Raw genomic sequence first — 229,099 nt, forward strand, 5'->3', positions numbered from 1 at the left:
GGGCGCGGCGGAGATCGAAGCGTTTATGAAAAAGTCTGTCGTTCCGCAATAAACAATTTGAACCGGCATCTGCTTAAGATTCCGGTTTTTTTACGGAAAAGGGTGTGATGTTATGGAAAAAGAAACTGCGATTTATTTAATTACAGGGGTCATGGCAGCAGGTAAATCTACCATTGCGCAGCTTCTATCAGAGCGTTTGGAGAAAAGTGTTCATGTACGGGGAGATGTATTTAGAAAAATGATAGTTAATGGCGAGGTGCAAATGTCAGACACTCCCTCAAAGGAAGCGTTGGAACAATTGCTCCTTCGTCACCGGCTGGCAGCTAAAGCAGCGGATATGTATTTTGAATCGGGATTCAATGTCGTTTTGCAAGATATCATCATTGGTCCGATGTTAGGCGATATGGTGGAGTTTATAAAAAGTCGTCCCTTGTATGTCATCGTCTTGGCGCCTCGCCCGGACATAATAGCGGCCAGAGAGTTTTCCCGTCCGAAGAAAGGGTACGGCAAAATAGAGATTCTCTCTCTTGAGAAAGTGTTGCAAACGGAAACGCCGCGGATCGGTTTATGGATCGACTCCTCACATATAACGCCGGAAGAGACAGTGGAAGAGATTATCAGCGGTTTAGATAAAGAAGCGAAAATAACATAGATCGTGAGTTTTCTATTTTTAAAACGAAAACGTAACACGGCTCATCTTTCATGATATTCCCTAATCCGCCTCCGAATTTCGGCAGCCGTTTCCGTCGGATCGTCAATCGCAAATATAACATAACGATATTTTTTATGGCCGTTTAATTCAATGATGACAAGAGGCTCTCTTCGTTCATACGAAAGAAAATACCATTCATCCGCATATTTATAGCTGCCTTCATATATATGAAGGGGTGAAATTGAGGTTCCGGGCATTCTGAGCATCCATTTGGGTGCGTCAAAATAATCGACATTTACACTTTCAATGTTACCGTAAGGCATGCTGATTTTATGTTTGAAAGCGAGAAAAGGATGTAAGCCGGTTAAGAATAAAGTGACTTCTTGCTCGCCAAAGTGAACTTTTCTGCCCATAAAATCAAACCCCCTATTTAAATATTCTTTTTCAGTCCGCACCTGCGGCATTCTCTTAGGAATTTTCCGCTCTTCACTGAGCTTTTAAACAGCGTATAGTCACAATTGTCACAGCGCCCGCTATGCACGTCGGGATATTCATTAAATTCGTAAATAACGGTTGTGTCATATCCTTTTGTTTCATACTCTTTTGCAGTTTCCATCATAAAACCTCCGGTAATCAATTGTCTCAGTGGTTAATATTACAGCAATCGCCCCGTGTATTCAACGGCATGCAAAGGCTTTATTTTTCTTGCTTTTCAAAATAGTTTACGCAACAATATCTTATATTGATAGGAAATTAGATGAGCGAATGAACGCTGTGTTGGATGGTCTCTTTTGATAAAAAGTAATGATAAGGTCCATTCAAATAGGCTGTCGCTGACACTACATACGGGAAGAGGGAACAGCTATGGGAAAAGGATTACTTGGGAAGCGCATTGCCATCGGCGGGTCGCGGAAAACGGAAGAAATCAGCACGCTGATCAAAAAACAAGGGGGAGTGCCTGTTGTTCGTTCTCTTCAAGGGACGGTTTTCTTAGCTGACAAGCAAGTGGAACCCGATTTACGTAGATTTGTTGAAGAACAAGCAGATTGGGTGATTTTTACGACCGGTATCGGTACTGAGACTTTGGTCGACTTGGCAGAAAAAATCGGAGTGAAGGAGCCATTTTTAACAACGCTTCGAGGAGCGAAAATTGCTTGCAGAGGATACAAAACATTTGCCGCTTTGAAAAAAATGGACATGATTCCGGCAGCAGTTGACGAGGATGGAACAACCGGGGGGCTGATACGCTCTTTAGAAGCGTATGATTTTTCGGGAAAAAGGGTCATGGTGCAGCTTCATGGAGAAAAAGCGCCGTCGTTAATGACTTTTCTTAAAGAAAAAGGAGCATCTGTATTGCCGATTCTGCCTTATCGTCATATTCCGCCTGAACCGGAAACTGTGGACTTATTATGCCGTGAACTGATGGATCGTAAGCTTGACGCGGTCTGTTTTACCACGGCGGTTCAGGTCCGTTCGCTTTTTGATTTTGCCAGAGAAAAAGGCTGCATTAATCAAATCAAGGATGCATTTAAGGAAGACGTCTTAGCGTCAGCTGTCGGCAAAGTGACCGCTGAGGCGCTACGGGAAGAAGGAATCAGCCGATTGCTAGCGCCCGATATTGAGCGGATGGGCGCTATGATTATAGAGCTGTCCCGCTTCTATGAGGCGCAGCCGGAAAATTAATGGCTAGTATGATATGAAGAATTGGCTTATTCACCTCATGATATGTGCCCCGGCGGAAGCACTATTGCGGGTCCTTTGGGCGACTATGTTAAAGAGCCCGTCTATGGCAAGGAAGACAAGCTCATAGCAGGCCTTGACCTCCGAGATCTTTGCGAACAGTCAATTCGATTTTGACTCAGTCGGACATTATTCAAGGCCTAATGTCTTTCAATGGCATGTAATGAGGAGAAGCAAGAGAATGTAAAGTGGAGAAAGAGTTAAGCTGAATGGCCAGCCTGTAAAAAAGCCGCTTTCCCAATGGGAACAGCGGCTTTTTGTCTTATGATTGCTGCTTTAACTGCTGTTGTGCTGTAAATAGAGACGGATATGTAAGCACGCTTAAAATGACGCACGTCAGCGCGGCTGAGGCCATGGTTGTAAACACAATCAATAATTGAAAGCGCACCGCCTGTATCGGGTCCGCTCCGGCCAGAATTTGGCCTGTCATCATACCTGGAAGCTGTACGAGCCCTAATGTTTTTTGGCTTTCGAGCGTCGGTATCATACTCATTTTCATACAAGAAGTGAGGATATGCTGAATGGATTGCTTAGGTGTTCCGCCAAGTGACAAAATGAGTTGAATTTCCTCTTTGCGCACCGTAATTTCAGAGCCGAGCCGATTTAAAAACAGGCTTGCCAGCACCATAGAATTTCCGATCACCATTCCGCTTATGGGAATAACATATCTGGCGGTGAGCGGAATCACTTGGAGCGCCAGAAGAATTCCTTGGGTGACGATTTCTACAATGGCCAGAGTAAGAAACACTCTCCAAAATGATCCGATCGTTATCTTTTTGCGTTTTACAACATTTTGAGCTGCCACGGCGAGCATTAACAGCACCATTAGAATGATAAATGCCGGGTGGTCCGAGTGGAAAATCAGCGACAAAATATAACCGATCAAAAGAAGCTGAACCGCGGCTCTTATCGTCGCGATGATCATATCTTTTTCCACACCGGCTTTAAATGATTTGGATAAAAATAAAGCGATCAGAACAAAGATCATTGTCAATGAGAGAGAAAGGTAATCCATCACCGGGTGCCTCCCTTCAAAAATTCTCTGGCCGCCTCATGCTTTGGGTCAGTAAAAAAGACCCCGCTTTCAGCAGTTTCCAGCACCCGGCCATCGGCCATAAACCAGATTGTATCAGCAACCCTTTTTGCCTGTTCAATGTTATGGGTCACCCACATGACCGTCAGTTTTTTTTCTTGGTGCAATCTGATGATCAGCTCTTCAATCTCTAGGGCCGAAACCGGGTCTAAGGCGGATGTGATCTCATCTAATAATAAAATAGAAGAGGGGTTCGAAAGCGTTCTTGCCAAAGATAGCTTTTGCCGCTGACCGCCTGATAAATCCCGCGCGCTGCGATCTAACAATTCGTCAGAAAGCCCTGTGAGGCGCGCAAGCTCTTCTGGGGTATAGAGCTGTTTTTGATGCAGTTTTTCGGCCAGAGACAGGTTGTCCCTTACGGTTCCGTCTATAACGGGCGCGGATTGGAAAGCAAGGCCGACTGTTCTTCTAAGTTCACTGATGTTCCAGTCTCTGACCTCCTTCCCATGTATGTACACTTCGCCTTCATCAGGCGTTTTCATTAAATTGCATATTGACAGCAGCGTGCTTTTTCCTGAACCGGACGGGCCTAAGACCATGACAAAATCGCCTTGCTTCACTTCTCCCGTTATGCCCTGTAAGACTTCAAAGGATGCCCCGTTTTGTTCATAGCTTTTTGTAACTGAAGTAAAGGAAATGGCAGATGTGCCGCTGTTCATAGATGTTTCTTTCATTAATTCATCACCTTTTTCGTGCCTTTCTATAAAAAAAGAAAAGCGAGACTATACCTAAATATAACGTGAATTCAGCACTTGTAAAGGGGAGGGAAAGCAGAAATCCGGAGAACACTGTGATATGTTCTCCGGATTGAATATCATCCTATCAGATAGATTTTGCTTTCTCTTTGGCAGCAGCTTTGGGAATTCTTTGCCTCGAGGCGAAGGTGTGTAAAATCATTCCCGTAATGATGAATAACAAGCCTGAAAATGAAAGGAGAGATGGGAATACACCTGATAATAAAATCATTTCGCCAAGCAAGGCAAAAATCACTTCGCCAGATTGCGTCGCCTCAACCGCGGCAAGCTTTTGCGGATGATCCCTTACCATGTCAGTCGCCCAAAAAAATAATACTGTCGCAACAATGCCTGAACTGACGGCGACGATAAAAGATTGAACCGTCTGTCCCATGCTTGGCAGACCGTCAGACCACCAACCGTAAGCAGCTAACAGAAGCCAGAACGGAAGGCTTGCCAATGTCATGCCAAGCACCCTTTGAAATGTATCAAGCTTCCCTCCGTATTTGACGAGCATTTTTCGATTTCCAAGCGGATAAGCAAAAGCTGCGATGACAACAGGCAATACACTGAAAAGCAGCATCTTGGCAGATAGAGATTCCGCGTGCTGAAGCTGGATGATCCCCGCTCCGAGAAGAATGATAAAAGACGTCATCAGGGCAGCGAGCGGAATCTTTTGCCGCACAAGCTAACGGACCGCCTGGAAGGTCCTTGGTTTCATAAAAGAAAGGGGATAAAAGGACACCGGCCACAATGGTAATCTGCCATGTCCCGGCTACCAGCCATCCCGGTCCGAATGCAGCGGCAAAAGTTATCGGAGCGTAAAAAAGCACAAAGCCTACAAAACTCCACCTGAGCCAGAACAACGGGTGTTTGCGCATTTCTTTTAAAAGAGGCGTTAATTTACCCCTCATCATGACGATGAATAATAAAAACGGAACCATAAAAATAAAGCGTAAAGAAGCGCTCCAATACCAGCTGCCACCGGAAAGCTCCATCGCTCTGTTCAAAACAAAAGTAACAGCAAAGAAAAGTGAAGCCAATATTCCTACTAATATCGCTTTCATAATATCCCTCATTTTGGCATGATATTTTTTATACTATACTAACCGCAGAGTCTTATCGCAATAAGTTGTCAGAAAGTTATCGTGTTTTGAGAGGTTTTAGAAGTGGAATGAAAAAAACAGGAGGCGATTAAATGAAAACAGAGACATTTTTTCTGCAAGACGGCGGCAGCATCCCGAATCATCCGGCCCTTCCGCTCGTTATTTACAAAGAAGCTTTAAAAGGCCGGCTGGAGCAGGCGGAGCAAATCGTAAACCAAAACCAATGGACAAACAGCTGGGCAGGGGGCGTATTTCAACAGCACCATTATCACAGCAATACCCACGAAGTGCTTGTGGTCATAAATGGAAGCGCCACCATTCAATTCGGCGGGGAAGAAGGAGTCAGCATCAGCGTGCAGGAGGGGGATGCGGCGGTGATTCCCGCAGGAACGGGGCATAAAAATATAGACTCAAGCTCAGATTTTACTGTTATCGGGGCTTACCCGGACGGCCGGCAGTACGATCTGAAGACAGGAAAACCGGGAGAGCGCACAGAAGCGATAGAAAGAATCAAACGAGTGCCGCTTCCCGACCGGGATCCAATAACGGGAAAAAAAGCGCCGCTCCTTGATATTTGGCAGAAGGATTAAATTTATTTTTTGTAAATATATAGTATTTTAGAAACGTTATAACTCAAGCTCCATATAAATTAATTTCATAAACGAAACAATTCACGTTCAAATTTTGTTCAAAAAGTGTTATCATATAGAAGTAAATATAAATTGGGTTTTTTAAGTTTGCTATTTTCAGAGGGGAAAAGGGATTTTGACTTATTCAATTGTTTTTAGGAGATAAAAATAATACTGAATATGGCAAAGTGAAAAACTGGGTAGGAAACATTTATTTTTGCGGATGATTGTGCATAAATTCACAATCCTTCTTCTCATGCCCTGAAAGGCGCGGGATTGAGAGTGTACTGCCCTTTCCAAAAAAAATCAGCACATCGCTTATAGTAAAGGAGAATCGGATATGCCAGAAACAATCGATCAAACAAATGTATCTGTTAGCCAAGGTCAACAAGATTTAATTGATCAGCTGTTAAAACCAGAAGTTCAAGAATCATTGACTGCTTTAGTAGACCAGCTTCCAAAACTGACTGAGTTGGTGAACATTTTGACGAAGTCATATGATTTCGCACAGTCAGTTGCGACTGATGAAGTATTGAAGAGCGACACAGTGGGTGCGCTTACAGAAATTCTTGAGCCTGTAAAAGAAACGGCTAAAGAAGTAGCTGCAACAGCAATTGAAGCAAAAGACCGCGCGGATGAAAGCAATGAAGTCATCGGACTTTTCGGTTTGCTCAGAATGCTGAAAGACCCTCAGGCTCAGAAGCTGTTCCGCTTCGCTCAAAGCTACTTGCAGATCATGTCTGAACGCGAAAACCAAAAATAATATACGTAGATTAATTTGATTAAAGGACGGAGGATATACGATGTCAAAACATATTGTCATTTTAGGCGCTGGCTACGGCGGTGTCCTATCTGCTTTAACAGTTCGCAAACATTACAGTAAAGATGAAGCGCGAGTAACAGTGGTTAACAAATACCCGACTCATCAAATCATTACGGAATTACACCGTCTGGCAGCAGGCAACGTTTCTGAAAAAGCGATTGCTATGCCGTTAGAGAAGCTTTTAAAAGGAAAAGATATCGATCTTAAAATCGCAGCTGTAAACTCTTTCTCTGTTGATAAAAAAGAAGTGGCTCTTTCAGACGGTTCTTCATTAACGTATGATGCGCTTGTTGTAGGACTTGGAAGCGTAACAGCTTACTTCGGCATCCCAGGACTTCAAGAAAACAGCATGGTGCTTAAATCAGCTGAAGATGCGAACAAGATTTACAAGCATGTTGAAGACCGTGTGCGCGAGTATGCGAAAACAAAAAATGAAGCTGACGCAACGATCCTTATCGGCGGCGGCGGGTTAACTGGTGTTGAACTTGTCGGTGAACTTGCTGACATCATGCCGAATCTTGCGAAAAGCTACGGCGTAGACCCGAAAGAAATTAAGCTGAAATTGGTTGAAGCAGGTCCGAAAATCCTTCCTGTGCTTCCTGACGACTTAATCGAACGCGCGACTGCAAGTCTTGAAAAACGAGGCGTTGAGTTCTTAACAGGTCTTCCTGTTACAAATGTGGAAGGAAACGTTGTTGACCTGAAAGACGGCCAAAAAATCGTGACAAACACATTTGTTTGGACTGGCGGCGTACAAGGAAATCCATTAGTGGGCGAATCTGGCCTTGAAGTGAATCGCGGACGCGCGACTGTTAACGATTTCCTTCAATCTACTTCTCACGAAGATGTATTTGTTGCCGGAGACAGCGCGGTTTACTTTGCGCCGGACGGCCGTCCATACCCGCCGACAGCGCAAATCGCTTGGCAAATGGGTGAGCTTATCGGTTACAACCTGTATGCTTACTTAGAAAACAAAACGTTAGAAACGTTCAAGCCGGTAAACTCCGGTACACTTGCAAGCCTTGGCCGCAAAGACGCGGTTGCGATCATCGGAGCAAACGCTACGCCTCTTAAAGGTATGCCTGCTTCCTTGATGAAAGAAGCAAGTAATGTACGTTATTTAACACATATTAAAGGTCTTTTCAGCTTGGCTTACTAAGCCTTACAAGCTGTCTGTAGACATTGCCGAAAAGCGCCCTTTCTGGGACGCTTGGAGGTAATGTCTTTTTTATTCTTTAAAGCAACCCAAAATTAGTAATTATGTCCCGATCCCCAGCCGGCTTTTGATCGGCGATTGTTACATAATCGCGTCAACATTGTATGGTGAAAAGTAAATATGCCAATAGCGTTTCCTTAGGTTCCAAAATGAGAACGTTAACAATTTATTTGTAAATAGAGATTGAAGTTACAGGAATAAACAGGTAAAATGAAACCAACCAAAATGTTAACGTTAACATTTTGGCACAAAATATAATAGAAAGACGGTGAGAAGATGAAATCGTTTATGGACGAACAATTTCTGCTTAGTAATGAAACCGCTGTCAATTTGTATCAAAACTATGCAAAAGAGATGCCGATAATTGATTATCATTGCCATTTAAGCCCGAAAGAAATCTATGAGAGTAAAAGATTTAACAATATAACGGAGGCATGGCTGTACGGAGATCATTACAAATGGCGGATCATGAGAGCGAATGGCATTGAAGAAAGATTTATTACTGGTGATGCATCTGACGAAGAGAAATTTATGGCGTGGTCGAGGACGGTGCCGATGGCAATTGGAAATCCGCTGTATAATTGGACTCATTTGGAACTGCGCCGTTTTTTCGGAATTTATGACATACTTAATGAAAAAACGGCTCCAGCCATTTGGCAGCGCACAAACGAGCTTCTTCAAGGCGAAGGTTTTACAGCTAGAGATTTTATCACAAAATCAAATGTAAGGGTGATATGTACGACGGATGATCCAATAGATTCATTGGAATATCATCTTTCATTAAAGGAAAGCGGCGAATTTCCTGTCAAAGTTGTACCCGGATTCCGGCCGGATAAGGGGCTTGAAATCAACCGCGAAGGCTTTCTTGAGTGGGTGCAGGCGTTAGAACACGCAGCAGCCTCTTCCATTACAGACTATGATGGCTTTTTACAGGCTTTAGAGAAACGGGTTCGTTTTTTTCATTCAGCAGGCGGGCGGGTATCCGATCATGCGATTGACTCAATGGTTTATGCAGAGACAACAAAGGATGAAGCGGGCACTATCTTTTCTGCGAGATTACAAGGAAGCGGAGTCTCTTATGAGGATGAGAAGAAGTTTAAAACGTATACGCTTCAATTTCTCTGCGGGTTATATACTGAATTAGACTGGGCGATGCAATTTCATATCAATGCGCTGCGAAATACCAATACGAAAATGATGAAAAAATTAGGACCGGATTCTGGTTATGATTCTATGAATGATGAAAAGATCGCCAAGCCTCTGTACCGGCTCCTAAACTCCGTTGAGGAGAAAAACCAGCTGCCAAAAACGGTTTTGTATTCCCTGAATCCCAATGATAACTATGTCATCGCCAGCATGATCAACAGCTTTCAAGACGGCGTGACACCGGGGAAAATTCAGTTCGGCACAGCATGGTGGTTCAATGATTCAAAAGACGGTATGACCGAACAAATGAAAGCGTTATCAAACGTAGGCCTTTTCAGCCGGTTTATTGGGATGCTGACAGATTCAAGAAGTTTTCTTTCATACACGCGGCATGAATATTTCCGAAGAATTGTCTGCAATCTGATCGGAGAGTGGGCGGAGAATGGAGAGGCGCCGCTTGATGCGGAGCTATTGGGAGGAATTGTCCAGGGAATTTGCTATAACAATGCAAAAGAGTACTTCCGTTTTTGAAAATATTCATCCATTTGAGGTGACTTATGAGCCAGATAGTTATAAATAGGGATGCATCTATTCATGTCAAAGAAAAAAAGCTGAGTTTGAAAGAGAAGGTATCCTACGGTTTCGGTGATTTTGGGAACGGATTTATGTTTGACCTGGGGCAAATTTATTTATTGAAATTTTTCACGGATGTCGCCGGCATTCCGGCCGTATATGCAGGAAGTATTTTTTTAGTCAGCAAGCTGTTTGCGGCCATTACCGATCCGATTGTCGGCTCAGCTATTGATTACAGAAAAAATATCGGGCCAAGAGGTAAATTCCGGCCGTATCTGTTATTCGGAAGCATCGTGCTTGCGGTTTTGACCGTCTTGATTTTTGTTTCGCCTGATGTCTCCATCACATGGAAGCTTGTATATGCGTACGCGTCGTACATGCTGTGGGGGGTGGCTTATTCGTTTGTCAACATCCCGTACGGTTCGCTCAGCGCGGCGATTACACAGGATGCAGAAGACAGGACCGCTCTTTCAACGTTCCGCCAAATTGGTTCATTGGGCGCCTTGCTCATTACGAGCGTGATTGTTATTCCAATTCTCGTACAGTTCAACAATGTGCATATCGGCTATCCAGTTGTGATGGGAATGATGTCTGTTATTGGCGTTGCCGGCTTTTATATCTGTTATCGAAATTGTAAAGAGAGAATTATCGTACATGAAGCCCCGAAGGAGAAGTTTTCTTTCACATCCGTTGCGAAAACGTTTATCATCAATAAGCCATTGCTGACTCTAGTACTAATGACGATTTTTTCTATCTCCGCTTATAACATCTGCGATGCTTGTGTATTTTGCCCAATATAATCTTCATAACGTTCAATTAATGTCATATATGAGTTTTATCATTATAGGCTCGTCCTTCTTAGGTGTTGTTTTTCTGCCAAAGCTTGTGAAGCGGTTTGGAAAAAAACAAACGGCCATGATCGGCTTTTCTATCAGTATCGCGGCTGATCTCGCTAATTTTTTCCTGCCTGCAAATGTCTATCTGTTTACCATTCTGGCAAGCATTGCATTTATCGGGATCAGTATTCCCAACGGCATAACGTGGGCGCTTGTCTCTGATATTATTGATTACGGCGAATGGAAATCAGGGGTGCGGAAAGAAGCCACCACCTATTCGCTGTTTAATTTTTCGCGAAAGCTTGCACAATCTCTGTCGGGGTTCCTTTCCGGCGTGGGTCTGAGTCTCATTGGGTATGTGCCGAATGCCGCACAAACCGCCGATACGCTGACGGGAATTAAAGGGCTGCTTCTTTTATATCCGGCGATTGCTTTAACATGCGCGATGCTGATTATCGGATGGATGTACAAATTAACCGACAGACAGCATGCGGAGATCATTAAAGAGTTAAACAGCGCCAAAACACATTAAACAAAGTGTTAGAGGCTGGACGTTGATGATACAATATGATTAAAATCGCAGCAGGCTAAATAAGGAAGGGAAACAGATGGTAACCATAAAAGATATCGCAAAACTCGCAAACGTATCCCACACGACCGTTTCCAGAGCGCTGAATGACAGCCCGTACATTAAAGAGCATACAAAGAAAAAAATCCTTGACCTCGCAACACAGCTGAATTACACGCCAAATGTCAATGCCAAAAGTCTTGCTATGCAGAAATCCCACACCATCGGGCTTTTCTTTACAAGCATCACAAACGGCACCTCACACAGTTTCTTCGCCGATACCATTAAAGGCGTAAACCGTGTCATCAGTGAAGAATATAATCTGTTTGTGCGGGGAATTGATGATCTGAAAAGCTACGACACCATTAACCATATCAGATATGACGGCATTATTTTGATGAGCCAGAGTGATATTGACAACTCGTTTATTTACCATATCCGAGAAAAAAACATCCCGCTTGTCGTCCTGAACCGAGATATTGATGACAGAAGCATTACGAACATTTTATCGAATGATAAAGAAGGCTCTCAGCAAGCAGTCGAATACTTTATTAAAAACGGCCATAGAGAGATCGCGATTATTGAGGGAATCGAGGGCTTTAAGTCGTCCCAGCAGCGTAAAGAAGGCTATTTGTCAGCGTTGATTCGCCATCATATTCCGATCAATCATGAATACAGTGTAAAGGGACAATATGATATGGAAAGCGGATTTCAGGCGATGGATAAGCTGCTGGCGCTTCCGCATCCACCCACGGCAGTCTTTTGTTCAAATGATGACATGGCCATTGGAGCGATGAACGCCATTTTCGCGAAAGGGCTGCGTGTCCCTGACGATATATCTGTCATCGGATTTGATGACATTGGTTTTTCTCAATATATCACGCCGAGGCTCTCAACGGTCAAACGGCCGGTTGAAAATATAAGTGTACTCGGTGCGGAAAAAATTTTAGCGCTGATTCACGACCCGAGTCTCAAGAGCGAAAAAATATTCGAAAACACCGAGTTTATGGTAAGAGATTCGGTCAGAAAACTTACACAGCAATGACCCGTTTACAAGCGGGATTCCTTATACGTGAAAATGTTAACGTGTGCATAAAATCGAGAAGGAGGCGGTACTCTTTGCAAAAGCTTAATAAAAGCATCTATGAAGGATACAGGCAATATCCTGAAAAAATTCTTCAATTCGGAGAAGGAAACTTTCTGCGGGCGTTTGTTGACTGGCAGGTTGAGAAGCTGAATCAGGAGGCTGGATTTCAAGGAAGTGTGGTCGCGGTGCAGCCGAGAGGTTCGAAAAAAATCAAGACATTAAATGAGCAGGATGGATTATATACTCTTTTTTTGCAGGGTATGAAAAATGGACACCCGAAAAGCGAGCATATGATTATCAGCTCCATCAGCCGCGGCATTGATCTTTTTTCTGACTATCAATCTTTTAAAAAGCTTGCCGCCGAAGAGGAGCTTCGTTTTATCGTCTCTAATACAACCGAGGCCGGCATTATGTTTAATGAGGAAGACCGTTTGGATGATAAGCCGCAGCAAACATTCCCTGGGAAATTAACAGCATTTCTATACTTTCGGTATCAGGCATTTACGGGAAATTCGACAAAGGGCTGTATGATCATTCCTTGTGAATTAATTGAAGAAAACGGCCGCAAGCTGAAGGAAATCGTTCTCAAATATGCGGCGCTTTGGCAATTGGGAGAAGGTTTTACGAACTGGATTCATCATGCTAATACATTTTGTAATAGCTTAGTAGACCGGATTGTTCCCGGTTTTCCTGTTGACACGATTGATGAGATCACCGCTGCGCTTGGTTATCAAGACAATTTAGTCGTAGTGGGGGAGCAATATCATTTATGGGTGATAGAAGGGCCCGATGATCTTAAGGATGAACTTCCTTTCGCCCAGGCCCGCTTAAATACGTTGATTGTTGATGATCTTGCTCCTTACCGGACGAAGAAAGTCAGAATGTTAAATGGCGCTCATACGGCAATGACGCCAGTATCATATTTGTACGGCTTGGATACGGTTGGCGAAACGATTGAGCATGAGGTGACGGGGCGCTTCGTCCGAGAGCTTATTTTTGAAGAAATCATTCCGACTTTAGACATGGAAGGGCTTACTGAATATGCGGAAGAGGTGCTTGATCGGTTTAAAAATCCGTTTATGAAACATTATTTGCACAGCATCGCGCTAAACTCTGTCTCTAAATTCACCACGCGGAATCTTCCAACCCTAGCCGTTTATGTCAGACAGAAGGGGCATCTGCCGGAACGTTTGGTGTTTGCGTTAAGCGCTCTGCTTTATTATTACCGGGGTATCAGAGATGGAGAAACCATTGAGCTTCAGGATAGTCCGAACATTCTCAGCTTTTTCGAAAAAGTATGGAGCGGGCCGGACAAAGATATGTACACCATAGCTTCAACTGCATTAGGCGAACAGCAGCTGTGGGGCTCGAATTTGAATGAGATCCCCGGGCTGACCAAAAGAACCGCTTTTTTCCTAGGTATGATTCATGAACGGGGGATGAAACAAGCGCTTGAAGAATGCTGTATAAAAGAGGTGAAGTGAATTGAAAGCATATGTGCAAATTCATAAAAATGATAACGTGCTCCTGGCTTTGCGGGATATGAAAAAAGGAGAGCAGCTACAAACGGACGGCCAAACGGTTAAGCTAAAGGGCCATATCAAAAAAGGCCACAAAATAGCATTAATTGATATAAAAGAGAACAGCAGTATTATCAAGTATGGTTTTCCCATCGGACGGGCGACAAAAGACATCTCTGCCGGCGAGCATATTCACGTTCATAATTCCAAAACAAATCTAAGTGATATCCAAACATATAGCTATACACCGGTCTTCGAAGAAAATCCTTTTCCTTATGAAAGCAGGACATTTAAAGGATATCGAAGAGAAAACGGAAGTGCCGGCGTGCGGAACGAACTATGGATTGTGCCGACCGTAGGCTGTGTGAACGGCATCGCAGAGAAAATGATTCAGCGGTTTGAGAAAGAAATAGGAGACATTGCTCCGTTTGACAATGTACACGTATTAAAGCACCAATACGGCTGTTCGCAGCTTGGCGATGATCACGAAAATACGAAACAAATGCTGCTCAACGCCATACGCCATCCTAATGCGGGCGGTGTATTGGTTTTAGGACTCGGCTGCGAGAATAATGAATTGTCAGTCCTTAAAAAAGCGCTTCATGATACGGAGACAGACCGGGTGAAATTTCTTGAGTCTCAGTCTGTGAAAGATGAATTATCAGAAGGCGTGACACTGCTGAAGGAGATACATGAAGCGGCAAAAACAGATAAACGTGAGGATATCCCATTATCAGAGCTGAAAATCGGCTTGAAGTGCGGAGGTTCAGACGGCTTTTCAGGAATCACCGCCAACCCCTTACTGGGCAGGTTTTCCGATTATATTATCGCTCAAGGGGGCAGCACCGTTCTGACTGAAGTGCCGGAAATGTTCGGTGCTGAAACGATATTGATGCAAAGGGCTGCTGATGAAGAGGTGTTTCATAAGATCGTCGATTTGATTAACGATTTTAAACACTATTTTGTCAAGCACGAACAGCCGATCTATGAAAATCCGTCACCCGGAAACAAGGAGGGGGGCATTTCCACGCTTGAGGATAAATCACTCGGCTGTACGCAAAAAGCCGGCATATCTAAGGTGACGGATGTGTTAAAGTACGGGGAAGTTCTCAAGACAAAAGGCTTAACCCTGCTGAGTGCGCCGGGAAATGATTTAATCGCTTCCTCCGCTTTAGCGGCGGCCGGGTGCCAGATTGTGCTGTTTACGACGGGAAGAGGCACGCCGTTCGGCACTTTTGTCCCGACGGTGAAGATATCAACGAATTCTCAGCTCTATCAAACGAAACCCCACTGGATTGATTTTGATGCGGGCCGTATGTTAGAAGACAATATATCTGAAGAAACGGTCTTAAAAGAGTTTATTGATTATATCATTGAGGCTGCAAGCGGGGAATTTGTGAATAATGAAAAGAATGATTTCAGAGAATTGGCCATTTTTAAATCGGGTGTTACGCTATAAAGAAAAAAAGGCTATCCGGCAGCGGATGGCCTTTACGCAGTTAAATCAGTTTTAACCCGCTTATTAATATGATCGCGGCCATGATAAATTGTAAGGGACGGGGCGAAAATTTAGGCGAGAAATGGCTGCCGAGCAGGACGCCGGGAATCGATCCGATCAGCAAATTGGCAGCTAACAGATAATCGACGCTTCCGAAACTCGCATTCAGTAAACCCGCCACCGTGACGAGCAGAAAGGCGTGGGCGATATCGGTTCCAACGATTTCAGAGGTTTTCATTTTGAATAAATACAGCATAGCAATCGCAAATAACGAGCCGGACCCAATTGAGGTTAACCCCACGATAAACCCGAATACCACTCCGATCAGAATTGTAAGCGCGCGTTTATCCTCCAGGGATTTCAGCTGCCAGCGGTTCGGACGCAGTTTTTTATCTAAAAAAACACGAATGATAATGGAGAGCGCAACCAATGTCATCACATAACCGAGCGCGTGTTTGATAATCTCCTCTTGATGCTGGTGAAAGGCAGGGAACATGTGAAGAATTCCAATCGCAGCCGAAGCGCTCGGAATGCTGCCGATGGCTAAGTATTTGACGAGCTTGAGGTTTATGGTTTTTTGTTTCCAATGTGAAGCAACGCCAAACAGCTTTGTGATCGAATTATAAACAAGATCAGTTCCGACCGCAATGGACGGATTAATTCCCAATAAAATCAAAAGCGGGGTCAAAAGCGCGGCGCCTCCAACCCCTGTTAAACCAACCAGAGTGCCTACAAACAAACCCATAATTATAATGCTGATGCTGATCATAATGCCTCCTGCTTAATTCCGATTATTTTTATAAGATTATATATAATTAATCCCGTTTTAGCAATCGAAAATTTAGAATTTTATATATATTAATGAAAACATCCGAAAAGAGTGATACCCAACCATACAAAAAACGCCGGTCTTGATTCTGGTTTCCCAGATCAAGACCGGCGTGCCTATTTTTCACTTCACATCTTTATTCACATGGTCTGTCACAAGTTCAACGACAAGCCTTTGATCTTCTTGCTCCAAGCCGTGATAAATATTGATATGCGTCTTTTTTTCTTCAGATGCGAAAGTGGCAGCCATTTAAACACATGGACGCTGCCAATTATGGGATAACAAAGAAAAGATACCTGGACGGCAGGTATCTTTTTTCGTTTAGCTTATTTTTGTTGATAAAAGGGCAATTCCGTATGTCCCATCTCTCTGACATAAACAAAGAGATTGCCTTTATGGTGGATTTCATGCTCCATAGCAAGCTGCAGCAGCGCCGCACCGGTTACTTTTCTGCCAAAGGCGGCTGTCAGATCAATTTCTTTATTCATCTGCTCCTCTGTCAAATCTTCCAAAATGGCAGCTGTTTTTTCAGTATATGATTTCGCTAACACGTTAAGATCAGTCTCTGTTTCTTCCGGCGGGTTTTGGAAAGGAGCCGGGCTTCCTTCTTTAATGACATTTGCGAATTGATAGAAAGAGAAAAGCATGTGTTTGGCCATTTCTTCTGCTGACATGGATGTTTCCGCAGGTTTGTAGCTATAATGTTCTTTGCTGATTTTTTCGATCAGTTCAACTGTTACGTTCCGATGTGATAAAAAATGGCTGACAATGTGACTCGTTTTACTCATAGGGCACCCCTCCATAGTTAGGAAAATGAAACTGCATTGAAATGCTATATCATAAATCATCAAGACACAAGCAAAAAGCCTTAAGCATTTAAATTATGCAGAAGAATCGATAAGGAAATAGCGGAGAATTCGGCTTTTTCTTTTCGAAATAAGCTTGCGGTTAGCCGAAATTCGACAATTGCGGTCTTTTTGCGTTCTTCTTTTTCTTGTAAATATGATAAAATATGACATATCTCGGTCATTCATAAAGGGGGGATAAATTGAGGATGAAGCAGACTATTCCGTCCTCTTTTGTCGGGCTAAAAATTAATGAATGGTACACACATATCCGACAGTTCCACGTGGCAGACGCAGAACGCGTCAAGCTGGAAGTAGAGAGAGAAATTGAGGATATGGAAGAAGACCAAGATTTACTGCTGTATTATTCTTTAATGGAATTTAGACATCGCGTCATGCTGGATTACATCAAGCCTTTGGAAGGGGACGCATCTCAACTAGAATTTTCAGAATTATTAGAAGACATTGAAGGGAATCAGTACAAGCTGACCGGACTGCTCGATTATTACTTCAATTTTTTTCGCGGGATGTATGAATTTAAACAGAAAATGTTTCTGAACGCGATGATGTTTTACAAACGGGCAGAAAAAAATCTTGCTTTTGTCTCGGATGATATTGAAAAAGCTGAGTTTGCTTTTAAAATGGCTGAGATTTTTTACAATTTAAAACAGACCTATGTTTCGATGAGTTATGCCATTCAGGCGCTAGAGACATACCAATCGTATGAAACTTACACCGTCCGCAGAATCCAATGTGAATTCGTTATTGCAGGGAATTATGATGATATGCAGTATCCAGAAAGAGCATTGCCCCACCTAGAACTGGCTTTAGATCTTGCAAAAAAAGAAGGCAGCCCCCGTCTCATTAGTTCGGCCTTATACAATCTTGGAAACTGTTACGAAAAAATGGGCGACCTCTACAAGGCAGCTGAATACTTTGAGAAATCCGTATCCATTTGCAAGTCAGAAAAGTTCGACAATCTTCCGCATTCTATCTACTCATTAACACAAGTTCTTTATAAACAAAAAAATTACACCGCAGCGCAGGAGCAATATCGGCAAGGCTTGGAAATTGCCTATCAATATTGTGATGAATTATTTGTAAAGCTGTTTCAGTTTCTGCATGCCTTATACGGAAAGAGCGTTGATACAGAATCAGTGGCTCGCACATTCCAATTTCTTGAGGAACATATGCTATATCCCTATGTCGAAGAGCTGGCACATGATGCTGCCCAATTTTATATTGAAAATGGACAGCCCGAAAAAGCACTCGCATTTTACGAAAAGATGGTGCACGCACAAAAACAAATCCAGAGAGGAGATTGTTTATATGAAATCTAAATTAATGACAGGTTTGTTGCTCGTTGCGGTCGGATTCAGCTTTACTCAGGTGATGCCTCATGCAGGTGAAACAGCAGACAAAACAGGGAATACGTTTGATATTGCAGCGCGCAATCAAACGTGACAATAGCCAAAAAGACCCTTCGTTTTGCTGAAGGGTCTTTTTTATCCGCCGGATTCTTCTTTAATAAGCTTAGAGGACCCGCTCTTAACAAGCGGATCCGAATGACCTGTTTTCAGACGCTTCCTCTAACGAATTCACCTCGATTATGTATGCGCAGCCCGTGGCATCGCTGAATAGACCGAACATGTTTAAGCGGTTTTCAGCTTGTAAACGGTCCAAACATCCATAGTGGCCGGGTACGTGCCCCCTACCAAAACAATCTGTTTTTGCAGTCAGCCTCAAATAAGTCTTCATCATTCATTTCTCCTGTTTATCTCGATTTTAACACTTTTAACCAGTAATGAAGGGCTGATGACATACTCTGTCCGTCCTACGAATGCCACCTATTCATGATAAAAAGAAAAAAGGAGAGATGATAGGTGACGATTGAAGTCAAGAAGAATCTGGTTTCTGCGGATAAGTACACGCTGAAATGTCCCAACGCTATGAATGCTGAATACATTACGATTCACAATACGGCGAATGACGCGTCTGCCGCTAATGAAATCAGCTACATGATCGGGAACAACAGCTCTACAAGCTTCCACTTTGCGGTTGATGACAAAGAAGTGATTCAAGGACTGCCTTTGGATCGGAACGCATGGCATACGGGAGACGGCACGAACGGCACTGGAAACCGCAAGTCCATCGGTGTGGAAATTTGCTACAGCAAGTCGGGAGGCGAAAAGTACCGGGCGGCTGAAGCCTTGGCTGTGAAATTTGTGGCGCAGCTTTTAAAGGAGCGAGGCTGGGGCATCGATCGGGTCAGAAAGCATCAGGATTGGAACGGCAAGTATTGTCCGCACCGCATCTTATCAGAGGGACGCTGGGATCAAGTGAAGGCCGCTATTGAGAAAGAAGTAAGCGGCAGCAGTTTCTCTTCAAAAAAGACAGCAGCCGTGACTTCATCTTATCAGGTGAAGAAAGGAGATACGTTATCTGCGATTGCCAAAGCCTCAGGTGTCAGTGTGAAGCAGCTGCAAAGCTGGAACAATATCTCAGATCCTAATAAAATCAAAGCCGGCCAGGTACTGAAAATCAATCAGACGCAAGCAAAGTCCGCACCGGTAAGCGAATCAGCTACTGCATATCCGCTCCCATCAGGTGTGATCAAATTAACGAGTCCGCTGACGAAGGGAACAAAAGTCATTCAAGTGCAAAGAGCGCTGGCAGCTCTTTATTTTTATCCTGACAAAGGGGCGAAAAACAACGGGGTAGACGGCTTTTACGGAGCGAAAACGGCAAATGCGGTGAAACGGTTCCAATTAATGAACGGCTTAACGGCTGATGGAATTTATGGGCCGAAGACGAAAGCGCGGATGATGGCGAAACTCGTATAATTGAAAAAAGGAAGCTTCTCTTCGTTCAGAAGCTTCCTTTTGGTCAATAAAAAGACTCATTACATACAAACCGCAGCAAGCACCTTTTGAATGTCGTAAATGCTGTCATCCTTCTTGAATTGCTTTGATACCGCCGGAAGTTCAGTGCCTGAAATCCAAATCTTAAGCTCTGAATCAAGATCAAAACGGCCGGCCGTTTCAATGCTGAACCTGGAAATGCTTTTATACGGTATAGATTGGTATTCTGTCTTTTTTCCTGTGAGGCCCTGTTTATCGACAAGAATCAGGCGTTTCTCCGTAAAGACGATTAAATCACGCACTAATTTAAATGCAGCATCCACACTCTCTCCCTCTATTAAAATAGAAGCGAGTTCTTCTTCGGCAGATGCTTTTGAAACAGTTGAGGCATTTCCGAACATGCCGTTGATAAATCCCATACGATCCCCTCCATACGAGTTTCTTCCAGCACATCATACTACAAAAGGGTTTTCATTTATAGTTTTATAGGATAAACTGGTGCCACTAAATAAAGGAGCGCACCAGAAATGAAAGATGTCTATCACAGTTTTAAGTCTCTCGCCGCTGCAGAATCAGAATACCGGATTATCTATGAGGAGAATAGCGGAAGCGACCGCATCGTACTGAGCCCGCACGGCGGCGGAATTGAGCCGGGAGTAAGCGAGCTGGTGAGGGCCTTTTCCGATGAATGTTCCGTTTATCTGTTTGAAGGAATGAAACGCCGCAACAACCAAGCCTTGCATGTGACAAGCACTAGGTTTAATGAACCGCTCGCACTTGAGAAGGTAAAGGCACATCAATACGCGCTTTCTATCCACGGCTACCGAGATCCGAACCGGCGGCACACTTTGGTCGGCGGCACTGACCGGCCCAGAGCCGCGGCTGTTGCTGAAAGCTTGAAGGCATCAGGATTCAGTGCTGAACTTGTGTCGGATAAAGAGCAATTGGCTGGTGTGCATCCGATGAATATTGTGAACAGAAGCAAAAAAACGCTTGGCGTCCAATTAGAGTTAAGCATGGCTCAGCGAAGCGCATTATTTGACGACTTTGGATGGCGAGAGCGGGACCGGACAAAAAATGAGCATTTCTCACGATATGTCAGCGCGGTAAAGGCTGCCTTTTGCAGAGAATGATTGGATACTGGACCTGCAATATCTCTCACTGCCTTTGTAAGTTGTGTGAATGTGCAGAGGGAGGAATACTCTTGTATAAAAGAGCTTCAATACCCAATGTCAAAGTTCTGGACTGTCAGCCGGCCTGTCTTGTAAAACAGGCCGGCTTTGCTAATTAATACTTATTGTAATGATATTGCATTTGCTGTTCGGCAACCAGTGATTGCGGCTGCTCAGTTTCCTGATAGCCGAACCATTCACGGGGAGCGTCTTTAGTGTGCCGCTTATCTGACAGGAGATAAGCCAGCCGCTTCTGAAATTGAATACCTGCTTTACGCTGTTCGAAAAGCTCCAGCCTTCTTTCCGCGAATTTCTTTGTAACGCGGAACGCGGAAGCAATCATGGAAACAGCGTGGCTTCTCCACTGCGGAAATTCCATTTGTAACAGCATAAAGGTCGGCACACAGAAGTGATACATAAATTGGTTGGCTTGAAATTCCTGAAGCTCTCTAAAAAGCTTGTTCATATGAAAGTGATTGCCGGCGTGCTTTAACACGTGGCACAGTTCATGCGCAAAGTCCTCCCATTGCTCCTCTGCGGATTGCCTTTGATTTAAGACAATACTGTACATTCCGTCATGCTTCACCATCATACTTCCTGTGTCTTCAAAATGAACCCAAATATCAAGTTCTCTTGCAATTCTCAGCATGTCAATGTGCTGAGGAGAAGTCATTCCCAGACGGCAGTATACATTTTTTACGTATTCCTCCAGATGTGATAAGTAATCGCCCAATTGAATACCCCTTTTCGAACATATGTTCCGTTTTGTGTGAAAAAGAAAAGCCCTGTTACAGGACTGAAAAAGTTTGTAGAAATCTTTCCCTTTTCTTATAAAAATAAACACCATTCTTTATATCGGCCTATTTATCATATTATTTAGAGAACAAAGGACATTTATTTATTTTTCGGTTTTCGGTTTTTCTCTTTTTCTTTTAAATAGTTAATGAATTCGATCGCTTGCTGTTTGCTTTCCGGAGAAAAGTCCCGCATATCCCGATAAGCGATCTGTAAATCCGGGTCTGAAAAGATGTCATCGTCAGACTTTTTTTCTTTTCCTGTCAGCAAATAATCGGTTGTCACTTGAAAGTAATCGGCCAGTTTTTGCAGTGTTTCATAATCGGGTTCGCTGCGGCCGTTTTCATAGTGAGAATATCTGGCGCGTGATACACCGATATGGTTTGCGATTTCTTCTTGTGTTTTTTTTCCTCTGAGACTCTTCAATCTGCCGCCTATCATCGTATGACCTCTCTTTTTGGAAACTCCCTAAGTTACTCTTATTATAGATACAAACGGTATCAAAATAAACGATTGATAAAAAAAGTATCAAAAATAACTTGATGATACGTAACGTATCGTGTATAATCAAAAACATAGAGATACAAAACGTATCAAAAAGAGAAAAATTTTGTATCAGGAGGCGGGTAAATGAATCCGATTAAAATTGTTTTCAGTCAAAATCCCATAGATCAGCAGCACCTTGGAAAGACAGGCGGATCAATCACATTCACGTCGAACGGCCATCCTGTATTTCAATTTGAAAATCGCGCGCAATACGAACTGTATTTGCGATTGAAGAAGGCGGGGGAGCAAGGTGGAGAGGAATAAAAGCTATCCGTTTTTCACATATTCAGGACTATTGAATTCAGAACATTATGACAAAATAGGATCGGCTGTGTGGCTGTTTCTGTGGTTTATCAGCTCAACGACTAAAGAGAGAAGAAAAGATGGCGTGAACTGGGGCATTGTGCTGGGGCATAAGCCGTTAAAAGCAAAGGAGATGGCGGACGTATTCGGAGTCAGTGAAAAAACCGTCAGAAGATGGCTCGACCAGTTGGAAAAGAACGGTTACATCATGGTGAGGCGTGCGCCTTACGGAGTAATGATTTCAGTCCGGCATTCGAAAAAGTTTATTCCCAGAACGGACAAGCAAGACCACTCTGACGCTGTGGAGCGGACAAAGATGCCGCAAAGGACGGACAATAACGTCCTGTCTGATAAAGATAACACAATGATTCATACTGCTGCTGATAAAGCGGTTGATGCCATTGCAAACCATTTTACAGAGCTGAGATCTGCGCAAGAGGGGCGCACTGTATACCCTTCCTCTCGTGATTATCAAGCCATCGCCCGAATTGTCGGCCGGGGTGTTCCCGTGCTGCAGACAATCAAATGGCTTGACCAATGTTTTGATGCTTTTGAAAAACGGCGGACAAGTGCCGCGGAAACGATAAAGGCCTTCAGTTATTGCGCGAAATTCATTGATGACCGATTTTCCGCTCAGCAAGTGAAAAAAGGCTTCATGCCTTTAAAAGAAAGGAATATGCCAAATGACCAAACGAACGCTCGAACAAATCCTTGCCGAACTGAGAAGCGGAAAACGTCCATTACTGGTGAACAAATCGGACGAATCAGACGAAAACCGTTATGATTGTCCGGCTTGCAAGGACCAAGGGGGCTTTCTCAAAAAACAAAACGGACAGGACATATGGGCGGTATGCGGCTGTGTCGGTGAACGAAAAGTAAGGCGGCTGCTTGGCGCAAGTGAAATTACCGCTGAATTCAGCAAGCTGAGCTTTGAAGGTTTCCATACGGCAGGGAAGCCTCAGGCAGTGATTGATGCGTACGAGTGTGCGGCCGAATTTGTTGAGCTCTTTCAAGACATACAGTCCGCACGCAAAAACAGTATAGCTCTTTTAGGGCAGCCCGGCTCGGGTAAAACGCATTTGCTTACAGCTGCTGCCAACCGGCTGATGAAAACGCAGCACGTTCCTGTCGTATATTTTCCGTTTGTGGAGGGTTTTACTGATTTGAAAAATGATTTCGATTTGCTGGAAGCAAAGCTCAGCCGTATCAAACAGTCCGGCGTTCTGTTCATTGATGATTTATTTAAGCCTGTCAACGGAAAGCCGAGAGCTACTGACTGGCAGATTGAACAAATGTATTCAGTCATCAATTATCGCTACTTAAATCATAAACCAATTCTCCTTTCAAGCGAACTCACCGTCGAAGAACTTGTGAGGGTGGATGAAGCGCTCGGGACAAGAATCTATGAAATGTGCAGCGACTACTTAGTGATTATAAAAGGAAACGTATTTGATCTGAACCATAGATTGGAGGGCATCCGGTAATGTGCAGGCTGTGTGAAAACAAAAAAGTGATCGTTGAATCGACAAGCATTGGAGCCGTTTTTAGGCCATGTCCGAATTGCCGTGCCGGTTCAGATTTGACACCTGTTATTGCGTATTTGGAACAGGTGATTGAAGCCGGGAAAGCGAGGCTGAATGCTCTTGATTAAGCTTATCAAGACCTTGTTATATCTGTTTTTTCAGGCGAAACGAAAGGAAAAAGAAATTGAAGAATGGTATGAAGATGACGGAAAGTGAGGATCAAGTGCAAAATAAACAATGGAAAAGCAGTCCCGCTCCGTGGCAGGCAGTCTCGGGCGGCGAATCAAAACCGATCTATATTTATTCTGCTTACAGTGAAGAAGATAAGGGGAGATTCCCTTATTCAAACGGCAGGCTGATCGCAGCTGTGTTTGACCTCAGCTCGTACTCGCAAGACGGCAATGCACGGCTCATGGCTTCAGCGCCTGAGCTATTGGAAGCGGTAAAGGACGCGCTCGATTTTCTGAAAGGCGAGTCGCCGGACTGCAAACATGTTGTCATAGATAAGCTTGAACGGGTGAAGGAAAAAGCAGAGGACACACAAAAACGGGGGAAAATAAATAATGAATCCTAAAAAACTTATAAATATAGATTCTATCACACTCGCAAGCCAGCTTGTGGATGGGAAGGTCCGCGTGATTATTGTCGACGGATTAAAGGGGGAAGCCTGGCTTACAGAAGCGCCGGAGCACGGAAAAACCCTTGTCGAAACAAGAAAAGGAGACCTGGCCCGCGTCGATTTTGAAATTGGCTACAAATTGAATTAAAGCTTTCACAAAAGAATATGTCCAAGACGGAAAGCCTGAGGACACTGATCAATTGCACAAAATCTGTGCGTTGATTGGTGTCCTTTTTTTGTTCCGAAAATGAGGAGGATAACAGAATGGAAGACTTATTATTTGAATACAAACGCACATTGAAACAGACGAGAAAGCTGTATAAACAGCTTGGAGAAGCTGACGAATCAGAGCTGTCCGCTGAAAAGCTGAAAGATAAAAAAATTATCAGAAGCATCATTACGGATTTAGAATATGTGACAGAATGGCTGGAAAAAGGAAGGCAGCCAGGAATCCGAAGAGCCATTGACCGCCGCGACGCCTATCAAAGGCTGCTCATTAAAGATCCGAGAATCATCGAATCTTTTTCCTCGGCTATTGATTTCGTGCCGGACGGACAGGTGTCTGACGAAGACCGCCGAAGGATAAAAGAAGCACTATCATTGTTAACAGAACGGGAAAAAGAAATGTTTCTTTTGCATAAGGTGGAATGCTTTTCATATGAACGGATCGCCGCGCTTTTAGGCGTGAAAAAATCAACCGTACAAACCACCATCAAACGGGCCTTATTAAAGATTCATAAACAAAAAGAGGAAAGAAAACTGTCTTTAGCTTAAAAAGCTGTCATACGTTTGCCACCTATAAGTGAATAGAGCATGAAACAATAAGCGGCTGATCGTTCAGCCGCTCTTTTTAATAGAAATCTATTTCGGAGGTGGCGGTGATGGCGTAGCATGAAAACACAACAGCGAGAGAAAGCATTTAACATTTATCAAAAATATCAGGGCGATATCACAAATCGGGCCATTGCCGAAAAAATAGGCGTTTCCGCCAAAACAATAGGAATATGGAAGAAACAGGACAAGTGGAAGGAATCCTTGTTTTCGAAAGCAGCAAGCAAAGACAAACACCGTCTGCAAATTGACAATGATGAATTAAATGAACGCCAGCGCTTGTTTTGCCTCTATTATGTGAAAAGCTTTAACGCGACACAATCAGCAATCAGAGCGGGATATTCCGCTGACAGCGCCCATGTCACAGGATGCAGGCTGCTTAAATATGAAAAAGTCGCCGCTGAAATCAAGAGGATCAAAAAAGAGATGGTCAATGAAGTTTTCATTGAAGCGATGGATGTGCTGCAAGTGTATGTCAAAATCGCATTTGCTGATATTACAGACTACGTGACCTTCGGAAAAAAAGAAGTACAGGCTTTCGGAAAGTCAGGCCCGTTGTTTGATGAGGATGACAATCCGATCATGAAGGAAATCAGCTTTGTGGATGTAAAGGACTCAGGTCTTGTAGACGGAACAATCGTGACAGAAGCAAAGCTTGGAAAAGAAGGTATTGCGATTAAGCTGGCTGACAAGATGAAAGCGCTGGAAAAGCTGTCATTATACTTTGATTTATTCCCTGATCAATTTAAGCAAAAGATTGAAAATGAAAAGCTGAAGCTTGCAAAACAGAAGCTGGATCAGTCAGATGAGGGCGAAAATCCGGTTGAAATTATGATAACGCGCAAAGAGGAGAAAGCATGATTGTAAAAGAAGTCAATCCTCATTTCGAAGAGTACTTGTTCAATTGGAATGAAACATATCAATTTCTCGTCGGGGGCTATGGATCGTCAAAGAGCTATCACACCGCGCTGAAAATCCTTCTGAAGCTGTTAAAGGAAAAACGGACAGCGCTTGTGATTCGCGAGGTGTTTGACACCCATCGTGATTCCACCTTCGCGCTCTTTGAAGAAATCTTAGAGGAGCTCAGTCTGAATCGGGCGGTGACTCCGCTTTCTTCACCGCTTCAGCTGCGATTTGCAAACGGCAGCCGCATCATGTTTAAAGGAATGGACAACCCTGCGAAATTAAAATCCGTTCATAATATTTCTTTAATATGGATTGAAGAGTGCTCTGAAGTGAAGTACGAAGGTTTTAAGGAGCTGATCGGCCGTTTGCGCCATCCGAAGCTTGACCTTCATATGATCTGCACAACAAATCCGGTCGGCACATCCAATTGGACGTACCGGCATTTTTTTCGTGATGAGCGGAATAAGCGTTATATATTGGATGATCAAGAGCTGTACAAGAAACGCACAATTGTTTCTGGGGACACGTATTACCATCATTCCACCGCGCTTGATAACTTGTTTCTTCCGGAGAGCTATGTGAAACAGCTGGACGGATTGAAACGGTACGATCCTGACTTATACAGGATTGCCCGCCAAGGCCGATTCGGCGTTAACGGCGTTCGCGTCCTGCCGCAATTTGAAGTCCTGCCGCACGAACAGGCGGAGGAATGCATCGCAAACATCAGCCGCCCGATTTTTCGGACGGGAATGGATTTTGGCTTTGAAGAATCCTACAATGCCGTCATTCGGCTTGCCGTTGATCCTGAGAAAAAGCATCTGTACATTTACTGGGAGTACTACAAAAACAAAATGACTGATGACCGAACGGCTGAGGAGCTTCGCGAGCTTGCCGAGAAACAGGAAGTCATTAAAGCTGATTCCGCAGAGCCTAAAAGCATCCAATATTTCCGCCAGCAGGGCTTTCGCATGGTAGCAGCCAGGAAGTTTCAGGGGTCACGTTTGCAATATACAAAAAAGGTGAAGCGTTTCAAGAAGATTATCTGCTCAGACCGCTGTCAAAATGCGATCTATGAGCTGCAAACGTTAACCTATGCAAAAGATAAGGACGGAGCGCTGATTGAGGATGAGTTTACCATTGATCCGCACACATTATCTGCGATCTGGTACGCGCTTGATGACTATGAAGTGGCCGATTTAAAAGAATCGTCCAGTGAAAGGACCCGTCCGAATCGAGAAAGGAGGAAATAAAAGTGCCGCAGAATCAAACAGTCAGGGCCACCGTATTAAAAGCAAATGCCTCAGCTCCAAAGACGAAGCAGCTTTATGAAGACCAGTTCTCTGATATGTATGGAGAAGACATTATCGCTCCGCCCTATAATATCACCGAGCTGAAAACGATCGCCGAATATTCTACGATTCTTCAGCAGTGCATAGATGCGTACCGGGTCAATATTACCGGCTTCGGCTTCGATGTTGAATATACATTTGACATTAACGGCTCAGATGTCAACCGGGCAAAAAAGAAAAGAGCGGAAAAAGATTGGTCACGGCTTGAAGCGTTTTACCGCTGCCTTCATTTTGATGAATCAGCTGAAGTGATTTTAGGCTATGCCATTGAAGACAGGGAGAAAACGGGGAACGGGTTTATGGAAGTGCTCCGGGACGGAACTGGAAAACCGGCCGGCATCGAATATTTAGATGTAAAAAACATGCGGGTATGCGGTGTGTCGGAGCCTGTTGAGGTGATGTTTACATACCAGGAAAACGGCATACCGAAGACGATTAAAAGACAAAAACGTTTTCGCAAATATGTACAAATGATAAACGGGCAAAAAGTATTTTTTAAGGAATACGGAGACCCGCGCAAAATGGACATGCGAACGGGAGAATATGTGAAAACACTGTCTGAGGAACTTCAAGCCAATGAAGCAATCCACCTCAAAATTGGCAGCGGCACATACGGTGTGCCTCGATGGGTGGGAAACATCGTCAATTTATATGGCGCAAGAAAAGCGGAAGAACTCAACTTCATGTATTTTAAGCAGGGACGCCATGTGCCTGCTGCGATTACAGTCGAAAACGGAATGCTGTCCGAAGCTTCGTATAAAGAGCTGCAAGACTATATGAATGATCTTGAAGGAGTCGAAAACGCCCATAAATTTCTCCTCATTGAAGCTGAAGGCATTGCCAAGGAAAAAGACCTGCACGGAGGAGAAGACATTACCCCTGTTTCCGTCGAAATCAAGTCGCTTGCGGAAATTTTGCAAAATGACGCGCTGTTTTTGGAATACGATGACAAAAGCAGAAATAAACTCCGATCCGCCTTCCGTCTGCCGCCGCTCTATACCGGCGAGGCACAAGAATATAACCGGGCGACAGCCGATACGGCCAGAAAAATAACAGAAGAGCAGGTGTTTCAGCCGGAGAGGAAAATTCTCGTAAACAAACTGAACACGCTTCTTTTGCCGGAATTGGATATTCATGACGCAAGGCTAACATTAAAAGGACCCGACTTTCGAGATCCGCTTGAGATCGCAAAAGTGCTGGGTCCTTTTATAACGGCTGGTGCAGTTTCTCCTAATGATTTAAGAGATCTTGCCGGACGGGTGCTCGGCAAAACCCTTGAGGAATGGCCGGAAGACATCTACAACAGACCGGCTGCACAAGACGTCGAGCCGCAGGACCAATCCGCTCTTTTACAGGACGTAAAGGAAAGCATTGAAAGTTTAAAAAAGTCCTGAAAGGGGGTGAAAGCAACAGGTGCCGAGAGAATTGAAAAATGCCAAAATCAGCTTTGTGAGCTATGTGGACAAAGCCGCTAATCAGACGGAGTTTTTCTTTACGAAGTCTGCCGGGCCTCCGGCATTTGAGAAAGAAGTCCGGCTATTTACCAAAAGCGGGAGTGAGGAACAAAAACTCGTGTATGGGATCGTTTACGAACCGGATGTGCCGGATGCGCACGGCGATTATATGACGGCTGAAGAAATTGAAAAGGCCGCCCACGGTTTTCTCGCGGAGGCCCGCAATATCGACATCAACCACAATTTTCAAAGCGGAACCGGCGAAGTGGTCGAATCGTATGTGGCGCCGGATGATTTCCAGATCGGCACACGGCTGATTAAAAAGGGCTCATGGGTACTCGTGACAAGAGCGGCCGATGAGGTATGGGAGCAAATCAAAGCAGGTGTCATCACAGGATACAGTATGGCGGGCACTGCGGATACGCATGAAGAAGAGCCTGATGAAAAAGCATCCGGATTGATGGGTGTATTCAAGCAGCTGCTGTCTGATCGCGACAGTCAAAGAGGACTGAAAACCAGATTTCAGAAAATGGGGGAGGACACCAAGGATATGAAAAAGGAAGAGATGAAAGAATCCATTGAACATGCATTGTACCCGCTGTTAAAGCGGCTTGATGCAATCGAAAAAAATACAGAAGCAGCGGAAGAAAAACCGGAGCAGACAGAAGAGGAAGAGCGTCTGAAAAAGCTTGTGGAAGATATGCTCGCCCCGCTTGTCGAACGCATTGAAGCGCTGGAAAAAACAAGAGGCGCATCAAAACAGACCGCCGATGACGGCAACGGGAATGCAGAACAAATCAAAAAATCAATTTGGAGCGGACTGCTGTAAACCAGTCAGGAGGAGGAAATCAATTTGAGAAATCAAGACATCATTCAAAAAGCGGAAATGTCGCTTTCAGCATTAAAAAGCGGAGGGCTTATGAACCCTGCGCAAGCATCGGCATTTATCCGTATGGTGCAGAACACACCTACGATTTTCAGCGAATCCCGTGTGATTCAAATGGAAAACGATTCACAGAAATTTGAGAAAATCGGCTTCGGCCAGCGCATTTTGCGTGCTGCTGAAGAGGGCAAGGCTTTATCAAATGACGAGCTGACTGTTCCTTCAACGAGCACGGTACAGCTGAACACAAAAGAAGTCATTGCGGAGATTAATATTACGTATGACACGCTGGAAAACAACATAGAAAAAGACGGGCTCCAGCAAACCATTATGCAAATCCTGGCGGAACGGGCGGCTGTTGATATCGAAGAGCTGATTGTAAACGGTGATACTGCTTCCAAGGATCCATACCTCGCACAGCTTGACGGAATCCGTAAACAGGCGGTATCTCACATTGTTGACGCGGCTGGTGAAGAGCTTTCCAGAGGTACATTTAAAAAAGGGCTGAAGGCCGTCCCGCCGAAATATTTGCGTATCCCGCAGGAATTCAGATTCTATACGTCTCATGGAATGGAAATTGAGTGGAAAGACCGGGTGGCGGATCGTCAGACGAATTTAGGGGATCTCGCCGTTCAAGGCGGATTGTCTACGGCATTCGGCGTGCCGGTCAAGGGAGTGTCCAATATTCAGCCTTATACGGTTGGCGAAGGAGACGCGCAATATGATGCGTCTGATATCATTTTGACTCATCCGAAAAATATTATTCTAGGCTTCTCCCGCAATATTAGAATCGAAGTGGACAAGGATATTCGCTCTCGTAAATTTATTATTGTGTTGACGGCTAAGCTTGACAGTAAATTCGAAGAAGAAGACGCTGTCGCAAAATTGATTAACGTGAAAGAATAAACCGGAAATGGGGTTGTCAGCTTATGCTTATTGAACCGACTGACGTTGCCTCTTATTCAGTCTTTGAACAGGTGCAAAACAGACCGGAGCATTTGCTTACGCAGGATATTATCGAAGCTGAGGCGGAGGCGGCAAGAATCACAGGCCACCATTTTACGGATGCCGTTTATGTTCCGCTTCCCGACAAAGCCAGACTTGCTTTGCTTAAGCTCGCCCAATATTTTGCGCTGGTAAACAGCGATGAAACGAGTGTTTCAAGCTATCAGTCTGAAAAAATGGGAGACTATTCTTACACCATCTCAACAAATGGCGGTATTCAAAAGCCTGACGTATATAACCTGCTTCAGGAGTACATTGCTGCCGGATATTCTCCTGCGTCCTCCAAACTCAAGGTGCGGACACTATGAGCTATACACGGATGCTTGTTCATCGTTGTGATATTTATCATGAAACGGCCGCACCGGCACCAAGCGGGAAGTTCGGAATTCCGGCGAACAAGCTTCAGCCTGTTTTTACTTATCCGGACACGCCTGATGAACAGAATGTGCCCTGTTATTTCACAGAAAAACAGCAGCAGCTGATTCAGCAGCTTCCGAACCATACGGTTTATCGCAGCTTTCTCGTCCACTTTCCATTATCAGCGGATGTTCGTGTAAACGACAAGGTGATATGGGATGGTGTCGGTTATATTTTGGAGTTGCCGAAAAAGCTGAGAAACCACCATTGGGAAGTCACTGCTGTCAGGGATGAAAGCCTATGAAAATCAAAGGGCTTTCAAAATTAAACGCTTCACTTAAAGAAGCCGCATCCGGGGGATTTTCCCGTCAGGCTGCCAAATGGCTGGAGCAATCCGGACAAGACTTTCTGGATATGGTGCAAGACGAACTGATCAGTTCTCAAACCATTGATACGGAGAGGCTGTTTTCTTCATTTCAAAAAGGGGACGCCGATCATATTTGGATCGCAGAAAGCGGCGGCTTATCCCTTGAAGTCGGTTCGAACCTTGAATATGCGTCGTTTGTGAACGACGGCCGCTGGACAACTGAAGGCGACGGCGTGAAATGGGTGCCGGGTTATTTTCAAAGCGCGCGGTTCGTCTATGATCCTGCCTCTTCAACCGGAATGGCGCTTAAGAAAAAATGGGTCAGCGGCACAGGCTATTGGGACAATGCGCTTATTTTATTTGAACAGGTATTTGCAAAGTCATTGGAGCAAAAATTGCGTCAATGGCTCAAGACATTGTAAGGAGGAATGGGATGAACAGTGAAACAGGATCAATTATGGCTTTTTTCTACAAGCAATGGCCTGTCCCGATTTATGACAGCGAACTGCCTGATCATTTTCAGATTCCGTCATTATATGTCCCCGTTCCTTCTGTTTTTGAAGAAACCGATACGGTATCAACCTTCAAGAAAACCTACAGTCTCAATATGAAGCTGTTCCACACGGATTCCGCCCTGGCGCTGAAAGAAGCAGACCGGCTCGCCGACACAGTCAGGGAGTGCAGAAATATCGTTCCGCTGCTTGATGAGTCAGGCGCTGAAACAGGTGACTTTATTCGGATTACACGGATGGAAACGAGGATTGGAGACAGGGGCGAGGCGGTGATGACCGTCCGCTGGAGCAGCCGGTACTACTATCAAAAGACGGAACAGCCTGTTTTGCAGGATATTGATATAAACAGCGGGGTGAAGTAAAAGTGAAAAAAAACAATACCATAAAGGCTGGAAAAACTGAGGGAACAGAAGCTCTTTTTGACACAGCCGATTTAACCAAGCACGCAAAGGAGCTTTTCGGCGTAAAACCGGAAATTCTCCGGGGGGCTTTATTCGGCGTGCAAAAAACACATATGACAAAATCAGAAGTGCGTAAGTACATCCAAACATTTTTAACCAAGGAGGTCATGTAATATGAATGGCGGAACATTTACAACAGGCAAAGAAAAAGATCGTGCAGGCATTTATTTTAACTTTAAAACAACGGCACAGGAACGGGTATCACTCGGTGAACGGGGGACTGTAGCGCTTCCTGTCGCATCAAACTGGGGAGAGGCCAAAACCTTTGTGTCCATTTCAAGTGTGGAAGATCTGAATAAAAAGGTAGGTCTCAGTATCGAAGATCCTTCTTTGCTGCTTTTGCGTGAAGCGAAGAAAAATGCGCAAACGGTACTGATGTATCGCCTGACAGAAGGTGTCCGTGCGTCAGCGGATATCGCAGAAGGCGTAAAAGCGACCGCTTTATACGGAGGCTCAAAAGGAAATGACATCATCATCCGTGTCAATGAAAATGTGCTTGATTCCCAAGCGTTTGATGTCACCACCTATATGGACGAATCCGAAGTCGATAAGCAAACAGTCAAGAAAGCAGAAGAGTTAACGGCAAACGGCTATGTTTCCTTCACAGGAGCAGGCGATCTGTCCGCCTCAATTCCTTTGACAGGCTCGGAGGAAGAATCAACAGGGGGCACATTAAGCGCGGCAGCCGGCATCCGTTTGTCGGGCGGGACTGATAAAACGCCTGTGAACTCGGATTATACTGATTTCTTAGCCGCTGCTGAAACAGAAAACTTCGATGTGATCGCGCTGCCGGTTGCTGATAACGACCAGCTGAAAGCGACGTTTGCCGCTTTCATTCAACGTCTGCGCGACGGCCAAGGGCAAAAGGTGCAAGGCGTAACAGCCCATTACCATGGGGATTATGAAGGCATTATTAATGTGACAGAAGGGGTGCTCCTAGAGGACGGCACAGAAGTAACAGCCGAGAAAGCAACTGCTTGGGTTGCGGGCGCAAGCGCCGGTGCCACTTTCAATCAATCCCTGACATTTGTGGAATACGAGGGAGCTGTTGATGTGTTAAACCGCCTTGATCACGACAGCATTGTCGAGCGCCTTGGCAAGGGTGAATTTCTCTTTACGTATGACGCGCGCGATAAGTCCGTCAGCGTAGAAAAAGACATTAACTCATTAACGACTTTTACAGCTGAGAAAAACAAAAAGTTTGCGAAAAATAAAATTGTCCGTGTGCTTGATGCGGTTAATAACGATTTAACACGTGAGCTGAAAGCCTTAATTAAATCAAGGAAAGGCAGCGGAAGCGATATTCCGGCATCTGAGGACGGGCTTCAGTATGTGAAAACAATGATTACTCAATACATGACCACTCTTCAGGATGCGGACGGCATTACTGATTTTGATTCAGATGAAGATATTTCAATTGCTCTGAATGAAGACCGTGACGGCTTCCTCATTGATCTCGCCGTGAAACCTATGGACGCAGCAGAAAAATTCTACTTTAACGTGGAGGTAAACTAAGATGGCATTAAAAGCACAAAATACAATTTCAGGTAAAGAAGGCCGCTTATTTCTCGATGGAGAAGAAATGGCGCACATTAAAACCTTTGAAGCAAACGTAGAGAAAAACAAATCTGAAGTTAACATTATGGGACGCCGAATGACAGGCCATAAAACAACAGGCGCAAACGGAACAGGCACAGCGACGTTTTACAAAGTCACATCAAAATTTGTGATCCTCATGATGGATTACGTGAAAAAAGGCAGCGATCCTTATTTCACCCTGCAGGCTGTGTTAGATGATAAATCTTCCGGAAGAGGCACGGAACGAGTCACGCTTTACGACGTAAACTTCGACTCCGCAAAAATCGCCAGCCTCGATGTAGATTCAGAAGCATTAGAGGAAGAAGTCCCGTTTACATTTGAAGATTTTGACGTGCCGGAGAAGCTTGCAGATACTTTTTAATTGAATGGCTTTCAGATGAAAACAGATCTTCTGCTAAGAGGGTCTGTTTTTTAAAAAACATATAAAACTAACGATCAGAGGAGTTTTTAATATGAGCGAAAAAAACGAACAAGTATATGATCTCTCTTTCTTTATGCCTGGAAAAACAATTGAAGCTGAGGAAATTAAAGTGCCGATTTCAAAGCGTTTTGTTGATAAAAAAGGGAATATGGTGCCTTTCACTTTTAAAGCGATCACAACAGAGCGCATTGACGAATTGGAGAAGGAGAGCACAACCTATAAAAACGTTAAAGGTAAAGGGCGTGTAAAAGATTTAGACAGCCAGCGATTCTATGCGCGCATCGCGGTAGAATCTACGATTTACCCAGATTTCCGTTCCAAAGAGCTTAGAGAAGCGTACAAAACAGCTGATCCGGTAGAGGTAGCAAAACGTGTCCTTTCCGTCGGCGGTGAATATGCGAATTGGTTAAACAAAGCAATTGAGATTAATGGATTTGAAGATGAATTAGAGGATCTGGAAGAAGAAGTAAAAAACTAGTCGAGGATGGGCATAAAGAAGCCGTGTATCTCTATTATGCGATGCACGAGCTTCATTATTCTCCATCAGACTTATTAGAACTGTATGAAGCGCCGAGACATTTCAAGGCTTTTTTATACGGATTGATCAGCTATAAGCTGGATGTCCTTGAAAAACAAGCAAAGAAAGGAGGAGCATCTTAATTGGCAAAGCTGACAGCTCGTTTTGAAATGGAAGACCGTGTGAGTAAGAAAATAAGAAAAATCCAAAATGGATTTAGAGCGCTTGAGAAATATAGAAAAATGATGAAGCGTAAAAACTCAATTGATATACGAAAAGAAAGCAAATTCGTATTGAAAACAATTGACCGCATACAAAAATCAATGAAAACAAAGCTGGGCGCTCAAATGATATCCATTACAGCTGAAGATGGAGCCAGCGCCGTGATTCAACAGGTCCAAGTTCAATTAGCGGGTCTGCCTGCGTCTTTATCAATAAAAATTGGAGCAAGTGATCACGCAACAGAAAAATTTGAAAGATTACGAGAAACGGTTGCGGGATTCAAAGGCTTTACCATCAGGCTGAGCGCGGATGACCAAGTGACACCGGCCATTCAAAAAATCAAACGGTATATGCAAACCGCGTTAAAGAATGGCTACTCAGTCACCATACGTGTTATCGACCATGTGATGAAAACAGTCGGGCGTATCTCAGCCGGTATTGATGCCCTTACCGGAAAAGACAACAGCATTGAGCTAACCATCAATGAGAAAGTATCAGAAAAGCTGGCGTCATTACAGAAAAAAATTGCGGAGATCGGAAACATAGCGCCTGCGGCGAAAGGAGCTTCTCCTGCAGCAGGCACTGGGGGAAATGCAAGTGAGATCGCCATCAAGTTTGATCCAGAAACGATTCTGACAGAGCTGGACAAATTTGCAGAATCATTTATGAAAAAAGTGGATGAGATCGCAACAAAGTTCAGCCCGGAAACGATTTTGACAGAGCTGGATAAATTCACAACATCGTTCATGGGCAAAGTGGATGAGATCGCGACGAAGTTCAGCCCGGAAACAATTTTGAAAGAATTGGACAAGTTCACCTCATCATTCATGGGTAAAGTAGACGAAATCGCAAGCAAGTTCAGCCCGGAAACGATTTTGAAGGAACTGGACAAATTTACGGATTCATTCATGAAAAAAGTGGACGACGTCGCAAGCAAATTCAGCCCGGAAACGATTTTGAAGGAACTGGACAATTTTACGGATTCATTCATGAAAAAAGTGGATGACGTCGTAAGTAAATTCAGTCCGGATGCAATTATTACACGGGCAGAGGAATTTGTAACCAATATCATAGACAAGGTTTCGGAAAAATTTAACTTTCTAAATCCCGATAAAATCATAGAAAAAGCTGAAAAATTCGTCGATAAAATTGTCGATAAGATCGCAAAAAAATTCGAGAAGTTCAGCCCCGATAAAATCATAGAAAAAGTCGGAGAATTCTTTGAAAAGATTATTAAGGGCATCGCCGAAAAACTGGGGAATATTGATATCGGCGGCTTACTAGGCGGTAAAAATAAGTCTAAAGAAAGTAAAGGCAAGAAAAAAGCTACTAAAGAAAGTTCAAATACCAATGTGGCTAATCGTCCTGCAGCAAACAAAAAAACGGTTTCTTCCCGTTCAAAAACTAAGAAGTCTGGTGGCAAATGGAGCGGGGCCGGCGGATGCTGCTGTGCTGGAATAAGCGCAGGTAAGAGTAAAAAAGTCAAAAATAGAAATGGTTCAACAACTAATAGTCCGGCAGCCAAAGGAAATAAAACAAATCCGGCAAATAATCCCAAATCGCCAAAAGGTTCATCAGGTAAAGGATTCTCGGACCTTTTTAAAACATTAGGAGATTCAAAAGGTCTGAAAGGCGGACTTAAAGGGGTAAAAGGAGCAGCGAAAGGTATCCCGGGCCTAGGTACAATTCTATCTCTTACTGATTTAGCTGGTATAAATAAAGATAATGCTGGCGAAAAAATTGGTTCAGCCGGCGGCGGGATGGCCGGAGCAGCTGCCGGAGCAGCTATCGGCAGTGTCGTTCCGGGAGTCGGTACACTCATTGGCGGAGCAGTAGGGGGAATTGCAGGCAGTTTAGGCGGCTCAAGTTTGGGTGAGTCATTTGATTCCGGTGCTTTGAAAGATACTTGGACCAGTATTACCGAAGGAGCCCAAAGCGCTTGGTCAACTGTCCAAGATACTTGGAATAGTGTATCAGCTTGGTTTATGGATACGGTATGGACGCCAATATCATCAGCAGTTGTAGGAGTGGCTACAAGCATATGGTCAAACATCGTGAACGCGTGGACAACCATACAAACGATATTTAGCACTGTAGCGACATGGTTTATGGACAATGTCTGGACCCCGGTTTCATCTGCAGTTATAGGCGTGGCTACAAGCATATGGTCAAGCATTGTAAGCGCATGGACAACAATAAAAACAATATTTAGCACTGTAGCGACGTGGTTTATGGATAATGTCTGGACTCCGGTTTCATCGGCGGTTGCAGGTGTCGCTACTACTATTTGGTCTAAGATCGTAAATGCATGGACGACGATAAAAAATGTTTTCAGTACAGTTGCCTCATGGTTTATGAGCACAGTCTGGGAGCCGGTTAAATCAGCTGTGATCGGGGCAGCCACAACGATTTGGAGCAAAATGACAGGAGCTTGGGATAAGATTAAGAGCGTATTCAGCGCGGTGTCGGGATGGTTTATGGATACCGTCTGGAATCCGATCAAAAATACCGTTTTAGATGTTGGAAAAGGGATATCTAATGCTTTTCAAACAGCATTAGACGCTGTGAAGAACATTTGGAAAGGTCTGAGCGGATGGTTTGTAAAGCATATACAAGAACCCCTTACAAAGGTTGGCGATACAATAGCAGGAGCTTTTTCAAAAGCGTTTGGCTGGGTGAAAAAGATATGGGACAAAGCCGGCGGGGTAGCGACCAGCATTATCAACTTCGTGACTGGCGGAGGAGACGTAGACGATTATAAAGGAGAAGACCCAGATAAAAATGCAACTGGAGGTTACATCACGAAGCCGATTGTTTCATGGGTAGGTGAAGCCGGCAATGAGTTTGTCATCCCCGTTCAGAACAATAGAGGCCGCGGGAAAATGCTTTTAGGCCAAGCCGCATCAAAACTTGGAATGCGTGTTGTAGACGATATGGGAGCTGCTTCAGCGTCATCTGGCAATACGTCATTTGTTCCAGGAGGCACAGCAGCCGGCGGATCGATGTCAGCATCAATTTCTCCGTCTGTCGATGCATCAAACCTTAACGGCCAAGTCTCATCATTAGGCCAGCAATTCTCTAAGAGCTTTGATAGCGGGATAAACAATCAAACGGTTAATATGGAGGATTGGAAGAAAAAGAATATTGGAACGCCGTTTAACAATTTGATATCCTCTTCTCCTAATTACGGAAAACAGGTGGTGACCGGCTATGCGAAAGGGCAAAATACTACCGCAACCGGAACAGACGGGTTTTTACAATCAAAAGTAAAAACTCCATATCAAGCTACAGTAAACAAATCATCCTCATGGGGCACCGGAACAGTAAAAGGCTTTGCATCCGGGCAAAATTCGTCTCAAACTGGTACGGCCCAATATGTCAGCACACATGTCGATAAACCGTTCCTGCGTTCGAAAGAAACATCAAACAGCTGGGGATCAGGTTTGGTCGGCAATTTCGTGTCAGGTATGACATCAAAAGCCAGTGAAGTGAAGCAGGCAGCCAAGGATATGGCTAAAAAGGTTGAAGAAGCCTTCAGGGAAGAGCTGGACATCCATTCTCCTTCCCGCGTCATGATGAGTCTTGGACGTTTTGCTTCTGTCGGAGTCGTAAAAGGCCTTGGCTCAGTTGATGTGAAAAAATTCGCCGAAAACCAAGCCGGCTCACTCGCTGCCGCGTTTTCCGGAATGGGTGCTGTCAGCGGAAACGTCAAAGAATGGCTGTTAGCTGCGATGAGCGCTACAAATACTCCATTCAGTTGGCTTCCGGGCTTGATGACGATTGCTCAAAATGAATCGGGAGGCAACCCGAATGCTATTAACCTATGGGACAGCAACGCAAAAGCAGGTCATCCTTCTCAAGGGTTGATGCAGACCATTCTAACAACTTTTAATGACCATAAAGCGCCTGGCATGAATGATATTTTAAACCCAATTCACAACGCTGCTGCCGCAATCGGCTATATTAAAAGCAGATACGGCTCTATCAACAACGTGCCGGGAATTAAGAGCATGAATAAAGGCGGGCCGTATGTGGGGTATGCCAACGGCGGCCTTATCACGAACGAACAAATCGCACGAGTCGGTGAAGGCAACAAACGTGAGTGGATTATTCCTGAGGAACGGGGCATCCGCGGCCGCTATCTTTTGCAAAAAGCTGCCCAAGCACTTGGCATGGAAGTCTCTGATCCTTCTGAGAACAAACAGGACGAGCTTTCTTCAGGCACCGTGGCAGCCGTCACATCCGGAGGCCGCCAAACGGTACAAACAGTCGGAACAAAAGAAATTAAGATTGAATTCAACGGCGACCAGCATTTCCATAACGGACAGGACGCCGACAGCTTAGCGGCTAAAATTAAGCAAGCATTACTCGATGAATTGCAAAAAGACATTAACACCGGAGCGAAAGGGGTCGTTGCTTTTGACTAAGTCTGTCTATGAATTTTGGATATCACAGGGGAAGGATAAGCTGCGATTTCCTGTTTTACCTGAGACGCTTGATGTATCAAACAGCGTGCAAAATGACTCAGTGACAATAACCGGCCTGGGTGAAATTACATTTATAGAGGAACTGGGAGCGAAAGAAATTTCGTTCTCTTCTTTTTTTCCTAAAACGTACAGCCCGATTTCTGAATATAAAAATATTCCATCACCAGAAAATGCGATTGCGCAAATTGAAAAATGGATGAAAGCTAAAAAGCCCGTCCAATTCCTGATAACAGGAACAAAAATCAATATGACATGCAGCGTCGAAAGCCTCTCTTACAGTGAAGGGGACAATGAGATAGGTGATCGGGATTTTGACATTGTGTTGAAAGAATACAAAACAGCATCACCAAGAAAGATCAAACAAAAGAAAAAAACAAAAACAAAACGACCGTCTAAAGCATCTCCTAAAACCTATACAGTGAAAAAAGGAGACACGCTTTGGGACCTCGCCGGAAAGTTTTACGGCAGCAGCACGAAATGGCGCAAGATTTGGAACGCCAATAAAACGGCTATGATTAAACGCAGCAAACGAAACATACGCCAGCCGGGACATTGGATTTTCCCGGGACAGAAATTGAAGATTCCGCAATGAAACAGGTGATGACAGATGATAGAACTATTCGTCATTAAAGAAACGGAATGGCTTGAGCTGGTGGCAGAAAGCGTCTCTCTTGAAGGGCACAGGTATCAGGCACCGCGCTCCATTGAGGCGACCATTGTTACAAAACAAGGCAGCCAAACGTATTACAGTGTATCAGAGGGCGATACCGTTTTATTTAAATGGAAAGGCAAAGAGCTTTTCAGGGGAATCGTCTTCGCAAGAACACCGGATGAGCATACACTGGCGTTCAGCGCTTATGATATGCTGCAATACTTGGTGAAAAATCAGGATGTTTATGTGTTTTCGAACCAGCGGGCCGACCAAATGATTAAGAGAATCGCCAATGATTTTCAAATCCCCGTCACAACGATCGCCAACACGGGCCATACCATCAAGTCTCTCGTATTTAAGAATGATACGAGTCTTTATGACATCATGCTGAAGGCTTTAAAGCAGACCAAGAGCCAGACCGGCCGCAATTATCAGCTTTATTCGGAAAAAGGAAAGCTTGGACTGCGGGAATGGCCTGACCCGGCTGAAATCTGGGTGCTGGAAACTGGCGTTAATATTACGGGATACCAATACAGCACCTCGATTAACGATACAGCGACACGAGTGGTGATGCGCCGCCAAAAGGATAATAAAACGTATAAAGCCACTGCCAAAGACAGCACAGGCATGAGCAAATACGGCGTTCTTCAATATGTGGAGACGGTTTCTGATGACATCAACCAAGCCCAGCTTCAGCAGCGGGCTAAAGTGCGTCAGGCTGAAAAGAAAGGTGTCAAAAAAGAGCTGAAAAATATTCAGGCGATTGGCATTCCAGATTTGCAGAGCGGCTTGCCGGTGTATATTTCAATCCCGGAGGCAGGGGTTAAGAAAACGTATTGGGTTGATTCTGACAGGCATGAGTTTAAAGGAACAAAACATACGATGACCATTGATGTGGTTGAAAAAAATACGATTCCGGAAGGGGCTTCGTGATGAAATTAAGTGACGCCATTAAACAGTTAGCTGTAGGCGCCATTCATGCTGAGTCACCGGTTGAACTGATGCCGGCTGAAGTGGTTTCCGTTTCCCCTGTCGAGATCAAACTGAAAGAAAACAGCAAGCTGATCATTCCGGCAGATTTACTGATCATTCCCAAACGGATGCAGGATGGAGGAGACGATGTGCTTACTGCCGGTGAATATGTGATGATAGCGGCCTTGAGCGGCGGACAATCGTTTTTTATCATGGATAAAATTTAGAGTCCGGCTTTCGATTGTGTTTTGAAAAGCTCCATCGTATCATTTGATGAAAAGGGGAAGTCTTTTTGGACATCAATCGTTTGGACCATTTGGTGTTAACCGTAAAAAACATTCAAAGAACATGTGATTTTTATAACCAAGTGCTGGGCATGAAGGTGATCACATTTGGAGAAGGCAGAAAAGCGCTGCAGTTCGGGGAGCAAAAGATCAACCTGCATGAAGCCGAAAATGAATTCGATCCAAAAGCAAAGGCGCCGACCCCGGGTTCAGCGGACCTTTGCTTTATCACCGAGACGGCAGTGCATGAAGTCATTCGCATGTAACCAGCTGCCATATCCCATTAGAAGAAGGGCCTGTCAAAAGAACAGGCGCTTTGGGGGAAATCACCTCTATCTATATAAGAGATCCGGATGGGAATTTAATAGAGATTTCCAACTATTGATCAGCCTGAAATCAAAAGGCCCCTTCGACATTCGAAGGGTCTTTTTTTAATTGAACCAATTCATAAAGGAGTGGGCATCATGGCCCTTACACCGGAAGTTGATTTTGAAGACATTGAAGACGGCGTCGAGGCCATTGAAACCTCGCGAACCTATTACATTGATTTTGATAACGGCCATATTACAAACGAACTGATAACGGGACTCGAAGCGATCAGGCAATTTGTCTATATCGCGCTGCACACGGAGCGTTACTCATACTCTGTCTTCAGCCATGATCTTGGAAACGAGCTTCAAGAGGTTCTTTCGGACAGCGAAACGACCGAGGCTTACAAGAAAATGGAGATCCCGAGACTTATTGAAGAAGCGTTGATTTATGATGACCGCATTTCTGCCGTCACAGATTTTGAGATTGAGAAAAAAGATGATGCGTTTTTTGTCTCGTTTATCGTCGAAACCGATGAAGGAAAGCTTGAGATCGAGGAGGTGATTGGCGAAGATGTTTGAAGATCAGACATTTGAAGAGATTATGGAGCGGATGCTTTCTCGCATTTCCGCTGATATTGATACGAGGGAAGGCAGCGTTATTTACAACGCATTAGCACCTGCGGCGGCTGAACTCGCAAAATCATATATTTGGCTTGATACCGTATTAGAATTAGTATTTTCAGATACAGCACAAGGAGAATTTCTGGACCGGCGGGCAACGGAAGCGGGCATTGAAAGATTAGCAGCGACAAAGGCTGTCAGGGCGGGAGAATTCACACCGGGTATTACAATTCCTACAGGCTCCCGCTTTTTCGCGGACAATCTCTATTTTCAATATACAGCAGATGGGACACTTGAATGTGAAACGGCAGGGGAAGCCGGCAACGCGAATATTTCCGGGCAGAATCTTTTGTCTCTTGATACGATCCCGGGTCTTGAGAAAGCGATTGTGAAGGATATTTTAATCCCCGGCCGGGAAGAAGAGCGGGATGACAGTTTACGAGACCGATATTTTACACGCGTTCGCCGTGAGGCTGTCAGTGCCAATAAGCAGCACTATAAGCAATGGGCGGAAGAAGTGGACGGCGTCGGAAAAGCGAAAATATTTCCTCTTTGGAACGGGGAAGGCACGGTGAAGATTGTCATAACCAATGCCACTCTTGAACCCGCATCCGATATTTTAGTCAAAAAAGTAAAAGATGCGATTGATCCCAAAGAGGGCCAGGGGGAAGGAGAAGCGCCCATCGGTGCATTTGTCACAGTGGAAAGCGCGGTGTGGAAAGAAGTTGAAATTTCTGCGGAAGTCCTGCCGGAGCTGAATCGTTCGATCGAAGACGTAAAAGCGGACATCGAAGCGGGCGTTTTACAGCTCTTTAAGAAAATGGCATTTGAAGACAATGTGATCCGTCTTTCACAAATCAATAATATCGTTTATAACGCTTCATCGGTCAGCGATTATGCCGACATCAAAATCAATGGGCTGGCTGAAAATTTAGTGCTGAACGATGTTGAAATACCAAAACTCGGGCAGGTGAATATCATTGAGCAAACTCGATGAAATGAGTGCATATCTTCCTTCATTTTTAACACGGTTAAAGGAAATGAAGGAACTGCTGCAGACGGAGGCGCCTGAGTTTGAAAAACAAAATAATAGTATATTCGAGGTCACAGACCAGCTGTTTGTATCGACGGCGACCTGGGGGCTGGATCGCTGGGAAAGGATTTTGGATGTACCGCGGGAATCAGGCGACACTTATGAAATCAGACGGTTACGGCTGATTTCCAAAATGTCGAACATCCCGCCTGTTACGTATAGAGCCATTGAACAGGCGCTAAACCGATTTTTGAAACATCCGTCCTCCCGTGTCAGGCTCTTGCCAAACCAGTACCATTTTAATGTTGACATTGATATTGATGACCTCCAGCATATAGGCGAATTGATTGAAACGCTCGAAAATATGAAACCCGCCCATTTGGACTACACACTCCGGGCCGGTTTTAACGAACCGCTGCAGATAAAAGATACGGTCATCTTCAATCATCGCAGGTACCGGACGGCCAGTGAACTGAGGGTCGGTTATTCCGTAACCCTTAATAATAACGAGGTGGTCTTAACATGATTACAAAAGCATACAGAGAACGAACCGCTGCCGATTTAAAGAACAGAATTCAAAAAGTTTTGCTCAATGGGCAGGAAACAAAAATAGTCGAACTCTCTATAAAAGGCGCAAAGGTGACGGTTCTCACACAGCGGGAAGAAGATATCAAACATATTAACCAAGTCCAAATTTTTGATGAAGCGGATAACGTGATCACAGAACGAAACACAGATTTAGACGTCAGCGACAATAGAACGCTAGACTTCCGATTTACTTTTGAGGTGGTGTAAACATGGCTTACGAAGAAAAAACAGACTGGCTCCCGGATGATCCGATCAATGAAGATGACGTGAATCGCTGGGAGAAAGGAATCAAGGACGCGCATACAGACCTGGCTGCCCATAAAAATGATATGAATAATCCGCACAACACAACGAAAGCGCAAATCGGGCTTGGTAACGTGGATGATGTGCAGCAGGCATCGAAAATTGAATTTAATAATCATGATAACGATTCTACCCGTCATATTACATCCACAGAGCGGACTAACTGGAACGCCAAGGAAACGACCGCAGGAGCACAAAAAAAGGCTGATGCAGCTGAGAAAAATGCAAAAGCATACACAGATCAACATAGAAATGATACGAATAATCCGCACTCTGTAACAAAAGATCAAATCGGCCTTGGTAAAGTGACCAATGATAAACAAGCAACTAAATCAGAATTTGACGCCCATATTAACGATCAAATAAGACATATTTCTGACTCAGAACGTACCAAATGGAACGGGGCTCAACTAACTAAGTTGACAAGTGATCGAGGAAAAAGAATAAAAATACCTGATGGAACCGATATACTTACATTGCCTACGGGGTTTTATTACGCACTCGGAAAAGCACTATTAAACAATCCGATTGAAGGAGATTCAGCTTGGTATAACTATGATGTTATTGAAGGTGAGGAAGGCAGAAAATCAATAGTGGCTTATCAAAGCTGGGGAGTCACAATGTGGATTGGGATGGTCCATACGAACGGGGAGTTTAGAGGATGGAAACAGGTTGCCACAACTGATTTATTAGATTCAGCGAATAATGATTTAAAATCTCATGTGAACAATAAAACGGTTCACATCACTGCGGATGAACGAAGTGAATGGAACGGCAGTCAGCTTTTTAAAATAACTGCTGATAATGGCACACAAAGAATAAACCTTACTTCCGGCTCTTTTTATGAATCTCTAAAAGACATTGGCTCTGTTTCTTTTTATGGTACAAATGCCGTTACTGATAATCCGTCGGCAACAAGTTTGCGCGGTATGCAATTAGTCGGACAGCCCGGAATAGGTATTGGTTATGCAGTAGATGTAAGCGGTAATGCGTGGTGGTTCTATTATAATGCGAATCAAACTGCGATCAATTGGTTCCCGATTGAGTCTGCAAATGCCGCTCAAATGAGGATAGAAAAAGCTGTCTCTGATGCTAAAGAATATACCGACTCTAATTTTTCAAACGAAAAGTTAATGGTTCTCCCGATTGCCTCGGGAATTGAAGATGCGAGAATAGCAGGTACTGAATATCCATTTGGCATTACCTTAATGAAAATATATGATGATAACCAAACTGGTTATCCATTAGGCTATGGTCTAATTAAAAATGAAAAATGGAATAACGCCCGATTCACTCAATATTTTTATGGGAACGCAGATTCGCGAAACGGAAAAAATTATTTAACAGGTACTTGGATTCGCCATTGGTGGCTTGAATCAGGATGGACACCATGGGAAAAAATTTCCGGTTTTGCGCATGCAAATATAGGAACAACAGGCCGTCAAACATTAAAAAAGGCCGAGCAAAATAAAATTCTATATAACAGAGTGATTATAGACAGTCATGGTGCGTTTGATATTTCCAACAATAGATTTATCGCTCCGAATGATGGAATGTACTTGATAGGCGGCGGCGCATATGTAGAGACAATTGCGACCTACACTAATTTAGAATTACAAGTATTTAGAAATGGGAGCTTTTACAAAAGTGTGCAGCAATTTCGAAATAGTGATGGGCAAAATACTGACTCCAGGGATCTTACGATTTCTTGCGGGGGAGTAACAGTTCCGCTAAAAAAAGGAGATTATGTGGAATTATATATATATTGCGGTTATTCGGGGGATGTAACAAGGTATATCGGTGATAAGAATGGACAATACAATTATTTCGATATTGCTGAAATAGGCGGCAAAGTCTATTAAAAGAATAATAGAGGTGAACATGAATGATGTTATATGACGCCATAATGTATAAATACCCAAGTGCAGAGGTTATGAGGGATTTTAAATTGCGAAACGAAGGCGGCGATTCTTATATAGCTGAATGGAACATCCGCGCGCCTATCCCAACAAAAGAAGACTTGCAAGCCTGGTGGGAAGAATTGCAGCAAAATCCGCCATATGAGCCGCCGGACCAGCTTGAATTGCTCGCACAGCAATTGTCTCAAGAAAAATTGGCCCGTAAGCAGCTTGAGGAGCTGAATGAAACATTGGGAAGCGAATTGTCAGGAATAAAGCTTGAGCTTCTCTCGTTGAAAGGAGATGTTTCTGAATGAATTATTGGGTGCTTGCCTTTTATTATAAATGGGCCACGGCTGATATGGTCAAGCAAGCGATGCGATACAATGATTGTTCTATTGAGGACTTAGCAGAAGGAGTCAACAAAAAATTAATCACGCCTGACCAATATAAAGAAATCACCGGTAAAGCCATTTAAAGGCTTTTTTATTTTGCCTTGAAAGGAGGTGAATGATCGAAAACCGAACGAAACGAATAAAAAAGGAGGGTGAACATGACGCAATATCGTTACGAATTCCCCGCTGATCGAACAGGAAAAGCAGGGGCGGTAAAACCGTACAGGGGAGAAAAAACAGATTTTGTAACACCTGTATCAAATCTGTCAGGTGTGGCGGAGCTTTTGACCAATGCCGCGTTAAAAGCAACTGAAGCGTATAGCCAGTATGGGCAAGATCGTCTGGGTGCGGTCTTGATTTCAAAAATAAAAGGATGGGCGTATTCCGATCGCGGCGGCACGCTGTATGTGGAAGAAAGTGATAATAACCATTCCTGGTCCACTACAGCTTCGGCTGACATCGGGCCCGGCGTACTCACAGCAACTGAATGGGTATATCTAACCAAAAGATATTACCGTTTCCGTTATGTAAACGGAAACTTACAGCAGTCTGAGTTTGTTTTATATCAATCCGTCGGAGCGGGGGAAGTGGATGTTCATATTACTGAAGCAGCCCCTTTGCCGATTACGTTTGAAGCCGCTAATACAACTGAAGAGGGGCGGCTGAAGGTAGAGGGAGCTCAAGTCAGCACCAAAGATTTTGTTTTTCATGAAAACGCTGAGAATGCCGGAGAAGGAGCGGTCCTGACTGTAGGAACGTATAAAAAGCTGCTGGTGGAAATATACGGTACAGCAGAGAAAAGCGAAGTGAGCTTTTGGGGAAGATCCTTTTCAGGAGCCAATCTTCCAATCCGAGGCAAGAAAACAGATGATGGTGAAATGTCCGGCAGCACATCAGGAAAAGCAGAAGCATGGATTTTCGATATGACAGGTTATAAAGAAATCGTTATGGAAATAGCGGAAATAAGCGGCGGCAGCCTGTCTGTCAAAGGAACGGCCGTTTCCTGACATTACAACTGCCCTTAGGTTACGGCCGGCCCTCAGAGAGGAGGTGCAATCGAGTGTAAAGGAGGCATAAAAAATGTTAAATGAAGACGCGTCTTTTGATATAAACGCGTTTCAAAAAGAATGTACGGACATAAAGAGCGATCATAGGGCGCTGGAGCAGAGAGTATCCGCATTGGAACGATCATCTGACCGCCAAGATCAGCAGATTATGACCCTGAATGAAAAACTGAATAAAATTGAAGAAAACACCACTTGGATTAAGCGCACCATCACAGGGGCAATCGTTACCGCGATCTGCACCGGCATCATCGGAGGCGCCATCGGGATTATGTATAATTTGCTGCAAAAATAAGGAGGAGCCACATTGAAAACATATGATAAAGGCACGGTCATCAGGACGGTGCTTCTTTTGCTTGCCTTAGTAAACCAAACGTTGCTGATGTTTGGCAAATCGCCTTTAGACATCAGCGAGGAACAAGTGAATCAGCTGGCAGACACGTTTTATGCAGCGGGGTCTGTCTTGTTTACGGTTGTCACAACACTTGCCGCTTGGTTTAAAAACAATTATGTAACAGAAAAAGGAAAGCGGCAGCAATCTTTATTAAAACAAAACAATTTAACAAAATAAGGAGAGATTCAAATGGTTAACATTATCCAAGATTTTATTCCCGTAGGTGCCAATAATCGTCCGGGTTATGCAATGACGCCGATTTATATTACAGTTCACAATACGGCAAACACGTCCGTCGGAGCCAATGCCGAAATGCACGCCCGTTATGTGAAAAATCCAGATACACCGACAAGCTGGCATTTTACGGTTGATGATAAGGAAATTTATCAGCATTTGCCGCTGAATGAAAACGGCTGGCATGCCGGAGACGGCAACGGAAGCGGAAACCGCCAATCTATTGGAATTGAAATTTGCGAAAATGCTGATGGGAATTTTCAACTGGCGACCGCAAACGCCCAATGGCTGATCAAAACATTAATGGCATCGCACAGCATTACGCTTGCAAATGTCGTGCCGCACAAGCATTGGTCCGGCAAAGAATGCCCGAGAAAGCTATTGGATACATGGGAACAATTTAAAGCGGGAATCGGCGGCGGAGGCGTTCAAACGTATACTGTCCAAAAAGGCGACACACTCTCAGCGATCGCAAGAAAATTTGGTGTAAGTGTGGCAGATTTACAGGAGTGGAACAATATTAAGGACCCAAACCTGATTCAAGTCGGACAAGTGCTGATCGTCAGTGCCCCTGCACAAGCTGTAGAGCCGGTAGCATATCCGCTTCCTGACGGCATTTTGCAGCTGACAACTCCTTATACATCGGGGGAAAAAGTGTACCAGGTTCAAAATGCGCTCGCAGCACTTTATTTTTACCCTGATAAAGGGGCAGTAAACAATGGGATAGATGGCATTTACGGACCAAAAACGGCAAACGCGGTATCTCGTTTTCAATCTGTTAACGGGTTGACGGTTGACGGCATTTACGGACCGGCCACAAAAGCGAAAATCGCTGCCCAGTTATCCTAACCACAAATAGAGTCCGAAACGCATATGGTTTCGGACTTCTTCAGCAAAATAGAAATCCCGGATCACCCCGGGATTTTATTTTTTCTTCTTCAATCTCTTTAGGATTCCGATACTCCGCTCCTTCATTTTAAGCGAATATCCCGACAGTCCGAACTTTCCATAATCTATGAATTTCACACGCCGTACAATTTTTTTCACATCATCACCTTGACTATCCTCTGATTGCTCCTATTATATGTCACAGACGGAGAAAAGGAATGAGGACAAGAGCCGTTTCCCTTGTCCTTTAGTGTGATCATGCTTTTTTTCTTTTATACTCGTCAATCAGCCGCTCATTTTCTTTGAAAATTCTTGCCGTGTGGGGGCTGACCTGATAGCTTGCGACGCTGGTGGTTGATCTCTTTTTTAATATCTTAAACGGTTTAGCCGCGCGGGTCGAATGATCGTTTTGAAAAGCACGTTCCATTATCCGTCACCTTCCTCCTCAATTGGCAGCACCAAATCGTAAATGCTAGTTAATGATGTGAAAAGCAAATAATCAAATTCTGTTACAATGCTGTCTGACGCAAGCTTTATGACGTAGCTGCGTGTCTGGACTGTAAAAGGGATGAGTGCCAGCTTCCCGTGCTGATCATAGTATACATCTTTTCGATCCAGCCGGCTCTGCACCTCAAATGCATCATCCATATGCTCGGTTAAGCGGTCTTTTTCAAGCTGTGTCGAATATTCACACAGCGAAGCCGTTAAGTTCATTTTGTCGGCATAGGTTTTGAGCAGCTTGTCGATGCCCTCGGCGTATGCTTCTATACTTCCATAATAAACATGGATCGGTTCATTTTTCAATAGGTATTGGTACGTTTTTAATTTATCAAGATAAACGTGGAGCATTTCATTGTTTTCTTCAAGGATTTCCCGTGTGTCGGTTTCTAATTCATTGCCGGCAAGTTTCTTTACGTAAGCGCTCAAAAAGATAAAGGCGTCAATCAAAGCAAAGCTGACAGCGACAATCAAATAATTCGTCCATTCCCTGAAAAGGGAAGAGGGGTCATACGTCCAGTATACCATGGCACCGATGACAAAGATCAAATACCACGTTTTCCGGATCGCAAACATTTTTTCTTTCACCTTTGCTTCAAACCGCCACACCGCATATACGTATAGGCCTAATGCGGCCATTATGCACCAAACCATAATCTGAAAGAATAAAAGCATGCGTATCCCTCACATCCGAATAAGTTCTGCCTATATTCATTCTATGGATATGTCTGGTTTTCCTGTCACATGAAAAAAACCGCCCCTCAGAGAGGAAACGGTTTTGCATTAGAATATCATATTTAAAATAAAGTAGGCGATGGCGCCGAGTGTACCGGAAATCGGCAGCGTAATGACCCAAGTAATCAGCATGCGTTTTGCAGTGCCCCAGTTCACGCCTTTCACACGGTGAGACGCGCCGACACCAAGTATGGAAGAAGAAATAACGTGTGTCGTGCTGACAGGCAAGTGAATAAATGTTGCTCCGAAAATAATGGCTGCACCTGTTAAATCAGCAGAAACACCGTTGACCGGACGAATCTTCATAATTTTGCCGCCGACGGTTTTAATGATTTTCCAGCCGCCGATGGAAGTACCGAGACCCATCGCGGTCGCACACGCAAATTGCACCCAATGCGGGATGTCATCTGTAGTATGTAAATTTCCGGCGATAAGGGCCATCGTAATGATACCCATCGCTTTTTGGGCGTCATTCGTTCCATGTGTGTATGACTGGACAGCGGCCGTTAAAATCTGCACTCTGCGAAAGCGTTTGTTTGTTTTCGCCAAATTGCTGTCTTTAAAGATCAGCTTTACAATGCTGTAGACAATAAAACCTAAAACAAAGGCGATGATCGGGGAAAGGATCAAAGCTTCGATAATTTTGACAAACCCTTTATAGTTAAGCGAACTGAATCCTGAAGAAGCAATCGCCGCCCCGGCAATCGCGCCGATAATCGCGTGAGATGAGCTGCTCGGAATGCCGTAATACCAAGTGAGAAGATTCCAAGTAATCGCCGCACTCAAGGCAGCCAAAATGACAACCGAACCGTTTTCAAGTGTGAACGGGTCCACGATGTCTTTCGTAATCGTTTTCGCAACGCCTGTGAAAGTCATCGCGCCCACAAAGTTCATAATCGCGGCCATAATGATGGCGTGACGCGGTTTTAGCGCTTTAGTGGAAACGGAGGTTGCAATTGCGTTCGCTGTATCGTGAAAGCCATTAATGAAATCAAACGCCAAAGCGAAAATGACAATTAATATCGTTAAAATAAATAGAATATCCATTATTACCCCTCGTTACGCGTTTTTCATAATGATGGTTTCAAGATTATTGGCAACGCTTTGGCAGGAGTCTGCAATTTCCTCAAGCGTTTCATAAATTTCACGGTATTGGATTACCTTAATCGGATCTTTTTCCGTACCGAAAAGATTTTTTAATGATTTCCGGTGCAGATTGTCACAGCTGTGTTCGTATTCTTTAATTTTAATGGCGTGCGGCTGGATATCTTTTAACCGGTTGTCTGCTAGCAGTTCAATCGTAATTAAAATTTCTTTTGCGCATTCTCTGATATATCCGCTGAATTTATCAATATGCTCATCAGAAGAGGTGATTGAGAAAATTTCCATCATCGCGGAGAAATGCTCGATTCCGTCCAATACATCATCTAGGCTGTTTGTCAGCTGAAGGATGTCTTCACGTTCAATAGGGGTAATAAAAGCCTTATTCAGCTCTTTAATCATGATATGGACATGATTATCTCCCTTTGTTTCATATTCCTTTAACGTGTCCGCAAACTCTTTAAGCGTCGTTTGGTTTGTGACTTTGAAATTAACAAAATATTCTGCAGTTTCGTCTATATTTTTTGCGATTTCTGTCAAAAGGAGTGAAAACTTATCTTTTTTTCTTCTTATCATGTAAAACCCTCCATTGTTTGAATGAGACAATGCACACATCAAATTATTATATAGCCTTTTGTCGAAAAAAAACAGGAAAAGTCGAAAAAAAACGGGACTTGATTTTTTTGAAAAAACATGTCATACAACGTCCTGCTTATTTTGACCTGATTCAGCAAAAAAACGGCATATTTCAAAATCTTTTATCTTTAACGTAAAAAGTATAACAAAAGAAATGTTTTTCATGTCAAGATTTGTTTCTGATTACAGCAAAAAAAAAACGGCTCCGTATGAAGGAGCCGTTTCTTAGTCAGCTTGTTTTGCGTTTTTTTCTCCAGAAATAAATAGGCAGCCCGGCCAGACCGATGAGTATGGATAAGCCGCAGCTTAGTGTGTCCGTCATAATGGTGCTCCCCAAAACGAAGAGCGAACCTATTATGGCAAGAATCGGTACAATCGGATAAAGCGGCACGCTGTAGGCGCGCTCTTTGCCTTTATTTCGTTTTCGAAGTAAAAACACGGCGAAAAATGCCATGACATAAAAAATATAAATCATGAAAATCGAGATTTCAGAAAGCTTATCAGGATTACTAAGGAACATCAGGATAACCGTCAGGGCAATCTGAAAGGAAACCGCTATCCATGGCGTGCGGAATGTCGGGTGAACACGTGACAGCTGCTCTGAAAAAGGAAGCTGTTTCCGTTCCGCCATGGCAAATGAGATCCGCGGGAAGGATAGAATCTTTCCGTTTAAGCAGCCAAAAATACTTACGATAATTCCTATGCTGATCAACTTTCCGCCAATTGGGCCAAACAGCATGGTTGCCGCGGTACTTGTCGCGTTTTCACCGAGTCTGACGATATCGTTGGCGGAGAGCATATGAAGCAGGGCGAAGTTAATGAAGAGGTAAATCGCCGTCACAATCAAAAGCCCGCCTGTCATCGCCCGGGGCAGCAGTTTTTCAGGGTTTTTCATTTCACCGCCGAGAGCGGCAAGCAAGATCCAGCCGTCATACGCAAATAATGTCGCCAAAATGGCAGCACCGAAATTCATATCGGCAATGCTTTCGTTGACTGTGCTGAAAATATGCTGATCGCCTTTCCAAAGCCCAAATACGATAATGAAAATAATCGGGATCAGCTTTCCGATCGTAGTAAGTGCTTGGACAAAGCCGCCGTATTTGGTTCCCAAAATATTAACGACACATAGGAAGACAACCGCAGCCATTCCCGCGATCTTTGACCAGCCGCCGTCCCATCCGAAGAGGTTTGTCAGTAATGAACCGAAATAAAGTCCCAATGCGCCGATAATCGCAGGCCCGTAAATGATGATTTGCACCCAGCCGCATAAAAAACCCCAAAACTCTCCGTATACTTCCTCAAGATATGTATACAGCCCGCCTGTTTTCGGAATTTGTGTGCCGATTTCCGCTACAGTCAGCCCGCCGGCCAGTGTCAGAATGCCTCCTAAGAGCCAAGCCAGCAGCGCGGTCTGGGAACTGCCGGAATAGGCCATCACAGCGCCGGGTTTCATGAACACGCCAGAACCGATAATTGTGCCGATAACAAGAGAAAGAGCAAATGAAAGACCTATCTCTTTTTTTAATCCGTTTTCTTCAGTATTCATTTTATTTCCTCCTAAGATGTTCAGTCTTCAGATGAAGAATCTATTTTTCATATTGTAAACCCTATTTCAGAAAACTGGAGTTAAATAAATTTTCTGACTTTAGATATTTGGTTGTTATTTTATATTAAATTCATAAAAACGCATAACTTTTAACTTTAAAAAACGAACATTAAATTTAATTTTAGCGATTATAGTACGCCTTTTATTTGCTCATATACGGCGGACGGGCATTTGATATGGCAGGTTATTTGTTTAAAGTGTACATTTGTTTTTTTAAAAGAGAATATCAGGGGACACGCTTTAAGCGGATTAGTTGACATTTACTTTCGAATAAAATACGTTGTAAGTAGAAAACTACTAAATAATTTATACAGTTATATCTCGAATTCGAGATATTATCTGAAATTGGAGGAAAATATATGAAAGTCAACGGTATCCATCACGTGTCCGCCTTAACGGCCGACGCTCAGAAAAATTTAGATTTCTATAGTAAGGTCATAGGGCTGAAGCTGGTCAAAAAATCTGTCAATCAAGATGATCCGACGATGTATCACTTATTTTACGGAGATCAGGCCGCTAATCCGGGAACGGAGCTGACGTTTTTTGAAATCCCGCGCATCGCGCCTTTCCATGCAGGCACAAACAGCATTTCTTCTATAGGCTTGCGTGTCCCGGGAACAGAAGCCTTGCATTATTGGAAGAAGCGCTTTGAAGAGCATCAGGTCGCGCATAGCGATATCACAAAAATAGCAGGGCGGGACACACTTGCTTTCCAAGACCATGAAGGACAGCGGCTTGTGCTGACTGCCGACGAAAAGGGCAAGGACTATGGCACGCCGGTCGAGCAAAGCGGCATTCCGGCTGAGTATTCCTTCCGCGGTCTTGGGCCGATTGAGCTGACAGTGCCATATGCGGAACCAACCTTACATGTGCTGACACAGATTCTCGGTTTTACTGAAATCGGACAAGAAACACGTGACGGCCAAGGATCGGCTGTTATTTTGGAATCCGGGGAAGGCGGCGCAGCGACCGAGGTGCATCTTATTGAAAGAAGTGATCTTCCGCGTGAACGGTCAGGAAAAGGAAGCGTCCATCATGTTGCATTTCGCGTGAAAGATGAAGAGGAGCTTGCTGTCTGGCACCGCATCATCAGCCGTGAAGGCTTTAGCAACTCTGGAATTGTCGAGCGCTATTATTTCAAGGCGCTGTATTTCAGGGAGCCAAACGGAATTCTTTTTGAATTATCAACGGATGGCCCGGGCTTTATGGTCGATGAAGATATTCACGAGCTGGGCCAGACCATTGCGCTTCCGCCTTACCTTGAGCATCGCCGCAGTGACATTGAAGCGCGGCTGAAGCCCATTAAGTAGTGCGAACGCCCATTTAAGGATGATAGAAGAAGGAAACGCCTTTCTGTGAATCGGAAGGCGTTTTTTTGTGCGCAGAAATCCAGGCAGTTGATGTAAACGAATTCATTTCGGAGGACATGCCTTCATAGGTACAAACATTCACCGGAAAAGAGGATAAGCTTCTGGTGAATCTTTTTCACTAATTGCGGATGGCAAAATAATTGTCTTTTTTTATTAATAATTTTTTCACATTTGCTTGTTACACTTATTCACAGTTAGACGAAAAGGAGTGAAGAAACACGTGAAGATGAAAAAGCGCGAGATAGATATTTTCTTAATTCTCATTCTGCTCGCATCTGCATTCTTAAATATGTATAACATTTGGAATGACGATACGGTGAATCCTTATTACACCGCAGCAGTAACAAGTATGATGCAAAGCTTTCATAATTTCTTTTATGCTTCATTCGATGCAGCAGGCTTTATAACGGTGGATAAACCCCCGATTACGTTCCAGCTGCAAACGATCAGCGCACTTATATTTGGAATGCACGGCTGGAGCGTTATTCTGCCTCAAGCATTGGCGGGCGTCGGCTCTGTACTCTTAATGTATCTGCTGATTAAACCGACGTTCGGAAAGGTGGCAGCGCGAATCGCTGCATTCGTTATGGCATGTACACCGATTGCGGTGGCCGTAGCCCGGACAAACAATGTTGATGCATTACTTGTCTTTTTCTTATTACTCGCAACCTGGCTTCTCTTTAAAGCCGTCAGAAAAGGCAAGCTGATTTGGTTATTAGCAGCGTTCTTTATTGTCGGTGTCGGCTTTAACACGAAAATGCTTCAGGCATATATGATTTTACCGGCTTTCTTATTGTTCTATATGATTGCCGCGAATGCCACAATCAAGAAAAAAATCATTTCATTAGCAAGTTCACTGGTAGTTTTATTAGCTGTTTCTGTTTCGTGGGCGCTTGTTGTTGACAATGTGTCTTCGAGTGATCGTCCTTATATCGGAAGCAGCCAAACCAACTCTGTATTAGAGCTTGCCTTTGGATACAACGGAATTCAACGGCTGACAGGCCAAAATTCTGGTTCAGGCGGACAGGGAGGACCAAACGATAACGCTTCGAAAGAAACGTCTTCTTCTGATAACAGTTCATCAAGCGTTCAAGCGCCGCCAAATCAATCATCAAGTGATGACAAATCGAGCAGCAGCACATCCGGTCCGCCGGCTAATGGAGAGATGCCGAGCGGCGGCCAAGGCGGACCAGGCGGAAAAGGCGGTTCTGGCAGCGGTTCAAAAATGCAATCAGGCACCGGAATGTTTGGAACAGGAACTCCTGGTCCGCTTCGACTCTTCCAAACTGAATTATCTGACCAAATCAGCTGGCTATTGCCGTTTGCACTCTTTGGAATTGCAGGTTTGTTTATCGCAGGCGCAAAAGAAAGAAGAAGATTATCTGTTCAGCAAAAGGAAACGGTTTTCTGGGTTGCATGGCTTGTGCCGATTGCCGGATTCTTCAGCGTAGCAGAGTTTTTCCATCATTATTATCTCATTATGATGGCACCGCCGATTGCAGCACTTGTCGGAGCGGGATGGGTTGCTCTTGTCCATCTGTATCGCAATCATAAAGGCTGGAAATCATGGCTTCTGCCGGCAGCAATTATTGCCACAACAGGATTTGAATTGTTTATTCTTCGGAACTACAATGATCAAATCGGTTTAGCATGGAGCATTGGCGTAGGCGTAATCGGAGCGGTATCAGCAATCGCGCTTCTGGTCATGAAACAACGCCAAAAACCAATCACGTACTACATGTCACTTGTCGGTCTTCTTGTTTTACTTGTTGTGCCGATTTACTGGGCGAGCACGCCGCTTCTGTACGGAGGCAACAGCGCACTGCCTGAAACCGGCCCTCAGCTCGCTTCAAGCAGCGGTAAGGGAACGGCAGACGCAAGCGTAGACGAAAAACTGATCAAGTATTTAGAAGAAAACAATTCCGGCTCTACCTACCTATTCGCGACAACCAACGCGAACGCAGCGGCGCCGTATATCATTAAGACGAAAAAAGCGGTGATGGCGATTGGCGGATACAGCGGTTCAGACCCGGCGATCACGCTTACTCAATTTAAAAAGCTGGTGAAAGAAGGTAAGGTGAAATACTTCTTGTCTTCCGGAATGGGTATGGGCGGAGACAATGAAATTGTTGAATGGGTTCAGAAAAAAGGTAAAGAAGTTTCTGCTGATAAATGGCAATCAAGCACGGATAAAAACGCCACGACAGATCAGTCTGAACAAAAATCATCAAATAACAGGTCGTCAGACACATCAAGCGAAAGCAGCAGCTCTGGCCAGCAGGGCAAAATGGGCGGCGGACCTGGCGGAATGAATCAATCATCTACTTTATATGAACTAAGTGCGGATGAATAGGAGGGGAAAAGAATGAGCAGACATATTCAATATTCGATTGTTGTTCCTGTGTATAACGAAGAACTCGTCATTCAAGAAACCTATCAGCGCTTAAAAGAAGTGATGGATAGAACGAAAGAAAACTATGAGCTTCTCTTTGTCAATGACGGGAGCCGCGATCGAAGCGTTGAGATTTTAAGGGAACACAGCCTTATTGATCCGAGAGTGAAAGTTATCGACTTTTCCAGAAATTTTGGCCATCAAATCGCGATTACAGCCGGAATGGATTATGCGCAGGGAAACGCTATCGTCGTCATTGATGCCGATTTGCAGGACCCGCCGGAACTGATATTGGACATGATCGAAAAATGGAAGGAAGGCTATAATGTCGTGTACGCGGTCCGTACAAAACGAAAAGGCGAAACTTTCTTCAAAAAACAAACAGCAGCCATGTTTTACCGTCTGCTGCGGAGCATGACAGATATTGATATACCGATCGACACAGGAGATTTCCGTCTCCTGGACAGAAAGGTTTGCGACGAAATGAAAAAATTGAAGGAGAAAAATCCTTTCGTCAGAGGGCTTGTCAGCTGGGTAGGATTCAAGCAGACAGCGGTTGAATACGAGCGTGATGAAAGGCTTGCAGGCGAAACAAAATATCCGCTGGAAAAAATGCTTAAGCTCTCAATGGACGGTATCACCACATTTTCTCATAAGCCGTTGAAGCTGGCCAGTTTTGCCGGAATCCTCATGTCAGGCGCAGGTTTTCTCTATATGCTGATCGTGCTTTATATGAAATTGTTCACAGACAGCACGATTACAGGATGGTCATCACTCATCGTCATTCAGCTCCTATTCAGCGGCATCGTCTTATTGATGCTTGGAATGATCGGTGAATACATTGGGCGAATTTATGACGAAGCGAAAGACCGCCCTCTCTATATCGTGCAGAAAAGCTATGGCTTAGAAAACAGAAAGCTCTATCGGGATCACAAAATGCAATAAGTGAAATAGCCCCCGTCCGTTTTAAACGGACGGGGGTTTTTGATGTCTGCGGCCGCCTATAGCTCGTAATGAAGAAAGGTGGTATGGGTGACCACGTCAAGATTTATAAGGAGGAATTTAATGAGTCATCTTTTAAAAATATCACAAAATCATTCTCTGGGATCATTTTGTGAATTATAACATCATGTATATGAATTTATTAAACGAAGCTGCAGTGGTGGGGTGTGCGCTCCTCTAGTAAGGAGATTGAAACTAGATAATAACTTTGGGGAAATATAAGGATAAACGATTAAAGAAGTGCATCAGACAAACCCAAATTATTTCACATGACGAAGAAAAATAGAATGACCGAAAAGATAAGTGTCAGAATTTTATTGAGACTATTCCTTAACAGTACTCTGAGAGGTTTGAATGAAAACAAGAGATTGTATTGGAGTTTTCTCCAGTCATTCTTTCTCTTACTCCTCTTAATAACAACAACACTTGGTATAAAACAGAGCCTCAGAAGATAGGGGAAATTTTACTTGAGCAATTTAATATGTTCTAGGTTTAAAAGTACACAAGCCTGACAGTAGCCAGGCTCGTTTAAAACGTATATTAGTTGTTAGGAACATCCCAATAAGCATCCAAACCAAGATTAACGCCTACTGGGCCCAAGTTTTCTGCCTCTATATAATATTGAACTCCCGGATTCCATCCGCTAAGAACTTTATAATAAAGATTTGCTGTATCATATTTTTTAATATCTCCAGTAATTGTTGTGGAGGTTACAGCACGGCCGTTTGTGTTATACAGTGTATATTTAACTTTTGTATCAGTTCCGGAAACAGAGGCTTGCCATCCTTTAATAGATAGTTTAATAGCGTTATTCGGAGTGAAGTTCGATATAACCGTTGCGGTTCTTTGACTAGCAGATGCGGTTCTGCTGGCTAGATATTGATTTGTTACTCCGTTTTTTACATGCGTCGTTACTGATCCTGTGATTGCTTTCAAAGAAATATTTGAGGGAGTGTTATTTGCATAGAATGTTTGATTTTGAACTTCTTTTGCATTTGCAGTAGACGCTCCAATTGCTAAACTTGAAAGGAGTAGTGCGGATGTAACAAATTTTTTCATCATAGGTCACTCCGATTTCTTTAAATTAGGTTAGGTTGTTAGAACCTTCCAGTATATTATAACCATCTATACTAAATTAAGTCTACTATTTCTATGGGGATTTTTTGTTTTTTCTGTGTCTTTTTAATGGATTGCTAACTGCTTCTTATTCCCTGATCAGAAACAAAAATTAACCAGTTTCGCTATTGACACTAATAGTATTCACTCACTTTTTCTTAGCAGATCACCTTCCTCAGATAACGTTACTAATACCAAATGATAAATATTGGAAAATGTTTCGTCGGAATAATGACAGTTGAAATCCCTCTTTGTGATCAATTGTCCTGCTATATAAAAAACTCACAAAAGCAGGGACATATGTCTGCATAAAAAAACAAGGCCGCATAAGCGGCCTTGGGGAGGAATCATTTATTAAGATGTTGTTTCTTCTTTTTGGTCAAGCTTGACTTTTTTCGTCATTTCTTTTCCGTTTCTGAGAATTTTCACTTCGACAGTGTCACCTACTTTTGCATCTTTATACAGAATATTTCGGAGTTCGCTGCCGGTGTCGGTTTCTTTGCCTTTTACACTGATGATGATATCTTCCGCTTTTAGTCCTGCATCAGCAGCCGGAGAACCGGAAGCGACTTCACGGATGTAAACGCCTTTGTTCAGCTGTTTGCCGAACAGGCCAAGGGTGCCTTCTTGATAGGTTTGCGGAACTTGTGCCAAATCAAGCATGCTGACACCGATGTACGGTCGTTCAATTTCTCCCTTCGACAGCAATTCTTCCGCGATCGGTTTGACATCATTACTCGGGATAGCAAAGCCGATGCCTTCTACATCATCCTCACTGATTTTCATGCTGTTGATTCCGACGATTTTGCCATCTGTATTTAATAACGGACCGCCGCTGTTGCCTGGGTTGATTGCCGCGTCTGTCTGAATGACGTTAATGTTTGTTTCTCCGGCTGATGTTGACATGGAAACGGTTCTGTCCACACCGCTCACAATTCCCTGAGTTACCGTGCGGGAGAGGTCTTTTCCAAGCGGATCGCCGATGGCAATGACGGATTCGCCTGTTCTGAGATCAGATGAGTCGCCGAAGTTTGCCACTTTTGTGACGTGCTTATCACTGATTTCAAGGACCGCTAAGTCGGTTAGAGAATCACTTCCGACAAGTTTGGCTGTCAATTCCGTACCGTCGTATAATGAGACTTTTAGAGAAGAAGCGCCTTCTACCACATGGTTATTTGTAATAATATAGGCTTTGCCATTGTCTTTTTTGAAAATGACACCAGAACCAGAGCCGCTTTCAGTATCCTCGCCGTTGCTTGAGCCAGAAGAATCTGAACCGAAAAGGGAGTTCGAGCTGTTTGACTGAGCTTGGAGATTCGTAATGCCGACAATTGCCGGTGAGATATCTTCCACCATATTTGAAATTTTATCAGAGTCCGCAGTCGTGCTTGCCGAAGAACTGTTTTGGCTTTTGCTAGACTTTGCGGCAGTGTTTTTTGCAGATAAAGATTCTGTTTGCTGTTGGGTTGATATCTGCTTTGTTGTTTCTGAGGCATCATGGTCTCCAAGCGGCGTAAATGTATAGATTCCAAGTACAAGACTTCCGCCGATGACCCCGCCGAGCAGCGGGCGGAACCAGCCGAGTCCGCGTTTTCTCTTCGTCTCATCACTCATCACATGCCGGGCCGAATGCGGCTCTTGCTGATGATTCTCCTTCACTGAAATGACCTCATGATCTTTTTCTTCTGTTTTGTTTTCGTCACGATAGTTATCCATCATGCTCACTCCGTTTCTATAGTTCATCTCATTTTTAATAGTTAGCAAGTCAGTTTTATTTCTTGAGTTTATCATAAACGAAAACTGTGGGATAAAAATGAAAAGAATATGTGAAATTGTGAAAAAGTGCAAAAATTCTCCGAAAAGGGTACACTGCTTAAGGTATAAGAAATGGGAAAGGGGTTGATCCGAATGACAAAAATCGGTTTAATCGGATACGGCAGTATGGCGGATATGATTGCTGTTCAGTTATTGAAGCATCAATTCATCCGCGCAAACGAACTTTATATTGATACAAGGTCAAGAGGAGAGCGTCTTCAAAAATTGGAAGCAGCCCACCCGGACGTTACAATTGGTCCTCTTGAGTCTTGGGCTGCGGAGTGCTGGATGGTTTTGATATGTGTGCCGCCTGTTTATGTAAAGGAAACAATGCGCCGTCTGACGCCTCATATCAATCATGACGCCCACATTGTTTCTATTGCGGCAGGTGTGCCGGTAGCCGAGCTGCAAGCCGAAACGAAAAACGCGGTCAGCCGATATATTCCGACATTAACCTCGGAAGCAGAGACAGGTGTATCGCTCGTTGTCCACGGCGAAACGGTGTCTTCCCAAAAGAAAAGAGATCTGAATGAGTTATTATCAGCTTTCAGCACAGTGAGGGAAATCAAGGAAACTGACCTGAACGCGGCAAGCAATTTAACAAGCTCTGCGCCGGGGCTGATTGTGGCAATATTTGAGGAGTTCGCAGAGTCCGCGGTAAGAAACAGCGGGCTGACAAAAGAGGAAGCTTTTGATTTTCTGATTCATTCGCTTTATGGAACAGGGAAGCTGTTGACGGAAAAGAACATGTCTTTTCAGGAAACCCTCGGCCGCGTCGCCACAAAAGGCGGCATTACGGGAGAAGGCGCCGAAGTCATCCAGTCAGCCATGCCAGAGGTGTTCGACGAGGTATTTGAGAAAACGCTGAAAAAATATAAACAGCTGACAGAAGCGGTTAAAGGCCAAATGTGAAAAAGAATCCTTATAGAGGGATTCTTTTTTTACTAGTAATAGAAGGTTGAAATCTATCAGCCGTATTGCAATTTACGTCTTTTTTTAATATAATTTGTTAGAAAATTCATAATTTAGTAAAAAATTTGAGAGAAAAAGGAGGGGTCGTATGAAGTTATATATGTCTGTGGATATGGAAGGAATTTCAGGTCTTCCGGACGATACCTTCGTCAATTCCCGTAAACATAACTATGAGCGGGGGAGGGCGATCATGACCGAGGAAGCAAACTATGTAATTGCGGAAGCGTTCAACAGCGGCTGTTCTGAAGTGCTCGTGAATGACAGCCATTCGAAAATGAACAATCTGCTGATTGAAAAACTGCATCCGGAGGCTGATCTGATTTCAGGCGATGTCAAGCCGTTTTCTATGGTTCAAGGGCTTGATGAGACGTTTTCAGGCGCTGTCTTTGTAGGATATCATGCAAGAGCGTCCGTCCCGGGCGTCATGTCGCATAGTATGATTTTCGCCGTGCGTCATTTTTACATAAACGATCAGCCTGTTGGCGAGCTGGGATTAAACGTGTATACTGCCGGCTTCTTTGATGTCCCGGTTATCATGGTGGCCGGAGACGATCAGGCGGCAAGAGAGGCGGAAGCGCTGATTCCGAATGTTACCACGGCAGCTGTTAAAGAAACGATTTCAAGATCTGCGGTCAAATGTCTGTCACCTGCTAAGGCCGGCCGGCTTTTGACGGAAAAAACGGCTTACGCGCTGCGGAATAAGGACAAGGTCAAGCCGCTGACTCCGCCTGACAGGCCTGTACTCAGCATCGAATTTGCTAACTACGGGCAGGCGGAATGGGCGAATTTGATGCCCGGCACCGAGATTAAACCAGGAACCACCATCGTTCAATTCCAAGCGAAAGATATGCTTGAAGCTTATCAGGCCATGCTGGTCATGACAGAACTTGCTGCTCAAACATCATTCTGTTAAAGGGGTGTTCGGCTTTGGCACAATATATCATAAAGCGTTTTTTGGCAATGGCTGCAACGATTTTGGTCATTACCACCCTGACTTTTGTCATGATGAAGGTCATTCCGGGTTCTCCTTTTAACGAAGAACGAGGCACAAATGAAGCGGTCCAAAAAAATCTTGAAACCTACTACCATTTAAACGATCCTCTTCTCATCCAATACGCCATCTATGTGAAATCCATTATTACATTTGATTTCGGCCCTTCTATTAAAAAACCGTCAGAAAGCGTAAATGATATGCTGGAACGCGGATTTCCCGTCTCTTTTGAGCTTGGCATGACAGCAATCGTGATTGCCGTGATTTCCGGCCTTGTGCTCGGTGTGACGGCTGCGCTCCGCCATAACGGCTTTTTAGATTATGCCGCGATGAGTATCGCGGTACTCGGTATTTCCATCCCGAATTTTATCATGGCGACCGTATTGATCCAGCAGCTCGCAGTCAACCTGAAACTATTTCCCGCCGCTACATGGACGAGCCCGATGCATATGGTTCTTCCAACCGTTGCACTTGCTGTCGGGCCTATGGCGATCATCGCCAGGCTGACAAGATCAAGCATGGTGGAAGTCCTCACTCAGGATTACATCCGCACGGCGAAAGCTAAGGGCTTGTCTCCGCTCAAAATTATTGTAAAACACGCACTCAGAAATGCACTTATGCCAGTGATTACCGTATTGGGCACACTTGTTGCAAGCATTTTGACAGGAAGCTTTGTCATTGAAAAAATCTTTGCCATTCCGGGAATGGGAAAATATTTTGTGGAAAGCATTAACCAGCGGGACTATCCGGTGATAATGGGAACGACGGTTTTTTACAGCTTGATTCTCATCGTCATGCTGTTTTTGGTTGATTTGGCTTACGGTCTTTTAGATCCGCGCATTAAACTGCATAAGAAAGGGTGAAACATATGAATCTCCCTGTACAAACGGATGATCGGTCATCAAAAAAGCACACTCATGTGCCGGACGAGTGGTTTACCCCGAACACAGAAAATAATCAAGAAGCAGAATCAGTAAAACGGCCCAGTCTGTCATACGCACAGGACGCGTGGCGAAGACTGAAGAAAAATAAATTAGCGATGGCCGGGCTCGGCATTCTGATCTTCCTATTACTGATGGCTGCCATCGGGCCGCTTATATCGCCCCATAGCGTAACGCGCCAAGCCCTCTCTGAACAAAATCTTCCTCCGTCAGCCACACATTGGTTTGGGACGGATGAGCTTGGCAGGGATGTTTTTACAAGAACATGGTACGGTGCGAGAATTTCCTTATTTGTCGGCGTGATGGCCGCGCTCATTGATTTTGTGATCGGCGTTATCTACGGGGGAATTGCCGGTTACAAAGGCGGTAAGACGGACAGTGTGATGATGAGAATCATCGAAGTGCTGTACGGTCTGCCATATTTGCTTGTCGTTATTTTGTTAATGGTGCTGATGGGCCCTGGTCTAGGAACCATTATTGTGGCGCTGACCGTCACGGGATGGGTCGGCATGGCGCGCATTGTCAGAGGCCAGGTGCTTCAATTGAAGCACTATGAATATGTACTGGCTTCAAAAACCTTTGGGGCGGGCACCTTACGGATTATACGCAAAAATTTGCTGCCCAATACAATGGGTGCGATTATCGTGCAGATGACATTAACGGTGCCGACTGCCATCTTTGCGGAAGCCTTCTTGAGTTTCCTCGGGCTCGGTATACAAGCGCCGTTTGCGAGCTGGGGTGTGATGGCGAATGACGGCTTGCCGACCATTTTGTCAGGGCATTGGTGGCGCTTATTTTTTCCGGCCTTTTTTATCTCATTAACGATGTACGCGTTTAATGTGCTTGGCGACGGATTGCAGGATGCGTTAGACCCTAAGCTCAGGAGGTAGTGTTATGCAAAAAGTCCTTTCAGTTCACGATCTGCACGTCTCTTTTGCTACATACGGCGGCTCTGTTCAAGCTGTCAGGGGGGTCAGTTTTGATTTGTTCGAAGGGGAGACATTTGCCATTGTCGGCGAATCAGGCTGCGGAAAAAGCGTCACCTCTCAAAGCATTATGGGATTGCTGCCTAAATATTCGGCAAAAATTACTTCCGGTCACATACAGTTTAAACATAAAGACCTTTGCAAAATTCCGGAACGGGAAATGAGAAGCATCAGGGGGGCGGATATCTCCATGATTTTTCAGGACCCGATGACGGCTTTAAATCCCACGTTAACCGTCGGAGACCAGCTGACCGAAGCGCTTTTGCAGCACCAGACGATGTCGAAGAAAGCGGCTAAGGAGGCGGTGCTTTCCATGCTGTCCTTGGTTGGCATTCCTGATCCCAAGGAGCGGCTGAAGCAATATCCCCATCAGTTCAGCGGAGGCATGAGACAGCGGATTGTTATTGCGATGGCGCTGATCTGCGAGCCTGATATTTTAATTGCTGATGAACCGACGACGGCGCTTGACGTAACGATTCAGGCACAGATTCTTGAATTATTTAAAGAGATTCAAAGAAAAACCAAAGTGTCTATTATTCTCATTACACATGATTTGGGTGTCGTGGCTCAAGTCGCTGACAGGGTTGCTGTGATGTATGCAGGTAAAATCGCGGAAATCGGAACGAGAGAAGATATTTTTTATCAGCCTCAGCATCCTTATACGAAAGGGCTGCTGAATTCCGTCCCGCGGCTTGATCTGGAAGATGCGGAACTGATTCCGATTGACGGCACGCCGCCGGACTTATTCGCGCCGCCGGCAGGGTGCCCGTTTGCCGCCCGGTGTCCGCACAGGATGACGGTGTGCGACAGAGTGTATCCTGATCAAACGGTCAGATCAACAAGCCATTCGGTTCATTGCTGGCTGCAGGATAAACGGGCTGAACAAGCGGCTGTCTCTGTCGGTACGAAAGACAAACAATAAGGGGGAAAAAGATGAAAAGGCTATGGAGTATGGGACTTGCGCTGACGCTTTCGTTTGCGCTGATAGGATGCACGGCAAATGAACAGGCCGGAAAAGAAACAGGGGACGACAAAGCAAACAAATCCGGCGGTGAAAAAGTGCTTCATTTAAATAATGAGAAAGAGCCGACATCCTTTGATCCGCCTAAAGGTTTTGACCGAGTGTCGTGGGAGCCGTTAAATAACCTCATGGAAGGCTTAACCCGTCTTGGCAAAGACCATGAGCCTGAACCGGCGATGGCGGAAAAATGGACGGTATCTAAGGATCAAAAAACATATACATTTACCATTCGCAAAGATGCCAAATGGACAAACGGAGATCCGGTGACAGCCGGAGATTTTGAATATGCGTGGAAACGGATGCTTGATCCGAAAACAGGTGCATCTTCCGCTTTTCTCGGCTACTTAATTGAAGGCGGCGAAGCGTTTAACAGCGGGAAAGGCGCAAAGGACGAGGTGAAAGTGACGGCTAAAGATGATAAGAAGCTTGAAGTCACTCTCGCCGCGCCGCAGAAATATTTTCTGAGCGTTATTTCAAACCCCGCATACTTTCCGATTAATGAAAAAGTGGCAAACAAAGACCCAAAATGGTTTGCCCAAGCAAGCACATTTGTCGGCAACGGCCCATTTAAGCTGACGGGTTGGAAGCATGATGACAACATGACAATGGAAAAAAGCGACACGTACTGGGATAAGGATTCGGTTAAGCTCGATAAAGTCAAATGGGCGATGGTTGATGATCGCAACACAGACTATCAAATGTTTCAGTCTGATGAGTTAGATAGCGCTTATGTGCCTGCTGAATTAAGCGAACAGCTGCTTGATCAAGATAACGTTCATATTACAGACCAAGCAGGTTTATACTTTTATCGTTTTAATGTAAACATGGAGCCGTTCCAAAATAAAAACATTAGAAAAGCTTTTGCTATGGCGGTTGACCAAAAGGAAATCGTTGATTATGTTACGAAAAATAAAGAAAAGCCGGCGCACGCCTTTGTTTCTCCGGGATTGGCCCAGCCTGACGGCAAAGATTTTCGTGAAGCAGGCGGAGACCTCATCTCCTTCAATAAAAGTCAGGCAAAGCAGCTTTTAGAAAAAGGCATGAAAGAAGAAAACTATGATAAACTGCCAGCCATTACCTTGACCTACAGCACAAAACCTGAACATAAAAAAATCGCTGAAGCCATCCAGCAAAAACTGAAAAGTGAGTTGGGAATTGATATCAAGCTTGCCAACATGGAATGGAATGTGTTTTTAGAGGACCAAAAAGCTCTTAAATTTCAATTCTCGCAAAGTTCATTTTTAGCGGATTACGCCGATCCTATCAATTTTCTGGAAGCCTTCCAGACGGACAATTCAATGAACCGCACAGGCTGGGGCAATGAGCAATACGATCAGCTGATCAAACAGGCGAAAATGGAAGCAAATGAAGAAAAACGATTTGCACTCATGCACCAGGCGGAAAAACTGTTATTAGGCGAGGCGCCGATTATACCGATTTATTTCTACAATCAGGTTCATCTTTATCAAAAAAATGTAAAAGGAATCGTCCGCCACCCCGTTGGCTATATCGACTTAAAATGGGCGGAAAAAAACTGATATGATCAAGCGGAAAATGCTGCTCTCTTTTATAAGAAGGAGCGGTATTTTTTCACTTTCCAAAACGTATACGTAGGGTGGAAAGCAAAATGAAGGGAGCGTGACGAAGTGAATCACAAGCCACCGGCATTAAAGAAGGGCGACACAGTCGGGGTGATAGCCCCCGCTAGTCCGCCGGACCCGGAAAAGCTGAAAACCGCGCTCTTATTTTTAGAAGAGCTGGGGCTTCAGGTCAAGATTGGCGAAGCTTTGAAAAACCAGCACGGCTATTTGGCGGGACGGGATGAGGAGCGTTTGTCTGACCTGCATGAGATGTTTAAGGACCAAAATGTAAAGGCGGTATTATGCGCCTGCGGCGGTTTCGGAACAGGACGGATCGCTCAGGACATTGATTACGACATCATCCGCAGCAACCCGAAGATTTTTTGGGGATATAGTGATATTACGTATCTTCATACCGCTATAAATCAAAACACAGGGTTAATCACGTTTCACGGCCCGATGCTGAGTTCTGACATCGGACGCGAAGATGTTGATCCATTGACCAAAGCTTCCTACCATCAATTATTTGAAGAAACTGAATGTACCTATACAGAAGACATCTCTCCGCTCAAGGTGCTGACGCTGGGTAAAGCCGAAGGCCGGCTGGCCGGCGGAAATTTATCGTTACTCACTGCCACACTCGGTACACCGTTTGAAATTGATACGAAAGGCAAACTGCTGTTTATAGAAGACGTGGACGAAGAGCCTTATCAAATCGACAGGATGCTTAACCATTTAAAAATGGCCGGCAAGTTTGAAGATGCCGCCGGGATACTCGTTTGTGATTTTCACAATTGTGTGCCCGTCAAACGGGAGAAATCGTTAACACTTGAACAGGTGATAGAGGACTACATCACAAAAGCCGGAAAGCCTGCCTTAATGGGATTTAAAATCGGCCACTGTTCCCCGAGCATCGCCGTTCCGGTCGGAGCCCATGCAGTGATGGACACAGCGGCAAAAACCCTTACGATTGAAGCGGGAATTTCTAAAGGGGCGAGATTGATATGAAGATTGCGGGAATTGAAACAGAACGAATCGCCGTACCGTTAAAAAAGCCTTTCAAAACAGCGCTGAGAACGGTGTATACGGCTGAATCTGTCATTGTAAAAATCGTGTATGACAACGGCTTGAGCGGATGGGGAGAAGCGCCGCCCACAATTGTGATTACCGGAGACAGTATAGACAGTATTGAAAGCGTCATTCATCACGTCTTGAAGCCTTCTTTACTCGGGAGAAGCCTGCACAGCTGTGAAGCGATTTTTCACGACATCGACCGACTGCTTGAACGTAATTATAGCGCAAAAGCGGCGGTTGAGATGGCCGTTTACGACGGCTGGGCCCAAATGTGCGGACTCCCGCTTTACCAGATGCTTGGCGGTTTTCGCCGGACGCTGGAAACGGATTATACCGTCAGCGTCAACTCGCCCCGGGAAATGGGCGAGGATGCCGTAAGCTGTCTCAAACAAGGCTTTCAGACGTTAAAAGTAAAGGTTGGAAAAGACAAAGTGCAGACCGATATCGCCCGTATCCATGAAATCAGAAAACGCGTCGGTTCAAACGTCAAGCTTCGTCTTGATGCTAATCAAGGCTGGACGCCGAAAGAGGCGGTTTCCGCCATTCGAAAAATGGAGGACGCGGGGCTTGATATTGAGCTTGTTGAGCAGCCCGTCCATAAAGATGATCTTGCCGGACTGAAGCAGGTCACTGACGCGACGGAAACACCGATTATGGCGGACGAAAGTGTCTTTACCCCGCGTCAGGCGCTGGCGGTACTGAAAACACGCAGCGCGGATTTAATCAACATCAAGCTGATGAAGGCAGGAGGCATCACCGGGGCCGTGAAAATAAATGCGCTGGCGGAAGCGTGCGGCGTAGAGTGTATGGTCGGCAGCATGATTGAAACAAAGCTCGGCATCACAGCGGCGGCTCATTTCGCCGCCGGCAAAAAAAACGTGACGCGCTTTGATTTTGATGCGCCGCTTATGCTGAAGCAAGATTTGATACAGGGCGGCATCATCTACAGCGGCAGCGCGATTACGATTCCGGATGAACCGGGGCTTGGCATTTCAGGAGTGATGCTGCAAAAGGAAGGGGCAGAACGATGAACTATACGGTCCGATCGGCAGTAGCCAACATATGGACGGCACCTGCATCACCTCGGAAAGCGGATCAGCCGATGCTTGGGAAAACCGTGCGTGTCAGAGAATGGCTGGAAGAAATGACCTATGATCAGCGTCTTTGCCTGTGTACAGAGAACATCATCCAATCACAGGTTCTCTTCGGCGGAGAAGTAACGGTAGTTTCAGAAGAAGAAGAATGGGCATCCGTTGTTGTTCCAGGACAGCCGTCAGGCAAAAACGAGCGCGGTTATCCAGGGTGGATGAGAAAGTGCCAGCTGAGCAAAATGGATGAGACCGACAAGCAGGGCGATGTGTATGTAACTAAGCCTGCTGCTTTTTTATACAAGAATGACAGAGAAAAAGAGATGGAAGTGAGCTTTTTAACAAGCCTGCCGCTGCACAGTGAATCGGACGGGTTTTACAAGGTAGAAACACCATTTGGCGATCGGCTGCTGAAGAAAACAGATGCTCAGCCGGTGCGGGAAAGGCAAGGAACGGCTGCTGATATCATCCAGACGGGTAAGGCTTTTATCGGGCTTCCTTATTTATGGGGCGGAATGAGCGGATTTGGATTCGACTGCTCCGGGTTTATGTACAGTCTCTTTAAAGCGAACGGCTATATCATTCCCCGTGATGCTGGCGATCAGGCTAAAGCGGGCAGCCGTATAGAGATTGATGAAATGGAGCCGGGCGACCTGCTGTTTTTCGCTTATGAGGAAGGAAAAGGAGCCATTCACCACGTCGGTTTGGCAATAGGCGGCGGCCGAATGCTCCATTCCCCAAAGACAGGGAAAAGCATTGAAATCATTACGCTGAAAGGCACGGTATATGAAAAAGAATTATGCACAGCACGCCGCTATTACATCAAATGAGGGGGGAAGGCAAATGGAAACAGCACCGCTTCTGCACGTCAATCAGCTCAAAATGCATTTTGATGCAGGAAGAAAGAAAACGGTAAAAGCTGTAGACGGGGTTACTTTTCACATATACGAAGGGGAAACCTTCGGGCTTGTAGGTGAATCCGGCTGCGGGAAATCCACTTTGGGAAGAGTGTTAATGCGCCTTTATCATCCTACAGCCGGAAAAATCACGTACAGGGGAAAAGACCTGCATGATGTAAGCGAGAAGGACCATTTTACTTTGAACTGCAAACTGCAAATGATCTTTCAAGACCCCTATGCTTCTCTCAACCCGCGTCTGACTGTCAGGGAAATTATTATGGAGCCGATGGAAATTCATCAGCTTTACAATACCCATAAAGCGCGTCTTCAGATTGCGGACGAGCTTCTCGAATCGGTGGGGCTTCATCCTGCTTTTGGAAGCCGCTATCCGCATGAATTCAGCGGCGGGCAAAGGCAGAGAATCGGAATCGCCAGAGCGCTCTCCTTACATCCGGAATTTATCGTTGCAGACGAGCCGATTTCAGCGCTCGATGTGTCGGTACAAGCACAGGTCGTTAATCTTCTGAAACGGATTCAAAAGGAAAAAGGGCTGACGTTTTTGTTCATTGCCCATGATTTATCAATGGTTAAGCATATCAGCGACCGGATCGGGGTTATGTATTTAGGCCATATGATGGAAATTACTGAAAGCGGAGCACTCTATCGGGAGCCCTTGCATCCTTATACAAAGGCGCTGTTGTCCTCCATTCCGATTCCGGACCCTGAATTGGAGGACAAGCGTGAGCGCATTATTCTGAAAGGAGAATTGCCAAGCCCGGTCAATCCGCCGTCTGGCTGTGTGTTCAGGACAAGGTGTCCGGAGGCGATGCCGGAATGCAAGGAAAGCCGGCCGATGCTTGAAGAAGTAGAAACGGGCCGGTTTGTCGCCTGCCATTTATACCGGAAAGAGCGCGGGCCATTCAAAGAAAATAGTAAGATTGATGTTTAAGCGCCGATGATGGCGATGCGCCCTGTACATCAAAAAAGGCAGGCTCCTAAGAAAAGGAGTCTGCCCGCCTATTAAGCTTGATGTAAAAATTTCACGCACACTGGATATGGCACCGAAATATCGGACTGGATCAGTGTGAGTCTGCCCGTTTCTTCATCTCTCTCAAACAACACGAGGTTACCGGTTTCTTCATTTGACGCCACTAAGAACTTTTCAGAAGGGTCAAAAGCAAAATCACGCGGCCAGCTGCCTTCTGTTGACGTTCTTTCCACAAAAGCCAGCTCGCCGGAATATTGATTTACTTTAAAAACGGCAATGCTGTCGTGACCGCGATTGGCCGCATAAACAAAACGGCCGTCTTTCGATACGTGAATTGCGCTTCCTTGGCTGTTATCTGTGAAATCGTCAGGCAGAGCGGATACCACTTGGATTTCTCTGAACTCTCCAGGTGTCGGAGCATATTCAAGTGCAATGACTTCATTGCTGAGTTCAGTCATGATATAAGCGTATTTTTCTTTCGGATGAAAGGCAATGTGCCGAGGCCCTGCGCCCGGTGCAAAGGAATGGGTGCTGACTTCTCTCAGCTCACCGTCTTTCAGCTGGTATGTGTAAAGCTTATCAGTCCCTAAATCAACCGCTACCACATAATTATGTTCGGGTGTAAAGCCGGCGTAATGTGTATGCGGCTTTTCCTGTCTTTCGTGAGGGCCTGTCCCGCTATGGGCGGCTTCAGTTACGGCTTGTTCAAGGCTTCCGTCAGCGAGAACCGGGAAAGCGTGTACCTTTCCGCTGTGATAATTAGCAGTTAAAACAAATTGGTTTTTATCATCCACACTTACATGGCATGGGGATGGGCCGTCTATCAACTGTTGGTTCAGCAAGGTTAAATCTCCTGTTGCGGGATCAATTTGATAGGCAGCCACACCGCCCTGTCCATCGGCTTTTACGATGGAATACAAAACGCTGTTATCTTTATTCGGCGTGACATAAGTCGGGTTGCCAAGCTTTGCGGCAGTCTTAGGCTGGCTGAGTGTTTTCTTTTCAGTATCAAGCTCTAACGAATAAATTCCTTCACTGCCGCCCTTCGTATATGTTCCTATATAACCTATGTACTTTGTCATCCGTTTTTCCCCCTTAAAGTCATGTCTCCTCTATAGTAACGCATCTTGGGTAAATTTTCTGTTCAAACGATGAAAATGGGGGAATATTCTTTATTCTGTCCTCAGAAGCGGCATTGTGCAGCATCTGAATGATCCCCCAGATTTAATAATTTCAGACAGCTCCACTTTGATGACATGGAATCCTCGTGCAGCAAGTTCTTGATTGACATGATGATTTTGCGGCAGACTGAGGATGGTGTTATTTCCTAAAGAAAGCACATTCGTGCCGAGAGTGAATTGCTCGTCATCAGGTACCTCAATCAAGTCAAAACGTGCTGACAATAGATCAAGTTCTTTTTGCCTTAGGGCAGGTGGATAAACAAGCGCTTCTTTTTCAGAAATAATATTAAAAACACAATCTAAATGCAAAAACTCTTTTTTCATCGGCACGGAGGCAATTGTAAGCTCAGGAAGCGCCTGCTGTAATTGATCGACAGCGGCGTCTTCCGTCCGTTCACTAATGCCGACGTAAACGGTGTCTCCTGCCGCAATGACGTCTCCGCCTTCAATATTTGCATTCTTGATAGGAGTAAAGGGAACATTGTGTTTATGTAAGAGCTCTGTCAATACGTTTTCCTCACCCTGGCGGACAGGGGCTGCCATCTGGGAGATAAATACCGTCTCACCTATCGTAAAGCCGATATCGCGTGTAAACACTTGCTCGGGAAACTGAGATGAAACGGGCAAAAGAATGACCTCTATATTTTGGGATTCTAACGCTTCAATCAAATGGTTGTGCTGTTTTTTGGCAATACTTACATTGATATTGTCATGTTCGAAATGTTTTTGTGTTTCATTAATAATATCTTTGATTGTCATGTGTTCCGGACTGCAGAGAACCACCTTTTGTAAGACATCGTACTCGTTTCTGCACGCCGCTTTCGGCTCGAGTTTTGGGATGGATTGCTCCATGTGTAATCTCCTCCTGACCGTTTATGAATACGTATATTATTCCCTCACCTTACGGAAGAATAAACGTTTCAGAGAGAATACCTCACACGCAAAACATCTTAAATTTTAGACAAAATACAGAGAATGTTGTTTAATAGGAGAATATGACTGGTATTCAATCTTAGTGATCAGACATCAAAGGAGAGTATGGGGTATGAAGACGCCTGAATCAAAATATTGTAAAGAGACAAAAGTGGTCAAAACAAGCAGGGTGTTCCCGCTTGATACGAATAATCACAACACACTGTTCGGCGGAAAACTGATGAGTTATATTGATGACATTGCTTCCATTTCGGCCGCGCGCCATTGCAGATGTGAAACGGTAACGGCTTCAATGGACTCGGTAGATTTTTTAAAGCCGATCGGACAGCAGGAATCGGTCTGTCTGGAATCATATGTCACATGGGTAGGCACGTCTTCGATGGAGGTGTTTGTCAAAGTGATTAAGGAGCATTTAATGACAGGTGAGCGGGCTTTGGCCGCAACTTCATTTTTAACATTTGTCGCTCTTGATCCAAACGGCAAGCCTGTGCCCGTGCCGAGAATTGTGCCGGAAACAGAAGAGGAGATTATGCTTCACAATACAGCCGTTCAACGGGCAGCCGAACGGAAAAGCCGTTTAAAACACAGCCAGGCTTTGGCGAATGCCCTCGGTACGGATAAGCCTTGGTAATACAAAGCCGCTTGTGATAGCGGCTTTTTTGCATATTGTTAACCTATCCGGGAAATAATACAGCAACTATAAAAAACGGATGGGGGGCATGCATCAGTGGTAGGGTACGTATGGGTCTTTTTGCTGAAGCCCGTCATTGTATTCTCAATTGCTTACACTCTTTTTCGGATTGCAGGGAAAAAAGCCGTTTCTCAAATGACCAATTTTGATCTCTTGTTAACGTTTGCGGTCGGAACGATTATCAGTGAACCGATACTGACATCCAAGCTTCCGATGTCGGTTTATTACGCGATCTGCTTTTTAATTTTGTATATCCTGATGAACAAGCTGTCTCTCAACAATAAATGGAGATGGATGCTTGTGGTAAGTCCGACCGTTTTGATCAGAAACGGGGATATTGACGAAAGGGGATTGCGAAAAGAAAAGCTGACGATTAATGAATTGCTCGGAAAGCTGAGGGAAAAAGGCTTCGCCGATCCCGCGGATATTGACCTTGCCATTATTGAAGAAACAGGCGTAGTCAGTGTCATCCCGAAAGAGGAAGCAAGGCCGGTTCAGGTGCGTGACTTAAAAATAGACGCGGAACGGAATTTTATCCCGATTCCTCTCATACTGGACGGAGAAATTCTCGATCATAATTTAAAATATCTTAAGAAAAACCGCAGCTGGTTATTTGAAAAGCTTGAAGAAAAGGGATACTCAGCCAAAGAGCTGTCTTTGGTCACTCTCGGGGCAATGAATTCAAACGGCGATCTCTCACTGGATTTGAATATGTCTCAGGATGCGAACACCCACGATCCCTATTTGTACAAACCGGGAAATAAAAATTAAGCCGTCTAAGGCTTTTTTTTGATTTGCTATCTTGTATTACAAAGTAGTGGGTGATAAGATTAGTGTATCTTGTAATACAAGATACCGGAAAAGGAGCATGGCCATGAGTTCAACACAAATGCTGAAAGGAATACTGGAAGGCTGCCTGCTGGCTGTCATATCGGAAGGAGAGATTTACGGATACGAAATGACCAAAGTGCTTGCACATTATGGTTTTGACAACATTAGCGAAGGAAGCATTTACCCTATATTGCTCCGGATGCAAAAGGAGAAATGGGTCCAAACGGAATTGAAAGCATCTGCAAACGGACCGAAACGCAAATACTACACACTGACTGAGAAGGGGCAAGCTGAATTAGTAGAGTTCACAGAACGCTGGAATCAGCTGTCCGCCAGCGTACACGCCCTGATAAGAAAGGATGAGAAGTGATGCTGTCCAAAGAAACGACACAATACTTGAACGATGTACGAGTGTACTTGATGACGACAGGAAAAAGCGAAAAAGAAGTACAAGAAATCCTGGATGAAATGACAGTCCATGCAATAAAAGGAGAAAAGGAAGGCAAAACCGCGGCCAAACTGTTCGGGCATTCTCCGAAACAATACGCTCAAACGCTTTCTAAAGAACTTCCAAATCACCTTAAAGAGAGTCTGAGCTTGGCCTTTTCAATGTTTGTCGGTATTCTTTCCTATTTTGTATTAAACGACGCTCTTTCCGATCAATTAGATTATTCTCTATATAAGCTGGCGGGCTATCCGCTGTGCGTCTTGGTCAATATGATTTTATTAATCTTGGTTTTACGGCTGACTGTCGGTAAAAAGAAAAGCTCTTTTCTTTGGCTGTATGCTTTCGGAATGACTTCGGTCGCATTGCCCGCTCTCATGATGTTACTCGATAAGGTTTACGGCACACCCGCAGTATCAGTTGGACAAACCGGCCGCTGGATCGTCACGGCTGCCGCGGCTCTCGTTATCATCGGGCTTTGCTTTCGGGCCGGGGCAAAACTGCCGGCGGTTCTCCCGATATTTGTCATTATTACGCATGTTCTGTTTGACGGCTTAAAATGGACTTCTAACGAAGCTCAGATTATACAAAGTTTCCTGCCATTCGTGCTGCTTATCATACTATTACTGATAGAGAATAAACGGACAAATGCTGCCTCAAGAAGTTAATACGTTTCATCGTCTCTCTTTTCGTGGAATAAGAAGGGAAAAGGAGGAATATTGCGATGGAACAGAATCTTGTCTTTTATGATGCACAATGTCCGCTCTGCCGCAGTTTGAAAGCTGTTTTGAAAAAGCTGGACTGGGCGCAGCGTTTACGGTGGTTTCCCGTTCAGGAGATCGACCAGTCAACCTATGAAAAAGCGCTGAAATACAAAGATGTGTATGATGAAATACATATGCTGACAGCGAACAACGTCATGCTGAAAGGGTTTTACACCGTGAGAAAAATTTTGTCTGTTTTGCCGCTGACCGCGCCCCTCGGCTGGCTTCTCTATTTGCCTTTCGCTGATAAACTCGGCAAACCGCTGTATCAGTTTATCTCCAGACACAGATATCAATGGTTTGGCAGACTGCCTTACACCCCTTCTGTATAGAACGGGGTGTTTTTTCAGAAACAAAAAGGATTTTCCGGCGCTTTGTATAAATGTTATGGAGAAAAAGGAGTGAAAGCTATGAAAGACTTGGCCATCCGTGACGATATGGCGCCGACAGTAAGCCTGTTGTATTCTGCAGCGGAAGAAAATATGACCCGTCTATTCTCCATTGTTAACCATATGACCCTGGAACAGCTTGATTACAAAGGCCGAAGCAAAACAAAAAACAGCACTGCCCAGCTCCTGCACCATATCGCAAATGTCGACATCAGATGGGTGTGGCGTATAAAGGAAAATCGGATTCCGGAGCACATTATAAAACTGTACGGGCCAATGATCAATGAAAATGGATGTTTGCCTGAAGTAAAAGGCCAGCCCCTTCATTATTATCTGAACCGCCTCCAGCACGTATTAACCGAGCTCAGGAACGTATGCGTCACTTTAAAGGAAACTGATGTAAACCGGGAGCTTTCTTATGATAAAGACACAGCAACCATCCGCTGGGGCATTTGGCATATGGCGGATCACAATCGCTATCATCAAGCCCATATTGAAGCTTTAAAAGCAGAATGGAGAAAGGACATAACGGAAAATGCCCTCTGAAACGAGACTGATGACGGACCGAATCCGTTTACGCAGCATGGAAGACCGTGACAAAGAACATTTGCTGAGGTTATTTACCGATAAAGAGGTGATGAAGTATTACCCGGGCGTCAAAAACGAACGGGAAACTCAGGAGTGGATTGACTGGAACAAACGGAATGAAAAAGGTTATCGTGTCAGCCTGTGGATAGCGGAAGACAAACGGACGGGTGAATTTTTAGGCCAATGCGGCATTGTTCCTCAGAAGATAGGCAATGAAATATATATGGAAATTGGATACATGTTTGCCCGGCGGCACTGGGGGAACGGCTATGCGACAGAAGCAGCACGAGGCTGTATTGACTATGGCTTCAATGCATGTCAATACGGAAAAATGATCGCGCTTATCGATCCTGAAAACACCCCTTCGATCCGTGTGGCAGAAAGAATCGGGATGGCATATAACCGCACTATTGAGAAGCAAGGAAAACCCCTTTGTGTTTATGAAAGAAAATCTTCTGATTGAAGAAGGGGGTTAAGGTGTAGTATGATACTAAACAGACGAAGTTTTCTAGGGTTCCGTATGTCAATCTGACATAGTCTGGTCCGAGAGAAAACACATATGTATCAGATTTGCGGATGCATATGCACACGGAGGGAGAAAAGCCCGGGAGAGTCAATCTCATAAGAGATTACCGCCCGGGTTTTTTCTGTTTTCTCAGGGAACCATATAGGACATAAAGAAAGGATTGATGATAATGAAATGGGGTTTAGTCATTTTGGCCGCATTCTTTGAGGTCATTTGGGTGATCGGCTTAAAGCACGCGGATTCTGCTTTGACTTGGACCGGGACGGCTATCGGTATTATAGTGAGCTTTTACTTATTAATGAAGGCGACAAACAGCCTGCCGGTAGGTACGGTATATGCCGTGTTTACGGGCCTTGGGACAGCTGGGACAGTGCTTTGTGAAATCATTTTGTTTCATGGAGAGGTTAAATTTGCAAAACTGGCCTTAATAGGGGTCTTGCTTATCGGAGTGATCGGTTTGAAACTGGTTACACAGGATCAGCCTGATAAAGAAGGGAGCAAAGCGTAATGGCGGCATGGATCAGTTTATTATTCGCGGGCCTTTTAGAAATGCTCGGCGTTACACTTATGAATCAATTTCAAAAAGATAAAAGCCTGAAATGGCTGCTGTGCATCATTGTCGGCTTTGCCGCATCATTTTCATTGCTGTCTTACGCGATGGAAACTATTCCGATGGGCACTGCCTACGCCGTCTGGACAGGCATTGGCGCGGCGGGCGGCGCATTAGTCGGCATCCTGTTCTACGGAGAGCCGAAAGACGCGAAACGGATTTTCTTTATTGCGCTCATTTTATCCTCGGCCGTCGGATTGAAAATTCTGTCGTAAATTGATTTATATCAGATCTTCAGTATAATGGATAATTAGTTTACGAATTAGAAAGATAAGAGGGATTACACATGAAATCATATATGACCCACCGGTTAAAGGAATACCGGGAAGGAAATGAAAATAAAGGGCGCCTGCTTGTCAGCTGTCCCGATCAGCCTGGAATTGTTGCTGCCGTTTCGGCTTTTCTGTTTGAACACGGAGCGAACATTATAGAGTCGAATCAATATACGACTGATCCTGAAGGCGGACGCTTTTTTCTCAGAATCGAATTCGACTGCGACGGCATTCGCGAGAAAAAAGAACAATTAAAACAGGCATTTGCATCTATCGCTGAGCCGTTTAATATGACGTGGAGTTTAACGATGGCAAGTGAATTAAAACGCGTCGCTATTTTCGTTTCAAAAGAGCTTCACTGTCTGCATGAACTGATTTGGGAATGGCAAAGCGGGAATTTATTGGCCGAAATCGCGGTTGTCATCAGCAACCATGAAGATGCAAGAGAGCTGGTCGAACCGCTGAACATCCCATTCCACTATATGAAAGCGAACAAAGATATCAGGGCCGAAGTTGAAAAGCAGCAGCTTGAATTGCTTGATCAATATGGCATTGATGTCATTGTTCTTGCCCGTTATATGCAAATTTTGACGCCGGACTTTGTTTCTGCTCATCCGAACCGGATCATTAACATCCATCATTCCTTCCTGCCCGCCTTTATCGGAGCCAATCCGTATAAGCGCGCCTATGAACGGGGTGTTAAATTAATCGGTGCCACCTCCCATTATGTGACAAATGATCTTGATGAAGGCCCGATCATTGAACAGGATATTGAGCGCGTCGATCACCGCGACAACACAGACGCCTTGAAAAACATTGGCAGAACGATTGAACGCAGCGTTTTGGCCCGAGCTGTGAAATGGCATTTGGAAGACCGCGTTATCGTTCATGAAAATAAAACGATTGTTTTTAATTAAGATGAACAGTCCGTCCGAGAGGCGGGCTGTTTTATCTTATTGACAAATAATTCTTGACAAGAGTCTTTTTTCTTTGCATAATATAAAAAAATCATTGAGCGTTGAAGAGGACTAGTATGCAGATCTTTCTGTGACAGAGAGCAAAATGACTGGCTGAAACATTTTGCCGCATGAAACCTGCTGAACCTGCCTCGGAGTCTTAGGGGGAAAACCTAGGCGCATAACCTGGCGTTACAGGGAAGCGGAATATGTGTGAAGCATGTTCAAACAAGGTGGTACCACGGAAAGCCCATTTCGTCCTTATATTAGGATGAAATGGGCTTTTTTATTGCAATGATGGTGTTAGAAGCCACGGAGGTAAGAAAATGAAAAAACAAAGAATCGTTGTGAAAATCGGAAGCAGTTCCCTCACCAATAGCAAAGGGAGCATTGACGAGGCGAAAATCGCAGAGCATGTCCAGGCTATTTCTTTTTTGAAACAGGCCGGGCATGAAATGATTTTAATCACATCTGGAGCGGTGGCGGCCGGTTTTTCAAGCCTCGGCTACCCGGCGCGGCCCGTCACGATTAAAGGCAAGCAAGCGGCAGCCGCAGTCGGTCAGACCCTCTTAATGCAGCAATATATGAATCAATTTAAACAGTATTCTCTTACTCCGGGACAAATCCTTTTGACGAGAAATGATTTTTCGAAAAGAGAACGGTACCGAAACGCGTATGCGACCATAATGGAATTAATTGAACGAGGCATTGTGCCGATCATTAATGAAAATGATTCAACGTCTGTTGAAGAGCTGACCTTTGGTGATAATGATATGCTTTCAAGTTTGGTCAGCGGTTTGATTCATGCTGATCAGCTGATGATCCTCACTGATATTAACGGGCTGTACGACGCCAATCCGAATGACAACCCCGAGGCGAAGCGATTTGACTATTTGGCTGACATCACTCCCGAATTATTGGGCTATGCGGGCTCGACAGGCTCTAAAGTCGGCACGGGAGGCATGAAATCTAAGCTTTTGGCCGCAAAAACGGCTCTGTCCCTTGGCGTTAAGGTCTTTATCGGAACAGGTAAAGGTGCTCATAAACTGTCTGATATTTTAAACGGGAACGGAGACGGCACATATATCGGCGATCAAGACTTATCATCTGTGAACAACAGAAGGCAGTGGATTCAATTTCATTCTCCTATTTCAGGGAAAATCATCATCGACGGAGGGGCCGAGCAGGCAATGGCCTATAAAGGGGGCAGCCTTCTGCCGGCAGGCGTGGTTGATGTGAGAGGCAGTTTTTCAAAAGGAGCCGTTGTGGAAGTGATGGGGCCCGGCGGTATGATCGGCAAAGGCCAAACATATTACTCATCCGAGGAAATTATGGCGGTGAAGGGAAAACGCAGCGATCAGCTTGATTACACAAAAACGTATGAGGTCATACACAGGGATGACTGGGTCAATCTAAAAGAGTAGGGGGCGTAAACATGAGTGAAGTAGTTATAAAAGCGAATCTGGCGAAGGAAGCAGCAGCCGACATGATCTTAAAAACAACGCAGGAGAAAAATGAAGCGCTGCGCAACATTGCAGGAAGGCTTCGGGACGAGATTCAATTTTTATTAACAGAAAACACAAAAGACATCGAAGCCGGAAAAGAAAAAGGCTTAACGCCGGACGTGCTTGATCGGCTGACCTTAGATGAAAAACGCATACTTGCCATAGCTGACGCAGTTGAACTGCTCGTCGGCTTAGAAGACCCAACCGGTGAAAAACTGGAAACAATCGAAAAAGACAACGGCCTGTTGATTGAAAAAATCCGTGTTCCGCTCGGAGTTGTCGGTATGATTTATGAAGCCCGGCCGAATGTGACCGTTGATGCAGCGACTCTGTGCCTGAAAACAGGAAACGCTGTCGTTCTCCGCGGAAGCTCTTCCGCCATTCACAGCAATAAAGCGCTTGTCCGTGTGATTCACAGCGCTCTTGAACAATCGGCGCTGCCGGTTCATGCGGTTCAGCTGATAGAAGATACAAGCAAAGAGACAGCCAAACAGCTGTTTACATTAAATGATGGCCTGGATGTGTTAATTCCGCGCGGAGGCAAAAACCTGATTGACTTGGTAGTAAGAGAGTCAACCGTGCCTGTTCTAGAAACCGGCGCCGGCAACTGTCATATTTTCATAGATGAATCAGCAGACCGCAAAATGGCGGAAGAAATTGTCGTAAACGCCAAAACCCAGCGCCCTTCCGTATGTAATGCGATTGAATCCTTACTTATACATCAAAAGTGGGCGGAGCAGCATGGCAAGGAACTGCTGGACCACCTGGAAAAAGCAGGTGTGGAAATTCGCGGCGATGAATTCATCTGCAAGCTCCATCCTTCAAGCGTTAAGGCTGATGAAACGGATTGGGAAACAGAATATTTGGCGAAGGTACTTAGTGTCAAGACAGTTGAGGATGTACAGGGAGCCGTCCGCCATATTCAAACGTACGGCACAAACCATTCTGAAGCGATTTTGACTGAAAACGATAAGAACGCCTCTTATTTTCAAACTGCAGTGGATGCAGCCGCTGTTTATCACAATGCGTCAACCCGTTTTACAGACGGTTTTGAATTCGGGTACGGCGCGGAAATCGGCATCAGCACGCAAAAGCTTCATGCGAGAGGGCCGATGGGGCTTCCTGCTTTGACTTCAACAAAATATTTTATCAAAGGAAACGGACAAATACGAGTGTAAATCAAGTATGGCAAAAACTTATCCCTTCGAGGGATAAGTTTTTTTGTATGAGAAAAAATTGACGTATGTATTTATGTTGTGTACAATTAAATTGTAAGCAATCAAAAGGGGGATAAAACAATGACAAATACATTATTTACGGCATCGGTTTCTGCTGTCGGAGGAAGAGAAGGAAGAATCGTTTCATCTGATCGGGTTCTTGAGCTGGACGTGGCAATGCCGGGTACGCCAAGAGCAAAAAAAGTAGAAAAAGCGACAAACCCTGAACAGCTGTTTGCTGCGGGATATGCGGCATGTTTTGACAGCGCCCTTCAGCTTGTGGCCAGAAAAGAACGTCTTAAAATTGAAACAGAGGTCACAGCGAATGTCAGCCTTTTAAAAGACGAAGAAGATCAAGGGTTCAAGCTAGGCGTGACATTACAGGTGAAAGGCATGGGAATCGCTAAATCGGATCTAGAAACACTTGTTCAAAAAGCGCACGGAGTCTGCCCATATTCAAAAGCAACCTCCGGCAACATTGATGTCACTCTTATTGTGGCTGAATAAATAAATGAGGATGCCCTCCAAAAGAAGGCATCCTCATTTTTCATTATGCAATGTTTCCAATAAATTGTAGAGAGATGTTTTTAACTGTCTTAATTCGTCCTCAGTTTGTCCTGTATGCCCAAGCATGGCGGCGGGAATATCTGCCGCTTCACCTTTCAGCGACTTCCCGGCCTCTGTCATTTTGATGGTCACCGACCGTTCATCTTCAAGAGATCGCTCTCTTACAATCAGTCCATTCTGTTCCATCCGCTTCAGCATAGGAGTCAAAGTACCGGAATCCAAATACAGCAGCTCGCCCATTTTTTTCACATTCAGCTCTTCATGCTCCCATAATAAAAGCAGCGCTAAATATTGCGGGTATGTCACATTCAGCTTATCCAGAAGAGGCTTGTACTGTTTTGTCATTTCCCGTGAGCTTGCGTAAAGCAAAAAACAAAGCTGATTTTCAAGTTTCATATGTTCAAATTCTTTTTTTGCCATCATTCTTCACCAACTCTTTATAACGTTATTTTCTATTGTAGCTGAAATTGCGCTTTTTTCCTATTTTTGCACCGGATATGCGTTGTCGAGGTTTAAAAACGGACAAAAGGGAAATATAACAATAAAGAACAATGAGGAGGTATAACCACATGGGATCACTATTTACAGCAAAAGTAACCGCTAAAGGCGGAAGAGCAGGCCATATTAAATCAGATGACGGCGTACTCGATTTTAATATCGTAATGCCGAACGCAAAAAAAGACGGAGAAACAGGAACAAATCCTGAGCAGCTGTTTGCAGCGGGATATGCAGCATGCTTCGGCGGAGCCCTTGAGCATGTTGCCAAGGAACAAAAGATTGACATCGATTCAGAAGTGGAAGGCCAAGTCAGCCTCATGAAAGATGAAAGTGACGGCGGCTTTAAAATCGGAGTGACACTTGTTGTCAGCACAAAAGGGCTTGACGAGGGAAAAGCCAAAGAACTTGTGGAAGCAGCCCATGATTTTTGTCCGTATTCGAAAGCGACAAGAGGAAATGTTGATGTCCAATTAAAATTAAAATAACAGCTTGATCCTAACATCCTGAGCCACTTTCTCAGGATGTTTTCTTATGCAGAACACAATCAAAAGTAATGATCTCTGCTTCTAAAGAATATTATACGGTATAGACCCTTCCAGTATGGAACACCAAGAGAAATGAGGGAGAAATATGTCTCTTCCAAACATACCTAATATTACCCCAGACATTTCACTCACCAGATGCGAAACCCTGAATCTCCTTCTTTCATCCGTTGCCATGGAAGAAATAGGACTCTCCGCTATTTTACAGGCAGAAGCAGAAAAAATTCAAACCTGCCTGTCGGCTGAAAATCATCCTCCTTTTCATGAATTATTAGAGATGAATAGAAGCGTAGAACGGCTTTTGCGCACCGTTATGAAATCCCAGCTGCTATTGCAAACGAAGCTGGAGGACATCATTTATCTGCAAGAATCTGAAAGTTGCATAGATCCTGAAGATCCCGGCGATCCTGAAGACCCTGATGATCCAGACGATCCAGACGATCCAGACGACCCTGAAGACCCTGAAGACCCAAACGATCCATGTGAGCCGTATCATCCAGAGCCCCCTCACAGACATGATCCATGTGACGATTTATTTTACGGCCGCATTGATTGCTGTGAGTGTGAAGAATGTGAAGAATGCGAAGAATGTGAGGAATGCGATGACAAAAGTGATTCAATACAGGGCGAGAGGTGACCGGAGTGCCGCATCCAGACATGAAAAAAGCCCGCCATCAAACCGTCGAAGCACTTCATTGCCTCACCGTTGCCCTATTAAGGCTGTTAAGTACAACCGTCAATAAAAGAGTAAACACAAGTTTTAAAGAAGAGATTCGGCTGTTTTCTGCGTTATGTCAGTGGCAAAAAGAGACGGGCGGACGGCTGCTTTTGATGATCAGTAATGAAAGAGAAGATGTATGTTTATACAGGCAGCATGTGAAGAAAATGCGGTGCCTCATGAAACATACCAAGCATTTCATCACAGAATGCCCGCCATCCTTTAAACAGCATCCCGCCACAAAACACGCCATTTGGCATATCAAAGAATGGCTGGAGGAAGAAAATAAACAGACGGCAGAACCCGCTATAAAGCAGAGCAGGCGCAACTATACTTTCAGTAAAGGAAAGCCCGCTCCCCCTTGGTTTAATCAACAACTTCTATACAGAAAAAGGTGAGACTGATGAATGAAAAAACGGAACCCAAGCTGACATTGTGCATGATTGTGAAAAATGAAGAGCGGCATATATCCCGTTGTTTATCAAGTGTACAAGATATAGCCGACGAGATTGTGGTTGTCGATACGGGTTCAGAAGATCAAACCGTTCAAATTTGCAAAAGCTTCAATGCACAGGTGTACACCCATGAATGGAAAAATGATTTTGCAAAGGCGAGAAATGCCGGGCTGCAGCACGCTAAAGGAGACTGGATTTTGTTTTTAGACGCAGATGAGGAACTTGATCAAGAGACAGGAAGCATATTGCCTTCGCTATTACATGATGACCTTCCTTCTCTCGGACTTTTAAAAATCATTAGCTATACAGGAAAGCAATGGGACGAAAATGAAGCGTTCGAAAGCATGCAGACAAGGCTGTTTCGCAATCATCAGGGCATTTCTTTTAAAGGGAAAATTCATGAAACATTAGATCTAGAAGAAGGGGGAGATAACACTGCTTATTTTTCTCTTCCATGTACCATTCATCATTACGGCTATTTAGACCAAGAAGAGAAATGGAAACAAAAGCATAAGCGAAATATAAGCATCTTAAATGAAGAGTTTTCTCAAAAAACATCTGACCCATGGCTTGTCTATCATTTGGCAAGTGAATGCTACAGAGTGAAAGAATACGAAAAAGCGCTGCATCTTGTGAATGGATCAATTTTTCAATTTTTAAGCGAGCAGCGGATGCCGCCATCCCTTCTCTACTTTTTAAAATATAGCATATTGCTGGAACTGAAACGGTACGAAGAAGCGGAGCAAGGCATTGATAAAGCCCTTCAGCTCTATCCTGACTATGTCAACCTGCATTTCTGTAAAGGGGTTATTTTATATCATTTAAACAAATACAGGGCGGCGATTAAAGCGTTTGAGATAAGCACACAAACAGAAAGCAAACATATTGAGCACATCATATTAAAAGGAGCTTCTGATTTTAGGGCATTTTATTACATGGGGGCTTGCCATGCTGAATTAAATCATGATATGACGGCAATCGCCTATTTAAAAAAGGCTGTCAAAATCAATCCCCGGTTTAAAGATGCCCAAACGCTCCTCTCCCAATTAAAAAAGGATCAGCGCACAAAAGCCTGATCCTTTTTTTCTTTTTCATTTAGGATAAACGGATAATGGACAGCGCAGCTCCTGCACTTCCGCCGAGAAGGGTGGCGGCTCCTAATAAACCGAAAAGCTGAAGCTGTATTGTGCTTCCTGCGGCAAGAGTGGTGATAAAAGAGTTGTTGAAATTAGATAAAGAAACGGCCGGAGAAATAATAGAACTTGTAAAGGCAGAGCCGTTGATTAATATTCGGGAGCTTACAAGCAGACCTGCCGTCAAATTGATTTGATATGAAATATAATAACGCCCTGCAGGTCCCACAGTAAAGACAGTGTTGGCGCCATTCACTGTAATGTCAGCAGAGAGGTTTTGATCGCTAGGCAGAGGAATGGTGGTGCCGCCTGCAACCACGGCTATTAAGCCGCCAGTGGTATTACTTGCGAAGCCGGAAGTTGCGGTCACCCCGGTGCCGGTAATGCCAGTCGGTCCGGTTACGCCAGTTACGCCTGTCGCTCCTGTTACCCCGGTCACCCCTGTAGCGCCAGTAAGGCCAGTAGGCCCGGTAATTCCCGTCACGCCTGTAGTACCGGTCGGTCCGGTCACCCCTGTCGCACCTGTAAAGCCAGTAGGTCCGGTTACACCAGTGACCCCTGTGGCGCCAGTAATCCCCGTCACGCCTGCAGTACCGGTAGGTCCAGTAATCCCCGTCACGCCTGCAGTACCGGTAGGTCCAGTAATCCCGGTTACGCCTGTGATACCCGTTGGCCCGGTCACTCCTGTTGCACCAGATGCACCCGTCGCGCCCGTCGGTCCGGTTACACCAGTGGCCCCTGTACCGCCAGTATCTCCGGTGGTACCCGCCGGTCCGGTGCTTCCTGTCGCACCGTTAGTCCCGGCTGCTGCTAATAAGGTATACTCTGCTGAAGTTCCTGGGGTTCCGGAGGGGCTGGATGTATTTGCCACATATGAACTACCATTGAATGTCACAGTTTGCCCTGCTTCATAGCCCGGTGCAGCTAACGGATCAAACGGAACAACTCCTTGAAGGCCTGCACCGGTGACGCCAGTCGGTCCGGTCGGTCCTGCGGAGGCTAACAAAGTGTAATCAGGTGATGTCCCCGGTACTCCGGATGGGTTTGATATATTCACTACATAGGAAGAGCCTTCATAAAGAACAACCTGGCCAGCGAGATAAAATGGCGCCGCTGCAGGATCAAATGGCGTAATGCCCTGTAAGCCTGCACCAGTCGCTCCTGTCGGTCCGGTTGATCCTGTCGGTCCGGCTGAAGCCAAGAGGGTATAATCAGCAGAAGCGCCTGGGAAGCCTGCGGGGGAAGCAGTATTCACCACGTATGAACTTCCGTTGTACAGCACAACTTGCCCGACCGTGTAAGTAGGGGCAACAAGCGGATTAAATACAACGATTCCTTGTAAACCGGCTCCGGTGGCGCCCGTCGGCCCGGCTGGTCCTGTTGCCCCCGTCGCGCCCGTCGGTCCGATAGCCCCAGCAGGCCCGGTCGGTCCTCCAGCTGGTCCGGTCGGCCCGGTTACCCCAGTCGGCCCTGCAAGCGTAGGGATATTTGCAATACTGTCCAACTTTGATCCAAGCAGCAACTCTTGTTTCATTAAACTATCCAGCGTGTCGCGGACGCTGGCATTCATGTTAAGAACATCGTCAAGTGTAGAAGGCGGACCTGTCAGGCCGGGAAGGGTCCCGAGCGCATATTGAATTTTTTCCCCTTCGGCGTTGAGAATATGGGCCATCCCCAGTTCTTCCATTGCGATTGAAGAAAGCAAAAGGTTGATGGTATCATCTCTCGAAAGTGTAACGACCGGTGTAATATTAGGTAAATTAGGTTGTGACATCATGTCCCTCCTTTATAAAAGTGGGTGAAGTCTTTTAAGCCGCGGTTCAATGAAATTTTGTCCCTGTTATTTGCGTGAACGCACTGCTATACATGTATATTCATCGAATATGTCCATGTTTCAGGTCTGCATCTTTATTTATAAAACGCCTGCTTGTAACAGCAGGCGTTTAATGGATGGTATCAGTATTCTTTTTTATCGGCAAAAGCCTGCCAAGCCTGAAAAGGAGATAAGTGTTCTGAAAGATGCACTTGACGGAATGGTATGACCCTTTCCGAAAGCGGCTTTTCAATTTCATCATATATAAATGAATCATCAAATCCGGCATTTGCTGCATCAGTATGCTCAGAAGCATAATAAACCGCCTTTGGCCTAGCCCAATAAATAGCGCCCAAACACATCGGACAAGGCTCACAGCTTGTATAGAGAATACAATCATCGAGCTGATAAGACCCAAGCGCTTCACATGCGTTTCTGATCGCCGTTACTTCCGCATGGGCTGTCGGATCGTTGCTTGTTGTCACATTATTTTGCCCCTCTGCAATAATCTTTCCGTCCTTTACTATAACTGCTCCGAAAGGACCGCCGATCCCGGCATTCACCCCTTCAGCAGCCAGCTCGACAGCACGCTGCAAGAACTCATTATGATTCATCCAAAAACCCCTCCAGTCGATCGAATAATATAAGTATAGCCGAAATGAAATTGAAAGAACATTCTCGAAAAAGGCAAAAAGACACAATCATTTTAGAAAATTTATTACAATAAGAAACAGGAGGAGGGAGAAGGTGTTATCTTTGTATATCGTCAGACACGGCCAGACGGAATGGAATACGGAGCACAGAATGCAGGGCTGGCAGGACTCTGATTTAACAGAAGAGGGATTAAGGCGTGCCCGAGCCCTTGGAGAACGGCTGAAACATACAGACTTTCAAAAGGTTTACATAAGCTCAAGCAAACGAACAGAAGACACAGCGAAAGCCATATTAGGCAATCGCCAGGTACCGCTCGAAAAGGAAGATCTATTTAGAGAAATGTCGCTTGGAACATGGGAAGGAAAAAAGCAAGAAGACATTGAAAAAGAAGAACCTGAACGCTTGCACGCTTATTTTCATCAGCCGACAGCATATCAGCCTGCAGACGGGGAAAGCTTTGAGGAGCTTGAACAAAGGGTTAAACGTGCTCTCCTAATGCTGACAGACCGTCACCAGTCAGGCAATGTCCTGCTGGTGACCCACTCTGTCTTTATTTTAATGCTGCTGAATATTGTGAAGAAGCGGGGAATCTCAGAGGTGTGGAATTCCTCTTACATACATGATACGTCATTGACACTATTAACAATTGATGCGGATGGAACGATAACTATTAAAAAAGAGGGGGACGGGGAGCATCGGGAAAGTACTGTCTCTTTATAGAAAACAGTATGTCGACAAACCCCCGCATTTCGAATAGAAAGGAGGATCAACGGCTAAAGCACGGGGCTCTGCCCGAACGCCGTTGTCATCACCTCCTGTGAAAGCCCGGTCGATCAATCACGCTGAAAGGCGGACAAAAGCCAGATCATGATAAATGACCTGGCTTTTGTCAATAGTGTATGGTTTCTGGCAAATATCTTTATACGAGCTGACTTTGCTTCGCTCTCGCTTGTTTGGCCGCTTCGACCATATTTTTTAGTGCTGCGATGGTTTCTTCCTGATGTCTTGTTTTCAATCCGCAGTCAGGGTTAACCCAGAAACGGTCTGTCGGGCAGACAGTGAGCGCTTCGTCGATGATTTTGTAAATTTCTTCAGTCGGCGGTACACGCGGACTGTGAATGTCATATACGCCCAGCCCGAGTCCTTTCAGGTAAGGGTGGTCTTTCAAGTAGTCTAAGAATCCGCCATGGCTTCGGCTGTGCTCAATTGTGATGACGTCCGCATCAAGGTCATTAATCGTGTCCACAATATCTTCAAAGTTGCTGTAACACATATGCGTATGAATTTGTGTATCATTTTTCACGGCAGACGTTGTTAGCCTGAATGCCTCGGCAGCCCACGTCAAGTATTCTTCCCAATCGTTTTCTTTTAATGGAAGGCCTTCGCGCAGAGCAGGCTCATCTACTTGAATAATTTGAATGCCGGCATCCTCCAAAGCTTTTACCTCTTTACGAAGCGCCAGACCGATTTGGAAGGCGATTTCTTTTCTTGAAATATCGTTCCGAGGGAATGACCAGTTTAAAATCGTAACAGGGCCTGTCAGCATTCCTTTGACTTGCTTGGATGTTAACAATTGGGCGTAAACTGTGTCTTTCACCGTCATCGGTTCGATAAATTCAACATCCCCGTAAATAACTGGCGGACGTACGCAGCGTGAGCCATATGATTGTACCCAGGCGTATTTTGTAAAGGCGAAGCCCGCAAGCTTTTCACCGAAGTATTCGACCATATCAGTCCGCTCAAACTCCCCGTGAACAAGGACATCGAGATCCAGTTCTTCCTGAATGTCAATCCATCTTTTTGTCTCAGCGTTGATGAATTCCTGATATTGCTCATCAGACCATTCGCTTTTACGCCATTTTTGGCGTGCGTTCCGGACTTCAGCAGACTGAGGGAAGCTTCCGATCGTTGTTGTCGGGAGAAGCGGCAGACCCAATGATTCGTTTTGTATTTTCAAGCGTTCCTCAAATGGGATCGGACGCTTGAAGTCTTTTTCAGTTAATTGATTAAGCTCTTCCTTTTGCTCAGAATTTGCGCCTGTCGCAAACTGTTTCAATGCCTGCAGATCAGCTTTAGCCTGTTGAATGTCTGCGCTGATGGCTGCTTTTCCTGACAGCAGGCCTTCCTTCAATGCAAAAAGCTCAGCTAACTTTTCTTTCGCGTAAGACAGACCGTTCAGCAAATCTTTTTCCAAGTGTTCGTCGGGGTGTTTCGCAACGGGAACATGAAGCAGGCTGTTAGAAGGCTGAATCCACAGCTCATCAATATCCGTGCTGCTGAGAAGGGCGAGGATCGCGTCCAGCCGTTCGTCAAGGTCAGTTTTCCAGATGTTACGTCCGTCAATCACGCCTGCTGCAAGCACTTTATCTTTCGGGAAGCCGTGCGCTTTCAGCTGTTCAAGGTTTCGGCCTTTATCATGTACAAAATCAAGCCCGATTCCTTGGACTGGATAGGAAATCAATTCTTCATAAGCATCAACCGAATCAAAATAAGTTTGCAGAAGCACGTTAAGGCCGGAAAGCTCGTTTGCGATGGCTTGATATAGCTCTTTCGCTGCTGAAACATCTTCAGAAGAAGCTGTCACAAGCGCAGGCTCATCAATTTGAACCCATTGTACGCCTTCTTGTTCAAGTTCTTTTAAAAGCTGGACATAAAGCGGAACAAGGCGCTTTTGAATCTCTTTTGCTTCTGATTGCTCGTAGCCCTTAGCAAGCGTGACAAAGGTGTAAGGACCGACGATCACCGGTTTTGTTTCTACGCCAAACGCCTGCTTAACCCGGCGGTAGTCTTCAAGCTGTTTATTTCTGGTGAGACGGAATTCAATATCCTTGTTATATTCAGGAACGATGTAATGGTAGTTTGTATTAAACCACTTTGTCATTTCGCTTGATACAGCGTCTTTAATACCGCGGGCAAGGGCAAAATATGTATCTGTAGCATCTGTTATATGTTTGAATCGTTCTGGAATCCAGTTGAAGCTGATCGCTGTGTCCAATACATGGTCATAGTGGGTGAAATCAGAAATTGGCACAATATCAATCTTTTGGTCAATCTGCGTTTTAACAGCAGTTAAAAACAATTCATCCATTTGTTTGAGGAACGTGTCCTTGTCGCTATTCCCTTTCCAGAAAGCTTCAAGCGATTTTTTCCATTCTCTGTTTAAACCAATTCTCGGAAAGCCAAGATTCGATGTTTTGATCGTTGTCATTATTATTTTTCCTCCTTTTATATAAAACACTCTTATCCCCGCTAAAAAGGGGCCAAGAGGTTTTCTAACAATCTAAACAAAAAAGCCTCTTTCTCAAGAGAGAAAGAGGCTTTTATTCAAACGTCAGCCTCTCTTATCTCTCAGATAAATCTGATGGAATTAGCACCGTGCCTTAAAGAGACAAATGTCTCGGCGCGAAAATCAGTGCGCCCCATTTCACAATGGTATTACGGTCGGTTGCTGTTGGGGTCAAAAGGCCAATCCCTCGCCCAACTCTCGATAAGAGAAAATCTTATTAATTTTTAGAAAAGTTAAATCATTTGTTGGTAATCTTAACAGCTTTTCAAATTCATTGTCAATAAAAATTCGAAAATTCATTTCAAATTTTTTGGCAACGTTTGAAACAGGATAGAAGGCTTACCAACGAATATATTATCGTGAAAAAATAAATCTATAGAGACAATAAGTGGGCCTGCTCCGCTTTTTCCGATAAAGCATCAGGCGCGGTCAAATAGAGAAATCCATTGCCGGCCAGTGTTTTTGCATATTGAAGCGGCAGAGTGCGGCGCACAAGCTGCGCATAAATTTCAGACTCTGACAGCGTTCTTTGGAACGCGTCTTCTTCAAATCCTTTAATCAAAGCAAGCGCTCCGCTGACGTGGGGGGCGGCCATTGAAGTGCCTGTCAGTTTTCCATACTTCTTATTCGGAAGAGTGGACAAAATATTTTCCCCGGGAGCAACAAGGTCGATTTCTTTATTTGCGTTTGAAAATTCTGACGATTCACGCGCGACCGATACAGATCCGACGGCAATGACTTCGTTATAAGCGGCTGGATAAGAAAGCTCTTCAGTACGCTCATCTCCGTCACCTTCATTCCCGGCGGCGCAAACGACAAGCACTCCGTTTTTCACGGCGTTTGAGACGGCTTCCTGCAGCTCAGGCACATCACTCGGTCCGCCGAGCGACATAGAGATAATATCAGCCTTTTGCTCCACAGCATAGTTAATACCGTTGATAATCCACTCGTACTGTCCGCTTCCGTTTTCGCCTCCCAGAACCTTAACGATTAATAGGCTTGCTTCCGGTGCGACACCTGCGATACCGCCGTTTGAATCATTAGCGGCGATCGTTCCTGCGACGTGTGTTCCATGGCCGTTGTAATCAGAAATGGCGTCTTCCTTGCCGCCGTCATCGTCAGTAAAGTTTTTGCCTCCGATGATCTGATTTTTTAAATCAGGATGCTCCGTATCGCAGCCGGTATCCAGCACAGCGACCGTCACATTCTTCCCTTTAAACCCTTTCTCCCACAATTCTGGCGCCTTAATCACTTTAATACCCTCTGGAAGCTCGTTCACATCCATAATCTTCTCATTTGTGACATACGGGATCAAGCGGATTTCACCATTCATAAAAAAGCCCTCCTTTTTTATGCTTGCAAGTGGATACAAGGGTGTTGCTTCCATTATATGAAAATAAAGTAGAGACGGATAGAGTCATTTGAATTATTTTGAAAATAGAGAAAAGAAGAAAATGAACTAAATATTTTGAAAATAATGTATTTTAAGAGAAAAACAGCAAATGAAGGAAGGACTATAGATATGGCTGGGATTCAGCTCTTTGTCGAGTTATAATAGTTTTTGGGAAAGGAGCAAAGCAATGAAACTGAATGAGAAATTATTTACGTTTTTTTCTGACCATGTTGAACAAATGGCTAAAGAATGGATCGACACAATGGAAGAAACCGATCCGGATTCTATCTATGCCTTAAAAGATCCAGTTGTGGTTGAGGAACTGACTGAGCAGGATAAAGAGTTTTACAGAAATCTCAACCAAATGTATATTAAGCCTGAGAAAGAATTTCTTCAAGTATTTCAAGAATGGGTTATCGAACTCACAAACGATCAGAAACATTTAGATACGCCTGTCCAATACGTAATCCGTGAATTTATGAGAAACCGGACATTATATAAGAAGTATTTTGACACGTTTGTTGCATCGAACTCATCTGAGTTTGCAGAAGGGGAAAGTAAGAAGTGGGCTGATTTGATTGTAAAGGTATTTGATTTTACGATCTATACATTTGTGGATCATGCTGAGAAAAATGCTAAAAAGCAATTAAATGCGCAGAGAGAAATGATTTTAGATTTAAGCTCCCCTGTCATTACTCTCAGCCAAAGAACTGCTCTCCTTCCGCTTGTAGGGGATATTGATACCGAACGGGCAAAATTCATACTTGAAAATACGCTTGACGCCTGTGCGAAAAGACGTGTTGAGCATTTATTAATCGACCTTTCAGGTGTAGTGGTTGTGGATACGATGGTGGCCCACCAAATTTTCAAATTAATCGAGGCGCTTACTTTGATCGGTGTCAGCTCTACTTTGTCAGGAATCAGGCCGGAAATCGCCCAGACGGCTGTCCAGCTGGGGGTTGATTTTACGAATATCAAGATCAAAGCCAACCTTGCTCAAGCTCTCAACTATGATAAATAAGGTAATCACAATATGTAAAAGCCACTATTTTAAAATAGTGGCTTTTTCACGTCAAGAAAAGCATAAAGAGATAAAAAAGCTAACGCTGAACAGCAAAAGCACCAGAAGGAAAAACAGCCAATCACGGGGTGCGACCGTAAGGGTTCTGTAGTACGTCCGATTCCGGCTGCCGGTAAAGCCTTTAGATTCCATCGCAATTGCCGTCCGTTCAGCCTTTCTGATGGCGCTCGCCAGTAAAGGAATCGTATATCGCTTCATAGCTGCGAGCTTTTCCTTTAGTCCGTTTTCGGACGCGCCGCCTCTGATTTTGTGCGCCTGCTGAATGATCTGAACTTCGTCTTTTAACAGCGGAAGAAAACGAAAGCCTGCGATAATGCCGTACGCAAGCTTCGGCGAAAGCCTGCACTGCTGAACAAGGCTGAGCATAAATAATATCGGATCAGTCGTGAAAATAAACATCATGGAAAGGGCCGAAAAGCATAAAATACGAAAACCGAGTGAAATGCCTACCAAAGCATTTTCACGGTTTATTTCAAAAGGGCCGGCTTCAAACAATAAATTGTCAGCGGTCGTCGGCACTTTACCGAAGACCGCCGCTGTCCACATACACCCGGCTGCCAAAATCAGAAAGGGGATCGTAAACAGGAGCCATTTTTTCAGAGAAATTCGTGCCGCCGACAGAACCCCGACTACGATAATCATATAAAAACATGCTGGAGTGTAGGGGTTATAAATGAACGACAGCATCACAACACAGCAAAACACAGCAGCAGCTTTTATTGTCGGATTAATGGTTTGTAATTGCTGGTTCATGATGTTCCTCCTGCTGTTTATGGTGCAGCCATTCATATTGAAGCGGCCATGCCAGTTTTGCTTGTTGAATAATTTCATTCTGCTCTGAAAATAACGGCGCCGGAGCCCCTTGATAAACCAATTTTGTGTCGTGAAGCACAAGAACGTTGTCGGCAAAAGCTGAGACAAGTTCCATATCATGTGTGATCATCAAAACAGCTGTTCCGGCCGCCTGGATGCTTTCAATCAGCTCCATACATTCCGCAGCGGTTTTCGCGTCTTGCCCGAAGGTTGGCTCATCCAAAAGTAAAATCTTAAGATCGTGCATCATCATAGTGGCGACGCTCAGCCGCCGTTTTTGTCCCTGGCTTAAAGCGAAGGGATGATGGGTGAGAACATGGTCAAGGCCGAAACGCCGCAAAAGATCATGCGCTTTTTCGGCTGCACCCTTATGGTGTTCATGTCCGAAGACCAGCTCGCCAAACACCGTATCAGCGACAAACTGATGCTCGGGGTTTTGAAAAACAAATCCCATCTGCCTTCGCAGCTCGTTTTCAGAAAAAGAATGAAGCGGTTTGCCGAACAGGCGAATTTCGCCGCTTTTCGGTTTATAGAGCCGTGCGAGCACTGATAAAAGCGTTGATTTTCCCGTCCCGTTCTGTCCGATGACAGCCGTCAATGATCCCGCGCGAAGCGAAAAGCTGATGTCTGAGAAGATCACCCGCCGCCCTCTTGAAAACGAAAGCCTGTTTACCTCTAACACATCCTCAGTCAGAGGGAGGTTCTTGCCTTCTTTGAAAGCGGGAACCGGCTGTGTAAACAGCATCTCTTTTGACAAAGTAAATGGTGCGCTCAAGCTTTCCTGCATGGCTGCGACATGAGGAATGGCAACACCGATCTTTTTCAGTTCTTCTGAATGGAATTGAAAGATATCCGGTGTTTCACCATCCATCACTTTCTGTCCCGATGCGTCAAGCACAATTGTCCGTTCCACCCAAGGGGCCCACTCGTCAAGCTGGTGTTCAATGACGAGAAGCCCGAAGCCCTTTTCCTCCTGCAGCTCCTTTATCATGTGAACAAAGGTGCGTGCTGAATGAGGATCAAGAAGAGAAGTCGGTTCGTCCAGAATAATAAGATCAGGCTCCATCGCCAAAATACAAGCCAGCGCGACTTTCTGCTTTGTTCCCCCGGACAGGGCTGAGATAGTTTGATTCTTCAAGCCGGTTAAATCGAGTTTTACTAATACATCGTCGATTCTCTCTTTCATTTCTTCCTTGGGCATTTGCAGGTTTTCCAAACCAAAAGCGATTTCATCTTCAACCGTGAGCATGCAGAACTGCTGGTCTGGATCTTGAAAGACCACCCCGATATGTAAAGAGGGCTTTTCAGAAGCTTGAAAATCTTCAATGTTTTTTTGGAAAAGTGAGATGCGCCCAGTCTGCACCGCATCACAAGCTTCTGGGTAAAGGCCGTTTATACAGAGGGCCAGCGAGCTTTTGCCGCACCCGCTAGGCCCGAGCAATAATGCCCGTTCTCCCTTTTGAAGCTGAAACGTCAAGTCTTTAAAAATCGGCTTTTCATCTTCCTCGTAGGAAAAAGTCAGGCGGTCGATGCTGAGGAGCTCATTAGAACCCTGCATGCTGGGACACCTGTTTCCGTTTCTTCTTGAGTTCCTTTCCGAGCGCCATGCCGTTTAATACGCCGGTATAGGCGAGTGAGTCACTGATCACTTTTCCGAGAAGGCCTGCAAGAAGAGCTCCGGAAAACAGACGAATGATGAGCATGAGCAGCAAGTAGCCTGGCGACAGTGCAGCATATCCGGCCACGAATAAGTCATAAATAAAGCTTGTCACTGACGAGCCCATCCCTGCAAGAAGGACAATAGGAAGAGAATACACTCTCCAGCGCGCGGCAAGAAAGACCGCTTCAGCCCCGAGGCCTTGAACAAGTCCCACCACAATCACCATCGGACCGGACGGATTGCCGAGCAGACATTCAACAAACGCGGCAATGGTTTCTGAAATGAGCGCCGCGCCGGGTTTTCTGATGATATAAGCGGCAATAATAGATACGATAAACCAGATGCCGTAAATCGGTTCATAGCCCATCGGACCGAAGAAACCTGCAAGCACATTTCCGAAATGCGTAAATAATAAATAAATAACGGCAAATACAACACTGATTACAGACATAACAACGATTTCTCTAACCTTCCAGCTTTTCATTTGATCCCTGCTTTCTTGACGGACTGTTTGCCGAGAAGTTCACAGTCATCGTCACATGATTTGTTTTTTCTTCTGCGAGCCGGAATGCGGCCTCCAATGTGCGGAACACATCGTGAGCGTCTCCGTCAAGCTCGCTTGCATAATGCACACCCTGCACAAAAGTGCCTTGCGCTTTAGCGATATCGACCGCTTCTGAAATGATGCCCATATAATCCGGTTCATTCATCGGATAGAGCGCAAACTGACAAGGGGCCTCCGCTCGGATCTCACGGGTATTTTCGTCATTCAATCTTTTGTCATCTTCAAAAAGAAACGAATCACCCTGTGTATCACCCGGGCAGCCGATAGAAAAGGTTCCGTTCATGACGATGTGCTTTCCGCTTTTGGCTGCGTGAAGGTATACAGCTTTAGCGGCGTCAAATACATGATCCATTTTCCCGCGAAAGCATGTGCTGATATGATCTGTCTTCTTCCAAACCTTTGATGTATCGGTTTCCTTCAGCGCCGACATGATCACATTGATAAAATCATCTGTCATCGGGTATAAAGAAAATCGAAAACCGGCGATTCTGCTTGTGCCGCATACGTTGTTCATTTCTCCGACCTCCTGGTTGTTTTTTGGGAAAATAAAAACTGCATATCCATAGGGAATATGCAGTCATAGAACGGAAGACGCAAAAAAAGGCGTCGTATCGGTCATCCTGCACTTCCCCACGCTGGTATTATCCAGATCGGGTCATAAGGGATCAAAACGCGTGTTGCCGCGTTTTATCTCAGCCAAAATAGCACCCCTAGTGCTTTCCATATACAATTTTTTATTTTGAAATCATCATAGATGATAAGATAGGATTTGTAAACAGGGATGATCATTTTTTTCATATAGAGCAAGGAAAGGGTGATAGGATGTGGAAAAAGGGCACATTTTAATTGTGGAAGACGAAGAAAAAATCGCAAGAGTGCTTCAGCTGGAATTAGAATATGAAGGATATAAGGCCACGATTAAAGAAACCGGCACTGAGGGTCTGCACGCTGCATTAGAAGAAAAGTTCGCCTTGGTTCTGCTTGATGTCATGCTGCCCGGTCTCAGCGGTCTTGAAGTGCTCCGCCGTTTGCGGAAAACAGACATGCATACGCCTGTTATTTTATTAACCGCGAGAGACAGTATACCTGATAAGGTAACGGGCTTGGACATCGGAGCAAATGATTACGTAACCAAGCCGTTTGAAATTGAAGAGCTTTTGGCAAGAATCAGGGCGGCGCTCCGGCAAAACGGATCAGATCCCGGCACATTTTTATCACTTGGTGATCTGCAAGTGAATGAAAAAACGCGTGAGGTCAAACGGGCGGATCAAGAGGTTGAATTAACGCCGCGCGAATTCGATCTGCTCGTATTTATGCTGAAGCATCCGCAGCAGGTGCTCACGCGTGAACAAATTCTTACTTCCGTGTGGGGATTTGATTATTTGGGAGATACAAATGTAGTAGATGTGTACATACGCTATATTAGAAAAAAGCTGGACTACCCATACGAAAAACAGCTGATTCACACAGTCCGCGGGGTCGGATATGCAATCAAGGAGTAGACGATGAATCTAAAGACCAAAATCCACCTGTATACGTCTTTATCGCTTTTCATATTGCTGATATTGATTCATACGGCAGTGTATCTTATTTTTTCATCTGCCTTGACGTCAAAAGATGCGTCAAGGTTAGCCGAAGAAACGGCCAATATTGCAGAAGCTCTCAATACCGCTGAATCAGAAGGGGTGGCCCTTGAGGATATGCTCCAGGCATACCTTCCGGTTAACGGGATGGTCAGAGTTGTTGATAAAGACAAAAAGGCCGTTATCATAGTGACAAAAGACAAAGCATACAAGAATTTTCCGAAAGTGTTTCATAGCGGGCAGACCGAAGAAGTGACAAAGCAGAACGGCAGGCTGTACGCCGTCGCGGCTGTACCGGTCATTTGGACAGATGGCGAAGTTGTCTCGCTTCAGCTCATTGAAAGAGAGGAGCACACGGAAGAGAGCCTGCTGCTTTTGCGGATTATTTTAATCACGGCAAGCGCGGCGGTATGCATCGCTTCTTACTTTGCGGGCAGTCTGCTGGCCCGGCGCATTGTCAATCCAATCAGAAAACTGATGAAGACGATGAAAGATATCCAAAGAGAAAAAACCTTCAAAACGATTTCGCTAAAGGGACAGTCACACGATGAATTATACCAAATGGGGCTTACATTTAACCAAATGGCGGAGATGCTGAAAGAGCATTATGAAAAACAGCAGCAGTTCGTTCAGGATGCTTCGCATGAGCTGAAAACCCCTATCACCGTTATCGAAAGCTACAGCAGCCTAATCAAAAGGTGGGGAGCGCAAAAACCGGAGGTGCTAAAAGAATCGGTCGAGGCGATTCACTCTGAAGCCATAAAAATGACAAAACTGACGGATCAGCTTCTCACCCTTGCGAAATACCAGAAAGACATGAATCTGGATGTGAAAACGATAGATATCATCGATTTGGCCCGTTCTGTTATTCAAACCTTACAAAGCGTCTATGGGCGGGATATGATGCTGGAAACCGAATGGGAAAGTTTATATGTGACAGCGGACGAACAACGCATGAAACAGCTTCTGACCATTTTACTCGATAATGCCATCAAATACAGTTCAGAGCCTATTAAAGTTTTGGCCGGGAAAAACCAAGGCCTCCCTTTTCTTATTGTTCGGGATCACGGCATAGGCATACAAAAGCAGCATATCGAACATCTCTTTGAACGGTTCTACAGAGCCGATGAAGCACGAAACCGCAAAACCGGCGGAACAGGGCTGGGCCTGTCGATTGCCAAGCAGATTGCTGACGAACACGGCATCGAGCTTACCATCGACAGCAAAGTAAATGAAGGTACGAGCGTAACCATGCAATTTAAAAGGGGCGCTGATTTGCCATGACGAGGAGGAGTGCCATGAAAAAAAGGACAAAAGCCATTTTCACAGCAGGTATTGCGATTATAGCGATAATTATCTGTGTCATCCTTATGATGAATCAAGCTCAGAAAGATGTGCTGACAAAAGCGGCCATCCAGAAAAAAATCGAAGCCTCCTATGAAGGTGACATTACGAAGCTGGATACATCCTCCGATAAGAAAACATATCTGCTGACGCTTAAAAATGAAAAAGGAATTTATGAACTGAAAGCAGATGCGAAAACAGGCGCCATTCTTGATATGGACAGAATCAAACGCATCAACACGCCTCTGATGACAGAAAAAGAAGCGGAACAGCTTGCCTTAGCCAAAACGCCGGGAACTATCACTGAACGCACCCAAAAAAAAGACATTGCCGTATTTACGATTCAAAACGAAGGGGAGACCTATAAGGTCAAGGTAGATAAGCGTGCGAAAACAGTTGTTTCCTCTGAAAAAGTAAGCAAAAAAGGCGATAAACAAGCGACAAAAATCAGCGAAAAAGAAGCAAAGGCCATTGCTGTGAAAGAGGTTGGCGGAAAAGCGGATGATGCAGATCTCGAAGAAAGCGAAGGCACGCTCGTATTTGAAGTGGACATCGACCTTCCGAATGACAGGGAGGCCACGGTGAAAATCAATGCCTACACCGGCCGCATTGTCGGCATCGTGTATGAGGATTAACTTTTTTCTCATCAAATTCTCATCTTGTTCTTTCTTTCCTTTCATCTTCAGTGTGTAAGCTAGACTCATAACGAATAAAGGAGGAATGTAAGATGTTGAAGAAAAAATGGATGATCGGTGTATTGGCGGGTGCTTTAGCAGCAGGCGGATTCAGTTATAACGCCTTTGCCAAAGAAAATAACAGCCAAGTCACACAATCATCGGGTGCATTATCTGAAAAAGAAGCTGCCGAAATTGCAAAGACCGTCGTTGACGGAACGGTGGATGATATCGACAAAGAAATGTATGACGGAAAAGAAGCATATGAAGTCGAAATCGAAAAAGCCGGAGAAGATTATGACGTTTATGTGGATATCAATACAAAAAAACCCCTTAATGATCCGTTAAAAGAAAAAGAAGAGCAGGTCAGCCTGACAAAAGAAGAAGCTGAAAAGATCGCTTTAAAGCAAACAAACGGAACAGTGACAGAATGCAAACTTGATGAAGACGACGGCGTGTACATCTATGAAATTGAGATCAAGACTGACCAGGGCACAGAAGCCGAATTTGACATCTCAGCAAAAGACGGCCGGATCATCAAGCAGGAACTGGACGACTAAACCTCACACTATGTGAGGTTTTTTTTCTTGATAACGCGCCATCTTTTGGACAATCTAAACGTAAAAGGAGGCATGCCGCATGGACAAAAAAGAAGAACAGTACATTAACCAGGCTGAATACGTTCCCCATCCCACAAAAGAGGGGGAGTACGCGTTATTTCTGCATGAATCGTACCATCTGTTGTCAGAAGAGGACGAAACAGAGCAAACAGAATGAGGGCAAAAGCCCTTATTCTGTTTGCTGCATACATCCGCCCAACGGATAAATTACTTTTTTAAGTTGACACAGCTTCTTTTTTTCTGTAACCTCAGGTGTGTCAATTACATTACGAACTTCGTTAGGTGAGGCTCCTGTATGGAGATACGCTGCTGCCCAAAAATGTCCAAAGACGCCAATGGGTCAACAGAAATCATCGACATAAGGTGATTTTTAATGCAGCTGGATGTTTGCGTCCTATGCCATACAGTGCTAAAGCTCTACGATTGAAGGCGACCGCACGCTTATTTGCCGTGCTTTTTTCCCTTCAATCCGGAAGGTTTTTTTTATGCCCTGAAAACGAAATGATCATATAGTAAAAGGAGGTGCGGAGTATGGATTCTCCCCATTCGAGTCAATCTGAAGAAGTTCCCATATACAACAAGACCGCGAATCATTACACGATGAGGAGACGGCCTGCCGCACCTTCTGGCGAGGCCGGCACGTCTCCGTAAAGGAGGTACGAGTCCCGATGGTTCAAAACATGACCTACGATGAACTCATTTTACGCATTATCATTTTATTGAGAGATGGAAAGGTAAGGGACTTCCGCAGCATAATTGATGAACTTCAGCCTTATGACGTGGCGTTTTTGTTTAAAGAAATGCCGGAAAAACACCGAGCCCGCTATTTATCTTATCTGACAGTTGACGATATCACTGATATGATCGGAGAGCTTGAGCGGGAAGACCAGCTTTCCGTATTAAATAAGGTTGGAAAAACAAAAGCAACCCTTGCAATGAACAAAATGGATAACGATGACCTCGCTCAATTGCTGGAGGAAATGGATGAAGAACTGAAAGAGCAGCTTCTGTCCAGCATGGAGGCGGAGGAGTCAAAGGCCGTCCAGCTTTTAATGAATTATCCGCCTGAAACCGCAGGTAGAATGATGACAAACCGCTTTGTATGGATCCCGCAGCATTACACGGTAAAAGATGCGGTTGTGAAACTGAAAACCTTTGCCGAAATAGCTGAATCCATCAACTACTTGTATGTCATTAATGACAGCAAGCAGCTTGTCGGCGTTCTGTCATACCGCGATTTAATTCTCGGGGAACCGGAAGAAAAGGTCCAGGATCTCATGTTTACCCGGGTGATTTCAGCAGACGCTCTTCAAGATCAGGAAGAAGTCGCCCGCCTGATCGAACGGTATGATTTTCTGGCGATTCCCATTGTGGAAGAAAACAACGTGCTTGTCGGGATCGTAACGGTTGATGACATCATCGACGTCGTGATCCGGGAAGCTGACGAAGATTACGAAAAATTCGCCGCATCAGGGAAAGCCATTACATTTGATACAAAAGCATACGTCGCTGCTTACCGCCGCCTGCCATGGCTGATATTGCTTCTGTTTATCGGGCTCATTTCCGGCAGCATCATGAACTTTTTTGAGGAGACGCTGAAGCAGGTCGTCGCACTGGCGTTTTTCATGCCGATGATTGCCGGGATGACAGGGAATACGGGAACGCAGTCACTTGCTGTCGTTATCAGAGGATTATCTAAAGAAGAAATGAATAAGAAAACGATTTTTCGCCTGATTTTCCGGGAGCTGAGAACAAGCTTCTATATTGGAGCTGTGTGTTCTGTTTTGATTACGGTAATTGCTGTGGTCTGGCAGGGCAATATGCTGCTCGGTTTTGTGGTCGGTTCGTCTCTTCTTATTACGCTGATCATCGGCACCATGGCGGGAACGGTTGTCCCGATCATTCTGCACAAACTCAACGTAGACCCGGCAATTGCCTCAGGGCCGCTGATTACAACGTTGAATGATATTCTGTCGTTATTAATCTATTTTGGTATCGCTACTGCATTCATTCACTCATTATAAACAATATAAAGTCCGTCTTATCCAGTAAAGACGGACTTTTATATTTTAGCGGTTTCTATACTTAAAGTGCGCATTAAGCTGACCTTCCAGCATTTTTTTTCGCACTTGAGGGTCATTTTTTAATGCCTGTTCTTTCTTGCGCATATCCTTCAGAATCTCTGCCGTCTGAACGCCATCCTCACGCTTATTCGCAATATCCATCAGCCGTTCCACATCTCCGAAAGAATATTTTCTCGTCCCCCTTGAAGATCGCTGGGGATAGATCAGCTTCCGTTCCTCATAATATCTGATTTGTCTTACGGACAATCCTGTCAATTCGCTCACAATTCCGATAGAAATCACTTTTTTGTCTTTATAAGAACGATCTTCTGTGGTCATTTTTCCACCCCTGGATGTCTTTTAATCATAGTATATAAAAAAACAAGAGAAAAAACCTAACGTTTGTTAGATTTCCTTACATGGATTAGAAATTTTTTGAAAAACAACGGAAGAAAAATTAACAAAAATGATGCGCTGAGAAAAACAGCGTTTTATTCTTTATGTAAATAGTAATGAGGAGGAAGGATAATCATGGAGAACGAAAAAGCGGTCTTGCTGGCAAAGGAAATTATTGAATTAGATATCAAACGGGATGAAATGCTTGAGGCATTCATACAGCTTGCCGGGGACCACGCTTTTCAACTGCTGAGATCCGTCCAAAACGGACTGTACCGTAAATCTTCATAATCAATCGTTTCTTTACATTTGATTCATACTGCATTCACTTAAAACTGGTATGCTTCTTATAGAATACCGAAAAAATAAGGAGGGCCCCATGAGTAATTTTCTAAAAACGGCATTAGAAAAAGAACGAAGCCATTATTCAGAAAAGCTGTACCAAATCGGCGTATATAATAAAGAAGTAATGAAAGAGATGACGATTTCCGAACTGAGAAGAGAATATGCTTATTTTTATCGGAAAATTCCATACCTAAAGCAAAGCCCTTATACAAAATAAACCGTTTGTATAAGGGATTTTTTTGCGTAAAGAGAGCAGGAATTTTACAAAAAACAGCGAATTGAATAATTAGGAGAGATAAGACTCTTATCATATGTAAGGGTTTTCATTATTTTTTTATAAAAATTCTATATACGAGGTAGATATGATGAGATTATCGTTTAACGAAGAAGAAGTTGAGCGTGCGATGGCTTTGTACAAGGTTTTTGCAAGGGCTTTCAAAAGTGTTTCTGAACACAGTATCCGCGACAGTAAAGAGCATGGATTTAATCCGACTGAATTTGCGGTGCTCGAACTGCTTTACACGAGAGGCCCGCAAAAATTGCAGCAAATCGGGTCAAGGCTGCTGCTTGTCAGCGGAAACGTCACCTATGTAATTGACAAGCTCGAAAGAAACGGATTTTTGATCAGGGAGCAGGACCCGAAGGACAAGCGCTCCGTGTACGCGCATTTGACGGATAAAGGCAGCGCTTACCTAGATAAAATTTACCCGGTCCATTCGCTCCGAATTGCGAGAGCGTTTTCAGGACTTTCGCCTGAAGAACAGGAACAGCTGATCGGCTTGCTGAAAAAAGCAGGTATTCACAGCCAGCATTTGCTGTTCCGTTAAAACTTGGCTTTTCACACTCTCTGTTTAGGGAGTGTTTTTTAGTGCTTGGCACCGGAATCGAATTCCTCTTTCTCTCTATCCTCTATAGAATTATTTTTCCGATCATTTCACGAATATCCCAATCAGACATTTCAAGAAGGTGCTGACTGACATGTTCCTGATAATGTCTGACATGTTCACTCGATTGAAAAAATGACAACAGCTGATCTTCTATCGGCTGTTTTTTCCAATTTTCTAAGCTGATCACAAGCCGGCGTTTTTTTAACAGATTCAAATTCATTTCTTCCTGACCCGGCAATGCGTGATAAATAAAGGTCGGCAGCTTTTTTTCTATGCATTCGCTAACAGTAACGCCGCCGGGTTTCGTGATGATTCCTGAAGCATGCTGATATAAATGATTCATTTCAGCTTTGCTGTGAATGTAAGGAAGAGCTTCGAGCAAAGGATTGTGTAAACTTTTCACATAGCGGTAGAGCTTTTGGTTTTTCCCGCATAAGATTTGGTAGGAGATATTTCCGCCGGGCGATAGCTCTTTGATCAGCTTGAAAATTCCTCCGACTCCCATACTTCCGCCTGTAATCATAACGGTGTAACGGGGAAGGTGTTTCACGGCTTGTGTAAGCTTTGGCTCCGCCGTGGAAGTTCGATCAATCGGTATCCCGGTAAGGAATATTTTTCCTTCATCAACTCCTTCAGCTATGAGCTGTTCTTTTATATCCTTGATCGGTACAAAGTGATAATCGATATTCTGTCGGCCCCATACCTGATTGACAAAAAAATCAGTGTAAACATTCACGACTTTTATAGCCGGGAATTCTCGTTTTAGTTGATTGAGCAAGTAGGAAGGCAGGGCGTGGGTGCAAAACACGAGATCAGGCTGCTTTTCCTTGATCAGTTGTTTCATGCTTTTCAAAAACAGCCATTCATACATCACATAACGTTTCTTTGTTTCATGATGTCCGCAGGCCATTAGATGATATAGCCAGCTGTATGTTTTTGGGAAATGTTGTATCCACTTTAAGTATGTGATAGAGGAAAGCTTTTCTAATCGTTTATAACGATGGGAAAAAATATCAATCTTTTCTGATTGAAGGGATCTGAGACTGAGTTCAATCTGAAGCGAATCGGCCGCATGATGATGACCGGTTGAGATGCTGAGGAAAGGAAAAATCAGAATGTTTGTCATGCTTGTCCTCCTTCAGAATAAAAAACGTTTTCCATCTATATTTTTTACGAATCATCACAAAATATAAGGGTGTTTTTTAACAGTTAAGGAAGGTGAAACATATGAGGAATTGTTTCCTCTCAATTTGGGGCATAATTGATCCGATTTATTACTTTTTTTCGAGGTTAACGGTGATTGGTAAAGAAAAACAAAGTGTTTTTCGCGTCAGGTTAACGAGGTATAAAGGCGCTCAGATTATATTAAGCGACGGAACGAAGATTAAAAAAAATGATGTGTTAGTCAAAATCCATCTTCATAACATCAAACTGTTGAGAGAACTGCGGACCATTGAGAGCGCAGTCAGAAAAGGAATGATCATTTATCAAAAGGTTTATATTTCTATGCCGCTTTTAGTTGACTATATCAGCAAGCATAAAAAAAGGGATGACATCAAAGGAATTATTGGAATCACCATGCTCCATAAGGGAGTGGAAAGACTCGGTTTTGAAGTCGTTAAACCCTCTAATCACTTTTACAGGTTTTTTAAAAAGGTGACACATTTGCCGATTTTATATTTAACATCAAAGCAATTTAACGCTCAAAGCATTCCGAATTCATATTACTTGTTAATTTCAAAGGAAAAGCTCCAGCAAAAATATCAAAAAAGAGGCTGATGCCTTTTCTAAAGGACAGCCTCTTTTTTTATGATATTTGATGGAAGGTTACCTCAGGACGGCTTCCGACACGGATATTAACGCCGGTCTGGCCGAGCCCCTCACTAATATAAAAAGGTTTATCGTGATGATAATGCAGCCCTTTTATCATATTCATTCGAACAAGTTTCCCCATTTTAACCATATGGTAGGGCTTAGGCCAATGAATTTGGCCACCGTGAAAATGCCCTGAGAGAAGGTAATCAAAACGGAACTTTTCCATATCAAGGACAATGTTTGGATCATGTGTTAAAACAAGATGATACCCGTCTTTAAGTCCCTTATACGAATCGATGATATTGCTTCGTTTCGTGCTGTAATCATCAATTCCGATTATATTTAAAAATCCTTCTTCAGTCTGAATCTGCACGTGTTCATTTTGAAGCGTTCTGCACCCGTGTTCTTCTAACACTTGTTTCAGTCTTTGAAAATCATTTTCTTTTAACACATAATCATGATTTCCAAAAACCGCGTACATTCCATATTTAGGTTTCAATTCTTGCAGCGCGTCCAAGTAGTTCGCCAGCTTTGGAATGTTTCGTTTTCGATCAAGAAAATCCCCCGTTAACGCGATGATGTCTATTGAGTTTTTCTTCGTTAAATCCAAAAGCTGTTCCGGTGAAACAGAAATGTTTTCTAAATGAAGGTCTGATAAATGAAGTATCGTTAATTGCTTCTTAGATGCACCGGCATTGTTCTGGTTGATTGTAATCGTGTTTACTTTAACATCTTTCGTATTGTGAATCGCTCTATATATAAAAGGTATGCTGAGTATAATAGCCAAAGAAAGTAAGAATATAAACATTCAATATCTCCTCCCTTCTACCAGTATAACGTGATGAAACTGTAATGATAGCGGGAAATAATGGGCTTGAGAAGAGATAAAAGAGAAAAACACGATTCTTTTCAAAAGAATCGTGTTTGATGAGTTCAGATGTCACAAAGATTTTATTCCTTCGTCAGCTCTATAAAAAAGTCTTTTAAATCTGTATGCCGAAGGTGCTTAGGAGTTTTATCAGAGCCAACAATTATCATCGGAGAATACGTGTCCGTTTTGTGCAAAGACCCGTGACCGGCTCCGCCGAGGTGGGCGGGGGATTTTTCACCGACAAATTCAAATCCCGGTTTTGCATCGGCAATAAGATAGCGGCCCTTATGAGAATGAAGCGCTCCATAAAGGCGGGCCAGCGCATCGGGATAGTCGCCGTAACGGATTACTTTATTGCCGGCGGAAAGATCGAGCACCGACAGATCGCCTTCCACATTCCATGTTTGATTATATTTGTCCTTATAGGACCCGTTCGGATGAAACCGAAGTGACTTATTTGATTCTCCTGAAGTCACATAAATCCAGTGATTTTCTTTCCATGCCGTAAAGTTCATTCGCGGATCCTTATTCAGTTTAGAAGCAATATCGGAAAAAGCAATTTTTTGATCTAACAAGTAAACAAAAGCCATTCGTTCGTTTACTCCCAAAACGAGCTGGTCATTTTTAGACGGCGTTTTGCTTAATTTAGGAATGCGGTAGTCCTTTAACAGTGTTTTTAAACGGATTAACGCTTTGTGTTTGTCGTTTCCTATTGCGGCTTGTCCGCTGTCTCCCATTACAATCCATATTGTATTTTTTAAAGCCTCATCCCATGAACCATATGTATTAAACATATCTTGAATCTGTTTATCCATTTTTTCAACCGCTTTGATATCCATCGGTCCATTCTTGTGAATGGAATGGTCTAAATCTGGCATATAGGCCAAGGTAAGAGAGGGCAGTTTCTTTTGTTTAATGAGATAGCTCATTTCTTGAGCAGTGAACGTATCGTTTAAACCGTAGCCTTGCCATAAATGGTTAGACCGGTTGTGCGGATTTAATTGGGTAAATCTGCCGAATGATAATAAAAAAGGTCCCTTTGTTTTTAATTTTTCAGGCAATAACTCAAACATGTCTAACAATCTTGGCGTGTCCAACTCATGCTTGGTATTCCCACGGTAAATGAGCCCATTGATGGAGGCAGACTGTTTTCCTTGTTTATCCAAAGCTTCATGAATCGTTTCGGCCGATTGGTTCAAATGTTTATTATTTAAATTGTACATGCCGTCTTTCAGTGACTGTTTAAGGCCAAGCGCCATCAATTCTTTTTTATCACTGCCGTAGTTAACCAGTCGATTTTCATCTTCGTTATACCACACCAGACCTGGAAGGTGATGAAGATTTGAATAAGACCCGGTCAGCAGTGTGCTGTCTATTGTAACAGACATCGTAGGATAGGCGCTGACCATTCGAGGGAAATAATGCCCGTTTTCCATTAAGAATGAAAGTGCCGGTGCCCGATTTTCTTTAATCGCTTTTTGTAAGGGTTTGTCCATCAAGGAATCAATGAGAAAGACAACCACGGGCCTTGAAGAAGGACGAATGGCATCTTTTTGCTTTTTCGTTAATCCCGGATATGGTTTCAGCATAATATACGCTCCGACAATCAATGCAATGATAACGGCCAGCGTGATAATCTTGATTTTATTCAAATGGTTTCATTCCTTTAATCCAGTCTTTCTGTCAGTTCTTCTTTCGTATATTTCGTAAAACGTGTGCGAATTATACTGAGGCACTTTGTTTTTTAGAATTTATTGTCATCTGATGAATTTTATAGAACGTAATAGAGATAATAATGTGTGTTACATGATGAAAGATCGAGAGTTGCTAAAGAAAACAGTATGGGTGTGTAAGCAATGTTTATTTTAGAACGACTGAAAAAGAAAGAAATAATCTATCTGTTTATTGCCTTATTTCTGCTGTTGCTATATGTATCGCCCCTTTACATTTTAAAGGAAGATGCCCACATACGCGTACATGATAATTTGGATTCTAATATTGCCTGGTATAAAGTGCTGGCTGAAAGCGGAGAAATAAACGGAGAGGTCGACGCAACGGTTCCCCAGATTATCAATGGGCTGCCCCGTGATGCTTATGGAACAGAGTGGAGCGGAATTGTTTGGCTGCATGCGCTGTTTCCTTCGATGACAGCCTACGCTTTAAGTCAAACGATTACTAGAGTGGTCGCTTTTTTCGGCATGTATCTGCTCTTAAGGAAGCATTTTATCTGTGATGAAAAAGCCTATCTGATTCGTATTGGCGTATCACTCGCGTTTGCCTTAACGCCTTTTTGGCCTTCCGGAATGCTGAGTACACTTGGATATCCGCTGGCGCTATGGGCCTTTTTGAATATTCGGAAGCGGGATTTCTCATGGAAAGAGTGGATCACCCTTGCCTTGCTGCCTCTTTATTCTAGTTTTGTACTGGGATTCTTCTTTTTCCTTGCAGCCGTTGCATGTCTCTGGCTGTACGATGTGATTGTCAAACGAGATTGGAATCTGCCGTTTTTAGGAAGCATTGCTTTTATGACAGGCATTTTTCTGTTGGTCGAATATCGGCTTGTCTATTCTATGATAAATTCACAGGAAACGATGCATCGGGTTGAATTTGTATCATCAAGGCATGAATTTTGGCATTCCATACGGCTGTCCTTGAAAAATTTTGTTTTAGGGCATAATCATGTGATGACAGTCCATACCTTTATTATTCTTCCGATTCTTTTGCTTGTGTTCGCTATCGTTTTATGGAGACGAAACAAAACGCAGCTAGAGAAAGTATTTCTTTTTTTGTTCGTCTTCAATTATGCGCTGTCGTTATGGTATGCGTTTTGGTTCAATAAAATTTGGACTGTGCCGAAGGAGAAATTTGATTTTTTAGCGGCTTTTAACTTTGCCCGGTTTCATTTTTTGCGCCCATTGGTCATTTATCTGAGCTTTGCCATTGCCTGCTATCTTTTATGGCAGATGGGGAAGAAGTGGAAGATATTCGTATCTGCCGCTCTAGCCGCCCAGCTGATGGTATTGGTCCCTTTTAATGAAGAATATACGTACGGCGTTCACTATCACGCCCCGACATTTCGTGAATTTTACGCAACTGAACAATTTAATGAGATCAAGGAGTATATCGGACTTCCGCAAGACAATTACCGTGTCGCGAGCATCGGCCTTCACCCGGCGATCTCCCAGTATAATGGCTTTTACACACTGGACACGTACAATAATCTCTATCCGCTTTCATACAAATATCAATTTCGGAAAATAATCGCCAAAGAGCTGGAAAAAAACGGGCGATTGAAACGATATTTCGATGAATGGGGCAGCCGTTGTTATGTATTTGTCGATGAACTCGGAAAGCGTTATAACTTTAAAAAAAATTCAAACAAGAAAATTAAACATCTCGAATTAAATACCGCAGTGTTTAAAGAGATGGGAGGACGCTACATTTTTTCTTCAGTTCCCATTCTGAACGCGGAAAGGAACCAGCTTGAATTCGTGAAAAAGTTTGACCATGAAGACTCTGCCTGGAGCATTTATTTATATGAAGCCAAATGAGGAGGATACATAGTGATACAGCCACCGCCATTATTAACGATTGTCGTTCCTTGTTATAATGAAGAAGAAGTCTTTGAAGAGACAAGCAGACAGCTGACTTCCGTTTTAAACAGTTTAACAGCTGAAAAATTAATTTCAGAAGAAAGTAAAATATTATTTGTTGATGATGGAAGCCGTGATCGAACCTGGTCTTTGATTGCCATGGAAAGCGTTAAAAACAGCAAAGTCACCGGTTTGAAATTAGCATGTAATGTCGGGCATCAAAAAGCGCTTTTAGCCGGCTTGCATAAGGCAAAGCACCGCTCTGACTGTGTGATTTCTATTGATGCCGACCTGCAGGACGATATCTCGGTGATCCGTGAATTTATCTTAAAATTTCACGAAGGCTGTGAGATTGTATATGGCGTCAGGCGCAGCCGGAAAACTGATACCTTTTTCAAACGCACAACAGCTTTAGGTTTTTATCGGTTAATGAATAAGCTCGGTATTCAGTTAATCTATAATCATGCCGACTTTCGTTTGATGAACAAAAGGTCGCTTGAAGAACTCGGACGCTACCCGGAGGCCAACCTGTTTTTACGCGGTATCGTTCCTATGATTGGATTCAGATCGGCAAAAGTGATGTATGACCGGAAAGAGCGCGTTGCAGGAGAAACAAAATATCCTCTTAAAAAGATGCTATCCTTTGCTTTTAACGGAATCACGTCCTTTAGTGTTGCGCCGATCCGGTTTTTCACTTTGATAGGATTTTTGTTGTTTTTGTTGAGCGCAATGGCGGGAATAGGTGTTATCATTCAAAAAATGCTTGGCTATACGAATGCAGGGTGGGCATCGCTCATTATTTCAATCTGGTTTCTGGGGGGATTGCAATTGATGGGGATCGGCATTATCGGCGAGTATATAGGAACCATATTTACTGAAGTCAAAAGGCGTCCTAAGTATGCGGTTGATATTGATTTGTACTCCGAACCTCTGAGCCCGTTACAGCGGCAGGAAACTGAACGGTTATTAGAGAAAAAATACAGTTAAAGGAAAAGAGCTGATCAGGTGAATCAGCTCTTTTTCTTCAGCTGCTGCAAAATCGCTGTCAGCGGCTCATCTTGCGGATTCCGGTAAAAATCATAAAAGGGGCATCCCTGTTCCTTGACGCGCTTGACGACGGTATCAATCGTAAAAGAGGCGGGAGTTAGGGATGTTTGCACTTCATTCCAATAAAGAGGCGCTGCCACTGTGCCCAGCTCGTTTCCCCGGGTGGAATAAGGACAGATGATTGTTTTACCTTCCGCATGCTGCAAATAATCAAGATACAGTTTTCCATGTCTGTTTTTGATGAAGCGTTCGGTTGTGAACAACTCAGGAAACGCGTTCGTGCAGTAATCAGCAATCAGCATGGTGAAACTGCGCGTTTCTTCATAAGAAAAGGCTTCGGGCGACAAAGGGATATAGAGCTGGATGCCTTTGTTGCCGGAAAGCTTCGGAAACGATGAGATGCCGAACGAGTCAAATAATCGTTTCAGTTCATTAGCCGCGTGAACAGACATGAGAAAATCATCCTTTGACGGCGGGTCTAAATCAATCACAATTTCTGACGGGCGGCGGCTGGATACGGTTTGAAAAGGAACATGGAATTCCAGGGCGAGCTGATTGGCGAGCCATAACAATGTGGAAATATCCTCACAAACAATATGTTCATGGCTGCCGTCAAAAAAGGAATGAACAAAATCAGGCGTGTAATCCGGCTTATTTTTTTGAAAGAAAGATTCACTCTTTGACCCGTGCGGAAACCGAATAACAGTCACAGCCCGGTCTTTGAGAAAAGGGAACAGAAAGTCACTGATTTCAATGATATACGTAATAAAATCCTCTTTCGTCCGCTTCTTTTTTTCAAAAATGACTTTATCGAGACTTGTGAATTCCAGCTTAGGGTGCAATGTTTTTGACTGGCGCACCAGTTGTTCGTAAGTGCATGCCGCGGGTTCCATCTCGAATTCAAAGGAAACAAATGACACTTCCCGCAGGGTGCCTTTTAATATCGTTAAATATTGAACAGTCAAACAAATCGAAGGTTCAAGCGTATATTCGCCTGCCGGCGTTTTTGTGCCGTGCGCCTCCATAATAGATCGAATTGCGTTTTTTTCTTCGTCACTCATTCCGTGTGAAACAGAGGCGACGGGAGTTATTCCCCCGTTTTTAAAAACAGATACCGTCACATATCCGTTGTTCGGATTAAATCCTGTTAAACAAACATGCGCCTTTTTAAAATGTTTATACTTAAGCCAATCAGGAGTCCTTTTTTTCTCTATCCATTTGCTTCCTTTTTTCTTCGCGACAATTCCTTCTCCGTCATACTTTTGCACTTGCTCCCAAAGCGGTTTAAAATGGGCGTGGTCAGGAATGTATTGAATGGTTTCCTTTGCCAGATGATTGACAGTGACGGGAAGTGCAGCGGATCTCATCAGCTCGGAAAGCTCTCTTTTTCGCTCGGTATATGGAAGAGACGATATATCGGTCCCGTCCCTTTCCAAAAGATCGAAGGCGAGAAAGCTGCAAGGGCGGCTGTCCGCCAATTTTTTGATGGCCTCCTGATTTTTCATCCGTCCGCGTACTTGAACGTGTTCAAAATCAGAGCGGAAGGGGTTCATCAAAAATACAATTTCTCCGTCAATTGTTAACGGAAGGCTTTTATTCATTTTTTGAAACACATTTTCTGCGTATTGTGTAATTTCCGGAAACGTGCTGTTAAAAAGCTGCCCATTTCTGCTCGTTAATGTAACACCTGATTCTGTCACATGAAGAATACAACGAAATCCGTCATATTTTACTTCATAGCGCCATTCGTCTCCTTCAGGCGGTGACGAAGTGAGAACAGGCTGCATGGTGAGCGCCGCCAATTATGATGTGCCGGAGGCTTTTTTTCTAGTCGTTTTCCGCTTTTTTTCTCCGGCTCCTTTCGGTGCGGCAGGCGTTGCTGGCGGAGAAGCAGCTTTGTCTTGTTTCGGCCGTTTAGTCCGGTCGATGCTTGCCTGAAGAGCGCTGACCAAATCGATCACGTCTTCTCGAGGAGCGGCTGTACCAGGTGTGACGGCTGTTTCTTTATTTTCCAGCTTGTCGTTTATTTTTTGCATGATGGCTTTCCGGTAGGTATCTTCATATTGTTCAGGCTGAAAATCAGTTGTCAGCTCATCAATTAATGTGATGGCCGTTTGCAATTCTTTATCATTTACATTCGATTGATCAGGAACACCGGGCACATGGGCAGCGCTTCTGACTTCATCCGGATAATGAATGGATTCCATCAGGATACAATTTTCATACACACGGAGAACGGCAAGCTGCTGTTTAGACCGGATTGTAATGGTTGCGATCCCGATTTTTTCGGTCGTCCTCAGTGCTTCCCGAAGGAGAGTGTAGGCTTTTGAGCCATTATCGCCGGGCCCAACATAATAAGAGCGGTTAAAATAGATCGGATCAATTTCCTTCAGCTGAACAAAGTCGACTATCTCGACTGCTTTTTCTTCGTGTTCCTGTTTTAATTCTTTCAGCTCTTCATCTGTAAGAATGACATATTTGCCCTTCACATATTCATATCCCTTAACGATTTCATCGGGAGCGAGAGTCTTTTCGCAGCTCGTGCATTTTTTTTCATATTTGATCGGCGCGTGGCACTCTTTATGAAGGCTGCGCAATTTAATATCCTTGTCTTCCGTGGCTGCGTAGAGCTTGATCGGAATATTGACAAGGCCGAAGCTGATAGAGCCCTTCCACATCGTATGCATAAAAATAAACCCCTTTTTTCATTATTGTGCAAGGAATGGGGTATATTCATGTATAGAAACTTATGGATGCAAAAGACACCGGAACTCATAAAGCGCCGGCTGTTTCAGAAAAAAGTGTTCAAGCTGATCTTTCAGTCTTTAATCATGCAAAATATTGACGCTATTTCATTTTATCTCTAACAGGGGAAATGATCTCTTCCAATCGTGCAGGCAAGGATATTGTTGACATCAAAGGGCGTATTCGTTCGGTTCTCAGAGTTTTTTTCTGCAAGTAAAAAAAGACAAACAAGCGATCAACAGATGTTGACCTGACAACAGAAATAGGAATGTATCATCTTAATCTAACGTTGAATCGCACCAATGCTCTACAACAAGAAACAACCGTGTTTTTTTAAGATTTAAACAGGTCCAAAGTCATCAATGACGCTTTAGGGCATAATATCGGTGACCAGCTGCTCCAGCTAACGGCAAAGCGCCTTTCTTCCGCCATCCCCGACAATGGATTTATCGCCCGCTTAGGCGGAGATGAATTTATTATTATTTTGACAAACACCAAACAGTCACAGATGAGATATATTTGATCGAGCAGCGCCAATTGATCACTTCAGTCAGCACAGGCATCGCCGTATCCCCCAGAGACGGAATAGATGGGCTTAAGCTCATGAACTATATATCACAAGGCGCTCAGATGTTTTCAAACAGAAGAAAATTTTTAAAGAGACGAAAAGCAGGTGCAATCACCGCCAAGACAGAAGCCGTGAAAAGAAAGGATCATACACAATAATTACCCGGGAAATGGAATCCATGCCTATAAAATGCATAGAGGCGATAGAAACATCCATCATAAGCGAATCGGTACAAAAGGCGGTAAAATGTCAAAATTCGCCTGCCGACAATATATAAAGACACAAATGATCCTGAAATAGCGGCAGAGACCGAAGCAGCCAGCGGAACCATATCATATTGCATAATCATTCCGGTATGAAAAGCCATCATACCGATAAAATGCTGGCCCAAATGCCAAAGCCCATAATCCCGCGATCAGCCAAAGTTTATTTTTTAAATGTGACTTTTCAAGCGATGTATATGAGGCAGCGCAAGCGATAATAATAGATAAAAGTATAAATGCGCTATCATCATTTCTAAATTCAAATCCCCGCTTCCCGACCCATCCTGTTGATTGTTATTTATATCGGCTGTGTATACAGCAGTCTGATTATGAAAAATACAAAAGCGCAAGTGCCATTGGTTTTTATTACTTTAACTATATAAAAATATGTTAAAATCATTCTGATGTTTTGCCTTCTGACCAAAAAACGAATGTGTGATGTATTATAGAATAGATAAAGTAAGGGGAAGTGATGATTATCGAAGCATTAGTTATGCAACTGATAGAGGCATTTAAAAGTTTATCTTATTTTGGAATCTTTCTGGCGCTCTGTATTGAATTTATACCGGCTGAAATCGTGCTTCCGCTTGCGGGCTATTGGGTATCCAAAGGTGATATGACGCTTATCGGAGTCATAATAGCAGGATCTCTCGGAGGAGTCGCGGGACCGCTGACATTGTATTGGATCGGGAGATATGGCGGAAGGCCGTTTCTTGAGAGGTTTGGGAAATACATATTTATAAAGCCTGAGGCGCTTGATAAGTCGGATCAATTCTTTCAAAAGCACGGCGGTTTTGTGGCATTCAGCGGGCGATTTCTGCCGGGGGTCCGTACGCTGATCTCCATACCGTGCGGAATAGCTAAAATGAATGTCTGGGCGTTTTCGGTTTATACATTTTTAGCTATGCTTCCGATCACGTTTGTTTATGTCTATTTAGGTGTGAAACTCGGACAAAACTGGAAAGAAGTAGGCTCAATTCTTGATCAATATATGCTGCCGGCCGGGATATGTATTGTTTTAGTGTTCGCCATCTACTTATTTATGAAAAAAAAGAAAAAGAAGAGCAAATCTGAAAATCTTTCTGTATTTTTAAATAAAGATAAGCGTTGACAAAAGAAATGGCAGCGATTATTATTATCTTATAATTTAAATATTTCTTGAAATCCCAAAGGGGAGTAGCGTCCGGATATACCGGAAACAAAGTCGTCAATTCATGGATCACATCCATCGGCTTTGTTGGCATGCCTGTTGTTAATCATGTCTAGCAAGACCTTTGCCTTATGTCGGCAAAGGTCTTTTTTGTATGAAAATACTGCCGGCATAAGATCGGATGAGAGAAAGAAAACAACTTATTGGGAGGGTATTTTATATGGATGCAGCATTATTATTAGAGTATGGTTGGGTTCTTCTCGTTTTGATCGGGCTGGAAGGTATTTTGGCCGCAGATAACGCGTTGGTTATGGCCGTAATGGTAAAACACCTGCCGGAGAAACAAAGAAAAAAAGCGTTATTTTACGGCCTTGCGGGTGCGTTTGTTCTGAGGTTCGGATCTTTGTTCGCCATTTCGTTTTTAGTGAATGTATGGCAGGTTCAGGCGATCGGCGCCGTTTATTTACTGTATATCGCCATCAGCCACCTGCTGAAACGATTCGTATTTAAAAAAGAAGACAGCAAGAAAGTTCCGAAAAAAAGCGGCTTTTGGCCGACAGTCTTAAAAGTGGAGCTCGCCGATATCGCCTTTGCGGTTGATTCGATTTTAGCCGCCGTCGCGCTTGCAGTTACACTTCCCGCAACATCACTTCCGCCAATCGGAGGTCTTGACGGAGGACAATTCATCGTTATTTTGGCCGGAGGAATCATCGGACTTATCATCATGCGTTTTGCGGCATCAATGTTCGTTAAGCTATTGAAAGAACGTCCAAGCCTGGAAACCGCAGCATTTGCCATCGTAGGGTGGGTAGGGGTCAAGCTTGCATTATATACACTCGCTCACGAGGACATCGGGGTTGTATCCGAACATTTTATTCATTCAGGCACATGGAAGCTGATTTTCTGGTTGGTATTGGCAGCTATTGCTGTTTGCGGCTGGTTTATGTCAGGCGGAAAAAAACAATCGGAAGAATCATTGGAAGAACAAGAAAACGGCAAAAGAGAAAGGGCGTAAGCTATCGTCTCTGCTTTTAACGAAGCAGAGATTTTTTGTATTTAAAACGCTTCCATGCCCGACATATGATGACATTTTATTAACAGCTTTGTTACAAAAACACTTCCTGAAACCCCCTTAATTCTTTATAGAAGCACGAAATCATGTATAGGACATCTTAATGGTTTTGTCATAATTGAGACAATGGAAATCAATTTCTCTTTTTCTTCCTTTGCGAATCCCTATCAAATTAGCTATCATTAATGAGTAGTTATAGGGAGGAACTGAGGTGAAACCAGTGCTTAGCCTTTTGTTTAAATTGGGAAGAAAGAAACAAACGCTTGAGAAATCTGTTGAAAGCATCCAAAAAGGCAATAAAGAACTTCAAAATGAATTAATACAGCAGTATAAGCCTTTTATCGCCAAGACGGTTTCATCCGTTTGTAAACGATATATAGATGAAAAAGACGATGAGTTCAGCATCGGGCTGATCGCATTTAACGAAGCAATCGAAAAATATTCAGCTGAAAAAGGCAACTCGCTGCTCGCATTCGCAGAGCTTATTATAAAAAGAAAAGTAATTGACTATATCAGAAAAGAAGCAAGAAACGCGCAAAATATTAATATGGATTTACAGGAGGGGGACGATCAGGAATCTTCGCAAAGCCTGATTGAAGCGGAGCTTTCCATTGATGAGTACCACCGCCTGATAGAGCAGGAGCAGCGGCGTGAGGAAATTCTCTATTTCCAAAAGCAGCTCAAAGAGTACGGTCTTACTTTTCAAGAACTGCTCGACCACTCGCCAAAGCATTCAGACGCAAGGCAAAATGCCATAAAGGTTGCGGTTACGCTTGTGGAGCATGAAGAATTAGCCGCTATCCTTTACCAAAAGAAGCAGCTGCCGGTAAAACAGCTGGAGCAGCTCGTCACAGTGAGCAGAAAAACAATTGAACGAAACAGAAAATATATTATTGCCATGTGTATTATTATTACAGGTGATTATGTGTATTTGAAAGATTATCTTAAAGGGGTGCTGCACTCATGAGAAGAGGGATCATAGTAGAAAAAAATAAAAAATCTGTCACGTTGCTGACCCCTGACGGACAATTTTTAAAAACAAAAAATGATCGCCATAACGGTGAAATCGGAGAAGAAATTATGTTTCCGAGTGAGACTCGTATGGGCAGAAGGGCCAGCTTTTTTGATATTCTCAGACTGCGCCCTTTCAAAATGGGGATTTTTACGATGACTGCTATTATGCTTTTTATTTTTATGGTGCTCCCCGTTTTTTCAAACAACAAAGCCTATGCGTACATGACAATTGATATTAATCCGAGCTTTGAGATGGCTTTGAACAGCGAATACGAAGTAATTGAGCTGACGCCTCTGAATGATGAAGGGAAACGGATTGTCAGTGATATTAATGATTGGGAGAAGTCTGACTTCAAGCAGGTTATTGATGCTATTATTACCGATTGCAGCGAACAAGGATATGTAAAGGAATCCAAAGAAATTTTGATTTCCACAGTTTACGAGAACACAAAAGACGATACATATAAATCAGGCGTGAAAAAACAACTGAGTGACGTGACAAACAAATATAAGAAAACATACCATATGGAATCCCTTGAATCCGATTTGGATACAAGAGAAAAAGCAAAAAAAGAAGGAATGTCAACAGGCACTTATATCAGACAAAATGAAAAGAAAAACAATAAAGAAAAGACGGATGAGGATTCAAATAACGGTGATCAAAATGATACAGAGAACGAAAAAGAGTCTGTAAACGAGGGGGATAATCCGCAAACAGACCAGGAAAACAGCCAAAAAGAAGACAATGAACAATTAAACGAGTCGGATTCAGGCGAACAGAAAGAAGAGTCGACAGATCAAGATGATCAAAAAAGCGATAAAGATACGAATGTAAATGAATCAGAAGAGAAAACAAATGCAGAAAAGGATGGGGAAACAGAGCAAACCCCAACACAAGATCCTCAAGATAAAGGAAAAGATGAAGAGTATAAGGGCAAGCATGACAGCCGGGAATATAAAAATGGGAAGCGGGAAAGAGGGGAACATGATTCTTCATATCACCGGAATTATAATTCTTCTGACCGCCGGAATCCTAATGGCTATAGAAACGGCAGCGAATCAAATCAAAAAGAGAATTCGCCGAGAATTCCCGGCGAATATGCCAATTGATTTATTTGTTTTGTCCGTTTAATTGTGATTGTGCTTGCTGTACAAGACGCTTTGTCATTTCTCCGCCTACAGAGCCGTTAGAACGCGCTACTGTATCAGAGCCAAGATTAACGCCGAATTCTTGAGCTACTTCGTATTTAAATTGGTCTAGTGCCTGCTCAGCCCCTGGAACAACGAGTTTATTTCTGCTCGCCATCTTTTTCATCTCCTTTTCTCTGGAAAGATTCTTTACGCATGATTAGTTTGAAGTGAGATCCTTCTTTTTATGCTGGCAATTGTTGTGGAGAAAGTAAAAAACCCGGCATAACGGCCGGGAACGAGGGGCTTACTATAGAATGTCAGAAGTCATTTGGAGCGCTGTCGCCTGGATATGAAACGATAAAACAGAGAGTACGGTCACCGCGATAATCTGCCTTATTTTTTTCCATTGCGGATCATTGAGCTCTTTAAAGCGGTCACGGAGCAGGTCTGTTTGCTTTTCAACAAGCGGCTGCAATCTGGCTTCTTTCAATGATGCGCTTACTTGATGGTGCATGAAATCAAGCACGAGGGCGCAGCTTTCGTAATAGGAGATCGGGCTGATAATATCATCGGTCCTGTCCGTAATGGTGTTAAAGACAACTTTTAATATGGCGCGGATGCTTTCAAAGTCATAAATTGATTTTAAATCCCGTACAATTAAAAGAATGACAACTTGTTCAATCGAATACTTTTTGCCAAGCTCAGGATGGCCCATCAGGTCTTTGATATCTCGTTTGACCCAATTTTGAATTGCCGTCGATTTTAATGACGTAAGCTCGCATAAATTTCCAAGTTCAACGATTTCGTTAGTGGACAATCCATATTCTTTTTTCTGTTTTTTTCGTTCGTATCTGGTAAGAAATTCAGGGATATAAAGATGATTTTCCGCTTCTTCTAACGTCATATTCGCTGATTTGATCAAAATTTGAAGAGGGCTTGTTTCACCTTGTCCTTTTAAGGCGTAAAGCAGTTTGACCATTTCTGTTCGAGTGAGTTTAAAAGTGTTCATCATTCACCTCATGATTCATTTTGACGCAGAAAAATTAAGAAATATGATTTCATTTGCTTATGCGCCAATTTTCAACATAAACATCATACGTCTAAATCCTTGCATTTTCAAATAGATGATTTATAATTTATTACATACAGGTTCATTAGAACTTAAAATGACGGAGGTAATTATGGCGAAAAGAATATTTCTGTTTATTTTAACAAATATTTTGGTCATCACAACCATTGGGATTGTGCTTTCCATCATTGGCGCGGCGACAGGCGTCGGAACGTATTTCACGGGTGATGGCCGGATAAATGTAGGTGCGCTGCTGGTCTTCAGTCTTGTCGTAGGCTTTGTCGGTTCCTTTATGTCCCTCCTGATGTCCAGATGGATGGCGAAAATGATGATGGGCGTCAGAGTGCTGAACCCAGAGAAGCAAGCGCTAAGCCACGATGAACAGCAATTGGTCGACCGGGTACACAGATTGTCGCGTGCCGCCGGTTTAACGAAAATGCCTGAGGTTGGGATTTATAACTCATCCGAGGTTAATGCGTTTGCCACGGGGCCGTCAAAACGCCGTTCCCTTGTCGCTGTATCTTCAGGCCTTTTGCAGCAAATGGATGACGCTGCGGTTGAAGGCGTGCTTGCCCATGAGGTGGCTCATATCGCCAACGGTGACATGGTGACGATGACGCTTCTCCAAGGTATCGTGAATACGTTTGTTGTGTTCTTATCGCGTATCGCAGCCTGGATCGCAAGCCGTTTTGTAAAAGAAGACCTTGCCCCGATTGTTCATTTTATCGCGGTGATTGTGTTTCAAATTGTGTTTTCGATTCTCGGAAGTCTCGTGGTGTTCGCATACTCGCGTCATCGGGAGTTTCATGCTGACCGCGGAGGAGCGGACCTTGCCGGAAAGGATAAAATGATTCATGCCCTGCAAACGCTGAAACACTACTCTTCACGCGTGGTGGAAGAGGAACAGACAGCAGTGCAGACATTGAAAATCAATGGGAAAAAGCATTCTTCCCTTTTCTCCACCCACCCGGACTTAGACGAAAGAATCCGCCGTTTGGAAGCTAAATAAATGAAAACTTCTATCACCCTTTGAACCTTGTTCAGAGGGTTTTTTTATTAAAAAGAACACAAGTATGTGTTCTTTTGGCTAGAACGATGATAAAATACACAAATTAAGAAAAAAGCCTTTAAAAAACGGACTAATATCTTTAGAATAATTACGTACTAAAAATGAGAGGCAGAAGGAATATACATGAAATTTAAGCTTGGAAAACTCATACAAGTATTATCGCCGGCCCAATTGATTGCTTTATATTACTTCTTGGCAGTCACGGTTGCGTTTATATTACTGAGCCTGCCTGCCGCCCATAAGCAGGGAGCGCACTGGTCGTTTATAGATGCTCTTTTTACTGCGGTCAGCTCAGTCAGTGTCACAGGTCTGACCGTTGTGAGTACAGCCGACACATTCAGTACGACAGGTATTGTGATACTTGCGTTTGTACTGCAATTTGGCGGAATCGGCATTATGACGTTAGGAACCTTTATCTGGCTGATCATGGGGAAACGGATCGGACTTAAAGAGCGCAAACTGATTATGGTGGATCAAAACCAGACGCAATTCTCCGGCATCGTCAATCTTATGAAACAGGTGCTTTTTCTCATATTATGGATCGAATTTTTTGGAGGGCTTATACTAGGAACGTATTTCCTTACTTATTACGATTCTTTTTCAGAAGCATATTTACACGGCTTTTTCGCCAGTGTGAGCGCCACAACAAATGGCGGTTTTGATATTACGGGGAATTCGATGGTTCCATTTAGGCATGATTATTTCGTGCAATTTATTACAATGCTGCTGATTATTTTAGGCGCCATCGGATTTCCGGTTCTTGTGGAAGTGAAGGATTTTCTGTTTTCAAAGCAGCGCAGATACCCATTCACTCTATTTACGAAACTGACGACGATTACGTTTGGATTCCTCGTGTTTTTCGGAGCGGTGGGTGTATTTGTACTCGAAGCCAAACACTCATTTGCAGGGAAATCGTGGCATGACATTTTATTTTTATCATTGTTCCAGTCAACCGCCACTCGAAGCGGGGGAATGGCAACGATAGATATCAGCCAGCTGTCAGAGCCGACATTATTTTTAATATGCGCGCTCATGTTTATCGGCGCTTCGCCAAGCTCTGTCGGCGGAGGAATCCGGACGACGACTTTTGCGCTGAATCTGCTCGCGTTGTTTCATTTTGCCCGCGGGAATAAAGCGGTCAAGGTCTTTAAGCGAGAGCTTCATCCTGCAGATTTAATGAAATCTCTCGTCGTGACAATGATGGCCATCCTGCTCGTTTTTGGATCGACACTCATCTTAACCATTACTGAAAAACACTCTCTGCTCGAGCTGTTGTTTGAAGTATGCTCTGCGTTCGGTACAACCGGCTTGTCGCTGGGAATTACGGCTGATTTAAGCGACATCGGAAAATGTGTGATCATGGTTGTCATGTTCATCGGACGTATCGGCATCCTTACTTTCCTGTATTTAATCGGCCGGAAGGAGATAGAAGCCAATTACCATTATCCGAAGGAAAGAGTGATTATCGGATAAGAAAAACACCGCCCCTTGCGCGGTGTTTTTTAATTGCCAAAAAAAAGATGTGTGGCGATTTACCCGTTGGAGATTCTAACGAGTAAAGAGGTGAAATCAATTGTTTGCAGTACTGTGGAAATCAGCTGTCATGATTGTGGTAGGCATTATATTATTGCGGATTGCCGGACGCAAATCAATCAGCCAGCTGTCCGTTACTCAAACGGTCATCATGATTTCGATTGGCTCTATTATTATTCAGCCTTTTATCGCACATAATTTATGGGAAACGATTTTAGCCGCCTCTGTTTTTATTTTCGCTCTGCTTGTTATGGAAATTTTGCAAATTAAAACTGACTTTTTTGAAAAGTTGTTATCAGGAAAACTCTCACGATTGTGGAAAACGGAAACATCAATCAAAAAAACTTGAAAAAAATGCGCTTAACGGAAGCTCAGCTGAAAATGAGACTGAGACAGGAAGGTTTTGGGCAAATCAAGGATTTCAAAGAAGTTTCCTTAGAACCGAACGGCCAAATCGGCTACGAGCTTTACGATGAAGCAAAACCGGTCACAGTACAGCAGGTCCGGTTTTTACTCAATGAATTAAAAGCAGAGCTCATACAAGCAAACAGGAGGGATATTGATGAAACGTAAATCTGCCATCAATGAAGCAGGAAAAAACAACAACACACCGACAGAAAGTATGGATAAGAATGCGTATTTGACTCAATATGATGGTGATCCCGGATTAAGAGGGGCAAACCGCAATTCAAAACATGGAAAGCAAGGGAGCGAGTAATCAATGGGGAAAAATCAGCACAGCAAGGATATGCAAAATCATAAAAAACCGATGAATAAGAAAGTGCTTGAAGAAGAATTTTCAAGTGAGCTCGGAGATTATAACGCCGGCAAGCTCATTGAAACACTTGAACAAACAAAACCGAAGAAAAAAGAGAAAAACTGCAAATGAAAAAATACCTCTTAGGCAAAACGCCTGAGAGGTATCCTTATTATTTCAAGTATGCATTTTTTCTGTTCCCTTTCGCCAACTGAAGCAAGTTGGTCATCCTCAGCTCTATAAATGGCTGAGCAACTGTTTTGACAAAGTTGCTGGATAATATGGACGTGAGAGCAGCCGTTAAAATAAGCAGCATCACCAGGTTCTGGTAATTGGTCAATCCATCCTCCAGCCCTATTTGCCTCAGCGTTTTAATGATAAACCCGTGAAGCAGATATACATAAAATGTTCTGGTGCCCCATTTTGTGAAAAAGTAACGTTTTTGAGGGACGAGAGCCAGAAAGCTGAAAGTCGCTGCGAAAGAGAGAACATACCATCCTATACGGGTCAAACCGCTGATCAAGGTCACATCACCGAAAGATGAATATGGCTTGGAGCCAAACAGCCACGAATAATCAAAATCAACGCCCCAGCAAATAACGAAAACCGAGGCGAGCACACCGGCTGCAATTTGTTTCCCTCTGGCAGACCGCAGCAAATCAAAATGCTCTTTATTTAAATAAAATCCTACAAGGAACATCGGTAAAAATACAAACGTTCTGGACAGGCTCAGCGTGCTGCTGATGAAATCGATATAACCAATAAGGACCGCCGCTCCGCAACTGACAAAAAGCGCCCAATGCTTTGGAAGCTTTGAAAAAGGATACAGCAGCAGGTTCCAAAAGAACAAACTCACCAAAAACCAAAGTGACCATTGCGGGTCAATTGGATTGACGTTCGTCATGCTTTCATCTTGAACCACATAATAAAAAACAGAGTAGATGCTTTGGAAAATCAAATACGGAATAATCAGCTTAACAGCCAGCTTTTTCACATAACCTGACCGTTTAAAGCCTTTGGCGAAAAAGCCAGATACAAGAATAAAGGCGGGCATGTGAAAGGTGTAAATGAACTTGTAGAGGTACAGCATAAACTCGTTATCATTAATAAAAGAACGGAGAATATGGCCAAAAACAACAAGGAATATCAGCAAGAATTTTGCATTATCAAAATAACTGTCACGCGATTTGTTCATAGCATCACCTTCTCTTCAAATCATTCACTAAAAGATTATTCCCTGTTGGTATTCATTTTAAAATAAAACCTCAAAAATGATCTCGGAAATCGGGTGATTGTTAGAACGATGTAAAACGGAAGTAAGGATCGTTTAAAATGTCTTCGGAATGTAATCCCGCTGAAATTTTCTGAAATTTATAGGGCAAATGAAGGAAGATGGGACATCTTGTAGAAATATTGGAGGATAGGTTTTGAAGAAGGAGTGTACAATGAATGGCTGAAACTCTTGATTTGGAAACAAGTTTACAGCTTCAAAATCAGCTGAAGCAGCTTCAGGAAGAAAATGACCGTCTGAAAAAGGAATTGAATCAGCATCAAGTGATTGTAAATAACACGCTGGATGCTATTTTTATATGTAATAAAGAAATGAAAATTGTTCAGGCAAATGAAGCGGCGGCCAGGATGCTGCAAGTCAAACCGGAAGAGTTAAAAGCACGCTCGGTGCTAGACTTTTTGTTCGCCATTCCAGAAGAAGAGCTTGTCATTGCGATTAAGAAATTTTTTAATAAAGGATTTTTGTGGAAAGAGGTCCCGATCAGGCTGGACAGCGGAGCGACAAAGTATATCGAATTTCTTGCGAAAATGGAAAGTGGAGAAGATACCTTTTTTGTAGTTATGCGGGACATCTCATCTAAAAAGATTTTAGAGCGGGAATTTTCTATGAATGAACAGTTATTTAAGGATTTGTTCGACAGAGCTGTTGACGGGATTGTGCTCTTTGACAGAGAAGGCTGTTTCATAGACGCGAATCTGTCATTTTGCAAGAGTTTCGAAATTGGCCAAAACGAGCTGTCTCATTTATCTTTCGGGGAATTTATAGATAAAACAAATAAAAAAGACTTTCAGAGCATATGGGAAACGATCCACAGGAAAGGAAAAGCGAAAGGAGAGCTTCCAGTCAGACTCCGTTCAGGCGGCCAAAAGCTGTTTGAATTCACAATTACCTCTAATATCATCAACGGCTTTTACATGTCAATTATGAGAGACATTACCGAGAAACGCTCCATGGAAATACAACTGTTTAAAAGCGAAGAGCGGTTCAGAGAAATTTTCGAAAATGCGATGGACGCTATTCTCATTTGGTCGGACGACGGAAGAATTGTGAAAGCGAACCAATCGGCGTGCAAAATTTTTGAACTGCCGATGAATCAGCTTGTTCAAAGAAACCTGTGTGACTTTCTCGTTGTTTCGAATCAAAAATACCGTTGCACGAAAAAGAAATATGAAAAATTCGGGGAGATTAGAGATGAGCTGCTCTTTCAAATGGGGAACGGGCAGTTTAAAGAGCTGGAGTTCACTTCAAAACGAACGATATTGGAAGGCCAGCATTTAACGATTTTTAGAAATGTAAGCGATCGGAAAAGGATGGAGAAAGAACTTAGAGAAAGCGAATTGAAATTCAGAAAAGTCTTTAATGGCTCGATGGACGGAAACGTGTTATTTGATAACAAATATCGCATTATTGATGCCAATCCGTTAGCGAGCGATATTTTAGGCCTGTCCCATGAAGAGATCAAAAAGCACAGTCTGCTGGATATCATTTCTGCCTACGATATTGAAAATCTGACTTCTTCAGCCAGGCAGATTAACCTTGAAGAAATGGATAATGAAATTCCCTTTTTGTTAAGCGGCAAGGAAAATCGGAAATTGGAATTCTCTTTTAAACGCCATATTATTCAAAATATGAATCTTGCTATTTTTAAAGATGTCACCGAGCGTAAGGAGCTTGAAGAACGGCTCCGAAAATCTGACACTTTGCATGTAGTGGGAGAGCTTGCCGCCGGTATCGCCCATGAAATCAGAAATCCGATGACCGCACTCAAAGGCTTTATCCAGCTTCTGCAGGGGAGTGTTGAAGGTGATTATGCCCTTTACTTTAATGTCATCACTTCGGAATTAAAGCGGATTGAATCCATCATCACAGAATTTCTAATATTAGCAAAGCCGCAGGCGATCATGTATGAAGAAAAAAATGTGACTGACATCATGCAGGATACAATGGACCTTCTCCACGCCCAAGCCAATCTCAGCAATGTTCAAATGCATCTGGATCTGATCGAAACCATTCCTCCAATTTATTGTGAGCCCAATCAGCTGAAACAAGTATTTATCAATATTTTAAAAAACGCCATTGAAGTTATGCCTAAGGGAGGCAATGTATATGTGAAAATTCAGCCGTCCGGCCCGGATCATATTCTCATCTCCCTGCAAGATGAAGGCATCGGAATAACAGAGGATAAATTAAAACGGCTTGGAGAGCCTTTTTATACAACAAAAGAACGGGGCACTGGACTCGGACTTATGGTAAGCTATAAAATTATTGAAGAACACCAAGGAAAAATAACGGTAGAAAGTGAAGAGGACAAAGGAACCGTATTTCATTTAACGCTGCCGCTCCGCCAGCATAATGAGGAAAGAGGGAACGACGAATGAGCTGCTATGCGATAACAGAAACCCCTTTGGGGGAAGTTGCCATTGTGGAGGAAGAAAGCAAAATTACGCGTTTACTGCTCAGTGAAGAGGATTTTCTGAAATGGAAAGAAACGGCTCCCATGGCGGAAAAACAGGAGACACCTATTTTAAAAGAGGCAAAGCAGCAGTTGCGGGAGTATTTTGCCGGTGATAGAAAAACATTCTCACTGCCGCTGGCCCAAAAGGGAACGTCTTTTCAGCAAAAAGTATGGCAGGCGCTCGACATGATTCCGTACGGCGAGTCCAGAAGCTATGCCGATATCGCGGCCGCAGTCGGCAGCCCTAAAGCTGTTCGCGCAGTCGGACAAGCCAACAAAAGAAACGCATTGCCGATATTTGTGCCGTGCCATAGAGTGATTGGAAAAAATAGGGCGTTAACCGGCTATGCGGGCAGCAGAATAAATGTAAAGGCAGTATTGCTTCGCATAGAGCAAATCCCCTATAAAGAAAAATAAAACATATGGCACGTTCCAATTTTTTCACTTGAGACATATAATTTTACAAAGTTAAAAAAGTTGGTCTGGTGAAAAAGGAGGACAATGAGTAATGAAGCTGAGCCGCCCAGATAAAATCGCCGGGTTTGCAGAGCTGTTTGTAAAATTGCATGTATTATCAAGCTCCCAAAAGAACGAAATCATAAAGCTGACAAAGCAAAAAAACCGCTGACTCTGCGCGAATGTGAGCAAAGCCGTTGCGGTTTTTTAGTTTACATGGGATTCTGCAAATAATTGTTCGATTTCTTCCGTATAAGAGCCCGTCAGGATTCCCTTTTCGGTAATAATGCCTGAGATGAGGCTGTGGGGTGTAATATCAAAAGCCGGATTGAACACATGAACATCAGCCGGAGCGGTCCGAACGCCGGAGATCTGTCTCACTTCTTCAGGATCTCTTTCTTCAATCGGAATATCGTCGCCGCTTTCGACTTGCAAGTCAAACGTTGACAAAGGAGCCGCCACGAAAAACGGAATTTGAAAGGCTTGAGCTAAAATCGCAAGGCCATATGTGCCGATTTTGTTCGCTGTGTCTCCATTTTTTGCGATTCGGTCTGCTCCGACGATGACGGCGGAAATATGTTTTTCTTTCATGGTGTGAGCCGCCATGCTGTCCGTGATCAGCGTGACATCAATGCCGCCCTGCATCAGCTCCCATGCAGTGAGCCGGGACCCTTGAAGGACCGGCCTTGTTTCACAGGCGTAAATATGAAGCCCGAGATCCTTTTGTTTAGCCAGATAAAAAGGGGCAAGTGCCGTTCCATACCGGCTCGTCGCAATCGAACCGGCATTGCAGATTGTCATAATCTGATCGCCTTTTTTAAAAAGCTGCAGCGCGTTTTGGCCGATCATCCGGCACGTTTCTTCATCTTCAACCTGAATTTGTATGGCTTCATGGACAAGGTTTGTTTTTGCTTCGTTTACCGATGTTGCATACTGAATAGAGCGGCTGAGCCTTTCAAGCGCCCAAAACAGGTTAACGGCTGTCGGTCTTGAGCTGTTTAAATAATCCTTGATCGGAGCAAGCTTCTCGCGGAATTCAGAAACATCCGCCGCTTCTATATCTTTAGCAGCAAGAGCGAGTCCGAACGCAGCGGTAATTCCGATTGCCGGAGCGCCTCTCACCTTCAATGTGACAATAGCGTCAAAAACATCCTCTTTCGTTGTCAGTTCAAGATATTCAGTGACACCGGGAAGCTTTTGCTGGTTTAAAATATGAATATATGTCTCTTTCCATTCTACTGAACGGGGACCTGTAAATTGAGTGCTCATCATTCATCATTCCTTTAGATGTTGCTTAAATTGTTTAAGAACATCGGTAATTGTTTTCAGCTGCTCGCGTTTTTCAACAAACACCGCGCCGATTTCTAGTGCAAGCCGTTTTCTTTCAATTCGTTTATCAAATGGCACGATGGTGTCAAGATCCGCAACGTGCGCCAGCCCGATTGTGCGGCGGATCAGCTCACAACCGGCAAAGCCGACAGCATCTGAAAAAATGTGTGCCAGGGTGTCTTCAAGATATCCGTCTATTTTCGAGTATGCTTCAAGGCAGTCTTTTTTCCACGCCTCACTGAATGTTTGCTTGAATGTGTCCCATACGATATTTACATGTTCATACAGAGGCTCTCTTGCTTCTTCTTCGCGGCCGAGTGCGTTTAATAAGAGATTTGCGATGAATTGTCCGACATCAAAGCCGATCGGCCCATAAAACGCAAACTCAGGATCAATCACCTTTGTTTCTTCTTGGCTTGCAAAAATACTTCCTGTATGAAGATCACCGTGAATCAAGCTTTCCGCCGACGTTAAAAATAATTGTTTCAGCTTTGCCGCTTCTATTTTTAAACTGTTGTTTTGCCACAGTTCCTCTGCATAGGGGCGAAGTTCTTCTTCAAAATCATTTGTATCGTTGTCACAGAATGGATCTGTAAACACGAGTCTTTCAGTTATGTCGCAAAGCTCGGGGTTCGTAAATTGTTTTACCAGCTGTTTCTTCACTTGCGGTTTAAGCGCGTAATTAGAGGAGTAGAAAAGAGTTTTCCCTAAAAATTCTCCAATGTGTGCCGACAGACTCGGAAAATTCTTCCCTTCTAGTAATCCTTTTCTGGCGATCTGCAGATGAGACAGGTCTTCCATGACGGTAACCGCCATGGCTGTGTCAGAATAATAGACTCTGGGCACAAGATGAGGCACATGTTCTCCTTGGCGGATCAGCGCGCTGCTTTCAATTCTCGCCCGGTCGATCGTTAACGGCCAGCTTTCGCCGACTACTTTTGCATAAGGGACGGCTTGCTTAATAATCAGTCCTCTTTCCTTTTCTTGATCATACACGTGAAAAACATAATTTAAATTTCCGTCGCCGATTTCTTGGCAAGTCAATGTGCTTTTACTTGGAAATAAGCCGAGCTTAACCGCCAATGCAACAGCGGAGCTTTCATTTAACGTTTCATACAATGGTGTTGTGGTTGCTGCCATGATTATTTACCCTCCAATATGAATAGCTGTTTATGTAATGCGGGGGGATGGCCAATAAAAAAAGCCTCCTTCTCTGGAGAGAAGGAGGCTAACAGACACGTTTCGCCTCTCTTATCTCTCAGATAAATCTGATGGAATTAGCACCGTGCCTTAATGAGACTAACGTCTCGGCGCAAAATCTGTGCGCCCCATTTCACAATGGCATTACGGTCGGTTGCTGTTGGGGTCAAAAGGCCAATCCCTCGCCCAACTCTCGATAAGAGAAAATATTCACTTGTCTTGCAATTCGGATTAATCAGTTGATGAAAATGTTAACAGGTACTTCGTTTATTTGTCAACAACTTTTGTTGCGCATTATTAATATAAATCTTTTCGAAGGTCTGCGAAAACGGGAATCAGTTTCCGTACGGCTTCACTTTCTTCTAAATCAACCTCTGCCCGTACAGCACCTTCTTCCTTAGAGCCCTCTGCTAAAATACGGCCCCACGGATCAATAATCAGGCTGTGGCCGGCAAACTCATTGTCGGGGTTTGACCCGGTGCAGTTGCAGGCCGCGATAAAGCATTGGTTTTCAATCGCTCTGGCAATAAGAAGGCTTTTCCAATGGTCGAGGCGGGGCAGAGGCCATTCCGCTGAAATAAACAACAGGTTCGCGCCCTTTGTCGTATGCTTTCTGATCCATTCTGGAAAACGGATATCGTAGCAAATCAGCCCCGAGCTTTTGACGCCGTCAAGTTCAAAATAACCATCAGCCGAGCCGGCCGATAAATAAAGGTGTTCATCCATCAGCTGGAACAGATGGGCTTTGCTGTACTCTTTAACGATCTTTCCTTCTTTATCCGCAATGTACATCGTATTATAGATATGGCCGCCTTTTCTAACGGCGACAGAGCCGGCGACTAGGTGGACACCATGCGTTTTTGAGGTCTTTTTCAGCCAGCTTTGAGCAGCGAGTCCGTCATCATCCGCCAACAGGTCAAGATTTGTCAGATCGTAGCCGGTCGTCCACAATTCAGGAAGAACGAGAACATCGGCGTGTTTACTTTCTTTTTCGATTAAAGATTCAGCTTTTTTTATATTTTCTGAAGGATTACCGTATGCAATATCAAATTGAAGACAGGATATGGTCCATTTCACCTCTGCAGCACCTCCAAGTTTCCCTTTACTTTTTATATATAACCATATATGATGATGGACTATCATTTCAAGAAATTTTTTTAGAAGGTGAAAACAGATGAAATTTGAACATTCTCACGTGTTAACACAGCTTCCCGTACAGTTTTTTGCTTCTTTAGTCAAAAAGGTGAACCAAAAACTGCAAGAAGGGCACGACGTCATCAATTTAGGGCAGGGAAATCCTGATCAGCCGACACCGGATCATATTGTCGAAGAAATGAAAAACGCGATCGCAGACCCAGAGAACCACAAATACTCATCATTCCGCGGCTCCTATCATTTTAAAAAAGCAGCAGCGGCATTTTATCAAAGAGAATACGGAGTGAAAGCAGATCCGGAAAGTGAAATTGCCATTTTATTCGGCGGAAAAGCGGGGCTTGTCGAGCTTCCGCAATGTTTATTAAACCCAGGGGACACCATTTTAGTTCCCGATCCGGGCTATCCTGATTATTGGTCGGGGGTTGCGCTTGCTAAAGCCGAAATGGAAATGATGCCGCTTATAGAGGAGAGGGGGTTCCTGCCTGATTACAGCCGCCTTTCATCTGACGTAAAGGAAAAAGCTAAGCTGATGTATTTGAATTATCCGAATAACCCGACAGGAGCCGTTGCTACTTCAGATTTCTTTGAAGAAACGGTCAGCTTTGCTAAAGAAAACGGCATCTGTGTCGTTCATGATTTCGCATACGGCGCAGTCGGCTTTGACGGGCACAAGCCATTAAGCTTTTTACAAATTGAAGGGGCAAAGGATATTGGCATAGAAATCTATACATTGTCTAAAACGTATAATATGGCGGGCTGGCGCGTCGGATTTGCCGTCGGTAATGCATCTGTGATTGAAGCCATTAACCTTTATCAGGACCATATGTTTGTCAGTCTGTTCAAGGCGACACAGCAAGCGGCAGCGGCGGCTCTCTTATCAGACCAAACGTGTGTGGCTGAACAAAACGCCATGTATGAGAGCAGACGGCAGGCGTGGATTACAGCCTGCCGGGAGATCGGATGGGATGTCACGGCTCCGGCGGGATCATTTTTCGCCTGGCTTCCGGTGCCAGACGGCTATACCTCCCAGGAATTCTCGGATTTGCTGCTTGAGAAAGCCAATGTTGCCGTTGCCTCTGGAAATGGATTTGGAGAATATGGAGAGGGCTATATCCGAGTCGGTTTATTAACGAGCGAGGAACGTCTTAAAGAAGCGGCCTCCCGTATCGGCAAACTGAATCTTTTCGATAAAAAAGCATTGACAACAGACTTTAATAATGGGATAATTCAAAATAATTTATAAAATCTATATTCTTATCAAGAGCAGGCAGAGGGACAAGCCCGATGAAGCCCGGCAACCGACTTGTAAAGCACGGTGCTAATTCTTGCAGCTAGCGCTGAGAGATAAGATTCGGACATAAAACGAAGCCTCTTCAGACGCAATACGGTTTGAAGAGGCTTTTTATATGTGTTCTTTGAGGAAAGGAGTTCAAGCATGAGTGAATTATTGGCAACATATCTCCTGACAAATCCGGGATCTGATTGTGAAAAAAGAGCAGAACAGATTGCGACAGGGCTGACTGTAGGCTCATGGACGGATTTACCCCTGCTGAAGCAGGAACAGCTGCAAAAGCATAAGGGGCGGGTCGTAAGCGTTGAGGAGAAAGAAGGAGCTCTTGAATCGGAAAAACAAGCGGTTATTACAATTGCTTATCCGGAAATTAATTTTACATACGACATTCCGGCGGTGCTGACGACTGTGTTTGGCAAGCTGTCACTTGACGGCAAAATCAAATTAACCGATCTGGAATTTTCAGAAGGTTTTAAACAAAGGCTGCCAGGGCCGAAGTTTGGCGCATACGGGATCCGCAAGGCGCTGGGCGTGTTTGAAAGACCGCTGTTAATGAGCATTTTTAAAGGGGTCATAGGAAGAAATCTTGAAGATATTAAAGATCAGCTGAGACAGCAGGCACTCGGCGGAGTGGACTTAATCAAGGATGACGAAATTTTCTTTGAAACAGATCTGGCGCCCTTTGAAACACGGATCACAGAGGGCAGGCAAGTGCTGCGTGAAACCTATGAACAAACAGGGCATAAAACGCTTTATGCGGTGAACCTGACGGGAAGAACGGCTGACCTTAAGGATAAAGCAAGGCGTGCAGCTGAGCTTGAAGCGGACGCGCTGTTATTTAACGTCTACGCTTACGGCTTGGATGTCATGCAGAGCCTTGCCGAAGATCCAGAAGTTTCTATTCCGATTATGGCCCATCCGGCAGTCAGCGGAGCGTTTACATCATCACCCTATTACGGATTTGCACACGCTCTCCTTCTGGGGAAACTAAACCGCTATTGCGGCGCGGATTTCAGTTTATTCCCGTCTCCTTACGGGTCAGTTGCGCTTCCGAAAGAGGATGCTCTCGCTATTCATGATGAGTGCGTGAGAGAGGATTCTTTTCAGCAAACATTTGCCGTACCGTCAGCGGGCATTCACCCTGGTTTGGTTCCGCTCCTGATGAAGGATTTCGGCATTGATCATGTGATTAATGCGGGAGGAGGCATTCACGGCCATCCAAACGGCGCCCAAGGCGGAGGTAAAGCATTCAGAGCCATCATTGACGCCGTGCTTGAGGCGCAGTCGCCGGATGAAAAAGCGGAGCAGTGCAATGATTTGAAACTTGCTCTATATAAATGGGGAAAGGTTGATGCTGTATGACCAAAAACCCGCTCATCATTTGTGATTTTGACGGGACGATCACAATGAACGACAACATTGTCAGCATCATGAAAGAATTCGCCCCGCCGGAATGGACCGCCTTAAAAGACGGTGTCCTGTCAAAAGAAGTAACAATTGAAGAAGGAGTCGGGCAGATGTTCGGCCTTCTTCCGAGCAGTATGAAAGAAGAGATAACAAGATTTGTGTTACAAGATGCAAAGATTCGGGATGGCTTTCGTGAATTTGTATCATTTGTCAACCAGCACGAGCTTCCGTTTTATGTCGTAAGCGGGGGAATGGACTTCTTTGTTTATCCTCTTCTTGACGGAATCGTAGACAGAGACCGTATTTATTGCAATCATGCATCTTTTGAAAACGATCATATTCATATCAAATGGCCTCATTCCTGTGACAGCCTTTGTACAAATGGATGCGGTTGCTGTAAGCCTTCGGTTATCCGCCAGCTTTCTGAAAAAGCTGAGTTTGTCATTATGATTGGTGATTCAGTCACCGATGTGGAAGCTGCCAAATTGTCTGATATTTGCTTTGCGAGAGACTACTTATTGAATGAATGCGTTCAATTAGGGTTACAGCACCTTCCTTACCAAAACTTTTACGAAGTGAAAAGCGGCATCGAAAACATCGGGGAGGTAAAAGCATGGATACAAAACAACAGCGCTGGCGTGAACTTGCCGAAGTAAAGCGTGAGCTGGCTGAAAGAGACTGGTTTCCGGCAACAAGCGGAAATCTGTCCATTAAGGTTTCTGATGTTCCCCTGACATTTCTCGTCACAGCGAGCGGCAAGGATAAACGGAAAGAAACGGACGAAGATTTTTTACTGGTTGACCAGAACGGAGAACCTGCCGAAAGCGGACATTCCTTAAAACCGTCGGCGGAAACCCTTCTCCACACGTATTTATACCAAAAAACAGATGCGGGCTGCTGCCTGCATGTCCACACACTTGATAATAACGTAATTTCTGAGCTTTACGGCGATGACAAACACATTACGTTCAAAGGCCAAGAAATGATAAAAGCGCTTGGCTTGTGGGAAGAGAATGCGGAGGTGACGGTGCCGATCATTGAAAACGCTGCGCACATTCCGACATTGGCAACGGATTTCGCAGCCCGCGTTTCCGGAGGTTCCGGAGCGGTTCTTATAAGAAACCATGGCATCACAGCTTGGGGAAAAACCGCTTTTGAAGCAAAAAGGGTGCTGGAAGCATATGAATTTTTGTTCAGCTGCCATTTAAAATTAAAAACACTCCGGGACCAGCTGGTGAGATAAAAAAAGGAGGAAAAAAACAATGGCAACAATCAGAATACAGGATGAGGCAAATACAATCATTGAGAATCAAGAGGAAGTGGCAAGCTTTTTAGACAGTCAAGAAGTCATCTATGAACAATGGGATATTACGAAGCTTCCAGAACAGCTGACAGAAAAATACGACTTGTCCGATGAAGAGAAACAGCAGATTCTTGACATTTTTGATGCCGAGATTCAAGATATTTCCGCCCGGCGCGGATATAAAGCGCAGGATGTAATCTCCCTATCCGAAGCAAATCCGAAACTCGATGAGCTGCTGCAAAATTTTATAAAAGAACACCATCATACAGATGATGAAGTTCGTTTTATCGTAAGCGGCCACGGCATATTTGTCATTCAAGGCAAAGACGGCACCTTTTTCGATGTCCGTTTAAACCCTGGAGATTTAATCTCAGTTCCTGAAAACATTCGTCACTATTTCACTCTTCAAGAAGACCGTAAAGTTGTTGCCGTCCGAATCTTTGTCACGTCAGAGGGCTGGGTTCCGATTTATGAAAAGGAAAGTATACAGTAATAGAAAAAACCCCGCTTTTACAAACGGGGTTTTTTAGTTCAAGGACTGCCATTGCTCATATAAGGAGATTTCCTTTTTTAATAGCGTCCAGATGATTCCAATGACCGCGGCATCGTCTATCAGGCCGAGCCCCAAAATAACGTCGGGAATGAAGTCGATGGGAGACACAATATAAAGGAAAGCGACGCCCACAAGTACAAAAGCTTTAAACGGTGAACGATGATATCGTCCATGTTTCCAATCTCTTATCATTTGGAAAAAAAGCGTAACGGTATTTATCGCTTTTTTGCGGTCTTTCTTTTTTAACATCATTTTGCCGCCTGTTCCCCCAAGCATAAGCGCTCTGTTTTTCCGCATAACAATTCCCTCCTGCTGGTTACCTAATTTAGGCAAATGTGTGTTTAGCATATCTGCCGTATGGGTATTATTCTCTTAATCCTATCAATATATCTACTATAAATGAAAATATAAAGATATTTAATGAAAATATGTTTACAAATAAAGTATAATCTGTAATAATGCTCAAGAACCCAAACAAACTTGTTTCCTATTCTTTTAGCGGCGAGGGGTGAAGTGAATGGGTAGATATTCTGAAAAAGAAAAATTGCTGGTGTCTATTGATGAAAAAAGAAAATTAATGATAGATGCCGCTAAGAAGCAAGGATTTACAGGGTATGACACAATCAGACACAGTCAGGAACTGGATTGTCTGATGAACGAGTACCATCAGCTGATGCAGGAAAAAGAGCCTTCTCAAGGAATACAGGGCTTTGTAAAGAAACTAGGCTTATGGTCCCGCGCCGATGTTATGCCTGCGTATGAAGCAAATAAATAGACGCACGATCCTATTCATATAATAAAGAGAGCTGCTGCGGCGCTCTTTTTTTCTGGTGAATTCCATTTGAAAGAGGGAACTGATGAAAGAGCTTACGATTTTCATTACCGAATTAATCAACCGTTTCCATGATGTATTTATTTCCTTATGTGAGATGCTCGGCTTGAATTTAACAGATAAACAGATGCACTTTTGGGTCATCGGATTATTTGGCATTCTTTTTTTCGGACTGACTCAAGCCGTGTTTAAATGGCTCTCTAAATGGAGCGTTACAGCTTTGTCTTTTATCTACACGTTAACCGTCTTATTTGTGATCGTGTTTGCCATTGAATTGCAGCAGAAAGTGACGGGGCGGGGAAATATGGAGTTTCAAGATGCGGCTGAGGGACTGAAGGGCTTTCTGATCTTCTTTATCATTTTGATGATCTTAAAAGGATTGCTTGCATCAGTCAAAAAAGTGTTTAAAGGGGGAGCGGCCAAAAACACAGACAGGCATTCGCGCTTCCGCAGATAAATGAAAGACCCTCTGATTGTCAGAGGGTTTTTCATTTAGTTGGTGACCGGAAGAGTAATGGTTACCTCAGTTCCTTTTCGAAGCTCACTGTCAATGGTAATCGTGCCTCCGTACATCAATACGATACGTTTACATACAACAAGGCCCAGACCGGTTCCTTTCTCCTTAGAGGTCACAAACGGAAGGAAAATGTGTTCCAGCATTTCTTTCGATATACCTTCGCCATTATCAATGACTTTTATAATGGCCTTCTGATCAGCGGCCCCTAAAGATATTGATAATTTGCCGCCATCTTGCATGGATTCAAGCGAGTTTTTCGCCACATTTAAGATGACCTGTTTCATATGGTCTTTTGTACATTTTACATATAACGGCTTATCGGTTAAAAACGTAAGCTCTACTTCCACATTGTATAAATTCCCTTCAGAATAAATGATCGGCATAATTTCATTGAAAATATCCTGCAGGGAGTTGAGCTCCCATTTTTCAGCGGTCGGTTTGCCGAGAACAAGAAACTCGCTCACGATTTGATTGATCCTTTTGATCTCCTGCTCAATAATGGAGAAATACAGCTGGTCTTCTTCGCTTTTATACTTTTTTTGCAAAAGCTGGATGAATCCGCTGATGCCTGTAAGCGGGTTGCGGATTTCATGGGCTGTGCTTGCAGCGAGAGTTCCGATAAGCTCCAGTTTTTGAGCCTCATTCTCAGCGCGTTCAAGCTGTGTCCGCCGCTTAAGCAAGATGTACTGAACGAGAATAAATAAAATATTCAGCAGTACGATAATACTCGAAAGAGGGAGCAAGAGGCTTTTCGTCAGTTCCTCAAGCTCGACAGGCTTTGGATATACTTTAATATTCCAGTTGATGTCATCTAAATACCCGCTGACCGCCTTCTCGTGCTGTGAATGCTGGCCCGATCCGCTTGTGAAAATAAGTTTGTCATTTTGGTTCTGTATTTCGATATACACATCAGGGCTTAACATGTTTATAATGTTTTTGATGTAATCAATCTGTATGGCTGCCACTATATAATCGGTGACCTTATTGTCTGCATCTAATACGGGAACACAGATCGTAAAGATCCGCTGGCCGGTAATTCTGCTGGCATAATCATCTGTAATAACCGTCTTTTTAGATTCTTTGGCTTTTTCGAAAAAATATCTGTCTGCCAGGTTCACCTTTGTTTTCAGCTCAGTGGTGCTGACAGTCACATCACCTTTTGCGTTCAGTATATATAATCCGGAAAACCTCGGCTCGGAATCGAAGGTCTTGTCCAATATATCTTGCATTTTTTTAGGATCAATTGGTTTATCAATTGCGATAGACAGGGAAGTCATTCTTGCTTTGGTTTCCCCAATCAGATAATTTAATTTATTGCGGTGAAGGTTCAGCATCATACTGGCCGTCTGTTTGTGTTTTGCGGCTATAGTTTCTTTTTCCTTTTCATAAACGAAAAAGCTTATAATTAATGCAGGAATCATCACTAAAACCAAATAAAGTTTGATCTTTGCCCAGGGACCTTTCATTATTTTCATTTTGCATCGCTCCAACATAACACCTGAATAGGGGTATTATATCATTGTTTATACTGCTTTAATAAGAAAAAATAACCAAAATACTTAGAAAAATATATAGTTACAGCCCATGATATAAGCGAACTACAAAAGAAGTGAAATTTTGGAAGGTTTTTTGTTGACTTTTTTGTGTTTGTTTATTAATGTTTCTCTGTAACGGTTTCTTTTGTAAAAGGATGATTAGATATGACACAAAAAGCTTCAGAAAAATCACTTAAACTATTTATTGTATTATCACGTGCTTATCGTTCTATTAATGACCATATGAATAAACATATTCATAAGCATGGCCTGAATCCGACTGAATTTGCCGTACTAGAGCTCTTGTACCACAAAGGCGATCAGCCGCTCCAGCAAATCGGCGACAAAATTTTATTAGCCAGCGGAAGTATCACATATGTCGTAGACAAGCTGGAACAAAAAGAACTTCTTACACGAAAAGCATCACCTACTGACAGAAGGGTCACATTTGCACAGATTACGGAAAAAGGTATCCATCTTTTGAATGATATTTTTCCCGGCCACGCTGCTGAAATCCATGAGATGATCAGCGTGCTGAGTGAAGAGGAGAAGGAAATGTGCACTGAAATGCTAAAAAGGGTAGGCTTAAACGCAAAACATTTTCGTAACAAGTAAAAAAAGGAAGCCTCGGATATGACAAGGCTTCCTTTTTCCTATTCTTCGTTATTTGAGACAGTGGCTCCTCTTGGCAGAATTAAAACTTCTACACGTCTGTTTTTGCTTCTGCCTTCCGCTGTATCGTTGGTTGCGACCGGCTTATATTCACCAAAGCCTTTTGCGCTGAAGACTTTTGCATCCAGCTTTGGATTTTCAATGAGAAGGCCCATAAAGTTGACCGCTCTCATGACGCTTAAGTGCCAGTTGGATTGAAACTGTGAATTTTTAATCGGCATATTATCCGTATGTCCGCTGATGATGATATTCCTTGGAGGATTCAGCACCAGAAGATCCGAGATTTCTTCTGCGAGTGGGATGTCTTGCTCCCGGATTGTAGCTTTTCCCGAATCAAAAAAGATACTGTCTTTAATCGTAATTAAAAGACCTTCATCTGTCAGCTTTGTCTCAAGCTGATTTTCCAGCTTTTTATCTTTTATAAATTGCTTCACCTGTTTTTCAACATTTTCGAGTTCTTCTTGGTCAGCCGTTTTATCTGCTGCTTCTTGTTTTTCTTTCTTCTTTTTCTTCTCATCTTCCAGCTGGTCAATTCCTTGCTGTTCACTTTCAGGCGGTGTGACGCTTGAATAATCCATCACGCCTGTACCGCCGGTAAAAACTTCATTGAAAGATTTAGAAAGCATTTTGAATTTGGCCGCATCGACTGAGCTGCTTGCAAACAGCACAATAAATAATGCTAAGAGAAGTGTGAGGATGTCGGCATATGGCACCAGCCATGACTCATCAACATGCTCGTCCTCATGCTTCTTCTTCTTTTTTCTCGCCATTTTCTGCCTCTCCTTCTTGTGCCGCGAATTTCGCACGATCTTTTGCAGGAAGATACATTAAAAGCTTTTGCTCAATTACTTTCGGTGCCTGCCCCTCTAAAACCGAGAGTACGCCTTCAATCATGATTTCACGGAGTTTCACTTCTTGTTTTGATTTCCGTTTTAATTTATTGGCGAAGGGATGCCATAACACATAGCCTGTAAATATTCCGAGCAGGGTCGCGACGAATGCGGCGCTTATGGCATGCCCTAGTTCATCTGTGTTGTCCATATGGGAAAGAGCTGCGATGAGCCCGACAACTGCACCGAGAACGCCGAGTGTCGGAGCATATGTACCGGCTTGGGTAAAAATGCTTGCGCCGGTTTGATGCCTTTCTTCCATGGCTTCGACTTCCTCTGTCATAATATCTCTGATAAATTCAGCGCTTTGTCCGTCTACTGCCATGCTCAGCCCGTTCTTTAAAAAAGCGTCATCAACTTCTTCGATACTGGCTTCTAAAGCAAGAAGGCCTTCACGTCTTGCAATCTGCGCCCAGTCAGAAAACATGGGGATCAGCTGCTCAACGGTAAGCTGTTTGTTTTCCTTAAAAAGTACACGGAATAGCGTTGGAACCTTTTTGATTTCTCTGGAAGGGAACGCGATGACAACCGCAGAGATGGTTCCGAAAATAATAATTAAAATAGCCGCGGGGTTGGCTAAGGCGCTTAAACTGACACCTTTCATGACCATGCCCACACTCAATGCGACAAAAGCGAGAATGATTCCGATAATCGATGTTTTATCCATAATTTTCACCAAATCCTTTATACTAGCTTGTCTATGGTTAATATCGGTACGGGTGCTTGGAACTTTAGGGAGATTGAGAAATTGTTCATGATTTATTCATGAACGCGGCTTCCTCACGAAAAAAGCGGGTTTTTCAATAACGAAAAGCCTGCAGTCTTTCTTCATATAATAGTAAACAAAATTGTTCATCATATATAAACCTGAAAGTGTAAAGGAGGGAGGCAGGGGGCTTTAAATTCTGTCAGGGCGAGGGATGGAGTTTGCAAAAAAAGAACGGTTTCCTTTAACGGAAACCGTTCTTTTTTATTTTGCTTGTACTTTAATGCTGTTATCTTCCACAATCACGTTAAAACCTTTAATGTGAGAATCTTCCAGCAGCAGATCTGTCATTTCATCCTCAATCGATTCTTGAATGGTTCTTCTGAGCGGACGTGCGCCGAATGCAGGATGGTAGCCAAGCTCCGCAATTTTTTCTTTTGCTTCATTTGTGACGTGTAAGTCGATTTCGCGTTCTGCCAATGTTTCTTCAAGCTCGCTTAAAAGCAGAGTGACGATTTTGACCAGATGCTCTTTTTGGAGAGCATGGAATTCGATAATGCTGTCGAAACGGTTTAAAAATTCAGGTTTGAAAAACATGCTGAGTGAATCAATCAGTGTTTGTTCTTTAATGGCCGATTCTTCTGATTGAAAACCGACTTTTACCTGTTTTTCGCCAGTTCCCGCATTGCTTGTCATAATAATGACGGTGTCTTTAAAGCTCACTGTTCTGCCCTGGCTGTCGGTTAAGCGTCCGTCTTCCATGATTTGCAGGAACATATGCTGTACGTCCGGATGAGCCTTTTCAATCTCGTCCAGCAAAACGATGCTGTATGGATTGCGGCGCACTTTTTCAGTTAATTGACCGGCTTCATCATGTCCGACGTATCCTGGCGGTGAACCGATGATTTTAGATACAGCGTGTTTTTCCATATACTCACTCATATCTAGACGGATAATGGAGTCTTTCGTACCGAATAACTCATCTGCAAGTGTTTTAGAAAGCTCGGTTTTCCCTACGCCTGTCGGGCCTACAAAGAGAAACGTTCCGACAGGTCTGTTTTTTGACTTCAGTCCGGCGCGGCTTCTTCTTACCGCTTTTGCCACTTTTTGAACGGCCGCTTCCTGTCCGATGACACGTTCATGAAGTTTTGCTTCAAGTTCTTTCATTTTTGTTTGTTCATCAGATTGCAGTTTTCCGACTGGAATGCCTGTTTTTTGTTCTACGATGTCTTGAATGTGCTCAGCGTTCACTGTAATAGCTGAACGGGCAGACGATGTTTTGAGTTTTTCCTCAAGTGCCTCTTCTTCGTCGCGAAGCTTTGCAGCCAGTTCGTAGTTTTCTTCTTCAAGCGCTTTTGCTTTCTCTGCCTCGATAGCAGTCAGCCGTGCAGCTGCATCCTCGTGATTCATCTCATCAATTAGAAGATTTGCCTTTGATCCGGCTTCGTCTAACAGGTCAATGGCTTTATCCGGCAGATGGCGGTCCTGAATATAGCGGGACGATAAAGTGACACAAGCTTTGATCGCTTCATCACTGAATGTGACGCCGTGATATGCTTCATATTTATCTTTAATACCTTTTAGGATGCTGATCGCCTGATCAATGGAAGGCTCCTGCACCATAACAGGCTGAAAACGTCTTTCCAGCGCTGCATCTTTTTCTATTTGACGGTACTCTTTTAATGTCGTTGCTCCGATGACTTGCAGCTCGCCTCTGGCAAGAGCCGGTTTCAATATATTGCCGGCATCCATTGATCCTTCGGCAGAGCCTGCACCGACGAGAAGATGGATTTCATCGATGAAAAGAATAACATTTTTACGCTCTTTCAGTTCGGTGATCAGCTGTTTCATTCTTTCTTCAAATTGCCCTCTGATACCGGTATTGGCGACAAGCGAGGCAACATCAAGCAAATATAGCTCTTTGTTTTTTAATTTATTCGGAACATCGCCTTCTGCGATTTTGAGAGCGAGCCCTTCTGCAATCGCCGTTTTACCTACACCGGGTTCCCCGATGAGAACCGGATTATTTTTATTTCGGCGGTTTAATATTTCAATCACCCGCGCCACTTCATCATCGCGTCCGATTACAGGGTCAATGAGTCCCGCTCTCGCACCGTTTGTGACATTTTGGGCCAGTTCATCAAGCAATCCTTTTTTCCCGCCGGATTGTTGTGCGGCTTGATCTTTTTGTTGAAAGAAACCTTGTTCAAATGGAAAGCCGAAAGATTGCGGCCCCATGCTCATAGATGGTTTACGGGTTAATTCTGTATAACAAGTTTCACATAAAACCAGTTGTTTTTGAACGGAATTGATCTGCATGTTAAGGCGAATCGTCGCCTCGTTTTTCTGACAGTGTTGACAACGCATTTGCCAAAACCTCCTTAGAAAGTTTGATTATCTTTGACCAAATGAATGAGAAAAAAAGGTCTGTTATTTGACCAACTTTGACTAATAGTATACTCTGACCTTTTTTGACTTTCAAGCTTTTTGCTTCCATCCAAATGTCAGCCGTTTTAGCCAAGATAAACAAGAAGTAGAGTTTGACTATTTTTGACCAAATAGATGAAGAAAAAAGGTCTATTGTTTGACCATCTTTGATTATTAGTATACTCGGACTTTTTTCGTCTTTCAAGCTTTTTGCTTACTGGTGATTTCAGCTGGTTTATACAGTAAAACATCATTTTTTCTTCTTTTCAAGGAACTTGTCTCATAGGGTATAAAGAATGATGCGGAATAAATTTGTGGTTGGTGCGGAGGGAAGCGATGGGACAATCAAAAGGATCTGCATGTCAACTTGCATTTGTATATGTAGGGACGGTAGTGGGCGCGGGTTTTGCCACCGGAAGGGAAATTGTTGAGTTCTTTTTGAAATTTGGCTGGCCCGGTCTGTTCGGAATCTTAGTAAGCGGGGGAATGTTTACGTTTCTAGGTGCCAAGATGATGATTATTTCTAAACGGATCAATGCGAAGTCTTATCAAGAAATGAACATTTATTTGTTCGGCGCCCAGGCCGGACGAGTTATCAATGTGTTTATGCTATTTGTGCTGCTTGGCGTCACTTCTGTCATGCTGTCTGGGGCCGGGGCGATTTTTGAGGAACAGCTTGGCATGTCCACCCAGGTAGGCATGCTGATCACAATCGGATTAAGCCTGTTTGTCATGACAACGGGAGTTAAAGGAATATTCGGTGTTAATGTATTTGTTGTCCCGCTGCTGATTTTATTTTCCATGATTGTCGTGGCCGATTCTTTTATTTTTAGTGAGACGAGGAGCGCTGTTGAATGGGTATGGCCGCACAAATGGGACTGGCTTTTGTCCGCAGTGTCTTACGGCGCTTTAAACCTGTCGCTGGCACAGGCTGTTCTTGTCCCGCTGGCTAATGAGATTCCCTCCGAGCGGGTGATCAAAAAAGGGGCTTTGCTTGGCGGGGTCATGCTGACAATGGTGCTTGCGGCAAGTTTTTTGTCTCTCTCAGTTCTGCCGGATGTTTTATTATACGATATCCCAATGGCTCAAGTGGTTTTCTTAGTTGCCCGTTCAGTACACATCATCTATTTGTTTATTATTTTTGGCGAAGTTTTCACTTCGGTTATTGGAAATTTGTATGGGCTGGAAAAGCAAATGAAGAGCTTTCTTCATATAAAAAGCAAATATATATTTGCCGGTATTATGCTTACGGCTTACTTGACCAGTCAAATTGGCTACGGAAAACTGATATCAACGATTTATCCGCTATTCGGTTATGTGAGCCTTGCATTTATCGGAGCCCTTGTGTATAAAAAAATTCCTCAAAAATAAGCCTGTTGCTCGATATTAAATCTTACTTTTTTATAAATTGTTCCTTTCTTTTCCTCAATGTGAGTAAAATATCACGTATAATGAGCTGGAAAGTTATGAAAGGAGTTTTTAATATGAAAGAGCGCCGTTTTCTTTTTGGGCTGTTTTTGATCTTTATCGGAATTATTTTCTTCATGCAAATGACGGGTTTCATCCATTTATCCGCTTCCTCGATATGGCCTGTCATTTTTATTATTCTTGCCGTCGGTTTTCACGCTGGTTTTGTGTTTACCGGAAAACGGCCGGATAAAGCAGGTTTGCTTGTCCCTGGCGGCATTACCTTTGTGCTCGGCTGTTTATTTTTTTTCGAAACGTCAACAGGTTGGGTGTATTCCGGCATGACTTGGCCTGTATACCTACTCGCACCGGCATTGGGGTTATTCGAACTGTGGCTGTTCGGCGGAAAACAAGCGCAGCTTTTGATACCGGCCGGCATACTCACTTTCATTGGAGCTGTCAGCTTCGGCGGCCTGTTTGGCGGCGTGTTTTTTAAAAGTGTTTGGCCTGCCGGTCTGTTCATCATATCAATTGCGCTTCATGCCAGTGCATTTCGTCATGGAAAACGGAGAGTAGGACTTTTGTTACCCGGCGGCATTTTGCTCGTATTGAGCTGTTTGTTTGTATTTGAAACGTCTGTGAACTGGGCCTATTCAGAAATCACATGGCCGGCTTACATTTTTGCTGCAGCTTTTGGATTGTTTGAATTATGGCTGTTTGGCGGAAGGAAAAAAGGCTTGTTGATTTCAATCGGCATCATTTTGCTTATTGGAACTTCCAGTGTACTTAGCTATTATAATGAAGAAGCGTATGAAGAGATGTGGCCGGCTGTGCTGATTGTCATCTCTATTGTATTTCATGCGGCGGTCTTCAGCTCAAAACACATCAAGGAAAAAGCGGGCATGCTTGTGCCCGGCGGCATTCTGCTCGTATCGGGCTGCTTGTTTTTCTTTGAAACATCGACTGATTGGGCTTATGCAGGTGTAACCTGGCCCGTCTATTTATTAGCCGTTGCATTAGGCCTGTTTGAGCTATGGCTGTTTGGCGGCAGGAGGAATGAACTTTTCATCCCGATCACTATCCTTGTTCTAACTGCTCTTTGCTTTATTGTTACATATCAATGGGCTTTATCAATGTCCGTGTATTGGCCGGCGCTTTTTGTGCTTTTTGGTCTCATGATTATGTTTTTCCCTTTTAAGAATAGAAAAGAAGCGAAAAAATAAGACAGGCTTCTCTTAAGCTGTCTTTTTTTTATTGTCAATAAAAACATCATTATGGTAAGATAGCATAAGTGAAAAAATTGAAGAAAATCCGTACATCATGCGGGAGAGGTTCTAGCTACACCCTCTATAAAAAACTAAGGACGAACTGTATCCTTGGATACGGTCTTTTTTATGTTTTTTAGGGCGCCTTTCCATAGAAAAGGTGCTTTTTTATTGGAAAACCGTGCTGTCTCTCGCTCAGATTTATTTACGGAGAAGGAGAGGAATTATGAAAAAAGAAAAAGCAATCGTTGTGTTTAGCGGAGGACAAGACAGCACCACATGCTTACTGTGGGCTTTAAAGGAATTTGAAGAAGTAGAAACCGTGACGTTTCATTATAATCAGCGGCATCAGCAGGAAATTGACGTGGCGAAAGCTATTGCAGAAGAGCTTGGTGTGAAAAATCATCTGCTTGATATGTCATTGTTAAATCAGCTTGCACCGAACGCCTTGACAAGAGATGACATCGAGATTGAAGCCAAGGACGGCGAGCTTCCATCGACGTTTGTTCCGGGGCGCAACCTTGTATTCTTATCTTTCGCCTCTATACTCGCTTATCAAATCGGAGCGCGCCATATCATTACAGGCGTTTGTGAAACAGACTTCAGCGGATATCCTGATTGCCGCGATGAATTCGTAAAATCATGCAATGTTACAGTCAACTTGGCGATGGAGAAACCGTTTGTCATTCATACACCGCTGATGTGGCTGAATAAAGCGGAAACTTGGAAGCTTGCCGATGAGCTTGGCGCGCTTGATTTTGTAAAAAACAATACACTGACTTGCTACAACGGCATTATTGCGGACGGCTGCGGCGAATGTCCGGCATGTTTGCTTCGCAATAAAGGCTATGAAGAATATATGGAAATGAAAGGGGAGCGGAAGTAATTGATTTCTCAAATTTATCCACAGGCCCAGCACCCTTATTCATTTGAACTGAATAAAGACATGCATATTTCTGCGGCGCATTTTATTCCAAGAGAAAGTGCGGGCGCATGCAGCAGAGTTCATGGGCATACGTATACCGTTAATATTACCGTAGCCGGGGATGAACTGGACGATTCAGGTTTTCTTGTTAATTTCAGTGTGCTGAAAAAATTGGTGCACGGGTCATATGATCATACGTTATTAAATGATCATGATGAATTTTCGAACGATGATCCGTATTCCCTGCCGACTACAGAAGTAGTGGCTAAAACCATTTATAATAAGGTTCAATCCTATTTAGAAACACTTGCAAATAAACCGGCCTGCGTCCAGGTATTTGTCAGAGAAACACCGACAAGCTACTGTGTCTACCGTCCGAAAAAGGGTGGTTTGAATGGCTAAAGGAATTCCCGTTTTAGAAATTTTTGGCCCGACGATACAAGGGGAAGGCATGGTCATCGGACAGAAAACCATGTTTGTCCGCACCGCCGGCTGTGACTATTCATGCAGCTGGTGTGACTCGGCCTTCACGTGGGACGGATCGGCGAAAAAAGATATACGCTGGATGACAGCGGAGGATATTTATTCTGAACTAAAGGAAATTGGGGGAGACGCCTTTTCCCACGTTACCATTTCCGGCGGAAACCCCGCCTTGTTAAAGCAGCTTGACTCGTTTATCACGCTTTTGAAGGAACAAAACATACGCACAGCTCTGGAAACGCAAGGAACGGTCTATCAGGAGTGGTTCACTTTGATTGATGACCTGACGATTTCTCCAAAACCGCCGAGTTCAGGAATGACGACTGACTTTAAGAAGCTTGATCATATCCTGACGTCGCTAAAAGACGAAAATAGGCTCCGTGCGGTCAGTCTGAAGGTTGTCATTTTTAATGATAGAGATCTTGATTACGCAAAAACCGTTCATAAGCGCTATCCTGACATTCCGCTTTATTTACAAGTAGGAAATGATAATGTGCACACAACAGACGATCAATCATTGATCACTCATTTGCTTGGAAAATATGAAACACTCGTTGATAAGGTAGCCGCGGATGCGGAGCTTAACCTTGTCAGAGTCCTTCCGCAGCTGCACACCCTGTTATGGGGAAACAAACGCGGAGTTTAATAGAAAGGAAGAGGAATATGACGACAAGAAAAGAATCAGAATTAGAAGGTGTCACACTGCTTGGAAACCAAGGAACAAACTATTTATTCGAATACGCGCCAGATGTGCTGGAGTCCTTCCCGAATAAGCACGTCAATCGCGATTATTTCGTCAAATTCAATTGTCCTGAATTTACATCATTATGCCCGAAAACAGGCCAGCCAGATTTTGCAACGATTTATATCAGCTACATTCCTGATGAAAAAATGGTTGAAAGCAAATCATTAAAACTGTACTTGTTCAGCTTCAGAAACCATGGAGACTTCCACGAAGACTGCATGAACATCATTATGAATGATTTGATTGAATTAATGGACCCCCGCTACATTGAAGTTTGGGGGAAATTCACTCCAAGAGGCGGAATTTCCATTGATCCGTATACCAACTATGGAAAGCCGGGAACGAAGTATGAGAAGATGGCCGAGTACCGGATGATGAATCATGATTTGTATCCGGAGACGATTGATAATCGTTGATTGAAGCATGTATGATTCGGAGTATATAGTGAAACCGCAACCTCGTCTTTTTAGGCGGGGTTTTTATGTGTATTGAATTTCAACTGAAACCCATCGAACCTGAGTAAAAAAAGACGAGTGAATTTGGGGAATTCAGCTCGTCGCTATGCCATTACAAGACGGGTGCTGGATGGCAGCTCGTCTGTTTCATTATAAAGTATCGAACGTATGTTTGTAAAGCGTTTGGGAAATCTTTATGTATTGTAGTTGTAATTACCGGCAGATATATTATATTTAACATAGGCAAATAAGAGAGGATTTGAATCGAATGAAGGACGAGTTGAAATATATAGGGGAAAAAATCGTGCAATATGAAGAAGCCTTGGCTCGGAATGTTGCTGATATCGAGATAAACAGTTTAGGGCGCAGATTAGAAGAGGACAGACAAGCGCTTCCTGGAATTACATATAGAGAACAATTAATCACTTATTTAGGCCAGGCGTTGTATCAGGATATGCAGGAAGTCACAGAAAGAATCTCGGAATGGAGTAAACAGACTGGGGAAATGTTCATACGGCTTAATGTATCATTGAGTGAATCATTAAGAGCAATCTCTTTTTACCGAACCGTTATTTGGAATGTATTCACGGAAGAATTAGAACAAAGGAAGTTTGCTGCCATTACGATGCTTGACGTATCTAAAATGCTGGACCCGTTATTTGATAAGGTCAGCAGCATTATCGGGGAAGTATATGAGCAGCATAACAATAGATTAATGAAAATTGCTTATACTGCGCTTGAAGAACTATCTGTAACAGTGGTGCCGGTTGCCGAAACAATAGCGGTCATTCCCTTAGTCGGTGCAATTGATACACACCGCGCAAAATTAATCATGGACATTTCATTGAATGAGGGCGCCCGCCTGAAGCTGAAACATATTATTTTAGACGTATCCGGCGTGCCGCTTATTGATACGATGGTAGCCGATCAAATTTTTCATATTGTGAATGCTTTAAGATTAACGGGTATAAAAGCAATGATTACAGGAATCCACCCGGAAATCGCCCAGACGATTGTGAGTCTTGGCTTAGATTTTGGGGATATTAAAACCCGTGCAACGCTGCAGCAGGCGCTGAAAGAATTAGGTTTCACACAAGATAAGTTGTAGAAAGGGTGAACCGCCGTCTGTCTGTTTGCATCATGCTGATCAATTGTTAACGGGAAGTGTGTGTGTTAAGATGCCCTTTACAAGACGGGAGGGATGACGATGGTGACCACATTGCTGTTAAACAGTGTGCCGCTTAAGGTCTGTCAATATCAGGAAGTAAAAGCATCCGGGCGAAAGAGACATAAAATTTCATTTGTCTTAAAGGTCACGAGCGAAGCGTATCATGATATCGCTGTTCTATTATATGAACAGACGTTTAAGGTAGAGGTCCCGAAGCAAGAGGTGCTCTTTTGGGGAACGATCACAAATTACTCGACGTCCATGACTAACCTTTATCATGCAGACAAGGTCAGTGATTTTTTTGTCGAGATCACGGAACTGGCAGAAGCAGAAATGGAAAACGCCACTTAACAGAGCGGCGTTTTTTTGTTTCAGTCGGAATCACCTTCTGTTAAGTCTTTCCCCATAAAATATTCATCCGCATATTCGCCGGAAATTATAAGTGATTTTTTTCTAGTGCCTTCTATTATAAACCCGTGCTTTTTGTAAAGGTGTACCGCCCGTTTGTTATGTGTCATAACCGTCAGCTCCAGCTTTTTCAATTGTTTTTGTTCTGCAAAGGCAATTGCTTGCTGAAGAAGCTTTGAACCTGTGCCTTGTCCGCTGTTATTTTTTAAAACGCCGATGACGATGCGGGCAACGTGTTTTTGCCTGTTGGCCGCAGAACCGATTATAAGAACAAACCCGGTTAGCTTCTCGCCGCAGACGGAAATAAATAGAGCGGAAGTTCTTTTTTTTCCGATAGATTCAATAAATGCTTTTTGCTGAAGAGAAGTTGTTGTCCGCTCATTTGGTTCGTACAGCATAAAATCCGTTTCTTGATCAAGCTGCTTAAACAGCGCAAGCAGTGAATCTGCATCTGAGGGAAGAACAGGTCGAATAACCAAAGCTGTCAGCCTCCAAAGGGAAAGTTGAAAAAGCTGCCGGCCAGGCAGCTTTTTGGGAAAGCTATGATATATGTAAGGTGTTATTTGGTTCGTCGTGCAGTTTCAGTTGATTTGCAGTAAAGAAAAAGGAGAAGTTAATAGGAGTCTCTGAGAATCTTATAGTTTTTGTGATTGACGACTGTGAGTGAATCTAATTCCAAATCCCGATAGTTATCCATAATGGTAACATCTACGATAACAGAATTTTCATTTACCTTTTCGACGACACCGGTTAATCCATTTTTAAATTCAATGACATTTCCAACCTTTGCGATTTTCACTAGCTTCCTCTCCTTTAACATAATAATTCCTATTGAAAGTATTTTGCAATATTTTCTTTAAGAAGTAAAGCAATATGGGGTTTATCTCCCGTGGTAATTGTTCTCTCAGCGCAAAGATGGTATATTGATTTTCGTTAAACAGATCGAAAAGGGGGAATTTCGGTTGATGCCCGAAGATATGACAGACCAGATTAACCTGCTGCGCACCGGCGATATTCACGAGCTCAGAGTGCAGAAGGAGCATTTTTTAGCATTCAGAGCGATTTTATCTCAACAGGAAGATTTTAAACATTTTCGGGGGATCGCCCAGCAAGGCGGAGATGTGGTATTTCAATATTTACAAGAGCCGAGAAGTTAAAGGGTTTCTCAATTTTTGAGAAGCCTTTTTAGATTTTACGGCAGACATGACATTTGATGTTCTTATTGTAATAATTGTAACTAAAATGTAAATTTCTAAAAATGGATGATTAAGGAATTTGTTGGTTTTATTTATGAGAAAACAAGCGGTTTTCTTGGTAAAAAGCAGTTTGTCATATAGTATATTCCATCCTGATTGCTGTTTGGGAGAGTTGGAAAATCTTTATCCGTGAATTTGATTTCAACTCTTGTTAAGGTAGTGGAGTGTTTTTTGAGCACTTTAAGGAGGAAACTGTATGACAACAAAATTTGCTGCCTTGGCTGTTTTTCTTCTATGTTTTATGCCTGCAACTAAAATTGAGCATGCACAAGCTTCACTTATGCTGACAAAGAAGACGAAGCCTGAAGCCAAGCAATTGCTTACACATATAAATAACGATGAAGAAGAATCTTTCCCGTCACTGTCTGCTGATAAGGATAAGAAAAAAGTAAAGCCGATCAAGCTATCAGCACGCACTGAAAAGAAAGAAAAACCAAATTCAATCGAGACATCATCTCATCCTAAAGAGAAAGCAGAAAGAAAATATTCCCAGTCGGAAAAAGAACTGCTTTCCCGCCTCGTTCATGCTGAGGCGAAAGGTGAATCCTACAAAGGCAAGGTCGCTGTGGCCAGCGTAGTGCTGAACCGGACGGAGGAGCGCGGCTTCCCTGACACAATAAGAGGCGTCATTTATCAAAAAAATGCTTTTGAACCGGTGGCAAACGGAAGCATCAATCAAAAGGCTGACAAAGATTCAATTGAAGCAGCGGAAGAGGTATTGTCAGATAAGAACAGAGAAACAGAAGCCATCTTCTTTTATAATCCAAAGACGGCATCAGACGATTGGATTCGTTCAAGAAAAGTAATTGAAAGAATCGGCAAGCACGTTTTTGCCATGTAAGCATAGAGGGGGCTTTTTGTCTCAGCTATGCTTTTTTTATATGGTTACATAAAAATGAAAATAATTTTTGGACTTGTCTCATATGATGTTGTTAGAACGAGAGACAAGGGGAGACACCATGAATCGATTTGTAAAAGGGATCATTCTTTTATCTATTGCCGCTTTTTTCGCTGAATGCCTTGAATTTGTCGTGAATATGATTTTGGCGCGGGAACTGGGCGAGCATGGAATGGGGCTTTATATGAGTATATTGCCTACGATTTTTTTAGTCATTGTCATCGCGAGCCTGGAGCTGCCGATCTCCATTTCTAAATTCATTGCAGAATCGAATCCGAAGCTTCATGAAAGTATGCTGAGGCACGCGTTTAGAATGACAGCGGTATTCACTGCCTTTTCCACCACCGCTGCAAGCATTGCACTTCCGTTTATTCCGGTGTTTAACACGTATCATCCGTTTATTAAGGGAATTGTCATAGGGCTGATCCCTGTTGTCGCCTTTACCTCGATCGCCAGAGGGTATTTTATGGGTGTACAAAAGATGGGCAAAATCGCTGCTGCGAATGTAATGAAAAAAATTATTCAGCTGCTGTGTTTGTTTATCTTTTTTCAATGGTATTCCTTTGAAATCGATACGGCGGTGCTCATTTCTTTGTTTGTCCTTGTTGCGAGTGATGTCGTCGTGTTTGTGTACTTATATACACAATTTATTCTTGCGCGGCGGGCGCTTTCCGGACAGCAGCATATCCATCTTCGGGGAAAGGATGTCAGAAAAAGACTGCTTGCCGTTTCGATTCCGACGACAGGATTAAGGATTTTTCACGCTGTGACAAATGCCATTGAACCCTTTTTGGTAAAAGGAGCGCTTTTAGCCGCAGGCGTTGCGGGTACAACGGCGATAGACCAATATGGCATGCTTGCCGGAGTTGCCGTGACAATTGGCTCGTTTCCGGCTTTTATCGGCCATTCCTTAATGGTTGTGATGATCCCGAGTATTTCAGAAGCCTATGCGCTGTCTCAATATGACATTGTCTTAAAACGGCTGAAGCAGTCGATTTTCATTACGCTCGGCTACGGTATTCCGGCTGTCTGGGTGATGTTTCAGTTTGCCGGGCCGCTCACCCATCTTTTTTTTCATTCACCAGAGGCGCAATACTATTTACAGCTGCTGTGGCCGTATTTCCTCTTTCATTTGTTTGTCATGCCGCTGCAAGCCTGCTTAATCGGCATGGGATTTGTAAAGGAAGCCTTTTACCATAACGTATGGAGCCACATTGTCGGGCTTAGCATGATGTATGTGCTCGGCTCCATGGAGAATCTGCAAATGCTTGGAATCATTCTCGGGATGAATACAGGAATGATCTTGGTGACAAGCCTTCACTATACGACGATTTGCAAAGGGCTCGGTGTATCTATTTTTCTTACGGGAGGAAACAGATCCCCGCGAATTGAAAGCCGCTGACCATCATACATTCGCAAAAGCAGGGTAAGCTATTCAAAAGCATGAAAGGAAGATCACATGTTGACGAAGCGTTTTACCTTAATCGCATCCCTTGTTATGGTTGCCATATTCTCGTGGCTTCCTGAGGCGACAGCTGAAAAACGGTCGGTCCCTGCGGTGTTTTTAATGAAAACCATTGAAGGAGACGATATTTCAATCCCGCATAAAGGGCAGAAAACAATCCTTCATTTTTGGACATCCTGGTGTCCGCCCTGTAAAAAGGAACTGCCTCAGTTCCAGTCCTTTTATGAAGAACAACAAGCTGGCGGCGTTCAGCTTGTGACAGTTAATTTGGTGAATGCCGAACAAAATAAACAGGCTGTAGTCGACTTTATCGAAGCGAACAAGCTGACGTTTCCGGTCGTGCTTGATTCACAAGGCGATTTAATGAAGACATACCATATCGTGACCATTCCGACCTCTTTTTTACTCAATGAAAAGGGGGAAATTGAAAAAACAGCTGTCGGGCCGATGACGGCGGAGCAGCTAAAAGAATGGGCGCAAGAATAAAAGCTGAGAGGGTAGCCCTTTCAGCTTTTTTTTCATATATCATACCAACAGGATGAAATCGCTAATGATAATTATTATCAAAAAGAAATTAAAATAATTATAATTGAAATTATGCTTTGTCGTGCTATAATAGTAAAAGACATATGAAATCACTCACCATAAGCTGCCTTTTGGGCGGCAATTTTGTTTTTATAAGGGAAATGAAGATGATTTGCGTTCTCAATTAGAGAGGGGGATTCAACATGAATGAACAAGTTATTATACAAAACGACTCGCAGCAGGAATTAAAAACCGAGCAGCGGGCAAGCAATTGGACACAGCATGCGGAACTGATTGCAGCCCTTGTCTCCGGCGCTCTTATTTTAGCAGGATGGATTCTCCATCAACACTCTGTTTTATCTGTTATTCTCTATTTGCTGGCATTTGCGATCGGAGGATTTGCTAAAGCGAAAGAAGGAATTCAGGATACGATTGAATCAAAAATGTTAAATGTAGAGCTGCTGATGATATTTGCGGCAATCGGTTCTGCGATCATCGGCTACTGGGCAGAGGGTGCCATTTTAATTTTTATTTTTTCCTTAAGCGGAGCGTTGGAAACATACACGATGAACAAAAGCAGCAAAGATTTAACCTCATTAATGAAGCTTGAACCTGAGGAAGCAAGCCTTATCGTAAACGGCGAGGTCAAAAGGGTACCTGTCACAGATGTAATGACGGGTGACATCATCGTGGTTAAACCGGGAGAGCGCGTGGCGGCGGACGGGATCATTGAGACCGGTTCAACCAGCTTGGATGAATCTGCGTTAACCGGAGAAGCCATGCCTGTTGAAAAGACGGCCGGTGATGAAGTATTTACGGGAACAGTGAACAGAAACGGGTCACTGACTGTCCGTGTGACAAAATCGAATGAGGATTCTCTTTTCAGAAAGATTATTAAACTGGTGGAATCCGCGCAAAGCAGTGTATCACCGACACAGGCATTTATCGAGCGGTTTGAAAATGCCTATGTAAAAGGCGTGCTTATTGTGGTCGGCTTGCTTTTATTTGTTCCCCATTTTGCTTTAGGCTGGAGCTGGAGTGAAACCTTTTACCGCGCGATGGTATTTATGGTTGTCGCGTCACCGTGCGCGCTTGTTGCTTCCATTATGCCCGCGGCGCTTTCGCTTATCTCGAACGGAGCGCGAAACGGTTTACTTGTAAAGGGAAGCGTGTTCCTTGAACAATTGGGTACAGTTCAAATGATCGCCTTTGATAAGACCGGTACCGTGACACGCGGCCGTCCGGCTGTGGAAGCTGTCAGAATCGCAGAAGGCCATGACGAGGCTGAAGTGCTGGAGGCCGTTTATGCCATTGAAAAACAATCAAGCCATCCGCTGGCAAAGGCTATTACAGAATACGCGGAAAACAGGGGCGTCAATCAGTCGGGCTACATATCCATTGACGAGGAATCTGGCTTTGGTGTTATGGCCTCTGTGTTCGGCTCAAAATGGAAGATCGGAAAAGCTGGTTTTATCGGAGATGACATGGCGGATGCATTTATCGAACAATCTGCATCAGACTTAAAAGACAAAGGCAATACAATTGTATTTATCAAAAAAGACAACAGCATTGCCGGATGCATTGCCCTCAAGGATCAAATCAGGTCTGAAGCAAAAGAGGTCTTGTATGAACTGGGCAGCTTGGGAATCAAAACCGCAATGCTGACGGGAGACCAAAAAGAAACGGCTGAAGCCATAGCGAAAGAAGCAGGCATCACAACTGTCGCGGCAGAATGCCTGCCGGATCAAAAGGTAGAGGAAATCAAAAGGTTAAAAAAAGAATACGGCATTATTGCAATGGTCGGAGACGGTATCAACGACGCGCCTGCTTTGAAGACGGCTGACATCGGCATCGCGATGGGCGGCGGAACGGATGTCGCTCTTGAGACGTCAGATATGGTATTAATGCAAAATGATTTAAAAAAACTTGCGAAAATGTGCCGCTTATCCAGAAAAATGAACCGTATCATTAAGCAAAACATCGTGTTTTCGCTGACGGTTATCTGCTTGCTCATTTGCGCTAACTTTTTGCAGGTGATGGAATTGCCGCTTGGTGTCATCGGTCATGAGGGAAGCACAATTCTTGTTATATTAAATGGTTTAAGGCTGTTAAAGTCATAAACAGCGGTCCCATATGGGCTGCTGTTTTTTTATATCAAGCTCTATATTTTCCGGTTTTTTTCAGCATCCGGACGCTTTAAGACAAGAATAAATGCCAGGCTGCAGCAAACAAATCCGGCAGCGCAGCCTATAATGAAGCTATAGTAATAATAATCGATGCATTTTACGCTGATCAGCGGGGCTGAAATTCCTAAAATGGTCAATAATACGACCGCTTTCCTTTTCAAAAAATTGATAAGCAAATCGAACATCTCCCTGCATCATTCGTCTGTTAACAGTATACAAGATCAAGAAAAGGAAATAAAATGCAATTGTGATTCTTCAAAAAGGCAAGGAGCTTTTAAAACTGATACAATAGATAAGAACATTACCTGAAGCGGGGAGGAATAAAATTGGATAGAATTCAGCGTGTCTCTTCATGGCTAAAGCAGGAAGGGCATACTTCAGCATTCATACATACAAAAGAAAATGTATTTTACTTAACCGGTTTTTATACAGAGCCGCACGAACGATTGATGGGCTTGTTTATTTTTCAGGATGAGGAGCCTTTTTTCATTTGTCCGGGGATGGAAGCCGGGCAAGCGCGCAGTGCCGGGTGGGAACATGAAATCATCGGGTATGCCGATCACGAGGACCCTTGGGCGCTCATCCAGACAGCTTTGAAAAAACGGAAGATCACGATCGATACACTTGCAGTGGAAAAGGATTCAATATCGCTTTCCCGTGCAGAGCAGCTGAAGCAGGCTGTGGGCGGAGCGGAATTTGTGTCAGCGGAAGAAACGCTGAATCAATTCAGGCTTGTGAAAGATCAAGAAGAGATCAAAAAGCTGCAAGAAGCGGCAAAGCTTGCTGATTACGGCGTTGAGATCGGTGTATCAGCTTTACGTGAAGGAATTACCGAAATGGAAGTTCTCGCCCAGATTGAATTTGAATTGAAGAAAAAAGGGATTCAAGGAATGTCTTTTTCCACGATGGTATTGTTTGGGGAAAAATCAGGGCAGCCGCACGGCAATCCGGGAACGGCAAAATTGAAAAAAGGCGATTTTGTATTATTTGATTTAGGTGTCATTCTTGATGGCTATTGTTCAGATATTACGAGAACCTTTGCTTATCAAACAATCAGTCCGAAACAAGAGGAAATCTACCATACGGTGCTGAAAGCGGAAAAAGCCGCCATCGAATTGAGCAAACCCGGTGTCAGAATCGGCGACCTGGATTTAAAGGCCCGCGGCATAATAGAGAAAGCCGGCTACGGAGACTATTTCCCACACCGCCTCGGGCACGGTCTTGGAATTTCCGTCCACGAGTACCCGTCTATGAGCCAAGCGAATGATTCAATCATCCAAGAGGGCATGGTTTATACGATTGAACCGGGCATTTATGTGCCGGACATCGGCGGAGTGCGCATTGAAGATGACGTGCTTGTCACAGAGGAGGGAGCGACAGCACTGACCCGCTACCCGAAAGAATTAACGATTTTGCCATAAATGATGATCACAAAATAAAAAAGGACTTTGTTCACGAAAAAGTCCTTTTTTATCTGCAAAAAATCGAATAAACTTAATGATAAGGACACTGATGTCTTAAATGAAAAAATCATCAAATGTCTTAAATGGCTTTATTTCCTGTTTTTGTTTAAGCGGCTGAAGAGCGAGACAGCTTCCGACAAGCACTGTGATACATAAACCGATTAAAATAAAGAATCCCATTTGTTTCTTCCCCTTTCCGTAAGCAGAGTACGCTCTTATCGTATTGTATGAAACGCATTCCAGATCAAGGGAAAAAAGAAAGAAGGGAAGTTATGGCTAATATTAAAGAAATTGCGAATAAAGCCGGTGTTTCCATTACGACGGTTTCAAGAGTGTTAAATGATCATCCCTATGTGAGCGAAGAGAAGCGAGTGAGAGTGCTGGAGGCGATGAAAGCCTTGGAATATACGAGAAATGTCCATGCCGTTCACCTATCGAAAGGCTTTTCAAATATGATTGGTGTGGTCCTGCCGTCTATCAGACTGCCGTATTTCTCGGAACTTTTGGCCGGGATTGCCGACGCGGCTTTTGCATCAGGCGTCCACCTTACCGTGTATCAGACAAACTATGAAATTGAAAAAGAGATTTTCGCTTTGTCACAATTAAAACAGCGGCAGGTAGACGGACTGATCTTCTGTTCAAAGGCGATATCTGATGAAGAACTGCTTGAGTGGAAGGGACCGCTATTGCTTTGCCAGAATTCAAATGAAGGTCTTTTTTCAACGATCAGTATTCCTCATCAAGATGCATTCCGGCATGGATTGAACTATTTAATAGAAAAAGGCCATAAAAAGATTGCGATATGCCTCGCCAGAAAAAAAGGCATGAACAGCCATTTTCGCATCAAAGCATATAAAGAAGCCCTAGCGGAAATAGGAGAAACCTTTGTTGAGAATTGGATAGTGGAGAAAGCGCTTACGATTTGTGACGGGAAAGAGTTGTATCATAAATGGAATAAGTGGAAGGAGAAGCCGACGGCGATATTGGTAGCCAATGATCAAGTATCAGCGGGCCTTTTACTGGAGGCTAAAGCCCAAGGCACAGCCGTTCCGGACGAACTCGCCATTTTAAGCTTTGATAATCACGAAATCAGTCAATCACTAGGCATAACCACAATTGATATACAGACAAAAGAAATGGGCAAACAAGCCTTTATGCTTCTGGAAAAAAGGATTAAAGGCCAGCCGATTGAAAGAAAAGTACTCGAATACCGTCTGATTGAAAGATCGACTGTTTAGCTTGAATGTTGAAAAAAGGTTTGACGCGCTTTCCATTCGTTTTGTACGATATGATGTATTGAATGACAAAGGAGCTGAGGATCGTGAATGGATCCTTTACAGTTGAAAAGGTACTAAATAATAACGTATTAATCGCTTCTCATCATAAATACAGTGAAGTTGTCCTAATTGGAAAAGGAATCGGCTTTGGAAAAAAACAAGCTGATATGATTGAAGATAAAGGGTACGAAAAAATGTTTATCTTAAAGGATGAGAAAGAACAAAAGCAGTTTAAAAAGCTCCTTGACTATGTAGATGAAAACTTGGTTGATATCTCCAATGATGTGATTGTTCATATTGCAGAGCGGGTGAACCATTCATTAAATGAACATATCCATATCGCTTTGACCGATCATATTGCATTTGCGATTAAACGGCTGAAGCAAGGGTTTGATATGAAAAACCCATTTCTGATGGAGACACAGTCACTCTATCCGGATGAATACCAAATTGCCGAGGAAGTTGTGGCGATCATTAATGAAAAAGCGGGGATCAGCCTGCCGGACGGTGAAATCGGATTTATCGCTTTGCATATCCATTCAGCACTGACCAATCGTCCGCTTTCCGAGGTAAACCAGCATTCCCAGCTGATGGCCCGGCTTGTACAAGTTATCGAGGATGCTTTTCAAATGAAGGTCAACAAGGAAAGCGTACATTATCTGCGCCTCATTCGTCATATCAGATTTACCATCGATAGGATCAAAAGGGATGAACCGACTAAAGAACCAGAAAAATTAATGTTATTATTGAAAAATGAGTATCCGCTATGCTACAATACAGCTTGGAAATTGATAAAAATCTTACAGCAAACATTGAAAAAACCAGTTCATGAGGCGGAAGCGGTCTATCTTACGCTTCATCTGTACCGATTAACCAATAAAATTTCATAACACTTCAGTTTAGCCTTTAAAAACGTGTTACTGATTCGATCAGGCATGAGTGATTGAGGGGAAAAAAGCGGGAATTTGTTCTCGTTCTTTTGCGCACCCAACTTTTACTCATGCCTTTTTTATTGTCTAAAAGGGCAAATGTAAACGGTTAAACTGATGGCCTGCGCCCGTGAATTCGTTGTCATGATTTTTCGCTGTAAGGTCAAACTAGTAAATAGAGGAGGTCAATTCTATGTTTAAAGCATTATTCGGCGTTCTCCAGAAAATCGGGCGCGCTCTTATGCTTCCAGTTGCCATTCTTCCTGCGGCGGGTATTTTACTAGCGATTGGGAATGCCATGCAGAACAAGGACATGATTGAGGTTTTGCAATTCCTAAGTAATGACAATATCCAGCTGGTAGCGGGAGTAATGGAAAGTGCGGGGCAAATCGTTTTTGACAACCTGCCGCTTCTCTTTGCAGTCGGAGTTGCCATAGGACTCGCGAATGGCGACGGCGTTGCCGGGATCGCTGCAATCATCGGATATCTTGTAATGAACGTATCGATGAGTGCGGTTCTCCTTGCAAACGGAACCATTCCTTCTGATTCTGTAGAAAGAGCCAAATTCTTTACAGAAAACCATCCGGCATATGTCAACATGCTAGGCATACCGACATTGGCTACAGGGGTATTCGGCGGTATTATCGTCGGAGTACTGGCAGCGCTGTTGTTCAACAAATTTTATAAAATTGAGCTTCCGCAATATCTCGGATTCTTTGCGGGTAAGCGCTTTGTACCAATTGTGACATCAATTTCTGCTTTAATTCTCGGTCTTATTATGTTAGTGATCTGGCCTCCGATCCAGCATGGGCTGAATTCCTTCTCAACAGGTTTGGTGGAAGCGAATCCAACGCTTGCTGCATTTATCTTTGGAGTGATTGAACGTTCACTTATTCCTTTCGGCTTGCATCACATTTTTTACTCGCCGTTCTGGTATGAGTTCTTTAGCTACAAAAGTGCAGCCGGGGAAATTATCCGCGGAGATCAGCGTATTTTCATGGCGCAGATCAAAGACGGTGTACAATTAACTGCCGGTACATTTATGACAGGAAAATACCCGTTCATGATGTTCGGACTTCCGGCTGCGGCTCTTGCGATTTATCATGAGGCAAAGCCGAAAAACAAAAAGCTCGTTGCGGGTATTATGGGCTCAGCAGCTCTGACTTCTTTCTTAACAGGTATTACAGAGCCGCTAGAATTCTCATTCCTGTTTGTGGCTCCGATCCTGTTTGCAATACACTGTGTGTTTGCAGGGCTTTCATTTATGGTTATGCAGCTTTTACATGTAAAGATCGGTATGACATTCTCAGGCGGTTTAATTGACTATTTCCTATTCGGAATTTTGCCGAACCGGACTGCATGGTGGCTTGTGGTTCCTGTAGGTTTAGGCTTGGCCGTGATCTACTACTTCGGATTCCGTTTCGCCATCCGCAAGTTCAATTTGAAAACGCCGGGACGCGAGGATGATTCTGCTGAATCTGATGATTCCGGCAAGCAAGGCGAAGCGGGAGATCTGCCTTACGAAATCTTGCAGGCGATGGGCGACCAGGAGAACATTAAGCACCTCGACGCATGTATCACAAGGCTTCGTGTTACCGTGAATGACCAGAAAAAAGTGGACAAAGACCGTCTGAAAAAACTCGGCGCTTCAGGTGTTCTTGAAGTCGGCAATAACATTCAAGCCATTTTCGGGCCGCGTTCTGACGGCTTAAAAACACAAATGCAGGATATTATCGCAGGACGCACGCCAAGACCAGAGCCGAGAACGTCTGCTGAAGAAGAAGTCAGCCAGCAGGTCGAGGAAGTCATCGCAGACCCGCTGCAAAATGAAATTGGCGAGGAAGTCTTTGTTTCTCCGATCACTGGTGAGATTCACCCGATTACTGATGTTCCTGACCAAGTCTTCTCAGGAAAAATGATGGGTGACGGATTCGCTATTCTTCCGACAGAAGGAATCGTGGTATCTCCTGTCAGAGGTAAAATACTGAACGTATTCCCTACAAAGCATGCGATCGGTTTGCAGTCTGACGGCGGAAAAGAAATCTTGATTCACTTCGGAATCGATACAGTCAGCCTTAAAGGCGAAGGGTTTACGTCATTCGTCTCAGAAGGAGACCGTGTGGAACCGGGCCAAAAACTTCTTGAAGTAGATTTAGATGCAGTGAAGCCGAATGTACCTTCCCTCATGACACCGATTGTATTTACGAACCTTGCTGAGGGAGAAAGTGTCGGCATCAAGGCAGATGGCTCAGTTAAAAGAGAACAAGAAGATATTGTGAAGATTGAAAAGTAAGCATTCAAGATGCTGTGCTTGTCAGATGACAAGTGCGGCTGTATGATATAATATTGTGAAGTAATATATAGCTTTAAGTTAAAAGGAGAATGATAAAAATGGCTCAAAAAACATTCAAAGTAACTGCAGATTCTGGAATTCACGCTCGTCCTGCTACAGTTCTTGTACAAACTGCAAGCAAATATGACGCTGATGTTAATTTAGAATATAACGGCAAAACAGTAAACCTTAAATCAATTATGGGTGTAATGTCTCTAGGAATCGCTAAAGGCGCTGAAATTACAATTTCTGCTTCAGGCGCTGATGAAAACGACGCTCTTAACGCTTTAGAAGAAACAATGAAAAGCGAAGGACTCGGCGAGTAATGCAAGAGTTAAAAGGGATTGGCGCTTCAGCCGGAATCGCGATTGCGAAAGCGTACCGGCTTGAAGAGCCAGATTTAACGGTTGAAAAGAAAAACATCTCTGATTCTGAAGCGGAAGTAAGCCGTTTTGAAGATGCTATCACTCGTTCCAAAGACGAGCTTGAAAAAATCAAAGAGCATGCTTTAAAAGAACTTGGCCAGGATAAAGCGGACATTTTTTCCGCTCATCTCTTAGTTCTCAGCGATCCTGAGCTTTTGAACCCGATTAAAGAAAAAATCAGTTCAGAGTCAGTTAACGCTGAATTCGCTTTGAAAGAAACAGCATCAATGTTTGTTTCCATGTTCGAATCAATGGACAACGAATATATGAAAGAGCGTGCAGCAGATATCCGCGACGTTACAAAACGTGTAACAGGACACCTTCTTGGCGTTGAAATACCAAACCCGAGTCTGATATCCGAAGAGGTTATCATTGTGGCTGAAGACTTAACACCGTCTGATACGGCGCAATTAAACCGCGAATTTGTAAAAGGGTTTACAACGGATATCGGCGGACGCACATCACACTCTGCAATTATGGCCCGCTCATTGGAGATTCCGGCAGTCGTCGGTACGAAAACGGCTACTGGCACTATCCAAAATGGGGTAACGGTCATTGTCGACGGCATTAACGGTGATGTCATCATCGATCCGTCTGCTGACACAGTTAAGAAGTATGAAGAAAAGCACAGCGCTTATATGGCTCAAAAAGCTGAGTGGGCGAAGCTTGTCAATGAACCGACAGTATCAAAAGACGGACATCATGTTGAGCTTGCGGCTAATATCGGCACACCTGATGATGTAAAGGGCGTTTTAGAAAACGGGGGAGAAGCAGTAGGTCTTTACCGTACGGAATTCCTTTACATGGGAAGAGAACAGCTCCCTACAGAAGATGAGCAGTTTGATGCTTACAAAGCGGTTCTTGAGCGAATGGAAGGAAAATCAGTTGTCGTACGGACGCTTGATATAGGCGGAGACAAAGAGCTTCCTTACCTGGAGCTTCCGAAAGAAATGAACCCGTTCTTGGGCTACAGAGCGATTCGCCTTTGCCTTGATGAGCAAGAAATCTTCAGAACACAGCTTCGCGCGCTGCTTCGTGCAAGTACATACGGAAACCTGAAAATCATGTTCCCGATGATTGCAACAGTAAACGAATTTAGAGAAGCGAAAGCAATCCTTCTTGAAGAAAAAGAAAAGCTCGTTCAAGCGGGACAAGTTGTCTCTGAGGACATTGAAGTCGGTATGATGGTTGAAATTCCATCAACGGCAGTTATTGCTGACCAGTTTGCCAAAGAAGTTGATTTCTTCAGTATCGGAACAAATGACTTGATCCAATACACAATGGCTGCTGACCGTATGAATGAACGGGTTGCATACCTGTATCAGCCATACAATCCAGCGATTCTCCGCCTGATCACACTAGTGATCGAAGCTGCTCATAAAGAAGGAAAATGGGTCGGCATGTGCGGTGAAATGGCAGGAGACGAAATTGCGATTCCGATTCTTCTCGGACTTGGCTTAGATGAGTTCTCAATGAGTGCAACATCTATCCTTCCGGCAAGAACACAGATCAGCAAGCTTTCTAAAAAAGAAGCTGAATCATTCAAAGAAAAAATCTTGTCAATGAGCACGACAGAAGAAGTTGTCGCGTTTGTAAAAGAGACATTTAATTCATAATACTAAAACCAGCCGGGCTTTTGCCCTGCTGGTTTTTTTCATATTCAGAGGAAAGGCGGGGCAAAATAATCCCACTAGGAGGGATAGAATGTCAAACGAATTTAACGCGGGTGATACAGTGTATGTGATTTATCGGAATCCCCACGCTGCAAATGTTGCGCATATAAAGGAAGCGGAAGTTGTGCATCATCCATATCACGAAGGGGAGCTTTCCTTATTTTTATATGAAACCTATCATCCTCTTGCCGAGGATGATGCCGTATTTGCGAGCTATGAAGAAGCGGAACATCTATATAATCAGCTATTTGATATCGATCAATACAGATGACAAGGAAAACATTGCATCACATATCCTTACTTACGTATGAGAAAAGTAACAGAAGAAAAGTGAAAAGGATGTGGCTTCATGCAGAACCCGTTCGTTCCGCAGCTCGTTTATATTGAACCGAGAGCGCTGGAATATCCATTAGGGAAAGAGCTAAGAGATAAATTTGAACATATGGGAATTGAAATCAGAGAAACAACATCACATAATCAGGTGCGGAATATACCCGGAAAAAACCACCTTCAGCAATACAGAAATGCAAAGTCGACACTGGTCATCGGCGTACGGAAAACATTGAAATTTGATTCTTCAAAACCATCGGCTGAATATGCGATCCCGTTTGCAACCGGCTGCATGGGGCATTGCCATTATTGCTATTTGCAAACGACGATGGGGTCTAAACCTTATATCAGAACGTATGTGAATGTGGAAGAAATATTAGATCAAGCGGATGAATACATGCAAGAACGGGCCCCTGATTTTACAAGGTTTGAAGCTTCTTGTACATCAGATATCGTCGGTATCGACCATCTGACACACACGCTGAAGCGTGCTATTGAACACTTCGGGCAAAGTGAATTGGGGAAACTCAGATTTGTAACCAAATTTCATCATGTGGATCATTTGCTGGATGCGAAGCACAACGGGAAGACAAGGTTCAGATTCAGCATTAACGCCGACTATGTCATCAAAAATTTTGAACCCGGCACTTCTCCTCTCGATAAACGGATAGAAGCCGCTGTAAAGGTAGCAAAAGCAGGCTATCCTTTAGGCTTTATCGTCGCACCGATCTATATTCATGAAGGCTGGGAGGAAGGTTACAGGGTCCTGTTTGAAAAATTGGACGCCGCTTTGCCGAAAGACGTAAGACATGATATTACGTTTGAATTGATTCAGCACCGATTCACTAAGCCGGCGAAACGAGTGATTGAAAAGAACTATCCGAAATCAAAACTAGAACTTGATGAAGAAAAGCGCCGCTATAAATGGGGACGCTACGGCATCGGCAAATACATCTACCAGAAGGATGAAGAGCACGAACTTCGGGAAACGCTGGAATCCTATATCGACCGTTATTTCCCTAATGCAAAACTCGAATATTTCACTTAAAACGGGCTCACGCAGCCCGTTTTTTGATAAAATGGGTTTTTCCACTCCATCAAGATGCCGTAATGTAATGATTCCTCATCTTCCAAATAGTTTCTCACCACACCGACAGGCTCTCGCCCGCAATGAAGCAGAAATGACAGAACCGGATCATTCTTTTCTCCCTCTAGTACGGCTTCGACATATTGCTCAGCGGTAAGTTCATGCGAATATTTATGATAACGAGGAATTCGAGCGCCACCCAGCAAACGTTCAAGCTGCTTTGAAACCGTCAGTTCATACATCGTTTGCATCAGCCATTTTCCGATCCCCACCTTTCGGTAAGAAGGAGACACCGAAATATCAACGACATATAACGTATTGCCTTCTTTATTATGATTTCTGATATATCCATGATCAGTAATTTCTGCCCAAGTATGATCAGGATGCCCAGGGTCAAATTGGACAATCAGCGCGGTCATGGAACCGATGATCACATCATTCACCAGCGCGCATAAAGCCCCTTCCCGAAAGGTTTCTATATGGCTGTGTAACTGCTCCTTGGACCACAGAAGTTCCTGTGGAAAAGGGGAAGGGAAACATTCTTTTTGCAGAGAAAGCAAACCTGCAACGTCTCTGTGAGTGTATTGCCTGATCAACAGCTTCTCGTATTTGCGGCCATCATAAAAGCGGATATTCTTTTGAATCGTAATCACCCTCCTTTTTCCAAAACATTATATCGTATACCTTACGGCAGGAAAATAAAAAAAGTAATTTTCTGAATATATAGTTCCCATTTCATATTATTTTCTTTTTCAGTATATTCATTTTCCTAAAGAGAAAGCCGATATACTCATTAGGAGGGGATTGCTTTGTTTAAAAAACTGCATATGAAAATTGCTGTTTTTGTTTCGATTATGTTAATTTTGACGGTTATTCTTTTGCAGCTTTCTTCTTTTCTCATTTTAAAACCAATGATTACTGAAGAAGGTAAAAACGCAACAGAAAATGTAACGAATTCGCTTGAGCAAAACATACAAATACAATTAAAGAACTATGAAATCTCATTATTAAGATTGGCGAACGGGGATCTCTCCCAATCTTTTATAAAAAAACCCGCTAAAGAAGTGACCGCGCTGTTTCACGATGAAATTAAGCAAATCCAGGAAAATGATAAGTATGTCGCACTTGCTTACATAGGGACCGGCAAAAAAGAAATGTTTGCATATCCAAAGTCTGAATTTGCCAAAGATTATGATCCGACGTCAAGACCTTGGTACAAGCTTGCAGCTGAAACTCCTGATAAGGTCGTCTGGACGGAGCCTTATGAAGATGTTGTTTCAGGAGAAATGATTGTGACAGCAGCAAAAGCCATTAAGACCAATAACAAGGTAACAGCCGTCGCGAGCTTAGATCTGAAACTGTCCTCCATTCAGAGCATGGTGAATAAACAAAAGGTACCTTATCAAGGCTTTGCCTTTTTAGCAGACGGAAGCGGCAGCCTTTTGGCACACCCTTCCAAGCAGGGTAAAAATATATCTGAGGATCAGTCGCTTAAGGGACTAGCTTCAGACACTGAAGGAATACAAGATGAAAACGGAAAAATGGTTGTTTACCAAACCATTGAAGAAACAGGGTGGAAAGTCGGCACTCAGTTTAACACAGATGAGTTAATGTGGATCTCTGAGAAAATGAACCGTTCAGGCATTCTGATTGCCGTCATCGCGCTTTTAATCACGATTGTACTCAGCTATTTCCTGGCCAAAACGATTACCGGTCCGATTCAGCAGCTGATTGCAAATACCAAAGCAGTTTCAGCCGGTGATTTGACAGTCAGCGCCCAATCGAAATCAAAGGATGAAGTCGGCACACTGACGAAACATTTTAATGCCATGGTTGAAAACATGAAGGATATGGTGGAACAGGTCAGGAATTCATCAGGAAAAGTGTCTCAGACAACTGATCAATTAAGCACAGTATCCGCAGAAACAAATGAAACGAGCGGGCAGATTGCCAAAGCGATTGAAGAAGTGGCGGCCGGAGCGACAGAACAAGCTTCAGAAGTCGAAACGATAAATGAAAAATCAGAGAACCTTTCAAACAAAATCAAACAAATTGCAACTCATGCGGGGGGCATCAAATCGCTGTCAAAATCATCTGAGGATGCCAGCTACAAAGGGCTGGATTCTCTCGGGCATCTGCTGATGAAATCAAATGAAGCCAATACGGAAACAAAGAAAGTAGAATCCATGCTGTCAGATCTTGAAAAGCAAACGAAAAACATTGAGGAAGTAGTTACGGCCATCTCAGCAGTATCTGATCAAACAAACCTGCTCGCGTTAAATGCCAGCATTGAAGCGGCCAGGGCCGGAGAAAGCGGACGAGGCTTTGCGGTTGTGGCTGACGAGGTTCGAAAGCTGGCTGAGCAATCAGCCCTCTCAACAAAGCATATCAGCGATACGGTGAAGCTGATTCAGAAGGAAACGGAAGAAGCGTCCCATGCGATGACAGAGGCGAGCAGGATGAATGATGAGCAAAACAGCGCCATTCATGAGACTGGTGAAGTATTAAACACCATTACCTCAGAAATGCAGTCTCTTGTGAAAGGGATTGATTATATTTATGAAGAAATCCAAAGAATGAGTGAAGAGCAGCTTGCGATCTCTGAAGCCATTCAAAGCATTTCCGCTATTTCACAGGAATCCGCTGCAGCTGCGGAGGAGGTTAACGCCTCTACTGATGAACAGCTGATCACGCTTGATAAGGTGAAACATTCAACAGATACCTTGAAAAATGCAAGTCAAGATCTCATGAATGCGATTGCCAAATTCACATTGTAATAGGACGATAGCCAGGTCATTTTGATGATCTGGCTTTTGTCTTTCTTTCAGTGTGACTGAAAACTCTTGAAGGCATGGATAGTGGGCATCGGAGCAGGATATGACAGTCATTGACCTGACATCCTAAACAGGCCTGACAATAGATTGGGAATTATCAACCCGCTGTAACCCTAAAGGTTTTTTTCAATGGCTGCTCTATTTCTATATAGATATGGTAAGCTAATGAATGTCAGATTCTTACGAAACAACACTACATATCTCATCATCGGGGAGGAAGTCACATTGAAAAAAACAATCGGATTTATCGGACTGGGAGTTATGGGAAATAGCATGGCGTCACATATTCTGTCAGAAGGCCATCCTGTTTTAGTGTATACCCGCACGAAACAAAAAGCGGACAAGATATTGGAAAAAGGAGCGGTCTGGAAGGATACGGTCGCAGATCTTTCTAAGGAAGCGGATGTTATTATTACAATGGTAGGCTATCCAAGCGATGTGGAGGACATTTATCTCGGCAGTAACGGAATTATTGCTAACGCTAGAGAAGGGGCATATGTCATTGATATGACAACTTCAAAACCGTCGCTCGCAAAACAGATTGCCGAAGAGGCTAAACAAAAATCCATATTTGCTTTAGATGCGCCAGTTTCCGGCGGGGATATCGGTGCTCAAAACGGGACGCTCGCCATTATGGTCGGGGGAGAGGAAGAAGCATTTGAAGCTTGCCTGCCGATCTTTGCATTAATGGGTGAAAATATTCAATATCAAGGCCCCGCGGGCAGCGGACAGCACACAAAAATGTGCAATCAAATCGCCATCGCGGCGGGTATGATCGGTGTATCAGAAGCAATGGCTTACGCTCAAAAATCAGGCCTGCAGCCGGAAAAGGTTCTCAAAAGTATCACAACAGGAGCCGCAGGAAGCTGGTCATTGTCAAATCTTGCTCCCCGTATGCTGAAGGGTGACTTTGAACCGGGATTCTATGTCAAACACTTTATTAAAGACATGGGAATCGCTCTTGAGGAAGCGGAATTGATGGGGGAAGAGATGCCTGGTCTGTCGCTTGCGAAATCATTATACGATCAGCTTGCGGGACAAGGAGAAGAAAACAGCGGAACTCAAAGCTTATATAAGCTGTGGGTAAAATAAGCAAAAAAAAGAGATTGCCTATAAAAACTGGCAATCTCTTTCACTATTATTTTCCGATGAACTGCTGTGTCCAGTAGTTTCCTGACTCAACATAGCCGACACCGATATGCGTAAAGCTCGGGTTCATAATATTTTCTCTGTGCCCTTGGCTGTTCATCCACGCTTTTACGACTTCTTCAGGTGTTTTTTGGCCTTGCGCGATGTTTTCACCTGCTGTTTTGTAGCTGATTCCGAATGATTTCATCATATCAAACGGTGATCCGTAAGTCGGGCTTTGGTGGTCAAAGTAGTTTTTATCTTTCATATCTTGAGATTTTGCATGTGCTGATTTGCTTAACTTTTCATCAATTTGAAGCGGTTTTAAGCCTTGTTTTTGTCTTTCAGCATTTGTAAGCTCAACGACTTTCTTTTCATACGCGCTTACAGATGAAGCGTCAGACGCAGTTGTATTTTTGCTTGTTTTTTCTGGCTGTTTTGAAGCGTCAGCTGCAGGTGCTTCCTTTTGAGTGTTTACATTGGCAGGCTCAACTTTCTTGGACGCCTTTGGTGCTGTTTTGCTTTCATCCTTTTTTTGTACATCTTTAATCGTCATATTTGAATTTGATTTTTTCGCATAATTTTGAAGCATATGCTGTAATTTCTCTGCATCCGCAGCATTTAGTTTCTTTATATCCGTTTTAATATGTAGTTTGGCAACCACATCTTGAAGTTTAAGAGTCTGCACCGTATTTCCTGTTTTAACAGTCACAATTGGCTGGCAGGAGAGTTCTTTGGCAGATGCTTGCTGAACGCCTCCGAATGTGAAAATTGATACCGCTGCCGCAGCAGATAAAATAAAAGCTTTCTTCATAAGTTCCGTACCTCCTAGAAATGTTTGTTTTTCTACACCAAAAATCATAACATGGACTTTCTGTCATAATGTATCCATCCTTTTCCTTTGACAAGTGCAGATTGTTATTTTTGTAATATAGGAGACTGAAATGCTATCTGACTGGGAGATAAGTCTGTTACACTTCTTCATTGGATAGTTATATAGCTTCCATTATTTTAAAACGCTACATAAATTTTAATAAATTCGAATCTTGACAAGTTTTTTTTACCTCTTTTCGCTGTAACAACTTTTACAAAGGTGTTACAATTAATATCAGTTTATGTAAATATATTGAATGTGTTGAGAGGGGAAAACCAGAAGTGACTGAAATAGGACGCGAATCGAAAACAAAGCCAAAGAACAAACGAAATAGAGCGTGGAGAATGAACCTTTATTTCCTTGTCGTTTTTGTTCTATTCGCTGCACTCATCTTTAAACTCGGCGTGGTTCAGATTGTAGAAGGAGAAAAGCATGTAGAAGACGCCCAAAAGGCAAATGCCAAGACGGCGTATTATCCTGCTCCAAGGGGCAAGATGTATGACAAGCAAAAAAGAGTCGCTGTCGATAACCAGGCCGTTCCTGAAATCGTATATGTCTCAACTTCAAAGACGACAACAGAAGATAAATTAAAAACAGCGAAAAATCTTTCTTCTTATATCAGTATTGATACCGAGTTTTTGAAGGACAGGGACCTGCGTGATTTTTGGCTTGCTTCCCATCCTAAAAAGGCGCCTAAGCTGCTGAAGAAATCTGAAGATGACCTGAATGTGGCAGAAGCTTATAAACGGCAGGTAAAACGAGTTCCGGAAGAAGAACTGAAAGCCCTTAAAAAAAATAAGAAAGAGCTGGAAATCGCAGCAATCTTCACACGTTTTTCAAGCGGGAATTCATATGAGCCACAGGTTGTAAAATCAATGGACCCAAATAAAATCAGCGGTAACGGCAGCGAAGGATCCTTGCTGGATGAAAGTAAAAACACGTCTCTAAAACCGAAAAGCGACTTAACGTATGAGGAAGTCTCTCTTGTTTCCGAACATTTAGAGGAACTGCCGGGAATAGACGTTGTCGATGATTGGACGCGGAAATATCCGTTTGACAAAACACTCTATTCTGTATTTGGCGGTGTCACAACACCTGAACAAGGACTTTTGAGCGACCGTAAAGACTATTATTTAACAAGAGGCTATTCGAGAAATGACAGAGTCGGCAAAAGCTATCTTGAATATCAGTATGAAGATTATTTAAACTCGCACAAAGCAAAAGTGGAGTATGTGGAAAACAGCAAAGGCGAAGTCACCAGCCAAAAAACCATTGATAAAGGAAGCAGGGGTTACGATCTTCAGCTTTCATTTGATATGGAATTACAGGCAAAGGTTGAAAAAATTATTGAAGAAGAGCTGAGAAACAGCAGAGCCCGTGGCAACTATATGGTGGACAGAGCTTTTGTTGTCATGATGGACCCGAATAACGGAGATATTCTAACAATGGCGGGCAAACGTATTGATCTGGAAACGAATAAATTACAGGATTATGCTATCGGAGCCTTTACGACCCAATATGAAATGGGATCGTCCGTCAAGGGAGCGACTGTGCTTTCCGGCTATCAAGCCGGGCTTCCGCATTACCAAACGTTTGTGGATAGGACTCTTTATTTTAAGGGCAAATTGAAAAAGAGCTCTTATACGAATATGGGAAGCATTACTGAGCTGACGGCTCTGCAAAGAAGCTCAAACGTATATATGTTTAATGTCGCCATGCACATCGCGGGTGTGACATATAAGCCGTACGGGGCTCTTCCTGCTGATCAGGAGGACTTGCGCAAAATGAGAAATTACTACAGCCAATTCGGATTAGGCGTTAAGACGGGAATTGATCTTCCGCAAGAATCAGCGGGAATGCAGACAACTCCTGATGCAGTCGGGGGCCTCATTTTAGACTTAGCGATCGGCCAATATGATACATACACACCGCTCCAGCTAGTCCAATATATGTCTTCAATCGCAAACGGAGGCTATCGCATTCAGCCGCGAATCGTGACAAGTGTGCATAAACCGGGAAGGGATGATAAACTCGGCACGATGATCGAGGAGCGGCAGCCGAAAATTTTAAATAAAATAAACAACTCGGCAAGCGATATAGAACAGGTCAAAGCAGGGCTGAAAAAAGTAACATCTACAGGCGGGACCGCTGCAGGTGTTTTTGGAACAAATGATGTATCTGGAAAAACGGGGACGGCACAGACGTTTTATTATGGAACCAATAAAAATTGGTGGGGACTTGACACATATAATCTGACGTTTGCCGGCTATTATCCGTCAACAAATCCGCAAGTGGCCTTCAGTGTCGTTGTTCCTTCCGTGAGGGACGATCATGATGAAATAACCAAAAAAATTGAAGGCCGCGCGATTGATGCCTATGTAAAATTGCAAAAAAGTTACTAAACGTCTAAGACAAGAAGGGCCGCTGGTTAATAGTTTGGCCCTCTTTCTTTTATTCAAAAATTGACGATCACAATAAGAATAGAAGGAGAATTCTCATTTTTTAGCGAATCAGTCTAGTGAAATTTCTTTTTGTGAAAAAAAGATGAATAGCTGATGGTGATTACAATGCAAAGGAGGGATTCTGTGGAACAGGATACGCAGCACGCACGACAATTTCAAATCAAAACGGATATTCACGCCGTCTTAACTTCTAATGGACGCATCATTTATATTTCCGCAAATTGCAAGCCGTATTTAAGTTATGCCCAAGAAGAGATGATTGGATCATTCATGAAGGAGTTTCTGCATGAGGAAGACCAGTTTTTAGTGGAAAGCTACTTTTATAATGAACATCATCTGATGCCTTGTACCTTTCGTCTTATAAAAAAAGACCATACCATTGTGTGGATAGAAGCCGGTGTAGAAATCGTCACCACCCAGGTTGAAGGAAACGGCAGGGAGATTATACTGAAAATGAAGGTGCTTGAGGAGGAATCCGGTCATCAATCCCTCAACTGCAATAAAAATAAAATCGAGCCTGAACATCAAACATCATCCTCTTATCTGAATAGTGAATTTGAACGGTTAGTTGAAACTCTTCCAAGCCCATTATGTATCAGCGTCAGCGGTAAAATCGTCTACGTTAACAATGCAATGCTTTCCATGCTCGGAGCGGAAACCAAGGATCACATTATCGGCAGATGGTCTTATGAATTTATTGAAGAGGAATACCATGACATCGTAAAAAATAGGATTTTGCGAATGCAAAAAGGGATGGAGGTGGGAATGATCGAACAGACGTGGAAAAGGCTTGACGGCACACCTGTTCATCTGGAAGTAAAAGCCGCTCCGGCCATTTACAAAAACCAGCGGGCTGAACTGCTGCTGCTGATTGATATATCCTCGCGAAAAAAATTCCAAACCATCTTGCAAAAAAGCAGAGAGCGGTATCAGCTGCTTATTCAAAACTCTATCGACACCATTGCAGTCATACACAATGGAAAATGGGTATTTATGAACGAATCAGGCATTTCTCTTTTTGAAGCGGCGACGTATGAGGATTTAATCGGAAAAAATATATACGACCACCTTCACCCGTGCGACCATGAAGATGTAAAAAAGCGAATTCAGAACATTGCGGAGCATAAAACTGATTCAGAAGTCATGAAGCAATCATGGTTCACTTTTCAAAATCGATTGATCTATACAGAAATGGTCTGCATTCCGACAACCTTTTTTGGCGAAACCGCCGTTCAAGTGATCCTGCGGGATATTTCTGAACGCAAGCAAACCGAGGAATTAATGCTTAAATCTGAAAAGCTCTCGATCGCAGGGCAGCTTGCTGCTGGTATTGCCCATGAAATACGCAATCCGCTCACGGCAATTAAAGGATTTTTACAGCTTATGAAGCCGACGATGGAGGGCAATGAACATTACTTCGACATTGTATTTTCTGAGCTGAGCCGAATTGAATTGATTCTCAGCGAACTGCTTATGCTTGCCAAGCCGCAGCAGCATGCCTTTAAAGAGCATCTAAACCTTAAAAAATTGATCAGCGAAGTGACAGCCCTGTTGGAAACCCAGGCGAACTTAAATGGAATATTCATTAAAACCGCCTTCCAAAGAGACAGTATTTTTATTAACGGTGATCAGAACCAGCTCAAACAAGTGTTCATCAATTTAATTAAAAACGCTGTGGAATCAATGCCTGACGGGGGAACAGTTGAGATTGACACGACAGAGGATGAGCATTCCGTTCACGTTACTATTAAAGACGAGGGAGAGGGCATCCCTGAAAAGGTACTGAAGCGTATAGGAGAACCATTTTTAACAACAAAAGAAAAGGGAACGGGACTCGGACTTATGGTTACATTTAATATTATTGAAAATCATCAAGGAACCATCCAGGTAGACAGCAAGCCGGAGAAAGGCACGGCATTTAAGATTTCATTTCCAAAAAAATAAAACAACGGCTTAAAGCCGTTGTTTATACAGTCTGCATTGATTCTCTTTTCTTTAATACAAACAATTCCAAACGGTCTAAGCCTTCTCTTAACGTATCTAACGAGTATGCAAAAGACAGCCTCACGTATCCTTCGCCAAACTCTGAGAATGAGCTGCCCGGCACAAGAGCGACGCCAGAATCCTCCAAAAGAGCCATACTAAAATCAAATGACGACATTCCAAAGGATTTAATCGAAGGAAAAATATAAAATGCTCCTGATGGCTTCACGACATCCAGCCCCATTGAGACAAGGCGGTCATATACATAGTCGAGCCGCTTTTTATATTGCTCTCTCATAATAAGGGCGTCATCAACTCCGTTGGTGACTGCCTCCACCGCCGCTTTTTGAGAAATGGAGGAAGCGCACGACACGTTATACTGATGCACTTTTAAAATGTGCTTAGCGATTTCCTTCGGGGCGAATAAAAAGCCGATTCTCCAGCCAGTCATGCTGTGTGATTTTGATAAACCGTTAATGACAATCGTCTGATCTCTTAAAAATGTCGCAATTGAGTGATGCGGCCTGTCATATATCAATTCGCTGTAGATCTCATCAGACAGGACAAAGATATTTCTTCCTTTTAAAAGAGAAGCGATGTTTTTCAGCTCTTCTTCAGACAGCGTAACGCCGGTCGGATTTGACGGATAAGGAAGAACGACACATTTTGTATTAGGCGTCAGCGCTTCTTCAATCAGCCGCGCCGTCAGCTTAAAACCGTGAGAGGTTGTATCCGCGAATACAGGTGTGGCGCCGCACATTCTGATGATAGGCTCATAACCAGGGTAAATAGGACCCGGCAAAATGACTTCATCACCCGGGGACAAAATCGTCCGGAAAGAAGCGTCAATCGCCTGGCTTGCTCCCGTGGTTATGATGATTTCACTTTCAGCTTCATAATTGAAATCGTATTTTTTCTTCATATAAAGCTGCACAGCTTGTCTCAATTCAAGGTAGCCGGCATTTGGTGTATATGAAGTGACATTATCATCGATCGCCTGTTTGGCGGCAGCTTTTACATGATGCGGCGTAAAAAAATCAGGCTGGCCGATTGTGAGCGAGATGACATTATCGTATTGAGCTACAAGATTTGAGAATTTGCGAATTCCTGAAATTTCAATCTCTTTAACTTTCGGGTTCAGCAAATGTTCCATAATTCATCACCTTAAAATATATAATGAGTTTTTATCCTATTTTACCATTAGCTGATCATTTGTCATCTTTTTAGCTGATATATAGTTGATTGTATGCCGGAGTTTTTAAAACATACCTCTTATCAGAGAAAAAAATAAGACAACCAGCAAATATGATTGTCTTTATTGTATCATGATCTATTATTGTTTATATGTGTAAATTTGATCAATAACCATATTCTGAATGAAGGTCTTCGTGCCAAATCAAATACGCGGGATGTTCTTCATGCTGTTCAGCGGCTTTTTTCTTCATTTCGAGATAAGCCTTTTCGCTGACTTCCTCTAAAACAGTCATTTCATTTTGTTTAAATATTACTAAAGTACCCATTATTTACACCCTTCTTTCAAAAAATCCTTGACTATTGTACCATGGACAGATTGAAAGTCAATGGATAGCAGGCAAAAAGTATCTTTTTTCTGAAAAAATCCGGCTCAAATGAACAGGAATCGCAATTTGAAGCAGTGCGCCATTCACTTTTTATTATTTTGTCCGATATATACAGTACAATACTGAAAGCGAATTGTGAGGGATTGAATTGTCTTTACATCAACATGACATTTTATTAGATTCTGGAACTAATGAATTGGAGATTGTGAAATTTGGCGTCGGAGAGAATACGTTCGGCATTAACGTTATGAAAGTCAGAGAAATTATCCAGCCCGTCGGGGTCACCTCTGTGCCGCACTCCCACCAGCATGTAGAAGGAATGATCAAATTAAGAGGGGAGATTCTTCCGGTCATCAGCCTGTTTTCGTTTTTTGGCGTTGAGGGCAGCGGGTCTAAAGATGAGAAATACATCGTGACAGAGTTTAACAAACGGAAAATCGTCTTTCATGTCGGCTCTGTTTCGCAAATCCACAGGGTATCTTGGGAGTCAATAGAAAAGCCGACTTCCTTAAATCAGGGAATGGAACGGCATTTAACCGGAATTATTAAATTGGAAGAAACGATGATCTTTCTGCCTGATTACGAAAAAATCATTTATGATATTGAATCGGATTCAGGTGTTGAAACGTACAATGTGCACCAAGAAGGCTTTGATGAAAGAAGAACAGGCAAAAAACTCATTATTGTAGAGGATTCACCGCTTCTTTTACGCCTTTTGACTGATGAATTAAAGGAAGCCGGCTATAACGACATTACGTCATTTGAAAATGGGAAAGAAGCGTACGAACATATCATGGGCCTAACGGAAGAAGGGGGCGACCTCTCCGAACAGGTTGATATGATCATCAGTGATATTGAGATGCCGAAGATGGACGGACACAGGCTGACAAAGCTGCTTAAGGATAATCCGCGAAGTTCTGATGTTCCGGTGATGATCTTCTCGTCCTTAATAACAGACGATTTGCGGCATCGCGGTGAAGTTGTAGGTGCCGACGAGCAAATAAGCAAGCCGGAAATCAGCGATTTAATTAAAAAGGTCGATACGTATGTGATTGATTAGTATCCGTAAAAAAACAGCCGACGCGTAAAAACGCATCGGCTGTTTTTTCAGCTTAAAAGTAACTTTCTCCAAGCTTTTTGAAAACAGGTTTATGGTAAGTTGGCTGCTGCCGATTTGTGACAAACGGTTTTTCTTTCATGCCGACATAATCTTGCAAAAGGTTTTTCGCTTTTGTTAAAGACATTTGCGCTTTAGGATTCCGGTACGATTGATTTAGCGTACCTAAATGCGGAAGGTGTTCGAAGTCTTCTTTTGTTGGAGGCATGTGAAAATAGTAGTCTCCGATTGAGATGAGCACGTCCGATTGCTGTTGGCTAAACCTTGGGTTTTTTGAAAAATGAAGCCCTACTTTCTTTCCTTTACCTTCTTTCACCAGCTTTTGTAAAGCCCGTTTTTTCAAAGTATAAAGGTATTTAGGGTTGGGGGCGGTTTTTGCATGGCGGTTCACAGTGTAGACAGCTTTTGAAAGATTTTCGATGGTTGGCCGCAGATCTTTCGTATATGCATGGTCGTCCATTATTACTCTCCTTTACAATTCATCAAAGTTCTTATGATTAGATTATACTTTTTTAAAGTTGAAATGCAAATATTGAATATAAAAATGCGCTTTTTGACTGGAAAACAGCGCATTTTTACTCTTTAATATACCGATTTTACTCTTTTTTTTCGCTGAGTTCCCAATTTTTCCTGAACATCGATCTCAGCAGCCTGAGCACTGAATTTTGGCAGTGCAATGAAATAGAAAATAAAAACAAGAAGAATAACCGCTCCCATCCCATAATAAAGGTAATCTATATTTGGAACGATCTTTGGAAATAAAAGAGCGACTAAGCCAAGTGTCATGGACTGGGCAAACATCATAAACGGGTCTTGCCACCCGCTTACACGGCCCATTAATTTCGGATGAACAATCTTTGGCATCCAGCCTCCAATCGCAATATTGACAGGGCCGATGCACATTCCCAGTACAAAAGCGGTAGCATAATAAACCCATAGCACATTTGTATATCCAAGCAGAAAAATAAGAAATCCTGCTATCAAAATGGGAACCGACATTAAAAAATGCGGCTTGATTTTTTTGGAGACCAAGGTGCCGATCACACTGCCGGCTAAGAGCCCAAATCCGATGGCGACCGTAAACACGGAAGTATGCCATTCGTAACGGTCAGGGGCTAGTCCATATTTCATAGTGAACATAGGGAGCACGGCAAACGCCCCGTTAACAAAGCCGAATACAAAAAAGCCAAATATCAGGGAGGCGAGCAATTTGTTTTTTAAAATGTAAACAATGCCTTCCTTAAAATCGTTTAAAGAATCTTTAACGGAAGCCTTTCTCCAATTAAACGCTCCATTAGGCTGTCTGGCTTCTAAAGGTATTTGGCAGGCACGAATGAGAAAACCCGATACGATAAAGCTTACAAGATCAAGCAAGATGGCGCCGTGGATGCCGATGGTATTGTACATAAACGCTCCGATTCCGACACCGAAAACCATAAATATACTGAAGAGCATCTGATTAAGCCCCGCTGCTTTTGCATATTGCTCCTTCGGTAAAATAGCTTGTACAAGACTTGCCTCGGCGGGATAAAAAAACTTTGTGACAGCGCTTCTGACAAATAAAATGAAAAACACAAGCGGAATATTGCCGGTAAACAAAGTGAAGAAAAGAACGACAGTCAGTCCGGCTCTGATCCAATCACAATTCTCGGCGACTTTTTTCCTGTCAAACCGGTCAGCTACAACTCCGACAACCAGAAACACAAACACCGTCGGAAGAGAATACATAAGCTCAGCCAAAGTGGCATACGCAGGCTGGCTGCTGAACCGGTCCAGCAGGAAGAAAGCAAACGCCATGTTGCCTACTGTCGTTCCCATTTGAGAAGCAAGTGCTGCGAAAAAAAGTCGAACAAAATTACGATTTTTAAATATATCCATAAAAACGCTCCTTACCCTAAAGGTCCCACTTTATCATATTATAAACCGCTTGTTTTTCAAACTAATAAGTGAATATTACCGATTAATGGTTACTCTTGTTCCGTTTGGAACGATAGAAGCGAGTTCAACAACGTCTTTGTTATACATACGGATACAGCCTTTAGATACAGCCTTGCCAATTGATGAGGGATTATTCGTTCCGTGAATGCCGTAGTGCAGTTTTGAAAGGCTCATCCAATAGGCTCCGAAAGGACCTCCCGGATTAGGCTGCCGATTTACGATGTAATATTCTCCCGTCGGGGTTGTTGTCAGTATTTTTCCTACAGCTATCGGATAAGTCTTGATCAGCCGATTGTTTTGAAACAGCCGGAGTGTCTTGCCGCTGATAGAAACAACGATATGATACGGAATGGAATCCGGATTTGGGATCCCGGGTATAACAATAATCTGTCCTGCGAGGAGGATTCCTGTTTGCAGAGAAGGATTTGCACGCACTAAAGCCGCTTGGTCTATTCTGAAATCCGCTGCGATACTGGCTAATGTTTCACCCTGTTTGACTCGATAAGTGAGCAGTTGAGTCATCTCCCTTTTTTCAAAGCAAAAAGAACCATTCCTTTAGCTTTAATGGTTCTTTTTGTTTCTTCATTATTTTATATAAATATTGATGAGGATCGCGTTTATGCATGAGGACAAAGACATAATGAAAATCTAATCAGTTCCTCTTAATACGAAAATTGTAATTTCCGGCTTGGCAAGAAACCGTAAAGGGAGCCTTGTCGTGCCAAGCCCGCGGTTGACATACACTTGCATGCCGTCAACTTTATACATTCCGTCAGTGTAGATTTTTCCATAGGGCGGCGTAATGAGCGGTCCGTAAAACGGGAGCTGTATTTGACCGCCGTGTGTGTGGCCTGAAAGCTGAAGATTAACAGGGTATGCTTTCGTTTTCAATGCGGCATCAGGCTCATGGACGAGCAAGATGGCAAAAACATCATCTCTCAGGTTTGAAAGCGTTCCTTTATAATCAGGTTTTCCGAGCATCAGGTCATCAAGAGCTGCGATGTCCAATTGACTTCCGTCCAAAAGCTTTATTGTCTTCAGCCCATTGCGAAACACCTCAAAACCGGCAGCCTTCATAAGATTTTCGTAAGCTGCAGATCCATAGCCTCCATGGTCGTGATTGCCAAAAACACAAAGCTTGCCAAATGGCGCGCTCAACTTTTTTAACGTCTGAAGCGCTGGATAATGGTCTTGGTAAATATGAGGTTTATCAATTAAGTCACCGGTAAAGACGATTAAATCCGGATGAAGATCATTGATATGAAGTACGGTCTTTTCCAGATCCTTCAAAGAAAACTCTTCGCTTAAATGCGTATCGCTGAATTGTACTATTTTAAATTGATCTAAACCGCCGGCAAGAAGAGGACTTTTAATGGTCTGCTTGACCGTAACCATCATTTGAGGTTCAAGGTATCTGGCATAGCCGTAGCCGCCTCCCGCAGTCAGCAGGCCGGCTGCAAAAGTGCCGAGCGCACCTTTTAAAAACTGTCTTCTTGATAATTTACGCATGGGAATCCAACCTTTTGTAGAGTTTCTCCATTATATCATCAGGGCTTATGAAAAATCTCTTCTCAGCATCTGATGACGGAATGCGTGACATTATGTTAAAATTAAATTGAATGGCTATTCATTCATTCATTATTTAGGGGGAGAACGTTATGGAAAAAAAGGTGGTCATTGTCACTGGCGGATCAAGCGGAATGGGAAAAGCGATTGCGAAGAAGCAGGCTGATCTTGGCTGGAGCGTCATGCTGACGGGAAGAACGCTCGATGCACTTGAAGAAACGAAAAAAGAGATTGAAAACTCTGGAGGCAAAGCCGCTTTTTTTCAAATGGATGTCCGTTCTGAATCGGCGGCTAAGGAAATGATTACAGGAACGGTCGAAACCTTCGGACGGCTCGACGCGCTGATTAACAATGCGGCGGGAAACTTTATCTGTCCGGCTGAGAAGCTCACGCCAAATGGCTGGAGGGCAGTAATTGATATTGTCTTAAACGGTACATTTTTTTGCAGCCAGGCTGCAGCCCATTACTGGATTGAACAGCAGCAAAAAGGAACGATACTAAACATGGCTGCGACTTACGCTTGGGGAGCGGGGGCCGGAGTCGTCCATTCGGCCGCAGCCAAAGCGGGAGTGCTTTCTCTGACAAGAACGCTTGCCGTCGAGTGGGGCGGCAAATACGGCATCCGCACAAATGCCATCGCTCCCGGCCCGATTGAACGCACCGGCGGGGCAGAGAAGCTGTGGGAATCAGAGGAGGCGATGAACCGGACGCTGAACAGTGTGCCGCTCAGACGTCTCGGCACTCCTGAGGAAATTGCTGGGCTTGCCTCATTTTTGCTGTCTGATGAAGCATCTTACGTGAATGGGGAATGTGTGACGATGGATGGAGGCCAATGGCTGAATCCTTATCCGTTTTAATTACACGTTTCATATATTTTATTTATGAACTTTAGAAAATAACCTTCTTCTTGATCAATTTTAATCTATTGGATAAGTTTTTTCCTTGATGCAATTGTTGTTACTATTAGATTAGCCTATAAAGAAATTTTTGATGTACCGGATTATAGTGAAGATATTGGGGAAATAACAGCACAAGCATTTAGAGGTGTTATTGAGAAGAAAATGATATCTGAATAAAAGCTGCAAACAAGCGAACATAAGCTGGTAGTTCGCTTGTTTTATTTTCTATTCAAATTTATGATATAATTTTTAAAATTAAGGGGTGGATACTTGAAAAAATGCTGGGCCCGAAGGCGATACGCTGGCTGTTTGATATGTATCTCTGCCAACAAGGCTGGTAGAAACACTTTAATTTGATACTCTATTAAATAAGATCTTGTATTAAGCAATCTATAAAGATATAGAACTCAAAATCATTCCTCCTCCTCAGACACTCCCGCACTACCTAAACTCTTATCAATATAAATTTAAAAAATTTGTGGTGTCGATATAATTGTGTGTATAATCAGACAAAGATAGAGAAGCAGGTGATAACATGTTGGATCCACTTGATATTTTAACGAACATTGATGATGTCATTCCATATTACCAGGCGATTTTCAGTGCCGAGGAGCAGAAAATCATAGGATATGAAGTATTGGGACGTATTTTGGCAGATTCAGAAATTCAAAGTCTCGGGCCCTTCTTTTTAGACGCAGGGATCCCCGAAGAATATAAATTAGAGATTGATAACAGGATCATCCGCCAGGCCCTTGACCGTTTTTTAGACGCAGATTCGGATTTGCTGATTTTTATGAATCAAGATGCGAATCTCTTGATGCTTGATCACGGCGAAAGCTTTCTGGAGCTTCTGAAAGAATATGAAGCGAAAGGGATCGAACTTCATCGTTTTGTGCTCGAAATTACGGAGCATAATTTTGAAGGAGATATTGAGCAGCTTTACCATATGCTTGCTTACTATCGTACATATGGAATTAAAATTGCAGTTGATAATATCGGAAAAGAAAGCAGCAACTTGGATAGAATTGCACTTCTCTCACCAGATTTGCTAAAAATCGACTTACAGGCACTGAAAATATCACAGCCGTCGCCGTCATATGAACATGTGCTGTACAGCATTTCTCTTCTGGCGAGAAAAATCGGCGCCGTTTTGCTTTATGAAGACATTGAGGCGAACTTTCAGCTCCAATACGCCTGGAGAAACGGGGGCCGTTATTTTCAAGGTTTTTACTTGCAGTCCCCCTCTGAACGTTTTTTGGAAAGGGACTTGCTGAAGGACCGGCTGAAGGCTGAGTTTCATCAGTTTATCACTCATGAAAAAAAGAAGCTGGAAACCGTTTATGAGCATTCTGAACAGTTTTATAAGCGTGTCCATCAAGTCGTTTCAACATTGAAGAAGTCCAGTCAAGACGATGACGATTTTATTAAAAAGCTGGCGGAAGAACTGACCGATTGCAGCTTTAGAATTTATATGTGTGACGAGGAAGGCTACCAATTGACAGGGAATGTCTTTAAACAATCCGGAGAATGGATCTATCAGCCGGAATATGTGGAGAAAAACTGGAGCTGGCGTCCTTATTTCCTGGAAAATATCATGAGAATGAGAAATTCGCGAAAAGGATTTTTCAGTGATCTGTACAGTGATATTGAAACAGGCGAGATGATCAGAACGTTTTCTTATCCAATGGATGACAATATGTATCTGTTTATTGACCTTCCTTATTCTTACTTATATGAGCAGGACGGATTAATTTAAAGCGGTTGAAGAGCCGCTTTTTTATGTTTGGCGTTTCGGCCGATTCTGAAGAGTTTTAAAAAAATTTCAAAAAACAATTGACATCGAGACTGATAATCATTATCATTTAGTTATAGAGAGAAGCTACTCTCTGTTCCCCAACCCCTCTATCAGATCAAGATCCGAAAAACTTGGCGCTACCCCCGCCAAGTTTTTTATTTGTCCAGGTATAAGACAAACCGTGCATTAAATAAACCTTACTAGTGGTGAGTGATGAACGCTGGGGAGGAAATCAAATGATAAAAAGAAGCAATAAACTATTAATTGATCTGCCTGCACCTGAGCATCCCGACGCCAATGCGGCGGCCGCTGTCCAAGAACTTCTGGGCGGCAAATTCGGCGAGATGTCCACTTTAAATAATTACATGTTCCAATCGTTTAACTTTCGCAGCAAGAAAAAATTAAAACCGTTTTATGATCTCGTATCAAGCATTACCGCCGAGGAATTCGGACATGTGGAACTGGTGTCCAACACCATTACTTTAATGCTGACAGGGACAACTTTTAAAGGTGATCCTGACGTAACTCCGATGAGAGACGCAAAAAACAAACGGAATGCACAGCATTTTATTGAAACGGCCCAAACTTCCTATCCTTTTGATTCAATGGGAAAAGCTTGGACCGGCGAAAATGTGTTCAACAGCGGAAACCTTGTGCTAGACCTGCTTCACAACTTTTTCCTTGAGTGCGGGGCCAGGACCCATAAAATGAGAGTCTATGAAATGACGGATCATCCCGTTGCGAGAGAAATGATCGGATATTTACTGGTCAGAGGCGGAGTGCATATTGTCGCATATGCAAAAGCCCTCGAAGTTGCCACAGGGGTTGATCTCGGGAAAATGCTGCCGATCCCGAATCTGGATAATAAGCATTTTGATACAGCCAGAAAGTTTGAAGAACAAGGCATTCATACAAAACTGTATACATTCAGCGATACGGATTATAAAGATATCAATAAAATTTGGAAGGGAGAGCATCCGATTGACGGGGAGCCTCTTCAAGTGATTGAAGGAACCCCTCAAGGCGCTCCGGTTCCGGAACACAGAGAGGTGCCTGAGGAATTTGCCCCGGGCATCTCAAAAGAGGATTTTGATGAGATTGCAAAAAGGCTGATGAACTCCGCCGGAATATCAAAAAAATCATAATTGTGTGCATGACATTCAAAAAAAAGTCTCAAACTATGTCGGAAAACAGTTTTTTCCGCTTTTTTCTTTTCTTAAATTCCGCAGGGAAAATGCCATCCTGTCTAACTTTATGGTATGATGCTCAATAGAACTTGTATTATAATAAATACTTGTTGATTTGAAGTTGTTTTTTGAAAGGAGTCTTTTTTTAGAATGTCACAATTAATGGGTATCATCACTAGGCTGCAAAGCCTGCAAGAAACGGCGGAAGCGGCCAGCGAGCCAATGCAGCGTTATTTTGAAGTAAATGGCGAAAAAATATGCAGTGTAAAATATTTCGAAAAAAATCAAACGTTCGAACTTACGGTTTTTCAAAAAGGTGAAAAGCCAAACACATTCCCGTTTGATAACATCGACATGATTTCAATTGAAATCTTTGAACTTCTTCAGTAATTAAAGGATACCTTGTCTCTGCAGCAGCGGGTAATAGAATAAAGCGTAAAGGAACATACTTGTTTCATGGATGTAAGATAATTGAAAAGGAGTGTCGCGATGGCTGATTCTTTTCTTTTTTATAATCTTTCTGAAGCACAGATGACCTTTCACGATGTGTTTCAACGGATGAAAACCTTTATTAAAAGAGATCCCCGTTCTGCTTATGTTTTATCAATCGGGACGGATTCTCAGGTTTACCGTGATCACACAAAGTTTATTACAGCGTTACATTTGCATCGTACAGGCAAGGGAGCATGGGGCTGTTTGAAAAATCATGCAGTGAACAGGCCCATACATAGCCTTCGGGAAAAGATCTCGTTAGAAACAGCGTACAGCCAAGAGGCAGCAGCCCATATCCTTGATGAATACTTTATGGATATTACGGATCTGCTCCTTCCGTTTACAGGCGAGGGAGCAGATCTTACCTTTGAGGTTCATTTGGATATCGGAAAAAAAGGGCTGACGAAAGAGCTGATTCAGGAAATGACGGGCCGTATCACTTCAATGGGAATTGAAGCAAAAATCAAACCTGATTCATATACAGCTTTTAGCTATGCAAATCGTTACACAAAATAATAGTCTCTCAAAAACCAAAGGAAATGTCGAAATATGCGGTTGACGATTTTTTTCTGTTTACTTATCCTAGCGGTAGAGGCTGAAAGTAAGATCATTCTTACCTTCAGAGGTATTCAGTAAAAAAACAGGGGGCCTGGTTACGAATGAGTCTTATCGGTGAAAGATTTACGGAAGAAGAACAGAAACTTCTGCTGAATGTCCTTATCAATCACGAATATGCAATCGAGCTTTTGAGCAGTGAAATCAATGATATAGAAACAGGCACAAAAAACGTTGATGGAACAACCTATAAAAAACTCGTGACTCTTTATGACCGATTTCGATTTGAAAATTAATGACAGATCTATAATTTGATACTCTGCTGATGAGTATCTTTTTTGTTGAGGGAAACTTTTCGACAAATACTGATAAAGTTTATATTATAGTAGTATAGGGAAAAATGTGTTGATGAAAACGTAAAGGGGACGAAGTGACATGATTAGCTTACAATCAGATCAGCTTCTTGAAACAACAGTCGAACAATTTATGATTGAAGCGGACAAAGTGGCGCACGTTCAAGTCGGCAATAATCTGGAGCACGCCCTTCTTGTGCTGACAAAGACGGGCTATACAGCGATTCCCGTTCTTGATGCCTCATACCGGCTGCATGGATTGATCGGAACGAATATGATCATGAACAGCATTTTCGGTCTGGAGAGAATTGAATTTGAAAAGCTTGATCAGATTACCGTCGAGGAAGTAATGCTTAAAGATATTCCGCGGCTTCATATAAACGATCCAATCATAAAAGGGTTCAGCATGGTGATCAACAACGGGTTTGTTTGTGTCGAAAATGACGATCAGGTATTTGAAGGCATTTTCACGAGAAGAGTGGTTTTAAAGGAATTGCATAAACATATAAAGTCACTGAATAAGTAGGCTGCTATCGGCCTATTTTTTATATATCCGACCGGTAATTTGAAAACGTATACATATAACTATGTAAAAAAACTTGATTATGAATTGCCGATGTCATTACAATAAGAGATAAGAAAATCTTATTGTTTTTTATAAAAAGGAGGCCGACATGCAGCTTCAAGAGCTTCATATGCTCGTAGTTTTAGCTGAGGAATTAAACATGAGGAAGGCTGCTGAACGGCTTTTCGTGTCACAGCCCGCACTTTCGCAGCGTCTACAAACCATTGAAAAAACGTGGGGAACTAAAATATTTCTGCGCTCCCAAAAAGGGCTGACCGTGACCCCAGCCGGTGAAAAGATTATTCAATTCGCAAACGATGTGACCGACCAGCAAGAGAAAATACGGGAAGATATTGATGAGCTTGAAGGAGAAATACACGGCACATTGAAACTAGCCGTCGCTTCGATTATTGGCCAGCACTGGCTTCCGAAGGTGCTGAAAACGTATGTCGAGCAGTACCCGAATGCAAAGGTTTCGCTCATTACCGGATGGAGCAGTGAAATGCTGAAGAGCCTTTACGAAGATCAGGTGCATATCGGCATTATCCGGGGAAACCCTGAGTGGAAGGGGCGCAAGGATTATTTAATGACAGATCATTTATACTTGGTCGATACAGAAATTTCCTGCATTGATGACATTGCGCATACCGAACGGCCCTTTATTCAATTCAAAAGCGACAGCACTTATTTTCAGGAAATACAGCATTGGTGGTATCAAAAATTCAAAACATCGCCGAAGCAGACCATTTTGGTTGATCAGATTGAAACGTGCAAGCAGATGGCTCTCCATGGTATCGGTTACGCGATTCTTCCCTCTGTCACTCTTCAGGATGAAGACAAAGTCAATAAAATGCCTCTCTTAGACTTAAAAGGAAACCCAATCGGCAGGGACACTTGGCTTTTGGGGTATGAACCCGCATTTGAATTGAAACAAGTTCAGGCCTTTGTCGCAGTGATAAAGGATATGCTGAAACAGGATCGTCCATTTTAAGACAGCCCAGGAGCTGTCTTTTTTTATTTTATCATTGACAATGAAAATCATTATCATTTAAAGTAATGATATGAATTAGTGAAAATCATTATCAATTACCGAGGTGGTACAAATGCCGAAAGCATTGATTACATATGCAAGCATGTCCGGAAACACAGAGGACATTGCCGGAATTATTAAAGAAACGCTTCAAGAGCATGATGTGGAAATAGATTTTATAGAGATTGACGACACGGAAGCGGAGTCTCTGTCGTCATATGATTATGTTTTGATCGGTACATATACGTGGGGAGACGGAGATCTTCCGTACGAAGCAGAAGATTTTTATGAAGAGGTCTCAAGGCTTCAGCTTAATGGCTTAAAAACAGCCTGCTTCGGTTCAGGAGATTATTCCTATCCGAAATTTTGTGAAGCCGTCAATCTGTTCAGCAGCATGCTGGAAAAGACGGGAGCGGCGGTTTATCAAGAAACGCTGAAAATAGAGCTCGCTCCGGAAACAGATGAGGATACAGAATGCTGCAGAGAATTCACACGCGGTTTTCTTGCATGGGCTGCTCACCATAACAAGGGGAAAAGCCATGTTTCATAAAGGCGCCACCGCCGTTACAGCATCAAAGTCTTCTGGATATTTTGTGGCCGTTAAAAGGGAAGGGATTTTTCATTATTCTCTGGAGACAGGGTGGAAAAAGCTTTTTCATTTGAAGAGTAAAATACATTCCATTACTTACATCGGCCCTTATTTATTCGGAGTCGGTGAAAAAGGGACGGTCATTCGTTCATCAGATCAAGGGAGAAGCTGGACGATGTCCAGTTTTCCGACAAACGCGACAGTATGGGCCATAACCGGCCAAAAAGATGGATTTGTTTGCGCTCACGGCAAGCATTGCATTTATTTATCAGATGATTACGGAGTTTCCTGGCAGGTTGCCAAACCATTCAGTTCATTTTTACATCCGCCTGTTATCCGGTCGTTATGCCTGCATGGGGATACCCTTTTTATCGGCACGCAAATACATAACATGCACGGAGGGATCTGGGCGTACGATTTTAAGCGCGAAGGCATCAGGATGATCAAGAAAGAAGAGTGCCGCATGACAGCATCTATGCTTGTATTTAACGGAAAGTGGCTTGTTTCCGCAATGGGTTCTGTCAAAGGAAAGAGAGGGGTTGTCACCGTTTTGAATGTGCAGACGCACGAAGAATATATGATTCACTCCGGCATTATCGGGAGTGAAGAGTCTTTTCTCGATGTGTCTGAAGACGACGGAATTATTTATGTGACGACAACTCAAGACGAGGATGGCTACTCAAGAATTTATCAGGTTGACCTGGCAGCGTATGAATTAAAATGGTTCGACACCATCAAGGGCCACGGATTGAGAGTGGCAAATCAAAAAGAAAACTTCTTTTGTGCTGGTTTATACGAATGCAAATTCGTCAGGCCATACGAGGAACCGGCAATCACACACTAAGAGCTTACACATCTTATAGAGGAGGAGTTTATATGGGGAATATTTTGCTTGTTTACGCAACGATGTCAGGCAATACGGAAGCAATGGCGGATTTAATTGAAAAAGGACTGAAGGACGCGGAAGCGGAGGTAGACCGCTATGAAGCGATGGATATAGATGCGGAGCTTCTGAATGACTATGATCATATTATTATGGGCGCTTATACATGGGGAGACGGTGACCTTCCCGATGAATTTTTAGATATAGCCGATGATATGGAAGAGCTTAATTTTGCCGGCAAAAAGTTTGCTGTTTTCGGTTCAGGCGATACCTCTTATGAGTTTTTCTGCGGGGCAGTTGATACACTTGAAGAAAAAATAAAAGAACGGGGCGGAGAAGTTATTCTCCCTTCAATTAAAATCGAGATGAATCCTGAAGGGGAAGAGGAAGAGCAATTGCTCGAATTTGGCAGACAATTTGCCATTCAAAGCGGATTGGCTGTAGGATAATGGCATGAAGGAAACGAGCCGCCCGGCTGTTTCCTTTTTTTCTTGTCTTTGTATCTTTCCTTTGTTACAGTAATGAGGTAGAAAATCAGAAGGAGGACTATACATATGAAAATGATGGATGCAAATGAAATTATTTCATTTATTCAAAATAGTACAAAATCTACACCTGTAAAGGTATACGTCAAAGGTGATCTTGAAGGAATTGATTTTGGCGCGTCAGCAAAAGCATTCCTTAACGGAAATACTGGTGTGGTATTTGGCGAATGGAATGAAATCAAATCCGCTATCGAAGAAAACAAAGGTAAAATCGAGGACTACGTTCTTGAAAATGACCGCCGCAATTCAGCGATCCCTATGCTTGATTTAAAAGATGTGAAAGCGCGAATTGAGCCAGGCGCTATCATTCGTGACCAAGTGGAGATCGGCGATAATGCCGTTATCATGATGGGAGCTTCTATTAACATCGGTTCTGTCATTGGAGAAGGCACAATGATTGATATGAATGTTGTGCTTGGCGGGCGTGCGACTGTCGGCAAAAACTGCCACATCGGAGCGGGTTCTGTATTGGCCGGTGTTATTGAGCCGCCATCTGCCAAGCCGGTTGTCATTGAAGATGACGTAGTCATTGGTGCAAACGCTGTTGTGCTTGAAGGTGTTACAGTCGGTAAAGGCGCTGTCGTTGCAGCCGGTGCGATCGTCGTAAACGATGTCGAACCATATACAGTTGTTGCGGGTACACCTGCAAAGAAAATCAAAGACATTGATGAAAAAACAAAAGGCAAAACCGAAATCAAACAGGAATTACGCCAACTGTAAGAAACCGTTTGATAGTAAGAGGCGTGGATGTCAGATCCACGCCTTATTCGTATAGGCAGGAGGTATATAAAAATGAAGATCGATCAGCTCATTGCAATCCGCAGAGACTTGCATCGGATACCTGAGCTTGGGTTTCAGGAGTATAAAACACAGCAATACTTGTTAAATGTATTGAACGAATATCCGAAAGACAGAATTGAAATCGAAAAATGGAGAACCGGGCTTTTTGTGAAAATTAACGGGACTGCACCGGAAAAAATGCTCGCATACAGAGCGGATATCGATGCGCTTTCTATCGAGGAACAGACCGGGCTTCCATTTGCTTCCGAACATCACGGCAAAATGCATGCTTGCGGACACGATTTACATATGACGATTGCGCTCGGCATTATTGATCATTTTGTTCATCAGCCGGTTAAACATGATCTGCTCTTTTTATTCCAGCCGGCTGAGGAAGGCCCTGGAGGCGCGGAACCAATGCTTGAGAGCGATGTGCTTAAAAAATGGAAGCCGGATTTTATCACGGCGCTTCACATTGCGCCGGAACTTCCGGTCGGAACCATTGCCACAAAAAGCGGGTTGCTTTTTGCCAATACGTCTGAGCTTGTCATTGACCTTGAAGGCAAGGGAGGACATGCCGCTTATCCGCATTTAGCAGAGGATATGGTGGTAGCGGCCAGCTCACTTGTCACTCAGCTTCAGACCATTGTGGCAAGAAATACAGATCCGCTTGACAGCGCCGTTGTTACAATCGGCACCATTACAGGAGGATCGGCTCAAAATATCATCGCGCAAACAGCTCACTTAGAAGGAACGATCCGTACACTCTCTGAAGAAGCGATGAAGCAGGTGAAGGAACGAATTGAGGACCTGGTGAAAGGCATAGAAATCGGATTCCGCTGCACTGGTAAAGTCACATATCCCTCTGTTTATCATCAAGTGTACAACACAAGCGGACTGACAGAAGAGTTTATGTCATTTGTGGCCGAACATCAGCTGGCAAACGTAATTGAAGCTAAGGAGGCCATGACCGGAGAGGATTTTGGCTACATGCTGAAAAAATATCCGGGTTTCATGTTTTGGCTTGGTGCTGATTCGTCCCATGGCCTTCATCACGCTAAGCTTAACCCTGACGAAAACGCAATAGAAACGGCAGTGAATGTCATGACCGGCTATTTTTCAGCTTATGCCAATTAAGTCCGATTTGAAGAATAATATGTCATAAAATGAGCACTCTAATAACCGGAGGTGTTCTATATGACGAAAAAAATCGGGATTGAACAATCACTGACGGATGTAGAAGCAGCTTTAAAAGAAAAAGGCTATGACGTTGTCATGATGAAAACGCCGGAAGACGCAGCCGGATGTGACTGCTGTGTCGTGACCGGTCTTGACAGCAATGTGCAAGGAATAGCAGACACATCGACACAGGCATCTGTTATTACAGCTTCAGGTATGACTGCTGATGAAATTTGCAGCGAGGTCGAAAAGAAATTTCATTAATCTAAAAACCGAAGCAGCAAGGCTTCGGTTTTTTGTATTTACTGGGCTGAGGAGGCATGATAACGGTCGAGCGCGTCTTTCATTTCTTTTCGAAGCACCCGTTCCACCCGCCATTGCTCCATGTTTTCTGTTTTGGCAATGATTCTGATAACAACCTCCGAAGCACCTAATTCCTGAACGCCGATCACATTAGGACCTTCTTTTATTTGCGGCAGCCCGGCAGCAGCATGATCACAGGCAGACTGAAGTATATGAATGGTCTCGTCGAGATTTTTTTCTAGCGGCACGCTGATATCAACCAATGCCTGCATCGTCCCCCGGGAATGATTGCTGACATTTATAATCCCACGGTTCGGCACATAGTTAAGTGTTCCGTCGAAGCTGCGGATTTGAGTGGTTCTTAAACCGACTTGTTCTACAATTCCGTCAAAATTGGCAGCAGTTATATAATCGCCGACATCTATCTGTTTTTCTAAAAGGATAAAGAAACCTGTGACGATGTCGCTGACAAGCCCTTGTGCGCCGAAGCCGACAGCAAGCCCTACAACTCCAGCCCCCGCGATTAGGGCAGTCGGGTCATAATGAAATAAATCAAGCACCATCACGATGAAAATGAAAATCAGTATGTAAGCAAACACGTTAAGCGTCAGCCCTTGCAGCGTCTGAGCCCGCCCTAAGGACAGGTTGTTTTGTTGTTCAAATTTCTGAAATAAGTGTTTAATGATTTTGCTGCCTAAAGAGCGGACGATTAAATAGATGAGAATGATCGCCAGCAGTTTTAATAATAAAATGCCGGCATTCGTTAACAGTCCGGGCCAGTCGTAGTCTTTTATAACGTCCATATGTGTCTTCCTTTCCTATGTATATTGCTGAAAGCTAAAAGTTTGTTTCCCCGTTCAGGAGCGTGTTAAACTTTTTGTAGTATTCCTTCACGGGATGTTAATTAAATTTATTCTTTTTTAATTTTGACTAAAAAAACTAACTCCGTTATAATTGTTTTGTGAAGTTATTAACTAAATGAGAATTTATTAACTCTATTCTCATTTTAATATGGCTTTAAAGCCAAAAAATATTGCTGGAGGGATTTACATATGGCAGAACGTATGGTAGGTAAACAAGCTCCTCGTTTCGAAATGGAAGCAGTTCTTGCAAATAAGGAATTTGGTAAGGTTAATCTTGAAGAAAACATGAAAAATGACAAATGGACAGTGCTTTTCTTCTATCCAATGGACTTCACTTTTGTTTGTCCGACAGAAATCACAGCTATGTCTGATCGTTATGATGAATTCGAAGATCTTGATGCGGAAGTAATCGGTGTTTCTACTGACACTATCCACACTCACTTGGCTTGGATCAACACTGACCGTAAAGAAAACGGATTAGGCGAATTGAAATACCCGCTAGCTGCTGATACGAATCATGAAGTATCACGCGAATACGGCGTATTAATCGAAGAAGAAGGCGTAGCGCTTCGCGGATTGTTCATTATCAATCCTGAAGGCGAACTTCAATACCAAACTGTTTTCCATAACAACATCGGCCGCGACGTTGATGAAACATTGCGTGTGCTTCAAGCGCTTCAAACTGGCGGACTTTGCCCGGCTAACTGGAAACCAGGCCAAAAAACATTATAATTCTTTTTTAACAGCGAAAAAGAGAAAGAAGGTCTAACAATTCGTTAGGCCTTTTTGACTCTTACTTTATTGGAGGGAAAAAAGATGAAATTACGTCAACCAATGCCTGAACTGACAGGTGAAAAAGCATGGTTCAACGGTGAAGTAACCAAAGAGCAATTGATTGGTGAAAAACCGACACTGATTCATTTTTGGTCAATCAGCTGCCACTTGTGTAAAGAAGCAATGCCGCAAGTAAACGAATTTCGTGACAAATATAAGGATAAGCTAAACGTGGTGGCAGTTCATATGCCGCGTTCTGAAGACGACTTAGACCTTGATAAAATTAAAGAGGTTGCAGCGGAACATGATATTTCCCAGCCTATTTTTGTCGACAGTGATCATGCTCTAACTGAAGCATTTGAAAATGAGTATGTGCCTGCGTACTATGTGTTTGATAAAACGGGCCAGCTTCGCCACTTCCAAGCGGGCGGCAGCGGAATGAAAATGCTTGAGAAGCGTGTGAATCGCGTACTTGCTGAAACTGAGCAAGCAGCCGAATAATTAAGTTTATCCAAAAACCTGATCAAAATCAGGTTTTTTTGTATGGATTATTTTTATATCAATTGACTGGTTCCATAATTAGTAAATGAATAAAATGTAATAAGTTTATTTTTCCATATTTGGATGTTGTAAATTGAAGGCGCAAAAAAGCGCTTTAAGCCTCCAATATTAGGAATTGACAGCATTTAGCGCTTTATTGTCTGAAAAAGCAGGTTCTTCACTGAATGAATCGAAAAATGTAGATATTGCACTATTTTTCTTTAAAGAAGTAATTTTAAGATATATTTTCAACTTTATGGCAAAAGAGAACAGGGGCCTACAAACCCCATGAATAAAGGGTTCTTTGATAAAAGTTTTATTTTCAGAAAATAGGGAATTTTTCATAGAGTAAATATAATAGTAAAATGATAAAATAATAGTTGATAAAATTACTTTTGTAATCTAATATCTTAAATAAAGCATGATAATTTTGATAGGGGGTTAAATGGATGTTTAATGAGAGGGAAGCTTTACGCTTGCGTTTGGAACAGTTAAATGAGGCTGAGGTTAAAGTCATCCGTGAATATCAAATAGAGCGTGACAAAATATATGCAAAACTAAGAGAGCTTGACCGCAATGGAAGCTCAGCAGCGGAAACAAAAAAAGATTTTCGCCCTGAAAGAAAAAGTGAGTCTCTTCCTGTGCTAGCCGAGCTCGCAGCACAAGAGATCAGAAGCTATCAGCCGCAGCAGGCATCACAGCCGCAGCCGCAATCCATCTCCTCTATTCCGGCGGGTATTCCGGACGGAACGACAAGAAGAAGAAGAGGAACGGCAAGACCGGGTTCAAAGGCAGCAAAGCTTCGTGAAGCGGCAATCAAAACATTAAAACGCCATAACGCAGCGATCAAAAGCTCCGAACTTCAAAAGGAAATTGAGAAGGAAAGCGGGCTTGAAATCCCTAATATGACAACGTTTATGCAAAGTTTAATTAAAATGTATCCGGAAGTGAAAAAGCCATATCGCGGCCAGTACATTTTAGAAGGCGAAATCGCTTCAGACTCTGCTGAAAATGTGACTGAATAATCTATAAAGAAAACTGCTTGGTTTGAATCAAGCAGTTTTTTGGTGCTATTTGGGCTTTTTATGAGAGGATATGTTCTTTTTTTCAAGCTTGTAAACCCACTTTTGAGACGGCTTTTGCTCTGCCGCGCGATCCTTCCATCCCGCTAGCTTTTCGTCCAGAGACTGATCGTGCGATTGGGTATGATCCAGCTGTTTTTGGAGCGTAAATACTTGTTCTGTCACATCCTCTAAAATGTTTTCTACATGCTCAGAATGCTCAAAAACAGTTTGATTTTCTTCAAGAGCTTCTTCTGTTTGCCGCGAGTGGCTATCAATATCGGCAAAATGAGAAGCAATCCAGGCGTCACTTTCGTCAAGCTGCCGTTTGTAGGATAAAATAGTTTCTTGAAATAGTTTTTCTTTCGTTTTTTCTATTTGAAGCAGCCTTTCCTTTGTTTCTAGTATTCGATCTTTTATATGATCAATTTCTATTTTAATATTTTCTAACTGAAATTCTTTTTCCGCGATTTGTACATTGAGCTTGATATTTTCATCTTTTACGGCGGCTGTTTGCTGATTGGCTTTAGATAATTCAGCCTTTTCGTTTTGGATGGCGGTCTTGAGGGCGTCAATTTGTATATGTAAATTTTTATTTTCTTCCTCGAATCTTACATTTGTGATGTGCAGGCGATGTTTTTCATCAATCTCTTTTTTGCGTTTATATGTTTCGTTTTGAAGAAGTTCCTGCAAGGTAACGATTTTATCAAGAAGTTCAGCTTTCACATGGTTTAATGATTGGCTTGTATCTAACGCATGCTTTTCTTTCGTTGTGATTTGTTCTAATTCAGCTGTCAGTGCTTGAAGCTTCTCTTTCATGCTTGAGTTTTCTTTTATCAGCTTATTGTTTTTCTGATGGAAATAGCTTGCCTCTAGCTCGGCGATTAACTTACGGCACCTGGCAAGTTCTGATTTTAAATAAAGGTTCTCCTGGGACATGTCATGGAAAAAAGGACCTGATATTTTCAATCGAACCATCTCCCTCGTGATGTTAACACTAAAATATGCAAAAGCCGGATAGCTATGCCTCTTTTATAAACAGACAAGCATTTAAAGATTGTCTTTGCCGATGAGCATTTGCTATTCTTTTTATATTATATAGGAGAGATGATATGAGACATGTAAACGTTTTGCTGGCAGGAGGAGCTTCCCGCCGATTTGGAGAACCGAAAGCATTTGTTAACTGGAGAAATAAGATGTTTTACGAATGGGCCAAAACGGCTTTAGGAGATAAAAAACCGGTCATCATCAGCCATCCGGAGCTGATCAAAAGATTTCAAGCATACGGGGAAAAAAACGTGTTTCAGGATGTGGAGCCGTTTCAAGGCTTAGGACCGTTAGCCGGCATATATACAGCTTTTGAAAAAACGGACGGTGATGTTTATACTGTTCTTTCTTGTGATACGCCGCTTATAAAAAGAAGCACTCTATTAGCTTTGAGGAATGGTCTGAATGAACGAACAGATGCCGTAGTTCCGGTTTCTGAGGGCAGAGAGCAGCCGCTCATGGCGGTGTATCATAAGCGGATCAGTTCATTTCTTTACGAGCAGCTTTCTCAAAAGCGTTTAAAGATATCGGACTTTCTGCACCAGCTTTCAGTGTGCTATGTGGATGCTGAAGAGCTTGGCGCAAAACCGGAAGAGTTTATGAATATAAATACACGCTGTGATTATCAGCAAATGGATGAACAATACTGACAAGCTTCTCCAAGGACTGACAGCGTGAAAACATGATATGATGAGATAAAAAAGCAGAGGGAGCAAGTTGGATGCAGGAGCGTTATTCACGGCAAACCAGATATAAGCCAATAGGAGAAGAGGGTCAGCAAAAGCTGGCTGGCAGCCATGTGCTTTTCGTCGGCGCCGGTGCACTGGGAACGGCCGGCGCAGAAGGCCTCGTGAGGGCGGGAGCTGGAAACATCACGATCATTGACCGGGATTATGTAGAGTGGAGCAATCTGCAAAGACAGCAGCTCTTTACAGAGGATGACGCAAACAATCGATTGCCGAAAGCAATGGCGGCTAAGCAGCATCTTACATCTATAAACAGTGATATACATATTGAGGCGCTTGTCGCTGAGGGAACAGCAGAAACACTTGAACCGCTTATCCGGCAAGCAGATGTCGTGATTGATGCGACCGATAATTTTGAAACGCGTATGATTATCAATGATTTGGCACATAAAACGAAGACACCTTGGATTTATGGAGCTTGTGTAGGCAGCCAAGGCATGTTCATGACGATCATTCCCGGTGTTACACCTTGTTTATCGTGTTTATTTGACCAAATCCCGGTTGGAGGGGCCACATGCGATACGGCGGGGATCATTTCGCCAGCCGTTCAGATTGTCTCGGCATATCAGCAGGCTGAGGCGCTTAAGCTGTTAACGGGAAAATCAGGGGCCGTTCAGCGCGGCTTCGTGACCTTTGATGTGTGGAACAATTTACATATGAAAGTCGATGTAGAACAAATCAAGCGGAATGAGTGCCCTTCGTGCGGATCTCAGCAGATTTATCCGTATCTTCAAGAATGGAATATGCCAAAGGCAGCCGTTCTATGCGGAAGAGATACCGTTCAAGTCAGGTCAGAGGCTCTGAAAAGAATTTCAAAGCAGCAGCTAGTTCAGCGTTTGGAGAAAATCGGCAAGGTAGAAGCTAATGAGTTCTTGCTTCATATTGTCTATGAACGGTTCAGAATCGTCATTTTTAACGATGGAAGGGCTCTTGTGCATGGAACAAAAGAAGTGAAAGAAGCAAACTCCGTTTTGGCGAGACTAATTGGAATGTAACAACAGGGGGTTTTTTAAAATGTTAGAGAAAAGAAAGCCGATACCGGTAGAGGAAGCAGTGCGGCGCGTCAGTGAATTTCAAAAACAGGGAAAGACAGAGTGGGTGCCGCTTGAAGACAGCCTTCATCGTTTTTTAGCTGAAGATGTAAAAGCGGATCACGATGTGCCTGCTTTTGACCGTTCTCCTTACGATGGCTTCGCTGTCAGAGCATGTGATACAGCCTCTGCCACTCGTGAAAAGGCAGTCCGATTCGAAGTTATTGACCATATCGGAGCTGGCGCGGTTTCTGAAAAAGAACTAGGTCCGTTTCAGGCAGTCCGCATAATGACGGGCGCTCAAATTCCAAAAGGAGCGGATGCAGTGGTCATGCTTGAGCTGACGAAAACGGATGAAGAAGGCGGGAAGACTTACATGTCTTTAAAGCGTCCGTTCAAGCCGGGAGATAACATCTCAAAAACAGGAGAAGACGCGCAAAAGGGAAGCTCATTGCTGAAACGGGGAACGAAAATAACACCCGGAGTAACAGCTCTTTTAGCGACATTTGGCTATGCCTCCGTGCCTGTTGTAAGAAAACCTGTCGTCGGCATTATAGCAACCGGAACTGAGCTTCTTAATGTCAGTGATCCGCTCGAACCGGGAAAAATCCGCAACAGCAACGCCGGAATGGTCTGCGCGCAAGTCATTGAAGCAGGAGCTTCTCCGCTTTATCTGGGGAAAATTTCCGATAACTTTGACGAAAGCTATGAAGCGGTAAAAGAAGCGATGAAAAAAGTCGACTTCCTGTTGACGACTGGGGGTGTCTCAGTAGGTGACTTTGACTTTTTGCCGGCAATCTATCAAAGGCTTGGGGCAAACGTTCTCTTTAATAAAGTAGCGATGAGACCAGGAAGCGTGACAACGGTTGCCCATGCAGATGACATGCTTTTGTTTGGTTTATCAGGAAATCCGTCCGCATGCTATGTGGGTTTTGAATTGTTTGTAAAGCCGATGATTCAAACATGGCTGATGAATGATAAGCCTCATTCGATATGCGCTGAAGCCACCTTAACAAAGGACTTTCCAAAACCGAATCCATTTACTAGATTTGTCCGCGCGTTTGTTTATCATCAGGACGGTAAACTTGCGGCGTCTCCGGTCGGTTTGGACAAGTCTAGTTCTGTGACATCGCTTGCCGAAGCCAATGCTTTTATTATTTTACCGGGCGGTACAAGGGGATACGAATCAGGCCGGACGGTTAAGGTGCTTTTGATCAGAGCAGAGAACGGAAGTGAATGGCCTTGGACCGCCCTCTCCCAATCCTCCAAATCATAGGGTATCAAAACAGCGGAAAAACAACTTTTATTGAGCGTGTACTGAGAGAAGCTGCAAGACAGGGACTACATGCAGGCTGTCTGAAGCATCACGGGCATGGAGGCGAGCCAGAGGCGTTTACTGAAGGAAAAGATACAGATCGCTATTCGGAGGCTGGAGCCGCAGCGTCAGCTGTTGAGGGGGCAGGCGTTTTGCAGCTCACTGCCCGGCGTCAGTGGGATCTTCCCCAGCTAATTGAGCTATATCGTTTTCTCGATGTGGACTGCCTTCTCGTAGAAGGCTTTAAAAAAGCCTCCTATCCTAAAGTTGTCATCTTAAAAGAAACGTCGGAATGGCGTGAACTTCAACAATTGGATCACATCATTGCCGTTATCTGCAGAAAAAAAGAACATGTGACAGCACAGAGCGGAGCACCCGTTTTCCATGTGGATGATCCGGCTGCCATCGCTTTTGTGCTTTCACAGTTGAAGGGAGGATCTGCATAATGGAACGTTTTCAGATTACGAAGCATCCAATTATTGCGGAAGACATTGTAAAGAAAGTCGAGAAACGGGAAGCAGGGGCGATTACCACTTTCATCGGGACAGTCAGAGAATGGACACATGGAAGAAAAACCGTTCGTCTCGAATACGAAGCGTACGAACCGATGGCTGTGAAAATGCTTGCGAAAATCGGAGCTGAAATTGAGGCTGAATGGCCGGGGGCTTCTGCTGCTATCACCCACCGTGTCGGCGTGCTGGATATCGGGGAAGCGGCGGTTGTGATTGCCGTGTCATCTCCGCATCGTAAAGCTGCTTATGAAGCAAATGAATACGCCATTGAAAGAATAAAACAAATTGTTCCGATTTGGAAAAAAGAAATATGGGAAGACGGTGAACAGTGGATCGGCGATCAACTGGAAAAAACTCCCTATCCAAACGGAAAGCCTGATATAGAAGGGGACGGGGCAAATGATTAAAATCCTTTTATTTGCGGGGTTGGCTGAACAGGCCGGTACCCAAATGATTGAGTACAATAAGGATCGGGCAACAACAGATGAAATAAAAGATCTGCTGAAGGAACAATACGGCCTTCAGTCCATTGACACAGCAATGGTAGCCATAAATGAAATATACGCAAAAGAAAATACTCCTTTAACATCGGGCGACACAATCGCCCTCATCCCTCCTGTCAGCGGAGGATGAAAAAAACCGGACGGCAAAGCTTTCAATGAGCTCAGGCCGCCCGGTTTTTTATTTGCATAAATGGCATTGTGCCCTGCATATAATGATGTTCTGTAGGCATTGATTTTTACATAAACCCTCCGTCTAAAAGGCGGAAAAAACCTCCATATTAAGTCTGAATTTTTAAAATATAGTAGAAATTGATTTTGGTAATCGATATAGTAATCACAAATTGCTAAAGAGAAAGGTGCTATAGAATGGAAACGTTTAAAAAGTTGAGACATTTTTACTGGCCGTATAAAAAAGTATTTATATGGTCACTTGCCGCAATGCTTTTGATGACAGCTATTACAGTTATTTATCCGATTATCCTGCAAATTACGATTGATGAAATTGTAATCGGCGGACGCTATCAGCTCGTGGCGTGGGTCAGTCTTGGTTTTATCGCTGTAATGGCGGTGAAAGGAACAGCCACCTTCTTTCATCAATATTTGGGTGATCTGTTTGGAATCAAATCTGTTTATCGATTAAGAAACGGCCTGTATGGAAAGCTGCAGAAACTTCCGTTTTCCTATTATGATAACGCCAAAACAGGCGATCTTATGTCAAGGCTGACAGCTGATGTAGAAGGGCTTCGTTTTTTCTTGTCATACGGGCTTTCAGAGCTGATTCGTTTTGTCTTGCTTGTGGCGATCAGCTTATCCGTTATGTTTTACTACTCTGTCCCCTTGACCCTTGTAACCATTGCAGTTCTCCCGTTTTTGGCAGTCGCTGTTTACCGGTTTGATAAAAGAGTACATCCCGCCTTCAGGGGAATCAGAAAATCATTTGCGAGTCTTAATACGAAGGTTCAGGAAAATATCAGCGGCATCAATACGGTCAAATCACTCTCAAGAGAAGATTTTCAGATCAGCGGTTTTAACAAAGCGAATCAAGAGTACCGTGCTACATTTTTACAGACTTCCTCGATTTGGTCGACATACTTTCCGCTGATGGAGTTTATCGGCAATATTTGTTTAGTTGCCCTCCTGTCTTACGGCGGCTACCTAGTCATGCAGAATCAGCTGAATCCCGGTGAGCTTGTGGCTTTTTTCAGTCTTGTCAACTATATGATGTGGCCGATTATGAACCTTGGCTTTGTCATTAATATGTTTTCACAGGCAAAAGCATCTGGAGAGCGACTGTTGGATATTCTTGAAAAGGAAGAAGACATCAGCGATCAGGTCCATGCTTTGACAGATCAAAAGCTGGCGGGTGATGTTGAGTTCAAACGGGTCTCGCTTCGGTACGTAAAAGAGGACCATGCAGTACGAGGCATAAATTTCACGGCAGAACGGGGAAAGATAGTCGGACTGTTCGGGCCAACCGGCTCCGGAAAAAGCACAATCACGCAGCTGCTCACCCGATTCTACAGCCCGGAAGACGGCATCATCACTATCGACGGCAAAGCGCTCACAGATTACTCATTAAAAACTCTTCGTTCAAACATCGGAGTTGTGCTTCAGGAATCTTTTTTATTCTCTTCTACTATTAAATCTAACATTTCTTACGGAAAGCCGGACGCTTCGATGCAGGAGATTGTAGAGGCTGCAAAAAGGGCGCAAGCACATGATTTTATCAAAGAGCTGCCTGATGGGTATGACACGATGCTTGGCGAAAGAGGCATGGGCCTTTCCGGGGGACAAAAACAGCGGATCGCGATTGCAAGGGCTATCTGTTTGAATCCAAGCATTTTAATATTAGACGATGCGACAAGCGCGGTTGATATGGAAACTGAACATCAAATTCAGCTTGCTTTAAAAGAAGTCATGAAAGGGCGCACGACTTTTATTATCGCCCACCGAATTTCTTCCCTGAAGCATGCTGATGAAATTCTTGTGCTGAACAAAGGGGAAATCTGTGAAAGAGGAACACACGAAGAGCTTCTTGTACAGAATGGCTATTATAAGAGAATTTATGACTTGCAATATCAAGATCTGAAAATAGTGAATGAACCGCATCAGGTCGGATAGGAGGGCTTATGGAAAGAACAAAAAAACAAGCGATCATGGAGCGGTTTTTTTACACCGCGGATGAAATTATTGAAAAGCCTTTTAACTGGGCGCAGATGTGGCGGCTGCTAAGTTATGTTAAACCTTATCGGAAAAATATCCTGCCGCTTTCTTTTCTTATGGTGATCATCGGGACGGCTGTAAGACTCCTCATTCCCATTTTAATTGGTGTTTATGTGCTGGATCACGCGATCTCCCGGCAAAACCCCCAGCTTCTTTTACAGCTTATCTTGATCATCAGCGGTCTGTACGTGATAAATTACGCGGCTAACATATTGAGAATACGCTGGATGAACCAGCTTGGGCAGCATGTCATTTATGATTTGCGCCAGCATTTATTCACACATGTTCAGCGCTTGTCTCATAGATTCTTTGACCAGCGGTCCGCAGGGTCTATTCTCGTTAGAATCATGAATGATATTAATTCCCTTCAGGAACTTTTTACAAGCGGCGTGATCAATCTGCTGACAGATCTTTTGCTTCTTCTCGGCATAGTCGTGATCTTATTCACGCTGAGTCCCGAGCTGACCATTGCGATCATGATTACATTGCCGATCATGTTTTTCATTTCAACAAGCCTGCGCAGAAAAATTCGCCGCTCATGGCAAATGGTGCGACTAAAACAATCTAAGCTCAACTCGCATCTAAACGAAAGCATCCAAGGTATCCGGGTGACACAGGCATATACACAAGAACAAGAAAATATGGCTTATTTTGATGGAGTGAATCATGAAAATTATCAATCTTGGCGGGATGCTACAAGAAAAAATGCGATGTTCCGGCCGCTTGTGGAACTGACAAACGCGGCAGGAACAGCTGTTTTGATCTGGTATGGGGCGACGCTGATTATGAATGGCACAGTCACGATTGGCATTTTTGTCTCATTTGCATTTTATTTAGGTATGTTTTGGGAACCGATATCACGGCTTGGTCAAGTGTACAATCAGCTCTTAATGGGAATGGCATCTTCTGAACGGATATTCGAGTTTTTGGACGAACAACCGAGCGTCAAAGAAATAGAAAATGCAATTCACATCAAGAAATTGAAAGGTGACGTTGAATTTGAGGATGTTGAGTTTTCTTACGATCACAAACGGAAAGCTCTTCATACTGTCTCTTTTTCAATCCCTGCCGGAACCACATTGGCGCTGGTTGGTCATACGGGCAGCGGGAAAACGACGATCGCCAATTTAATCAGCCGCTTTTATGATGCGACTGGCGGCACAATAAAAATAGACGGAATTCCCATTACTGATATGTCTCTATCCAGTCTGCGCTCACAAATCAGCATAGTGCTCCAAGACACATTTATTTTTTCCGGCACCATTATGGAAAATATTCGATTCGGAAGACCGAATGCTGCGGATCAAGAGGTTATAAAAGCCGCAAAAGCCGTCGGCGCAGACGATTTTATCTCAAGATTAGCAATGGGATATAAAACCGAGGTAGAGGAAAGGGGGAGCGCATTATCAGCAGGGCAGCGCCAGCTCATTTCCTTTGCAAGGGCGCTTCTTGCCGACCCGGCAATTCTGATCCTTGACGAAGCCACGGCAAGTATAGATACAGAAACGGAGGTCAAGATCCAGCAAGCGCTGAAAACCCTCCTGCACGGGCGCACGGCTGTAATGATCGCCCACAGACTTTCTACAATTCGCGACGCCGACCGGATTATCGTCCTTGACCATGGCAAAAAAATCGAAGAAGGCAGCCATAAACAATTAATGAACAAAGCGGGTATATACTCAGGGCTTGTGAAAGCACAATACAGCGTATCCTGAGATCTAAACTAACCTTCAGAGCTATCTGTCTGAAGGTTTCTCAATTTTAATAAAAATTAAATTTCGCAAAATTGGTTTTGTGATACACTTTTAGTATAAATATGGATGTTTACGAAAAAATGAAACTTTTTTTCTGAATTTTCGTATTTACATTCAGAACAATACATAGGAGGTTTTATAAAAATGGAGACCAATTTAGAAAAAGCCCACGAGGCTCAAACCGAAAAACCGTCACTTTTCGGAGTGATTACAAGCCCGGGTGTCCAGTTTGAGAGAATGAGAGTAAAGCCTGTTATTGGAATGCCGTTAATTATCGTTCTTGCAATGATTATCGTTGGAACTGTGTTGCAGGGATTAGGCATGGACTATGAGGGTTTGATGAGAGAATCTGGTTTGACAGGCCAGGAATTAGAAATGGCTCAATCATTTGCTGCCATAGTAGGAATCATTGGCGGTATTTTTGCAGGCGTTGCCATGTTGTTTATTGCGCCGCTTATTTATTGGCTTTGTGTAAAAATATCCGGGGGAACTACAACATATAAAAAAATGTTATCTCTCACACTTTTTATTTCTTTTATTACCAGCTTAGGCTTGCTTATTAATGGAATCGTTCTGTACTTTATTGATACAAATTCCTTTTATAGCGTCACATCCTTGGCGAGTTTAATTACTTCTGATCAGCCGTTAACAAGTGTTTTAAGTGCATTTGAAATTTTTAGCATTTGGGGATATGTTTTATTGGCTATCGGTCTGCAAAAAACAGGCGGAATCTCTAAGAAATCAGCATGGATTTCTGTCATTGTCTTGTTTGTTCTTATGCTGCTATATTCATTTATTACAGGCTTTTTCAATTCACAGGCAGGTGTATGATCATTGAAAAAACTTTGGATCGGAATCGGAATCGCAGCCATTGTCGCACTGTTTATCGGAATCAACATATATAAATCTGCCGCTCAAACGAGCGGCAGCACTGCGGAGAGTATAAAAACCGGGAAAATGGAAGAGGAGGAAATAGGTACAACTGTTATGGTCCCCGGCACTCTGAAGTTTTCTAATGAACAATATGTATTTTATGAAGCTGACAAAGGGACTCTTGCAGACATTAAGGTAAAAGAAGGGGACAAGGTCGAAAAGGGAACGGCTTTGATCAGCTATGAGAATGAACAGCTGAACCTGGAAAAGGAGCAAAACGCATTAACCGCCGAATCCAACCAGCTGCAAATTGATCAAATAAATGAAAAGAAGAATGCATTAAACAGTAAAGAAAAAGAGCTGACAAAGCAGCTGGGAGAAAAGGAAGCGAAAAAACAAATAGAGTCAGAACGCACTGAGCTTGAAATGCAAGAAAAGAGCGCCCAAATTGAATTAAAGCAATCTGAGCTGCAAAAGCAATCGCTGGCAAACCAAGTGGCAGACCTTGAGGTAAAAAGTGAAATGGAGGGAACCGTCATTTCAGTCAATCAAGAGGCGGCCTCGAAAAAGTCCGACATTCAAGAACCGGTGATACATATTGGAAATCCTAAAGACCTCATCGTTTCTGGTACGCTGTCTGAATACGATACGCTAAAGGTAAAAAAAGGCCAAAAAGTGACCCTGACATCAGATGTCATTCAGGATAAGTCATGGAAAGGCACGGTGTCCGCGGTCGGCCTTGTCCCTGACCAGCAAGAAAACGCCGCAGCATCAGGTACGGAGCAGGCGGTTCAGTACCCGCTTCAAGTCAAAATAAAAGGCAGCCTTCCGGAAGGCAAGCCCGGCTTCAAATTTATTATGAACATCGAAACAAATAAGCGTAAAGCGAATACCCTTCCTTCAAAAGCTGTGAAAAAGGAAGATGATACGTACTATGTATACGTAGTAAAAGACGGCAAGGCTCAGCGGACGGAAGTAAAAGTCGGTGAAACAACAGATGATTTGGTGGAAATTAAAGAAGGCGTTTCAAAAGATGATCAAGTCATTTTAAATCCTTCTGACGATGTTGCCGACGGAACGGATGTGAAGGCTTAATGATTCAGCTTTCTAAAGTGAAAAAAAGCTATCAGATCGGCAAGGAGACTTTTGATGTTCTCCATTCGATTGATCTTTTGATTGAAAGAGGAGAGTATGTCTCCATTATGGGGCCGTCCGGTTCGGGCAAATCAACGATCATGAATATTATCGGCTGTCTGGACCGGCCGACATCAGGCATTTACAGGCTGGACGGAGAGGACATTTCTTCCTATAAAGATAAAGAGCTGGCCGCTGTCCGCAACAAATCCATCGGCTTTGTATTTCAGCAGTTTCAGCTGCTACCCCGTCTGAACGCCAAAAAAAATGTCGAGCTTCCAATGATCTATTCAGGTTTTAATAAGAAAGAAAGGCAAGAAAGGGCTGAAAAGGCGCTGGAAAAAGTCGGATTAAAGGACAGAATGCTTCATATGCCAAATGAACTGTCCGGCGGGCAAAAGCAAAGGGTAGCCATTGCGAGAGCCATTGTAAATAATCCTAAATTAATTTTAGCGGATGAGCCGACAGGTGCGCTTGATACAAAAACAAGTGCCGCTATTATGGAACAATTTACGGAGTTAAATGCGGAAGGTACGACAATTGTGCTCGTCACCCACGAATCGGAAGTTGCTGACTACACAAATCGGGTGATTACCGTGCGTGACGGTGAAATCGTCCCTCTCCAAGAACAAAGGAGAGTGGGAGAATGAGCCTGTTAGAAAATTTGCGCATGGCTCTCAGTTCCGTGCTGGCGCATAAAATGCGCTCCATCTTGACAATGCTCGGTATCATTATCGGCGTTGGATCGGTTATTGTCGTAGTCGCTGTCGGGCAGGGCGGAGAACAAATGCTGAAGCAGTCCATCAGCGGACCCGGAAACACGGTAGAATTATATTATTTGCCAAGTGATGAAGAGCTTGCGAGTAACCCTAATGCCATGCAGGAAGCAAGTTTTACAGAAGACGATATTAAAGGATTGAAAGATATCAAAGGCGTAAAACAGGTCGTCGCTTCCTATGCCGGTAATATGACTGCCCGTTATCGGGAGGAAGAAACAGATACGTCAATCAACGGCATTAATGACGGATATATGAATGTAAATTCATTAGACATTGAAGAGGGCAGAAGCTTTACGGATAATGACTTTCTTTCCGGAAAAAGAGCGGGTGTGATTTCTCAAAAAATGGCGGAAGAATTATTTCATAAAAAAACTCCGCTCGGTCAAGTCGTCTGGATTAATGGGCAGCCAGTTGAAATTATCGGGGTGCTTAAAAAACAAACAGGTTTGCTGGCTTACGGGCTCAGTGAAATGTACGTGCCCTTTACGATGATGAAAACCTCTTTTGGCACAAGCGATTACAGCAATGTGTCTCTGCAAGTCGAATCAGCCGACATGATTAAAGAAGTCGGTAAAGAGGCGGTTCAGCTAATGAATGATCATCACGGGACGGAAGATTCTTACCAGGTAATGAATATGGAAGAGCTTGCGGCGGGCATCGGTAAAGTGACGACAATCATGACGACGATTATCGGCTCAATCGCAGGTATTTCTCTTTTGGTTGGAGGAATTGGTGTGATGAACATTATGCTTGTGTCAGTTACAGAAAGGACACGGGAAATCGGAATCAGAAAATCACTGGGAGCGACAAGAGGGCAAATTTTAACTCAATTCTTAATTGAATCCGTCGTTTTAACTCTGATCGGAGGACTGATCGGAATCGGAATCGGCTATGGAGGAGCCTCGCTTGTCTCTATGTTTGCAGGCTGGCCGTCCCTTGTATCATGGGAGGTCGTCTTAGGCGGTGTATTATTCAGTATGGTCATCGGCGTCATCTTCGGGATGCTCCCTGCAAATAAAGCCGCGCGTTTAGATCCGATTGAATCTTTACGTTACGAATAACCTCATGCAAAGCATGGGGTTTTTTTATGTATGCGTTTTTTACTATCAAATGAATATAATAGATTTTTTTATTTATGATAAGAAGAAAATTGTCATACAATCGTCCTTCTTTTTGTCGAATTTACAGTTTACAAACCATACTTGCATACGTTAATATGAACAAATGTGAAAGATTTTGATAGTTATTGAATGAATTTGAATGATTTTAGTTGTCTAACGTAAAAAAAGCGAATACAATTAGATTGTATCCAAAATGAATACGTTTTCATTGGAGGTGAAGCATGTTAACTCCTGAAAGGCATCAACTGATTATTGATCAGATTGAAAAGTACGATGTGGTTAAAATTCAAGAGCTGATAAACCTGACAAATGCTTCTGAATCAACGATAAGAAGGGATTTATCAACGCTCGAAGAACGCGGCTTTTTAAAGCGTGTTCATGGCGGAGCTTCAAAGCTTTCCGACATTCGGCTTGAACCCGACATGCTTGAAAAATCATCCAAAAACCTTCACGATAAATTGAAAATCGCTGAAACAGCGGCTTCTCTGTTGGAAGAGGGTGATTGCATTTATCTTGATGCAGGCACTACAACTTTACACATGATTGAATTTATGGATAAAAGTAAAGATATAGTCGTTGTCACAAATGGGATCATGCACATTGACGCTTTAATAAGGAAAGAGATTACTTTTTATTTGCTTGGCGGTTATGTCAAGCAAAGGACGGGTGCAATGATCGGCGGCACTTCTCTGACTGCGATGGAGCAGTACAGATTCGATAAAAGTTTTCTGGGAGTCAACGGCATTCATGCAGAAGCCGGTTATACGACTCCGGACCCTGATGAATCTCTTTTAAAGCATAAAGCGGTCAAACAGGCGAAAAACGCTTATGTGTTAGCAGATCCCTCAAAATTTGGAGAAATTTCATTTTCAGCTTTTGCCAGCTTAGGCGACGCAACAATCATTACCACTGACGCTAAGGAATGCACATTCGATAATTACCAAGAAAAAACTGTCGTAAAGGTAGTGAAACCATGATTTACACTGTAACGCTTAATCCATCTGTCGATTATATTGTGCACGTTGAAGATTTTATCGTCGGAGGGCTGAACCGCTCTAAATATGATACAAAATATCCAGGCGGTAAGGGAATCAACGTATCAAGACTGCTTAACAGACATCATGTTCCGTCAAAAGCACTCGGATTTGTCGGCGGATTTACCGGTGAATATATCAAATCATTTTTGAAACAGGAAAAACTTGAAACAGCGTTTTCCGAGGTCAAAGAAGATACACGTATCAATGTAAAGTTGAAAACCGGTGATGAAACGGAAATTAATGGACAAGGGCCGTCTATAACAAATGAAGATTTCAATACCTTTTTAGAGCAGTTCTCAGCGCTTAAAGAAGAAGATATCGTCGTCCTTGCGGGAAGTATCCCGTCCTCATTGCCGCAAGATACGTATGAAAAAATTGCAAAAGCGTGCCAGCAGCAGGGCGCCCGCGTTGTTTTAGATATTTCAGGCGAAGCGCTCACGAAAGCAGCTGACATGAAACCGTTATTGATGAAGCCGAATCATCATGAGCTTGGCGAAATGTTCAATACAACAATCGAAACTGTTGAACAGGCTGTTCCTTATGGGAAGAAGCTTGTTGAGCAAGGTGCTGAACATGTGATCGTATCAATGGCTGGAGACGGCGCGCTTTTATTTACAAAGGACGCTGTTTTCTTTGCCAATGTACCGAAGGGGAAATTAGTGAACTCAGTGGGAGCGGGCGATTCTGTCGTAGCAGGTTTCCTTGCGGGTGTATCGAAACAACTGCCGCTTGAAGAGGCATTTCGTTTAGGGGTTACTTCCGGAAGCGCAACCGCATTTTCCGAAGAGCTCGGAACAGAAGAATTTGTACAGCAGCTTCTCCCGGAAGTTCAGGTCACACGTCTATAGAGGAGGAAAGAAAGTGAAAATAACTGAGCTGTTAACGAAACATACGATAAAGCTGAACATTGAAAGCAAAGAAAAAGAAAATGTCATTGACGAAATGGTTACAGTACTTGACCAAGCCGGAAAACTGAATGACAGAGCAGCTTATAAAGAAGCAATTTTAAACCGTGAAAGCCAAAGCTCTACAGGAATCGGCGAAGGGATTGCCATCCCGCATGCGAAGACAGCAAGCGTCATAAATCCTGCTATCGCATTCGGACGTTCTAAAGAGGGTGTTGATTATGAGTCACTTGATGCACAGCCTGCGCATCTGATCTTTATGATTGCGGCTACTGAAGGCGCAAATAACACCCACCTTGAAGCGCTATCAAGACTCTCTACTCTTTTAATGAGGGAAGAAATCCGCAAACAGCTGCTCGAGGCTGAAACAGAAGATGCGATCATTGATATCATCAATGCACATGATAAAGATGACGACGAAGAGGAAGAAGAAAATGAGCCGCAAGCTCCATCATCAAAAGGGAAAATTTTAGCGGTCACAGCTTGTCCGACCGGAATTGCCCATACATTTATGGCAGCGGATGCGCTCAAAGAAAAAGCAAAAGAGCTCGGCGTTGATATCAAAGTGGAAACGAACGGTTCTAGCGGAATTAAGCATGCGTTGACGGCTCAAGAAATTGAAGACGCGCCGGCCATTATAGTTGCTGCTGACAAGCAGGTTGAAATGGAACGCTTTAAAGGAAAACACGTGCTTGAAGTGCCTGTAACTGCAGGGATCAGACGTCCGCAAGAACTGATCGAAAAAGCAGTAAATCAGGATGCTCCTATCTATAAGGGCAACGGCGGCGGTTCTTCTGCCGGCAGTGAAGAAGCTGAGTCCAAAGGCAAATCAGGCGGCATAGGAAACACGTTTTATAAACACTTAATGAGCGGTGTCAGCAACATGCTTCCGTTCGTTGTAGGCGGCGGTATACTCGTTGCGATTTCGTTCTTCTGGGGGATTAATTCATCCAAACCAGATGATCCGACTTACAATGCATTCGCGGCTGCTCTTAAGTTTATTGGCGGCGACAATGCATTAGCATTAATCGTGGCTGTTCTTGCCGGATTTATCGCAATGAGCATCGCAGACCGTCCGGGTTTAGCCCCAGGTATGGTCGGCGGTTTCATGGCATACCAGGCAGACGCTGGATTTTTAGGCGGGTTGATCGCAGGGTTCTTGGCTGGTTACATTGTCGTTCTGCTTAAAAAAGTGTTCGCCGGTATTCCTCAGTCACTTGACGGATTAAAACCAGTTTTGCTTTACCCGTTGTTTGGTATTTTCTTAACCGGTATTATTATGCGCTTTGTCATCAACACACCGGTAGCTGCTTTTATGTCGTTCTTGACAAACTGGCTTGAAAGCCTCGGCACAGGCAACCTTGTGCTTATGGGAATTATTTTAGGCGGTATGATGGCAATTGACATGGGAGGCCCGCTGAATAAAGCTGCCTTCACATTCGGAATTGCGATGATTGACGCAGGAAACTATGCGCCTCATGCGGCAATTATGGCGGGCGGTATGGTTCCGCCGCTTGGCATCGCACTTGCGACAACGTTTTTCAAAAGCAAATTCTCAAAACGTGACCGTGAAGCAGGGGTTACATGCTATTTCATGGGAGCGGCTTTCGTAACAGAAGGGGCGATCCCGTTTGCTGCAGCTGATCCGCTTCGCGTCATTCCTGCATCTGTTATCGGTGCAGCCGTAGCGGGCGGTTTGACAGAATTTTTCCGGGTGACATTGCCTGCACCTCACGGAGGAGTTTTCGTAGCCTTTATTACTAACCATCCGTTGCTTTACTTATTGAGTATTGTGATCGGTGCTGTCATAACGGCCGTTCTTCTCGGGATATTTAAAAAACCTGTTACAGAACAATAAGATGAAAAAAGCGTCCTTTAGGGGACGCTTTTTCTTCATCAGCCTATTTGGCAGCATGGTTAGGTTATGTATTTTATGATGAATTGTGATAAAGTAAAGATAATGAGAATCAACTGAAATAGTGATCGTCTAGGAGGAACCATTTTGACCGAAGAGAAAAATCCTAAAACTGAAAAACCGGTGAAAAAAAAATCCAATACGTATTGGGAATGGGCAAAAGCAATTGTCATTGCCGTGGTTTTGGCACTCTTAATCCGCCACTTTTTGTTTGAACCGTATTTAGTGGAAGGTTCATCCATGTATCCAACCTTGCATGACGGGGAACGTTTGTTTGTGAATAAAACCGTCAACTATGTCGGAGAGCTGAAGCGGGGAGATATCGTCATTATTAACGGCGATTCATCAAAAGTGCATTATGTGAAGCGGTTGATCGGTAAGCCTGGAGAAACCGTAGAGATGAAGGATGACACGCTTTATATAAACGGGAAAAAGATAGACGAGTCATATCTGTCTAATAATAAAAAAGATGCGAAAAAGCTGGGTGTTAATCTTACCGGGGATTTTGGACCTGTCAAGGTTCCGAAAGGGAAGTACTTTGTAATGGGTGATAATCGCCTGAATTCGATGGACAGCCGGAATGGACTCGGGCTTATTGCCGAAGATCGGATTGTCGGCACTTCCAAGTTTGTCTTCTTCCCATTTAACGAAATGCGCCAAACAAAATAAAAAACGCCATGCTGTACTCACTCCGGAGTCAGCAGGCGTTTTTTTACATTGAAAAAGAGGCAGCTATTGCGATAAACAATACGGTTACAAACACGGAGCCTATAATGGCTAACACACTGAAGAAAAGGTGAATTTGCTTTTGTTCTTTCCCCCGTTTTTGCCAAAAGCGCTTCGCAAATATGTGCGAAAATGTGTATATAAAAGCAATACCGATGTACAAGCCGATATCTTTGGCGGTAAACCCTGTTACGGCCAGATATACGCCTGTAAAAAAGATAAGTAAACAATATTCTGAAAGTGTTAAGAGCCTCAACGTAATCCTCCGTTACTATGGTCATTGACCTACTTCTTTTCTTCTATTGTAACATAGCTGCATCCCTTATCGTGTAAGTGTTTTCGGCTTCCATTTAGCAGGAAGCATTTCTCTTCCTTCTTATTCATGGTATACTTTTATTGATGATAGATACGATGGAGGATTATAAATGATTGCTGTAAATAATGTGAGCTTACGGTTTGCGGATCGTAAGTTATTTGAAGATGTAAATATTAAGTTTACGCCGGGCAACTGCTACGGATTAATCGGTGCGAATGGTGCGGGTAAATCAACATTTCTTAAGATTTTATCTGGAGAGCTTGAACCTCAGACGGGCGATGTCCATATGAGTCCGGGCGAACGCCTTGCCATCTTAAAGCAAAACCACTTTGAATATGAAGAGCATGAAGTATTAAAAGTCGTTATTATGGGCCACAAACGTCTGTACGAAGTGATGCAGGAGAAAGATGCGATTTACATGAAGCCTGATTTCTCTGATGAAGACGGCATTCGCGCTGCTGAACTTGAAGGCGAGTTTGCGGAGTTAAACGGCTGGGAAGCTGAAAGTGAAGCCGCAATTCTTCTGAAAGGGCTTGGTATTTCAGAGGATTTGCACTCTAAGAAAATGGAAGACTTGGGCGGATCAGAGAAAGTGAAAGTTCTATTGGCTCAGGCATTATTCGGGAAGCCTGATGTATTGCTGCTGGATGAGCCGACAAACCACTTGGACCTTCAAGCTATCCAATGGCTGGAAGAATTTCTGATTAATTTTGAGAATACCGTTATTGTGGTATCACATGACCGTCACTTCTTAAATAAAGTATGTACCCATATTGCTGATCTCGATTTTAACAAAATTCAAATCTATGTCGGCAACTATGATTTCTGGTATGAATCAAGCCAGCTTGCTTTAAAACTTTCACAAGAAGCGAACAAGAAAAAAGAAGAGCAAATTAAACAGCTGCAAGAGTTTGTGGCCAGATTCAGCGCAAATGCGTCTAAATCAAAACAGGCTACTTCAAGAAAGAAACTTCTTGATAAAATTTCTCTTGATGATATTAAACCGTCTTCACGCCGTTATCCTTACGTCAACTTCACACCGGAACGAGAAATCGGAAATGATGTTCTCCGGGTGGAAGGTCTGACAAAAACAATTGACGGAGTAAAGGTACTCGACAATGTCAGCTTTATTATGAATAAAGAGGATAAAATTGCGTTTACCGGACGCAATGAATTAGCTGTTACTACGTTATTTAAAATCATTTCCGGGGAAATGGAAGCAGACAGCGGCACATACAAATGGGGTGTCACAACGTCTCAGGCATACTTCCCTAAAGACAACAGCGAATATTTTGACGGCAGCGATGTGAACCTTGTTGACTGGCTTCGCCAATATTCGCCTCATGATCAAAGTGAAAGCTTCCTGCGCGGCTTCCTGGGCCGGATGCTATTCTCGGGTGAAGAAGTGCTTAAAAAATCAAATGTATTATCAGGTGGAGAAAAAGTCCGCTGTATGCTCTCGAAAGCAATGCTTTCAGGCGCTAATATTTTAATACTCGATGAGCCGACGAACCACTTAGATCTAGAATCCATCACGGCTTTGAACAACGGCTTAATCAGCTTTAAAGGAGCCATGCTGTTCACATCACATGACCATCAGTTTGTTCAAACCATTGCCAACCGTATTATTGAAGTAACACCTAAGGGCATTGTTGACAAACAAATGAGTTATGATGAATTCTTAGAGAGCAAAGACGTACAGCAAAAACTCTCAGAATTATACGCCTAACCAAAAAGCAGAGGAAACTCTGCTTTTTTTCTTTTTCACTTAAAGTGTTCAGAGTCGCTGAGGCCGTTGTAATAAAAAAATGAGACATTTCATTAAAGAAAAATTCATTATTGTCTGTTTTTACTGTAAACTTTTATTTTAAAAGGGGATAGAGTGTTATATGCTGTAGACATTGTATTTCAAGTGCAAGTAAATGAAACAAACAATAATCGCGGCAAGAAAGGACTTATCGAGACTTAGAGAGTTCACTATAATGAAGTAAATACATAAAGAGAAAGGATTGTTACCAATGAAAATTCTAGTGGCAGGAGCAGGCGGAGTAGGCGGATATATCGGCGGAAGGCTGGCGGAGCAGGGGAATGACGTTACGTTTCTCGTCCGCCAGCAAAGAGCCGCGAAGTTAAAGAAAACAGGACTCGTTATTAAAAGTGAAAAAGGTAATATATCGTTTCAGCCTTCCTTAATTCAGGCAGGAGAAAACGGATCTTTCGACGTTGTCATTATCGCCTCTAAGGCCTACTCTTTACAGCATGTGATAGAGGATGTCAAACCCTTTATTCATGCTGAGTCGGTCATTATTCCTTTTTTAAACGGCTATCAGCACTACGAGCAGCTGTTTGCGGCATTTGCGAAAAGCCGGGTGCTTGGAGGTCTTTGCTTTATCGAAAGTGCATTAAATGAGGAGGGTGAAGTAATTCATACAAGCGCTTCCCACCGTTTTGTGTTCGGCGAATGGAATGGAGAACAGACTGAGAGAATGAAAGAGCTTGAGAAGGTGTTTGCCAACGTTAACGCAGAAGTCATGGTAAGCAGAAATATAGAGAAGGACATATGGAAGAAGTATTTGTTTATTGCAGCTCAGGCGGGGATCACTTCTTTATTTCAAAAGCCGATCGGACCCATTTTGGAAACAGACAGCGGCCGAAATACTGCGAAAACCCTTATCGGAGAAATTGGTGCAATTTTGCGTGCGGAGGGGGTTCCGGCTGATCCTGATCTAGAGGAAGAGAGTTATTGCACGATGACAAAAATGTCTTATCAAATGAAATCCTCTATGCTGCGGGACATGGAAAAGGGACAAACAACAGAAGGAGACCATCTGCATGGCTTTTTGCTGGAAAAAGCAAGGGATTTATCAGTGATAGCTCCCGTTTTGGAAACCGTTTATGCGAATGTGCAAATCTATGAGGCGGAAACGAAATAAAAAAAGGAGGCGGTCAGCCTCCTTTTTTTGTTTAAAACGCCCAATTCCCATTTCTGAAAACAGGTTCTCTTTTTCCGTCTGCCGTAATGCCGTCAATACTCATATCTTTAGACCCTATCATAAAATCCACATGGGTAATGCTTTCATTCAGGCCTTCTTTTACGAGTTCCTCACGAGACATTTGTTTTCCGCCTTCAATGTTAAAGGCATAAGCACTGCCGATCGCCAAATGGTTTGACGCGTTTTCATCGAATAAGGTGTTATAAAAAAGAATATCCGACTTTGAAATCGGTGAATCATACGGCACAAGCGCCACTTCGCCAAGATAATGGGAGCCTTCATCCGTTTCAACTAATTCTTTTAGAATGTCTTCTCCTTTTTCGGCCTTAATATCTACAATACGGCCGTTTTTAAAGGTTAATGTAAAGTTATCGATAATATTTCCGCCATAACTTAAAGGCTTGGTGCTTGATACGGTTCCGTTTACACCGTCTTTTTGAGGCAGAGTGAACACTTCTTCGGTCGGCATGTTTGCCATAAATTCATTTCCGTTCTCATTAATGCTTCCTGCTCCCGCCCACACATGTTTCTTAGGAAGTTCAATCGTCAGGTCTGTTCCTTCCGCCTGATAATGCAAAGCGCTGTAGTGTTTCGCATTAAGATGATCGACCTTCTCATGAAGAGTTTGATCATGCTCTTTCCATGCTTGAACCGGATTTTCTTCATTTACCCGTGTTGTATTAAAAATCTCTTCCCACAGCAGCTGAATCGCTTCTTCTTCTGAATGACCGGGGAATACCTTTGATGCCCAGCCAGCCGATGCTGCGCCGATGACTGTCCAGCTGACCTTGTCTGATTGAATATATTGTCTGTATGTATGTAATGCTTTACCGGCTGCTTTTTGGAAAGCCGCAATTCGTTTTGATTCGATCCCTTTTAATAAATCTGGGCTTGATGATACGACTGAAATAAAGGCAGCACCTTTCTCAGCAAGCGCTTCTTTGCCTTTCGCTTCCCACTCCGGATACTCGTCAAAGGCTTCAGGCGGCGCCAATTCATATTTTAATCTTGATACTTCATCGTCCTGCCAGTTCACTGTCACATGTTTTGCGCCTTTTTCATAAGCGTGCTTTACAATTAGCCGGACAAAATCCCGCACCTCTGTAGACGCGTTGACGACAACATGCTGCCCCTTTTGGACATTAACGCCGACTTCAACCGCCAGCAGGGCGTATGTGCTTAATTTCTTTGAAAAAGAATCCATGGTTCATTCCTCCTAATCCTTTTTCTCATCATAACAAATATTCTCTCGAAAAGAAAAGAAAGGAGTGTGATTGAAAAAAGGCACAGCAAGCGCTGCGCCTCTTACGGATGATTCAGTTTTACAGTTTCTCCTGCGGGTGAAGGAGGCATATTCGCCAACGAGATACTCATTCCCCCGAGAATAATTCCGCTCAAAATAATCGCTATAGCTACTCGTCTTCCCAAATCTCTGATCATTTGTTTCCTCCTTATGGTTTCTCCATTCCTCACCATATGAACGAAACAAGGGAAAGAGAAGCAAAAGATTTATTAAATTTGCTTCTGGGTTCGTAAAAAGCTTATTTAACGGCTTTTTGAAGTTTATCAATCACTTCTAAAGAACGTCCGGTTCCGATTGCAACAGATTCAAGAGGATTAGGCGCAAGATGCACGGGAACGACAATTTCACTGGACAGCCACTCTTTAATGCCGTTTAACAGCGCGCCTCCGCCTGTTAAAATCACGCCGCGGTCTACAATGTCCCCGCTCAGTTCAGGCGGACAGTCCTCAAGGGTGGCTCTGATGGCTTCAAGAATATGAAGGAGAGATTCGCGCATTGCACCTTGAATTTCATTTGACTGAAGCATAATTGTTTTCGGCAGCCCTGTTACAAGATCGCGGCCGCGAATTTCAAGTATTTCAGGCGCATGTTCAATAAGCGCGTAGCCGATTTCCATTTTGACTTGCTCAGCAGTCCGTTCGCCAATCAGCAAATTATATTTCTTTCTGACGAAGGAGATGATATCTTCATCAAGCTGGTCGCCGCCGATACGGATGGAATGGCAGGATACAACACCGCCAAATGAAATAATGGCGACTTCAGTTGTTCCGCCGCCGATGTCTACCACTACATTGGCCACAGGCTCATCGACCGGCAGATCCGCACCGATTGCAGCAGCAACCGGTTCTTCAATTAAATGGACGTTTTTGGCGCCGCAATTTTTAACCGCGTCACTGATCGCGCGTCTTTCTACTGCCGTTGAGCCTGATGGGGTGCATACGACCACGTTTGGCTTTCTGAACGTCATGCCGATGCTTTTACCGGCTTTCTTCATGATGTGTTTTAACAAATCAGTTGTCATATCATAGTCTGCGATGACGCCGTCTTTCATAGGTCTGACTGCGACAATTTTTCCGGGTGTTTTCCCGATCATGTTTTTTGCATCGGTTCCGATCGCAAGTACTGCTTTTGTAGTCGTGTCTACTGCGACAACGGAAGGTTCATTTAAGATGATGCCTTTATTTTTACTGTAAACAAGTATATTAGCTGTTCCTAAGTCGATTCCAATTTCGGTTGATTGAAACATTTTTTCACCCAATCTCTATCCTGATTTAAAATGATTTTACATTTAAAGTTTCTTAAAAACTGTAGGATTTTTGGGGGTGGGTGTCGGGAATGAAATGTTTTTGTAAAAAAACGAAGAATTATGTATTTGACGTAATAAACATTTCGTTATAATGTCAAAAATATCTCTTGTTTCTGTGGAAAAAAGGAAACTTTTTTAAAGTTTCATTCGTCTAGGTTGTATTAAGGTCTAGCCTTGAACTTAGATGACTAAAGAAACATTTAAAGGAAGTAGGGGATTTCTATGAAATCAATTGGTGTTGTAAGGAAAGTAGATGAACTTGGCCGTATTGTTATGCCGATAGAATTAAGAAGAGCGTTAGATATTGCGATTAAAGACAGTATTGAGTTCTTTGTAGACGGAGATAAAATCGTCTTGAAAAAATATAAGCCGCACGGCGTGTGTTTAATGACAGGGGAAATTACGACAGAAAATAAAGAATACGGAAATGGAAAAATCATTTTAAGTCCAGAAGGCGCACAGCAGCTGCTTGACGAAATTCAAGCTGCTTTAAAAGCATAATGTGAAAAGTGGTAAAAAAGGCGGGGGGCGATTCTCCGCCTTTTTTTGCGTGCAGGTGTCTGATGGCTAGTCTATTTGCCGTGCAAGCGCGATTTTATTTGATGAAAAACAGGTAAGGAACCCCAAATAATTGGGATACTTTTCATATTTTAATCAAATGTTTTCTAAACAATGTTACAATAAACAGAGAAACACAAGCGGCAGGTGGGAGTATGAAAAAATATCAAGCACGCATCATTTCCACATCTCTGGCAATGATTTTTATTTTGTTTTGGGATTATATATTCTATTATATCGAAAAGAATCCGATTAACTGGCCTGTTGATATTTTATTTTCAGCAGTCGTCATTTTCAGTGTCTGGATGATGGCGTATTATTTCGATCAAAAACAACAGCTTATTGAAAAAGTCCAAGAAAGTGAACGCAAGTACAAATATCTTTCTAATGAAAAGAACCGCATCATGGATAATTTGCAAGAAATCGTATTTCAAACAAATGCAAAAGGTGAAATTACATATTTAAATCAAGCATGGGTGATCATTACCGGCTATTCGATCAAAGAATGTATGGGAACCATGTATAATGACTACTTTATTAAAGAAAAACACGTAGTCGACTATATCAGCAACCAAATCAGAATAAAGGCATCCTCGGGCACGTTTAACGCAAAGTATGTCACAAAAGCCGGCGTGGAATTTTGGGGCGAAGTACATTATAAGCTTTACTATGACAAGTATCACCGGTTCACAGGAAGCTTGGGGACTTTGTCTGATATCACAGAGCGGAAAAACGCCGAAGAGAAATTGTTTGAAACAAATGAGCGGCTCGCGATGCAGTCGCAAAAGCTGGCAATCGCAGGAGAACTTGCAGCCGGTATCGCCCACGAGGTAAGAAACCCTTTAACATCAGTAAGCGGGTTCCTTCAGCTCATGAAGACGCAATATCCTGACAGAACAGATTATTTTGACATTATATTTTCTGAGATTAAAAGGATTGATTTAGTGCTCGGTGAACTGCTGCTTCTCGCAAAGCCGCAGACGGTTACCTTTAAGCCTCATAAAATCAACGGCATTTTGAAACAAGTGACAACATTGCTTGATACAAATGCGGTACTGTCCAATATTGTGATTGAGAAGAATTTTAATCTGACGGAAAGCTGCAAAATTAACGGAGACGAAAATCAGCTGAAACAAGTGTTTATTAATATTATCAAAAACGGAATTGAAGCGATGCCTGCCGGCGGCGTTATTAATATTTCTTCTGAGAAAAAAGGGTCATACACAATCATCAGCATCAAAGATCAAGGAAGCGGCATGACAAAAGAAAATATGAAACAAATCGGTGAGCCTTTTTTCTCTACAAAGGAAAAGGGTACGGGGCTCGGCCTGCCGATTTGTTTAAGAATTTTGAAAGAACATAAAGGTGAATTGAAGATTGAAAGCGAATCTGGAAAAGGAAGCACGTTTTATGTTATTTTGCCTTTAGAGTCAGACAAGTGAGGGGAGAACAGGATGAATTCACTTCTGTTTGTATACGGCACATTAAGGAAGCATGAGACCTGTGACGGTGTCTTATCACAGTCAACATGCGTAAATCAGCAGGCAAGAATAAAGGGAAAGATGTACGATACAGGACAAGGGCGCCCGGCTGCGGCGTTTTCAGAACATACATATATTTGCGGAGAAGTATATGAAGCGGACGAATCTGTCATACATAAACTGGACTTTCTGAAAGAAGGATATCATAAACGGCGGGTTACCGTTGAGACTGACACCGGAAAGAAAACAGCATATGCCTATTTCATAAAGGAAGAAGAATGCGCCGCTTACACTGAAATTAAAAGCGGCGATTGGAAAGAATATCAGATGATCAGCCGCAAACAAAAGCCAGTGTATTATTTTGCTTACGGATCATGTATGGACAACGCACGCTTTAAAACGGCACGGGTCGACCATTATTTTAATCATCCGGTAGGCGGAGCCGGTCTTCCGGGGTATTCAACCCGATTTACGTTAAGGAGAGAAGATGGTTCAAGGGCTGATCTTGTAGAGGACGGGGGATCGGCAGAAGGGGTGTTATACCGCCTTCCCTTTGAAGCCGTTTCTTATTTGTATAAAAGAGAAGGTGTTGATTCGCGCACTTATCGTCCGGCCTTTGTGGATGTCGAGGCAGACGGACATTTGTACACAGACTGTTTAACATTTCTTGTGCTGGATAAAAAAGCGGAAATCGCGCCGCCTGAGCACTATAGCAGAGAAATTGAACGGGGCGCACAGCAGTATTTGTCAGCAGATTATGCTGAAAAGCTGAAGCGGCACATAGAATCACTGCCTATACAGCATGTTCGTTAAAAATATGATAAAATTTTCATCATGATATGTTAACTAAAGGAGCTCCATTATGAAAAAAGAATTTGCAGTCATTGGACTTGGCCGCTTTGGAGGCAGCATTTGCAAAGCATTAAGTGAAGAGGGCCTTGAGGTTATGGCAATGGATATTGATGAGGACAAGGTAAATGAATATGCCAAAATCGCTTCTCACGCCGTAATCGGAGATTCGACGGACGAATCTGTTTTGAAAAATTTAGGCCTGCGCAATTTTGATCATGTTATTGTAGCCATTGGTGAAAATATTCAAGCTAGTATTTTGACGACTCTGATACTAAAAGAATTGGGTGTCAACACAATCACGGTGAAAGCGCAAAACGATTATCATGAGAAAGTACTTTCTAAAATCGGCGCCGATCATATCGTGCATCCTGAACGTGACATGGCGAAAAGAATCGCCCATAACATCGTTTCAAACAATGTCCTCGATTATTTAGAGCTTTCTGAAGAGCACAGTCTCGTTGAGATTGTGGCAAACAGCCGCCTGGCCGGAAATACCTTGCTTGATTTAGACATCCGTGCCAAATACGGGGTAAACATCGTAGCCATTAAACGCGGGAAAGAGGTTATTGTGTCACCGCTGGCAACAGAAGTGATACAAAAAGAAGATATTTTAATTGTGATTGGTTCGATCACCGACATTTCCCGATTTGAAAAAAGAGTGCTGCACATAAAATAAATCAGCTGTAATGCCGTTCGATCGCTATGAACGGTTTTTTTGCCGTTTAATTATCTGAATATAAAAACATTCAATATGTTTGTACGATTTCTTCGGTTTTTTATTGACTAAGCATTATCGTTCCGATAGCATATTGTACCATATAAATAAAAAGAGGAGGGGGCATAATTGAATAAGGAAACATTGGTCAAACGGCTTGACGCTTCAGCCCGCCGGAGAAAAGCTGATACCGTCATCAAGAACGGAAAAATCATGGATGTTTTTAACCAAGAATGGATTCAAGCTGATATCGCCATTACTGACGGAGTGATCATCGGTCTGGGCCAGTATGAAGGGGAAGAAACAATAGACGCAGAAGGCCAAATGATTGTACCGGGTTTTATTGACGGACATGTACATATCGAATCCTCTATGGTGACACCGATAGAGTTTGCAAAAGCGGTTTTGCCGCATGGTGTGACAACCATTATTACTGATCCGCATGAAATCGCGAATGTCGCCGGAGGTAAAGGAATCAAATTTATGATTGAACAGGCGCGAAAAACGCCGCTGAATATACATTTTATGCTGCCCTCCAGTGTTCCCGCCGCAAGCTTCGAGAGATCTGGCGCCATCTTGAAAGCGGCAGACCTTAAGTCTTTCTATAAAGAGGAAGAGGTATTGGGGCTTGCGGAGGTTATGGATTATGTATCAGTCGGACAAGGCGAAGACGATATGCTGGATAAATTGCTTGATGCCAAGCTGGCCGGAAAGCGAATTGACGGCCATCTAGCGGGCTTATCAACAGATTTCGTCAATATATACAGAACGGCTTTTGTCCTGAATGATCATGAAGTAACAACTAAAGAAGAAGCGCTTGACCGCATCAGAAGAGGAATGTATGTCATGCTTCGTGAAGGATCAGTAGCCAAAAATGTCCTCAATGTTCTGCCGGCTGTAAATGAAAAAAATGCCCGCCGATTCTTTTTCTGTACGGATGATAAGCATGTGGATGATTTATTGGAAGAGGGAAGCATTAATCATCAGGTCAAAATAGCCATTAAAGCAGGGCTTGATCCGTTTTTAGCTTATCAATTGGGCAGCCTGAATGCGGCGGAATGCTACGGCCTTGATACAAAAGGCGCTATCGCACCGGGCTATGATGCTGATCTGCTGTTCATTTCAAACATAGAAAATGTCAGTATCACAAAGACAATGGTAAAAGGACAAACAATCGCGGAAAAAGGACGAAACGTATATCAAAAAGAGCAGGAGTCTATTACACCAGATCAGTCTCTGCTTCAATCCGTCCGTCTTGCGCCTCTGAACAAACAAGATTTTGTCATACCAATTGACCCGAAAAAGAATATTCGTGTCATTCGTATTATCCCGAATCAGCTTGAAACAAAGCTGATTAGTGCCCCTGCGGCCAATAGTGTGTTTCAGCCGGATATCAATCAAGATTTATTAAAGATTGCTGTTGTTGAACGGCATAAAGCATTGAGGGAAACAGGCCTTGGGGTTGTTCAAGGCTTTGGTTTAAAAGACGGAGCGCTGGCGACTACTATTTCTCATGATTCACATAATATTATAGCTGTTGGCACGAACGATACGGATATAGCAGCTGCGGTCAATCAGCTCCAGGAAATCGGCGGCGGATTAACGGTCGTAAAAGGCGGCAAGGAGCTTCACTCCGTTCCGCTTCCGATCGCAGGTTTATTATCTGATCAATCTGCTGAATGGGTAAACGACAGCCTGCACGTTCTTCATGAACAGCTTTCATTGATCGGGTTCACCGGTGATTTCAATCCTTTCCTTACTCTTTCATTTTTGGCGTTACCAGTCATTCCTGATATAAAAATGACGACAAAAGGGCTTTTTGATGTAAAAGCGTTTCAACATATTTCATTACAATAAAAAAGATGCACTCAAGGTCGAGTGCATCTTTTTTTATACTTCCATAATAATCGGAAGGATCATCGGACGGCGTTTTGTCTTTTCGTATAGGAAAGGAGCAAGCGTGTCTGTTATTTCGTTTTTAATTTCAGACCATTGAGTTGTTTTTCTTTCCATAACCGTTTCTAAATGGTTTGAAATCAGCTCTTGTGCGTCATGGATCAGATCACCGGATTCTCTCATATAAACGAATCCTCTTGAAATCAAGTCAGGACCTGCTGAGATTTTAAATTCATTCATATCCATGCTGACAACTACAATGACAAGTCCTTCTTCGGACAGAATTCTGCGGTCGCGAAGTACAATGTTGCCGATATCGCCAATTCCGCTTCCGTCAATATACACTGAACCGGATGGAATTTTGCCCGCTACAGAAGCTTCATTGCCTTTAAGCGCTAAAACCTCGCCATTATCCATGATAAAGCAGTTTTCTTCTGGTATGCCGCAATCTGTCGCAAGCTTGATATGCATTTTTTGCATTCTGTATTCCCCGTGAATCGGCATAAAGAATTTAGGCTTCATCAAGCGGAGCATCAGCTTTTGTTCTTCCTGTCCGCCGTGTCCGGATGTATGGATATCACTAAGCGATCCGTGAATAACCTCGGCACCGGCACGGTACAATTGGTTGATTGTACGGCTTACGCTGATTGTGTTCCCCGGTATAGGAGATGAAGAAAAGACTACCGTATCTCCCGGATTAATTGAGATTTGACGGTGAGTGCCGTTTGCAATCCGTGACAATGCGGCCATCGGCTCTCCCTGGCTTCCCGTACATAAAATCGTTACTTTGTTTGCAGGGATCCGATTAATTTCATTGTGCTCGATAAATGTATTTTTAGGACAGTTAATATACCCGAGATTTTGGCCTATTTCAATTGCCGATTCCATACTGCGTCCAAATACGGCGACTTTTCTGCCGTTTAACACGGCAGCTTCTATTACCTGCTGCAAACGGTGAATGTTCGAAGCAAAGGTTGCAAAGATAATTCTTCCGTCCACTTTTCGGAAAATATCGTGAATGCTCTCACCGACACGGCGTTCAGACATAGTGAAATCGGGTACTTCACTGTTTGTGCTGTCTGATAAGAGGCATAACACGCCTTCTTTTCCGATCTCAGCCATCTTTGTCAAGTCCGCCGGTTCACCGACTGGAGTAAAGTCGAACTTGAAGTCTCCAGTATGTACGATGTTTCCGGGCGGTGTTTTCACAACAACCCCGTAGGAATCCGGAATACTG

The 229,099-nt window shown here is 43.4% G+C and carries 246 protein-coding genes, 8 pseudogenes, 7 riboswitches and 1 other annotated feature (2 of these 262 only partly in view); of the genes and pseudogenes, 186 read left to right on the forward strand and 68 right to left on the reverse strand.

Going from position 1 to position 229,099, the window contains the following annotated elements:
- On the forward strand, positions 1-52 hold the 3' portion of the coding sequence (locus AXI57_RS15375; protein WP_061670565.1) for a macrolide family glycosyltransferase. 1,130 nt of this gene lie to the left of the window's left edge; 52 of the gene's 1,182 nt are visible here — the last part of the coding sequence; the start codon falls outside the window, past its left edge; the stop codon is at positions 50-52.
- 60 nt (positions 53-112) lie between these two features.
- Positions 113-652, forward strand: a complete 540-nt coding sequence (locus AXI57_RS15380; RefSeq protein WP_061670566.1) for an AAA family ATPase — start codon at positions 113-115, stop codon at positions 650-652.
- Between the two features lie 41 nt (positions 653-693).
- Here AXI57_RS15380 and AXI57_RS15385 read toward each other — a convergent pair whose 3' ends face one another.
- Positions 694-1,065, reverse strand: a complete 372-nt coding sequence (locus AXI57_RS15385) for a hypothetical protein (protein WP_061670567.1) — start codon at positions 1,063-1,065, stop codon at positions 694-696.
- 17 nt (positions 1,066-1,082) lie between these two features.
- Positions 1,083-1,268, reverse strand: coding sequence for a DUF8096 family protein (locus tag AXI57_RS15390; protein ID WP_003327494.1), 186 nt, complete (start codon positions 1,266-1,268; stop codon positions 1,083-1,085).
- Positions 1,269-1,516: 248 nt separating this feature from the next.
- Here AXI57_RS15390 and AXI57_RS15395 point away from each other — a divergent pair, with 248 nt between their 5' ends.
- Together AXI57_RS15395 and AXI57_RS22135 are read left to right on the forward strand one after the other, a co-directional pair.
- Positions 1,517-2,335 (forward strand): uroporphyrinogen-III synthase, encoded by an 819-nt coding sequence (locus AXI57_RS15395; RefSeq protein ID WP_061670568.1) that lies wholly within the window; start codon positions 1,517-1,519, stop codon positions 2,333-2,335.
- A 12-nt stretch (positions 2,336-2,347) separates the two neighbouring features.
- A pseudogene (locus AXI57_RS22135) lies at positions 2,348-2,596 on the forward strand (nitrilase); the annotation flags it as partial.
- 58 nt (positions 2,597-2,654) lie between these two features.
- On the opposite strand, the gene AXI57_RS15400 reads toward AXI57_RS22135, so the two are convergent.
- From AXI57_RS15400 to AXI57_RS15410, 3 genes and pseudogenes are all read right to left on the reverse strand, one after another.
- Positions 2,655-3,407 (reverse strand): ABC transporter permease, encoded by a 753-nt coding sequence (locus AXI57_RS15400; RefSeq protein ID WP_061670569.1) that lies wholly within the window; start codon positions 3,405-3,407, stop codon positions 2,655-2,657.
- Complete coding sequence (locus tag AXI57_RS15405) at positions 3,407-4,159, reverse strand: ABC transporter ATP-binding protein (protein ID WP_003327490.1); 753 nt, start codon at positions 4,157-4,159, stop codon at positions 3,407-3,409. Before AXI57_RS15405 ends, AXI57_RS15400 begins: the two co-directional genes overlap by 1 nt.
- Positions 4,160-4,307: 148 nt before the next feature.
- Positions 4,308-5,286: pseudogene (locus tag AXI57_RS15410) on the reverse strand (DMT family transporter).
- 131 nt (positions 5,287-5,417) lie between these two features.
- Between AXI57_RS15410 and AXI57_RS15415 the strand changes: the two are divergent.
- The 8 genes and pseudogenes from AXI57_RS15415 (at position 5,418) to AXI57_RS15450 (ending at position 15,182) form a co-directional block, all read left to right on the forward strand.
- Positions 5,418-5,915: a cupin domain-containing protein gene (locus AXI57_RS15415; RefSeq protein WP_061670570.1), complete on the forward strand. Its 498-nt coding sequence runs from the start codon at positions 5,418-5,420 to the stop codon at positions 5,913-5,915.
- A gap of 379 nt (positions 5,916-6,294) precedes the next feature.
- Positions 6,295-6,717, forward strand: coding sequence for a helical membrane plugin domain-containing protein (locus AXI57_RS15420; RefSeq protein ID WP_003327487.1), 423 nt, complete (start codon positions 6,295-6,297; stop codon positions 6,715-6,717).
- A 40-nt stretch (positions 6,718-6,757) separates the two neighbouring features.
- Positions 6,758-7,936, forward strand: a complete 1,179-nt coding sequence (locus AXI57_RS15425) for an NAD(P)/FAD-dependent oxidoreductase (protein ID WP_061670571.1) — start codon at positions 6,758-6,760, stop codon at positions 7,934-7,936.
- A 333-nt stretch (positions 7,937-8,269) separates the two neighbouring features.
- Positions 8,270-9,670 (forward strand): glucuronate isomerase, encoded by a 1,401-nt coding sequence (gene uxaC / locus AXI57_RS15430; protein ID WP_061670572.1) that lies wholly within the window; start codon positions 8,270-8,272, stop codon positions 9,668-9,670.
- 26 nt (positions 9,671-9,696) lie between these two features.
- Positions 9,697-11,080, forward strand: a pseudogene (locus AXI57_RS15435) (glycoside-pentoside-hexuronide (GPH):cation symporter).
- A 76-nt stretch (positions 11,081-11,156) separates the two neighbouring features.
- Positions 11,157-12,161: a LacI family DNA-binding transcriptional regulator gene (locus AXI57_RS15440; RefSeq protein ID WP_013390480.1), complete on the forward strand. Its 1,005-nt coding sequence runs from the start codon at positions 11,157-11,159 to the stop codon at positions 12,159-12,161.
- Between the two features lie 74 nt (positions 12,162-12,235).
- Complete coding sequence (locus tag AXI57_RS15445; protein ID WP_061670573.1) at positions 12,236-13,687, forward strand: tagaturonate reductase; 1,452 nt, start codon at positions 12,236-12,238, stop codon at positions 13,685-13,687.
- Between the two features lies 1 nt (position 13,688).
- On the forward strand, positions 13,689-15,182 hold the full coding sequence (locus tag AXI57_RS15450) for a UxaA family hydrolase (protein ID WP_061670574.1): 1,494 nt from the start codon (positions 13,689-13,691) through the stop codon (positions 15,180-15,182).
- Between the two features lie 40 nt (positions 15,183-15,222).
- Here AXI57_RS15450 and AXI57_RS15455 read toward each other — a convergent pair whose 3' ends face one another.
- The 3 genes from AXI57_RS15455 to AXI57_RS15460 form a co-directional block, all read right to left on the reverse strand.
- Positions 15,223-15,987, reverse strand: coding sequence for a sulfite exporter TauE/SafE family protein (locus tag AXI57_RS15455; RefSeq protein WP_034718355.1), 765 nt, complete (start codon positions 15,985-15,987; stop codon positions 15,223-15,225).
- A 186-nt stretch (positions 15,988-16,173) separates the two neighbouring features.
- A complete protein-coding gene (locus AXI57_RS22310; protein WP_255265363.1) occupies positions 16,174-16,299 on the reverse strand; it encodes a hypothetical protein in 126 nt (41 codons plus the stop codon).
- A 77-nt stretch (positions 16,300-16,376) separates the two neighbouring features.
- The gene (locus tag AXI57_RS15460; protein WP_003327477.1) at positions 16,377-16,838 is read right to left on the reverse strand and encodes a DinB family protein; all 462 of its coding nucleotides are present in this window, start codon (positions 16,836-16,838) and stop codon (positions 16,377-16,379) included.
- Between the two features lie 260 nt (positions 16,839-17,098).
- Between AXI57_RS15460 and AXI57_RS15465 the strand changes: the two genes are divergently transcribed.
- Positions 17,099-18,235 carry a Rap family tetratricopeptide repeat protein gene (locus AXI57_RS15465; protein WP_010788318.1) on the forward strand — a complete coding sequence of 379 codons (1,137 nt, stop codon included), beginning with the start codon at positions 17,099-17,101 and terminating at the stop codon, positions 18,233-18,235.
- The gene (locus AXI57_RS21440; RefSeq protein ID WP_088116973.1) at positions 18,225-18,359 is read left to right on the forward strand and encodes a PhrA family phosphatase inhibitor; all 135 of its coding nucleotides are present in this window, start codon (positions 18,225-18,227) and stop codon (positions 18,357-18,359) included. Before AXI57_RS15465 ends, AXI57_RS21440 begins: the two co-directional genes overlap by 11 nt.
- Before the next feature lie 41 nt (positions 18,360-18,400).
- Here the strand turns inward: AXI57_RS21440 and AXI57_RS21595 are convergent.
- Positions 18,401-18,653: pseudogene (locus AXI57_RS21595) on the reverse strand (YciI family protein).
- Between the two features lie 125 nt (positions 18,654-18,778).
- On the opposite strand from AXI57_RS21595, the gene AXI57_RS15475 reads away from it, so the two are divergent.
- The gene (locus AXI57_RS15475) at positions 18,779-19,738 is read left to right on the forward strand and encodes an N-acetylmuramoyl-L-alanine amidase (RefSeq protein ID WP_003327472.1); all 960 of its coding nucleotides are present in this window, start codon (positions 18,779-18,781) and stop codon (positions 19,736-19,738) included.
- 59 nt (positions 19,739-19,797) lie between these two features.
- Here the strand turns inward: AXI57_RS15475 and AXI57_RS15480 are convergent, their stop codons facing one another.
- Positions 19,798-20,175 (reverse strand): PH domain-containing protein, encoded by a 378-nt coding sequence (locus tag AXI57_RS15480; protein WP_061670576.1) that lies wholly within the window; start codon positions 20,173-20,175, stop codon positions 19,798-19,800.
- Between the two features lie 108 nt (positions 20,176-20,283).
- Between AXI57_RS15480 and AXI57_RS15485 the strand changes: the two genes are divergently transcribed.
- On the forward strand, positions 20,284-20,889 hold the full coding sequence (locus AXI57_RS15485) for a poly-gamma-glutamate hydrolase family protein (RefSeq protein WP_061670577.1): 606 nt from the start codon (positions 20,284-20,286) through the stop codon (positions 20,887-20,889).
- Positions 20,890-21,043: 154 nt separating this feature from the next.
- Here the strand turns inward: AXI57_RS15485 and AXI57_RS15490 are convergent, their stop codons facing one another.
- Both AXI57_RS15490 and xre read right to left on the reverse strand, forming a co-directional pair.
- A complete protein-coding gene (locus tag AXI57_RS15490) occupies positions 21,044-21,661 on the reverse strand; it encodes an ImmA/IrrE family metallo-endopeptidase (RefSeq protein ID WP_003327469.1) in 618 nt (205 codons plus the stop codon).
- A 161-nt stretch (positions 21,662-21,822) separates the two neighbouring features.
- Positions 21,823-22,164 (reverse strand): HTH-type transcriptional regulator Xre, encoded by a 342-nt coding sequence (xre, locus tag AXI57_RS15495; RefSeq protein ID WP_003327468.1) that lies wholly within the window; start codon positions 22,162-22,164, stop codon positions 21,823-21,825.
- A 189-nt stretch (positions 22,165-22,353) separates the two neighbouring features.
- Here xre and AXI57_RS15500 point away from each other — a divergent pair, with 189 nt between their 5' ends.
- The 37 genes and pseudogenes from AXI57_RS15500 to AXI57_RS15670 all read left to right on the forward strand — a co-directional run bounded on the left by AXI57_RS15500 (position 22,354) and on the right by AXI57_RS15670 (position 49,683).
- Positions 22,354-22,533, forward strand: a complete 180-nt coding sequence (locus AXI57_RS15500) for a hypothetical protein (RefSeq protein WP_003327467.1) — start codon at positions 22,354-22,356, stop codon at positions 22,531-22,533.
- A complete protein-coding gene (locus tag AXI57_RS15505) occupies positions 22,520-23,356 on the forward strand; it encodes a winged helix-turn-helix domain-containing protein (protein WP_061670578.1) in 837 nt (278 codons plus the stop codon). The genes AXI57_RS15500 and AXI57_RS15505 overlap by 14 nt, the downstream gene beginning before the upstream one ends.
- Positions 23,256-24,056: an ATP-binding protein gene (locus AXI57_RS15510; protein ID WP_061670579.1), complete on the forward strand. Its 801-nt coding sequence runs from the start codon at positions 23,256-23,258 to the stop codon at positions 24,054-24,056. The genes AXI57_RS15505 and AXI57_RS15510 overlap by 101 nt, the downstream gene beginning before the upstream one ends.
- Complete coding sequence (locus AXI57_RS21775) at positions 24,056-24,223, forward strand: hypothetical protein (protein WP_003327463.1); 168 nt, start codon at positions 24,056-24,058, stop codon at positions 24,221-24,223. Before AXI57_RS15510 ends, AXI57_RS21775 begins: the two co-directional genes overlap by 1 nt.
- 74 nt (positions 24,224-24,297) lie before the next feature.
- Positions 24,298-24,669, forward strand: a complete 372-nt coding sequence (locus tag AXI57_RS15515) for a hypothetical protein (protein WP_061571295.1) — start codon at positions 24,298-24,300, stop codon at positions 24,667-24,669.
- Positions 24,656-24,862, forward strand: a complete 207-nt coding sequence (locus tag AXI57_RS15520) for an XtrA/YqaO family protein (protein ID WP_061670580.1) — start codon at positions 24,656-24,658, stop codon at positions 24,860-24,862. The genes AXI57_RS15515 and AXI57_RS15520 overlap by 14 nt, the downstream gene beginning before the upstream one ends.
- A 116-nt stretch (positions 24,863-24,978) precedes the next feature.
- Positions 24,979-25,488, forward strand: a complete 510-nt coding sequence (locus AXI57_RS15525; RefSeq protein ID WP_061670581.1) for a sigma-70 family RNA polymerase sigma factor — start codon at positions 24,979-24,981, stop codon at positions 25,486-25,488.
- A 117-nt stretch (positions 25,489-25,605) separates the two neighbouring features.
- Positions 25,606-26,406 carry a terminase small subunit gene (locus tag AXI57_RS15530; RefSeq protein WP_003327457.1) on the forward strand — a complete coding sequence of 267 codons (801 nt, stop codon included), beginning with the start codon at positions 25,606-25,608 and terminating at the stop codon, positions 26,404-26,406.
- The gene (locus tag AXI57_RS15535; RefSeq protein WP_061670582.1) at positions 26,403-27,701 is read left to right on the forward strand and encodes a PBSX family phage terminase large subunit; all 1,299 of its coding nucleotides are present in this window, start codon (positions 26,403-26,405) and stop codon (positions 27,699-27,701) included. The genes AXI57_RS15530 and AXI57_RS15535 overlap by 4 nt, the downstream gene beginning before the upstream one ends.
- A gap of 2 nt (positions 27,702-27,703) precedes the next feature.
- Positions 27,704-29,194 (forward strand): phage portal protein, encoded by a 1,491-nt coding sequence (locus AXI57_RS15540; protein WP_061670583.1) that lies wholly within the window; start codon positions 27,704-27,706, stop codon positions 29,192-29,194.
- Between the two features lie 19 nt (positions 29,195-29,213).
- Complete coding sequence (locus tag AXI57_RS15545) at positions 29,214-30,083, forward strand: XkdF-like putative serine protease domain-containing protein (RefSeq protein ID WP_061670584.1); 870 nt, start codon at positions 29,214-29,216, stop codon at positions 30,081-30,083.
- A gap of 24 nt (positions 30,084-30,107) precedes the next feature.
- Positions 30,108-31,043, forward strand: a complete 936-nt coding sequence (locus AXI57_RS15550) for a phage major capsid family protein (protein ID WP_010788336.1) — start codon at positions 30,108-30,110, stop codon at positions 31,041-31,043.
- Positions 31,044-31,066: 23 nt separating this feature from the next.
- Positions 31,067-31,450, forward strand: a complete 384-nt coding sequence (gene yqbG, locus AXI57_RS15555; protein WP_061670585.1) for a protein YqbG — start codon at positions 31,067-31,069, stop codon at positions 31,448-31,450.
- Positions 31,447-31,803, forward strand: a complete 357-nt coding sequence (locus AXI57_RS15560; protein ID WP_003327450.1) for a YqbH/XkdH family protein — start codon at positions 31,447-31,449, stop codon at positions 31,801-31,803. Before yqbG ends, AXI57_RS15560 begins: the two co-directional genes overlap by 4 nt.
- Positions 31,800-32,288 carry an HK97 gp10 family phage protein gene (locus tag AXI57_RS15565; RefSeq protein ID WP_061670586.1) on the forward strand — a complete coding sequence of 163 codons (489 nt, stop codon included), beginning with the start codon at positions 31,800-31,802 and terminating at the stop codon, positions 32,286-32,288. The genes AXI57_RS15560 and AXI57_RS15565 overlap by 4 nt, the downstream gene beginning before the upstream one ends.
- 11 nt (positions 32,289-32,299) lie before the next feature.
- Positions 32,300-32,740 carry a hypothetical protein gene (locus AXI57_RS15570; protein WP_010788339.1) on the forward strand — a complete coding sequence of 147 codons (441 nt, stop codon included), beginning with the start codon at positions 32,300-32,302 and terminating at the stop codon, positions 32,738-32,740.
- 2 nt (positions 32,741-32,742) lie between these two features.
- Positions 32,743-32,952 (forward strand): YqzN/YkzM domain-containing protein, encoded by a 210-nt coding sequence (locus AXI57_RS15575; protein WP_003327447.1) that lies wholly within the window; start codon positions 32,743-32,745, stop codon positions 32,950-32,952.
- A gap of 1 nt (position 32,953) precedes the next feature.
- Positions 32,954-34,354, forward strand: coding sequence for a phage tail sheath family protein (locus AXI57_RS15580; protein ID WP_003327446.1), 1,401 nt, complete (start codon positions 32,954-32,956; stop codon positions 34,352-34,354).
- Position 34,355: 1 nt separating this feature from the next.
- On the forward strand, positions 34,356-34,799 hold the full coding sequence (locus tag AXI57_RS15585; RefSeq protein ID WP_010788341.1) for a phage tail tube protein: 444 nt from the start codon (positions 34,356-34,358) through the stop codon (positions 34,797-34,799).
- Between the two features lie 91 nt (positions 34,800-34,890).
- Positions 34,891-35,337, forward strand: a complete 447-nt coding sequence (locus AXI57_RS15590; protein WP_061670587.1) for a phage tail assembly chaperone — start codon at positions 34,891-34,893, stop codon at positions 35,335-35,337.
- A 41-nt stretch (positions 35,338-35,378) separates the two neighbouring features.
- Entirely contained in the window at positions 35,379-35,519 is a 141-nt protein-coding gene (locus tag AXI57_RS21600) for a hypothetical protein (RefSeq protein WP_162267650.1), read from the forward strand.
- Positions 35,520-40,025, forward strand: coding sequence for a transglycosylase SLT domain-containing protein (locus AXI57_RS15595; protein ID WP_061670588.1), 4,506 nt, complete (start codon positions 35,520-35,522; stop codon positions 40,023-40,025).
- Positions 40,018-40,677 carry a LysM peptidoglycan-binding domain-containing protein gene (locus tag AXI57_RS15600; protein WP_061670589.1) on the forward strand — a complete coding sequence of 220 codons (660 nt, stop codon included), beginning with the start codon at positions 40,018-40,020 and terminating at the stop codon, positions 40,675-40,677. Before AXI57_RS15595 ends, AXI57_RS15600 begins: the two co-directional genes overlap by 8 nt.
- A gap of 15 nt (positions 40,678-40,692) precedes the next feature.
- Entirely contained in the window at positions 40,693-41,670 is a 978-nt protein-coding gene (locus AXI57_RS15605) for an XkdQ/YqbQ family protein (protein WP_061670590.1), read from the forward strand.
- Complete coding sequence (locus AXI57_RS15610; RefSeq protein WP_061670591.1) at positions 41,670-41,936, forward strand: DUF2577 family protein; 267 nt, start codon at positions 41,670-41,672, stop codon at positions 41,934-41,936. The genes AXI57_RS15605 and AXI57_RS15610 overlap by 1 nt, the downstream gene beginning before the upstream one ends.
- 65 nt (positions 41,937-42,001) lie before the next feature.
- Positions 42,002-42,378: pseudogene (locus tag AXI57_RS15615) on the forward strand (VOC family protein).
- A gap of 79 nt (positions 42,379-42,457) precedes the next feature.
- Positions 42,458-42,883: a DUF2634 domain-containing protein gene (locus AXI57_RS15620; protein ID WP_061670592.1), complete on the forward strand. Its 426-nt coding sequence runs from the start codon at positions 42,458-42,460 to the stop codon at positions 42,881-42,883.
- On the forward strand, positions 42,876-43,922 hold the full coding sequence (locus tag AXI57_RS15625; RefSeq protein WP_061670593.1) for a baseplate J/gp47 family protein: 1,047 nt from the start codon (positions 42,876-42,878) through the stop codon (positions 43,920-43,922). Before AXI57_RS15620 ends, AXI57_RS15625 begins: the two co-directional genes overlap by 8 nt.
- Positions 43,906-44,484: a YmfQ family protein gene (locus tag AXI57_RS15630; protein WP_061571313.1), complete on the forward strand. Its 579-nt coding sequence runs from the start codon at positions 43,906-43,908 to the stop codon at positions 44,482-44,484. The genes AXI57_RS15625 and AXI57_RS15630 overlap by 17 nt, the downstream gene beginning before the upstream one ends.
- On the forward strand, positions 44,481-44,753 hold the full coding sequence (locus AXI57_RS15635; protein WP_061670594.1) for a hypothetical protein: 273 nt from the start codon (positions 44,481-44,483) through the stop codon (positions 44,751-44,753). Before AXI57_RS15630 ends, AXI57_RS15635 begins: the two co-directional genes overlap by 4 nt.
- A 2-nt stretch (positions 44,754-44,755) precedes the next feature.
- Positions 44,756-46,711, forward strand: coding sequence for a complement C1q domain-containing protein (locus AXI57_RS15640; protein WP_061670595.1), 1,956 nt, complete (start codon positions 44,756-44,758; stop codon positions 46,709-46,711).
- A gap of 23 nt (positions 46,712-46,734) precedes the next feature.
- Positions 46,735-47,064 (forward strand): XkdW family protein, encoded by a 330-nt coding sequence (locus tag AXI57_RS15645; protein ID WP_061670596.1) that lies wholly within the window; start codon positions 46,735-46,737, stop codon positions 47,062-47,064.
- Positions 47,061-47,225, forward strand: a complete 165-nt coding sequence (locus AXI57_RS15650) for an XkdX family protein (RefSeq protein ID WP_061571316.1) — start codon at positions 47,061-47,063, stop codon at positions 47,223-47,225. The genes AXI57_RS15645 and AXI57_RS15650 overlap by 4 nt, the downstream gene beginning before the upstream one ends.
- 75 nt (positions 47,226-47,300) lie before the next feature.
- Complete coding sequence (xepA, locus tag AXI57_RS15655; RefSeq protein WP_061670597.1) at positions 47,301-48,149, forward strand: phage-like element PBSX protein XepA; 849 nt, start codon at positions 47,301-47,303, stop codon at positions 48,147-48,149.
- 73 nt (positions 48,150-48,222) lie between these two features.
- On the forward strand, positions 48,223-48,501 hold the full coding sequence (locus AXI57_RS15660) for a hemolysin XhlA family protein (protein ID WP_003327427.1): 279 nt from the start codon (positions 48,223-48,225) through the stop codon (positions 48,499-48,501).
- Positions 48,502-48,513: 12 nt separating this feature from the next.
- Positions 48,514-48,777, forward strand: coding sequence for a phage holin (locus AXI57_RS15665; RefSeq protein WP_003327426.1), 264 nt, complete (start codon positions 48,514-48,516; stop codon positions 48,775-48,777).
- Positions 48,778-48,789: 12 nt separating this feature from the next.
- Positions 48,790-49,683, forward strand: a complete 894-nt coding sequence (locus AXI57_RS15670; RefSeq protein ID WP_061670598.1) for an N-acetylmuramoyl-L-alanine amidase — start codon at positions 48,790-48,792, stop codon at positions 49,681-49,683.
- Positions 49,684-49,758: 75 nt separating this feature from the next.
- Here the strand turns inward: AXI57_RS15670 and AXI57_RS21445 are convergent, their stop codons facing one another.
- From AXI57_RS21445 to AXI57_RS15695, 6 genes are all read right to left on the reverse strand, one after another.
- Positions 49,759-49,881 (reverse strand): hypothetical protein, encoded by a 123-nt coding sequence (locus tag AXI57_RS21445; RefSeq protein WP_010788356.1) that lies wholly within the window; start codon positions 49,879-49,881, stop codon positions 49,759-49,761.
- Positions 49,882-49,978: 97 nt separating this feature from the next.
- The gene (locus AXI57_RS15675; protein ID WP_061670599.1) at positions 49,979-50,149 is read right to left on the reverse strand and encodes a type II toxin-antitoxin system SpoIISB family antitoxin; all 171 of its coding nucleotides are present in this window, start codon (positions 50,147-50,149) and stop codon (positions 49,979-49,981) included.
- A complete protein-coding gene (locus AXI57_RS15680) occupies positions 50,149-50,895 on the reverse strand; it encodes a type II toxin-antitoxin system SpoIISA family toxin (RefSeq protein WP_003327423.1) in 747 nt (248 codons plus the stop codon). The genes AXI57_RS15675 and AXI57_RS15680 overlap by 1 nt, the downstream gene beginning before the upstream one ends.
- A 108-nt stretch (positions 50,896-51,003) precedes the next feature.
- Positions 51,004-52,002 carry an inorganic phosphate transporter gene (locus AXI57_RS15685; RefSeq protein WP_003327422.1) on the reverse strand — a complete coding sequence of 333 codons (999 nt, stop codon included), beginning with the start codon at positions 52,000-52,002 and terminating at the stop codon, positions 51,004-51,006.
- Positions 52,003-52,014: 12 nt separating this feature from the next.
- The gene (locus tag AXI57_RS15690; protein ID WP_003327421.1) at positions 52,015-52,632 is read right to left on the reverse strand and encodes a DUF47 domain-containing protein; all 618 of its coding nucleotides are present in this window, start codon (positions 52,630-52,632) and stop codon (positions 52,015-52,017) included.
- Between the two features lie 289 nt (positions 52,633-52,921).
- The gene (locus AXI57_RS15695; protein ID WP_061670600.1) at positions 52,922-54,238 is read right to left on the reverse strand and encodes an APC family permease; all 1,317 of its coding nucleotides are present in this window, start codon (positions 54,236-54,238) and stop codon (positions 52,922-52,924) included.
- A 419-nt stretch (positions 54,239-54,657) separates the two neighbouring features.
- On the opposite strand from AXI57_RS15695, the gene AXI57_RS15700 reads away from it, so the two are divergent.
- The 3 genes from AXI57_RS15700 (at position 54,658) to AXI57_RS15710 (ending at position 59,005) form a co-directional block, all read left to right on the forward strand.
- The gene (locus AXI57_RS15700; protein WP_061670601.1) at positions 54,658-55,608 is read left to right on the forward strand and encodes a ring-cleaving dioxygenase; all 951 of its coding nucleotides are present in this window, start codon (positions 54,658-54,660) and stop codon (positions 55,606-55,608) included.
- Between the two features lie 280 nt (positions 55,609-55,888).
- Complete coding sequence (locus AXI57_RS15705) at positions 55,889-58,021, forward strand: glycosyltransferase family 39 protein (protein ID WP_061670602.1); 2,133 nt, start codon at positions 55,889-55,891, stop codon at positions 58,019-58,021.
- A gap of 12 nt (positions 58,022-58,033) precedes the next feature.
- A complete protein-coding gene (locus tag AXI57_RS15710) occupies positions 58,034-59,005 on the forward strand; it encodes a glycosyltransferase family 2 protein (protein WP_061670603.1) in 972 nt (323 codons plus the stop codon).
- A 597-nt stretch (positions 59,006-59,602) separates the two neighbouring features.
- Here AXI57_RS15710 and AXI57_RS15715 read toward each other — a convergent pair.
- Positions 59,603-60,121: a hypothetical protein gene (locus AXI57_RS15715; protein WP_061670604.1), complete on the reverse strand. Its 519-nt coding sequence runs from the start codon at positions 60,119-60,121 to the stop codon at positions 59,603-59,605.
- Positions 60,122-60,532: 411 nt separating this feature from the next.
- Positions 60,533-61,894: a serine protease HtrA gene (gene htrA, locus AXI57_RS15720; RefSeq protein ID WP_061670605.1), complete on the reverse strand. Its 1,362-nt coding sequence runs from the start codon at positions 61,892-61,894 to the stop codon at positions 60,533-60,535.
- A 192-nt stretch (positions 61,895-62,086) separates the two neighbouring features.
- Here htrA and proG point away from each other — a divergent pair, with 192 nt between their 5' ends.
- The 10 genes from proG to AXI57_RS15770 all read left to right on the forward strand — a co-directional run bounded on the left by proG (position 62,087) and on the right by AXI57_RS15770 (position 72,494).
- Positions 62,087-62,905: a pyrroline-5-carboxylate reductase ProG gene (gene proG / locus AXI57_RS15725; RefSeq protein ID WP_061670606.1), complete on the forward strand. Its 819-nt coding sequence runs from the start codon at positions 62,087-62,089 to the stop codon at positions 62,903-62,905.
- A gap of 148 nt (positions 62,906-63,053) precedes the next feature.
- Positions 63,054-63,878, forward strand: coding sequence for a M55 family metallopeptidase (locus AXI57_RS15730; RefSeq protein ID WP_061670607.1), 825 nt, complete (start codon positions 63,054-63,056; stop codon positions 63,876-63,878).
- Positions 63,879-63,892: 14 nt separating this feature from the next.
- Positions 63,893-64,819, forward strand: coding sequence for an ABC transporter permease (locus AXI57_RS15735; RefSeq protein ID WP_003327410.1), 927 nt, complete (start codon positions 63,893-63,895; stop codon positions 64,817-64,819).
- 5 nt (positions 64,820-64,824) lie between these two features.
- Complete coding sequence (locus AXI57_RS15740) at positions 64,825-65,787, forward strand: ABC transporter permease (protein ID WP_003327408.1); 963 nt, start codon at positions 64,825-64,827, stop codon at positions 65,785-65,787.
- A gap of 4 nt (positions 65,788-65,791) precedes the next feature.
- Positions 65,792-66,805: an ABC transporter ATP-binding protein gene (locus AXI57_RS15745; protein WP_003327407.1), complete on the forward strand. Its 1,014-nt coding sequence runs from the start codon at positions 65,792-65,794 to the stop codon at positions 66,803-66,805.
- Between the two features lie 11 nt (positions 66,806-66,816).
- Positions 66,817-68,442 carry a peptide ABC transporter substrate-binding protein gene (locus AXI57_RS15750; RefSeq protein ID WP_061670608.1) on the forward strand — a complete coding sequence of 542 codons (1,626 nt, stop codon included), beginning with the start codon at positions 66,817-66,819 and terminating at the stop codon, positions 68,440-68,442.
- 108 nt (positions 68,443-68,550) lie between these two features.
- Positions 68,551-69,492 (forward strand): S66 peptidase family protein, encoded by a 942-nt coding sequence (locus tag AXI57_RS15755; RefSeq protein WP_003327404.1) that lies wholly within the window; start codon positions 68,551-68,553, stop codon positions 69,490-69,492.
- Positions 69,489-70,589, forward strand: a complete 1,101-nt coding sequence (gene ykfB, locus AXI57_RS15760) for an L-Ala-D/L-Glu epimerase (protein ID WP_061670609.1) — start codon at positions 69,489-69,491, stop codon at positions 70,587-70,589. Before AXI57_RS15755 ends, ykfB begins: the two co-directional genes overlap by 4 nt.
- The gene (locus AXI57_RS15765; RefSeq protein WP_061670610.1) at positions 70,586-71,476 is read left to right on the forward strand and encodes a C40 family peptidase; all 891 of its coding nucleotides are present in this window, start codon (positions 70,586-70,588) and stop codon (positions 71,474-71,476) included. Before ykfB ends, AXI57_RS15765 begins: the two co-directional genes overlap by 4 nt.
- Before the next feature lie 13 nt (positions 71,477-71,489).
- The gene (locus AXI57_RS15770) at positions 71,490-72,494 is read left to right on the forward strand and encodes an ABC transporter ATP-binding protein (protein WP_061670611.1); all 1,005 of its coding nucleotides are present in this window, start codon (positions 71,490-71,492) and stop codon (positions 72,492-72,494) included.
- A 71-nt stretch (positions 72,495-72,565) separates the two neighbouring features.
- Here the strand turns inward: AXI57_RS15770 and AXI57_RS15775 are convergent, their stop codons facing one another.
- Entirely contained in the window at positions 72,566-73,615 is a 1,050-nt protein-coding gene (locus AXI57_RS15775) for a lactonase family protein (protein ID WP_061670612.1), read from the reverse strand.
- A 90-nt stretch (positions 73,616-73,705) separates the two neighbouring features.
- The gene (locus AXI57_RS15780) at positions 73,706-74,566 is read right to left on the reverse strand and encodes a dimethylarginine dimethylaminohydrolase family protein (protein WP_061670613.1); all 861 of its coding nucleotides are present in this window, start codon (positions 74,564-74,566) and stop codon (positions 73,706-73,708) included.
- Positions 74,567-74,759: 193 nt separating this feature from the next.
- On the opposite strand from AXI57_RS15780, the gene AXI57_RS15785 reads away from it, so the two are divergent.
- From AXI57_RS15785 to AXI57_RS15845, 13 genes are all read left to right on the forward strand, one after another.
- Entirely contained in the window at positions 74,760-75,278 is a 519-nt protein-coding gene (locus AXI57_RS15785) for an acyl-CoA thioesterase (protein ID WP_003327397.1), read from the forward strand.
- Positions 75,279-75,374: 96 nt separating this feature from the next.
- On the forward strand, positions 75,375-76,109 hold the full coding sequence (locus AXI57_RS15790; RefSeq protein WP_003327396.1) for a DUF421 domain-containing protein: 735 nt from the start codon (positions 75,375-75,377) through the stop codon (positions 76,107-76,109).
- Between the two features lie 103 nt (positions 76,110-76,212).
- Complete coding sequence (locus tag AXI57_RS15795; protein ID WP_003327395.1) at positions 76,213-76,539, forward strand: PadR family transcriptional regulator; 327 nt, start codon at positions 76,213-76,215, stop codon at positions 76,537-76,539.
- Positions 76,539-77,282, forward strand: coding sequence for a DUF1129 family protein (locus AXI57_RS15800; RefSeq protein ID WP_061670614.1), 744 nt, complete (start codon positions 76,539-76,541; stop codon positions 77,280-77,282). Before AXI57_RS15795 ends, AXI57_RS15800 begins: the two co-directional genes overlap by 1 nt.
- Positions 77,283-77,338: 56 nt before the next feature.
- A complete protein-coding gene (locus AXI57_RS15805; RefSeq protein WP_061670615.1) occupies positions 77,339-77,710 on the forward strand; it encodes a thiol-disulfide oxidoreductase DCC family protein in 372 nt (123 codons plus the stop codon).
- A gap of 78 nt (positions 77,711-77,788) precedes the next feature.
- Complete coding sequence (locus AXI57_RS15810) at positions 77,789-78,313, forward strand: DinB family protein (RefSeq protein ID WP_003327392.1); 525 nt, start codon at positions 77,789-77,791, stop codon at positions 78,311-78,313.
- Positions 78,303-78,818, forward strand: a complete 516-nt coding sequence (locus AXI57_RS15815; RefSeq protein WP_061670616.1) for a GNAT family N-acetyltransferase — start codon at positions 78,303-78,305, stop codon at positions 78,816-78,818. Before AXI57_RS15810 ends, AXI57_RS15815 begins: the two co-directional genes overlap by 11 nt.
- Before the next feature lie 34 nt (positions 78,819-78,852).
- A riboswitch (guanidine-I (ykkC/yxkD leader) is annotated at positions 78,853-78,968 on the forward strand.
- 82 nt (positions 78,969-79,050) lie between these two features.
- Complete coding sequence (locus AXI57_RS15820) at positions 79,051-79,389, forward strand: DMT family transporter (protein WP_061670618.1); 339 nt, start codon at positions 79,051-79,053, stop codon at positions 79,387-79,389.
- The gene (locus AXI57_RS15825; RefSeq protein ID WP_003327389.1) at positions 79,389-79,706 is read left to right on the forward strand and encodes a DMT family transporter; all 318 of its coding nucleotides are present in this window, start codon (positions 79,389-79,391) and stop codon (positions 79,704-79,706) included. Before AXI57_RS15820 ends, AXI57_RS15825 begins: the two co-directional genes overlap by 1 nt.
- A 71-nt stretch (positions 79,707-79,777) precedes the next feature.
- Complete coding sequence (gene purU, locus AXI57_RS15830) at positions 79,778-80,680, forward strand: formyltetrahydrofolate deformylase (protein ID WP_003327388.1); 903 nt, start codon at positions 79,778-79,780, stop codon at positions 80,678-80,680.
- Positions 80,681-80,772: 92 nt separating this feature from the next.
- Positions 80,773-80,985 (forward strand) — a binding site (T-box leader).
- A 60-nt stretch (positions 80,986-81,045) separates the two neighbouring features.
- Complete coding sequence (proB, locus tag AXI57_RS15835) at positions 81,046-82,143, forward strand: glutamate 5-kinase (RefSeq protein ID WP_003327386.1); 1,098 nt, start codon at positions 81,046-81,048, stop codon at positions 82,141-82,143.
- A gap of 11 nt (positions 82,144-82,154) precedes the next feature.
- Complete coding sequence (proA, locus tag AXI57_RS15840; protein ID WP_003327385.1) at positions 82,155-83,402, forward strand: glutamate-5-semialdehyde dehydrogenase; 1,248 nt, start codon at positions 82,155-82,157, stop codon at positions 83,400-83,402.
- 120 nt (positions 83,403-83,522) lie between these two features.
- Positions 83,523-83,948 (forward strand): organic hydroperoxide resistance protein, encoded by a 426-nt coding sequence (locus tag AXI57_RS15845; RefSeq protein WP_061670620.1) that lies wholly within the window; start codon positions 83,523-83,525, stop codon positions 83,946-83,948.
- Between the two features lie 33 nt (positions 83,949-83,981).
- On the opposite strand, the gene AXI57_RS15850 is transcribed toward AXI57_RS15845, so the two are convergent.
- On the reverse strand, positions 83,982-84,431 hold the full coding sequence (locus tag AXI57_RS15850; protein WP_061670622.1) for a MarR family winged helix-turn-helix transcriptional regulator: 450 nt from the start codon (positions 84,429-84,431) through the stop codon (positions 83,982-83,984).
- Positions 84,432-84,577: 146 nt separating this feature from the next.
- On the opposite strand from AXI57_RS15850, the gene ohrB reads away from it, so the two are divergent.
- The 4 genes from ohrB to AXI57_RS15870 all read left to right on the forward strand — a co-directional run bounded on the left by ohrB (position 84,578) and on the right by AXI57_RS15870 (position 87,297).
- Positions 84,578-84,991: an organic hydroperoxide resistance protein OhrB gene (ohrB, locus tag AXI57_RS15855; RefSeq protein WP_010788385.1), complete on the forward strand. Its 414-nt coding sequence runs from the start codon at positions 84,578-84,580 to the stop codon at positions 84,989-84,991.
- A gap of 145 nt (positions 84,992-85,136) precedes the next feature.
- Positions 85,137-85,685, forward strand: a complete 549-nt coding sequence (locus AXI57_RS15860; protein WP_061670623.1) for an alpha-helical endospore appendage domain-containing protein — start codon at positions 85,137-85,139, stop codon at positions 85,683-85,685.
- 5 nt (positions 85,686-85,690) lie between these two features.
- On the forward strand, positions 85,691-86,164 hold the full coding sequence (locus tag AXI57_RS15865; protein ID WP_061670625.1) for a hypothetical protein: 474 nt from the start codon (positions 85,691-85,693) through the stop codon (positions 86,162-86,164).
- A 5-nt stretch (positions 86,165-86,169) separates the two neighbouring features.
- Positions 86,170-87,297 (forward strand): glycosyltransferase family 2 protein, encoded by a 1,128-nt coding sequence (locus AXI57_RS15870; RefSeq protein WP_003327378.1) that lies wholly within the window; start codon positions 86,170-86,172, stop codon positions 87,295-87,297.
- 19 nt (positions 87,298-87,316) lie between these two features.
- Here the strand turns inward: AXI57_RS15870 and AXI57_RS15875 are convergent, their stop codons facing one another.
- Positions 87,317-89,128, reverse strand: coding sequence for a BclA C-terminal domain-containing protein (locus AXI57_RS15875; protein WP_061670626.1), 1,812 nt, complete (start codon positions 89,126-89,128; stop codon positions 87,317-87,319).
- 182 nt (positions 89,129-89,310) lie between these two features.
- Positions 89,311-89,781 carry a guanine deaminase gene (guaD, locus tag AXI57_RS15880; RefSeq protein ID WP_061670628.1) on the reverse strand — a complete coding sequence of 157 codons (471 nt, stop codon included), beginning with the start codon at positions 89,779-89,781 and terminating at the stop codon, positions 89,311-89,313.
- A gap of 133 nt (positions 89,782-89,914) precedes the next feature.
- Here guaD and AXI57_RS15885 point away from each other — a divergent pair, with 133 nt between their 5' ends.
- The gene (locus AXI57_RS15885) at positions 89,915-90,541 is read left to right on the forward strand and encodes a histidine phosphatase family protein (protein WP_061670629.1); all 627 of its coding nucleotides are present in this window, start codon (positions 89,915-89,917) and stop codon (positions 90,539-90,541) included.
- A 199-nt stretch (positions 90,542-90,740) separates the two neighbouring features.
- Here the strand turns inward: AXI57_RS15885 and metE are convergent, their stop codons facing one another.
- Positions 90,741-93,029 carry a 5-methyltetrahydropteroyltriglutamate--homocysteine S-methyltransferase gene (gene metE, locus AXI57_RS15890; RefSeq protein WP_061670630.1) on the reverse strand — a complete coding sequence of 763 codons (2,289 nt, stop codon included), beginning with the start codon at positions 93,027-93,029 and terminating at the stop codon, positions 90,741-90,743.
- Positions 93,030-93,159: 130 nt separating this feature from the next.
- Positions 93,160-93,315, reverse strand: a riboswitch (SAM riboswitch).
- Positions 93,316-93,480: 165 nt separating this feature from the next.
- Positions 93,481-94,440 carry a S8 family peptidase gene (locus tag AXI57_RS15895; RefSeq protein ID WP_003327372.1) on the reverse strand — a complete coding sequence of 320 codons (960 nt, stop codon included), beginning with the start codon at positions 94,438-94,440 and terminating at the stop codon, positions 93,481-93,483.
- Between the two features lie 247 nt (positions 94,441-94,687).
- Between AXI57_RS15895 and AXI57_RS15900 the strand changes: the two genes are divergently transcribed.
- The gene (locus AXI57_RS15900) at positions 94,688-95,521 is read left to right on the forward strand and encodes an STAS domain-containing protein (RefSeq protein ID WP_003327371.1); all 834 of its coding nucleotides are present in this window, start codon (positions 94,688-94,690) and stop codon (positions 95,519-95,521) included.
- Positions 95,522-95,572: 51 nt separating this feature from the next.
- Here AXI57_RS15900 and AXI57_RS15905 read toward each other — a convergent pair whose 3' ends face one another.
- The 4 genes from AXI57_RS15905 to AXI57_RS15920 are packed head-to-tail and all read right to left on the reverse strand — an operon-like array spanning position 95,573 to position 99,133.
- Entirely contained in the window at positions 95,573-96,334 is a 762-nt protein-coding gene (locus tag AXI57_RS15905) for an energy-coupling factor transporter transmembrane component T family protein (RefSeq protein ID WP_061670631.1), read from the reverse strand.
- Entirely contained in the window at positions 96,309-97,952 is a 1,644-nt protein-coding gene (locus tag AXI57_RS15910; protein WP_061670633.1) for an ABC transporter ATP-binding protein, read from the reverse strand. The genes AXI57_RS15905 and AXI57_RS15910 overlap by 26 nt, the downstream gene beginning before the upstream one ends.
- A complete protein-coding gene (locus AXI57_RS15915) occupies positions 97,939-98,538 on the reverse strand; it encodes an ECF transporter S component (RefSeq protein WP_010788397.1) in 600 nt (199 codons plus the stop codon). Before AXI57_RS15915 ends, AXI57_RS15910 begins: the two co-directional genes overlap by 14 nt.
- A complete protein-coding gene (locus AXI57_RS15920; protein WP_010788398.1) occupies positions 98,519-99,133 on the reverse strand; it encodes a YkoF family thiamine-binding protein in 615 nt (204 codons plus the stop codon). The genes AXI57_RS15915 and AXI57_RS15920 overlap by 20 nt, the downstream gene beginning before the upstream one ends.
- Positions 99,134-99,229: 96 nt before the next feature.
- A riboswitch (TPP riboswitch) is annotated at positions 99,230-99,341 on the reverse strand.
- Between the two features lie 102 nt (positions 99,342-99,443).
- On the opposite strand from AXI57_RS15920, the gene AXI57_RS15925 reads away from it, so the two are divergent.
- The 6 genes from AXI57_RS15925 (at position 99,444) to mgtE (ending at position 104,864) form a co-directional block, all read left to right on the forward strand.
- Entirely contained in the window at positions 99,444-100,121 is a 678-nt protein-coding gene (locus AXI57_RS15925) for a response regulator transcription factor (RefSeq protein ID WP_061670634.1), read from the forward strand.
- Positions 100,122-100,124: 3 nt separating this feature from the next.
- Positions 100,125-101,486, forward strand: a complete 1,362-nt coding sequence (locus AXI57_RS15930) for an ATP-binding protein (RefSeq protein WP_061670636.1) — start codon at positions 100,125-100,127, stop codon at positions 101,484-101,486.
- 14 nt (positions 101,487-101,500) lie between these two features.
- On the forward strand, positions 101,501-102,181 hold the full coding sequence (locus AXI57_RS15935; protein ID WP_061670637.1) for a PepSY domain-containing protein: 681 nt from the start codon (positions 101,501-101,503) through the stop codon (positions 102,179-102,181).
- Positions 102,182-102,273: 92 nt separating this feature from the next.
- Positions 102,274-102,780 (forward strand): PepSY domain-containing protein, encoded by a 507-nt coding sequence (locus tag AXI57_RS15940; protein ID WP_061670639.1) that lies wholly within the window; start codon positions 102,274-102,276, stop codon positions 102,778-102,780.
- A 79-nt stretch (positions 102,781-102,859) separates the two neighbouring features.
- Complete coding sequence (locus AXI57_RS21450; RefSeq protein WP_073991393.1) at positions 102,860-102,997, forward strand: transcriptional regulator SplA domain-containing protein; 138 nt, start codon at positions 102,860-102,862, stop codon at positions 102,995-102,997.
- A 110-nt stretch (positions 102,998-103,107) separates the two neighbouring features.
- Positions 103,108-103,275: riboswitch (M-box (ykoK) riboswitch) on the forward strand.
- A 233-nt stretch (positions 103,276-103,508) separates the two neighbouring features.
- A complete protein-coding gene (gene mgtE / locus AXI57_RS15945; RefSeq protein ID WP_010788403.1) occupies positions 103,509-104,864 on the forward strand; it encodes a magnesium transporter in 1,356 nt (451 codons plus the stop codon).
- Between the two features lie 45 nt (positions 104,865-104,909).
- Here mgtE and tnrA read toward each other — a convergent pair whose 3' ends face one another.
- Positions 104,910-105,242 carry a MerR family transcriptional regulator gene (gene tnrA / locus AXI57_RS15950; RefSeq protein ID WP_003327358.1) on the reverse strand — a complete coding sequence of 111 codons (333 nt, stop codon included), beginning with the start codon at positions 105,240-105,242 and terminating at the stop codon, positions 104,910-104,912.
- Positions 105,243-105,434: 192 nt separating this feature from the next.
- Between tnrA and AXI57_RS21455 the strand changes: the two genes are divergently transcribed.
- From AXI57_RS21455 to AXI57_RS15960, 3 genes are all read left to right on the forward strand, one after another.
- Positions 105,435-105,590, forward strand: coding sequence for a hypothetical protein (locus tag AXI57_RS21455; protein WP_141292134.1), 156 nt, complete (start codon positions 105,435-105,437; stop codon positions 105,588-105,590).
- Positions 105,591-105,678: 88 nt separating this feature from the next.
- Positions 105,679-105,861, forward strand: a complete 183-nt coding sequence (locus AXI57_RS15955) for a Fur-regulated basic protein FbpA (protein WP_061670641.1) — start codon at positions 105,679-105,681, stop codon at positions 105,859-105,861.
- 145 nt (positions 105,862-106,006) lie between these two features.
- The gene (locus AXI57_RS15960; protein ID WP_010788404.1) at positions 106,007-106,471 is read left to right on the forward strand and encodes a MarR family winged helix-turn-helix transcriptional regulator; all 465 of its coding nucleotides are present in this window, start codon (positions 106,007-106,009) and stop codon (positions 106,469-106,471) included.
- Between the two features lie 82 nt (positions 106,472-106,553).
- On the opposite strand, the gene AXI57_RS15965 is transcribed toward AXI57_RS15960, so the two are convergent.
- Positions 106,554-107,657 carry an MGDG synthase family glycosyltransferase gene (locus AXI57_RS15965; RefSeq protein WP_061670643.1) on the reverse strand — a complete coding sequence of 368 codons (1,104 nt, stop codon included), beginning with the start codon at positions 107,655-107,657 and terminating at the stop codon, positions 106,554-106,556.
- A gap of 101 nt (positions 107,658-107,758) precedes the next feature.
- On the opposite strand from AXI57_RS15965, the gene AXI57_RS15970 reads away from it, so the two are divergent.
- Positions 107,759-108,310, forward strand: coding sequence for a YkoP family protein (locus AXI57_RS15970; protein WP_061670644.1), 552 nt, complete (start codon positions 107,759-107,761; stop codon positions 108,308-108,310).
- A 28-nt stretch (positions 108,311-108,338) separates the two neighbouring features.
- On the opposite strand, the gene AXI57_RS15975 is transcribed toward AXI57_RS15970, so the two are convergent.
- Together AXI57_RS15975 and AXI57_RS15980 are read right to left on the reverse strand one after the other, a co-directional pair.
- Positions 108,339-109,154 carry a metallophosphoesterase gene (locus tag AXI57_RS15975; RefSeq protein ID WP_061670646.1) on the reverse strand — a complete coding sequence of 272 codons (816 nt, stop codon included), beginning with the start codon at positions 109,152-109,154 and terminating at the stop codon, positions 108,339-108,341.
- 143 nt (positions 109,155-109,297) lie between these two features.
- Positions 109,298-110,869: an alkaline phosphatase family protein gene (locus AXI57_RS15980; RefSeq protein ID WP_061670649.1), complete on the reverse strand. Its 1,572-nt coding sequence runs from the start codon at positions 110,867-110,869 to the stop codon at positions 109,298-109,300.
- A gap of 204 nt (positions 110,870-111,073) precedes the next feature.
- Between AXI57_RS15980 and AXI57_RS15985 the strand changes: the two genes are divergently transcribed.
- The gene (locus AXI57_RS15985; protein ID WP_061670651.1) at positions 111,074-112,768 is read left to right on the forward strand and encodes a DUF6044 family protein; all 1,695 of its coding nucleotides are present in this window, start codon (positions 111,074-111,076) and stop codon (positions 112,766-112,768) included.
- 12 nt (positions 112,769-112,780) lie between these two features.
- On the forward strand, positions 112,781-113,797 hold the full coding sequence (locus AXI57_RS15990) for a glycosyltransferase family 2 protein (RefSeq protein ID WP_003327347.1): 1,017 nt from the start codon (positions 112,781-112,783) through the stop codon (positions 113,795-113,797).
- 23 nt (positions 113,798-113,820) lie between these two features.
- Here the strand turns inward: AXI57_RS15990 and AXI57_RS15995 are convergent, their stop codons facing one another.
- Positions 113,821-115,644, reverse strand: a complete 1,824-nt coding sequence (locus tag AXI57_RS15995) for a DNA ligase D (RefSeq protein WP_061670652.1) — start codon at positions 115,642-115,644, stop codon at positions 113,821-113,823.
- 15 nt (positions 115,645-115,659) lie between these two features.
- On the reverse strand, positions 115,660-116,544 hold the full coding sequence (gene ku / locus AXI57_RS16000; protein WP_003327345.1) for a non-homologous end joining protein Ku: 885 nt from the start codon (positions 116,542-116,544) through the stop codon (positions 115,660-115,662).
- A 129-nt stretch (positions 116,545-116,673) separates the two neighbouring features.
- On the opposite strand from ku, the pseudogene AXI57_RS22570 reads away from it, so the two are divergent.
- Positions 116,674-117,193 (forward strand): annotated as a pseudogene (locus tag AXI57_RS22570) (diguanylate cyclase domain-containing protein); the annotation flags it as partial.
- Between the two features lie 19 nt (positions 117,194-117,212).
- Here AXI57_RS22570 and AXI57_RS22530 read toward each other — a convergent pair.
- Positions 117,213-117,667, reverse strand: a pseudogene (locus AXI57_RS22530) (MHYT domain-containing protein); the annotation flags it as partial.
- Positions 117,668-117,905: 238 nt separating this feature from the next.
- On the opposite strand from AXI57_RS22530, the gene AXI57_RS16020 reads away from it, so the two are divergent.
- The 4 genes from AXI57_RS16020 to AXI57_RS16035 all read left to right on the forward strand — a co-directional run bounded on the left by AXI57_RS16020 (position 117,906) and on the right by AXI57_RS16035 (position 121,779).
- Complete coding sequence (locus tag AXI57_RS16020; RefSeq protein ID WP_003327341.1) at positions 117,906-118,544, forward strand: DedA family protein; 639 nt, start codon at positions 117,906-117,908, stop codon at positions 118,542-118,544.
- Positions 118,545-118,803: 259 nt separating this feature from the next.
- The gene (locus AXI57_RS16025; protein ID WP_061670654.1) at positions 118,804-119,598 is read left to right on the forward strand and encodes a TerC family protein; all 795 of its coding nucleotides are present in this window, start codon (positions 118,804-118,806) and stop codon (positions 119,596-119,598) included.
- A gap of 268 nt (positions 119,599-119,866) precedes the next feature.
- Positions 119,867-120,622, forward strand: a complete 756-nt coding sequence (gene sigI, locus AXI57_RS16030; protein WP_003327338.1) for an RNA polymerase sigma factor SigI — start codon at positions 119,867-119,869, stop codon at positions 120,620-120,622.
- Positions 120,619-121,779: an anti-sigma factor domain-containing protein gene (locus AXI57_RS16035; RefSeq protein WP_061670655.1), complete on the forward strand. Its 1,161-nt coding sequence runs from the start codon at positions 120,619-120,621 to the stop codon at positions 121,777-121,779. Before sigI ends, AXI57_RS16035 begins: the two co-directional genes overlap by 4 nt.
- Position 121,780: 1 nt before the next feature.
- Here AXI57_RS16035 and AXI57_RS16040 read toward each other — a convergent pair whose 3' ends face one another.
- Together AXI57_RS16040 and AXI57_RS16045 are read right to left on the reverse strand one after the other, a co-directional pair.
- Positions 121,781-121,975 carry an alpha/beta-type small acid-soluble spore protein gene (locus AXI57_RS16040; RefSeq protein WP_003327336.1) on the reverse strand — a complete coding sequence of 65 codons (195 nt, stop codon included), beginning with the start codon at positions 121,973-121,975 and terminating at the stop codon, positions 121,781-121,783.
- Between the two features lie 132 nt (positions 121,976-122,107).
- Entirely contained in the window at positions 122,108-122,809 is a 702-nt protein-coding gene (locus AXI57_RS16045) for a DUF1836 domain-containing protein (RefSeq protein ID WP_061670657.1), read from the reverse strand.
- A 172-nt stretch (positions 122,810-122,981) separates the two neighbouring features.
- Between AXI57_RS16045 and htpX the strand changes: the two genes are divergently transcribed.
- The 6 genes from htpX to AXI57_RS21470 all read left to right on the forward strand — a co-directional run bounded on the left by htpX (position 122,982) and on the right by AXI57_RS21470 (position 126,360).
- Positions 122,982-123,878, forward strand: coding sequence for a protease HtpX (gene htpX, locus AXI57_RS16050; protein ID WP_061670659.1), 897 nt, complete (start codon positions 122,982-122,984; stop codon positions 123,876-123,878).
- A gap of 183 nt (positions 123,879-124,061) precedes the next feature.
- Positions 124,062-125,411 carry a TrkH family potassium uptake protein gene (locus AXI57_RS16055; protein ID WP_010788417.1) on the forward strand — a complete coding sequence of 450 codons (1,350 nt, stop codon included), beginning with the start codon at positions 124,062-124,064 and terminating at the stop codon, positions 125,409-125,411.
- A 100-nt stretch (positions 125,412-125,511) separates the two neighbouring features.
- Complete coding sequence (locus tag AXI57_RS22145; protein WP_238380193.1) at positions 125,512-125,820, forward strand: DUF421 domain-containing protein; 309 nt, start codon at positions 125,512-125,514, stop codon at positions 125,818-125,820.
- A complete protein-coding gene (locus tag AXI57_RS22150; protein WP_255265362.1) occupies positions 125,787-126,044 on the forward strand; it encodes a YetF domain-containing protein in 258 nt (85 codons plus the stop codon). The genes AXI57_RS22145 and AXI57_RS22150 overlap by 34 nt, the downstream gene beginning before the upstream one ends.
- On the forward strand, positions 126,034-126,189 hold the full coding sequence (locus AXI57_RS21790) for a hypothetical protein (RefSeq protein ID WP_169800245.1): 156 nt from the start codon (positions 126,034-126,036) through the stop codon (positions 126,187-126,189). Before AXI57_RS22150 ends, AXI57_RS21790 begins: the two co-directional genes overlap by 11 nt.
- Before the next feature lie 3 nt (positions 126,190-126,192).
- Entirely contained in the window at positions 126,193-126,360 is a 168-nt protein-coding gene (locus AXI57_RS21470) for a hypothetical protein (protein WP_088117044.1), read from the forward strand.
- 40 nt (positions 126,361-126,400) lie between these two features.
- Here AXI57_RS21470 and AXI57_RS16065 read toward each other — a convergent pair whose 3' ends face one another.
- The gene (locus AXI57_RS16065; RefSeq protein WP_061670660.1) at positions 126,401-127,423 is read right to left on the reverse strand and encodes an acyltransferase family protein; all 1,023 of its coding nucleotides are present in this window, start codon (positions 127,421-127,423) and stop codon (positions 126,401-126,403) included.
- A gap of 254 nt (positions 127,424-127,677) precedes the next feature.
- On the opposite strand from AXI57_RS16065, the gene AXI57_RS16070 reads away from it, so the two are divergent.
- The 3 genes from AXI57_RS16070 (at position 127,678) to AXI57_RS22155 (ending at position 130,602) form a co-directional block, all read left to right on the forward strand.
- Entirely contained in the window at positions 127,678-129,897 is a 2,220-nt protein-coding gene (locus tag AXI57_RS16070; protein ID WP_061670662.1) for a PAS domain-containing sensor histidine kinase, read from the forward strand.
- On the forward strand, positions 129,894-130,391 hold the full coding sequence (locus AXI57_RS16075) for a methylated-DNA--[protein]-cysteine S-methyltransferase (protein ID WP_061670663.1): 498 nt from the start codon (positions 129,894-129,896) through the stop codon (positions 130,389-130,391). Before AXI57_RS16070 ends, AXI57_RS16075 begins: the two co-directional genes overlap by 4 nt.
- Positions 130,392-130,482: 91 nt before the next feature.
- A complete protein-coding gene (locus AXI57_RS22155) occupies positions 130,483-130,602 on the forward strand; it encodes a hypothetical protein (RefSeq protein WP_003327327.1) in 120 nt (39 codons plus the stop codon).
- A gap of 35 nt (positions 130,603-130,637) precedes the next feature.
- Here the strand turns inward: AXI57_RS22155 and mtnA are convergent, their stop codons facing one another.
- The 3 genes from mtnA to AXI57_RS16090 form a co-directional block, all read right to left on the reverse strand.
- On the reverse strand, positions 130,638-131,699 hold the full coding sequence (mtnA, locus tag AXI57_RS16080) for an S-methyl-5-thioribose-1-phosphate isomerase (protein WP_061670665.1): 1,062 nt from the start codon (positions 131,697-131,699) through the stop codon (positions 130,638-130,640).
- A gap of 6 nt (positions 131,700-131,705) precedes the next feature.
- Positions 131,706-132,899 carry an S-methyl-5-thioribose kinase gene (gene mtnK, locus AXI57_RS16085; RefSeq protein WP_061670667.1) on the reverse strand — a complete coding sequence of 398 codons (1,194 nt, stop codon included), beginning with the start codon at positions 132,897-132,899 and terminating at the stop codon, positions 131,706-131,708.
- A 108-nt stretch (positions 132,900-133,007) separates the two neighbouring features.
- Positions 133,008-133,162, reverse strand: a riboswitch (SAM riboswitch).
- Positions 133,163-133,256: 94 nt separating this feature from the next.
- Positions 133,257-134,036, reverse strand: a complete 780-nt coding sequence (locus AXI57_RS16090) for a carbon-nitrogen family hydrolase (RefSeq protein WP_061670669.1) — start codon at positions 134,034-134,036, stop codon at positions 133,257-133,259.
- A 97-nt stretch (positions 134,037-134,133) separates the two neighbouring features.
- On the opposite strand from AXI57_RS16090, the gene AXI57_RS16095 reads away from it, so the two are divergent.
- The 5 genes from AXI57_RS16095 to AXI57_RS16115 all read left to right on the forward strand — a co-directional run bounded on the left by AXI57_RS16095 (position 134,134) and on the right by AXI57_RS16115 (position 138,608).
- On the forward strand, positions 134,134-135,357 hold the full coding sequence (locus tag AXI57_RS16095; protein ID WP_061670671.1) for a pyridoxal phosphate-dependent aminotransferase: 1,224 nt from the start codon (positions 134,134-134,136) through the stop codon (positions 135,355-135,357).
- Between the two features lie 8 nt (positions 135,358-135,365).
- Positions 135,366-135,465: riboswitch (SAM riboswitch) on the forward strand.
- A gap of 84 nt (positions 135,466-135,549) precedes the next feature.
- Positions 135,550-136,767, forward strand: a complete 1,218-nt coding sequence (gene mtnW, locus AXI57_RS16100) for a 2,3-diketo-5-methylthiopentyl-1-phosphate enolase (RefSeq protein ID WP_061670672.1) — start codon at positions 135,550-135,552, stop codon at positions 136,765-136,767.
- Positions 136,764-137,468: a 2-hydroxy-3-keto-5-methylthiopentenyl-1-phosphate phosphatase gene (gene mtnX / locus AXI57_RS16105; protein ID WP_061670674.1), complete on the forward strand. Its 705-nt coding sequence runs from the start codon at positions 136,764-136,766 to the stop codon at positions 137,466-137,468. Before mtnW ends, mtnX begins: the two co-directional genes overlap by 4 nt.
- Complete coding sequence (locus tag AXI57_RS16110) at positions 137,426-138,055, forward strand: methylthioribulose 1-phosphate dehydratase (protein WP_061670676.1); 630 nt, start codon at positions 137,426-137,428, stop codon at positions 138,053-138,055. Before mtnX ends, AXI57_RS16110 begins: the two co-directional genes overlap by 43 nt.
- 19 nt (positions 138,056-138,074) lie before the next feature.
- The gene (locus AXI57_RS16115; RefSeq protein WP_061670677.1) at positions 138,075-138,608 is read left to right on the forward strand and encodes a 1,2-dihydroxy-3-keto-5-methylthiopentene dioxygenase; all 534 of its coding nucleotides are present in this window, start codon (positions 138,075-138,077) and stop codon (positions 138,606-138,608) included.
- 33 nt (positions 138,609-138,641) lie between these two features.
- Here the strand turns inward: AXI57_RS16115 and AXI57_RS16120 are convergent, their stop codons facing one another.
- Entirely contained in the window at positions 138,642-138,965 is a 324-nt protein-coding gene (locus AXI57_RS16120) for a YkvA family protein (protein WP_061670678.1), read from the reverse strand.
- A 220-nt stretch (positions 138,966-139,185) separates the two neighbouring features.
- Between AXI57_RS16120 and spo0E the strand changes: the two genes are divergently transcribed.
- Together spo0E and AXI57_RS16130 are read left to right on the forward strand one after the other, a co-directional pair.
- The gene (gene spo0E / locus AXI57_RS16125; RefSeq protein WP_003327317.1) at positions 139,186-139,443 is read left to right on the forward strand and encodes an aspartyl-phosphate phosphatase Spo0E; all 258 of its coding nucleotides are present in this window, start codon (positions 139,186-139,188) and stop codon (positions 139,441-139,443) included.
- Between the two features lie 82 nt (positions 139,444-139,525).
- Complete coding sequence (locus AXI57_RS16130) at positions 139,526-139,957, forward strand: hypothetical protein (protein ID WP_003327315.1); 432 nt, start codon at positions 139,526-139,528, stop codon at positions 139,955-139,957.
- Between the two features lie 35 nt (positions 139,958-139,992).
- Here AXI57_RS16130 and AXI57_RS16135 read toward each other — a convergent pair whose 3' ends face one another.
- On the reverse strand, positions 139,993-141,510 hold the full coding sequence (locus tag AXI57_RS16135) for an ATP-binding protein (protein ID WP_141292132.1): 1,518 nt from the start codon (positions 141,508-141,510) through the stop codon (positions 139,993-139,995).
- Between the two features lie 207 nt (positions 141,511-141,717).
- Here AXI57_RS16135 and mhqR point away from each other — a divergent pair, with 207 nt between their 5' ends.
- Positions 141,718-142,167, forward strand: a complete 450-nt coding sequence (gene mhqR / locus AXI57_RS16140) for a MarR family transcriptional regulator MhqR (protein ID WP_003327313.1) — start codon at positions 141,718-141,720, stop codon at positions 142,165-142,167.
- 38 nt (positions 142,168-142,205) lie between these two features.
- Here mhqR and motB read toward each other — a convergent pair whose 3' ends face one another.
- The 3 genes from motB to clpE form a co-directional block, all read right to left on the reverse strand.
- Complete coding sequence (gene motB, locus AXI57_RS16145; RefSeq protein ID WP_003327312.1) at positions 142,206-142,994, reverse strand: flagellar motor protein MotB; 789 nt, start codon at positions 142,992-142,994, stop codon at positions 142,206-142,208.
- Complete coding sequence (gene motA / locus AXI57_RS16150) at positions 142,966-143,781, reverse strand: flagellar motor stator protein MotA (protein WP_003327311.1); 816 nt, start codon at positions 143,779-143,781, stop codon at positions 142,966-142,968. The genes motB and motA overlap by 29 nt, the downstream gene beginning before the upstream one ends.
- A gap of 303 nt (positions 143,782-144,084) precedes the next feature.
- Positions 144,085-146,187 (reverse strand): ATP-dependent protease ATP-binding subunit ClpE, encoded by a 2,103-nt coding sequence (gene clpE, locus AXI57_RS16155; protein ID WP_061670680.1) that lies wholly within the window; start codon positions 146,185-146,187, stop codon positions 144,085-144,087.
- A 396-nt stretch (positions 146,188-146,583) separates the two neighbouring features.
- Here clpE and AXI57_RS16160 point away from each other — a divergent pair, with 396 nt between their 5' ends.
- The 8 genes from AXI57_RS16160 to AXI57_RS16195 all read left to right on the forward strand — a co-directional run bounded on the left by AXI57_RS16160 (position 146,584) and on the right by AXI57_RS16195 (position 153,043).
- Entirely contained in the window at positions 146,584-147,618 is a 1,035-nt protein-coding gene (locus AXI57_RS16160) for a YkvI family membrane protein (protein WP_003327308.1), read from the forward strand.
- A gap of 113 nt (positions 147,619-147,731) precedes the next feature.
- Complete coding sequence (locus tag AXI57_RS16165) at positions 147,732-148,877, forward strand: hypothetical protein (protein WP_061670681.1); 1,146 nt, start codon at positions 147,732-147,734, stop codon at positions 148,875-148,877.
- Positions 148,878-148,976: 99 nt separating this feature from the next.
- A riboswitch (PreQ1 riboswitch) is annotated at positions 148,977-149,021 on the forward strand.
- Positions 149,022-149,145: 124 nt separating this feature from the next.
- Positions 149,146-149,805 carry a 7-cyano-7-deazaguanine synthase QueC gene (queC, locus tag AXI57_RS16170; protein ID WP_061571400.1) on the forward strand — a complete coding sequence of 220 codons (660 nt, stop codon included), beginning with the start codon at positions 149,146-149,148 and terminating at the stop codon, positions 149,803-149,805.
- Positions 149,806-150,246: a 6-carboxytetrahydropterin synthase QueD gene (queD, locus tag AXI57_RS16175; protein ID WP_003327304.1), complete on the forward strand. Its 441-nt coding sequence runs from the start codon at positions 149,806-149,808 to the stop codon at positions 150,244-150,246. It abuts the gene before it with no gap.
- Positions 150,239-150,970 carry a 7-carboxy-7-deazaguanine synthase QueE gene (gene queE, locus AXI57_RS16180; RefSeq protein ID WP_061670682.1) on the forward strand — a complete coding sequence of 244 codons (732 nt, stop codon included), beginning with the start codon at positions 150,239-150,241 and terminating at the stop codon, positions 150,968-150,970. Before queD ends, queE begins: the two co-directional genes overlap by 8 nt.
- Positions 150,971-150,987: 17 nt before the next feature.
- Positions 150,988-151,485 carry a preQ(1) synthase gene (gene queF / locus AXI57_RS16185; protein WP_003218613.1) on the forward strand — a complete coding sequence of 166 codons (498 nt, stop codon included), beginning with the start codon at positions 150,988-150,990 and terminating at the stop codon, positions 151,483-151,485.
- A gap of 307 nt (positions 151,486-151,792) precedes the next feature.
- Positions 151,793-152,632, forward strand: a complete 840-nt coding sequence (locus AXI57_RS16190) for an STAS domain-containing protein (protein WP_061670683.1) — start codon at positions 151,793-151,795, stop codon at positions 152,630-152,632.
- A 102-nt stretch (positions 152,633-152,734) separates the two neighbouring features.
- Positions 152,735-153,043, forward strand: coding sequence for a DUF3219 family protein (locus AXI57_RS16195; protein WP_174522094.1), 309 nt, complete (start codon positions 152,735-152,737; stop codon positions 153,041-153,043).
- A gap of 20 nt (positions 153,044-153,063) precedes the next feature.
- Here the strand turns inward: AXI57_RS16195 and AXI57_RS16200 are convergent, their stop codons facing one another.
- Positions 153,064-153,579, reverse strand: coding sequence for a GNAT family N-acetyltransferase (locus AXI57_RS16200; RefSeq protein ID WP_061670685.1), 516 nt, complete (start codon positions 153,577-153,579; stop codon positions 153,064-153,066).
- 134 nt (positions 153,580-153,713) lie between these two features.
- Positions 153,714-153,899 (reverse strand): YkvS family protein, encoded by a 186-nt coding sequence (locus AXI57_RS16205; protein WP_010788441.1) that lies wholly within the window; start codon positions 153,897-153,899, stop codon positions 153,714-153,716.
- A 163-nt stretch (positions 153,900-154,062) separates the two neighbouring features.
- Between AXI57_RS16205 and AXI57_RS16210 the strand changes: the two genes are divergently transcribed.
- The 5 genes from AXI57_RS16210 (at position 154,063) to AXI57_RS16230 (ending at position 159,364) form a co-directional block, all read left to right on the forward strand.
- On the forward strand, positions 154,063-154,257 hold the full coding sequence (locus tag AXI57_RS16210) for a hypothetical protein (protein ID WP_034717995.1): 195 nt from the start codon (positions 154,063-154,065) through the stop codon (positions 154,255-154,257).
- A gap of 295 nt (positions 154,258-154,552) precedes the next feature.
- Complete coding sequence (locus AXI57_RS16215) at positions 154,553-155,197, forward strand: cell wall hydrolase (RefSeq protein WP_010788442.1); 645 nt, start codon at positions 154,553-154,555, stop codon at positions 155,195-155,197.
- Positions 155,198-155,315: 118 nt separating this feature from the next.
- Positions 155,316-156,656: a sporulation protein YkvU gene (gene ykvU, locus AXI57_RS16220; protein WP_003327296.1), complete on the forward strand. Its 1,341-nt coding sequence runs from the start codon at positions 155,316-155,318 to the stop codon at positions 156,654-156,656.
- Positions 156,657-156,713: 57 nt separating this feature from the next.
- The gene (gene stoA, locus AXI57_RS16225) at positions 156,714-157,205 is read left to right on the forward strand and encodes an endospore biogenesis thiol-disulfide oxidoreductase StoA (RefSeq protein ID WP_010788443.1); all 492 of its coding nucleotides are present in this window, start codon (positions 156,714-156,716) and stop codon (positions 157,203-157,205) included.
- A gap of 242 nt (positions 157,206-157,447) precedes the next feature.
- Positions 157,448-159,364, forward strand: coding sequence for a heavy metal translocating P-type ATPase (locus AXI57_RS16230; protein ID WP_061670686.1), 1,917 nt, complete (start codon positions 157,448-157,450; stop codon positions 159,362-159,364).
- Positions 159,365-159,405: 41 nt separating this feature from the next.
- On the opposite strand, the gene AXI57_RS16235 is transcribed toward AXI57_RS16230, so the two are convergent.
- The gene (locus AXI57_RS16235; RefSeq protein ID WP_003327292.1) at positions 159,406-159,606 is read right to left on the reverse strand and encodes a hypothetical protein; all 201 of its coding nucleotides are present in this window, start codon (positions 159,604-159,606) and stop codon (positions 159,406-159,408) included.
- Between the two features lie 150 nt (positions 159,607-159,756).
- Between AXI57_RS16235 and AXI57_RS16240 the strand changes: the two genes are divergently transcribed.
- Complete coding sequence (locus AXI57_RS16240) at positions 159,757-160,851, forward strand: M24 family metallopeptidase (RefSeq protein ID WP_061670687.1); 1,095 nt, start codon at positions 159,757-159,759, stop codon at positions 160,849-160,851.
- Between the two features lie 96 nt (positions 160,852-160,947).
- Here the strand turns inward: AXI57_RS16240 and AXI57_RS22315 are convergent, their stop codons facing one another.
- Positions 160,948-161,073: a hypothetical protein gene (locus tag AXI57_RS22315; RefSeq protein WP_003327290.1), complete on the reverse strand. Its 126-nt coding sequence runs from the start codon at positions 161,071-161,073 to the stop codon at positions 160,948-160,950.
- 92 nt (positions 161,074-161,165) lie between these two features.
- On the opposite strand from AXI57_RS22315, the gene AXI57_RS16245 reads away from it, so the two are divergent.
- The 7 genes from AXI57_RS16245 (at position 161,166) to splB (ending at position 168,907) form a co-directional block, all read left to right on the forward strand.
- Positions 161,166-162,131 (forward strand): LacI family DNA-binding transcriptional regulator, encoded by a 966-nt coding sequence (locus tag AXI57_RS16245; RefSeq protein ID WP_003327289.1) that lies wholly within the window; start codon positions 161,166-161,168, stop codon positions 162,129-162,131.
- Positions 162,132-162,193: 62 nt separating this feature from the next.
- Positions 162,194-163,060, forward strand: a complete 867-nt coding sequence (gene glcT / locus AXI57_RS16250) for a glucose PTS transporter transcription antiterminator GlcT (protein ID WP_034717991.1) — start codon at positions 162,194-162,196, stop codon at positions 163,058-163,060.
- Positions 163,061-163,292: 232 nt separating this feature from the next.
- The gene (gene ptsG, locus AXI57_RS16255; protein WP_003327287.1) at positions 163,293-165,392 is read left to right on the forward strand and encodes a PTS glucose transporter subunit IIABC; all 2,100 of its coding nucleotides are present in this window, start codon (positions 163,293-163,295) and stop codon (positions 165,390-165,392) included.
- A gap of 98 nt (positions 165,393-165,490) precedes the next feature.
- A complete protein-coding gene (locus AXI57_RS16260) occupies positions 165,491-165,757 on the forward strand; it encodes a phosphocarrier protein HPr (RefSeq protein WP_003154654.1) in 267 nt (88 codons plus the stop codon).
- Positions 165,757-167,472 (forward strand): phosphoenolpyruvate--protein phosphotransferase, encoded by a 1,716-nt coding sequence (gene ptsP, locus AXI57_RS16265; protein WP_003327286.1) that lies wholly within the window; start codon positions 165,757-165,759, stop codon positions 167,470-167,472. The genes AXI57_RS16260 and ptsP overlap by 1 nt, the downstream gene beginning before the upstream one ends.
- 88 nt (positions 167,473-167,560) lie before the next feature.
- The gene (gene splA, locus AXI57_RS16270; RefSeq protein ID WP_003327285.1) at positions 167,561-167,800 is read left to right on the forward strand and encodes a splAB operon transcriptional regulator SplA; all 240 of its coding nucleotides are present in this window, start codon (positions 167,561-167,563) and stop codon (positions 167,798-167,800) included.
- Positions 167,801-167,878: 78 nt separating this feature from the next.
- Positions 167,879-168,907: a spore photoproduct lyase gene (splB, locus tag AXI57_RS16275; protein WP_003327283.1), complete on the forward strand. Its 1,029-nt coding sequence runs from the start codon at positions 167,879-167,881 to the stop codon at positions 168,905-168,907.
- Here the strand turns inward: splB and AXI57_RS16280 are convergent.
- Complete coding sequence (locus AXI57_RS16280) at positions 168,904-169,599, reverse strand: GNAT family N-acetyltransferase (RefSeq protein WP_081112784.1); 696 nt, start codon at positions 169,597-169,599, stop codon at positions 168,904-168,906. The genes splB and AXI57_RS16280 overlap by 4 nt on opposite strands.
- A 156-nt stretch (positions 169,600-169,755) precedes the next feature.
- On the opposite strand from AXI57_RS16280, the gene AXI57_RS16285 reads away from it, so the two are divergent.
- Both AXI57_RS16285 and AXI57_RS16290 read left to right on the forward strand, forming a co-directional pair.
- Complete coding sequence (locus AXI57_RS16285) at positions 169,756-171,723, forward strand: methyl-accepting chemotaxis protein (protein WP_061670688.1); 1,968 nt, start codon at positions 169,756-169,758, stop codon at positions 171,721-171,723.
- 282 nt (positions 171,724-172,005) lie between these two features.
- Positions 172,006-172,872: an NAD(P)-dependent oxidoreductase gene (locus AXI57_RS16290; protein WP_061670689.1), complete on the forward strand. Its 867-nt coding sequence runs from the start codon at positions 172,006-172,008 to the stop codon at positions 172,870-172,872.
- Between the two features lie 46 nt (positions 172,873-172,918).
- On the opposite strand, the gene AXI57_RS16295 is transcribed toward AXI57_RS16290, so the two are convergent.
- A complete protein-coding gene (locus AXI57_RS16295; protein ID WP_061670690.1) occupies positions 172,919-173,722 on the reverse strand; it encodes a CAP domain-containing protein in 804 nt (267 codons plus the stop codon).
- 341 nt (positions 173,723-174,063) lie between these two features.
- Here AXI57_RS16295 and AXI57_RS16300 point away from each other — a divergent pair, with 341 nt between their 5' ends.
- Positions 174,064-176,184 carry a peptidoglycan D,D-transpeptidase FtsI family protein gene (locus AXI57_RS16300; protein WP_061670691.1) on the forward strand — a complete coding sequence of 707 codons (2,121 nt, stop codon included), beginning with the start codon at positions 174,064-174,066 and terminating at the stop codon, positions 176,182-176,184.
- A 183-nt stretch (positions 176,185-176,367) separates the two neighbouring features.
- Positions 176,368-178,188 carry a PAS domain-containing protein gene (locus tag AXI57_RS16305; protein WP_003327278.1) on the forward strand — a complete coding sequence of 607 codons (1,821 nt, stop codon included), beginning with the start codon at positions 176,368-176,370 and terminating at the stop codon, positions 178,186-178,188.
- 22 nt (positions 178,189-178,210) lie between these two features.
- Here the strand turns inward: AXI57_RS16305 and AXI57_RS16310 are convergent, their stop codons facing one another.
- Together AXI57_RS16310 and AXI57_RS21795 are read right to left on the reverse strand one after the other, a co-directional pair.
- Entirely contained in the window at positions 178,211-179,380 is a 1,170-nt protein-coding gene (locus AXI57_RS16310) for an aminotransferase A (protein WP_061670692.1), read from the reverse strand.
- 205 nt (positions 179,381-179,585) lie between these two features.
- Complete coding sequence (locus tag AXI57_RS21795) at positions 179,586-179,747, reverse strand: hypothetical protein (RefSeq protein ID WP_003327276.1); 162 nt, start codon at positions 179,745-179,747, stop codon at positions 179,586-179,588.
- A 208-nt stretch (positions 179,748-179,955) separates the two neighbouring features.
- Here AXI57_RS21795 and cheV point away from each other — a divergent pair, with 208 nt between their 5' ends.
- Positions 179,956-180,867 carry a chemotaxis protein CheV gene (gene cheV, locus AXI57_RS16315; RefSeq protein WP_003327275.1) on the forward strand — a complete coding sequence of 304 codons (912 nt, stop codon included), beginning with the start codon at positions 179,956-179,958 and terminating at the stop codon, positions 180,865-180,867.
- A 52-nt stretch (positions 180,868-180,919) separates the two neighbouring features.
- Here cheV and AXI57_RS16320 read toward each other — a convergent pair whose 3' ends face one another.
- The 4 genes from AXI57_RS16320 to AXI57_RS16335 all read right to left on the reverse strand — a co-directional run bounded on the left by AXI57_RS16320 (position 180,920) and on the right by AXI57_RS16335 (position 184,371).
- Positions 180,920-181,384: a YkyB family protein gene (locus tag AXI57_RS16320; protein WP_003327274.1), complete on the reverse strand. Its 465-nt coding sequence runs from the start codon at positions 181,382-181,384 to the stop codon at positions 180,920-180,922.
- 122 nt (positions 181,385-181,506) lie between these two features.
- Positions 181,507-182,802, reverse strand: coding sequence for an MFS transporter (locus AXI57_RS16325; protein ID WP_010788458.1), 1,296 nt, complete (start codon positions 182,800-182,802; stop codon positions 181,507-181,509).
- A 75-nt stretch (positions 182,803-182,877) separates the two neighbouring features.
- A complete protein-coding gene (locus tag AXI57_RS16330) occupies positions 182,878-183,375 on the reverse strand; it encodes a L,D-transpeptidase family protein (RefSeq protein ID WP_087941879.1) in 498 nt (165 codons plus the stop codon).
- A gap of 135 nt (positions 183,376-183,510) precedes the next feature.
- Entirely contained in the window at positions 183,511-184,371 is an 861-nt protein-coding gene (locus AXI57_RS16335; RefSeq protein ID WP_061670693.1) for a metallophosphoesterase, read from the reverse strand.
- Positions 184,372-184,520: 149 nt separating this feature from the next.
- On the opposite strand from AXI57_RS16335, the gene fadH reads away from it, so the two are divergent.
- The 15 genes and pseudogenes from fadH (at position 184,521) to AXI57_RS16405 (ending at position 195,544) form a co-directional block, all read left to right on the forward strand.
- On the forward strand, positions 184,521-185,285 hold the full coding sequence (gene fadH / locus AXI57_RS16340; protein ID WP_061670694.1) for a 2,4-dienoyl-CoA reductase: 765 nt from the start codon (positions 184,521-184,523) through the stop codon (positions 185,283-185,285).
- Positions 185,286-185,369: 84 nt separating this feature from the next.
- Positions 185,370-185,504, forward strand: a pseudogene (locus AXI57_RS22535) (hypothetical protein); the annotation flags it as partial.
- 358 nt (positions 185,505-185,862) lie between these two features.
- Positions 185,863-187,083: an EAL domain-containing protein gene (locus AXI57_RS16345; protein ID WP_061670695.1), complete on the forward strand. Its 1,221-nt coding sequence runs from the start codon at positions 185,863-185,865 to the stop codon at positions 187,081-187,083.
- 275 nt (positions 187,084-187,358) lie between these two features.
- Entirely contained in the window at positions 187,359-188,267 is a 909-nt protein-coding gene (locus tag AXI57_RS16350) for a manganese catalase family protein (protein WP_061670696.1), read from the forward strand.
- Between the two features lie 192 nt (positions 188,268-188,459).
- On the forward strand, positions 188,460-188,699 hold the full coding sequence (locus AXI57_RS16355; RefSeq protein ID WP_003327266.1) for a YkuJ family protein: 240 nt from the start codon (positions 188,460-188,462) through the stop codon (positions 188,697-188,699).
- Positions 188,700-188,798: 99 nt separating this feature from the next.
- On the forward strand, positions 188,799-189,317 hold the full coding sequence (locus AXI57_RS16360; protein ID WP_061670697.1) for a ribonuclease H-like YkuK family protein: 519 nt from the start codon (positions 188,799-188,801) through the stop codon (positions 189,315-189,317).
- A 143-nt stretch (positions 189,318-189,460) separates the two neighbouring features.
- Complete coding sequence (gene abbA, locus AXI57_RS16365; protein WP_003327264.1) at positions 189,461-189,652, forward strand: AbrB antirepressor AbbA; 192 nt, start codon at positions 189,461-189,463, stop codon at positions 189,650-189,652.
- A gap of 139 nt (positions 189,653-189,791) precedes the next feature.
- Positions 189,792-190,235, forward strand: a complete 444-nt coding sequence (gene cbpB, locus AXI57_RS16370) for a cyclic-di-AMP-binding protein CbpB (protein WP_003327263.1) — start codon at positions 189,792-189,794, stop codon at positions 190,233-190,235.
- 148 nt (positions 190,236-190,383) lie between these two features.
- Entirely contained in the window at positions 190,384-191,265 is an 882-nt protein-coding gene (ccpC, locus tag AXI57_RS16375; RefSeq protein ID WP_061571429.1) for a transcriptional regulator CcpC, read from the forward strand.
- A gap of 112 nt (positions 191,266-191,377) precedes the next feature.
- Positions 191,378-191,854: a flavodoxin gene (locus AXI57_RS16380; protein WP_003327261.1), complete on the forward strand. Its 477-nt coding sequence runs from the start codon at positions 191,378-191,380 to the stop codon at positions 191,852-191,854.
- Positions 191,844-192,737 (forward strand): WD40/YVTN/BNR-like repeat-containing protein, encoded by an 894-nt coding sequence (locus AXI57_RS16385; protein WP_003327260.1) that lies wholly within the window; start codon positions 191,844-191,846, stop codon positions 192,735-192,737. Before AXI57_RS16380 ends, AXI57_RS16385 begins: the two co-directional genes overlap by 11 nt.
- 32 nt (positions 192,738-192,769) lie before the next feature.
- Positions 192,770-193,225, forward strand: a complete 456-nt coding sequence (locus tag AXI57_RS16390) for a flavodoxin (protein ID WP_013390496.1) — start codon at positions 192,770-192,772, stop codon at positions 193,223-193,225.
- 105 nt (positions 193,226-193,330) lie between these two features.
- A complete protein-coding gene (gene dapD / locus AXI57_RS16395) occupies positions 193,331-194,041 on the forward strand; it encodes a 2,3,4,5-tetrahydropyridine-2,6-dicarboxylate N-acetyltransferase (protein WP_003327258.1) in 711 nt (236 codons plus the stop codon).
- Between the two features lie 72 nt (positions 194,042-194,113).
- Positions 194,114-195,238 (forward strand): N-acetyldiaminopimelate deacetylase, encoded by a 1,125-nt coding sequence (locus AXI57_RS16400; RefSeq protein ID WP_061670698.1) that lies wholly within the window; start codon positions 194,114-194,116, stop codon positions 195,236-195,238.
- A gap of 60 nt (positions 195,239-195,298) precedes the next feature.
- Entirely contained in the window at positions 195,299-195,544 is a 246-nt protein-coding gene (locus AXI57_RS16405; RefSeq protein ID WP_003327256.1) for a YkuS family protein, read from the forward strand.
- A gap of 38 nt (positions 195,545-195,582) precedes the next feature.
- Here AXI57_RS16405 and AXI57_RS16410 read toward each other — a convergent pair whose 3' ends face one another.
- Positions 195,583-196,386: a mechanosensitive ion channel family protein gene (locus AXI57_RS16410; protein WP_003327255.1), complete on the reverse strand. Its 804-nt coding sequence runs from the start codon at positions 196,384-196,386 to the stop codon at positions 195,583-195,585.
- A 249-nt stretch (positions 196,387-196,635) separates the two neighbouring features.
- On the opposite strand from AXI57_RS16410, the gene ahpA reads away from it, so the two are divergent.
- The 3 genes from ahpA (at position 196,636) to rok (ending at position 198,785) form a co-directional block, all read left to right on the forward strand.
- On the forward strand, positions 196,636-197,178 hold the full coding sequence (gene ahpA, locus AXI57_RS16415; protein WP_003327254.1) for a biofilm-specific peroxidase AhpA: 543 nt from the start codon (positions 196,636-196,638) through the stop codon (positions 197,176-197,178).
- Positions 197,179-197,262: 84 nt separating this feature from the next.
- A complete protein-coding gene (locus tag AXI57_RS16420) occupies positions 197,263-197,721 on the forward strand; it encodes a TlpA family protein disulfide reductase (protein WP_003327253.1) in 459 nt (152 codons plus the stop codon).
- Positions 197,722-198,209: 488 nt separating this feature from the next.
- A complete protein-coding gene (gene rok, locus AXI57_RS16425; protein ID WP_003327252.1) occupies positions 198,210-198,785 on the forward strand; it encodes a transcriptional regulator Rok in 576 nt (191 codons plus the stop codon).
- 45 nt (positions 198,786-198,830) lie between these two features.
- On the opposite strand, the gene AXI57_RS16430 is transcribed toward rok, so the two are convergent.
- Positions 198,831-199,790: a coiled-coil domain-containing protein gene (locus AXI57_RS16430; protein ID WP_003327251.1), complete on the reverse strand. Its 960-nt coding sequence runs from the start codon at positions 199,788-199,790 to the stop codon at positions 198,831-198,833.
- Positions 199,791-199,933: 143 nt separating this feature from the next.
- Here AXI57_RS16430 and AXI57_RS16435 point away from each other — a divergent pair, with 143 nt between their 5' ends.
- The 16 genes from AXI57_RS16435 to sipT all read left to right on the forward strand — a co-directional run bounded on the left by AXI57_RS16435 (position 199,934) and on the right by sipT (position 216,385).
- Entirely contained in the window at positions 199,934-200,518 is a 585-nt protein-coding gene (locus AXI57_RS16435) for a molybdenum cofactor guanylyltransferase (RefSeq protein ID WP_061670699.1), read from the forward strand.
- 71 nt (positions 200,519-200,589) lie between these two features.
- Positions 200,590-201,609: a MoeB/ThiF family adenylyltransferase gene (locus AXI57_RS16440; protein ID WP_061670700.1), complete on the forward strand. Its 1,020-nt coding sequence runs from the start codon at positions 200,590-200,592 to the stop codon at positions 201,607-201,609.
- Between the two features lie 19 nt (positions 201,610-201,628).
- Positions 201,629-202,921: a molybdopterin molybdotransferase MoeA gene (locus tag AXI57_RS16445; protein ID WP_061670701.1), complete on the forward strand. Its 1,293-nt coding sequence runs from the start codon at positions 201,629-201,631 to the stop codon at positions 202,919-202,921.
- On the forward strand, positions 202,882-203,406 hold the full coding sequence (gene mobB, locus AXI57_RS16450; RefSeq protein WP_061670702.1) for a molybdopterin-guanine dinucleotide biosynthesis protein B: 525 nt from the start codon (positions 202,882-202,884) through the stop codon (positions 203,404-203,406). The genes AXI57_RS16445 and mobB overlap by 40 nt, the downstream gene beginning before the upstream one ends.
- Complete coding sequence (locus tag AXI57_RS16455; protein ID WP_061670703.1) at positions 203,406-203,879, forward strand: molybdenum cofactor biosynthesis protein MoaE; 474 nt, start codon at positions 203,406-203,408, stop codon at positions 203,877-203,879. The genes mobB and AXI57_RS16455 overlap by 1 nt, the downstream gene beginning before the upstream one ends.
- Positions 203,872-204,105, forward strand: coding sequence for a molybdopterin converting factor subunit 1 (gene moaD, locus AXI57_RS16460; protein ID WP_003327245.1), 234 nt, complete (start codon positions 203,872-203,874; stop codon positions 204,103-204,105). The genes AXI57_RS16455 and moaD overlap by 8 nt, the downstream gene beginning before the upstream one ends.
- Positions 204,106-204,341: 236 nt before the next feature.
- Positions 204,342-206,096 (forward strand): ABC transporter ATP-binding protein, encoded by a 1,755-nt coding sequence (locus AXI57_RS16465; protein ID WP_061670704.1) that lies wholly within the window; start codon positions 204,342-204,344, stop codon positions 206,094-206,096.
- An 8-nt stretch (positions 206,097-206,104) separates the two neighbouring features.
- Complete coding sequence (locus AXI57_RS16470) at positions 206,105-207,913, forward strand: ABC transporter ATP-binding protein (RefSeq protein ID WP_010788473.1); 1,809 nt, start codon at positions 206,105-206,107, stop codon at positions 207,911-207,913.
- Between the two features lie 183 nt (positions 207,914-208,096).
- On the forward strand, positions 208,097-208,783 hold the full coding sequence (gene yknW, locus AXI57_RS16475) for a YknW family membrane protein (RefSeq protein WP_061670705.1): 687 nt from the start codon (positions 208,097-208,099) through the stop codon (positions 208,781-208,783).
- 3 nt (positions 208,784-208,786) lie between these two features.
- Positions 208,787-209,920, forward strand: a complete 1,134-nt coding sequence (locus AXI57_RS16480; protein WP_061670706.1) for an efflux RND transporter periplasmic adaptor subunit — start codon at positions 208,787-208,789, stop codon at positions 209,918-209,920.
- Entirely contained in the window at positions 209,920-210,609 is a 690-nt protein-coding gene (locus AXI57_RS16485) for an ABC transporter ATP-binding protein (protein ID WP_003327240.1), read from the forward strand. Before AXI57_RS16480 ends, AXI57_RS16485 begins: the two co-directional genes overlap by 1 nt.
- Positions 210,606-211,799: an ABC transporter permease gene (locus AXI57_RS16490; protein ID WP_061670707.1), complete on the forward strand. Its 1,194-nt coding sequence runs from the start codon at positions 210,606-210,608 to the stop codon at positions 211,797-211,799. The genes AXI57_RS16485 and AXI57_RS16490 overlap by 4 nt, the downstream gene beginning before the upstream one ends.
- 281 nt (positions 211,800-212,080) lie before the next feature.
- Entirely contained in the window at positions 212,081-212,836 is a 756-nt protein-coding gene (locus AXI57_RS16495) for a DeoR/GlpR family DNA-binding transcription regulator (RefSeq protein WP_003327238.1), read from the forward strand.
- Positions 212,833-213,744: a 1-phosphofructokinase gene (gene pfkB / locus AXI57_RS16500; protein WP_010788477.1), complete on the forward strand. Its 912-nt coding sequence runs from the start codon at positions 212,833-212,835 to the stop codon at positions 213,742-213,744. The genes AXI57_RS16495 and pfkB overlap by 4 nt, the downstream gene beginning before the upstream one ends.
- 13 nt (positions 213,745-213,757) lie before the next feature.
- Positions 213,758-215,659 (forward strand): PTS fructose transporter subunit IIABC, encoded by a 1,902-nt coding sequence (locus AXI57_RS16505; protein ID WP_003327236.1) that lies wholly within the window; start codon positions 213,758-213,760, stop codon positions 215,657-215,659.
- 144 nt (positions 215,660-215,803) lie between these two features.
- Positions 215,804-216,385, forward strand: a complete 582-nt coding sequence (gene sipT / locus AXI57_RS16510; RefSeq protein WP_003327235.1) for a signal peptidase I sipT — start codon at positions 215,804-215,806, stop codon at positions 216,383-216,385.
- A gap of 43 nt (positions 216,386-216,428) precedes the next feature.
- On the opposite strand, the gene AXI57_RS16515 is transcribed toward sipT, so the two are convergent.
- Entirely contained in the window at positions 216,429-216,698 is a 270-nt protein-coding gene (locus AXI57_RS16515; protein WP_003327234.1) for a hypothetical protein, read from the reverse strand.
- 169 nt (positions 216,699-216,867) lie between these two features.
- On the opposite strand from AXI57_RS16515, the gene AXI57_RS16520 reads away from it, so the two are divergent.
- Both AXI57_RS16520 and AXI57_RS16525 read left to right on the forward strand, forming a co-directional pair.
- Positions 216,868-218,487 carry an ABC-F family ATP-binding cassette domain-containing protein gene (locus AXI57_RS16520; protein WP_003327233.1) on the forward strand — a complete coding sequence of 540 codons (1,620 nt, stop codon included), beginning with the start codon at positions 216,868-216,870 and terminating at the stop codon, positions 218,485-218,487.
- A 289-nt stretch (positions 218,488-218,776) separates the two neighbouring features.
- Positions 218,777-219,691 (forward strand): ketopantoate reductase family protein, encoded by a 915-nt coding sequence (locus tag AXI57_RS16525; protein WP_061670708.1) that lies wholly within the window; start codon positions 218,777-218,779, stop codon positions 219,689-219,691.
- Positions 219,692-219,722: 31 nt separating this feature from the next.
- On the opposite strand, the gene AXI57_RS16530 is transcribed toward AXI57_RS16525, so the two are convergent.
- The 3 genes from AXI57_RS16530 to mreBH all read right to left on the reverse strand — a co-directional run bounded on the left by AXI57_RS16530 (position 219,723) and on the right by mreBH (position 222,300).
- Positions 219,723-220,955 carry an aminopeptidase gene (locus AXI57_RS16530; protein ID WP_010788481.1) on the reverse strand — a complete coding sequence of 411 codons (1,233 nt, stop codon included), beginning with the start codon at positions 220,953-220,955 and terminating at the stop codon, positions 219,723-219,725.
- Positions 220,956-221,056: 101 nt separating this feature from the next.
- Complete coding sequence (locus tag AXI57_RS21475) at positions 221,057-221,191, reverse strand: protein YkpC (protein ID WP_010788482.1); 135 nt, start codon at positions 221,189-221,191, stop codon at positions 221,057-221,059.
- Positions 221,192-221,292: 101 nt separating this feature from the next.
- Positions 221,293-222,300, reverse strand: a complete 1,008-nt coding sequence (mreBH, locus tag AXI57_RS16535; protein ID WP_061670906.1) for a cell shape-determining protein MreBH — start codon at positions 222,298-222,300, stop codon at positions 221,293-221,295.
- Between the two features lie 282 nt (positions 222,301-222,582).
- Between mreBH and abhA the strand changes: the two genes are divergently transcribed.
- The 5 genes from abhA to ade all read left to right on the forward strand — a co-directional run bounded on the left by abhA (position 222,583) and on the right by ade (position 227,823).
- On the forward strand, positions 222,583-222,861 hold the full coding sequence (gene abhA, locus AXI57_RS16540) for a transcriptional regulator AbhA (protein ID WP_003329146.1): 279 nt from the start codon (positions 222,583-222,585) through the stop codon (positions 222,859-222,861).
- Positions 222,862-223,073: 212 nt separating this feature from the next.
- Positions 223,074-224,360 carry an ATP-binding protein gene (locus AXI57_RS16545; protein ID WP_003329145.1) on the forward strand — a complete coding sequence of 429 codons (1,287 nt, stop codon included), beginning with the start codon at positions 223,074-223,076 and terminating at the stop codon, positions 224,358-224,360.
- Positions 224,361-224,372: 12 nt separating this feature from the next.
- Entirely contained in the window at positions 224,373-225,212 is an 840-nt protein-coding gene (locus AXI57_RS16550; RefSeq protein ID WP_003329144.1) for a gamma-glutamylcyclotransferase family protein, read from the forward strand.
- Between the two features lie 49 nt (positions 225,213-225,261).
- A complete protein-coding gene (gene ktrC, locus AXI57_RS16555; RefSeq protein WP_010788485.1) occupies positions 225,262-225,927 on the forward strand; it encodes a Ktr system potassium transporter KtrC in 666 nt (221 codons plus the stop codon).
- Between the two features lie 168 nt (positions 225,928-226,095).
- Entirely contained in the window at positions 226,096-227,823 is a 1,728-nt protein-coding gene (ade, locus tag AXI57_RS16560; protein ID WP_061670709.1) for an adenine deaminase, read from the forward strand.
- Between the two features lie 33 nt (positions 227,824-227,856).
- On the opposite strand, the gene rnjA is transcribed toward ade, so the two are convergent.
- On the reverse strand, positions 227,857-229,099 hold the 3' portion of the coding sequence (gene rnjA, locus AXI57_RS16565) for a ribonuclease J1 (protein ID WP_003329141.1). 425 nt of this gene lie beyond the right edge of the window; the window shows 1,243 of its 1,668 coding nt (coding positions 426-1,668); its start codon lies beyond the right edge, outside the window; it ends in the stop codon at positions 227,857-227,859.

The sequence above is a fragment of the Bacillus atrophaeus genome, assembly GCF_001584335.1.
Taxonomy (GTDB): domain Bacteria; phylum Bacillota; class Bacilli; order Bacillales; family Bacillaceae; genus Bacillus; species Bacillus atrophaeus.

Coding starts and splice junctions, on each gene's coding strand:
- AXI57_RS15380 (WP_061670566.1), top strand. CDS start 113: ATGGAAAAAGAAACTGCGATTTATTTAATTACAGGGGTCATGGCAGCA.
- AXI57_RS15385 (WP_061670567.1), bottom strand. CDS start 1,065: ATGGGCAGAAAAGTTCACTTTGGCGAGCAAGAAGTCACTTTATTCTTA.
- AXI57_RS15390 (WP_003327494.1), bottom strand. CDS start 1,268: ATGGAAACTGCAAAAGAGTATGAAACAAAAGGATATGACACAACCGTT.
- AXI57_RS15395 (WP_061670568.1), top strand. CDS start 1,517: ATGGGAAAAGGATTACTTGGGAAGCGCATTGCCATCGGCGGGTCGCGG.
- AXI57_RS15400 (WP_061670569.1), bottom strand. CDS start 3,407: ATGGATTACCTTTCTCTCTCATTGACAATGATCTTTGTTCTGATCGCT.
- AXI57_RS15405 (WP_003327490.1), bottom strand. CDS start 4,159: ATGAAAGAAACATCTATGAACAGCGGCACATCTGCCATTTCCTTTACT.
- AXI57_RS15415 (WP_061670570.1), top strand. CDS start 5,418: ATGAAAACAGAGACATTTTTTCTGCAAGACGGCGGCAGCATCCCGAAT.
- AXI57_RS15420 (WP_003327487.1), top strand. CDS start 6,295: ATGCCAGAAACAATCGATCAAACAAATGTATCTGTTAGCCAAGGTCAA.
- AXI57_RS15425 (WP_061670571.1), top strand. CDS start 6,758: ATGTCAAAACATATTGTCATTTTAGGCGCTGGCTACGGCGGTGTCCTA.
- uxaC (WP_061670572.1), top strand. CDS start 8,270: ATGAAATCGTTTATGGACGAACAATTTCTGCTTAGTAATGAAACCGCT.
- AXI57_RS15440 (WP_013390480.1), top strand. CDS start 11,157: ATGGTAACCATAAAAGATATCGCAAAACTCGCAAACGTATCCCACACG.
- AXI57_RS22310 (WP_255265363.1), bottom strand. CDS start 16,299: ATGGCTGCCACTTTCGCATCTGAAGAAAAAAAGACGCATATCAATATT.
- AXI57_RS15460 (WP_003327477.1), bottom strand. CDS start 16,838: ATGAGTAAAACGAGTCACATTGTCAGCCATTTTTTATCACATCGGAAC.
- AXI57_RS21440 (WP_088116973.1), top strand. CDS start 18,225: ATGAAATCTAAATTAATGACAGGTTTGTTGCTCGTTGCGGTCGGATTC.
- AXI57_RS15480 (WP_061670576.1), bottom strand. CDS start 20,175: ATGGGATTTATCAACGGCATGTTCGGAAATGCCTCAACTGTTTCAAAA.
- AXI57_RS15485 (WP_061670577.1), top strand. CDS start 20,284: ATGAAAGATGTCTATCACAGTTTTAAGTCTCTCGCCGCTGCAGAATCA.
- xre (WP_003327468.1), bottom strand. CDS start 22,164: ATGATAGGCGGCAGATTGAAGAGTCTCAGAGGAAAAAAAACACAAGAA.
- AXI57_RS15500 (WP_003327467.1), top strand. CDS start 22,354: ATGAATCCGATTAAAATTGTTTTCAGTCAAAATCCCATAGATCAGCAG.
- AXI57_RS15510 (WP_061670579.1), top strand. CDS start 23,256: ATGACCAAACGAACGCTCGAACAAATCCTTGCCGAACTGAGAAGCGGA.
- AXI57_RS21775 (WP_003327463.1), top strand. CDS start 24,056: ATGTGCAGGCTGTGTGAAAACAAAAAAGTGATCGTTGAATCGACAAGC.
- AXI57_RS15515 (WP_061571295.1), top strand. CDS start 24,298: ATGACGGAAAGTGAGGATCAAGTGCAAAATAAACAATGGAAAAGCAGT.
- AXI57_RS15525 (WP_061670581.1), top strand. CDS start 24,979: ATGGAAGACTTATTATTTGAATACAAACGCACATTGAAACAGACGAGA.
- AXI57_RS15530 (WP_003327457.1), top strand. CDS start 25,606: ATGAAAACACAACAGCGAGAGAAAGCATTTAACATTTATCAAAAATAT.
- AXI57_RS15535 (WP_061670582.1), top strand. CDS start 26,403: ATGATTGTAAAAGAAGTCAATCCTCATTTCGAAGAGTACTTGTTCAAT.
- yqbG (WP_061670585.1), top strand. CDS start 31,067: ATGCTTATTGAACCGACTGACGTTGCCTCTTATTCAGTCTTTGAACAG.
- AXI57_RS15560 (WP_003327450.1), top strand. CDS start 31,447: ATGAGCTATACACGGATGCTTGTTCATCGTTGTGATATTTATCATGAA.
- AXI57_RS15565 (WP_061670586.1), top strand. CDS start 31,800: ATGAAAATCAAAGGGCTTTCAAAATTAAACGCTTCACTTAAAGAAGCC.
- AXI57_RS15570 (WP_010788339.1), top strand. CDS start 32,300: ATGAACAGTGAAACAGGATCAATTATGGCTTTTTTCTACAAGCAATGG.
- AXI57_RS15580 (WP_003327446.1), top strand. CDS start 32,954: ATGAATGGCGGAACATTTACAACAGGCAAAGAAAAAGATCGTGCAGGC.
- AXI57_RS15585 (WP_010788341.1), top strand. CDS start 34,356: ATGGCATTAAAAGCACAAAATACAATTTCAGGTAAAGAAGGCCGCTTA.
- AXI57_RS15590 (WP_061670587.1), top strand. CDS start 34,891: ATGAGCGAAAAAAACGAACAAGTATATGATCTCTCTTTCTTTATGCCT.
- AXI57_RS21600 (WP_162267650.1), top strand. CDS start 35,379: ATGCACGAGCTTCATTATTCTCCATCAGACTTATTAGAACTGTATGAA.
- AXI57_RS15605 (WP_061670590.1), top strand. CDS start 40,693: ATGATAGAACTATTCGTCATTAAAGAAACGGAATGGCTTGAGCTGGTG.
- AXI57_RS15610 (WP_061670591.1), top strand. CDS start 41,670: ATGAAATTAAGTGACGCCATTAAACAGTTAGCTGTAGGCGCCATTCAT.
- AXI57_RS15620 (WP_061670592.1), top strand. CDS start 42,458: ATGGCCCTTACACCGGAAGTTGATTTTGAAGACATTGAAGACGGCGTC.
- AXI57_RS15625 (WP_061670593.1), top strand. CDS start 42,876: ATGTTTGAAGATCAGACATTTGAAGAGATTATGGAGCGGATGCTTTCT.
- AXI57_RS15635 (WP_061670594.1), top strand. CDS start 44,481: ATGATTACAAAAGCATACAGAGAACGAACCGCTGCCGATTTAAAGAAC.
- AXI57_RS15640 (WP_061670595.1), top strand. CDS start 44,756: ATGGCTTACGAAGAAAAAACAGACTGGCTCCCGGATGATCCGATCAAT.
- AXI57_RS15645 (WP_061670596.1), top strand. CDS start 46,735: ATGATGTTATATGACGCCATAATGTATAAATACCCAAGTGCAGAGGTT.
- AXI57_RS15650 (WP_061571316.1), top strand. CDS start 47,061: ATGAATTATTGGGTGCTTGCCTTTTATTATAAATGGGCCACGGCTGAT.
- xepA (WP_061670597.1), top strand. CDS start 47,301: ATGACGCAATATCGTTACGAATTCCCCGCTGATCGAACAGGAAAAGCA.
- AXI57_RS15660 (WP_003327427.1), top strand. CDS start 48,223: ATGTTAAATGAAGACGCGTCTTTTGATATAAACGCGTTTCAAAAAGAA.
- AXI57_RS15670 (WP_061670598.1), top strand. CDS start 48,790: ATGGTTAACATTATCCAAGATTTTATTCCCGTAGGTGCCAATAATCGT.
- AXI57_RS15675 (WP_061670599.1), bottom strand. CDS start 50,149: ATGGAACGTGCTTTTCAAAACGATCATTCGACCCGCGCGGCTAAACCG.
- AXI57_RS15680 (WP_003327423.1), bottom strand. CDS start 50,895: ATGCTTTTATTCTTTCAGATTATGGTTTGGTGCATAATGGCCGCATTA.
- AXI57_RS15685 (WP_003327422.1), bottom strand. CDS start 52,002: ATGGATATTCTATTTATTTTAACGATATTAATTGTCATTTTCGCTTTG.
- AXI57_RS15690 (WP_003327421.1), bottom strand. CDS start 52,632: ATGATAAGAAGAAAAAAAGATAAGTTTTCACTCCTTTTGACAGAAATC.
- AXI57_RS15695 (WP_061670600.1), bottom strand. CDS start 54,238: ATGAATACTGAAGAAAACGGATTAAAAAAAGAGATAGGTCTTTCATTT.
- AXI57_RS15700 (WP_061670601.1), top strand. CDS start 54,658: ATGAAAGTCAACGGTATCCATCACGTGTCCGCCTTAACGGCCGACGCT.
- AXI57_RS15710 (WP_061670603.1), top strand. CDS start 58,034: ATGAGCAGACATATTCAATATTCGATTGTTGTTCCTGTGTATAACGAA.
- AXI57_RS15715 (WP_061670604.1), bottom strand. CDS start 60,121: ATGAAAAAATTTGTTACATCCGCACTACTCCTTTCAAGTTTAGCAATT.
- htrA (WP_061670605.1), bottom strand. CDS start 61,894: ATGGATAACTATCGTGACGAAAACAAAACAGAAGAAAAAGATCATGAG.
- proG (WP_061670606.1), top strand. CDS start 62,087: ATGACAAAAATCGGTTTAATCGGATACGGCAGTATGGCGGATATGATT.
- AXI57_RS15730 (WP_061670607.1), top strand. CDS start 63,054: ATGAAGTTATATATGTCTGTGGATATGGAAGGAATTTCAGGTCTTCCG.
- AXI57_RS15740 (WP_003327408.1), top strand. CDS start 64,825: ATGAATCTCCCTGTACAAACGGATGATCGGTCATCAAAAAAGCACACT.
- AXI57_RS15745 (WP_003327407.1), top strand. CDS start 65,792: ATGCAAAAAGTCCTTTCAGTTCACGATCTGCACGTCTCTTTTGCTACA.
- AXI57_RS15750 (WP_061670608.1), top strand. CDS start 66,817: ATGAAAAGGCTATGGAGTATGGGACTTGCGCTGACGCTTTCGTTTGCG.
- ykfB (WP_061670609.1), top strand. CDS start 69,489: ATGAAGATTGCGGGAATTGAAACAGAACGAATCGCCGTACCGTTAAAA.
- AXI57_RS15765 (WP_061670610.1), top strand. CDS start 70,586: ATGAACTATACGGTCCGATCGGCAGTAGCCAACATATGGACGGCACCT.
- AXI57_RS15770 (WP_061670611.1), top strand. CDS start 71,490: ATGGAAACAGCACCGCTTCTGCACGTCAATCAGCTCAAAATGCATTTT.
- AXI57_RS15775 (WP_061670612.1), bottom strand. CDS start 73,615: ATGACAAAGTACATAGGTTATATAGGAACATATACGAAGGGCGGCAGT.
- AXI57_RS15780 (WP_061670613.1), bottom strand. CDS start 74,566: ATGGAGCAATCCATCCCAAAACTCGAGCCGAAAGCGGCGTGCAGAAAC.
- AXI57_RS15785 (WP_003327397.1), top strand. CDS start 74,760: ATGAAGACGCCTGAATCAAAATATTGTAAAGAGACAAAAGTGGTCAAA.
- AXI57_RS15795 (WP_003327395.1), top strand. CDS start 76,213: ATGAGTTCAACACAAATGCTGAAAGGAATACTGGAAGGCTGCCTGCTG.
- AXI57_RS15800 (WP_061670614.1), top strand. CDS start 76,539: ATGCTGTCCAAAGAAACGACACAATACTTGAACGATGTACGAGTGTAC.
- AXI57_RS15805 (WP_061670615.1), top strand. CDS start 77,339: ATGGAACAGAATCTTGTCTTTTATGATGCACAATGTCCGCTCTGCCGC.
- AXI57_RS15810 (WP_003327392.1), top strand. CDS start 77,789: ATGAAAGACTTGGCCATCCGTGACGATATGGCGCCGACAGTAAGCCTG.
- AXI57_RS15815 (WP_061670616.1), top strand. CDS start 78,303: ATGCCCTCTGAAACGAGACTGATGACGGACCGAATCCGTTTACGCAGC.
- AXI57_RS15820 (WP_061670618.1), top strand. CDS start 79,051: ATGAAATGGGGTTTAGTCATTTTGGCCGCATTCTTTGAGGTCATTTGG.
- AXI57_RS15825 (WP_003327389.1), top strand. CDS start 79,389: ATGGCGGCATGGATCAGTTTATTATTCGCGGGCCTTTTAGAAATGCTC.
- purU (WP_003327388.1), top strand. CDS start 79,778: ATGAAATCATATATGACCCACCGGTTAAAGGAATACCGGGAAGGAAAT.
- proB (WP_003327386.1), top strand. CDS start 81,046: ATGAAAAAACAAAGAATCGTTGTGAAAATCGGAAGCAGTTCCCTCACC.
- proA (WP_003327385.1), top strand. CDS start 82,155: ATGAGTGAAGTAGTTATAAAAGCGAATCTGGCGAAGGAAGCAGCAGCC.
- AXI57_RS15845 (WP_061670620.1), top strand. CDS start 83,523: ATGACAAATACATTATTTACGGCATCGGTTTCTGCTGTCGGAGGAAGA.
- AXI57_RS15850 (WP_061670622.1), bottom strand. CDS start 84,431: ATGATGGCAAAAAAAGAATTTGAACATATGAAACTTGAAAATCAGCTT.
- ohrB (WP_010788385.1), top strand. CDS start 84,578: ATGGGATCACTATTTACAGCAAAAGTAACCGCTAAAGGCGGAAGAGCA.
- AXI57_RS15860 (WP_061670623.1), top strand. CDS start 85,137: ATGTCTCTTCCAAACATACCTAATATTACCCCAGACATTTCACTCACC.
- AXI57_RS15870 (WP_003327378.1), top strand. CDS start 86,170: ATGAATGAAAAAACGGAACCCAAGCTGACATTGTGCATGATTGTGAAA.
- AXI57_RS15875 (WP_061670626.1), bottom strand. CDS start 89,128: ATGTCACAACCTAATTTACCTAATATTACACCGGTCGTTACACTTTCG.
- guaD (WP_061670628.1), bottom strand. CDS start 89,781: ATGAATCATAATGAGTTCTTGCAGCGTGCTGTCGAGCTGGCTGCTGAA.
- metE (WP_061670630.1), bottom strand. CDS start 93,029: ATGACAACGATCAAAACATCGAATCTTGGCTTTCCGAGAATTGGTTTA.
- AXI57_RS15895 (WP_003327372.1), bottom strand. CDS start 94,440: ATGAATGGTGAAATCCGCTTGATCCCGTATGTCACAAATGAGAAGATT.
- AXI57_RS15900 (WP_003327371.1), top strand. CDS start 94,688: ATGAAACTGAATGAGAAATTATTTACGTTTTTTTCTGACCATGTTGAA.
- AXI57_RS15905 (WP_061670631.1), bottom strand. CDS start 96,334: ATGAACCAGCAATTACAAACCATTAATCCGACAATAAAAGCTGCTGCT.
- AXI57_RS15910 (WP_061670633.1), bottom strand. CDS start 97,952: ATGCAGGGTTCTAATGAGCTCCTCAGCATCGACCGCCTGACTTTTTCC.
- AXI57_RS15915 (WP_010788397.1), bottom strand. CDS start 98,538: ATGAAAAGCTGGAAGGTTAGAGAAATCGTTGTTATGTCTGTAATCAGT.
- AXI57_RS15920 (WP_010788398.1), bottom strand. CDS start 99,133: ATGAACAACGTATGCGGCACAAGCAGAATCGCCGGTTTTCGATTTTCT.
- AXI57_RS15930 (WP_061670636.1), top strand. CDS start 100,125: ATGAATCTAAAGACCAAAATCCACCTGTATACGTCTTTATCGCTTTTC.
- AXI57_RS15935 (WP_061670637.1), top strand. CDS start 101,501: ATGAAAAAAAGGACAAAAGCCATTTTCACAGCAGGTATTGCGATTATA.
- AXI57_RS15940 (WP_061670639.1), top strand. CDS start 102,274: ATGTTGAAGAAAAAATGGATGATCGGTGTATTGGCGGGTGCTTTAGCA.
- AXI57_RS21450 (WP_073991393.1), top strand. CDS start 102,860: ATGGACAAAAAAGAAGAACAGTACATTAACCAGGCTGAATACGTTCCC.
- mgtE (WP_010788403.1), top strand. CDS start 103,509: ATGGTTCAAAACATGACCTACGATGAACTCATTTTACGCATTATCATT.
- tnrA (WP_003327358.1), bottom strand. CDS start 105,242: ATGACCACAGAAGATCGTTCTTATAAAGACAAAAAAGTGATTTCTATC.
- AXI57_RS21455 (WP_141292134.1), top strand. CDS start 105,435: ATGGAGAACGAAAAAGCGGTCTTGCTGGCAAAGGAAATTATTGAATTA.
- AXI57_RS15955 (WP_061670641.1), top strand. CDS start 105,679: ATGAGTAATTTTCTAAAAACGGCATTAGAAAAAGAACGAAGCCATTAT.
- AXI57_RS15960 (WP_010788404.1), top strand. CDS start 106,007: ATGATGAGATTATCGTTTAACGAAGAAGAAGTTGAGCGTGCGATGGCT.
- AXI57_RS15965 (WP_061670643.1), bottom strand. CDS start 107,657: ATGACAAACATTCTGATTTTTCCTTTCCTCAGCATCTCAACCGGTCAT.
- AXI57_RS15970 (WP_061670644.1), top strand. CDS start 107,759: ATGAGGAATTGTTTCCTCTCAATTTGGGGCATAATTGATCCGATTTAT.
- AXI57_RS15975 (WP_061670646.1), bottom strand. CDS start 109,154: ATGTTTATATTCTTACTTTCTTTGGCTATTATACTCAGCATACCTTTT.
- AXI57_RS15985 (WP_061670651.1), top strand. CDS start 111,074: ATGTTTATTTTAGAACGACTGAAAAAGAAAGAAATAATCTATCTGTTT.
- AXI57_RS15995 (WP_061670652.1), bottom strand. CDS start 115,644: ATGCAGCCTGTTCTCACTTCGTCACCGCCTGAAGGAGACGAATGGCGC.
- ku (WP_003327345.1), bottom strand. CDS start 116,544: ATGCATACGATGTGGAAGGGCTCTATCAGCTTCGGCCTTGTCAATATT.
- AXI57_RS16020 (WP_003327341.1), top strand. CDS start 117,906: ATGATTATCGAAGCATTAGTTATGCAACTGATAGAGGCATTTAAAAGT.
- AXI57_RS16025 (WP_061670654.1), top strand. CDS start 118,804: ATGGATGCAGCATTATTATTAGAGTATGGTTGGGTTCTTCTCGTTTTG.
- AXI57_RS16035 (WP_061670655.1), top strand. CDS start 120,619: ATGAGAAGAGGGATCATAGTAGAAAAAAATAAAAAATCTGTCACGTTG.
- AXI57_RS16040 (WP_003327336.1), bottom strand. CDS start 121,975: ATGGCGAGCAGAAATAAACTCGTTGTTCCAGGGGCTGAGCAGGCACTA.
- AXI57_RS16045 (WP_061670657.1), bottom strand. CDS start 122,809: ATGAACACTTTTAAACTCACTCGAACAGAAATGGTCAAACTGCTTTAC.
- htpX (WP_061670659.1), top strand. CDS start 122,982: ATGGCGAAAAGAATATTTCTGTTTATTTTAACAAATATTTTGGTCATC.
- AXI57_RS16055 (WP_010788417.1), top strand. CDS start 124,062: ATGAAATTTAAGCTTGGAAAACTCATACAAGTATTATCGCCGGCCCAA.
- AXI57_RS21790 (WP_169800245.1), top strand. CDS start 126,034: ATGAAACGTAAATCTGCCATCAATGAAGCAGGAAAAAACAACAACACA.
- AXI57_RS21470 (WP_088117044.1), top strand. CDS start 126,193: ATGGGGAAAAATCAGCACAGCAAGGATATGCAAAATCATAAAAAACCG.
- AXI57_RS16065 (WP_061670660.1), bottom strand. CDS start 127,423: ATGAACAAATCGCGTGACAGTTATTTTGATAATGCAAAATTCTTGCTG.
- AXI57_RS16070 (WP_061670662.1), top strand. CDS start 127,678: ATGGCTGAAACTCTTGATTTGGAAACAAGTTTACAGCTTCAAAATCAG.
- AXI57_RS16075 (WP_061670663.1), top strand. CDS start 129,894: ATGAGCTGCTATGCGATAACAGAAACCCCTTTGGGGGAAGTTGCCATT.
- AXI57_RS22155 (WP_003327327.1), top strand. CDS start 130,483: ATGAAGCTGAGCCGCCCAGATAAAATCGCCGGGTTTGCAGAGCTGTTT.
- mtnA (WP_061670665.1), bottom strand. CDS start 131,699: ATGAGCACTCAATTTACAGGTCCCCGTTCAGTAGAATGGAAAGAGACA.
- mtnK (WP_061670667.1), bottom strand. CDS start 132,899: ATGGCAGCAACCACAACACCATTGTATGAAACGTTAAATGAAAGCTCC.
- AXI57_RS16095 (WP_061670671.1), top strand. CDS start 134,134: ATGAAATTTGAACATTCTCACGTGTTAACACAGCTTCCCGTACAGTTT.
- mtnW (WP_061670672.1), top strand. CDS start 135,550: ATGAGTGAATTATTGGCAACATATCTCCTGACAAATCCGGGATCTGAT.
- mtnX (WP_061670674.1), top strand. CDS start 136,764: ATGACCAAAAACCCGCTCATCATTTGTGATTTTGACGGGACGATCACA.
- AXI57_RS16110 (WP_061670676.1), top strand. CDS start 137,426: ATGGATACAAAACAACAGCGCTGGCGTGAACTTGCCGAAGTAAAGCGT.
- AXI57_RS16115 (WP_061670677.1), top strand. CDS start 138,075: ATGGCAACAATCAGAATACAGGATGAGGCAAATACAATCATTGAGAAT.
- AXI57_RS16120 (WP_061670678.1), bottom strand. CDS start 138,965: ATGCGGAAAAACAGAGCGCTTATGCTTGGGGGAACAGGCGGCAAAATG.
- spo0E (WP_003327317.1), top strand. CDS start 139,186: ATGGGTAGATATTCTGAAAAAGAAAAATTGCTGGTGTCTATTGATGAA.
- AXI57_RS16130 (WP_003327315.1), top strand. CDS start 139,526: ATGAAAGAGCTTACGATTTTCATTACCGAATTAATCAACCGTTTCCAT.
- AXI57_RS16135 (WP_141292132.1), bottom strand. CDS start 141,510: ATGTTGGAGCGATGCAAAATGAAAATAATGAAAGGTCCCTGGGCAAAG.
- mhqR (WP_003327313.1), top strand. CDS start 141,718: ATGACACAAAAAGCTTCAGAAAAATCACTTAAACTATTTATTGTATTA.
- motB (WP_003327312.1), bottom strand. CDS start 142,994: ATGGCGAGAAAAAAGAAGAAGAAGCATGAGGACGAGCATGTTGATGAG.
- motA (WP_003327311.1), bottom strand. CDS start 143,781: ATGGATAAAACATCGATTATCGGAATCATTCTCGCTTTTGTCGCATTG.
- clpE (WP_061670680.1), bottom strand. CDS start 146,187: ATGCGTTGTCAACACTGTCAGAAAAACGAGGCGACGATTCGCCTTAAC.
- AXI57_RS16160 (WP_003327308.1), top strand. CDS start 146,584: ATGGGACAATCAAAAGGATCTGCATGTCAACTTGCATTTGTATATGTA.
- AXI57_RS16165 (WP_061670681.1), top strand. CDS start 147,732: ATGAAAGAGCGCCGTTTTCTTTTTGGGCTGTTTTTGATCTTTATCGGA.
- queC (WP_061571400.1), top strand. CDS start 149,146: ATGAAAAAAGAAAAAGCAATCGTTGTGTTTAGCGGAGGACAAGACAGC.
- queE (WP_061670682.1), top strand. CDS start 150,239: ATGGCTAAAGGAATTCCCGTTTTAGAAATTTTTGGCCCGACGATACAA.
- queF (WP_003218613.1), top strand. CDS start 150,988: ATGACGACAAGAAAAGAATCAGAATTAGAAGGTGTCACACTGCTTGGA.
- AXI57_RS16190 (WP_061670683.1), top strand. CDS start 151,793: ATGAAGGACGAGTTGAAATATATAGGGGAAAAAATCGTGCAATATGAA.
- AXI57_RS16215 (WP_010788442.1), top strand. CDS start 154,553: ATGACAACAAAATTTGCTGCCTTGGCTGTTTTTCTTCTATGTTTTATG.
- ykvU (WP_003327296.1), top strand. CDS start 155,316: ATGAATCGATTTGTAAAAGGGATCATTCTTTTATCTATTGCCGCTTTT.
- stoA (WP_010788443.1), top strand. CDS start 156,714: ATGTTGACGAAGCGTTTTACCTTAATCGCATCCCTTGTTATGGTTGCC.
- AXI57_RS16230 (WP_061670686.1), top strand. CDS start 157,448: ATGAATGAACAAGTTATTATACAAAACGACTCGCAGCAGGAATTAAAA.
- AXI57_RS22315 (WP_003327290.1), bottom strand. CDS start 161,073: ATGGGATTCTTTATTTTAATCGGTTTATGTATCACAGTGCTTGTCGGA.
- AXI57_RS16245 (WP_003327289.1), top strand. CDS start 161,166: ATGGCTAATATTAAAGAAATTGCGAATAAAGCCGGTGTTTCCATTACG.
- glcT (WP_034717991.1), top strand. CDS start 162,194: ATGACAAAGGAGCTGAGGATCGTGAATGGATCCTTTACAGTTGAAAAG.
- ptsG (WP_003327287.1), top strand. CDS start 163,293: ATGTTTAAAGCATTATTCGGCGTTCTCCAGAAAATCGGGCGCGCTCTT.
- AXI57_RS16260 (WP_003154654.1), top strand. CDS start 165,491: ATGGCTCAAAAAACATTCAAAGTAACTGCAGATTCTGGAATTCACGCT.
- ptsP (WP_003327286.1), top strand. CDS start 165,757: ATGCAAGAGTTAAAAGGGATTGGCGCTTCAGCCGGAATCGCGATTGCG.
- splA (WP_003327285.1), top strand. CDS start 167,561: ATGTCAAACGAATTTAACGCGGGTGATACAGTGTATGTGATTTATCGG.
- splB (WP_003327283.1), top strand. CDS start 167,879: ATGCAGAACCCGTTCGTTCCGCAGCTCGTTTATATTGAACCGAGAGCG.
- AXI57_RS16295 (WP_061670690.1), bottom strand. CDS start 173,722: ATGAAGAAAGCTTTTATTTTATCTGCTGCGGCAGCGGTATCAATTTTC.
- AXI57_RS16310 (WP_061670692.1), bottom strand. CDS start 179,380: ATGGAACATTTGCTGAACCCGAAAGTTAAAGAGATTGAAATTTCAGGA.
- AXI57_RS21795 (WP_003327276.1), bottom strand. CDS start 179,747: ATGGGTACTTTAGTAATATTTAAACAAAATGAAATGACTGTTTTAGAG.
- AXI57_RS16320 (WP_003327274.1), bottom strand. CDS start 181,384: ATGGACGACCATGCATATACGAAAGATCTGCGGCCAACCATCGAAAAT.
- AXI57_RS16325 (WP_010788458.1), bottom strand. CDS start 182,802: ATGGATATATTTAAAAATCGTAATTTTGTTCGACTTTTTTTCGCAGCA.
- AXI57_RS16335 (WP_061670693.1), bottom strand. CDS start 184,371: ATGCGTAAATTATCAAGAAGACAGTTTTTAAAAGGTGCGCTCGGCACT.
- fadH (WP_061670694.1), top strand. CDS start 184,521: ATGGAAAAAAAGGTGGTCATTGTCACTGGCGGATCAAGCGGAATGGGA.
- AXI57_RS16345 (WP_061670695.1), top strand. CDS start 185,863: ATGTTGGATCCACTTGATATTTTAACGAACATTGATGATGTCATTCCA.
- AXI57_RS16350 (WP_061670696.1), top strand. CDS start 187,359: ATGATAAAAAGAAGCAATAAACTATTAATTGATCTGCCTGCACCTGAG.
- AXI57_RS16355 (WP_003327266.1), top strand. CDS start 188,460: ATGTCACAATTAATGGGTATCATCACTAGGCTGCAAAGCCTGCAAGAA.
- AXI57_RS16360 (WP_061670697.1), top strand. CDS start 188,799: ATGGCTGATTCTTTTCTTTTTTATAATCTTTCTGAAGCACAGATGACC.
- abbA (WP_003327264.1), top strand. CDS start 189,461: ATGAGTCTTATCGGTGAAAGATTTACGGAAGAAGAACAGAAACTTCTG.
- cbpB (WP_003327263.1), top strand. CDS start 189,792: ATGATTAGCTTACAATCAGATCAGCTTCTTGAAACAACAGTCGAACAA.
- ccpC (WP_061571429.1), top strand. CDS start 190,384: ATGCAGCTTCAAGAGCTTCATATGCTCGTAGTTTTAGCTGAGGAATTA.
- AXI57_RS16380 (WP_003327261.1), top strand. CDS start 191,378: ATGCCGAAAGCATTGATTACATATGCAAGCATGTCCGGAAACACAGAG.
- AXI57_RS16385 (WP_003327260.1), top strand. CDS start 191,844: ATGTTTCATAAAGGCGCCACCGCCGTTACAGCATCAAAGTCTTCTGGA.
- AXI57_RS16390 (WP_013390496.1), top strand. CDS start 192,770: ATGGGGAATATTTTGCTTGTTTACGCAACGATGTCAGGCAATACGGAA.
- dapD (WP_003327258.1), top strand. CDS start 193,331: ATGAAAATGATGGATGCAAATGAAATTATTTCATTTATTCAAAATAGT.
- AXI57_RS16400 (WP_061670698.1), top strand. CDS start 194,114: ATGAAGATCGATCAGCTCATTGCAATCCGCAGAGACTTGCATCGGATA.
- AXI57_RS16405 (WP_003327256.1), top strand. CDS start 195,299: ATGACGAAAAAAATCGGGATTGAACAATCACTGACGGATGTAGAAGCA.
- AXI57_RS16410 (WP_003327255.1), bottom strand. CDS start 196,386: ATGGACGTTATAAAAGACTACGACTGGCCCGGACTGTTAACGAATGCC.
- ahpA (WP_003327254.1), top strand. CDS start 196,636: ATGGCAGAACGTATGGTAGGTAAACAAGCTCCTCGTTTCGAAATGGAA.
- AXI57_RS16420 (WP_003327253.1), top strand. CDS start 197,263: ATGAAATTACGTCAACCAATGCCTGAACTGACAGGTGAAAAAGCATGG.
- rok (WP_003327252.1), top strand. CDS start 198,210: ATGTTTAATGAGAGGGAAGCTTTACGCTTGCGTTTGGAACAGTTAAAT.
- AXI57_RS16435 (WP_061670699.1), top strand. CDS start 199,934: ATGAGACATGTAAACGTTTTGCTGGCAGGAGGAGCTTCCCGCCGATTT.
- AXI57_RS16440 (WP_061670700.1), top strand. CDS start 200,590: ATGCAGGAGCGTTATTCACGGCAAACCAGATATAAGCCAATAGGAGAA.
- AXI57_RS16445 (WP_061670701.1), top strand. CDS start 201,629: ATGTTAGAGAAAAGAAAGCCGATACCGGTAGAGGAAGCAGTGCGGCGC.
- mobB (WP_061670702.1), top strand. CDS start 202,882: ATGGCCTTGGACCGCCCTCTCCCAATCCTCCAAATCATAGGGTATCAA.
- AXI57_RS16455 (WP_061670703.1), top strand. CDS start 203,406: ATGGAACGTTTTCAGATTACGAAGCATCCAATTATTGCGGAAGACATT.
- moaD (WP_003327245.1), top strand. CDS start 203,872: ATGATTAAAATCCTTTTATTTGCGGGGTTGGCTGAACAGGCCGGTACC.
- AXI57_RS16465 (WP_061670704.1), top strand. CDS start 204,342: ATGGAAACGTTTAAAAAGTTGAGACATTTTTACTGGCCGTATAAAAAA.
- AXI57_RS16470 (WP_010788473.1), top strand. CDS start 206,105: ATGGAAAGAACAAAAAAACAAGCGATCATGGAGCGGTTTTTTTACACC.
- yknW (WP_061670705.1), top strand. CDS start 208,097: ATGGAGACCAATTTAGAAAAAGCCCACGAGGCTCAAACCGAAAAACCG.
- AXI57_RS16485 (WP_003327240.1), top strand. CDS start 209,920: ATGATTCAGCTTTCTAAAGTGAAAAAAAGCTATCAGATCGGCAAGGAG.
- AXI57_RS16490 (WP_061670707.1), top strand. CDS start 210,606: ATGAGCCTGTTAGAAAATTTGCGCATGGCTCTCAGTTCCGTGCTGGCG.
- AXI57_RS16495 (WP_003327238.1), top strand. CDS start 212,081: ATGTTAACTCCTGAAAGGCATCAACTGATTATTGATCAGATTGAAAAG.
- pfkB (WP_010788477.1), top strand. CDS start 212,833: ATGATTTACACTGTAACGCTTAATCCATCTGTCGATTATATTGTGCAC.
- AXI57_RS16520 (WP_003327233.1), top strand. CDS start 216,868: ATGATTGCTGTAAATAATGTGAGCTTACGGTTTGCGGATCGTAAGTTA.
- AXI57_RS16525 (WP_061670708.1), top strand. CDS start 218,777: ATGAAAATTCTAGTGGCAGGAGCAGGCGGAGTAGGCGGATATATCGGC.
- AXI57_RS16530 (WP_010788481.1), bottom strand. CDS start 220,955: ATGGATTCTTTTTCAAAGAAATTAAGCACATACGCCCTGCTGGCGGTT.
- AXI57_RS21475 (WP_010788482.1), bottom strand. CDS start 221,191: ATGATCAGAGATTTGGGAAGACGAGTAGCTATAGCGATTATTTTGAGC.
- mreBH (WP_061670906.1), bottom strand. CDS start 222,300: ATGTTTCAATCAACCGAAATTGGAATCGACTTAGGAACAGCTAATATA.
- abhA (WP_003329146.1), top strand. CDS start 222,583: ATGAAATCAATTGGTGTTGTAAGGAAAGTAGATGAACTTGGCCGTATT.
- AXI57_RS16545 (WP_003329145.1), top strand. CDS start 223,074: ATGAAAAAATATCAAGCACGCATCATTTCCACATCTCTGGCAATGATT.
- AXI57_RS16550 (WP_003329144.1), top strand. CDS start 224,373: ATGAATTCACTTCTGTTTGTATACGGCACATTAAGGAAGCATGAGACC.
- ktrC (WP_010788485.1), top strand. CDS start 225,262: ATGAAAAAAGAATTTGCAGTCATTGGACTTGGCCGCTTTGGAGGCAGC.